Here is a 230,686-nt window from a genome sequence, read left to right on the forward strand (position 1 = left end):
TGTTGGTTGCGGGAGCAGGACTTGACCCTGCGACCTTCGGGTTATGAGCCCGACGAGCTACCAACTGCTCCATCCCGCGATATTTGGTGCTGAAGACCGGAATCGAACCGGTACGGTGTTTAACCACCGCAGGATTTTAAGTCCTGTGCGTCTGCCAGTTCCGCCACTCCAGCTTATTTGATTTTAGCATACTTATTATGCTCGCATAGTTATTATGAATTTTTACTTAACCGACATATTCAGTAATTTAAAATTCATTGGTTGCGGGGACAGGACTTGAACCTGTGACCTTCGGGTTATGAGCCCGACGAGCTACCAACTGCTCCACCCCGCGATATTTGGTGCTGAAGACCGGAATCGAACCGGTACGGTGTTTAACCACCGCAGGATTTTAAGTCCTGTGCGTCTGCCAGTTCCGCCACTCCAGCTTATTTGATTTTAGCATATTTGTTATGCTGGCATAGTTATTATGAAATTTTATTTAACTGATGTATTCAGTAATTTAAAATTCATTGGTTGCGGGGACAGGACTTGAACCTGTGACCTTCGGGTTATGAGCCCGACGAGCTACCAACTGCTCCACCCCGCGATATTAATGTTTAAGTATCAAAAGGAATTAACATGGTGTTTAAACATTTGAAATCTTTTATATTTCCAATTGACAACTTAATATGAATTTTTATTTAACTGACTTATTCAGTAGCTTAAAATTTATTGGTTGCGGGGACAGGACTTGAACCTGTGACCTTCGGGTTATGAGCCCGACGAGCTACCAACTGCTCCACCCCGCGATATTAGTATTAAATTTCTAAACCAAATCAATATTAAATTTAACTCTTTCAGGATAATAAGTCCTGTATTTTGTTAGTTTTAATTTTTTGTGTTAATATAAGTTATTGTAAGACAATTGTAACTATACACTTATTTGCTTAACATGTCAACTGTTTTTCATAAATCAAATTTAGATTTATAATGGTAATGGTAGCGGAAATAGGACTTGAACCTACGACCCTTCGGGTATGAACCGAATGCTCTAGCCAGCTGAGCTATTCCGCCATGTTTGGTTGCGGGAGCAGGACTTGAACCTGCGACCTTCGGGTTATGAGCCCGACGAGCTACCAACTGCTCCATCCCGCGATATTTGGTGCTGAAGACCGGAATCGAACCGGTACGGTGTTTAACCACCGCAGGATTTTAAGTCCTGTGCGTCTGCCAGTTCCGCCACTCCAGCTAACTTACTAACATACAAAGTGTTGCCTTGTAGCAACATTTTATATTATATATGATGTACAAACTATTGTCAATAACTTTTTGTTTTTTTTAAAATAGGAACTAAAAACTTAGTTCCTAAAATTTTATTAATAACTTGAAGTTTTTTTACTATAACCTCTGCCTTTACCCTCTTGGTGCTTTTTAACGTCTTGAAATCTTTCTTCACTGTCTTTTAAAAATTTAGTCATTATATCTTCAAACCCACTTACATTTGCTTTGCTTTTTTCCTTTTCCCAGTCTATCTCCATTGGTTTAATAGATTTTTTAGGTACTCCAGCTTGTTTTATGGATAAACTTATCTTGCCATTATCGTCTACAGAAATTACTTTAACTTTTACTATATCATTTTCTTTAAGATGATCATTAACATTTTTAACGAATGTATCTGAAACCTCAGATATATGCACTAATCCTGTTTTGCCCTCCACTTCTACGAATGCACCAAAATTGGTGATATTTACTACTTTACCTTCTACAATACTTCCAGCCATTAAGGTCATATTAAAAAGTTCCTCCTCAAAATAATGTTTTTTATTTTATATATTAATTTAATAATAAGCATAACAATAATTATAGCATTTAGTTTTTATTATCCATTACAGGAGTTTCACCTTCTTTAACAAGACCTAAAATTTCTCTTGCCAGTTTCTCTATATATTTGTCAGTTTTAGATAACTTTACTTCATCCTGCAAGGTTTCTTTTTCATCTTTTTTCTTTTGTAATTCAACATTGTACTTTTCCAGTTCTTTCTTTTGTCTTGCCATTGTTGCCTGTTGACTAATCATAACATAACATACATATACCACAGCAAAAACTAATACGACACTCTTAATACTAAATTTTTTTTTCATATCCCATACCCTTTTCCTTTCAATGGAATGAGTATTTTTTAAGTTTCATAAATCTATTTTAATTTGTATTTCACATTTCTTCAAGCTATTTCTTTATAATTTATTGTTTTTTTTTATTCTAAGCTTATAAAACAATAAATCTACCGGGTATAAAATCACATTCCACACAACTCTAACTGCTTTCCCATTGAATTTTAACAATTTATATTGTAGCTTTATAAAAACACCACTTAAGAGTTTTAAATATAAGTATGCTCCTATTATTAAGCAAACATACACATAAAAGTTTATGTAGCCCTCATTAGTATACATCAAAAATATAAAAACCACTATAGAAGTTAATGTCCAAAATAGTAAATCTTGTATTACTGTCAGAACCTTGTTAGGTTTTTCAAATCCTCTTATTAATCTATATATATCAAAAAGTACTCCAGTTACTATTCCAGACAGTAAACCGAAAATTATAAGTTTAATTTGAGTTATCATAGAAATTATCATAACTCTTTACCTAAACAATCTTGATATTATGCTATCTTTTTTAACTTTGCTCATGCCACTGGTATATATAAACGCATCCACTTTACCAGATATTACTACATCTCCATTTTGAACATCCAACTTATTCATTTTTAATTGTTGTCCTTTGACTATCATTGTTCCAACATCTGTATTTAGTAATATTTGATTCTCATTAAAATTAATAACCTCAATAACTCCGTTAATAGTTAGTTTTTTTCTGTTTTCAAGCAATAAATTGCTTCGCTTATCTTCTATTTTTACTTCTTTCTTTACTTCCATAATATCCTCCTTATTAATTTTAATAATAAAAATTGAGAATTAGTACTTTCAATCCACAATTAGCACATACCTTTATATTCCTATAAAATATATATGCTTATTAAGCTTAATTAAGAATTATATTTAGCAACATTTATTCTTTGTCTTCTGTTCCTGAAACTATTTCATACATTTCTTTTGCAGTGTCTTTTGTTACATGTTCTGCAATATTTATAATTTTAGCTTTTAAAATTTGATTTGCAAATTTAATCTCTATAGTGTCGCCTTCCGCTACCACAGTACCTGCTTTTGCAACTTTATTATTTATAGATACTCTGCCACTTTCGCAAGCTTCTTTTGCTATAGTCCTTCTCTTTATAATTCTAGAAACTTTTAAATATTTATCGAGTCTCATATGTCCTTCTCCTTTTCTAATATTATTTAATATTATAAACATTTGTAAAAGAAAATCATTAAAATAAAAAACCCAGATATACATCCAGGTTTTTTACGTCATAGTAAAATTATTTATTTACTATATCTTTAAACTCTTTACCAGCTTTAAATACTGGAACTGTTGATGCTGAAATTTGGATTTCTTCTTTTGTTCTTGGGTTTCTTCCCATTCTAGCCGCTCTTGCGCGTGTTTCGAAAGTTCCGAATCCAACCAATTGAACTTTTTCACCTTTTTCTAATGTTTCTTCAATACTTTCTATAATTCCTTTTAACGCTGCTTCTGCATCTTTTTTTGTTAACTTAGACTTTTCTGCAATACTTGTTATTAATTCTGATTTATTCACTTTTGTTACCTCCTTATTATTGAGTACACTATCTAGTAGTGAGTACACTATTAAATAGAGTATTCTTCACCATTAAATAGCATATTCTTCACCGATTTAGAAATTCCTTCTTTTTGTGCTAGATTTTATTTTTAAATAAATTTATTAGCTTTTAGATTCATTCCATAAAACATCCATTTCCGCAAGTGACATATTCTTTAAATCCAAATTTTTATGACTTGCATTTTCTTCTATGTACTCAAAGCGATTAATAAATTTATCTATAGTATAATTTACTGCAAATTCAGGGTCTATGTCAAGTAATCTCGCAACATTCACAGTCGTAAATACCAAATCTCCCACTTCTTCTAGTATTTTTGCCCTATTTTTGCCTTTATATACATCTTTTACTTCCTGTAATTCTTCTAGTACTTTTTCCATGGCAGGTTCAACCGAGTCAAAATCAAACCCTATTTTCGATGCTTTTTCTTGAACCTTATATGCTCTCATTAAACCTGGTAAATTTTTCGGAACATGCTTTAGTGTATCCGTATAATTATTAAAACCTTTTTCTTCAATTTTAATATTTTCCCAAGTTTCTAAAACTTGCTGAGAATTTTTATTTTGTATATTTTTAAAAATATGAGGATGCCTGTTTATCATTTTACTGGTAACACCTTTAATAATATCATTTATGTTAAAATACCCCTGCTCTTTTCCGATTTGCGCATGGAAAACTACCTGCAATAGTACATCTCCTAGTTCCTCAATAATTTTATCCTCATCCTTCTCATCGATGGCTTCCAAAACTTCATAACATTCTTCAATAAGAAATTTTTTCATAGATTCATGGGTTTGCTCTTTATCCCATGCACATCCATTTTCACCCCGTAATGTGTTCATAACATCGATTAGATCTTGGAAATCCAATGTAGCTTCTAGTTCTTTTGGGATATATATAGATGTTAAGTAGTCAATGTCTTCTTGCCTATCTAGCTCATATAATTTAATTTTCCTAGTACATTCTAGCCCCTTTATCCCTGCAGCCCTAACAAAACAAATTTCCATATCATCTTTGTAATACTCGAGTAAGGCAAGTTTAACCTCAGACGCTATAAACTTATTGTAAACTTGCGTTATTAAAAGTCCTACTCTTTTATCTAAAACTTGATTTTTTATATCAAAGGCATCTATAATTTTCAGTCCCTCGATAGGATCTAATTTTAAACTTTGAATAACTGCATCTATAAAGCTAACTGCAGCAAGAATTTCTATATCTATTTTGTTTTTTTCGCAAAGCTGTATTAAAAGTTTAACAGAAGTTTCTGCCACTAGAGGATGACCTGGAACCCCATAAATAATATCTCCATACATTTCATGTTTTTGGATAAGATCCTCTGCAATATCCCTATATACCTCATCAAAATTATTATGTTCTTCGTATCTATCATCATAGGTTTCAAATTGAATTGATAGGGATTTTAAATAATCTACGGTAGGATGTTTTTCTGTCCTTAAATAAATTTTTTTACCATTTTTAAGAATCTCCAATGTTTCTATAGTTAGTGATCCTATAGCACCGGGTCCGAGTCCCACTACTTTAATCATTAGCTTTCACTCCTTTAATTTCTTTTTAATTTATTTTTAATTTCCTCATATTCAAAAATTCTAAGGATAAAAATGAATAACAAATAAATAATAATGCCTATTAATATGGATATTACGCAAGATAATTCTTTACTCATTGTATAATTATAGACACTAGCGTTACTAAATACAACTGCAATTATCATTATACAAGAAGCAATAGCTGGTTTTACAAAAGCATCCACCCAGTTGATTTTTATATTTAAAGTACTCTTTAAATCCTTCATATTTAATAAGCAACTTGCACCATACCCTAAAATAGTTCCTATAACTGCACCATAGATATTTACAAACGAAAATGAAACTAATATATAGGTTATAATAACTTTTACAATGCACCCTAATGCTAAATTGTATACAGGCTTCATATAATTGCCTATACCTTGTAGTATTGCGGTACTGGTTTGAGTTAAGATTAAAAAAGGTATGGATATTGATATATATTGCAAAATTTCATATCCTGCTGCATCTTTCATAAAAATTAAATGCATTATAGGATAAGCCATAAAAAACATCCCAAGTGTGGATGGTAATGAAATAACATTAGACAATTTCACAGCCATATCTACTCTTTTAACCAGTTCTCCCCTTCTGCCTAGATAAAAGGCTTCGGCTATTATAGGCATCAGAGACGCGCATAGCGCCATAGAAAGAGCTAAAGGTACATTCATCAAGGTAAACACCTTCCCAGTCAATTGACCATACATTACAGCTGATTGCAACTGCGAGAATCCAGCTTTTAGAAGCTGCTGTGGTACTAAAATAGAATCTATTAATGACATAATAGTCCCTACTGCAGCACCTAAAGATATGGGAAGTGCGGCCTTTGCTAAATCCGCTAAAATATGCTTATGCTTTGATACTTTTCTTACTGGCAGCTCCTTTTTAACCTTAAAATAGGTTAAAATTAAATATATACTTCCCATAATAGCACCAACTAAGGTCCCAATAGCTGCTCCTCCAGCCGCATATTCAATCCCCCTTGGAAACAATAAATATGCAAATAAAACTCCAGCAACAACTCTTCCAACTTGTTCTACTATTTGGGAAATGGCAGTTGGTCTAACATTCTGCAGTCCTTGGAAAAAGCCCCTGAAGGTACACATAATAGAAACAAAAATTGGTGCTATGGCAATTACCGAAAAAGAGTAGTATGATTTAGGATCCCATTTTAATATAGATATAATAGGCCTTGCAAAGGTTAACATTAGCATACTAACTACTAACCCTACTGTAATCATAAAGAAAAGTGTTTGTCTTAATACCTGCCCTACCCCTTCCCTATCATTTTTAGCATTCATCTCTGCAATAAGTTTAGACATAGCTAGTGGTACACCTGAAGCTAATGCTACAAAAGTCATGTAAAGGGGATAGGACATCTGGTAGTATCCCATACCCTCATCTTTTATTAGTGCCTGTATTGGAATTCTAAAAAATAAACCTAAAAATCTCGCAAATATTCCTGCCAGTCCAAGTATAATAGTCCCTTTTATCAATGAATGTTTCTTCATAATATCCTCCTTGTATTCCTGTGGTGTATCAAACAATTACATTCTATGATTATAATTATTTAATTTAAGGGCTTATTATTACTTATATTTCAAAAAAATAAAAGTATATATTACTGCAAATATGTTTCACTTTGCTGAGTAATATATACTTTTTAATCTTTTCTTTTTATTGTTCCATTTGTTTTCCTAAAAAAGATGCTGCTGTTTCGGCTAGTTTTAACTCTAAATCCCCAAACTTAATTCCTGGCTCTGTAGAAATTATGAGCACTGCTCCAATTGCATCACCTTCTGTTATTATAGGAGCAATTACTTGGGCACTATATTTGTTTTCCATTTCATCATCATACAATGCAATAATTTTTTCCGAGCCTTCCCCAAGCACTATAGCTTTTCTATCTTCCATTGCTTTTTCTAATTCATTACTGACTTTTTTATCAACATACTCTTTTTTAGGTACACCGCTTACAGATATTATGTTATCTTTATCGCAAATAATTATTATATTACCTATGGTTTGTTGTAATGATTCAGCATATTCTCTAGAAAATTCACTTAATTCACCTATAGGTGAGTATTTCTTTAAAATAACTCCCCCTTCTCTATCAGTAAATATTTCTAGCGGATCTCCTTCTCGTATTCTCAGAGTTCTTCTTATTTCTTTTGGAATAACAACTCTTCCCAAATCATCTATACGCCTTACTATTCCCGTTGCTTTCATTTAAATAATTCCCTCCTCATATAAAATCTCATATAATATACTTGCACTATTATTATCTTTCTAAACTTGAAATTTTATGCACATTTGTATATGTTTAATTTTAATATAAGAAATAAAAATATAAAAATAAAAAATACCCCTATTAGAGGTATCCTTTATAATATTATAAATATGAAATTCTAAAGATTTTTTTCATATTTAGTTATTTTAGCTTCTTCAGTCCATTTTTTCATAGCTGCAGTCCATGCTGCTTGTTTTTCCTTTGTTATAAGAGTTTTTTCTACTTCTGCCTTAACAGCTTCAAATTTCTTTACAGGAAACTCTTCTTTTGCAATAGTTTTTATTACGTGCCATCCAAATTGAGTGTTAACAGGTGCTGAAATTTTACCTACTCCTAGTGCTGATGCTGCTGCCATAAAAGTTTTATCCATTTGAGGATCATTATATGCTACAAATCCTAAATCTCCACCATTTTGTTTAGCACTTTGGTCTGTACTTTTTTCTTTTGCTACCTTTGCAAAATCTTCGCCAGCATCTAAACGTTTCTTAACAGCTAATGCTTCTGCTTCTGTTTTAAGTAAAACATGAGCTGCATGAACTCTGTTTGGTTTTTCTGTATATGAAGTTAAATTACTATTGTAGTATGCTTTTTCTTTTGCCTCGTCAGTTTTAACGCCTTTTGTAACTTCAGCAGTTAATGCATCTTGAATAATACTTGGCTTTATCCTCGCCTTTAGTTGTTCTTCTGTAATATTAGCTTGTTTTAACGCTTCTTTATATTTAACATCTGTTTCTAAACTTTTCTTGATTTCTGTTAATTGCTTAGTAACTTCTTCATTTAATTTAGCTTCCGTAGGCATTACTTTTAACTCTTCGGCTTTATAATTTACTATTTTTTCATTAATTAGACCTTCTAACACCTGTTGCTTTTGTTCTGTTAATTTAGCCATTGCCTCAGCATTGTCTTTATAATTTGCTCCGTACTGCGTTTCAAATTGTTTAATAACTGCGGCTACTTGTTCATCCACCTGGCCTCTAGTTATTTTAACATTATAAACCTTTGCTACTGTACTTTTAGCAATACCTGCTGGTGTTTTTTCAATCATATTACAACCAACTAATGATGTAGCAAGTATAGTTATCAAAGCTGCACTAATTAACTTTTTTACGTTTTTCATTTTATTACCCCCACTTTTGTATGTAATATTTCCATTTAATTTTTTTGTTACATTACATTACATATCAATTTTAATACATACTAATCTTATCACAATTTCACTTTATTTCAACTTTATTTCTGCGATACTTTTTATATACTTCACAATCTCTATGAGATTTGAAAGTATTTCTTCCTTTTTTAAATCTTTGTATTTATATGCAAAGACTGGTTTAGTTCCTAGTTTAAAAATAATACTCCTATTATATTTACTAACTAATGCTTTCACTAATCCTGCATTTATTCTTTCACTACTATCAAATTGTAGTACTATCTCCTCCTTTACCTCTTTAATTTCTATTATTCCCACTTGTTTAGATATACTCCTAAGATAGGCGATGTCCATAAGGTTTGCAACTGATGATGGTATATCCGAAAACCTATCTTCTATTTCTTCTTGTATATCTAACATATCCTCATAGGAATCAATAGCTGCAATTTTTTTATAGATTTCAATTTTCTGCGACTCATCCTCAATGTACTTACTAGGAATAAATGCATCTATTTTGATTTCAACAGAAGTTTCAATAGGTTCCGCTTCCACATCACCTCTTATTTTTTTAACTGTCTCCTCTAACATCCTACAATATAAATCGTACCCTACCGCAGCCATATGACCATGTTGAGCCGCGCCCATCATATTTCCAGCACCCCTAATTTCAAGATCCCTCATAGCAATTTTAAAACCTGACCCCAGCTCTGTAAAATCCTTAATTGCTTTTAACCTTTTTTCAGCCACCTCAGTTAACACCTTATCTTTTTTATAAGTAAAATATGCATAGGCTATTCTATTTGAACGCCCAACTCTACCCCTCAATTGATAAAGCTGAGAAAGCCCCATCTTATCTGCTTCGTATATTATTATTGTATTTGTATTCTGGATGTCTATTCCTGTCTCTATAATTGTAGTACACATTAATATATCATACTTATTCTCCATAAAATCCAACATGACAGATTCTAATTCTCTTTCTGTCATTTGACCATGAGCAATGCCTAGTCTTGCTTCTGGAACAAGCTTACCTATGTATGCTGCCATATCCTTTATAGTTTCTACTCTATTGTACACAAAAAAAACTTGACCATTTCTATTTACTTCTCTGAGTATTGCATCCCTTATTAGTTGGTCATTAAACTCCACTACATAAGTTTGTATTGGATATCTTTCTTCTGGTGGGGTCTCAATTACACTTATGTCTCTCACACCAGTAAGAGACATATGCAACGTTCTTGGAATTGGAGTGGCTGTTAGAGTAATTACATCTATATTCTTTCTTATACTCTTTATTTTTTCCTTGTGAGTTACCCCAAACCGTTGTTCTTCATCTATAATTAATACCCCTAAGTCTTTAAACTTCACATCTTGCTGAATTATTCTGTGAGTTCCTATTAGTATATCTACATTTCCTTCTTTTGTAGCCTTAAGCACAACTTTCTGCTGGACTGGACTTCTAAATCTACTTACCATTTCAATCTTTACCGGAAAATCCGAGAATCTTTTGGTAAGATTTTTATAATGTTGCTCAGCTAGTATAGTAGTCGGTACTAAGAATGCTACTTGTTTGCCATCCATAACTGCTTTAAAAGCAGCTCTAACAGCTACTTCTGTTTTGCCATATCCAACGTCACCACATATCAATCTGTCCATAGGTTTATCGGATTCCATATCTTTCTTGATCTCTTCAATTGCAATTAACTGATCTGGTGTTTCTTCAAATGGGAATTCTTCTTCAAATTGTTTTTGCCATACAGTATCCTTGCTATATCTATAGCCCTTAAGTGTAGCCCTTGATGCATAAAGCTTTACCAAATCCTCTGCAATATCCGCAATAGAGTTCTTGACCTTATTTTTAGCCTTAATCCATTCTACTCCACCGAGTTTGCTAATCTTTGGTGCTTTGCCTTCACTTCCAATATATTTTTGTACTAAATCTAATTGCTCTACTGGAACATAGAGGGCATCGCCAGAATTATATCCAAGTTCTAAATAATCTCTTTTATGACCATGAACCTCTAATTGCTTAATTCCTTTGTATACGCCTATACCATGATTTACATGAACAACATAATCACCCAATTTAAGTTCTGTAAAACTTTTAATTTTACTTACTCCCTTTTTACTAGAACGACTAGTAGCTTTTCTTTTCGCTCCACCAAAAACCTCTTTATCTGAGATAACGCATAGTTTTAATTCTGGGTATTCAAATCCTTTTAGCTGGTTACCAAAGGTTATAACCACCTGACCAAACTGAATTTCTGAAATACTGTCTTTATAAACGCTTTCAATTCCCCTATCCCTTAGAATATCTATTAATCTTTCCCCTCTAGTTCTTGTACCAGAAAGAATTACAATTTTGTAGCCTTTAACCTTTTTATCTTTTATATCTTCAATAAGTATATCTAATTGTCCATGATAATCATTAATTGTAATTTGTGAAAAAGATACTATAGACTTAGGACTCAGGACTTTTGTGCTTTTAGCTATAGCGTTTATTGTCATAACTTCCCTAGTATCTAAATCCTCGTATATACGTTCCTTATCAATTAAAATCCCTGCTTGCCTTGGCAGTATATTTCCTCGTTTCAAAAAATTTTCATAATTTTCCTGGAATTCAAAATAAACGCTATCTAATTTTCCCATGCACCTTTGTGCATCATCAACTACTATAAATGAATCCTTCATATAATCTAAAAAAGTAGATGTGGTATCATAAAAATAAGGCATATAGCTGTCAATGGCTTCAAATTTCCAAGTTTCTTTAAGTGATTCTAAGTTAATATTAACTAGTGAAGTTATTCTTTCTATAGCTTCCTTGTCTTTTTTTTTATTAAAGCTACCTAGTACATTCCCTAAATCTTCCTTTATTCCATTGTATCCACTTTCCATGCTTTCCTGCGTCAATATTATTTCCTTGGCTGGAAATATATCTATTTGGGATACCTTATCAATACTCCTCTGAGTTTCACAATTGAAAGTCCTTATGGAATCTATTTCATCATCAAAGAGCTCTATTCTAAAAGGTAGCGCTGATATAGGAGGATATAAATCTATTATCCCCCCCCTTATAGAAAATTGACCTTTAGTATCAACTCTATCTACTCTCTCATATCCACACTGAATTAATTTTTCTGTGAAATCCTTCAAATTTAATGTGCTTCCTACAGACAATTCAAAAATATATTTTTGCAACAAATCTATAGGCATATATGTAGCTGCCAATGCTTCAATACAAGTAATTACTATTTTTTTACCCTTTTGTATAATCTTTTTCATTACTTTAAGTCTTTCCCACCGAAGATCCCCAGATACAGCATCTGCATTATAAAAGCCCACTTCTCTAGTTGGAAAATAATATACATCATTTACATAAAAAGACAAGTCATCGTAAATATTTTTAGCTTCTACATCACTATGTGTTAAAATTAATAGGGATTTATCTAATTGCTCATACACGCCATTCACTAAATAGTTCTTAGCTGATTCTGAAAGCCCATATAGTCCAATTGGGTAATTTTCATTTTCCATATTTGTTCGTATATTTTTAAATTGAACACTATCTTTCAAAGGCTTCATAAGCCCACTCAGTCTCATTTTAACACCTCTCACTTACTACATAAATATATAATAATAATAATTTCATTTAAGCATTAAACCCATTAAATTCATTCATAGCCTCTGTGACCCCTTTTGCTATTATAGTCTCCACAGCCTTTATACTAGCTTCAAAGGTCTTTTCTACGAGTATCCGATCTTCTTTTGAGAATCGTCCTAAAACATAAGATACCATGGACTTTTCTGGTTGTCCTACCCCTATTTTTATTCTTGGAAATACGTCTGACCCCATATTGGAAATAATGCTTTTTATGCCATTATGCCCTCCAGCACTCCCCTTACTCCTTATCCTTAATTTACCTACATCCAAACTAATATCATCATATATTATGATGATATTCTCACTTGGAATCTTATAAAAAGTAGCTGCTTGCCACACACTCTCTCCACTTAAATTCATATATGTACTAGGTTTTAAAAGTATAACTTTTTGGGATGATATGTTAATTTCTCCATATACACCTCTAAATTTTACCCTATTAACTGAAACATTATACTTACTTCCCATTAAATCAATTACGTCAAATCCTATATTATGTCTTGTATGTTTATATTCATCTCCTGGATTTCCTAGTCCAATTACCAAGTACATTATTGCCTCCAAATATTATTATGTTTAAGCCCTGTGTCTTGAACATAATTTTTTTATTTTATTTATAATATTATACTAAAAAAATGTTTAATCCACAAATTTTATTGTGCTTTTAATTCAGAGAGAATTATGCTAATCTCTTTAACTTTTCCACCTCTCCAAATCTTACAGGATAATTTTGCTCCAACTTTGTATTTTCCCAAAACGTTACTTAATTGCTCCATATTTTTAACATTCTTCCCGCCTATTTCAATTATAATGTCAGTAGGCATAATTCCAGCTACAGCGGCACCGCTTCCCCGAGCGACGTCTTGTACATACACTCCCTCTACACCATCCGCGCCCACGGAAATTGCAGTTCCTCCATAAATACCTATAGCTGTTCTAATAACTTTACCATAAGTGATCAAATCATTAATAATCTCTTTAGCTTCATTTGTACCAATAGCAAAACCCGTTCCTTCACTTCCAATGACCGAATTAATTTTAAAACTATTTATACCAATAACTTCTCCATAGCTGTTGCACAATGCTCCACCACTATTCCCCGGATTTATTGCTGCATCAGTTTGTATCACTTTATATATAGTTTGTTCCCCAGTTTTTTCATTAAGTATATTAATTTTCCTATCTAGCGCACTTATAATTCCTGCAGTGGTACTTCCTGAAAACTGGTCTCCTAGTGGATTCCCAATGGCAATAGCTAAATCACCCACTTTAAGCTTTGAGGAATCACCAAATTTTGCAACAGGCAGATTACTCGCTTCAACTTTTATAACCGCCAAATCCGATATAGCATCACTACCTACAACTTTTGCTTTCAAAACGTAATCATTACTCAGCTTTACTTTTATTTCTGTTGCGCCTTCAACCACATGGTAATTAGTAATAATAAACCCATCACTTTTATATATAATTCCCGAACCACTTTCTTCTGGAGTATCCCATATCCCTTTTTCTTTATTACTTATACCAACTATTGTTGGTGATACCTTTTGGGAAACTGCCAAAATAGGATTATCTGCTATTCCCCGGTTTTTAACTAGAGCGCTTGGACTTAACCCGCCACTAATATCTTTTGTTGATTTTTCTTTATTAATTGCATACTGGGCTGTAACTCCCCCAGAAATGGATGCTATTAGTATAAAACTAACTACTTTCAAAAATGATTTGAAATAATTTTTCTTATTATTTTTTCTAAAAATAATTTCTCCAAAGATATCATTACCAGACTCTGCATTCTTCCACATAGCATCTCTTATTTCTTCATGAGCCTTATAGTTATTCTTATTACCCATAGCATCACCCCCTAATTATTATAATTAAGTTTTGAAAAAACAATTTATTTTACTTTCATTAATGTAAACGTAAAATAAACACCGTTATCCTTATTTTCAACCCATATATCTTCCTGTAATTGAGTTATTATATTTCTCACTATAGATAATCCAAGTCCAGTACTATCTTTTGCTGTTCTTGCTTTATCTGCTTTATAAAACCTATCCCAAATGTGCAATAAATCTTCTTCTGCTATTTTAGGACCATCATTGAACACAGATATGAAGGCTTTCTTTCCTTTACTCTTTGAACTAATTTTAATTTTACCACCTTCATTTACATATTTTATTGAATTATCTAATAAATTTGTAATCACTTGAACTAACCTATCCCTGTCTCCCGCTACAAATAAACTATCCCCATCAAAGCATACGTCTACAGATGCCCTTTTTTCTTTAATTTTTCTTTCGTAATTTATAACTGTAAGTCTAATTATTTCGTTAATATCCACTTCCATGATTCTCAAACTAAACTCTCCCGCTTCAATTGCAGACATATCTAGTAAGTCATTTACAAGTCTAGTTAATCTTTGAATTTCTTCATGGGCAATAGACAAGTAGTATTTTTCCTTTTCCTGTGGAATTACACCATCTAGTATTCCACTAATAAACCCCTTAATTGAGGTTATAGGAGATCTAATCTCATGGGATACGTTGGATATAAATTCACGTCTGTTTTTTTCATTTTTCTCTATGGAATCAGCCATAAAATTAAAAGATTGAGCCAGTTCTCCGATTTCATCGTTGGATTTTAAATAAACTCTCTTATCTACATCCCCATTAGATATTCTTCTAGCTACAGAATTAATCTCTGCTAAGGGCTTTATAATTATTTTTTGCGAAAAATAATATATAACTATACAAGAAAATATTATTGCAAAAATTGAGGATATCCAAATTATTTCATAAACCCGTTTTAAGGATTGACCTAATTCTTCAATGGAATTATATAATATTATAGAACCCTTAAATGTACCCTCATTCATTATGGGTATACCGTAAACTCTTACAGTTTTATCAAGTACTCCAGCATAGGGTCCTGTAACTTCAAAAGTGTTACCAAGTCTAAGCTCTTCTAGTTCCTTAACAAAGACCTGTTTGTACATAAGTTCTTTATGCTCTTTATTGGATATAGCATAAACGCGTCCATAGCTATCTGTAAGCCAAATATCTGACTTTATATTTTCAGCAATCATTGTTATTATATCATTCAATTGCTGCCAAGTAGCATCCCCCGCCATATATTTCATAGTATATGTTTGTATCATATATGAGTTATTCAAAATTTGTTCTTTCCTCTGGTCTAAAAAATAGTTTTGAAACCAATAAGACAGAAAAGAAGCAATAATTATAAGGCTCATAGATATTATAATAGTATAAGTGGCTAGCATCTTAGAAAAGAGTCCTTTTTTAACCATCTATTTCACCTCGAATTTATATCCAACCCCCCAAACTGTCTCAATTTGCCAATTCGGGCCTCCTTGAAGCTTTTCTCTTACCCTTTTAACATGCACATCCACAGTTCTAGAGTCTCCAGGATAATCATATCCCCAAACCTCACATAGTAGCTGCTGCCTAGTAAAAACCCTATTCTTATTAAGAGCTAAATAATGCACTAATTCAAATTCTTTAGGCGGCATTTTTACTTCTTCACCTTTATAAGTAACATTATAAGAATTAATGTCAATTTCTAAATCCTCAAAATTTAAAACTTCTTTACCACCATTGTCTAAATTGTAACGCCTAAGCACAGCCTTGACTCTTGCAATTATTTCTTTTGGTTCAAAAGGTTTTACTACATAGTCATCTGCTCCTAGTTCTAGTCCTAGCACTTTATCAAAGGTTTCTCCCTTGGCAGTAAGCATAATAACCGGAGTTTCATGTTCTTTTCTTATCCACTTCAAAACATCTATACCATCAATATAAGGCAACATTATATCTAGTAGTACCAAATCTGGTTTATAGCTTAAAAAAGCCTCCTGTGCAGCCCTACCATCATGCACTACTTTTGTTGCATATCCTGAACTTTCAAGATACATTTTGATTACCTCAGCAATATTTTTATCATCATCAACTACTAGTATTTTACCTATAGTTCCTTCCATATGTATACCTCCAAATTATTTTATCTATTATTTTTTTGTTATTTTTTATTGTCATCTTGCAAAAACTGCTATCAATTTATTTTTATTTATTTTTTAAAAAAATCCCTTATAAAAAATTTATCATATCACTAATTTATCATACTTTAATGTCAACTGATTAGTTTTTTGAAAATGTTACAAATTATTCACTGTTAGGATTATTAATTTACAGGTTTTATAGATTTATTGCTTATATATAGTATAAGCATTATCTCAATACTATATATATTACACCATTATAAATTATAAAAAAAAAATAGTGATACTCAATTATAAAAATAATTCAGCATCACTATTTCAAGATATGTATTTATAAATTAGAGTCTTCCTCGAATAGTTTACTTACAGAAACGTCTTCGTATATTCTCTTTATAGCCTCAGCCAAAATTGGTGCTACAGATAATGTAACGAATTTATTACATTGTTTATCTTCCGGTACATCAATTGTATTTAATATTATTAATTCTTTTATTACTGAATCATTTATTCTTTGAATAGCAGGTCCTGATAGTACCCCATGGCTGCAACAAGCGTAAACATCTTTTGCTCCCAGTTTAACTAGTGCATTAGCTCCGTTAGTTATAGTTCCAGCAGTATCTATCATGTCATCCATCATTATACATGTTTTTCCCTTAATATCACCTATAACATTCATAATCTCTGCAACATTGGCCTTTGGTCTTCTCTTATCAATTATGGCTATTGAAGCATGTAATTTATCTGCAAATTTTCTTGATCTAGCAACACTTCCAAGATCTGGTGCAACTACAACTACATCATCTCTATCCTTAAATCCTTTTTGGATATAATATTTTGCAAGTATAGGTGTTCCCATTAAATTATCAACAGGAATATTAAAATATCCTTGTATTTGAGCTGCATGTAAATCCATAGTAAGTACTCTATCTGCTCCTGCTGTTGTTAAAATATCTGCTACGAGTTTTGCTGTAATTGGATCCCTAGCTTTTGCTTTTCTATCTTGTCTTGCATATCCATAGTATGGTATAACCGCAGTTATCCTTCCTGCTGAAGCCCTTTTAAATGCATCAATCATAATAAGTAATTGCATTAAATTGTCATTTACTGGAGCATTAGTTGATTGAACAACAAATACATCTGCGCCCCTAACAGTTTCGTGAATATTAACAGATATTTCTCCATCACTAAAAGTCCCTACTTCTGATTCTCCAACTTTTAGTCCTAGTATTTCAGCTATATCTGCTGCTAATTTAGGATTTGAATTACCTGTAAAAATCTTAATATTCTTGCCGTGGTTTATCATCTGTAATCCTGATTTCCAAAATCATATACATTATATTTAATATAATGTATATGAATTTTCATTCCATCCACTAAATAGAAGGGTAGTATCATAGGATTTATATACTAAATTTAATGCACCTTTAGTAGTTTTTATATATCCACTTTACTACAAAAATCAGTTTTCCACCTCCCTTTATTATTTACTTATTAAATCATCACCTGCGGTGCTGAAATATCGTTAACTATTATACCTTGCTACTTTATTTACTATGTCCTTTTCTCACTACCCAATTTTCAATATTTACTTGCCTTGCTCTAGCTATGGCCAAAGCATTTTTAGGCACCTCATTTGTAATTGTAGAACCCGCAGCGATATATGCATTATCATTAATTTTTACAGGAGATACTAGGTTAGCATTGCATCCTATAAAAGTATTATTGCCTATTATTGTTTTGAATTTTGATTTACCATCATAGTTTACAACCACAGTTCCGCAACCAAAATTACAGCCACTTCCAACCTCTGCGTCACCTATATAAGTAAGATGAGATACCTTTGTATTATCTCCAATAGTTGATTTTTTAATTTCAACAAAATCTCCTATTCTAGCATGTTTACCTATAATACTTTCCGGTCTAATGTACGCATATGGTCCCACAGTTGTTTCCTCACCTACCTGACTTTCAATTATCACAGAACTTTGAACTGAAACTCCATTTTGAATAATACTATCAACAATTCTATTATTCTGATAAAGAACACAGTTTTCTTTGATAATTGTAGTGCCTTGTAGTATATTCCCTGGATATATAATAGTATCCTTCCCTATTATAACTGACCAATCAATATAGGTATTATTCGGATCCATTATTGTAACTCCATTTTCCATATGTTTTCTATTTATTCTTGCTTTCATAATTAGCTCTGCATCTGCAAGCTCCACTTTAGAGTTAACAGCAGTAATTTCCTCAATGGGTACATCAAAAGCTCCAACTTTAAAGCCTTGATTTTTTAATATACCAATAACATCCGTTAAATAGTATTCCCTTTGAGCATTATTATTATTTAATTTATCTAAACTACTAAGTAATTCTTCTATATTAAAACAATACATTCCTGAATTTATTTCCTTAACTGCTAGTTCGTAAGGATTACAGTCTTTAAATTCAACTATTTTTTCAACCTCACCAATATGGCTTCTAATTATTCTACCATACTTTCCAGGATCATTCATAGTTGAAGTTAATATAGTAGCTTTAAATTTCCCCTTTTCATGATAATCTAAGAGTTCCCTAACAGTTGTTTCAGTAATTAGTGGACCATCTCCAACAAATATTGCCACTGTGCCTTTATGCCCAGCTAAGAATTCTTTAGCGCACATTACTGCGTGCCCTGTCCCTAACTGCTCTTCTTGCAGGGAGTAACTAATCTTTCTGTCTTCTGTTGCTTTTTTAACCTTTTCCGCACCTCTTCCAATTACCACATCAATGGTTTCTATATCTGCACTTCTAATAGTGTCAATAACGTGATTTATCATTTCTTTACCACAGACCTTATGTAGCATCTTAGGAGTATTAGAGTTCATTCTTTTTCCTTCACCTGCAGCTAATACTATAGCGCATTTATACAAATTAAACACCTCTTTATACAATAATTCGACACATTAAAACATCTTATATTACATTATAATCAATTAAAACACCTCTTATATTATATTATATTATATTTAATTGCAAGAAGCCTTAAGGTTTTTTAAATATTTTCTTTCAAAAAAATAAAAAGGGGTTTTCACCCTTTTTATACCTCTAAATTTTCTTCTACTTTTTCTTCTGAATTTTCTACTACTTTTATTACTTTTACAGGTTCTTCACTTTTTACTTTTTCATATTCTTCCAAAATAGCTGTTTGAATCTTTTCCCTTGTTCCAGTATTTATGGGATGCGCTATATCCTTGAATTCTCCATCTGGAGTTTTTCTACTTGGCATAGCGATAAAAAGTCCACTCTGTCCTTCTATAACCTTAATATCATGAACAACAAATTCATTATCAAAAGTTATTGATACAATGGCTTTCATTTTACCGTCTGTAGCTATTTTCCTAATTCTAACATCTGTAATTTCCATGTACTCCACCTCCAAGTTGCATTATGTTGCGTTATAATTATACTATTTCTCTATAACTTGGTTTATTCCTTCTTAAATTGTAAAAAAAATATTAAATATTTTGAATATTACGCTTTTTCGAAGATTTCTGATGGATTTAACTTGGATTTACCTTCAGGACTTATTCCTTTAAACTGGATAATTGATACATACTCTTCTACTAATTTATGCCCACTTTCAATATTCTCAATGAAAACTCCAATACCTAGAAGTTCACTTTCAAACTCTTTTAGCAAATTAATTATGCCTCTTGCAGTGCCTCCAGCTTTCATAAAGTCATCTATGAAAATACATTTGCTTCCCTTTTTTATAGAATTTCTTGTAAGAGACATAGTCTGAATTCTATTAGTGGAACCAGATGCATAATTGATACTAACAGTACTTCCCTCAGTAACCTTTGGATCCCGCCTTACTATAACTAATTGAACCCCTAGCATCTTCGCCACCTCAAAGGCCAGTGGTATTCCTTTAGTCTCTACAGTTACTACATAATCTATATGTAACTCATTAAAGGCAGATGCAAGAATAACTCCTGCTTTATGCACTATTTCTGGATTATACATAATATCAGTCATAGATATAAAATTACCTGGTATTAACCTATCCTTGTGACTTAAAATCTCACATACCTCTTCTGCAAATATTCTACTTTCCTCCTGTGATACTCCACAAATATATTTTACTCCTCCAGCTGCACCTGCAACTGTCTCCACTCTTCCCATAGCTAGCATGCTTAGCGTTTCGCGAACAATAACAATGTCTTCGCTAATTGTGGATTTAGCTGCATTAAATAATTCTGTAAATTTTTTTAAATTAATTGTCTTATTAGGATTTTCTGTTAATATTTTAGTAATTCCCGTAACTCTTTGGTTTCTACTATATTTATTCATTATTTATCACCCATATCTTTATTTTACGAATTTTACCGAGTAAAACTTTAACTATCATTCGTAATTTTATTGTAAATCTTTTTAATCACTATTACAATGCTTATCTAACGGACATTAAAATAAATAACAAGGAAGCTTTAGAATTATCAATTATAAAACTTCCTTGTTATTCATTTTTAACCCCCTAACTAACCACCTTCAAAAAATTTTATTCTATGCCTGTGTTGTTTTTTTGTAATTTTGTATATAATTAATAAGAAGCCTTGATCATATTAAAATAGACTAGTGTGATGATTTGTTGTTTATTTGAATGTGCCTTATGTTCATTAATTTGTTATAATCAATATTACTGGTATTTGAATATACTAAACAAGCTTAATAATTTTTAAGGAGTTGATATAATGTCTTTTGATTTTATAAAAGATAAAAACAAGAAAATTCATTTTATAGGAATTGGCGGTATAAGTATGAGTGGCCTTGCTGAAATACTTATAAAAAATAATTATAAGGTTTCTGGTTCTGACATGCAGTCATCCCATATAACAAATAAACTTAGTGAAAAAGGTGCTGAAATTTATATAGGTCATAATGGCGATAACATAGTAGATGCAGATTTAGTTGTTTACACTGCCGCTATTTCTCCTGAAAATCCTGAATACCTTAAAGCTATGGAGTTAAATATCCCTTTAATGGATAGAGCTGAATTTTTAGGTCAAATTATGAAAGGCCATAAGTATAATGTGGCTGTATCAGGTACCCATGGTAAAACTACTACAACGTCAATGATTGCCCACATAATTTTAAATGAAGATGTAGACCCTACTATATTGGTAGGCGGAGAACTGGATGCTATTTGTGGTAATGTTTTAGCTGGTAATAGTGATTATTTTATTACAGAAGCTTGCGAATATAAAGCATCATTTTTAAAGTTCTTTCCCTATATAGCCACAATAACAAATATAGATGCAGATCATCTAGATTACTATAGAGACATAAATCACATTAAAGATACCTTCAAAAAATTTATTGATCTTATACCTAAGGAAGGCTATTTAGTTGCAAATGCAGAGGATGAAAATATTAAAACTATTCTTGATAATAATAACTATAAATGTAATATACTTACTTATGGAATTAACGAAGGAATACTTAAGGCCCAAAATATTCGCTATAACGAGTCAGGTTGTGCCAGCTTTGATGTGTATAAAGAAGGTCACCTGCTATTTGAAATAAACCTTAATGTGCCAGGTCAGCATAATGTTCTAAATGCCCTTGCAAGTATAGGAACTTCGCTGTGTCTTAATTTCTCTAAAGACTCTATTACTAACGGACTCTCTAGTTTTAAGGGTACTCATAGAAGATTTGAACTAAAAGGAACTAAGGATGGGGTAACTGTTATTGATGAATACGCTCATCACCCTACAGAAATTAAAGCAACTTTAAGTGCTGCAAAAAATTACCCCCACAATAAAATTTATTGTGTTTTTCAACCTCATACTTATTCAAGAACCATAAGCTTATTTGAAGATTTTTCAAATTCTTTTTATAATATAGATAATTTAATCCTGGCAGATATTTATGCTGCTAGAGAAAAAGATACTGGAGTAATAAGTTCTACTATGCTAGGAGACAGAATTCGATCTAAAAATGTAAATTGCGTAAATCTTCATAGCTTTGATGAAATTGTACATTATCTTAGAATTAATTTAAAAGCTGGTGATATGCTTATTACAATGGGCGCAGGAGATGTATTTAAAATAGGAGAAATGTATTTAAAGTAATTAATTGAATATTTTTAAAATTAACTATTGACATCTATTAACAAATAAAGTATTCTTAAAAAGGAATCATTTGAAAGAAATGTTAATTATAATATATTTTGAAAAGGAGGTAGCAATCATGATCAATAAAGAAATATGTATTAATTCTAATATTGCATTTAATTTATCTATGTCCAGTAATATTTTTATGTCTAAAACTTTATATGATAGTCCTACCTTAATGGAAATTATCTTTTCATAATATTTTATCTTTATTAAAGTATTTTTATGAAATTATAAACATTGATCATGGGCTACTCGCCCATGATCTTTTTATATGAGTTAATTTCTTATGTATGCCTGTTGATTTAGCATAAGATTAATCATTTTTTAAGCCATGGATATTTCCATGGCTTTTTTCTGTTAACTACATTTCAGTTTCGAAGAAAATTATTAATAAATCACATAAGTGATTAATTATAAAAGTCAAAACAAATTACGGGAGGAATTACAATGTACAGTTCTGAAAATTTAACAAAACCAAAATCTAGCTTAGGAGGGGTATTTATGAAACACAGTTTTTTTAAACTTGGAAATTCTCGATATATTTATCGAAAAAAACCTTTATTCTTAAACACATTTAAAAGTATTAGTGACCTTGATTACTTTTTTATTACAAACAAATATAATCCATCCATTAATATCTAATAAAAATTTGAAAGCGAGGAAATTATAATGAATAAATCTACAATTTCAAAAAACTATAATACTAATTTAGGAGGAATCACTACAGGGTTTGCTTTCTTTGAAAATAAGAATCTACTCAGTCGTTATCGGCGAAAGCCACTATATTTATGCAATAATAGCCTGAGCAATGACTTATATTATTTCCTAATATTAAATAAACGCATCTAAGCTTGTATCTTTAAGATACTGATGGTTATAATTTAACATTATATGCACACATAAAAATATTTTAAGAAATAGATTAATCTCTATTTCTTAAAATATACTAACTGTTAAGGAGGTCAAATTTTAATGAAACGAATTTTAAAATATGTTACAAAATACAAACTCTTTATTATTATAGCTTCTATTGCAATGATAATAAGTATAATCCTAGACATGTTTAACCCCTATTTAGTAAAAGTTATGATTGATAAAGTACTTCGCAATAGTGAATATAACCTTCTAACTTTTGTATTAATGTCTCTTGCTGGAATTACTCTTACTCGGTCAATACTTGGCTATATTAGAGAATACAGCTTAGATTATTTATCTTCTAGAGTAAGCATAGATTTAAAAACAGATCTATTTGATCATATTCAAAGTTTACCATTTAAATATTTTGATAGTATGAACACTGGTGAACTTATGTCAAGGATGGGCTCTGACGTGGATAATGTATGGAGATCTATTTCTTTTGGTATAGGCCTTGCTATAGAACAATTAATTTATTTTCTAGTTGCCTCGGTACTAATCTTTCGTATGAATGGTCAGCTTGCACTTGTAACTCTTATAACTATGCCTCTTATTGGCTATATAGCAATGAAACTTGAACGTGAAGTTGGAGAGGCCTTTGGCGCCATAAGTGACCATAATGCAGTTTTAAACACTACGGCTCAAGAAAATATTGCTGGTGTACGTCTTGTAAAAGCTTTTGCTAGAGAAAAACATGAAACATTAAAGTTTTTAAACCATAACAGAACAAATTATGATCTTAATATGAAACAAACTAAGATATGGGGTAAACATTTCCCAATGATAGAATTCTTATGTAACATGTCTGTTTTAGCCGTAGTATGTGTTGGTGGAATGCTAGTAATTGGTAAAAGTTTATCTATTGGAGAACTGGTGGCCTTTAGCCAATATGTGTGGATGCTAATTTGGCCAATGAGAATGATAGGCTGGCTTACAAATATCATAACTCAGGCAAATACTTCTGCTAAAAAAATCTTTGATATAATGGATGTAGAACCTGAAATTAAAGATAAAGATGATGCCATAGCTATGCCTGTAATTAAAGGCTCCATAAAATTCAAAAATGTGTCTTTTAAATATAATGAAAATTACATTTTGGAAAATATAAATTTGGATATACCTGCTGGAAGCACTGTTGCAATAATGGGCACAACAGGTTCAGGTAAAAGCTCTCTTGTAAATCTTATAGGCAGATATTATGAAATCTCCAAAGGCTCAATTACTGTAGATGGTAATGATGTACGTGATATATGTATCCATGATTTACGATCTAAAATGGCTGTAGTTTCTCAAGATACTTTTTTATTTTCAGAGAGTATTTTTGAGAATATCCGTTTTGGAAATCTGGATGCCTCCTTTGACCAAATAAAAAAAGCTTGCACGGACGCCTGTGTAGACGAATTTCTGGATAGTCTAACCGAGGGCTATGAGACAATTATTGGCGAGCGAGGACTAGGGCTTTCTGGCGGTCAAAAACAAAGACTTTCTATTGCAAGAGCGCTGGTTAAAGATTCTAGTATTTTAATACTTGATGATGCCACTTCAGCCTTAGATATGGATACTGAATACAATCTTTTAAAAAATCTTCACCACAGAAATAACAAACAAACTACTTTTATAATTGCACATAGGATTTCTGCAGTTAAAAATGCGGATATGATACTATTCCTTGAGGATGGTCATGTGGTGGAAATGGGCAATCACAAAACTCTCCTTGAAAAGAGAGGGCAATACTATGATGTGTACAATCAACAATTTACAGACTTTATGGACCTTGAAGGGGTGGTGGTATAATGCCTAGAAATTCAACACAGCAAGACGAACAAATTAAGGAAGCTTCCAAGGGAAAATTGATAATAAGGATATTTAGTTATTTAAAGCCTTTTAAACTAAAAGTAGCTTTAGTTATTTTGCTTATGGTAGTCGTCATGGTATGTTCTCTAGTAAACCCATATATTTTAAAGCTAGCAATAGACAAATATATAGGAACCTCTAATATACGAGGCCTAGCACAAATTGCCGGTTTTATGGTAGTTTTTAATATAATATCACTTATTGCATCTAGAATAAGAATTAATATTATGGCTTCCGTTACTAACTCTGCACTATTAAATATAAGACAGGAATTATATACTCATATTCAGAAACTATCCTTTACTTTTTTTGATAATAGACCCGTTGGAAAAATACTTGCAAGGGTTATTGGAGATGTAAGTTCTCTGCAAGATCTCTTTGATAACAGCGTAACTAACTTTATCCCAGAAATCTTAACTCTAATATTTGTAACAATTATTATGTTTTCTATGAATGTTAAATTAGCTCTAATTTCGATTTCATTCTTACCAGTGCTAATTATAGCTCTTTCTTCTATAGAAATATTTTCTAGAAAGCGCTGGCAAATATATAGATCTAAACGTTCTAATCTTAATGCCTTTACCCATGAAGATTTTTCTGGCATAAGAGTAGTTCAATCTTTCGCCACCGAAGACAAAACCTCTAAAACCTTTGTAACCTATGTTGGCGACATGATGAATGCCTTTATGAAGGCTGTTAGATTAAATGATTTGTTTTGGCCCATGGTAGAATTATCTTGGGGCCTTGGCAGTTTACTCGTATACTGGTATAGCGTGCCTCTTATAAAAGCAAAAACCTTAACTATTGGTGAACTCGTTGCATTTACTGCTTATATTTCAATGTTTTGGAGACCAATTATGAACATCAGCAATTTTTACAATACATTAATAACAAATTTCTCTTCTGCAGAAAGGATTTTTGAAATACTAGATATAAAACCAGATATTATAACTATTGATAAGGCTATAAAAATGCCTAAAATAAAAGGTGATGTTGAATTCAAAAATGTAGTTTTTAGCTATGATAATGATGTTTCTGTATTAAATAATGTGAGCTTTAAAATAAAGGCTGGAGAAACTGTAGCTTTAGTAGGTCCTACCGGGGCTGGCAAAACTACTATAATAAACTTAATTAGTAGATTTTATGATGCAGGTAGCGGAGAAGTTTTAGTAGATGGTAAAAATGTATCTCATGTTGATATTGAATCTCTTCGAAGTCAAATGGGCATAATGCTTCAAGATACCTTTCTCTTCTCTACTACTATTATGGAAAATATTCGTTATGGAAAATTAGATGCCACGGACGAAGAAGTAATAGCTTCAGCTATTGCCGTTAACGCCGATTCTTTTATTATGAAGCTAGATAATGGTTATGCTACAGAGGTAAATGAAAGAGGATCTAGACTTTCCGTTGGTCAAAGGCAGCTTATATCCTTTGCTCGCGCCTTACTTGCTAATCCAAGAATATTAATATTAGATGAAGCTACTTCTAATATTGATACTACTACAGAAAAGCTTGTACAAAAGGGCATTAAAAAACTCCTATTTAACAGAACATCCTTTGTTATAGCACACAGACTATCAACTATAAGAGACTGCGACAAAATAATGGTTATAGATGATGGGAGAATTGTAGAGGGAGGCACCCACGAAGAGCTTATAGACCTAAAAGGATTATATTATGATCTTTATATGTCTCAATATAAATTCTTGAATGAAGGGGCTTAAGGCATCTTAGATTGGAGTAAGCAATCAAAATAAAGCTATTAACAATTTATGATATTAAGACTTAAACCTACAACTTTCAGATGTAGGTTTATTTTTTATTTACATACTCCCATATTGGAACTATATTAGATAATATAGTCTGAAAATAAAAATTTCGCATTAGAAAGGAATGAATTATTTATGAAAAAAGTTATTTATGGAGTAGACGCATTTTCAGCTACGCCCTTTGGAGGTAATCCAGCTGGTGTAGTGCCTAATGCAATTGGTTTAAATCATAGGGATATGTTGAAAATTGCAATGGAAATGAATTTATCGGAAACCGCCTTTATTTTCCCACTACAAGATGATGTGTCAGATTACGAAGTAAGATTTTTTACACCTACTCAAGAGGTAGATTTATGCGGCCATGCTACAATTGCTTCTTTTTTCGCCTTAGCTTCAAAAGGTATAATTACTGGAACTAACAATGTCAAAATTGTAAAACAAAAAACTAAGGCTGGTATTTTACCAGTTGAACTTTATTTTAAAGACAGTAAAATCTATAGTGTAATGATGACTCAAACTAAACCTAATTTTCTTTTTAAGGTTGAAGACCTGTGTGAACTTGCTGAAATCATGGGAATAAATGCACAGGATATAGGCATTGACGGATACCACCTTATTCCTCAAGCTGTATCTACCGGTCTTACAGATATTATGCTCCCAGTTAAAAGTCTATCTGCATTAAAGTCCATAAATCCAAACTATGATAGATTGGTACAGTATAGTAATAAGCTAAATATTATTGGAGTGCATGCCTTTACTCTTGAAACTGAAGAAGATTCCTCTACTCTAGCTTGTAGAAACTTTGGTCCTGCTGCTGGTATAAATGAAGAAGCTGCAACAGGGACTTCTAATGGAGCACTCGGTGCCTACCTAGTAAAAAATGATATGCTTAGATTTGAAGATAATATAACTATAATCTGTGAACAGGGCTACTATATGAATAGACCCAGCAAAATAGTTGTAAGGCTTGAAGGAACTAAGGATGACTTAACAGTAAAGGTTGGAGGTGAAGCAGTTATTGTTATGGAAGGGGAAATACGCTACAGCTAATATTCATTATCTATGCCACTAGAACAGTTCTTCTAGTGGCGTTTACTTATTCGTAATATCTACCTTGCTGCATTGCTTCAACTCTATCTATTATTTTGCCTTCCAATAATCCAAAGATTTTCTCTCCCTTTTCCACTGTTGCTAAGGTAGCATCTCCAGTAAGTGCATCTTGAAAAATAGTTTTTCCTCTATCCTCAAATCGTACAGGTATAAGTTGCTTATTAGGATTTTTCATTGCTTTGTCCATTTGTACAAGCTCTTCATCGTAATATAAAATAGCTGAAGTTTCATCCTCTCCAGCATGCCCTTGACCTTCAGTGATTGTAAGTATATCCGTAGAAAAATCTAACCACCAATTTATTGTCATTACAGTAGCCCCAATTGGCACCAACTTTTCAGCTGCTAAACTAAGCGCAGTTATATTTCCTCCATGCCCGTTTAAGAAAATAATATTTTTAAGTCCATTTTTATAAAAACTTTTTCCTACATAATACACATACTCTGCCATAACTTCTGAGGGCATAGTCACAGTCCCTGGATAAATGGACAAATCATAGCTCTGCCCATAAGGTATTTCTGGGGCAATCCATATTTTATTACCTATTTTTTCATTTACTTTATCACAAAATAATCTTGGTGAAAAAATATCTGTTCCTAAAGGTAAATGATGTCCATGTGCTTCCACTGATCCTATAGGAATAATTATTGTATGGATTTTTTCACTATATTTTTTAAAATCATCGGAGGTATATTCTATTATATACATAAATTGTATTTAGTGGAGTACTGCAAATCAAGTATTCAAACCCACTAAATATTCACTTCCTTTCTTAGTTAATTTTAAAACTATTTAGTATTATTGGCTTTATAAAATGATAATAAAAATAAAATAAACAATATAAAAGAAATACTATTACCGATTAAATTTTTAGGAGGATATATGACGGTAACCATATCTACAGTATTATATATAGCAACAATAACAAATGTTATTATAATATATGTATTGTTAATCTTTTTTCTAAATATATATACTAGCAAGAGTACAGCTAAATTTAATGATACCGATATAGATATTAGGAGTAATAAACTTATTATATTATTTAAATAAAATATTTTTAAGACAAAAATAATAGTAAACAAACATATTAAGTACACAGCATGCTTATTTTTAATGTTTTTTTTCATTTCTTATTCCCCCCCAAGCATTTTCATATCCACAAAATATTCACTGTTTCTTACTTCTATATATGTTTCACTATAATCCATCTCAAAGTTCGCCATAGTGGAATGAATTCCACTATCACTTAAAAAGTGCAGGGTACATGTATTATTATCTTCTATAGTGCAAAATCTAATAAGTATACTTTTAACGGATGGAAATTGCACTCTTGACTTCATATATTTAGGTGTATTGTGTAAATACAGATTTACACATCTATTGCCTATTGGAACTATTAAATCCACGTTATGTTCATCCTTTTGTATTTCCCTTACCTCAAAATCACTTTCTATTTTCAAATTACTTTTTTCATAAATCATAGTTGCCTCCAATAAAATACTTAATATAAACATTTTATCCACAATATTATTTCATAAGTTTCCTTAGCAATTTAATTTTATCATTATATGGAGCATATCTAACCTTAATATCTATAATATTACTCTTCTTTATTAGGCTCTTTTTATGAGAAAACAGATCAAAGCTTCCTTTACCATGGTAACTGCCCATACCACTAGCCCCTACTCCACCAAAAGGTGCATAGGTAGATGCTACATGTATAACTGTATCATTTATACATCCTCCACCGTAAGAAATCATTTTTATTATTCTTTCTTGATGTTTCTTGTTATTAGAAAAGAAATATAATGCTAGGGGCTTAGGTTTTGAATTAACTATTTTTATAACTTGCTCTAGGTCTTCAAATTCTATAATAGGAAATATGGGGCCAAATATTTCATTTAGCATAATTGGGTCTTCCCAAGTTATATTTTCAATAATAGTAGGTGCAATATATCGTTCTTGCTTATTGTATTCTCCTCCCGTCACAATATGACCTTTATCTAAAAGTCCTATAAGCCTGTCAAATTGCCTTTCATTTACTATTCTAGGGAAGTCATTGCTTTTTGATGGATCTTCTCCAAAAAACTCTTTTATACAATCCATTAGCTCATTTAAAAACTCTTTCTTAACGCTTTTATGAACTAGTAAATAATCTGGTGCAACGCAAGTTTGTCCTGCATTTAAAAATTTACCCCAAGCTATTCTTTTCGCGGCTAATTTTATGTCAGAATCTGAGTCCACTATACACGGACTTTTTCCACCTAATTCTAAAGTTACAGGAGTAAGGTGCTTTGAAGCTTTCTCCATTACTACTTTACCGACGTGTACACTACCTGTAAAGAATATATAGTCAAACTCTTCCTCTAAAAGTGCTTGAATGGATTCGCGACCACCATAGGGCTCCACCACAGAAACAAACTCCTCTGAAAAACATTCTGTAATAATTTTAATGATAATTTCAGTGGTTTTAGGAGAGTATTTTGATGGCTTTAACATAGCACAATTTCCAGCCGCTATGGACCCAATTAACGGTGCCATTGTTAATTGGAATGGATAATTCCATGGTGAAATAATTAAACTTACTCCATAAGGCTCTGAATAAATATAACTAGAAGATAAAAAATGTGTTATTGGAGTTCTTACTTTTTTAGTTTTTGACCAGGACCTTAAATGTTTCATAACAAAATTTATTTCTTCTAAGATTATTCCTATTTCAGTAGCATAAGCTTCAAATTCCGATTTATGCAAATCAGACCACAATGCCTCCAATATATACTTCTCATTTTTTTGTATATACTTTTTTAAGGTATTTAACTTCTCCATACGAAAGTCTAAATCTCTTGTAGCTCCTGTATGGAAATAAGTCCTTTGCTTTCCTAAAACCATCTGTATATCATTCATTACTTAACACTCTCCCTATAATGATATTTTTTTCTTAGTATATTCAGATAAATTTCACTAACTATTTAACGACATTTCAGAAGGAAGTCTCCCATTTCTATAAGTGGGAGTTACATACTAGAACAAAAATAAAACTTCTGTGGAAGTGGCGCTCAGTTCTCTTGTTTAACCTATTAAACATAGTCTAGTATCCTTTATTTAATTTGTCAATGCATGGTTATAATTTAAATTCCTTACAAATCATTTACAGTCTATATTACCTATGAATAAGCCTTTTTTTGTTTTTCATTATTTTTACATTTTAAAATCACATGATTTTACACTATAAAAGCAAGCTACTAATTCAAATACTTGTATTTATATAGTTTAGCTTCACTTTTTATAATAATATTGCGTAAAAGTATTAATCTTTGGTAACACTAACTAGGAAAAATTGTTTTGGAGGTATGTATAATGAAAAATTTTCTAGTTTCGGCTATAGTAGATATAATAATAATATTCTCTTCTTATTTTTTATTTAGAAGTGTTATAAGCGGACCAACTCGTCATAGATTATATGAAAAATTTATGAGTTCTTTCGCAAAATTTGTAATTATCATTTTTGTAGCTAGCGCATCAATCACTGCTCTTACTGCACTAGTTTTGTACAAAACAAGGTATATTGTATATATCAACGTAATTGCTCCTGCCTTAGTTTCTATACTGGTAGGTTTTGTTATGTCTACTGTACCCACAAGAGGTGTGGGTGATAAAGAAAAGGTTACTAAAAGATAATTATACTAAAGAGAGCAGTTTCTCATATGATGTTATTTTACTATCATATGAGAAACTGCTCTCTTATCTTACAAATCCTTTTAGATAATCAATTTAACAAAGGAATATGCTAATTTAAATCCATATACAATTATAACTACTCCACATATTAAATTTATTATCCTAATAACCTTAATATTAAACTTAGCTTTAAATAGTGAAACAACTGTAGCTAATAAAGTAAACCAAATTAATGAAGCTAAGCATACCCCTATAATAAAGTAGCTTCCCATATCTACTGGTAGCACCGCTCTACTTCCCCCCAGTAATAAGGAGCCGTCAATTATTGCTTGAGGGTTTAACCAAGTCACTGCAAAACATGTCCCTATTATTTTTATAATGGATTTATTCAGATCCACAGTCTCTTCAGATTTAACTTCTGGTACTTGCCTCAAAAGCCCTGCTCCAATATAAACTACAGCTATACTTCCTAATAAAAGAATGATCATTTTTAAAAGGTTAAACTTTTCCATAAGTGCTCCTACCCCAAAAAAGCATGATACTGCAAGCGATATATCAAAGAATATAGTAATAAATGCAACTTGATATGCCTTTAGTCTACTTTTACGTATAGCCGTATTTATTACAAATATGTTTTGTGTACCTATAGGTGCTACGTAAGCAAAGCCTACAAGCAATCCTTCTATTAGATGTTTATACATTCTTTCCCCCCTAACTATTACCTCTATAAAAAAACAATATTCACATCTAGAATATTGTTTTTTTATTTTAAATTATAACTTATACATATTATCTTGTAAATACTGTTGACATTTACACCTTCCTATTATATAATAAAGAAGTCATCGGGGTGTAGCGCAGCTGGGAGCGCGCGTGGTTTGGGACCATGAGGTCGCAGGTTCAATCCCTGTCACCCCGACCAAAAAGAGTTGTCTAACGACAACTCTTTTTTTATTATAAATTTTTCATGGCTTAAGTATAAAATCACTCCTTTTTCACAAGCTAAACAATACTTTACTATTTTATTGTTTTTTCTAAATATTATGCTAACATTATTACATAGCTAATAACAACTTAGGAGTGATTATTTTGAATAAAATGTATAATGAAATTTTCAAAACCCTAATTAAGTCCTATCATGAAGATAATTTTGAAAATAAGCTACAGGAATTACTATCAAAAGACAATATTAATAAAACCGAGTTAAGTTCTATAATTTCTTCACTTTGTGGAGTTGATGTAGTCTTTTCAAATAATTACATAAATGATTTAAAACAAGCTATCCAGCATTATGAATCAAATCACAAGATTGTAAATAAAGTTAAACATTGCGACATGGAGTGTGCAGATACGTCTGGAAAAACCCTTTGTCAAGCTTCTTGCCCATTTGATGCCATATTAATAGATAATAAATGTAATACTACCTATATTGATAATGATAAATGCATAGACTGTGGATTTTGCATAGATGTCTGTCCTACTGGTGCCTTAATGGATAAGGTAGAATTTATTCCCCTTTTAAATTTGTTAAAAGGGAATTCTACAGTAATAGCCGCTGTAGCCCCAGCCATTACTGGCCAATTTGGAGAAAGTGCTAATATAGATAAGCTTAGAACCGCCTTTAAAAAAATCAGATTCACAGATATGGTTGAAGTTGCTTTTTTCGCAGATATGCTTACATTAAAAGAAGCTATTGAATTTGATGAACATGTTAAAGTAAAAGAAGATCTAATGCTTACCTCTTGCTGTTGTCCTATGTGGGTAGGAATGGTAAAGAAGGTATACCACAATTTAGTGAGACATGTATCCCCCTCCATTTCTCCTATGATTGCTGCTGGTAGAGTTTTAAAACAACTAAACCCTAACTGCAAAGTAGTCTTTATTGGACCCTGTATTGCAAAAAAAGGTGAAGCTAAAGACCCCGACCTTTTAGGCGACATAGATTACGTGCTTACCTTCTCCGAACTTAAGGATATTTTTGATACATTAAATATTGAGCCTGAAAAACTTAAAGCAGATGTATCTAGTGAATATGCGTCTAGAGGCGGTAGACTTTATGCTAGGACTGGAGGAGTATCTATAGCTATTGGAGAAGTTATAGAAAGATTATTTCCTGAAAAATACGATTTATTTAATCCTATTCAAGGAAATGGTGTAAAAGAATGTAAAGAATTGCTTACTAAGGCTCAAAACGGGGAAATCAATGCAAATTTTGTAGAAGGAATGGGCTGTGTTGGAGGTTGCGTTGGAGGACCTAAATCATTAATCAATGCAAGTTTCGGAAAAATTAGAGTAGATAAATTTGCACAAAATTCAAAGATTAAAGTAGCCATTGATAGCGATTGTATGAACGAAATCCTAAATAGAATTGGAATTAATAGTGCTGGGGATTTCAAAGATAAAGATAAGACCAAAATATTTCACAGGGAGTTTTAATTAATATTTCACAATGTAAATCGGATCTAAAATATGATACAATATTAAGTAATCAAAAAAAATAATTCACTGTGCAGATTGGAGGTTTTTATGAAAGCATTATTTGAATATATAAGTCATAGAGATATTAACATACTTAGAATTATAAATAATTCTTGGAAGTGTAAGTTCTTAGATATTGTAATGCCAGCTATGACTTACTTAGGCTCTTTTACTTTTATGTTTATATTTTGCACTTTCGCCTTTTTGTTAAGTAACGCGCTGCTTCATGTCATGGCTATTCGTGCTATGGTTTCTATAACAATTAGTACTGGCATTGGCAAGCTTCTCAAAATAAGTGTTACTAGATTAAGACCATTTATAGATATTCCAAATTTAAATATAAAAAAAATAGGTATAGATAAATACTCTTTCCCCTCAGGTCATACTACCGGTGCATTTTCATTAGCTGTAATAGTAGCTTTATATTTCCCTATTTTTGGCTTTATATCTATACCCCTAGCTTGTTGTGTAGGAATTTCAAGAATGTATATAGGGGTTCATTATCCTACAGATGTAATTGTAGGTGCTTTTTTAGGAATTACCTGTTCTTTTCTTACTTACAGGTTCTTTTAAGCCCTATGAAAATAACTAAGAGTAGCTACCAACTTAATTGTCCTGGTAGCTGCTCTTAATTAATGCCCATAATTCCTTTTCAAATCTGAGTGTATTACTATATTTATTCATGTTATAATTTTATAAGAGGTGATTAAATGCTAACAAATATTAAAGCTGCAATTTTTGATTTAGATGGTACCCTTATCGACTCTATGTGGGTTTGGGGCAAAATAGATGAACATTATTTTAAAAAACTGAATATGGATTTACCTTCCAATCTTAAAAGCCAAATAGAACATCTTAGCTTTGATGACACTGCAGCATATTTTAAAAGTAATTTTGGTATATTAGATACTATAGAAGAAATTAAAAAGGAATGGACAGATTTAGCCTATGTGGAATATCTTAACAATGTAAAGCTAAAACCTGGAGTAGTTGAGTTTTTATCTTTGCTTAAAACTCTGAACATAAAAATTGGACTTGCCACAAGTAATAGTAAGGATCTGTTAGAAGCTGTTCTTAATGCTAATGGTATTTACCATTACTTTGACTGCATAACTCTTACGAGTGAAGTCTCTAGGGGGAAAAACTTTCCTGATGTATATTTACTTGCCGCTGAAAGATTAGGTGTAGAGCCATCAGAATGTATTGTATTTGAAGATATCCTACCTGCAGTTAAAGGTGCAAAAGCTGCTGGAATGAGGGTAGTAGGCGTATATGATGATTTTTCCAAAGAGCAAAGAGAAGATATTATTAATCATGCAGATATGTTTATATTTGAATATCATGAACTAACTACCGCTATTTAAAACTCATGTAATTACATGGGTTTTTTTTATGAATTTTTTTCATTTCTATAGAATAGTATATATTAAGCATATGCACAAATTTTTCAGTTAACCTCTATTATATTAGTACATAATTGTTGTGAATAAGTACTTTTGAAGGAGAGATACTATTGATTATTTTTCTATTCTCAGTTCTTTTGATATGTTTTGGCATATATTATTCCATCATGAATCAAAAATTATCGACACAAAAAACTCAACTAAAGATTATTTCTAGGCAAAATAGAGAATTCAAATCAAAAATTGAAAGTGCACGAAGTGCTGAGGGTCCTATTATAATAAAATACAAGGCCCCACTTTTTAAATCAGGAACCACAAAAGAAGTTTGCAGTCTATATTTAAGCCCCCTAGAAAATTCGCTAGTTCTATCTAACTTAGTTAAAATTACTCCTGTAGAAATTCAAGATTGTGCTGATATTTTTGATATTTCATGGTATGAGGTATCTATAAAATCTCAGACTAACATTAATAATAAAGGGTGGATAAAAAAAGATAGCATAATTACCCAAGATGACACTGTTAATAATCAAGAGGATACAGTTACTTAAAATTTTTAAGGGCATATATTTTTCACAATATATGCCTTTTAAAATTAATATTAATATCAATCTTTTTTATGTGTCTTTTTATTATGCTTAGCTCCTAAATTATTTACTTTTTTCTCCTTTTCTTGTTGGCTTGCGCAAGAAGGATCTTTTTTTTCACCCATAGCGTTTATGCCTCCTTTTATAAAAAATTAATCATAGTATCCTTACTATTTTGTTCAATATACAAAATATAATGCTATGAAATTAATAACAAAAATATAATAAGCCAGCATGCATGGCTTATTATATGGACTAATTGTATAATTTATTAATAAAAAAGCTTTTCATATATCTGTTTCAAAAATTCTTCTTCACTTAGATTAGTAAAATCTTTCCTAATCTCAACTACTTTATCTTGTGATACTACTACAAATGTTCTTTTCACACTATCTGAATAGACCACAATATTATTAGGTAGTTTAGTCCTCTCTTCCAATAAATTAGCACCAGAACGATTAAGTTTACTTAATAATCTATTTTCATAGAATTTAATTATTATAGAATAGTCACTCTGAAGCATTGTATAGCTTAAATAATTACTGTCGTTACCACCAGAATAGTCTACTCTTTGGGCTATTATACTTTTATCAAAATTAATATAAGGACTTTCATCATTATTTCCTACAAACCCAAAATCCTTAGTTGTTAAATTAAATTTATGGGTTGGCACATCATTTTGTAAAGTTTCACTACTAAAAAGAATTGAACCAATGCCAAGTATTAAAACTAAATATATTGAGACTACTACACTGCCTATAGTTATACCCATATTAATGTTTTTTGAATGCTTTTTTTTATCAATAAATTTTCGCACACAAATCATAATTATTATAGGAATGCATATTGTTATTATTATTAAGAAAGAAATATTAAATCCTGTAGTATCAAAAATTAACAGTTTTAAAAATATAAATAATATTATTAAGCCATAGCTATTTCTTAATATACTTTTTATCCTTACTTGCTTATAGTTACTATAATTCATGCCTTTATCCTTTTTTAACTTAGTCCTAACTTTTATGACCCAAATTAAAAAGCTAATAAATCCTCCACTATTTATAATTATAAGGGAAGACATTGTAACTATTGATAAGATGCCCATATTAGATGCTAGTACAAAACCTCCATCTCCCACAAATAATTGGATATATAGATTGAAACTCAATAGAAGAGTTAAAAAAAACTGAATTCCCATATTATATAATGAAGCTTTGAAAACTAATTTAAACTTTTCCTCTTCATCAGTATGAATAGAAATAGCTTCCTTATCCCCATGTGTATAAAATATTTGAGTTTTTACATGCTCACATACATATGTCCATCCTGCCACCTCACAATATTCCCTATATTCTAGAGCTACATCACTATCTTTATGATCAAAAACAGAAACCCTATTAAGTACGTCTACTGAATACTTTATTTTCTCTATTTCTGTTTTCTTAAACTTAAAAAAAACTCCTTTTATAGATTGTAATAACCATCCTTTTTCTGCCATTTCATCAAGATATTCTTCTACAGCAGAACATTCATAGGGTAAATACATAAATATTGTTGTCTTTGTATCCTTACTTCTCATAATCTTACACCTCCACTCTATATTTTAAAATTCTCTTTATATCTCTCCATATACAATACTCCATCATTGGCCATAGTAATTAATCTTCTATACTCCTCTAGTAGTATTTCTTTTCCCTTATCAGTAATTATATAACTTCTTTTTCTGCCTTTCACTTCTGTTTCTATTATCATATCTTCCTTTTCAAACTTAGAAAGAAGCGCATATAACGTCCCAGGGCCAACCTTTACACGGCCTTTTGAAATTTCAATTACAGCCTCCATAATATCTACCCCGCACATTTCTTTGAGTAAGGACATTAATATATAATACATTGGTTCTGTTAAATTTTGAAATTGCTCTCTTGCCATTTCTTATCACCTCTTCAATATCGAGTATCGATATATATAATCTCAGTATATTATCGACACTCGATATTGTCAATGTATTTTTCCATTTGTTTAAATTTTTATATCATTCACTAAAAAAAGAGATTTGCCACCTTTGGATTATTGGGTAATCAGCAAATTAAATTGGACTTCATAAAACCATTAGGTATTTTTGTTATGATAGATGGTATAATTATATTCAAGTTAAAGTTGGAAAATCAAGCAAAGTTATTAAAACTGCAAATATAAGTATTTTATATTTTGCTAAGAGGTTTGTTGATGCAAGTTAGAAGCAATTTCTTTCTTTATCTCTTTCCTAAACACAATTCAGCTCACCACCTAAGCGGTTGGAGTATTCTTGTGAAATTTGATAAATCAAACTAACAATCTTGTTAGAACTAAAGGAGTTTACTATGCGAATAATATCTGAAAACAACCTATGTACAAACAGACCATATATAAATTTGAAGAAATTACCAATAAAAAGTTCATTGAGAGTTGGTGAAATTACTGGAGCTGGTTTTAAAAGTACTTATATAATAAATCAAGATACACAAAACTTATCTACTAATGAGAATTACACTATAGAATTTAGTAACGGAATTGAGAAAATAACACTTGATACGGCACTATTGAATGAAAGATTATTAGTTGAAGTCAATTATTTATCTAAAACTAGTAATAAATCTACTAAATTCAAGATTTACCTTGTTTTAGATTGTATAAAATACGCCTTACCATTTAGTTCATTTGAAGATATTTATGATAATTGTATGAATATCTTAGCTAGAGAACTCCATGGAAAAGAAGAATTAACTTACATAAAAGAAAGTTTTAAAAGTTTAGAAAATGATGAAATCTCAGTAAATGTAGAGTTAAATTTAGAAAGATTAAAAGAATTTAAAGATAGGGTGAATTACAAAAGAAATATTGATTATTTTGTTGTAAATAACATTTCTTCAACTACTTCAAAGTATGATATAAACACTAAACCTAAAAAAATACTAGCAAGTAATATTTTAAAAGTTCTAAGATATGACTATGCTACAAGACTTTATAGAATAGTCGAGCCCATTGATAACATGACTAAAATAAAATTATACGAAACCGACATTATTTGTGACCTGGGTGAACTTAATTTCCCTACTGTTAGCATCTACACCGAGTATGGACTTGGAAAATTATTAGATGTTAAAAATAATGTTATCCCAAATACTAATTCATTACCATTATTTGCTAATATACTAGACCTTGGACTCGAAGTTTTAAACTAGAAATACTATAAAAAAAGAGCTAGAAATTATTCTAGCTCTTTTTTGGGGCAAATTATACTATTTTAGTTGTCCACTCTTCACAGTCCCATACATCTGTTACTATATCTTGATAAAAGTCTGGCTCATGGCAAACTATAAGTATACTTCCTGTATATTCTTTTAGGGCCCTCTTTAACTCATCTTTAGCATCTACATCTAAATGATTGGTAGGCTCATCTAGGATTAATATATTAGTTTCCCTGTTTAGGAGTTTCGCAAGTCTTACCTTTGCTTGTTCTCCACCACTAAGCACCGTAACTTTACTCTCAATATGTTTTGTAGTAAGTCCACATTTAGCAAGTGCAGATCTTACCTCACCTTGAGTAAGGCTAGGGAATTCTTGCCAAAATTCTTCAATACAATTATTGCGGTTGACGCCCTTTATTTCTTGCTCATAGTATCCTATATACTGATAATCTCCTAAGTTTGTATGACCCGAAAGAGCTTTTATATCACCCATAAGACTTTTTAGTAAAGTTGTTTTTCCAACACCATTAGCACCAGTTAAAGCAATCTTTTGTCCTCTTTCCATATATAAATCTAATGGCTTAGATAACGGGCTATCATATCCAGTAACTAAATCTACAGTTTTAAATATTATTTTCCCTGAAGCTCTTGCAGATTTAAAATTAAATTGTGGCTTTGGTTTATCTTTTGTAACTTCTATTCTATCAATTTTATCCAATTTCTTTTGCCTTGATTTTGCCATTCCACTAGTAGAAGCTCTTGCTTTATTTTTAGCAACAAAAACCTCTAGTCTAGTAATTTCCTTTTGCTGTCTTTCATAATCAGCTTCCATTTGTAGCCTTTTTGCCTCATGAATTCTCAAAAATTCTTCATAAGAACCTATATATCTAGTTAACTTTTTATTTTCCACATGATATATTATATTAATTGCACCTTTTAGGAATTCAATATCATGGGATATTAGGATAAATGCACTTTCATAATTTTGAAGATATCTCTTAAGCCACTCCACATGTTGCTCATCCAAAAAGTTAGTAGGCTCATCAAGAAGCAAAACATCTGGAGCTTCTAATAAAAGTTTTACAAGAAGAACTTTCGTCCTTTGTCCTCCACTTAAATCTGCAACATCATTTTCAAGACCAACATCTTTAAGTCCAATTCCTGCAGCTACCTCATCTATTTTAGAATCAATAGCATAGAATCCATTATTGTCCAATTGATCTTGAATTGTTCCCATTCTATCTAGTAATTTTTCTAGCTCCTCTGGAGATGCATCTCCCATCTTGTCTGTTACATCCATCATTTCCTCTTCTAAGTCAAAAAGATATTTAAAGGCCTCCCTTAAAACTTCTCGAATAGTTTTTCCTTTTTGCAAAACAGTATGCTGATCCATATATCCAACTCTTACGCTACTTGACCATTGAACTTCCCCTTCATCTGGCATAAGCTTACCCGTAATAATGTTCATAAAGGTTGATTTACCTTCTCCGTTAGCACCTATAAGCGCTATGTGTTCGCCTTTAAGTAATCTAAAAGATACATCTTCAAATATTGATCTGTCACCAAAGCCATGGCTCATATTTTTTACTACTAATCTACTCATTTGTTTTTCTCCTTAATATAGTGTAATTTTTTATATTTGTAATTTTTTATATTTTAAAAGTATTTCTACTCATACACTTATTTGTTTTTAATAACTGGACATTGTATACGGATTCCCACTCAAAGAAAATCCCTCCAATTTTTATCTAAATACCCTTAATCCAAGTGTGCATTTAAAAATGGCACATATATTAGTGTAATTTATAACTGCACTTTTGTCAAAAGAATTTTATGGATTTTATATTAGAAGTTAATTCAATGTGGTATACTACTATAGATAAATAACTTGATATTTTCAATTAAAAATTGTTTTATTACCCTAAACATATAGATAGTGTTAACGCTATCTAACAATACAGGAGGAATTTAAAATGAGTTGTAAATTTTACTTATATAGAGGTAAAGGCAGAAATGCAGAAAATGGTCACCTTTGGATATATGCCAACGAAATCGAAAATGTTGATGGTGAATATGAAAATGGAGATATAGTTGAAGCATATAATTTTAGAGGAGAGTTTATTGGAAAAGGATTCATAAACGACGTTTCTAAAATTGCCATAAGAATAATGACCAGAGATATTAACGAACAAATAAATGAAGAGTTTTTCAGAAAAAGACTTCGGGCTGCTTGGACATATAGAAAAACAGTTATAGATACTTCTAGTTGTAGATTCCTATTTGGAGAAGCAGATTTTGTGCCTGGAATGATTATAGATAAATATGAAGACTATTATGTTATTCAATCTTTAGCACTAGGTATAGATAAATATAAAGATATAATTGTTAAGCTACTAACAGATGAATACAATGCAAAAGGCGTATATGAAAGAAGTGACGCTAGAGTCCGCGAACTTGAAGGGATGGATCAAACAAAAGGCTTTTTAACAGAGCCCTTCGATACTAATTTAGAAATTATTGAAAACGGTGTTAAATATCACGTTGACATTGAAAATGGTCAAAAGACTGGATTTTTCCTAGACCAAAAAGAAAACAGAGCAGCTATCCAGAGATTATGCAAGGATGCTGATGTTTTAGATTGTTTTACTCACACAGGTTCTTTTGCGCTTAATGCAGGTATAGCTGGTGCTAAAAGTGTACTTGGAGTAGATATTTCTGACTATGCAGTAGAATGCTCTAGAAAAAATGCAGAGCTTAACGGACTTTCAGATATAGTTAAATTCGAATCTCATAATGCCTTTGACGTGCTACGCGAATGGTCAAGAGAAGGAAGACAATATGATGTAGTAATACTAGATCCACCTGCATTTACAAAGTCACGTTCTACTATAGACGGTGCTACAAGAGGATATAAAGAAATAAACCTACGTGGTATTAAATTGGTTAAAACCGGCGGCTATTTTGTAACTTGCTCTTGCTCTCATTTTATGTACCCTGATTTATTTAGAGATACCATAGCTGAAGCGGCTTTAGATGCTAATCGAACTCTTAGACAAGTAGAGTTTAGAACACAAGCAGCAGATCATCCAATACTATGGAATTCTGATGAATCTTACTACTTGAAATTTTATATATTCCAGGTGGTTTAAAACGGAAAAGGTATATATTACTACAATTGCCTTCACGTCGCTAAGTAATTCTAAAATTCATTTTACGTAATATATACCTTTTCATAATGTCACAACATGGAAAGCTATAATCTATTATTATAGTGTTTTATCAAAAATGAGCTATCTAAAAATAGTAATTACTTCTATTTTCAGATAGCCATTTTCTTAAACTATAATCCCATTCTTATATTCTGGAACCTTATCTATAATGTCTTTCCTACAGCAGTATTCCAAATCTGCCTCAAGTCCTAGCTCTGTAATTCTTTTGTAGTGACTTGCATATTTTATAAAGCTATGAATATCTTCATTGTTTTTATAAATATAGTGAGAAGTTACAGCAATGTCTGTTAGCTCTGCTTGTACCAAGCTTAATACGCAATCTATTATGTACCCACTACATAAAAAATCATCTATAGAAAATTCACCATCAGTTCCAGCATTGACTATTACTACATCTTTGTTTAATTCTACTATTCTTTTTGCAGTAGCCTTAGCGTTTAACATTGCACCTATTAGAATGTTGCTGGCACCCACGCAGCCCTTTATAGCTTTAGTGCCATTAGTTGTAGTCATAACAAGAGTCTTGCCTTCTATAGTCTTTCTGGTATATTCTAATGGAGAATTAGAATAGTGAAATCCCTCTATTTTCAATGCCTTTCTCTCTCCGCCAAGCATAAACTCCTCTTTGCTATTTCTCACAATGCCCGCGGCATCCTCCACTGTTAAAACAGGAACAACTCCTGTGCATCCATTATTCATTGCAGTAGTTATTACACTAGTAGCCCTAAGCATATCTATTACTACCACTGTTTTGTTTGCTATTTTTTCTTTTTTTATATCATCAGCAGAAACTATTATATCTATTCTCATATCCTTCGCTCCCCTTTAATAATTTTTTTTGTCTTATGTCACGCACATATAATTATAGTACATATTTCTATTTTATATAATAGTCTAGGATGAAGTAACCCTAGACAGTTTCATTTCAATATGTGCTATTGCGAATAAATGACCTTATCCCTTTTAAATTTAGGGATAAAGCCATTTAATCTTTTTTATTATTTTACTGTTTGTTTGATAGGAGTCAGTTCAAATTTTCAACTTCTTTTTGTGCAATCCTATTATTTCTAGCAGCGATAACACCTAATTCATTTTGGAAGTTATGTAAACTAGATTCTTTATATTTAGGCTCTATATTTTCACGGTTCTTTATTGCTGCTTTTACATAGCCCTTTACATAGGCTAGTACTTGCTTTTTTATTGATTCAAAATCACTATTTATAATTTTATTTTGTGACTCTGGTATCTTAGAATATTCAGGTATCTCCAAGTCTTTATAATCATTCACTATCAGTATGTACCTATAGTCTAACCCCGCTTTAGGCTTGTCCTTCGATGGCACAGAATATCCTATGATTCCAAATTTTCTTATTGGTTCAATGTGGCTTCTTAAAGGAACCAGTAAATTATTATTTTCATACTCTAATTTCAAAAAAAAGTAACTTCTTTTACTCTGTTTTTCTATACTTAATGGATCTAACATTTTGATAAAATGTTTGTTATCAATAAAGTATTGCTTTTTTATAAAAACACAACTAATATCCCCGTTAGCCATACAATATCAATATCCTTTCATATAACATAAAAGGAACATCACGAAGATGTTCCTTTTCAATTCAATTTCTTCGGTTTTTTGTAGACAGGCTCTTCCGATAAACGCCTCACAATTTCTTCGGTTTTTTGTTAGACAGGCTCTTCCGATAAACGCCTCACAATTTATTCTATATTACTAGTATACTCTGTTACTTTGAAAAAATCAACCTTATAAAAATATTTTTATAAAGTTAATAATAGATATTTTTTCTTAAAGGATGCTAGCAATATTCACTTGACCTTATAGCATACTCTAAGAAAAAAATATACCTATTCCTTATTTTCTTTCCATATCAAAAATCCTATAAGAAACACAGAGGCATCTTTAAAGTCTCTAATATCAAAATTTGTTTCTTTCTTAATCTTATCTAATCTATAAATAAGAGTATTCCTATGAACATATAGTTTTCTCGCAGCATCACTTATATTAAGACCACAATTTACAAATTGCTCAATAGTTATTATCATTTCACTATCCAAAGCATCAAATTTGTCTTTGAGCATTCCTAACAGTTCTTGCTTAATTTTAACATCTACATTATATACAATTTTCTCAAATAGCATCTTATTGTAACTAAATGTATGGTCTTTTATATCGAATTTTTTACCTAATTCCATACATTGAACAGCATCATTATAAGCTTTTTTAAGTCCTTTTATATCATAAGCTCTATCTGCATAACTTACATAACATTTGCAATACAAATCTGATGAGATAGATTCCTTTATACTTTCTGCGTGCTCCTCTACTTCATCAAAATCACCAATTACAATTATGCTATCATTATATATTAAACTTACAACTGGCTCATTATCATATATTTGTTTTATGACGCTCAGCGATTCATACTTACTTCCATCTACGCTTACTAATAGGGTATAACACCCATCTTCAAGAAAAGGTAAATTGTGATTAATATTATCAATAGAAATTTCTCTATTTTCTAAAATATCAATAACTGCTTGTTCTTTTGTTAAAAAATGCTCTGTATATTTGTTTTCAATAACATATTGGAGTAAAGATGTACAACTTCCATACTTCTTTTCTAAACTTATTATGCCTTTAACACGTCCAAGCATAATAGTATAGTTGGTTATATGTGAATTTTCAATATCTAAGTCACTAATATATAGCGCAATGCCATCTTCTGTAACTACATTAAATGGTATATTTGAAGAATGACTTAAATCCCTCAAGAATTCTGTAAAATTGTACATATTGAATTTCCCCCCTATATTATTGTGTTTTCAGTTTCTTTGTCAAAGACATGAATTTTATTTGTATCTAGTGCAATTTTAATTTTATCGCCAACTTTGGCTGACGACGATCCGTTAACTCTAGCTACAATACTTATATCTCCTTTTGACAGGTAAATATTAGTCTCTGCACCCATAAGCTCAGTAACTTCAACTTTCGCTTCTATAACTGAATTTTTATTTTTGGAAAGAAAGTCAATACCATCGTCAATGTCTTCTGGTCTAATACCCATTAAAACAGTTTTTCCTATAAATGATTTTTCTTTCAAAATTTGAGCTTTATCCTTTGGTAGTACTATAATTTCATTATCAAAAGATAGCACTACTTCACCCTTTTGATCTAAAACCACAGCTTCCATAAAGTTCATTTGAGGACTTCCTATAAATCCGGCAACAAACATATTAACTGGATGCTCATATATGTTATGAGGAGTATCTACTTGTTGAGCAAGTCCATCTTTCATTACAACTATTCTTGTTCCCATAGTCATAGCTTCTGTTTGATCATGAGTTACATATATAAAAGTTGTTTGAAGTTTATGATGAAGTTTTGCTATTTCTGTTCTCATTTGAACTCTAAGTTTAGCATCTAAATTTGATAGTGGCTCGTCCATTAAGAATACCTTTGGATTTCTTACTATAGCTCTTCCAAGTGCTACCCTTTGCCTTTGTCCACCTGATAATGCCTTTGGTTTTCTATCAAGTAAATGTTCTATATCAAGTGTTTTAGCTACATCAGTAACCTTTTGTTTTATTTCATCTTTTGGCATTTTTCTTAATTTTAGCCCAAATGCCATGTTATCATACACAGTCATATGAGGGTATAATGCATAGTTTTGGAAAACCATAGCGATATCTCTATCCTTAGGAGGCATATCATTTACAAGTTTATCACCAATATATATTTCGCCTTGTGATATTTCTTCAAGACCTGCTATCATTCTTAAAGTTGTTGATTTACCACAGCCTGATGGTCCTACAAAAACTATAAATTCTTTATCTTCTATTTCAAGATTAAAATCCTTAACCGCTGTTACGTTTCCAGTATAAACCTTGTATAAATGCCTTAATGATAAATTTGACATAGTATATTCCTCCTAGATTTACATTCTATATATTTTTCTATATATACACATTGTAAACCTTTAAACTGCAACTATCTAGTTGCAAAACACCCAAAAGTGGTAAAGCTAATTTGTAGAAAGACACAAATGTTCTTGTGTTAGATTTCAAAATTTTTCCCTTGATATAGATCTAATTCCTTTAATTTGTTATCTATAGAATTTAAAACTTCCCATTTTTTCAAACTCCACATAGGACCTATTAGCAGATCCCTTGGCGCATCCCCTGTTAATCTATGAATGACCATATTTGGTGGAAGCATAGCTATTGACCTTGCAATTATATCTATATACTCATCTTTTTCCAAAAACTTAAGCTTTCCAAGGTTGTATAAATCAACCATTGGTGTATTCTCTACAAGATAGAGCAAATGCATTTTTATACCCTTTATATCACTATGTGCCACATAGTCTATTGTTTTTAACATATCCTCTTGGTTTTCGCCAGGTAGGCCAAATATAGTATGAACCACCACATCAATATTTCTTTTATTAAGCCCTTTTAGCGCCTCTTCAAATTTTGATAATTTATATCCTCTATTAATAATTTTTGCACTTTCGTCCTTACTGGTTTGAAGCCCTAATTCTACCCAGGTATATACTCTATGCGAGTATTCTTCTATAAGGTCTAATACATCCTCATCTAAGCAATCAGGTCTAGTAGCTATAGCAAGTGCCACTACCCCATCTTGTGATATTGCTTCTTCATACTTTTCTCTTAATACTTCTATAGACCCATATGTATTGGTATAGGCCTGAAAATAAGCAATATACCTTCCTGTTTTCCACTTTTTACTCATCATATTAACTATATCTTCAAATTGACTTGTGATAGAAAATTTCCTATCCCCACCAAAGTCTCCTGAACCTCGCTCGCTACAAAATAAACATCCTCCACTGCTAATAGTTCCATCCCTATTAGGACAAGAAAATCCAGCGTCCAAAGCAACCTTAAAAACCTTATCACCAAACTTCTCTCTTAAAAAATAATTCAAACTGTGATATTTTTTGTCACCCCATGTTTTCTGCATTAATCTCATCCTTTCTCTGTTAAATCATCTCTTGGTCGCTATAAAATAACTAATCATTAGACTAGTTATTTTATAAGAGACTAGGCTAATTATACCTTATAGTCTATAGAGAATGTATTAATTATAATTTATCTACTGTAAAGTCCTTTAAATTTAATTTCCATTTACCAATAATGTCTGTTTCGGAACTATTAATATTTGATTTAGGAATTACTTCATATGTCATACTATCCTCACCAAAAGAAGAAAATACTATTTGCACTTTTTCTATAGGATAATCTTTTTCAAAATTAACAGGAATCATATCTCCATTTTCCACTGTATAAACTCTAATATATTTTCCCATGTTCTCCTTAGTATATTGGACAAGCAGAAACTTTTCATCTAAAGAGAAGGTCATAAACTCCACTTTGCAATTAAAAAGCAAATCTAAAGGGATTAGCTCTTTTCCAATTGGTTTCTCCTTAACTATTATATCAGACCCTCCACCTTGCGATGACTGCCCCCCTGATTTTCCAGCATCTCCTTGGACTGCTAGAGACTCATCAATACTCACAATTCCAATAAATGAATTTTTATTATAGGTACTAACTGCAAGTTTTTCTCCTTCATAACTAAAATTCATTGGGCTGAATTCCTTTAAGGGCACCATTATTTTATACAACTGTGCTGAATCATCTCTTGAATATACGTATTTAGGAAATCCTGCTACATCAATAATCAAATTAGTTTTTACATTTTTTTTGTCTCTATATCTAATACCTACTCCTTCAATAAAAGCTTCTTTTTGTGGCATATTATTAATTTCACTTATTTTGTATTCTGCACCATCTTTGACAACTTTAATAGAGTATTCATCCAAGCTACACAATGAACTAACTATGGAGGTTCTTGTAACTCTAACCTTAAAAACTCCACTCCTACCAACTTCATTACTTTCTGTAACTTTATAGCCCTTTATCTTTACATCATTAAGTTTCACCTGGTCATTTTTTTTCGATAATTCCTTAGTATATAATTTCTTACCATTTTCGTAATCTTCCTTCATTAGGAAGCTCATATAATTATCAACTACATTAGCTGCACTTTTAATTTCAAAAGCATTTACTTTTGCCTTTTCTTCACTCTCTTTTTTTGCACATCCTGTGAAAGATAAAATATAAAATATTATTAATAAACAACTTAAAATTTTTTTCAATATTTTCACTCCTTTTTAATTCAATTTTGATTAATGATATAGCTTATAATTACCTTTACACTTATGATTTAAAAGTTAAATCATCATCTGCGATGCTGAAATATCATTAAATTCATTATTATAATTATAGTTTCCCACTAAATAAAATTTTAATTTATAAAATCATTATTTATTATTAATCAATATACATATATTTATAAAGATAACATCTTATTTGTATGCATTTAACAATTTAATAATTTTATGGAGGAGATATTTTGAAAAAAAACATCAGTTCAATATTTCAAACTGCAGCTGTATTTATAGGTACTATAGTTGGTGCAGGACTTGCTTCTGGCCAAGAGATAACGCAATTTTTTAGCACTTATGGATATGTGAGCTTTTGGGGAATTCTCATATGCGGTTTGATCTACATTGTAGTTAGTTCTATTATAGTTTCTATTAGTCTAAAATATAAATTAAGTTCCTATACTGAACTTATAACTATTGTAAGCCCAGGTTTTTTTGGTGTAATTACAGATATTTTTACCAGTTTCTTCTTAATTACTGGTGCTGCCATCATTTTAGCTGGAAGTGGTGCACTTGTTCATCAATATTTTGGTATTTCAAAATGGATAGGAATTTTACTTATGTCTATAATTTCTTTGTATACGTTGCTTAAGGATACCAAGGGGCTAATAACTATAAATTCCTTCATAGTACCTATTCTTACCACGATTATTATAACTATATTCGTTTTATACTTAGTACTTTACAAAGATATGGTAAACGCTTCCTATATAAAACAAATACCTTCTTATAAAGTCAATACCATTCCTGCTCAATGGTTTTTTTCAACCTTACTATATGCTGGTTTTAATATGCTGTGCTGTAGTGGTGTGTTAGTTCCAATTAGTCAAGAAATAAAACATAAACGTATCCTTATTCCCGGAGTTATAATAGGAGCTTTAGGCTTAACCATATTATGCTATTTGATAAATATAATGCTTTTATTAAATATACCTCAAATTTTCAAATACGAGATTCCACTATTATACATAACAAACCGCTTTGGTATGTTAATGCAAATTCTTTTGCTTTGCGTAATTTGGTTTGAAATGTTTTCCACTGAAGTTTCTAATATTTATAGCGTAGGCAAAACTCTGGAGAAAAAGTTTAATATATCTTATAAAAAAGCTGTATTTTTAATACTTATTATAGCTTTGCCTATTTCGCAAATTGGATTTAAAAATTTAATTAAAGTTCTTTATCCTGGTTTTGGTGCAATAAGTCTTATTTTTATGATTCAGTGTATTATATTTTATAGGAAAACCACTAAAAAACATAATTGACATTATATATATCCAATTGTACAATTCTTATATATTCTAAGATGCATAAAAATAAATATCAATTAAAAGATGCTAATCATATTTATTTAAATGCAGCTGTAAATTAAACTTGTAGTACAAGGAGATTAAAATGATTAATAAAGATACAGACGAATTAAACAATTCCAGTTTTTTAAGTGTGCTAGAAAAATGCTCTTTATGTCCTAGGAGATGCTATGTTAATAGATTAGATGGAGAATTAGGCTTTTGCACTGCTTCTGTGGATGTTAAAATAGCTAAAGTCAGCTTACATCAATGGGAGGAACCATGTATTTCTGGTACATTTGGTTCTGGGACTGTATTTTTCTCAAATTGCAATCTAAACTGTGTATTTTGTCAAAATCATACCATAAGTCAGGAAGGTACTGGGAAAATAGTATCCATAGATGGCCTTAGTGAAATCTTTTTAGAGCAACAAATGCGAGGTGCCCACAATATAAATTTAGTTACGCCAACCCACTATGTACCACAAATAATAGAAGCACTAAAAATTGCTAAAAATAGGGGCCTTACCATTCCTATTCTCTATAATTCAAATGCATATGAAAGTATAGATACAATTAAAGCCTTAAGTGGTTTTATTGATGTTTATTTACCCGACTTAAAATATTATAAAAATAAATATGCTCTTAAATATTCAAAAGCTCCTAATTATTTTAACATAGCTAGCGAAGTTATTACTGAAATGATTTCCCAAGTAGGAGAAGTTAAATTTGATGATGCAGGTCTAATTCAAAAGGGAGTAATAATTAGACACCTGATGCTACCAGGTTTATTATTTGATTCTAAAAAAATAGTAGATTTTATATATTCTACCTTTCATGATTCGGTGTATATTAGCTTAATGAATCAATATACACCTATGCATAAGGCGACTAAATATCCTGAAATAAACAAGCCTTTAAACCCTAATCATTATGATACTCTAATTGACTACTGCATAAACCTAGGTATAACAAAATGCTTTATTCAAGAAAGTGGAACGGCCTCTATTGACTTTGTACCTGATTTTGATTTAAATGACGTATAAATTTTCTATAAGCAAAAGGTCTCCATGATTTTAATCATGGAGACCTTTTAAGATATAATCATCCTGTCTGCTTTCATTTTGGTCTCTCATAGTAACCCTTATAAAAACTATATCTTATATCTTTTTAATTCATCTTTAAATGAACTTGTTATCTTCTTAAATTCAAATATACTGTCGATAAGCTTCTTTATTTCATTTGTATAACTTCCAACATTTGCACTTACCTCTTCTGAAGATGCAGAATTTTCTTCTGCAATTGCAGCTAGAGACTCTATTGTTTCATATATACTTGCAATAGATTTAGCTTCTCTATCTAAATCATTTATAGTATTTATCATTGATGTTGAAACTGTTCTAACAGACATTGTAGCCTCATAGCTTATGTCTCTTACTTCTTCTAGCCCCTTAGTTTCATTTTGCAGAATATCATACTGGTCACCAATTTTATCAACAAGTGTATTTATATCCTTAACAAATTGTATTAAATTGCTATTAATTTCCTCTACAGCACTTTTAGACTGTTCTGCAAGTTTTCTAACCTCATCTGCAACTACAGCAAAACCCCTACCTTGTTCACCTGCACGAGCTGCTTCTATAGATGCATTTAGGGCAAGTAGATTTGTTTGCTCCGCTATTTGGGAAACAATTGATACTATATTTGTTATGTCACGAGCCTTTGTTTCTAAGCTAATGCCATTATCCTTAACCTCTTGAAATTTCTCTAGTGTTCCAAGTATATTTTTGCTAGTACTATCAACACTTTCATAGCTATTATTTATCTTTACAATAGCTTTTTCTAATTCATCCTTATTATCATTTTCATTTTTAACAATATCCTTCAGTGACCTAATATTGTCATTTAATATTAAAACAGCATTTTCAGTATTCTCTGCTTGACTTACAGCACAGCTAGCCATTTCATCAACCACTCCTGATATGTCTTCTGAGGTGTCGTTCATAGTATGTGAGATTTTATTTATATTTTCAGCGAAAGTATCCATCTCATCAGTTACACCCTTAAACTCAACAAAATCTGTTCTAAACCCTTTTTTATACTCTTTAAGTTTTTTATATAGCTCTTCATATTCATCCCCAGTGACTATATCTCCATCTTCAACGTAATTATTGCTATTGATTTGGTCTATAGTTTGTGAAATTATCTTTGCAGGTCTTCCCATTATAAAAGAGGCAAGGCTTGAAGTAACTCCAGAAATTACAGCAAGACCTAATACCTTTGCCATATTATCTAATCCCACTATTGGCATAGCTAAAAGTAAAGATATAATAAAAGTAAATGCCCCTACCTTTCCAGGTATATTCTTAATAAAGCCTAAAGATAACATTTTATTAATTTTATATGTTTTCTTATAATAAATATCCTTTTCAAAGGTAAGTTTTAAACTTAAACTATCTGATGTTTTTTCTAATTGTTCAATTTCAATTTTCTCATTAAAGTACTCACAAGTTCCATCTAAAAGCCCTAGAAAATAATCAAACATTCCTCTTTTAGAATTGTAAGTAAAGATAGCCTGGCGACTTGAAATAGGTGTTATACCTACTAGTGGTGGTTTAGCTCCAGCAAATTTTTTCGTCATTACTACATGTATATCAAATAGCGATTTTAAAAATGAATATACATTTTCTGTGTCAAAAAACGCTGGAAAGTCTCTATGAAAAGCCACTAAATTGTCTTTTCCTATGATTCCCCACAATTTATCAATGGGTATATTTTGTTTTTTTGATATATTATCAATTACACTTTTAACTTGTCCATCATCTACATTCTCTACTGGTGAAAATATCTTACTAGAATTCCATCCCACGGATTGCATAGCACTATCAACTACACTCTTACCGTAAAGTTTTCTACAAGTTTTCATCCAAGTAGCTACTACTGTTCCCTTCATAAAGCTAATCCCCCTATTTTATCTATTGTTTATCTTTCGTTATCTAAATTATTAAGTGACTCTTTTCTTTGACATGCCACTATTTTTTTCTCTAATATACATTATAACCTAATAGAGGTACTTTGTTAATAACATTTATCATTAATTTATATTTTTTTATTAATTGCTGTTAACTATACCTTAAACTCTACTCTATCCAGCCTTGCAATTACTTTAATGTCTGTATGTTTAACAGTGTCAGTTCTTATAGAGCTTCTATTGCTTAGAAGCAATATTTTATTGGCCTCTAGTTTTTTTATTTGTCTTAATACTCTTTCTCCATTATAATCAACTAGTGAAATAGAGTTATTTTCTATTTCATGTGTCAAATGAGCAAAAGCAATATCTCCTTTGCAAATTCTAAACCCACTCATATCATCATTCTCTATTTCTAAAAATAATACTTTATCTTGAGCATAGCCGTCTACTTTATTAGATATTATAGGCATTTGTTTTATACCTATAGCTTTTGCTAAATCATATTTATAAATAGCAACATCTTTTAAAACTGAGCTAAAGGCATCATTCCACACCTCTTGTACTTTTTCTGTACTAGGTCTTTCAAATTTAGGTTTTCTTTCCTCTACATACGCGTCTGCTTGAAAGGATACAGAAGTATCTTCAATTTCTTCTCCTAAAATTTTAGATATTTTTTCTAAAAATTTTTCATTTATAACTTTTTTACCCAGTTCTACTTCATTAATAAAACTTTCAGAAACTCCAATTTTCTTACCTAATTGTTTTTGAGTTATTGCTTTTGATTCTCTTACTTGTTTAATCCTATCTCCTACTCTGCTCATAATTCTCCGCCTTTCTAATTGAATAATTATTTTTAAAACATTTCTAAATATTTAGATTATGTGGAAGTATAAACCATTTTGAGTCCATATAAAAGCCTTTACTACATTTTAGCACAAAATATAAATCTTCTACATATAGCAGAAGATTTATATTCCCATGTGTCTTATTACCTTTCCCTATAAGCTTCTCTTTCTTCTATCAAATGCTGCAAAAGATACCTAAGGGTCCAGTTTATAGATGTCTTTGTTACAGTGGCTAGTATAGTCTGAGGATCCTTAACTTCTTTTATGCTATCAATTAGAGCATATAGCTGCTTATCTTGATAATTGTTAAATAAAAGTAATTTTTCATGGGGTAATTCAATATTACTTTCCTTAGCTTCTATGTTACACAATATTTCTTTAATTGTTAGTTCGCCCAGGTTTTTCTCCATTACTTTGCAAGGTAATATACCTTGTTTTGATAGTACACTATTAAGTTTTTCTTTTTCCATGTCATTTAGCCCATATGCAAGGATAAGTCTTTCATTAATAAGCTCCAAACTATCTTCCCCCCTGTATTCAATTTAATATTTTTTTAGGATTAGACACCTATAATTTTATTACATTTTTTCTGGTTGACTATACTCAATATCAAAAGTTTCTACGCTCATATTTTTTATTTTTTGCTCTTTAGCTGGCTTATCTCTAAAATCTCTATCCACCTTAGCTATTTCTAAAGCATGCTCCATACCCTCTGTTACTTTTCCAAAAGCTGCATAGCTTCCGTCTAAATGATGAGAATTAGCTACCATAATAAAAAATTGGCTTCCTGCTGAATTTAAATCATTAGATCTAGCCATTGATAAAACACCTGTTGAATGTTTTAAATCATTTTTAAATTTATTAGTAGAAAACTCGCCTTTTATTGAATATCCTGGTCCGCCAACTCCTGTTCCTTCAGGGCATCCACCTTGAATCATAAAGCCTGGAATTACTCTATGGAAAGTAATTCCATTGTAAAACCCCTTGTTTATAAGACTAATAAAATTGTTTACTGTGTTAGGTGCAACCTCTGGGTACAATTCTGCCTTTATGATATTACCATTTTCCATATTAATTGTTACTATTGGATTCATATATTTATCTCTCCTTTTATTATGTATTCATTATAAATTATATCACATTTTATAGTATTTACTATTTTTTATATATTAAGCACCTAAAAAAATAACTCGTATATAACCCTAGTCATTTTTTTTAGATGCTTTAACCAATAATGGCTTAAATAACTTGTTGACTCAGGCTTATTTTCAACATCATCTTTTCCTGAGGTTCCTCGAGTTTTATATGAATATTTCCTCCTGGAAGTATTATTAAAAAATGTTCCTCTAGCATATCTATCTCTCGATTTTTATCAATATTAACTATATCTATCTCTAAATTACCAGAAGCTTCTGCTCGATCATACTCGTAGCCAACATTTAAACTACCAAATCTAGTTATATCTTCTACCTGCTTATCCTCACTTGCAATGATTAGATGTGCAATATTTTTATTTTCTTCAGATTTACATACTAGATGATTTATAACACACAAACAATTACTTTGCACTGGATTATTGATTATTATACAATTGATTTTTTTTCTTTCTTCAATCTTCATGTTAAATATATCATGACCTATGTGATGTTCATTGTTTTTTTCTAATTTGAATACTTTCATTTCATCACCTTATTTCCGATGCTTTTTTATATAAGGCAAAAATAAACAAATAACAAGTCGGTATGCTAGTGTGGATTGGCTTGTTATTTATTTTTATGTGCCTAATTTAGTGTATTCACCTAGTGGTGATGTTGCTATACTTAATTTAGTTTTAAAATATTTTTACATGTATACATTATTAAAATCTATTTATGACTTTAATAAAGTATAACTTAAATCTATCATATTACTATTTATAGCAGAACTGGTACTTGTAGCAGAGCTGCTATAAGTAGCAGAATTATATATAGTTACAATTCCCTTTGTTTTCTTTTCATTTAACATATTATTAAGAGTAAGTTGCCTTTTTAGTTGATTTACAGTCCCTACACTTCCATCAATTATAATTGTTTCTTCTCCAACTATTTTGCTTAATTCCTTTTTTATAAATGGATAATGAGTACATCCAAGTACTATAGATGCAAGGTCTATTCCTATAAACTCTTTTAACTTATCTCTTAAATAACTTTGGATTTGATCTCCCTCTATAATTCCATTTTCTATTAATTCAACAAGGCCCGCACAAGGTAGAGATATCATATTTACTTCTTTATTGTACCTCTTCATTAAATTACTAAACTTCTTTTCAGAAAGTGTCATTGGAGTCGCCATAATAATTATACTTTTACCCCTACTTATTTCTACAGCAGGCTTTAGGGCTGGCTCTATACCAATTATAGGTATGTCCTTATATTTTCCTCGAAGGTCATCTATAGCTGCACTAGTGGCAGTATTGCAAGCAATTACTACTACTTTTGCCCCTTTTCCCAAAAGAAAATCTACTGCATTAAAAGTCAATTTTTTAACTTCATTTACATCTTTAGTTCCATAAGGCGCATTTAATGAATCTCCAAAATACACAAAATCTTCATTGGGCAGTATTTTTAGAGATTCCTTTAAAACACTTATTCCACCCACCCCTGAGTCAAAAAATCCTATTGGTTTTTCTTTATTATTCACATTATCACCACCATATTAAGATTATAAATTCTACATTTAATTTATACAAAACCTTTATATTACCATAATCACATTTTTTAGTAACATATATACGTTACATTAAATAATATATTATTAAGTCTATCCATTTAGTTAAATAATAACATAAAGGAGGAAATATTATGCCTTCATCGCATAATTTAAACAAAATAAAAAATTCTATAAGCAATGGGTTTGATGTTATCTCAAACAAATCTGAAAATCTTATTGAAATCTCTAAACTTAAATATAAAATTCATTCTGAGGAGAATAGTATGGATGATCTCTACAAAGATATGGGAAAGGAATTATACACAATTTTCAAAAATGATAAACACATTGACGATTCCCTAATAGATTATTGCAATACCTTAAAGAAAATAGAAACCCGTATTAAAACCCTTCAGAAGGAACTCTATAAAATTGATAATAAAAAATAGTACTTTTCTATAATAGAAAAAATAGTAACAATCATACATTACTATTTTTTCTATTTTTTTTAATGTGCCTTATATCGCTACTTCATTATCCTCACTATGTAATCTATTTAAATGCTTAATTTCCACAAATAAGAATATTGCTGTTAAAATTGATGCTAATGCATCGGATATAGGCCCTGACATCCATACACCATTTAATTCATAGAATCTTGGCAGTATAAATAGTAATGGTATAAGGATTATCACTTGCCTACTTAAGCCTAAGAATATAGATATTTTAGCTTTACCTATAGCTTGGAAATAATTAGAACTAACTATTTGAAAGCCTATTATAGGAAGCATAAATAGATATATTCTAATGCCATGAATTCCTATTCCTATTAGTTCTGGATCATTATTAAATATGCTTATAAGTTGTTTCGGAAATAACTGTATAATTATATATCCACTTGTAGTAATTATTGTAGCTGACAATATAGCCAACTTTAAAGCCTTCTTTACACGATTATACTTTTTAGCTCCATAGTTATATCCAATAATCGGTTGGGATCCTTGATTTATTCCAAAAATAGGCATTAATACCATCATTACTATACTCGTAATAATTCCCATGGCTCCTATTGCATAATTGCCACCATATTTAAATAAACTTTTATTAGAAATAATAGTTACTACACTTGCCGCTATTTGCATGAAAAACGGAGACATACCTATAGCAAAAATACTCTTTACAACCTTAAAATCTAATTTTAGATTTTTGTAACGTATTTTTAATACACTACTACCACCAAAGAAATAGTATAATACCCATATAGTATTTGCAGCTTGTGAAATAACAGTTGCTATAGCTGCTCCTCTAGTTCCCATATGAAAAACAAAAATAAAAATAGGATCTAAAATTGTATTTAATATTCCACCAATCAACATGGTAAACATAGCTATTCGTGGATTTCCTTCAGATCGTATAGTATTATTCAATCCAAAACCTACGTTTTGAAAGATTACACCGATAAGTATTATTGTTATGTACTCCTTGGCATAAGGTAAAGTCTCACTACTAGCTCCAAATTTTAGTAACATGGGTTCTAAAAATATAAGCCCTACAGCAGTTACTATAAGTGAGGTTATAATAATGAGGGTAAGGGCATTTCCTAAAATATGTTCTGCCTCTTCTTTTTTTTGTTGCCCAAGCTTTATAGATATAAGTGCAGCAGTTCCAATTCCCACTAGCATTCCGAAAGCCATAATTATAGTAGAAATGGGAAAAGTAACCGTAACTCCTGTTAGGGCAATTTTTCCTATGCCTCCCCCTATATGTCCTATAAACACTCTATCTACAACATTATATAGTGCATTAACTAGCATGCCTACAATTGCTGGGATAGAGAACTTCATAAGTAACTTACCTATACTTTCTTCTCCTAATTGTTTTGATTTATCCAACTAATCTCCTCCTAATGTATTTAACTTTATAAGTTTATCACAAAAACTATGATTAATACAAAAAAAGCCTATATTATTACAAATACATTAGTCATAATATAGGCTTTTAAACCTACTAAAGAATATAAATTATGAAACAAAAAATACCAACATTACATTAACTCCTATATTGATTATCATTTATTTATTAATTCCTTTAGTTTTTCTTCTATGTATTCATTAAGTTCAATCTCTCCAATATATGTTTTATCCCCTGCAAAATCAGGCCTTACTCTAAAGAAATTAACCACTAATTTATTTCCTGTAATTATATACTCATCTGAATGCAATGGTGAAAATATAACCTCTACTTCATCATATTTATTAGCACCTTCAAGCTGCGCCAGTTTTCCTACTAGATTATCTAAGTTAAGTTTCTTTACAGGAGACGCCATTGCATTTGTATATTCGAAATCCTCCATCATCCACATGTTATTGTTCCAAAACTTTAGCTCCTTCTTGTTTCCAGCAAAAGGCTCCCTATTCTTTATTGCACTTAAAGCTCTTCTTACTGATTCCCCATTAAATTCCTCATCATAGGCACAGGAGAGTCCTGGCATATCAGCTACGTCGTAGAAAAATTTTTCTGCTACATTTTCTTTTTCACTTGCAGCCATCCAAAAATACAGCATAGCCTCTACCGCTTCTAAATTCACTTTAATTCTTTGTAACATTTTATTTCTCCTTTCAATATCAAACGTATAGTAAATGAATTATTTATTTTGTTAAAACTACTCATATATAATATTTCTACACTTAAGTCTAAAACCCTTTGGATAAGATAAAATTTAATGTTTTGGATATCCTGTTATCTCTTTAATATCTTTATATAAATTCTTAAGACTAGGATAAATTTTTGTATATATCTTCTTATATAACTTTCTGTAGATCTCAGCATTAGAAACATTAGGAGTAAACTCCTTTGTCCTTTTAAACATGTGTTTTATAGCCTCTTCATAAGAGCTATATACTCCCAAGGCTACGTAACCTATAATTGATGCTCCAAGTCCTGATATTTCATAGGTTTGACCCTTATATATTTTTCTATTTAGCATGTCAGCGGTTATTTGGCAAATAGTATCGCTTTGTGACCCACCTCCACAAACTGCAATCTCCACTATTTTTTCACCTGATTTTTTTTCTATTTTTTCAATACCCTCAAGCAATGCATAATTAATACCTTCTATAATTGCCCTGTAAATATGTGCCCTAGTATGCACATCTCCAAAACCAATTATTGCACCTTTTGCATCTGGCATTTTCAGTCCCGGTCCCCAGTAAGGTTGAAGGATTAGGCCGTGAGCGCCTGGTGGTATTTCATCTAATCTCTCATTTAAAAGGGATTCTGGTGATATGCCCTTGCCCAAGGCTTCCTTCATCTCTCTCATAGAAAATTCACTCTTAAACCAACTTATCATCCAATATCCTCTAAATATTTCCACCTCAGGATTATAATGTCCTTGCACAGCAGAAGGGTAAGCGGGCATAAACTTTATAGGTTCAAAATATTTCTTTGATGTAGTTTGTACTGTGGCTGTAGTACCAAAGCTTATACTTGCAGACCCAGTGTCTAAACATCCATTTCCTAAAGTCTCACAACCCTTATCTGAAGCGCCAGCTATTAAAATAGTTCCTTGTCTTATACCTGTAAGTTCTGATGCTTCCTTTGTTATTTGCCCTATTATCTCCCCTGGATTTACAAGTAGTGGCAGTTTTTCTCTTTCTATTCCAAAAAGCGTCCATCTATAACTTGTATTACTTTTAGGCCAACACTTGTTTTTATAATCAAAGGGAATATGTGCTATTTGATTGGCTATTGAATCTACGATTTTCCCCGTAAGTTTAAAATGAAAATACGCTGAAATAAGGATATATTTATCTGTTTTTTCCCAAATTTCTGGTTGGTGCTGCTTTATCCAATAAGCCTTTCCTTTTTTTTGTGAGATATCAATAGCTTGCTTCATACCAATAGCCCTAAAGGCTAAATTTTCTATATTTGAAAACTCTGCAACATTATCTGCTATTCTTTGGTCAAGCCAGAGGATAGCAGGTCTTAGTACATTGTTCTCTTTATCAAGGTTAATGCATGTATCTCTCAGGGTTGTTACAACCACTCCTTCTACCTTTTGCCAAATTTCCTTACAGTCTTCCTTAAGTTCTTTGCATACTATACATAAATTATCCCAATATACCTCCGGATTCTGCTCCGCAAAGCCTGGGTAATTAGAAAAATAAGGTTCAAATTCTCTTTTCTTCTTGCATAGCAATGTGCCATTTTTATCAAAGATAAGTGCCCTTATACTTTGTGTTCCACAATCTATGGTAAGCACATACTTATCACTCATTTTCTTCCTCCTACAATCTGATTATAAATTTGCAACCTTTACCTTTATCCTGCACTAAACATATGTTTCCACCATGCTTTTCAATTATAGACTTTGATATTGCAAGCCCAAGGCCTGTACCACCATTTCTCGAATTTCTTGTAGTATCTACTCTAACAAAAGGATCGAAAATATTCCCCTCAAATTCTTTAGATATTCCTATTCCATCATCTTCAATAATAATTACAGGCTTTCCCGCATCCATTAAAAATTTGATGCTAATAGTAATCCCAGGGCTATTATATTTCATACTATTTAGTATAATATTACTTAAGGCTCTATCTAAGTTTTTTCTGTCAAATGAAAACTCTACCTCATCTTCTGAAATATCAAATTGATATTTCACACCCTTTTGCTCCATTACGGGCACATAGCCTGCAATAAGTTCTCTTAAAAATTCACCTATGTCATGACTGACTATATCTAATTTGTATTCCGTACTTTCAACACGTGAAAATTCAAAAAGTTCTTGAATTAAGTCATTTGCGCGTCTACTATTATTATTAATAACTTTTAACAACTTATTTTTGTCTTCTTCTAAAACATCATCATTTTCTAATAAAAACTCTGAATACCCCAATATACTTGTTAATGGATTCCTTAAATCATGAGATATGTTAAGAATCATTCTTTTCCTGTTATTCTCTGCTTTTTTCTTTAATAATTTCTCTTGTTGTATTTTTTCTGCCATTAGATTAAAAGCATCCTTTAATTGACCTATTTCATTTAAAGAATTAATTTCAACCCGCGCTGAATATTCACCATCTTTTAGTGTATTAACCCCTTCTAAAAGTTTTTTTAAGGGTTTAACAAAAATCCTTGATGTAAGTTTAGAATAAAGTACCATCGTAGATATTAAAAATATAAATATAATAAAAGGAAATATTCTTAAAAAAGTTAGCCCACTCTTTTTATGATTATTCGCACCTTCTAGTTGTTCTTTATGTTCAAGTCCCCAAGCATATGTGTCAAAAATACTGTTAGGCATAGCCGTAATTAAAATAAAATCTTCCTTCTCCCCATGTTTACTAGTATAAAAATAGCCATCCTTTAAATTATTAGTAATCATATCTTTATAATATTTCTGTGAGTATTTAAATCCGATTTTATGCTTACTTCCATTTTCCATAACAATAACTAGGTTTTTATCAAGCACTTCCACATAACCCTTATACTTTATAAAATTTGAAACATTAATATCCTTATAATTTTCCTTTATAATATATAAGGCTTTAGTATTATCTCTTGTGGCGCCCATATAATTAATAGAGAAATAAAACAATAAGGATCCCATAGTTAGAAGGAATATTGCAATTAAAATAATCAAAAACAGGATGTAATTTTTAAATAATTGAGTCTCCATTTTTTTGCTTTTAAAGTATGTAGCTATTTTTTTTACTTTTTTTCTGTTAATCATGATGCTGCTCCATTTTATACCCAATGCCTCTTATAGTTTTTAAATATTTAGGATTCTTAGGATCATCTTCAATCTTCTCTCTAATATGACTTATATGCACCATAATAGTATTGGAATCTCCATAATAGGGGTTTTCCCAAACTATTTCATATAGTTGCTTTTTAGTATATACCTTTCCGGGATTCTCTAAAATAAACCCAAGTAACCTATACTCCTTTGGATTTAAAGCTAGCTCTATATTGTTTTTATAAATGCTACAACTTTCCTTGTCCAGCATTAACTCCCCAACTATTGTTACAGTTTTATGAGCTTTATTAGAATATTTATAATACCGCCTCAGTTGAGCCTTAACCCGTGCAATTATTTCGATAGGACTAAAAGGTTTTATAACATAGTCATCTGCACCTAGTCCAAGACCCAAGATTTTATCCGACTCTTCTTCTCTTGCTGTTATAAAAATTACTGGTATTTCACTAGTTTCTCTAATCTTTTTTAAAACATTAAATCCGTCAATTTTCGGAATCATAACATCAAGTAGTGCAATATCTATATCTTTATTTTGAAATATATCCAAGGCTTGCATTCCATCTTCTGCTGTAAAAATTTTATATCCTTCTTTTGATAAATGAATCTCTAGCAATTCTCTTATATCCTGTTCATCTTCTACAATTAGAATATTCATCATCTACGCCCCCCCTTAAATCCTATACACATTGTAACTCGAAAGTACACTTTAACTCAATTAAAAAAGAGAAAAGTATATATTACTACAATTGTATCTCACTTCGCTGAGTAATTCTAAATTAATTTTAAAGAAAGATGCTAAAAAGTGCAAACTCGGTTGCGCTCAAACATGCACTTTTCTTAACGCATCTTTCTTTAAAATTAATTAAGAATTACTAACGCTTGTTCGAATACAATTTACGTAATATATACTTTTCTCAGCCCGCTAAAAAAAAAGAAAGTAAAAATAGAAGGTATATACCCTCTATTCTTACTTTCTAAAATATTTAATTAATATCTTGTTATACCATCTTTTGTAACAATACCTTTGATTAATGGTTTAGCTTTTATTTCTTCTTGTACTATTTCATACGCATCTAATACCATTTTTGTTGATATTTTTTGTTTTTGCGCATCATTTGCGTAAATAGTTGCAATAGCCTCGCCCTTCTTTACAAAATCACCGATTTTCTTATGAAGAACAATACCCACTGCTAAATCTATTATACTTTCTTTAGTTTCACGGCCAGCGCCTAACACTAATGCTGCTCTTCCTATGTCATCCGCTTTTATTGCTTTTACATAGCCTTTAACATTTGATATAACTTCCTCTACAATAGCCGGCACCGGGAATAATGATGCATCATCTACATAAGCTGGATTTCCACCTTGTGCTACTACAAGTTCTCTTAATTTTTGAAGACCTTTTCCTGATTTTATAATGTCTTTAAGTATTTTTCTTGCTTCCTGTGCATCCTTTGCCTTTTTTCCTAGTACAAGCATATGTGCTCCTAAGGTTAAACAAAGTTCTGTAAGATCTTCAGGACCTTCACCTTTTAATGTATCTATAGCTTCTTTTACTTCTAGTGCATTACCAACTGCAAATCCTAATGGTTGGTCCATATCAGTTATTACACCAATGGTGTTTCTACCAACGTTATTTCCTATATCAACCATTTCCCTTGCAAGTTCAAAGGCATCATCTTCATTTTTCATAAATGCGCCGCTACCTGTTTTTATATCAAGTACTATAGCATCTGCACCTGAAGCTATTTTTTTACTCATTATGCTTCCTGCAATTAAAGACATATTATCAACAGTTGCAGTAACATCACGAAGTGCATATAGCTTTTTGTCTGCTGGTGCTAAATCAGCAGTTTGACCGCCTATAGCAATTTTAACTCCATTTACATTTTGCATAAACTTCTCAATGGACATGGCTACTGAGAAGCCCTCAAAAGCTTCTAGCTTATCAATAGTTCCACCGGTATGTCCAAGTCCTCTTCCTGACATTTTAGCAACTGGTACTCCAGCTGCTGCAACAATAGGTCCAAGTATTAGTGTAGTTGTATCCCCTACACCACCAGTACTATGTTTATCAACTTTTACACCCTCAATAGCAGATAAATCAATAGTATCACCACTATTAACCATTGCCATTGTTAAATCTGCTGTTTCTCTCTTATTCATCTTTTGAAAATATATAGCCATAAGCAGCGCTGAAACTTGATAATCTGGGATACTTCCATCTGTATATCCACCTACAAAGAAATTAATTTCTTCTGTAGTAAGTTCGTCGCCATCTCTTTTTTTCATTATTAAATCGTACATTCTCATAATACTCAACTCCTAATTATTTATTTTTTTGCATGTGTTCCAATTTAATAATTAGAATTTGAATCCTTAGTTCCTTCAACTATTGCTATAGAACTACTAGCCCCTATTCTACTAGCACCAGCTTCAATAACAGCTTTTGCATCTTCAGTTGTTCTTACCGCCCCTGAAGCCTTAACTCCCATGTCAGGTCCAACAGTTTGTCTCATTAATTTTATATCATGAACTGTTGCTCCGCCTGTTGAGAATCCTGTTGAAGTTTTTACAAAGTTTGCGTTAACTTCTTTAGCTATTTCACACACCTTAACTTTTTCTGCATCAGTTAAAAGACAAGTTTCTATTATTACCTTTACTATTGCGCGTCCACTGGCAACTTGAACAACCGCTTTGATGTCTTCTTTTACTACCTCATATTTATTTGATTTTATAGCCCCAACATTAACTACCATATCTATTTCATTTGCACCATTTTCAATTGCTTGCTTAGCTTCAAATGCTTTTACTTCTTTAGTAGTAGCACCCAATGGGAATCCAACAACGACACAAGTTTTTACGTTACTTCCTTTTAACTCACTACTTACCAGTGCTGCGTAATATGCATTAACGCACACTGAAGCAAATCCGTATTTTTTAGCTTCAGCACAAACTTTTATAATCTCTTCCTCACTTGCTTGTGGTTTTAATAGTGTATGGTCTATATATTGTTCCATTTTCATATTAATCTTCTCCTTTATATTTTATAAATTTATTTTATTCTCATTTTTTTCTATATATTTTTCTGATCCTTTTAAAATAAGCTCTGGCAAAACGGTTTGTCTTTTTATTGACCTGGGCTCTTTGCTATTCAGATTTTCTAGTAACATTTTCATACCAATTCTGCCAAGTTCGGTGGACGGACCATTAACAAAACTAATATTCATACCTATTATATTTAAAACATCAACCTTATCAAAGCCTATAATAGCCATATCACGCGGTATATTTATCTTTTCTTCATATAAAGCTTTTATGCACCCTAAAATCATGGTATTGCTACTTACGAAAATAGCAGTAGGCCTATTGTCCATTTTCAATATTTTCTTTGTAATTTCATAAGCGGTCTGCTGTGTATAATCACCATAAAAGATATTTTCATTATCTATAGGGATATTATTAGCTTCTAAGGCTTTTTCATATCCTAGCAATCTTTCTTTTGCTGGTCTAGACTTCATGTCTCCTGTAATTATAGCCATTTTTCTATGACCCGCTTCTATTAAAGCAAGGGTTCCATCATAAGCGCCCTTTATGTGATCTATAAAAACCCCACTAAATTCCAGATATTCAACATGACCATCTATTAAAATTATTGGGATTCCTAGGTTCTTAAGCACATTTAAGTTTTCACTATTGTCTGAGTTCCTATAGAAAGTTGGCGTTATAATGAGACCTTGAATCCTTTGCTCTTTAAGAACATTAATAGCCTTTAATTCTTTATTTTTATTCTCATCAGTGTTGCAAAGAATTATATTTAAGTTATTATCATCAGCAATTTCAGTAATGCCTTTAATTATCTCACCAAAAAATAGATTGTTTATATCCGGAACTATAACTCCAATAGTATTAGTTTTACTTGTAGACAAGCTCCTAGCTATAGCACTAGGCGTATAATTTAGATCTTTTATTGCCTTTAGAACTTTTTCTCTTGTTTCATCCTTTACATAACCTGAACTATTTAAAACTCTTGATACTGTTGCATGGGATACTCCAACCCTTACCGCAATATCACTTATTGTCACTGTCATTTTAATCCTCCTCACATTAGAGAAAACGCTTACAGGACTCTGAATAAATATAAAGCTTAGTTTATAATCCAGTATACAAGTATTACAGCATAACCTAAGTATGCTATATTAAATACTTAATTTTCTGAAATATGTTACCGCTTTCATATTTAGTATACTGCAAGGTTATCTAAATTTCAATAGGATTTTTTATGAATTTTACAATTAGGTGGCTGAAAATAAATACCAAGTCAAATATGCTAATATATTTTTGATATACTTGAACTATTAAAATAATAATGATATAATGAACACAGTTCATAAAAGAGGTGACAATATGCCCAAAGTTATCGAAAATTTAAGAGAAACTATACTCTTAGAAGCTAAAAATATTCTATTAAATCAAAATTTTAAAGATTTAAGCATAAGAGAAATTGCTAAAAGTTGTAATATTGGCACAGGTACTTTTTATAATTATTTTTCCACTAAAGAAGAACTTGTAACCGAAATCTTTAGAGAAGATTGGAAAAAAGTATCTGATCTAGTAGAGGACTTAAAACTTACCAATGAGCCTTGTAAAGAAAAAATCAGAAAAATATATATATCCATTGGAATATTTGTAAATAGTTACATACCAATTTTTTATGAAATGGCTATGCTTAGTGGAAATGATTATAGATGTAGAGAAGCTAATAGGTATGATGTTCTATACACTAAAATAAGCGAACTGCTAGATATTGAAAAATCTAAGGGTAATATAATCTCCACTCTTTCTTCTTATAAACTGGCAGAACTTATTATTTCTAACTTGATGTATCTTAACAAACACAAGTTTATAAGTTTTGATGAGCTATATGACAATTTGAGAATTTAGTAGTTTTTTTATCTTATATTAGAAAGTAATATAAGATATTCTTTTAAAATTATATGAACATGGTTCATATAATTTAATGTTGTAAAAAATCTTATTTTTAAATTCTAAATATATAAAAAAATGGAGGATGTAAATATGTTAATTTATGCAATTGTTTTTATAACCTTAGCTCTTGTATTTTATACCATCGGTGTTTGGAGTGAGAAACTTCAAGGAACTCTTAAACCTTGGCATTTGGGCTTATTCCTACTTGGCCTCGTGTGTGATACAACTGGCACACTCCTTATGGAAAGTATAGCAAGCAGTTCATATGCAGTAGTCTCAGGCTTTAATTTACATGGAATTACTGGTGTTATAGCTATAGCCCTAATGCTTATTCACGCTATATGGGCCGCAGTGGTTCTTATTCGGAAAGATGAAAATATGATATTAAAATTCCATAAATTCAGTATAATAGTTTGGATTATTTGGCTTCTTCCTTTTATCTCTGGAGCTATGTCTCATATGAACTAATAAAAAATTTAGGCACACGAAAATAAATAAAATAGACAAAAGACAAGGTGTAAATCTCACCCTGTCTTTTGTCTTCTAAATCTTATTTATTTTTTTCTTTATCAAATTCAGAAAGATTGTGCTGCTTCCATTGAACACTTGCTTTACTATAATTTATTTTACTTATAGTAGTATTTTCCCATATGCTATTTACTTTAGCTTTGTTGTTTGATGTCATATTAGAAACGGGTAGAGTTATGCTTTCAGTATAAATATCTTTTCCTGTTTTTATGATATACTCGTATTGGTTTTTTAAGCTTTCTAAATCATATATCTTGGTTTCATCTTCTTTTACGAATTTCTTAATAGCATTCAAATCATATTCTTTTTCGATATAATATAGTTTCGCCCCCTTGTATTCACCTGATTGAATCTTGATATTTGCCAGTCCCATATGGATTTCGTCATCCTTTAAGTAGATCTCAAGCCTATTTTTAATAGTTTCACTCATTTCCTTTGTATCAAGTCCTGAATACATATCTACACGTATATTACTAGTGGGTTCAAGTGCACTAAGACACTCATTGTTACTGATATCCCCTCTATAGTTTGGATCAGCATATAAGTCAATACCAGAATAGCTATCATTAAAGTTATATCCATTTCTAGAAATATTAAAGCTTCTCGTTAATTTTGTTCCAAAATCATACTTTTTCATTTTTACTTCTTTTGAATCATTTAAATTTATTAAAGACTTAGCTGTAATAATTTCACCTAAATATTCACTTATACCCTCTTTGTCTAAGCTAAATGAATTTATCATACTCTCAAAAGCATTTTTCTTTTTTGCATCATTATACTGCTCTTCCTTCATTGTAGCAGTCACTAAGTATTTATATCCATTTCCCACAACATACAATTGATGTACAATATACTGATTTTTAGTAACTGTTTTATATCGAATTACTACATGATGAACATTAATATTTGCCTGTGTTTTTGTTTCATTTCTAAGTATTTCATAAACTTCACTATTATACTTATCTTTTAATACTTGTATTTCTTCTGCTGCCCATTTTGAAGCAGTTTCATCTTTTCCTGCTGAACTTATTAAGCTAACAGATACTCCTTCTGGTACTTTAAATTCTTTTTCATCATTTTTAACTTTCTTTTCTACCTGTTCTAGCTCCTCATCGCTATACACTGGGGTAAATTTTTGAGTACGTGCATTAGGTATTCCTTCCACTCTCCAGTAAGGACTCATAATCATTTTCCAACCATAGCTTGTATTTTTATATTCTCTAGTTGTACTAACTGAGTCTGATAATTCTTTAATAAATGCATTTTTCTCATCAAAAGAAAGTTTAAAAGAAGATGTTAATTTATCAAACATTTCTTTATGCTCTCTATAAAAATCACCTTTCATAGTTATTGTTAAATTGTATATATAATTATTTTTTATATAAATTCTATTTTCCACATATTCTCCTAACTGCTGTGCTGCCTCGTCCACTAAAAGATAATCTATAAATGGATTAGATTTAATTATACGAATATATTCTTCTCCTGAACTATCTTTAGCAATGTTTATAAGCAATTCTTTTTCCTGTTCAACCCTATATAAATCCCTTGATGTAGCATTTTGCATTTTATATAGTAACTCTTCCAATGATAGCTCATCCTTGTTTTTCTCCACTTGTAATTGAACCCCAGACTTATAACTAGCTGTTGCCATATTGAAAATATTTGCTCTATCTGACTTAAAAACAATCCCATCATCAGGCAGGTGCATAGACCACTTATATATGCGGCTTCCTACCCCAGTTTTCATTTGATCTGCTTTATTAGAAAACGTTTGGTATAAATCAATTTTCCCATCATCCACTTTAGCTTGGACTGATGGCGCAGTTAACCCAATTGATAAACAAAGAGTAAGTACAATTGCCGTAGCCTTATTCTTATTCATATTTATTACTCCTTTCCTTTTTTCTTTTCTTTACTTGTTTCTTCCTTTAAAACCACTGTTACATCAAATTTTTTACCTTCACGACTAAATGTTAATTTCACCTTATCACCAGGCAAATGTCCTTTTAAAATCTCGTTATAATGAGCTATGGAATTAGTAGGTTTATTATCTATAGCATCTAATATATCTCCTTCCTTTACCTGACCCACCGTTACCACTGCATCCTTTTGAAGTGTCACTACTTTTAACCCTTGATTAGTAGGAAGTCCAAGCATCGCTGCCCAGTTTTCTTCAAACTCAACGCCAGTAAAGCATCTTTTTATCCTGCCAAATTTATTATAATGGTCTAGGAAATAATTAATGTTTCCCACAGGAATTGAAAAGCTCATTCCTTGATAGAACATATATCCTAATGTGTTTATACCAACTAACTCACAGTTCATATTAATAAGGGGACCTCCACTATTACCTGGGTTTATAGCTGCATCCGTCTGTAAATATGTGTACATACTTTCTACAGGTCTATCTAGTCCACTTACAATTCCTTTAGAAGCACTATTTCTATATCCAAAAGACAAAGGTGTTCCTACCGCTACAACATCGTCCCCAACTTTTATTTCACTTTCAAGTGCTAATTTTATAGGCTTTAAATCCGTCTTATTAATCTTTAATAATGCTAAATCAATTTCCTTATCTGCATATAAAAGTTCTGCTTTATAAACATTACCATCATATGTAACCACATAAATGTCCGCCAGGCCATCTACTACGTGGTTATTGGTTAAAATTCTTCCTTCCTTTCCTATTACAACTCCAGAACCATGTTGTAAATTTTTAGGTAATTTTGAGAATATTTGCTCCTGTTCTCTATAGTTTGTATTTTTTCCTATGACAGCAACTACGGATTGATTTACTTGTTCAATAACGCTTGATACTTTTTTTGTTTCCTTTTGGGCTGATTTTTGTGGTTGCTCAATTGTCTTCTCTGCTGACTTAGGCACCAATTCATTTCCACCTGATGCAAAAACAGGTGTTGTGTTTAAAATTAATGTAGCCATGATCAAAATAGATGATAAAATTTTTTTCATGTTAATCCCCCTTTTAAATAAGTAATTGAGCCACCTATTACTAAGTTCAAGCTCCTTGAGTTTTCATAGTTTATTTATAATTACTTGTATATAATACCATATTTAAATATATTTTCCAACTTATTTTTCAAGAAAATAGTTTTTAAAAATTGTTAAATAATCATCTTAGATGTTGAAATATTAAGGACTAAAAAAAGCAGCTAGGAAAATTATTGATTTTCTCTACTGCTTTTTTTATGTTAGGTGCTAAATGAATTTTAACCTTACTTGATTTTATAATTTCTTATGTCTTTTCCATAATATTTAAGGTCGCCCTTTTGTCCATCAAATACAGCTGCATATACTGTATTATTTTGTTTTAAATGTACTTCGTATTCTGTTTTGCCTTCTGTATTTCTTATTGTGAGTACATCTATTGCTTCAGATCCCTTTTCTATTTTGTTTAATATCTCTTCTTTGCTTATTGTTGGTGCAATTATTTTTTTATCATAGGGATATACTATTTTAAATTTACTTATTAGTCCTTGACGTTCTAAACATATTTCTATTTTCTTCATTTCATCATATATACCACTCATTTCTTCAATATATGAATACTCAATACTTCTGATTTTAGTATTTTTTTCATAATTAATTTTTTTATCGTATCTAAATGCATTATTACTAAATTTTAATAGCATTTCCCTGGCTATCTTATCTAGTTGCTGCTCTGTGAGTCCATAATTTGGCACTGTGAATCTAGTAGCATCTATTGATACTTCTTTTGTTTTTTTATGGAAATTTATCTTATACTCTACCCCATCCTCCATTATAGAATCTATTGGCAAGGATTTAGTTTTAAATATATACGTGTCTGAATTTCCCTCCGTACTATTCTCTTCCTCTAAGGGTATGTTTTTAACTATTTTTAAAAAAGTTTCTTTACAGTACTTTTTTGCGTTCTCAAAATCCAATTTATTAAAATCTTTCCCACTAAAGTCACCCTTATACTCCTTGATAAAACTATATTTTTCTGTATTTAATAGTTCCTCTGATTTTTTTGAGTAATTATTATATATTTTAACTATATTTTTTTCTAGTTTCTTCTTATTATCAAAATCAATATCAATATTCTTATATGTATTTCCTAGTATACTTTTGCATTCCTTTATTAACTCATCATTGTAGGAATATAGACTTTCTAAGTATTTTTTCTCAGGTGGACTTATTAACCCATCTGACAATATATTTTTAATTGTTTCACTTACATTAAGATGCATTATCCAATAATCATCATAATACTTTCCATTACTAATATGTTGCGCACTTGAGTTTGATCTACTAAAATCAACTACAATTTCTCTATTTATAAGCTGCTTCTCTTTATTATAATTATTTATTTTCAATATTTGTGATATTTGTTCATTTGAATTTTCTAACTCTGTACCAAAATTTCGAAAATCATAAAACATTCTAGATTTTAATTCCACTGAATAATTGTGCCCAGGTTTAATGAAAATCATAGAAATAAAAAATGCTATAATACATAAAGCATTAATAATTTTCTTTTTACTTGGCTCTTTAATGTTTATATTAATCTCCCCCTGTTAGTACATTATCAGTCTAGTTATAAGAAACCAGACTAACTCTTTTAATATCCCCTGCATTAATATTCAAATTACCCCCATTATCAAACTATAGTATTAATCTTAATAACTATATTAACATATTTTAATTATTTTTCCAATAATTTCATCATATTATTCCCTGTAGCACTTCAAATAAACAAATAACACTTTCGACAGAATATTTTTGGAACAAAAAAAGAACTAACCTACTATTGATTCAGTTAGCTCTTTTCCAAAGGTAATTATTTTATTTAAAATTACCTTCATATTATAAATTCTGTCTTATAATATCTTTTCACCAATACCCTACTGAGTAAATTCAATGTTCCACTACTACATTTGCAAGATTGAGCTTAATTATGGAAGCTTATTACCTGCCGCCCTATAAATTTCATACCATTCCTGCCTTGTTAGTTCAACCTGTGAAGCTTTGCAAATATCCACTAACCGCTTTGCGTTTGTTGTACCAACTAATGGGTGGATTTTAGCAGGATGCCTTAGAATCCATGCAATTGCAATGGCTGAATTGGTTACACCTTTAGTAGCTGCAATTTCGTTTATTTTATTATTTAACTCAGGGAATTTATCATTATTTAAAAATACGCCTTCAAAAAAACCGTACTGGAAGGGAGACCATGCCTGTATAGTAATATCCTTCAAGCGACAGTACTCAAGAATACTTCCATCTCTATTAATAGAGGGATCAATTTGCATATTTACATTCATTCCAGAATCAATCATACCCGTATTCGTTATACTTAGCTGTAGCTGATTTATAATAATTTTGTTATTTAAGTATTTATTCAATAGTTCAATTTGCATAGGGTTCTGATTACATACTCCAAAATATTTGACTTTTCCGCTGCTATGGAGCTTTGAAAAAGCTTCTGCAACTTCTTCCGGCTCCATAAGAGTATCCGGACGGTGAAGTAACATAATATCTATATAATCCGTATTCAAACGCGTAAGGCTGCCCTCTATAGAATCTATTATATGTTGCTTAGAGAAATCAAAATATCCATCTCTTATGCCACACTTAGTCTGAATTATAATTTTTTCTCTAATGCTGGACTTCATATCAATAGCATCTGCAAAGATTTTTTCAGATTTACCACCACCATAAATGTCAGCATGATCAAAAAAATTGATTCCCTCTTCTATTGCAGTATTAATAAGCACTGATGCTTCGCTTGTTGAAAGACTATTTATTCTCATGCATCCTAAGGCAATCTCAGATGCACTGATGTTTCCATTTGCAATGTGTATTTTTTTCATAGTTTTCACCTTCCTTATTGTTATTATTTCTGTTTATATTGTAAAGTTAAGTATAGTTTTCGCCCCTATTTTTAAGAACCCACATTTTTTATACATTTCTTTGGCGGTATATTCGCTATCTGTTAATACATATACCGTCTCTGCACCAAAATCACTACAACGTTTTAGCAATTCTTTCAAGACCGAGGTACCAAACCCTTTTCTTTGATATTTCTCTAAAATATCAAAATCTTAATTTTAGCAGTTTTTTTGTTAAAAAAATTTGATTTCACTTTTATAGCATAACATAATATTCTCATGTTATTCTTTAACTTTTTCCCATGTATATCTGTTTCCAACTAACTTAAATCCAGTTGCTTCATATAACCTATTTAGTGCTGGGAATTTCTCTGGAGTAAGCGTAAGCAATGTTGATACCTCATGAATCTTAGAATCTCTTGGATGAAATTCTTGGCACTTCTCTATAATGCTAAAATTATATACAATCATCCAGTCACTATTAGGGTTCACTTCACATTCGCCATATAATCCATTAAATAAATCATTTGCCCTAGCTTTATTATTCCCCCAAATATACCCGTGATTACCATTTGACAATAACGGAAATTCTTCTATAGTTTCACTCTTCTCCTTTTGTGCCTGAAACAATCCACTCAATAAAGCTATATGAGTTGATAACCAATAAAGCCTATTTTTATTACAATCAGACCCTATAAAATTAATCTTTCTTATTTCATGCTCATTAGTCCTATGCCTAACCGTCATAAAGTCTGAAACGTCAGTTATTTTTCCACAGTAGCCTTTTGTCACCATAGAATTTATAAATAATATTAGATGATCAATTTGAGGCGCTGTAAGATAAAGAGTTATCTTTAATTCAATTAAAAATTTGTATATTGCCAATGATTTTGTTACAATAACCAAAATATGTGTTATAACATCTTTTCACCATTTTTTAGATTTCTAACTTGTGGAATAGTTAATCCTGTTTTTTCCGCAATGGTTTCCATATCTAAAACATCAATAAGTTTTTTTGCTATAGTTATTTTTTCTTCCATCCTTCCTTGTTTTTTAGCTTCATTTGTAATTTCTATTTGTTTCTGCAAGCCACCTTCTCTATTTTCCCAAAATTCCATTGCTTTTAAATCATTTCTAATGTATTCAAGTCCTTTTTGTGTTATTTTGATCTCCATTTCCCTCATAACCCCAAATATTCCTTTGAATTCTATCATTCCCAATTCCACAAGCTCTTTTATCCTCCAAAATATGTAGCCATCAGAAATTCGTATTTCACTAAATGCCATTACACTTCCCACAATTCTTGCTGATTTTCTAAATTCCTTTTCTGTATACTTTAATATATCTATATCAAAATAATCATCTTTTACACTTCTTATCTTACCATCTTTAAAAATACGAAGTATTAAATTATCATTTTTTAATGAATTCCACTCATTTAGTAAAGTATCATATTCCTTTAATTCAATTTTTCTTTTTAGTTTAATAAATGACTTTAACTTTTCAGGCATAATTTCTGACATAGAGATATATGTATATAAATCATTTGAAGACTCCTCAATCATATCTGATACATTTATAAGATACATATTGGTGGTTTTATATTTTAAAAGTTCCAAGGTATACAGCATCCCACAAATCTCATTACCGCAGTGTCCATACCATAGATAAATCACATCTGAATCCTTAATTTTCGAAATACTTTTATAGAATTCTCGATAACCTTCCTTCAGATAATTAGACTCTAAGGAAGTAACCTCATCTTTTCCACTAATTCTATTCCACCAATGCATTCTTTCATCTGTGTTTATCCCATCTCTTATCATGCCTTGTGAAATATCATCATCAAAACTAATAACTCCTTTACCTTCCAATAATTTTTTATTATTAATAGCGTATCTCAAACTTCCACCTGCACTTGGTGAAAAACATATATGAATTATATTTTGCATAAATTCCTCCAGTTTATATTGTAAAGTTAAGTATAGTTTTGGACCCAACTTTTAAGAACCCACATTTTTTATACATTTCTTTAGCAGTATCTTCGCTATCTGTTAATACATATACCGTCTCTGCACCAAAATCACTAGAACGTTTTAGCAATTCTTTCAAGACCGAGGTACCAAACCCTTTTCTTTGATATTTCTCTAAAATATCAAAATCTTCAATTTTAGCAGTTTTTTTGTTAAAAAATAACTCGCAGTTACCCATAGGGACTTCATTATGATAACACAGAAAAAAATCAAGATTATTTTCTGCTCTATAAGCCATTGCTTTTCTTTGGATTCTCTTAATTGCGAAATCTTCTCCCATAGCATGTGAATTTGCCTCAATATCAACTCTAATACCATCTTCCATAACATCTTCTGTTTTTGCGGATTTTATAGTGCATTCATTATTTCCACATAAAACATTAAATTTATCTGATGTAATATACATATAATCCTGTATTGTTACTTCAGGTTTAATTTCAAAGGAATTTAATAGCTCACTGCCTATATTAAAGTTATATTCAACTTGCAGGAAGCTTTTGCCTTCTTTCTTACTGCGCATAATCTCTTTTATTATTAGATCATATATTTCCTGTTCAGACATACAGCACTTTACTAAAGTATAGTTATGAGCAAACATATTACAAATATGCTCATCTCTAAACCTAATAATTTTCTCATCTTCAAAGTATTTAGAAAAGCATTTTGTATATTCTATTTCAGTATCTATTAAAAATTTTAACATAATTCAATTCCTTCCATATCTATTATAAAATTTATAATTTCTATACTCCCCAAATGAGAGTTCCTAAATGCCAAAAAAATATTGGCCAAAATAATAATATAAAATTAATTGCTATTAAGAATAAACCTAATTTTGTTTTGTGTTTAATTAATCCAATTGTTCAAAGTATTCCACCAATAATTGCAAACATAGATGGCCCAAAATACAATAATAATCCTTCTAAAGCTGTAGACTGAGTCGGTATTAGTTGAATAAACTCATTTACTAATACCAAAAATGATACTATTAAAATGCCTAATGAGCATTTTGTAAATATGTTTTCTTTTTTCATAGGCTACCTCCTTAAACTATAAATACTTTTCACTTTATTATGCAATTCCAACCTAACTTTATGGAAATTATAGCATATTATTCATATTTATACATTACTGTATTAGAACAAACTGATTTTAAATGCACAATTCTCCTCTTTATTTACTAAAGTGTATTTTTTCCAAAAAATAATTAATTTAGGTCTATTTCAAGTTATTAATTATATAATTAATACATATTTCAAAGTTAAGGAGATGAAACTATGTTTTCAAATGAAACAGGCTTATTTAAACAAACAAAAGCAGCTAAATTTTTACCCCATATAATTTTAGCTCCTATCTTAGCTATTATTTTCATGATTGTGGGTCAGCTTATTGGTGTTATTATGTTTTCATTATTGAGCCCTTTAGTTCATGATTCTATAGCAAAATCACTGTTTTATCTTTCATTTACTTTCCTATTTATATCTTTATTAGTATTTGCCTGGGTAAAATTTATTGAGAAACGTGATATTTCTAGCCTAGGTTTTTGCAAAGAAAATTTTATAAAAAAGTATTTACTTGGTTTTGTTTTTGGATTTATAATGTTTACTGCAGTAATTGTATTACTTTCTATAACTGGTCATGTTGTAGTCGATAAAAATCCAGTAATTCCTGTAGGAATATCTGCTTTAAGTAGCATATTTATTATTTTACCGGGATGGATCATACAAAGTGGAACGGAAGAAGTGGTAACAAGAGGATGGCTTATGAATGTAATAGGCGCAAGGTACAATGTGCCTATAGGTTTATTTGTTTCTTCATCATTATTTGGTTTGCTTCATATATTCAACCAGAATGTAAGTATTATCGCTATTATGAATATTATCCTTGTAGGAATATTCTTCGGGCTTTATGTAATTAGAACCCATAATTTGTGGGGAGCTTGTGGGTTACATTGTGCCTGGAATTGGGCTCAAGGTAATATTTTCGGATTAGAAGTAAGTGGATCAAGTCTAGGTACTGGTAGCTTACTAAAATTAAATTTAACAGGAGCCCAATGGTTTACAGGTGGTGCATTTGGTCCTGAAGCAGGTTTTGCAACAACTATTATTTTATTAATGGGTATAGTTATTGTGTTTGTTATGTTAAAAAAGAAAAGTAGCCTGTAAATTTGCTCAGGCTACTTACTATTTCTATTTCAGTACTGCATACATACCTAGTTTTTCTAAAGAATTAGGTACAACTAAATATCCCTTGGTACACATTTGTTCAGCAATATGTCCAACTGAATCCACTTTATATTTTAGCTGTGAAACTGCAGGACATATATCTAACAATTGCGATGGTGCATGATTTTGTACAACCTTCGTTGACTCAAAAGCCGTTAGTTTTATATTTTCTTTTATTATTTTAATAGCAGGCTCCATTAAATGGACAAAATCATGGTATTGACTTTCAGTAAGCACAGGGAAATTAACATTATATTCTCTATTATTATTTGTAATATAGCCTTCACTAATAAGTTCAGCAAGAACTTCGCTATTATCCTCTTTAATATTATGTCTTGCTGCTCTTATAAGCACATCAATCTTAGAATCTCTTGGATGAAATTCTTGACATTTCTCTATAATTTTAAAATTGCATACATTGATCCAGTCACTATCAGCTTTCACTTCACACTCGCCATATAATCCATTAAACAAATCGTTTGCCCTAGCTTTATTATTCCCCCAAATATACCCGTGAGTGCCATTTGACAATAACGGAAATTCTTCTGTAGTTTCACTTTCCTCCTCTTGTGCCTGAAACAATCCACTCAATAAAGCTATATGAGTTGCTAACCAATAAAGCCTATTTTTATTACAATCAGAGCCTATAAAATTAATCTTTCTTATTTCATCCTGATTTTTTTCAATAAATTGAAAAAGTTCTTCTGCTACTGAACGGTGAATATCCTTTGTTTTTGTATATATCTCTTCTTCACAGCTTTGAGTAAAAATAATTATATTTGTTTGATATCTGGCATTTTGAAGTTGTTTAATTAAATTGTGGTTCATAAGAATTTTAATCTCATCTTCCAAATAAGGAGCTGCAACCCCTAATTCAATACTCATTTCTACTATTGTCATTGGATTATAATATGCAGCTAATAAAATATTTCCTGGTAATTTTCTCTCAAATAGCTCATAATAAAGTTTATATTCCATTTCATTCATCCACACATCCACACTGAAAATTCCGGGATTATAACTTTTTTCTCCATATTCTCTTGTCATATTCATACCTTCTCTCAATATTTTTCTAGATTTGAAGAGCAAATATTTGACCATTTCCAAAGAAATTTGAAGTTCCTGTGAAATTTGGTTACAGCTTTTATTATCAATATAGTACATTATGGTGGCTTTTCTATGACGCTCTGATAACAAAGAAAGCTCTCTTTTTAAAATATTTAGTTCATCATTTTGAACCACTACTGTTTCGGGCATTTCACATAAGCTATCTACCAAGTTTTCATCAATACCATAATGCTCTGTTTTTTTACGCTTACGCAGGTACCCTTTGTACACGTTATTTGCAATAGCCCACATCCAACCATAAAAAGCCTGTTCATCACGAAGTGAATTCGCATTCTTTAAAACTTCCTTCACTATTTCCTGTGATAAATCTTCAGCATCTTCACTGCTAGAAGTCCGCGAAAGACAAAATGCAAATATTGTCTTCATACAATCTGTTATTTTTTCATAAACAACTTGTTGTTTGTCCATATCTCACCAATTCCCTCAATTAATTTTGCGGTCCCTTTATTGTCTTCATATATATAGTGGCGCCATTTATAAAATGGTTAATCAACAAATAAATAAATTTAAATATTCTTTACTCTACTTCAATAATCTTAGTTATAAATCCTTTATAAATCTTTTTTCATAAAAGAAATTAAATAACCTTTATTTTGTTGAATCTACTTTTTATCTTTAACCGGTTTTAGTCCATAATTTCCTTTCCTATTTTCTAATTCCAATATTAACAAATTAGGATAAGAAATTATATTTATAAATGTTATTATATAATTACCCTGCGGGAATTAATGATTTCAAATGAGGTGACTTGATGGAGTATATTAACTTGATTCAAAAAACTATAGATTATATTGATGAGCATATCCAGGATAATATATCTTTAGATACGCTAGCTTCAATTGCAGGTTTTTCAACCTATCATTTTTATAAAATATTCAGTAGTTTTGTCCATATGTCTGTAATGGATTATGTGACAAAAAGAAAACTGCAATTCGCTTTACATGATTTAAGCACTGGAGCAAAGATAATTGATATCGCAATGGATTATGGCTATGAAACTCATGGAGGTTTTAATAAGGCCTTTAAACTTGCTTTTGGTTATCCCCCAAGTCTATACAGACTTCATGCTCCAAAGGGATTACCCCCAAAAATTAATTTAGTATATTTAAGAGAAAATTTAACTGGAGGGATTATTATGGAACCTAAAATAATTGAAATGCCTAGCTTTAAGGTTGTTGGGTATGAATTTAAGAATAACCTTAAAAATATATTACGTTCAAGCGATATTCCAGCATTCTGGGCCCAACGTGGTTTTGATGATAATAATTGTGAAGAGAAATTGTATAAGCAGCTAAATCCGCCAAGGCATGGAGAGTATTGCATCTGTATTAATACCAATATGGCTACTGATGACTTTTCATATCTAATGGCCGTTGGTGTTGATAGCTTTGATAAAGCCACTGATGATATGTGCAAACTAGAGATTCCTGCTGCTACCTATGCGGTATTTACATCGCCACAGGTACATGAAGATGACTTTGTAGCTTCCATAAATGGAACCTGGACCTATATACTTGAGCAATGGTTCCCAAATTCACAATATGAAATTGATGAGGATAAATTTGACTTTGAGCACTATGATGAGCATTGTCATCCCTGGGAATATGATAAAGTTTCAATGAAAATTTATATTCCAATTAAAAGCATATAAAATCTATAAGGACTATCTCAAAAAAATATTTTGAGATAGTCCTTATAGATTAATATCAACAGTCTTTCTAAAAATATGCTTAAATCTTAATCATAAACATATTTATGCGATTTACTATCTAAAAATTCGCAATCACAATCTTGTATAGCTTCTTCGTAGGAAATTCTTCTATTACTGCTTAGGATTGCATTAAAATATGCAATTCTATTATCAATCTCCTTCTCTATTTTCCCCTTACCACTAATTTGTAATCCATGACTTGGTAACAAAGTATAAGCACTGTATTCTTTTAATCTATTTAAAGATTCCAAATGCCTTTTTATACAATTTGGATCTGTTGAGGGTAGTAGTGGCGTGCCATCATTCGAAAACATTAGTTCATCAGCAATATGTATATACTGCTCATTAATTTTTATAATAATAGTACATAATGAATGTCCTGGAAAAGGAATCAATGTAAGCTGATGTTTCCCGAATTTAATACGAAATTGCTCTTCAATTAAGGTTGTTGGAATAAAATACTTATGCTCTTCCCTTTCTGTCCACAGGTCTAGTGTAGTCTTATAATGCTTGCTACCATATAATGATTTTCTTGGCAATACTTTTAGCCCTTGCATATGATCATCATGAAAATGCGAGATGATTATTTTTTCAATATATAGTCCATTGCTTTTCATATCCTGAAGTACCAGTAAAGCTTGCTCCTCATATCCAGTATCTATCAGAAGAACTTTATTATCATTAATTAAAGCTGTTATACTATTTCCAAAGTGATTCCCAGGTAATGGCTGAAACATATATTGTATTATTCCTGGTATTAATTCTCTTTTTAACATTTCGATCAAAACTCCTTAAATCATCATCTGTGATGCTGCAATTAACGACTTCAGAAGGAGATTTAGACTCCCACTGAAGTTTTCTTTTTGTTGTAGCATATTACCCCCACTTATAGAAGTTGGAGGCTTCCTTCTCAAATGTCGTTAAATTCATATAATTTTATATCTAGATATAAATATTGTTCTTACATATGCAAAAGTGCACTTTTATTTTTTGTCTTGACTCTGTTTAAGAATAATGTTGAAATTGAAAGGCAACCTCTCAGGCTGCCTTTATTGCGTCATATTAGAATATTGTGCAAGAAACTTACTGTAGATTATGCTTATACTGTACGCGACCATGAACTTGTCTGTTGCAGAAGTTTTGCATAAAGAAATTAACTCAGTTAAGCCATATCCACTCACCACAACTAAAACGTCTCATCCAACTTCTGAATCTTTGAGTGGGAAATTAAATATACATTGCCTAAAATGTCGATTTTGTCTCCCTTTACACGTACAGCGCAATCTTTGTTCGACGCATAAACATTCATTTCTTCTAATAAGGGAGATAGATCGCCTTGAATATGCGCAATGTTATTTTCAAGATCATAATGAGACAGGACAGAAAAATCGTCAAGGCCGATACCGTCGTAAATAGAGCTTTTTTCACCTTCAGAGCATAACCATTTAGCGGACATATTTATCGCACCAGCACTTGTTCCCATCACAACGGCTCCGCTTTTTTTAATGAAATCCGACAATTCATATTTAATCAAAAGACCGTTCTGTTCAATGTCTTCTCCACCCAACAAGAAAATGACCGAAGCATTTTGAATTAATTTTTGGGCCTCTTCCTTCTGTACGCCATAATCAATTAAGTGATATTCATCAAACATAATGTTGGCCTGGTCAAGCCACGAGCGTTCAGTAGCACCAACTTCCTCATCTTCATGAAGAAATGGATTCCCGCTAATCATAACAAGCGATTTTCTATCAGTTATATCCTCATGCAACAACCTGACCAGCTTCTCAAAAAAACCATCGTTAAACCAACCGAAATAATAGTGTGTTTTCATAAGTACCTCCGTAGTAAAGTTTATATAATATAAATAATCTATAGCACCGCCTTAGAATATAAGTCCGAATTAACTCCATTATACAACAAAAGGATAATATTGGATATAATTGGTGTATATGATTTTCAACACTACTCTTTAACATAGCCTTTATCTTTAATATTTTTAAACCAGTTATAATCATCTTTAATTTCCTCATCATTTTTATAAATATTCATTACTTTGCCAAGTTCAATAGAGAATTCAATAAACGCTTGTCCAATTGAAGTTATACAATTCCCATCTCGAACCACATCCCTATCTACTATAATTATTTTTTCATATATATGCTTATTGCTTTCATCTACTCTAAATCCTTCACCATCACCGTTAGCCTCTTTATTATCAAGCAATCCGTAATATACCATAAGTTCAGTTCCACCACAAATACCTGCAATGAATTTATTTTTTTCATTTAATTTTAAGATAAACTCTTTTAGTTCTGTTTTCTCATAAAGTTGCACAGGGTTTCCACCAGGGATAATAAAAAGATCAATATCATCTGGATTTAATTGTTGTATTGTTTTATCTGGCAAGTATTTTTGGTTTTCTTCACTTATATACACACGATTTTCTAAAGCTACGGAAAAAATATTATTCCTAAACTTAGCAAAGGCAAAAACAACTTCAAATTCACAAAACCCATCATAATAAAGAACACATACATTCATCTCATAACCTTCTTTCTTTTATTTTATAGCTCCCTAAGTATTTTTTTAATTTCTTCAAAGTTCTATTCTTCCATTATAAAACACAATGACTGACACCTATATGTCAGTCATTGTATTTACTGTATATATTTTTTATGTATTCCACCATTTTTTTTCTTAATTTATCTGGCCCTATGACTTCACAGTCGTTACCAAATCCTAAAATAAATTTCTTCAGTCCTTCATCCTCAGGAAAGAAATCTTCAACTATATACGTTCCATTTTCCAAAAGTGTAATTTTTTCTTTTGAAAAATATTCACTTAATTGCCCACCTATTTCACTAGAAAACTTTAATGTAACTAAAATACTATTTTTTTCATAACTTTCACTAAATATTTTTTTTATTTCCTCTTTTGAAATTAGATTTTTTTTAAATACACCGCCTAGCTTCATATTTCTTACTCTAACAAGTTTAAACTTTCTATAGTCTTTTCTTATTGTGCAAAATGCAATAATATACCAATGCCCATCCGTGAATTCTATCTGAATTGGTTCCACTACTCTCTTTAAATATTCCATTTTTCTATTTATATATTCAAACTCCAATATTCTATTTTCTTCAATTGCTTTATTCATAAGGAATAAATATTCTCTAAGTTCTTTCTCCATACTAAAGTGAGACATATCTATACTAAGATTATCACATTCCTTTTTTTCAGTGTTACGTAAAGTTTCAAACTTAAGTACTATATCATTAAATTGTGGGTTGTTCCCGAATAAAAACTTTAGATTATCCATTACAGCAATCAAAGGCTCAATTTCTTTTTTATTAAGAAATAGATTATTTAAAGTATAGTTCTCCATAATATAATAACCTCCACCCTTACCACCGGTAGCTGCTATAGGAACCCCTGCTTCACTTATTTTTTCTATATCACGGTATATTGTTCTTAAAGATACCTCAAAATGTTCGGCAAGTGCTCTTCCTGTTACCAAACCTTTTTGAGAAATAATTATTAAAATTGATAAAAACCTTTCTGCTCTCATAATATAAACGTTCCCTACCTTCCCCTCAGTATTTACAATTTATTAGTTTTTTGTTATATACAAGTGAATATTTATTTCATCAATTGCCAATATATTTCACTGTTATATTTTTTATTATATACTTAATTCATAATAATTTAACCACATTTCAGAAGGAATTCTTTCTCTAATTATCTGATTTGATACAGTAATATTGTTATTTTTATCTTTTAGTAAGTATCCAAACATAAACAAATATCAATTCAAATTTTCAGTAAATTTTCCAATAAAAATCTTCTAGTAAATATTTTTATTTTTACCTAAATTTTCTTTTTATTTTAAAAAAAGTATTTACAACTGAGAAAATTTAGGTTAAAATAAATACATAAAATATATTAAAAACTTCTGAAAGGAGACTGTAAAATGTTAATTTATAAAGATAAGATTAAAGCACACTCAATAAATAAAATATACAGTCTGCTGTCAGTAAATTAGGTATGTTAAGATTTAATATACTATGTTATTTGATGTGTAAAAGTTTTGACCGCAGACTTCATATCTGCGGTTTTGTTATATCTTAAGGAGCCAAGTTAGAAATTGGTTCTATTAAATAGAAATTAAGCTGATTTTTTTTAGTTTTTTCATCTATTTAAATTTATATATAATTACCGCAGAGGAAATCTGCGGTTTTTAGATTTTTATCAATATTTTAGCCGCAAATCAATGCTAAACTTCTATAGTTTACATTGTTTTTGTGGCTTTTATATATTTATGCAACTTCAAAAATAGCTAACACAAATTTACTTTAGGGGGAGTTAGAAATGAGCCTAAAATAATAATATTAATCTGAGCAATAAAGTTAAATTTTTAAATAGGGGGCAAAAAAATGAGGTTAAAACTTTTATAGATAGAAACGAAATTAAGATAATTATATTATAAATATTTTTTGATGGGAGGAAATTATATGATAACAGGAAATATTAATGGAATTAAAAAAATAATACTTGAAAGACTAGAAAACTTATATGAATTAACAATAGATAATGACAGCGTTTTTTCTTATGAATTGGTAAAAGAAATGAATGAAATTAGTAGAATAATAAAAAAAGAACTATGTGTTGTTATTAATAGGCGAGGTAAACTCACTGCTATTTCAGTTGGTAACATCAATAGTGCTGAAATACCTTCTATGGATGCTCCGGGTAAAAAGTTAAGTGGATTTCGGGTAATTCATACCCATCCTACTGGTGATAGCACACTGTCTTCAATGGATACTTCAGCTTTAGTAGACCTAAAATTAGATGCTATTGCTGCAATTGGAGTTAAAGAAAACATGAAAGATGTTAAGATAAATATAGGTTTCTGTGATGTTTACAATAATATCCTAACCTTTAGAGAGCTTGAAACCTTAAACTTAGAAACCTCATTACAATTAAATTTTAGAGATAAAGTAGCTTATATTGATAAAATAACTAGTAACCTAATCAAATATGAAGATGATATAGAAAGAGCTATTTTAGTGGGAACCGATGGCGAAGAAAGTCTTGAGGAGCTTGCCAATCTTGCTGAAGCTTGCAATGTTGCTTCTGTATGCAAGGTGATTCAAAAGAAAAATAAAGTAGACTCTGCTTATTATGCAGGGCAAGGTAAAGTTCAGGAAATAGCACATTTAAAACAGCTAAAAAATGCGAATGTAGTAATATTTGATGATGAGCTATCAAGTTCTCAGGTTAGAAATTTAGAAGAAGTTATTAAATGCAAAGTAATAGATAGAACTACCTTGATCCTAGATATATTTGCAAGACGTGCTAAGAGCAAGGAAGGTATACTGCAAGTTGAGCTTGCTATTCTTAATCATAAACTTCCTAGATTAAGAGATGCAAATGCAAACCTTGCAAGAATTAAAGGCGGTGTCGGGGTAAAAGGTGGCGTTGGCTCAAGGGGCCCTGGAGAAAAAAAGCTTGAAACTGATAGAAGACACATAGAATACAGAATAGAAGAAATAAAAAATACGCTGTCTAAAGTGATAGAGCAAAGAATTGTCCAAAAAACAAAACGAACTAAAAATAATATCAGCAAGGTAGCTATTGTGGGCTACACTAATGCAGGTAAATCAACTTTAAGAAACAAGCTCTGTGAAATTTCTTCATCCAATAATATAAATAAACAAGACGTTCTAGAAGCTGACATGCTTTTTGCAACATTAGATACTACCGTTAGAGCTATAACTTTAAGCGACAACCGAAAAATTGCTTTATCGGATACCGTTGGTTTTATCAGTAAGCTTCCTCATGAGCTTGTTAACGCCTTTAAATCCACCTTAGAAGAAGTTACCTCCGCTGATTTACTTTTACATGTGGTGGATGCGGCCAATGAAGAGGCAATAAAACAAATACAATCAGTAAACATAGTTCTTAATGAACTTAATGCTAAAGATAAAAACACTATAGTTGTTTTAAACAAAGTTGATAAAGCCTCCCATAAAAATTTAAAGGGAATACGTGATTTCTTAAAAGGTAAAAAAATAATAGAAGTCAGCGCTCTAAAGGAACTAAATTTACATGAATTGCTGCATATTATAGGTAGAGAAATTCCGATTAAATTAATAGAAAAAGAATTTATTATCCCTTATGATGAGCAAAAATTAATTTCATTACTTCATGAAAATTCCAATGTTATTAGTGAGGATTATATTGAAGGAGGCACTCATATCAAAGCTTTGGTTCACGAAGAAATCTATAAAAAATGTATGAACTTTGAGCTGCCAGCTTTATCTTAACAAAAAGGACTCCTTAAAATTAAGGAGTCCTTCAATTATAATAACATCTATTCTATAGACGCTTTTCCCCTATGGACAATTCTAAGGTTTCGCGAAGTAGCTTTATATGTTCTCCCGCAGTATCATAATCAGTTAAATTTTTGTCGATAATGTTTAAAATAATTAATCTACTTTTTTCTAAATCGTCAATATCTTTATCTATTCTGGAAAGAGCCTGTCTCATAACTTCAGGAATACTTTTGTTACCAGAAGTCACAGTTTTGATTTGCGCAATGGAAATATCCACTGCTCTAAGTGCCCCTATCAAATTAAGCTTTATAACATCTTGACAAGTGTACTCTCTATAATTATTTTCAATATTTTTTAAAGGTGTAATTAAGCCTTCACTTTCGTAATACTTTATTGCCCTTTTAGTTAATCCAGTTTTTTCAGTAGCAGCTTTTATGTTCATACAGCAACCCTCCCTTGTAATTCAATTTTAAACCTGACAGTAAGGTACATGTCAATGCTTTTTATAGTATAGTTGTTTAGCTAGTACATTAATAATTGCCTAAGGGAGATAGTTTACTTGAACAATATATTAGCCACTTGTTTATGATAAAAATTAAAAATGATATACCTGCAAAAACAATTGCGCTTTTCCACCATAGCGCAGGATCTTGATTAATATTTGTATAAGATAAATTTGAAATATAAATATTAAATATGGAATATCTATTAGCAACTGCATTGGAAAGAAAAATTGCATTGATTAAAAAGCCTCCAACTATTCCTCCTATACCAGTACAGAAAAAATTGGAAATTGTCATGGAACACACCCCGAAAAAAAGCGAACATGACATGCAAGTAATAATTGTCTTAAAATAGCTCGTTAAAATAACCGTACCCATAATAATATTATTATCTGGTTTATTAACCAAAAATAAATCAATAAAAAATATAACATTAACCATTATGAATATAAAACATAAGTTGATAACTATTCTTCTAGCCATGATTCCCAATTTATTTCTATCCGTTAAATAAAAATTATCCATAGTTTTATGTGAATATTCTATGCTGTAAATATTTGCAAATATAATTACTGATGCCCATGCTACAGTTCCTAACATTGACATTCCTATCTCTGTTACCCCCTTGTTGGCAGTAAGCATTATACTTATAGTAGAAAGTAGTAATATAAATGCAATGGATAATTGAATTGGTGAGGCAGCTATTTTTGCATTATATTTTACAAACGCAAAAGCTCCAATGTTTTTGGGAGGATTTAAATACTTTATTGAACTAACATGAGAAAATTTGAACTTTCTACTTCGTTTTCTAGCCTCGCTGGTTCTAGCCCAAATATGACAAGATGCTAAAATGAAAATCACACCTAAAATACAAAGCCCAATACGATTGATAATATAGGCTTGCATTTGCCTCGGTGGAACTAACTGATAAAATTTATCGTATGATATAATTGGGGCAAGCCACATCCATTGTACTGAGGTACCATCCGGTAATTTTGTTGTCATCATAGAAGATAATATAGTTATAAAAAAAAGGGGTATTGCAGCAAATCCATTTCGGAATATAAGAGAAATTAAAACCATAAGACTTGCATAGAATAAAACAGTTGGAACGGTATAGAATAATATATTTGTCCATAATGCACCTAGATATAAGGGCATTCCCCCTTTACAGCAAAATATTATCTCCCATATGCTAAAAATCATAGTATTAAATGCTATTGCAAATAAGCACATTGAAAATGCACCTGTAAATCTTGCAGTAATATAGGTTATCTTTGATATTGGCTTTGAAAGTAACAGTTCATGCAAAGATGGTTGCAGTTCCTTTTGGAAAAGAAATGCAAAAAAGAGTATAAAGATCATTGATACATACATAGCAGTATCTTGGGCATATTGCCGTGCAAAAGAAGTAGCAAATGTTTGATTTGTTTTATGTAAATAACTCATAAATTCAGAATATGTTGCGTCCAGTTTATCCGCACTCATCGTATAAGTATTGTAAAGCCTATCTTGACTGTATTCCTTAACTGATGGGAATTTCTGATACATCTGCCTCTGAACCTCTCTAAGACTATCCCTTGTCCATGTTTCTCGAGAATAAATTTTTAGTGATAGCCATTCAATAATTTTATCTGAATCCTGCTTGTTACTAATTATAAATCCATTAGAAATCTGTTTTATAAAATAAGTATTTCGCTCTTTACCTGAAACAGGTATTGAAACGTCACCTGCTGTACTGGAGCTTAATATACTAATTAAATCTGCTGGTGTCTTAAGCTTATAATGATTAAAATATTTAATACTAGCACTAATAGATAACACTAGTAGCATACAAGTTAATATCCAAAAAAATTTACTCTTAGCTTGGATTTTTATTTCAAAACCAACAATTTCTAACCAGGCTCTCATTTACTCACCTTCTTATGTAGTGTATTTCTTACATAAATATAAGCATCTTCTATGTTAGGATTTTCAGCTACCGAATCTTCTACTTTAAAATCACTTATAAAACGAACACATATACCTTTGCTGGTGTAAACACTATTTGTAATAATATGTTGCTTGCTAAATTGAATTAGTTCAGCTTCATTCTGCACATTTTTTGTAAACACATGATTGTTTGCAATATTAATTAATTCAGGAACTGATCCAGTAAATATTATTTCACCTTTTTCCATGATAGCTAGCTTATTACAAATGCTTGCGACGTCTTCTACTACATGAGTCGATAGGATTATAGTACGCCCTTTAGAAATCTTGCTTATAAGCATTCGAATTCTAATCCGCTCTTCTGGATCAAGACCAGTAGTCGGTTCATCTACTACTATTAGATTAGGATTATTTAGCATTGCTTGAGCTAATCCTACCCTACGCTTCATTCCGCCTGATAGCTGCCTTATTTTCTTATTAGCATGTTCTTCTAGATTCGTTTCTTCTAGTAGTATGGCAATCTGTTTCTTCCTATCTGAAAGACTCATAAGCGATAATATTCCAAAGTAATCTAAGGTTTCACGAACTGTTAAGTTTGGATGAAGTCCAAGTTCTTGAGGTAAATACCCAATGTTACATCTTGTTTTTGAGGCGTTTTTTGAATTAATAATTGTACCATCTATATTAACTGTACCACTAGTTTGATTCATTAACGTTACAAGAATTCGCATTAAAGTGGTTTTTCCTGCACCATTTTCACCCAAAAGTCCAAAAACTCCTTCACCAATGGATAAAGATATATTATCAAGGGCTTTTGTGCCCTTGTGATACTGCATTTCTAAATTAGACACTTCAATAAACATGCTTTATACCTCTCCCTTTTTGTCTATTCATAATTCTATTGAGCTAAGTAATATCAGTCTTTAAATAATATGTAATACACATTACAATTCCAATTACAAAGGTTAAAACTGCAATCACTATGCATGCATTTGATAATGGAACCGAATTATTTATTATCATTATATCTTGCCTATAAATATTAGTTTTGAAAGAATTTGTCAGTATTTGTATTGGGTACGTAAATGGAATGTACTCTATAATCTCTAACTTAAGCATGGATACATACATATTAAATGCAGTTATAATCCCCCCATAAACCATTGGTATAATTATATTTCTGCTTACTTGCGCTATAAAAATAGCAATTGGCAAAATAGCATATTGGGCAAGTAAAATGTAAAGATTCATTTTTAAATGACCTAGGACTATTCCCCTAGTAAGTGACTCATGAGGAACTAGTAATCCTGCCAAAACACTAACTAAAAGCTGCAAGATTATAATACACCCTGTCATTATTAATATTGCTAAGAACTTTGATATAAATATTTTTGTCCTGCTAATAGAGTAGGAAAATAGTGTTTGAGCAGTATTATAAGAGAATTCTCTTGTGTAAATATATGAAGAAATAAATGCATACATAGGTAGATTAATCAATGCTGTTGTGCTTATTTCTTCTTGAAAAAGATACATATCCCAGATTATTAACTTATACTCAGCATGCCATTTTATATATAATAATATTGGTGGAAGTAAAATTATTATAGCTAAAGCTAAAAATAAATGTGATTTCTTTAACTTTAAAAATTCACAATAAATAAGATTAAACATTAACCTCTCCCCCTGTTAGCCTTACAAAATAATCTTCTAGGTTGTCTACACTAAGCTGCAGCTCATGCAATTCCAAATCATTGTTAATGAATAGTTTAGCTATTTGTGACCCCTTATCAAGATTTTCATATATTCTTAACACATTTTTTTCTACTACATCAAAATCCTTAATATTAAGTTTGTTTTCAAGTAAGAAACAAGCTTTCTTATCATCACTTACTTTTACTCTAAGATATTTTCTGCTTCTTCTCTGAAGCTCCCTATAGTCTATTTCTTCAAGTAATTTCCCCCTATGGATAACTCCTATTTTTGTTGCTAGATGTTCAATCTCACTTAAAATATGGCTTGATATAAGAATAGTTATGCCCTTTTTATTTCTTAGTTCTAACAGTATTTTCCTAATATCCTTTATACCAAGGGGATCTAATCCATTAGTTGGTTCATCTAAAATAAGTAGTTCTGGCTTATGTAGTATTGCTCTTGAGATACCAAGTCTTTGCTTCATACCTAGAGAGTAATTCTTAACCTTTTTATTCTTAATTTCATCAGAATTTAGTCCCACTATTTCCAAGGCTTCTTTTATATACTCTGTATTTTCTATACCCGCCATTCTTCTATGTATCTCTAAATTTTCCCCTCCAGTTAAATTTGGATAGAATCCAGGATACTCTATTAATGAACCTATCTTTTTATAAACTCCTTTAGAATAATTATTCTGTCCAAACAGTTCAACCTCTCCTGATGAAATTCTTATAAGTCCCATAAGCATTCTTAAAGTGGTAGTTTTTCCTGCACCATTCTGTCCTAAAAATCCATATATCTCCCCCTTTTCTATATTAATATTTAAACTATCTACTACGGGTACGCCCTTATATTTCTTAGTTAAATTATGCGTTCTTATTGCATATTCCACAAAATCACCTCATTACATATTAAAAGGACTATGCTTTAATAATAAACCATAATCCTTAACTCCTATTTACACACTTCTTACAGGTTTCTTAACTTTTTAATTAAGAATCTTACGGGATATCCCTAAGTGTTATCTTAAATGTTGTTTTTTCATAGGGCTTACTACTAACTTCAATTACACCACCATGCTTTTCTACTAATTTTTTTACTATAGTTAATCCCAGACCGCTACCCTTTTGTCTATTATTTCTTGATTTATCCACTGAATATAAGCGTTTAAAAATATAGGGTATTTCCTCCTGTGGTATTCCTATACCCCTATCCCATATTTCCAAAACTACACCATCCGTTTTTTTCTCTAAACCCACCCCAATTACTTTTCCCTCAGCTCCATACCTTAGAGCATTAGCTATTAGATTTCGCAACACTCTATAAATAGCCCCTTCATCACAATTTATAAATATATCCACACTTGGAATATCTATTGCTAATTCAATACCATTAATTTCGAAATCCTTTAAAAAAGATAATACACACTGTCTTATAATTTCAGTGATATTTACTCTTTTAAAAGTTAGCACAACATCACTAGCATCAAACTTTGATAAACTAAAAAATTCTTCAATTAACCCCCTTAAGATTTCGCCCTTTGTACTTATTACCTCTAAATATTCCCTGCGTTCTTCACCACTTAGGCTATTATCATCCCTCAACATTTCAATGTATCCTAGCATTGTTGTGAGTGGCGTCCTAAAATCATGGGATATATTCGATATCATCTTTTTTCTGTCCTCTTCATATTCTTTGTTCAATGAAACTATTTTTTGGAATTCATCTATAAGCCTATTCAAATTAATGATTAAATCTTTAACTGTAGTGTTATAGTCATAAATTCTAATTCTTTCATTAAAATTCCCCTTCGTAACCTCCTTTATATTTACGGAAATACTATGTATTTTTATATTTTGAAATACTATAACTAAAGCTAAAATAATAGTTATGGTCACAAATATATATATCATTTTAAACTCCCCAGCCTGTATCCTATTCCCCAGACAGTCTCTATATATTGTGGCTTGTCAGGGTTGTCTTCAATTTTGCTTCTTAGTCTCCTGATATGAACCATCACAGTATTATCATCCCCCATATATTCTTCTCCCCAAACAGAGCTAAATATTTGAGCCTTTGTAAACACTTTATTTGGATTCTTAAAAAATAACTTTAATAGCTCATATTCCTTCGCCCTAAGAGTAATCGTTTTGTCTTTTTTTATAGCTGTATAATTCTCTAAATCAAATTTTATTTCTCCATACTCTATGGTATTCCCCCTAATATCATTGCTTGAACTATAATACATATATCTTCTAAGCAGAGCCTTTACTCTTGCAATAAGCTCTGCTATTGCAAAAGGCTTTACTAAATAATCATCTGCACCAAGCCCGAGACCTATGATTTTATCATTCTCTTCAACTTTTGCAGATACCATAAGTATAGGTACCATACTTTTCATTCGTATTCTTCTCATTACCTCCATTCCATCAATTTCTGGGAGCATAATATCTAAAATAAATAATTTAAAATTTTCTCTTTCCCAAACATTAAGCGCCTCTTGTCCATCAAATGCACAGGAAACACCATAGCCTTCCTTAGTCAAAGCTCTTTTTATCATATTACTTATAGCCTCATCATCTTCAACTATTAAAATTTTAATATCTTCCATCGTAAGCCACCTCTTTAATTCTCTAACTGACTAGTTTGAGTTAATTACAAATATACCTAAATTTCACTGTTATATTTGTCATTATATACTTAATTCATAATAATTTAAATAATAGGGGTACAATTGTTGAAATTGAGAAAGGAATATTTAATCCTTCTTTAAAATCGGCTTTTAAAATTTCTAATTACTTTGGTAAGAGTGTTGATGAATATATCATCTTCTATAATACCAAGAGATTGCAAAAAAGATTAAACGGCCTTAGCCCCATGGATTATAGGACTTTAGCCGCTTAAGTCAATTTTTATTATCTCTACTGTCTAATTGACAGGGTGCATTTCAAATTTTATTTCAAACTATATATTACGATAATAAACTACGTATTACAAAAATATAATCTGCCTTCATAATCTTGGACTATATCAACTAATCCTAGCATTATGGCTAATGACAGCAAACATAAAATCAAAAATTATTATTTGCTATTAGATCATTTATGTCATATTTGTTTTATTATAGTTCTATCTTCAGCATTTATGTTGTATTTGTTTTATTATAGTTCCATCTTCAGCATTTATATAAAAGTGCCAATATCCTCGTTCTGGAAATACGAAACTTAATGAAACTACATAAATTGGAACATACTCATCATTTATATTTCGTAAGTAAAGTTTTGAATTTACAGCTGAACAATAATCATCAAATATAACTTTTGATCTTGCAATTTCAATAGCTATGTTTTCACCTATAAAACGCTCTTTATTGATTTTAGCATTTTTTGCGTTAGCATCATATTTACCATTCATACAATATACTTCTCCGTTTTGGTTAAAATGAATGATATATTCATTACCAAATACCGGAATATCTTTTACCATTTGTTGAGTTTTAATGTGTGTAAGCCCCAAGCTGTCCTCGCTTGATTTTAATTCTGCTAATTCGTTCATAGAATCTTCAATTCCATAGTTGTTTTCTCTAAAGAATTGATGTACACCTTCCATGTCCTTTGATAATTGTTTTGATAATTGTCCTGTTAAAAATACTGGTGGTTTAATTAGTGATTCATCACTCTTGGCTTGTACAGGAAGTGCAAAAGCTGAGAATAATAATGATGAAGCAATAACTAAAGAAACTATTTTTTTCGATGACAAAATAAAAACCCCCTTATAATCTTATAGTTTTATGATAAACTACATATTACCATTATAAACTACATATTACATTATAGACTACATATTACAAATATGTAACTTAAATATTTCGACACTTAGCTACATTTTTCTGTGTCAATGGTGGAGTGGGTTAACCATTACTTGATTAACCCACTCCGTACAGAATGGTTGCGAAATTCACAACCCAGACCCCTACAAAACCAGGCAAGAGATTCTATGCATGAAACATCCTCATATCAAAGCTTTGATATTTATATATATAGATTTATTGTATAAATAAATGTTACAATTATACTAAACAGGACAAGATTGGACTTAGTAATCTCAATTTTATATAACATAATATTAGGCGAAACTGCATATTAAAGTTTCACCTTATTTTAGGGGTGTAAAAAATGTATAAGATAATGATAGTTGAGGATGACAAAGCACTGTGCACCAATATGAATGAAATGTTGATAAAATGGGGTTTTGATGCGGTGGCTGTGGATAACTTTGAAAACATAACTGCAGAGTTTGCTGCCAAGGAGCCTCATTTGATTATTATGGATGTAAACCTACCTTATTTTGATGGGTTTTACTTTTGTAATAAAATTCGCGAAATATCAAAGGTGCCTATCGTATTTGTTTCTTCCAGGGATACAAATATGGATATTATTATGGCCATGAATACTGGGGGTGATGATTATATAACCAAGCCCTTTTCTATGGATATTTTAATTGCTAAAATAAATGCACTACTTAGAAGAGCATATTCTTATGGTGAGCAACCTTCTGATTTAATAGAATGTGATGGAGTAATCCTAAACTTAATGGAAAATACTCTTTTATATAAAGAAGATAAAATGGAACTTACAAAAAATGAGTTTAAAGTAATGCTACTGCTTATGAAAAACAGGGGAAAGACCATATCTAGGGAGAAGATAATGAGAGCACTTTGGGATGATGATAATTTTATTAATGATAATACTCTCACAGTAAATATTAACAGGCTTCGCACTAAACTTTGCGACATTGGCCTTAAGGATTATATCGTTACTAAAAAAGGATATGGGTACATGCTACTATGAATATGATGGTGGCATATATAAAAAATTCTACCTTAAAGATATTATATTTCATCTGCATTCTCTTTACTATAAATATAGTCCTATTGTGTAGCAAGCCTATTAATTCACAGTTTACTGATATAGCCTACATGGATTTTTTACTGCTTTTTATATCATTAATCTTTGCATTTATTGATTATAAAAGGTGGCATCATAGTTATAAGGAACTTTGCGAAGCTATAAATAAAGAAGATAATATAGATGCAAGCCTGCCTAGTAACAGTTACTATTTTGAAGTTCAGATTATGAAAGACATAATTAATCTTAAAAATGCTGAAATGGATGGGAAGGTTCAAGAAGTAAAGTCAGCTCTTGAGGAAATGGATGATTATATAACAAAGTGGGTTCATGAAATAAAAATACCTGTTTGTGTATGCGAGCTCCTTTCTGATAAAATAGAAGAAATAGATGTATCAGAAGATCTTATACTTGAATTTAACAGGATAAAATTTCTTATCAATCAGGTGCTATATACAAGTCGCGCCTCTAGCTATTCGGAAGATTTACAAATCAATGAAATTAATATTCAGCGGCTAGTTAAAGAAGTTGTAAAAAGAAATGCTACCCTTTTCATATCAAAAAATATAAGTTTAGAACTTGGAAATATAAACTATACTGTTATATCAGATGAAAAATGGCTTTCATATATTATTGATCAGCTTATTAATAATGGTTGCAAATATGTACCTAAGAATGGAAAAATAAATATTTATGCTAAAGAGGAAGATAAGGTTATTGTGCTTTATGTTAAAGATAGTGGTATGGGAATAAAAACGAAAGACATAAATAGAATATTTGACAGAGGTTTTACAGGCGAAAATGGAAGAAGCCTCGCAAAATCTACAGGCATGGGTTTATATTTATCTAAAAAGATGGCTCATAAACTAAGTCATGATATATATGTTCAATCTAAGGAAGGAAAGGGTACAGAATTTAGCATATGTTTTTATAAACTATCAGATTACTTTAAGGTTACATAAATGTAACCTTAAAGTACTAAATGTAACCTATATTCAATGGCAGGCTATGAGCCTAACAGGTAGAATAGTGGTAAGATTTTAGTTTATGAGGAGGATTTTTTATGAGTATTGTTATTGAAACTAAAGATTTAAGAAAAGTTTACGGCTTAAAAGGTATGATGTCCAACGCTTTAGATGGCCTTGATTTGCAAGTGGAAAAGGGTGAGTTTTTAGGCATAATGGGACCTTCTGGTTCTGGTAAAACCACTCTTTTAAATATTATTTCCACCATTGATGAACCTACTAGCGGAAGTTATTTCTTTGAGGGAAAAGATATGAAAAATATTAAGGGACGTGACCTTGCATCTTTTAGGAAAAACAAAATAGGTTTTATATTTCAGGATTTTAACCTACTGGATACAATGTCTGTTCAGGATAATATAGCCCTTCCGCTTGCCCTTAGTAAGGTAAATCATGTTGAAATACTAAAAAAGGTAAATGAACTTGCTGGCTTTTTAGGGTTAAAGGATCACCTGAGCAAATATCCGTATCAACTTTCAGGAGGTCAAAAGCAAAGAACCGCCGCAGCTAGGGCACTTATAACTTCACCTTCTGTTATATTTGCAGACGAGCCTACCGGAGCATTGGATTCGAAATCAGCAGCAGAACTTCTGCAATGTCTTACGCAGCTAAACGAGAAATTTAAAACTACTATAATAATGGTGACTCATGATGCCTTTGCTGCTAGCTACTGCAGAAGAATAATGTTTATAAAAGATGGTAAGATTCATGCAAAGCTCCATAAAAGCGGAGAAAGAAAAGAGTTTTTCCAAAGAATTATGGACATGGGAGCATCCATGAGTGGTGGTACAGATTATTACGGACAAAGTGAAGAAAACAGGAGGGATTTTTAATGAATTCCTTCAGCATAGCTTTCGATAATTTTAAGAGAAATATAAAAGTTTACAGCCTGTATATAATGTCTATGATTTTTTCTGTGCTTGTTTTCTACAACTTTGTAGCACTAAAATATAATCCAGATTTTCAAAAAGCCAATGAAACCAGTTATTATATTAACGGTGTATCAATTTCAGTTTCTTATTTGCTCCTTTTATTTATTATATTTTTTATCTGGTTTTCAAGTTCTTTCTTTTTAAATCAAAGAAAAAAGGAAATAGGCATTTATGCTTTTATGGGAGTATCCAATGCTCAAATAGCTCTTATTTATTCTATAGAGCTTATTTTTATGGGTATAGCAGCAACGGCTACAGGACTTTTACTTGGAGTTGTATTTTGCAAGCTATTTCTAATGATGCTGGCTAAAGTGGCTATATTAAATATGAAAATAGGTTTTTTCATATCTACTAAAGCAATAATTGAAACTTCCATCACATTTTTTATAATCTTCTTTATAAATGCAGTTTTAGGTTATATAAATATATCTAGAAGTAAGTTAATTGACTTGTTTAATGCGTCTAAACGAGAAGAAAGACTTCCAAATGTTAATTATGTAAAAGGTCTATTTTCTATAATATTCATACTGGTGGGATATTACTTTGCAAAAAATGCTATTGGTATGCATTTTATTAGGAACCTACCTCTTGCCATTATATTTGTAGTAATAGGCACCTATTGGTTTTTTGGCTCTGTGTATTCTATAATAATGAAATTTATAATAAACAGAAAGAAAATATTATATAATGGAATAAATATAGTGTGCATGTCTAATATTGCCTTTAGAATTAAAAATAACTATAGAACCTTAGCGGCAGTTGCCATATTAGCTACAATTACTTTAACTTCTTATGGAACAGTGGCCTCTCTTAAGTATTTTATTGGAATGAGAGATTATATACAGGCTCCTTATGAAATTTCCTATGTTTCTTCTGATAATACAGTTAAGCAGCAGGTAAGAGACAAGTTAAAAGAATATAAAAAAGCTATAATCCTTGAAGAAACCACTGAATTTCTTATTATAAAGCCTCATATTTATGTAGAAACTAAATTTAAGGATTCAGAAACAGTAGCCTTAAAGTATTCAGATTTTATAAAAATAAGTTCTGACCTAAAAGTAAATAATATGAATGATTTAAAAAAAGAGACCTTGTCCAAAGGTGAAATATTATATGTATCCCCACCTACTGTGGTAATGAGTCTTTATGCTTATAAAAACGAAAAAGCTTCTGTAAATAGTAAAGACTACACCATAAAGAATTCACTTAAAACTCCTATTTTTGGTATTGGTATACCTATGGCGTGTCTAATATTAAATGATGAAGACTATAATTTGCTTAGAGCTACTTCTCACATATATGAGTTTAATGGAATAAAAATAAATAAAACAAACACTATGAAATTGCTAAAACAGGAATTATACAAAATTGACTCCCCTAAAGAGCCTTTGCGTTCAAAGGTGAGTAAGAATATATCTTCTTTACATGAATTATTTACAACTAATTCAATTAAAGATTCTTTACGTGTAAATGTGAGTAGAGATACATCTTCTTACAGTATTTTCGGGATAATTTATTTTCTTGGAGCTTTCCTTGCACTGGTTTTCATAATTGCAACAGGGAGCATAATATATTTCAAACTTGTATCCGAAGCCTATTTAGATAAGGATAAATATGTTTTGCTAAAAAGGCTTGGAATGACAGAGAAGGAGATTTTCAAAGCTACTGCTAGGCAAATAGGAATGTCATATCTGCTACCTTTAATTGTGGGCATAATTCATAGTTGCGTCGCAATGTCCGTTTTAAGCGAACTTATGAATTACAACATAATAGTACCCGCTATCAGAAGCATACTTATTTTTATAGCAGTATATATTGTTTATTTTATTGCTACTACAAGGAAGTATATGAAGATAGTCATTTAACTGAAAATCAGGTTTATTTAATTTAGTTTTATCAATGATTTTTTCATTATCAGTACTTTTAATATTGTATTTTGCAAAAATAGTTGAAACCGGAAGGTAAGTTTTTGCTTCATCATTTTTATACTTATATCCCTTTGGAATTTGTAGATTCTTTAAAAAAATTATATAAGAGTTGCTTTTTTTCATAAGGTTATATCCACTAGCAGTATAATATGAATCATTTAGAAAAAACGGATAATGTAGCTTGACTATATAGACGTACTTCCATAAGAGAAAACAGCCATGTTGAATTTTTTTCAACAACTTGCCCAATCCAAGTTTAATAATAAATTTTTTTGTTTTTATATACACCAATGATTAAAAATAAAATTCCTACTATAAAAAACACAGAATATTTTGTAGTAATAGCTTGTAATGATATTTTTTCACCATTTTCGAATATACTTATATAATTAAAAAATTTAGAATTTATAAAAATAGATAACAGTTCATATATAAGTAAAAACATAAAACTTATAGTAGTTGACTTTAAAGTATACATTAACATGTATGCTACTGAAGTAAAAAAAAAGCATTGAATAACTGTCTTTATAAATTCTAAAAATACGTTATCCCAAAACAAACTGTATATTAAAAAAAGAACACTAACATGTATGATATACCAAGCAAATAATAAAGCTATATGATGAATTTTAACTTTTCCTGAATCCTCGATGCAATATAAAATCTCATTTCCGTCTTCTTCAATGTATTCTTTAAACACAAAGGTAATCCACCACAAAGATAGAATAGGTATGTACTTTTCCGCTTCTGAAAATACTAATACATAAGCATTTTCAATATTTCCTGATAGATTAACCATTCCAATATTTAAAATTGGAATAAAAATGTATAAAATAATTAAAGGAACAAAATAGTAAATTTTTAGATTTTTGAGAGAAAAATATGTAATTTTTATCATAGATTTATATTCCCTTTAATAGACACATGTATCCATCTTCTATAGTGGCTTCTACATTTGTATGTGCTACCTTTTCACTTGAAATTACTCTTAAAAAGTTTTTACCATCTCTCTCAAAAGTTTTTTCAACAAAGTGGTTACAATTAATTTTTGTTCCTTCATTAACTTCAAAAACCTTTCCATTTGCTATTGATTTAATGTCCCCACTATTTCCCTCAATAATTATTTTACCATCATTCATAATTATTATTTTATCACAACACGCTTCTACATCTTCTACAATGTGGGTAGAAACTATAATTATTTTATCTTTTTTTATATAAGATAATAAATTTTTAAATCGTATTCTCTCTTCTGGATCAAGACCGGCAGTTGGTTCATCAAAAACTATTATTTTAGGATTTCCTAATATTGCTTGAGCAATACCTAACCGCCTAATCATTCCACCAGACAATGTTGATGTCTTATCATGAATCTTATCTTCTAAATTAACTATTTTAATACTATCTTTGATATATGAGTCTATTAGTTCTTTAGGTAGTTTTTTTAGTATGGCAAAATACTCTAACATTTCATATACTGTTAATTCTTTAAATAATCCGAATTTTTGAGGTAAGTAACCAATATTTTTAGAAAATGTACTATTATTTACAATGTCTTTTTCCTGAAACTTTATCTTTCCTTTATTAATATTGTATAAATTAACTATACACCTCAACAATGTAGTTTTACCTGCTCCATTTGTACCTAAAAGTCCATAAACCCCCGTTTTTAAATTTATGGAAATTCCTTTCAATACTTCTTTTTTTCCAAAAGATTTATGCAACTCTAAAATTTCTAACATTTGAATCCCCCTAATTACTTAAATTTTTAATAAATGTTATTGAATCTCTTTCGTCATTATTATCTTTTAAAAATTTATAAGTACTTTTAATAACGTAAGCTTCTCCTAGTTCATTTATTTTTTTAAAAAACAAACTATGTATTTCGAAAAATGGATCGTTATTTTTACTCCATTCTTTAACGTTGTTTGTAAAACTATCTTTATCTTCAAGATAATAAAATAATACGTTATTAATTTTTCTTTTTTTTGTATCTTGTGGTAATGTCGACTTTATTAATCCAAGTGATAATTCTTTTTTATTTAAATCATTTACAAAAATGTGATCTCTAAACATTAATGTACCATTACCAATAACTTTAGAAGAAAGTGCTGCCGGTGATTGAAATATTTTTTTATTGCTAATATTAAACTCCTCGGGTTCTGAAAGTAGTTCCTTATATAATTTCAATGTCTTGTTTATATCTGAAAACCTATTTTTATCCATTTTGCTCAATATAAGTTCATAAAAAACATTGTTTTTAGTGGCTTTTTCTTTCATAAATCCACCGATTAAGGTTAATTCTTGTGCCTCACCTGAGAATCTATTATTACTTTTTTGTAGATTTGAGTAAATATTTAAATTTGATTTTACAGTTACCTCAAATTTAGTATTATAATCCCTTATTATTGGAATAAATCTAGATTCCTCTTTTATATATATTCTTTTATAGCCTTCTATTGGATAGTATGGAAAACATCCTGGTAGTAACACACCTTGAGCGTTACTGTAAAACACAGGACTATATCCACTATATAAAATTGTGATTTTCTCCAGTTTTTCATTAGTGGGGTTAGTTATCTCGAAATAATCTCCATCTCTTTTATATTCCAAAATTTCACTATTTTTACCGAGAATTTTCTCTATTTTATAATTTCTATAAAGTGTAAATTTGTAAGTGCTTAAAGGCTTTTTCTCATCTAAGTAAATACTTACATTACTCTGTAGTTGTCTATTTATAGTAAAATTCATGTTATAAGCTGAAATTTTAAATGATACCTTCTCTTCTTTTTGAATGTCATTTGCGTAATACAACTCATCGAAAGCTACATAGCTTTTGGGGTTATAATCTTTTTTTACAATACTACCTGATTTCGTATATCCATAGAAATTGAAGAGTGAGAGTATTATTAATCCTATAGCTATAAAATTTAAATATTTATGTTTTTTCTTATTTAATTTTAAAATTAAAAGGAAACTCATGAAGCTTATCAAAGATGATAATAGATTCCACCTATAAGGTTCTATAGATAATCCATATAATAAATCTCCATCCCAATTTAAATTAGGCGGTAAAATATTTAATATTTCTCTGAAGGGATATATATTAATGCCATAACCCATAAAAAGTATATAAGGTACATAATCAAAAATTGGGCTTATTAAAATTATTAAAAGTATCATTACAGCATATGCAAGAAACCTTTTTAAATATAAGGATATAACACTTCCAAGACACATAGCAAAAATTGAAACTAGGAATATATTCAAAACATTATTCAATACGATGTGAACTAAATAAGGTTCAAAGTATATATTCATTCCAATATATACACTAAAGTTATATACAATAATATTTAAGGTCATAATTAATATAATTATTATAAGAACTATAATTTTTGAAAAATATAACTTTAAGTTTCCTTTGTTTAAAACTAAAAGGCATTCTAAGAGATTTTCATTTTTACTTTTAATTAAATACTCATAAGTTATAAAAGTAAAAAAAACAAAATAAATCATGCTAATCCGTTGACTATACTGTAAAAAATAAAAGGCATCTTTGTGTATGTTTAGATTATAAATACTAAAAATCAAATATGCATTTACTAGAACGAAAAACAGTAAAAATGCTAAAGATAAATATATACTTTTAAAAAATATTTTAAAATTACTTTTTATTAAATTATTCATTTAAATACTCCCTTTAGTAAAATTGTCGTATAAAATTTGTAAAAACATGCAGTAAAATAATTATTATTAGTTAACTAGTATATCCGCATTTCTAAAAAATTAAAACCAAAGTTTTCCTGTAGCATTGCTCCACTTCCATAAGGATTTAATTCCATCTGCCAAGAAATAGCTACCGTCGTCGTTGAAGTAGCACTTACACTACTTGATAAACTAAGTAAAACTGCACAAGATAAAGCAAAACTAGTTAATAATTTCTTTTTTTCAATTTCATTACTCCCTGTATAATTAAATTTTATATTCTAATAAGTAATTACTTATCAATTGAATTCCCATCTATACCAATTTAACACAACATATAACGAAAATAAACATAATATACATATTTTATTTTTTTCCTTCTGTCATTTGTAATTCCCCCATGTTGTCTTTTTATTGTCGCTCTAATAATAACATTTTTACAAATGGGGGCATTTATTTTTATAGAGTTTTCTTACCTTGATGGCTATGTTGCCCTACCCCATACTGACTTGTTTTTTCTTTGAATACATTAACATGATTAAGATGCGCATCTAACAAAACAATATCATTTATATTAATATGTGTATACAATATTTAAGTGAACAGCATAATAATTGTATTATTATGTACTTTAATATGCTTATATGTCATTCGATACAACTTATATGTCGTTCAATGCAATTCTATTGACAACTAGTTATATACTTGGTAAATTTTTTATATATAAAAATCAATTTTATTAAGGAAGTACTTGCATGAGATTATCAGAAAAGTTTAGTATGAACCTATCTAATTACATAAAAAAAACATTACCGAATAAGACAGAAGAGGACTTAGAAATTATAAGGTATGGGATAGAAGTGTTTTTTATGAACATTACAAAACTCCCTATTATTTTAGCTGTAGGATATATACTAGGTTTATTCTGGTACACGCTATATACCTTAATAATTTTTGGGATTTTGCGCCGCTTTGTTGGAGGAATCCATGCTAGGAAAAGTATTACATGCTTAATATCTACAGGATTTATTATATTGGGTGCCGTATATATTTCTTTAGAATATCCACTTACCATTATTGCAAAATTGTTTATTTTTATAGTAGTTCTATATGTATTTTTCAAATATGCACCCGCAGATACAGAGGAAAAACCCTATTTAGATAAATCAGTTAGACAAAATCTTAAAATAAAAAGTATACTTACAGCTAGTGTTTATTTTTTTCTTTCTATATCTATAATGAACCCATTTTTTTCCAATATTTTTTCTACATATATTATGGATAGAAGCCATTCTTATATGCCCGATTACATACAAAATACTAAATAGGAGGTATAACAATTATGAATATTACAGAGAAAATATCTAAAGTTTTAGCAATAAAAATAAGTGCTATAGCTACAAATATAGCTCATACATCCACCCAAGCTTGTGCGGCTTATGCTTTAGAGGAACCTAAAATGCCAAAATCATTATTGAAAAAAGCTAAGTAGTCCTACCTACTTAGCTTCTATATATAAATCTTGAATAAAAACATCTTTTTCAACAGATGTTTTTAATAAAACATTAGGATATTTTTTATTTATAATTTCTTTTACATTATTTAAGCCTATTCCACGATTGGGCCCTTTTGTGGAATAGCTTTTTTTGTATATACTACTTATATTTATATGGCTGTTATAAGAATTAGCAATAGTTATATTTAAACATTCATCTTGAATAAAAGATATAGATACTAATTTCTCTTTGCTATCCTTTGCAGCTTCACAGGCATTATCTAGAAGTACTCCTACAATTCTACATAAATCTATTATATCTATATGAAAAGTGTCTATTGTGTCTAAAATTTCTATTGATAGTGTTATATTATCTAAGTAGAGTTTCATTATTTTAGAGGTCAGCAATCCTTTTAATCCAGCGTCTTTAATTTTTTTAAGCTTTAGTATTTCATTGTTTTCATAGTTACATTCATGAATCAACTCTTTATTAAAAATTCTTTTTAATTCTTCAACATTATTATCTTCTAAATATCCTCTGGTCATAAAAAGAATATTATTATAATCATGTTTAAACTTGGCTACATCGTCTACTAGATTTTCTATAATACTAGTATATGTTTTTAATTGTATAAATTCTTGTTGCTTTACTTTTAACATGTAATTTTTATGAAAGAATATTATAATCAACATTAAGCAAACGATGGAACTTAGAAGTATAATAACAACTGTGTCTTTATTGAAAGATTTATATGCTAAAAAATAAATAACAATAAATACAATCATTAAACTTGCCATAAATATGGTGTTTACCATAAAATCATTATCTTTAATTTTGAATTTAGAAATTAAAAATACAGTGACTACTTCTTTTAAGTTAATTATAAAAATAGCAGTGATAAACAAAATAATATTAAAAAATATAAATGCTATTTCGTTTGAACTTAAAACTTTTAAATTAATACTTAATATATTTATAAAAAATTGCGCTGTTATAGCTTCAGAAAATATCATTATTAAAGTTATAAAAAATGTAGTTTGAATCAAATATAGGATGCTCTGTTCAATCAATAATGCTAAAATTATCATAAGAAATATAGTGGTAATGATAACTTTGTAATCATTTAAGCAATTAAGCTTAAGTACATAATAATATAATATAGAGCTACTTAGTATTGTTATGAAATTATTTATATTGATATTAAATTTAATTTTTTTTAATTTACAACCAATATATAGCTGAACATAAAACATAATAAATAAAAGAACTATATTTATTATCCACACGCTTTGCTCACCTCTTTTAATCCTGTTCTAGAAATAGAGCATATGGCTCCTGTCGTCATTTCTACATGAGGATTATTAGAATTTTTACATACATTTTTTATATATTTCTTATTCACTATACTTGTTTTATGGATTTGGATAAAATTATCATCTAATGAATTCATTAATTCTTTTAACGTGCTGTAAAATTCAACCATGGTATTGGTACTATAAAGAATCACTTTACGGCTATTTTTTATAGTTTCAATGTAAATAATGTCTTGAGACAGTATCTTAAATGTTTCAGTACCTATTTTAATTATTAATTTCTTTTGCTTTTCATCCTTTTGCTTATTCAATATTTCGGTAGCAATTAAAAGACTTTCTTTTAACTGACTTTCAAGGTTTAGGCTTTTATTTATGAAGGTTACCACACGGAGTTTGTATTGAAATACTTTAAAACTTAATTCAATATGATTGGTAACAAAAATCATTTCACCTGAATACTGGTCTAATTTTCTAATTTCTCTTCCTAATTTTAAACCGTTTTTTTCTTCATTTAAATCAATATCCAATATGTATATGTTTTTTTCAACACTATTTTTAACATATGAAATAAGATCAGCGGAGTTATTAAAAGTTAATACATTAAAATCTTTGAAATTCATTTCTTCTTCATAAGTTTTTATAACTATATTTTTTATCAACTGTAATGTTTTTGAACAATCATCACATATAAGTATGTTAATCATTAGTTAATCTCCTTTATATATCTAGTATGTTGTAATTAAGTTATTAGAGCGTGAACATATGCTAAATTGGGGTATTTGATACGTTGAAATTGAGCCATGGTAATGATGAGTGAGACACTGTAGTATAAATCAATAGATTATTATCTAGCATTTTACTTGTAATCCTTCATAGAATATTAAAAATAACTAATTACATTAATTAGTTATTTATCAATTATACTTTGTTTTCTCTATTAAAGGGTTATTCTACAAATATATTTAAACACCTTCAAGATTTTACAATTGTATAAGTTGATTTATCTTGTTCACTTGTTCTTTTTTAGGACTGTTCCTTGAAAAATAACTTTGTAGATTGCATAATAACTATTTAAAAATCGTTAAAAAAGTAGCCTGTACTTTTACTCAGGCTACTTCAACTACAATATTGAACTCATCAATTTGAAATATATTCACTGTTTTACCATACTTTCCAAATTCATTTTGTAATAACTCAATGTTTGAATAATACTCATCTTCAATTTCATCAATTTGCTTCCTTGTGAGGTTTTTCATAATTTTATGTTTCTGTTTTTCATTTTCAAACATAAGATCTCCAATGATTATTTTTCCATCATTCTTTAAAATCCTTAACATTTCCTTAATAGCAACGGTTTTTTCCTCCTCATTCAAGTGATGGAATGCATAGGTGGATACAATAATATCAAAAGTATTATTTTCAAAGGGTAGCTTTAAAAATTCGCCTAGTCTCAGTTTTAACTTTGGAAATTTCTCTTTTGCCACATTCAGCATTTCCCTGGATTGATCTAGTCCCGTAATATGCAGTCCTATTGATAAAAATCTATTTGCAAGATTACCCGTACCCACACCTATTTCCAATATTTCTACTTCTTTATCTATATTGTAGGTTGCTTTTTTAAAAACCATATCTAAAATCACTTCATAGTTTTTATAAATTTTTAACCTACCGCTGTCCCCTTTTACGTCCTTATCATAGTTTTTTGCCCACCCATCAAAATCCCATTTATCCTTCCAGTTTTCTTTTATTTTATATATTTCATTCATCTTTTTAATTGATTCAATAATACTCCTATGATATTTTTCATCATTTGCTTCATAAATTGTGTCCATTATTTCTTCTAGCGAATTTTGAATAAGTTTTGCTCTATGAACTTCATTGTTTATGATTTCCCACTGCTTATAAAAGTGATTTAATACATTATTTTTATAATCATTCTTAATTATATCTTCAATATCTTCTATGGGTATATTTAATATTCTATACATAAGAATAGTCTGTAATTTTATTAGGTCCTTTTCTGTATAGTAGCGATAGTTATTTTCTTCATCCCGTGCAGGTGTTATTATCCCCTTCTTTTCATAAAATCGGATCTTATTTGTTGTTATGTTAAACAATTTTGCCACTTCTTTAATACTATACTTTATTTCCATTGCCCACCTCATATAGATTCATTTTTTTAGAGGGTAAGTTTTAATCTTACCCTCTAACTTGTTTATAGTATAAACCTTCACCTTAGGCGAAGGTCAAGTGGTGAAAAGAAAATTTTTATTATGGGTAGCCCATATTACTTATGGTAGGTTTTGCCTTGCTAATCATAAAGCCTCTAACAACTCACACTGCACTTTTTTGAAATTTCACATAATCCTCACACTGAAATACTTTTATGTATCCAAGTTTTTCAAACACTCTGCAAGAAGGTATATTACCTTCTCTAATATATGCAACTAACTTGCTATTAGCAATAAACAAATCTTTATTTTCATTTATAAAACTTTGGGCATCTCTAATTGTAGCAGTACCAAATCCATTACCCCTATGTTCTTTAGCAATGCTATAGTTAAATGTTATCTCTTGCTGTGAAATTTCAAGTTTTACTTGTCCAACATCTTTTTCATCAACTACTTCAATAAACATAAAAAGGTTTTTGTCCTTTAGTGCCTTAAAAAACCAGTCCTTATATTCTTCTAAATTTTTCTCCTCCGTATACCTTGAATTTTTTCTTACCTCTTCATCATTAACCCAAGTAAATAGCTTTTGAAAATCTTCCCTAGTAACTTTTCTTAACATAATTCATCTCCCAAAGAAAATATTTTTCCTTAATGCTAATCTTTATCATTTGCCCAAAAAAAATTATTATAAAAACTGATGACCAATATCGCTAGTATTTTATCTGACAAGTTGAAAAAACGTCATACCACCACTTAAAATTAAAGTTTTATTGTCTTTAATAAAGAAAGTACACCCATTACCTTTTGAATCAGTAGTCTGAATTTGGATAATAGAATTAGCTTTTATACCTAATTTATCAAAGGTAATAGCCGGACTCGCAGCTTCAAAGTCATCTTTTGAAACAACAGTTTTTTTATATACAGGGCTTATAACAACATTATCTAAATCCTTTATCGTCTCCCCAAAACAAGTTGCTTTTTCTTTTGAAAAACTTAATTTTCTACCAATCAATTGTGTAATATTATCGCTTCCATAAGTTCCAACTCGCCCATATGCTAATGGTTTTTCAATAACCCACTGACCATAAAATATTTCTTGTGATTGTTTTACTGTTCCTGTGGAATTAGTTGTAGTGTTACCCTTGGTAGTTGATTCTTTCGTTACTGTGCTTGTTTTGTTAACAGTAGAACTATTATTAGGCGTTGATTTTGCTGTTGCAGTACTTGTTGAATTACTAGTAGAAGTATTTGGTATAGTTGATTTTGCTGTATTATCTGTTTTAGTTTGCATACTGATAGTTGGCTGACTTTGTGATTCTGCAACCTTTTGTTTTGTACAACCTGCTGTAAAAACACTCATAGCAATTAGTGCAATTAATAATATTTTTTTATTCATAATTCCTCCATTTGTTTGTATATAACTTTTATTGCTTTATATATTATTCATATTTAATTTTGAAGTCCCTAGACTTGCCTGTAAATGTGGTTAAAGGATTATCCTTGGAAACATCAAGTTCTTTTTCACTTCATTATAACCAAAAGATTTATAAAGCTTTACTGCACGTTCATTGGATTCCCATACCTCAAGTTTTGTTTTATCCAAAGCTTTTGACAAGAAATAATCAAATATATAGTTAAGTATAGTTTTGGATATTCCCGATCCCCGTACTTCCGGTAAAACATATATCGTTTCAACATAACCAAACCCATCTTTTTCAAAGATTGTACATCCTCCCTGTACCTTCCCACCTATTAAAAAGGATAGGTTTTTAAAATACTTTGCTCTCCCTTGCTCTGCAAATATATCTATATCCAATGGTGTTACAAACATTTCGTCATGCATTGCCTTATATGCCATAACCTCTGTATCACAATTAATTTTAAGCTCTGTTACTTTTACATTTTCCGGTAAAATATATGTAAAGTTTTTCGGAATATTTGCTTCCATAACAATACTATAGTCTTCTTCAAATCCATTTTTAATATAAAAATCTAGTTTATCCTTATCATACTCAAAACCAGCATATATTCTAGATTTTAAATCAGGCCTTTGTATCCTAAGTTCTTTAGCCCTTAAAAACACCTTATCAAATAGCTTTTGTGTAACTTCCTCCCCGAACAGCTTGTCTATATTAGACTCTATATTAACACCTATAAAAATAATATAAGGTGTTTCATATGTCTGATGATAGTTTATTGAAGCATATGCATATGCGCTTCCTAAATAGTTTCCTTCCAAATCAAAGGCTAAAAAAATATTTTCCTTACTATTACCATACTGGTCTTCTTCTGAATTCCGTATTTTAATATTCATTTAAATACCCTCCATTTCTATTTATTGATATTTGATCTTTAATTTATAAATACACTTATCATTATAAAAATATTTTATATTTACAATATAACATATTTTTGTCATAATTAATAATTAAATACATATTGAGTTATTTTTTGTATTTCTGATGTAGCTATTAATACACTACAAACCTAATTTATTTTAAAATCCCGTATAATAATATTGTCATCACATCATTCATAGCATCTTTCATGGTCATATCATTTTTACTTAAGAATTTATAATCTAAAAATGTGTTACTAATACCTTCCAACATCAAAGTAATCATATGCGGTTGAATATCACTTCTTAAAAAACCTTCTTTCATCCCCTCTTTTATTGTAATTTCAATAAGATTTAATTTAAAATCCCTTAATTGCTGAATTTTCTTCCATTCATCATTATAAAATTTATATGCTTCATCTAATACATTAACCGGTAATTTGTATTTATGATAAGAATAAACTATAGAATTCAACTTCTCTACTAAAGGACAGTCTTTTTTTGCAGACTCAAGGGTGTCATTTTTATCAGTTTCTATTATTTCTTTAAAATATTCAACTATAATATCATCTTTATTTTTAAAATACTTATAGATAGTTTTTTTACTAATTTTAAGTTCTGAAGCAATTTCATCCATAGTAAATTTTCTTAAACCATATATCTGTATCTTTTCAGAAGCAACTTTCATTATTATATCTCTCATTTTATCATCCTCAATCTAATTTTTATTTAATTCATTGAACTGTTAATTTTAGTTTTTTTTACAGTAAATACACCCATTATAGATATTCCTATTATTAAAAGTAATACAACATTTTCATGGTTATTCCATAGAGCACCAGTAATCACTGCTCCAAAAAAAGAACCGATATATTGAAAACTATTTATTATTCCATTTGCAGTACCTCTATAACTATTTTCTGCAATATCATTTGCTACAGAAGGTATTATCGTAGATAAAGAAATATACCCTGTCATAAATAGTATAGTACCTACCAATATAAAATAAAATGATTTACTATTAAAATAAAAACATATACCTATAGCAGTTATCATAAATGATACAGCAATCAAGTTTGAACTATATCCTCTCTCAACAAATTTAATAGTTTTTCGCATACATATTATAGCAATAATTACTGCAGGCATAAAAATCTTCCACATGCCATTAATACCTGTAATTTTGTCAAGATATTGAGGTACTACATAAAATACTGCAACCATTATAAAATTATTAAAAAACCCTGCTAAGTTAAGTGCTAAAAATGTTTTATTTTTTAATAATACCCTAATGCTATCCCTTGTACTAATTTGTTTTTCTGGTATCTCATAAGAGTTTAAGTCATAAGTCTCCTTTAGAAAAAATAGTATAATAATCCATACTAAGAAAATCAAGATTGCGCATATTAAAAACATCTGTCTTACTGATAAATAGTTGTGAATTAAAGGTCCTAAAGCAAAAGAAGCCGCTGCTGAAAAGCCAATAAATATTCCTACAATACTTAAAGCCCTTGGTCGCTTTCTGCTATCTACACTACCAGTAACCCATGAATATCCAGTGGCAATTACAGCTCCACTTCCTTGCAAAGCCCTTGCAAAGATAAGCATATATATGCTTTTAGCAAAAAATGCAACTATTAACCCTATTATTACTTGCATAATCCCAATTAAAAGAACAGGTTTATTTCCTACTTTATCACTCCATATACCAAAAGGTATTTGAAAAATAGCTTGGGTCAGCCCAAATATACCCAATGCTAATCCAGATAAGGTTGCATTACTGTATCTTAAAGTCTTGCTGTAAGTTGAAATAAAAGGCATAACCATAGTCATTGCCATTTGCCTAATTCCTAAAGCTAAACTTATTGTAATTAAAAATAGTAACTCTTTTCGAGAAAATACGTTATCTTTCATATTTATATACTCACCTCTATAATGGAAACTTATTTAGTTTATATAGTTTCCATTATAGAGTATACATCCTTTACCTTATAATATCAATCATTTTATAAATTTTTCCATATTCAATTAAAAATTAATATCGATATTATATTATTTTTGTTTTATAATATAATAAAAACCGTCTGGTCGTTTTTATGGAGGGATGAATATGCCAAAAATAAGTTCAGAAAAATTTCAGCTTCGAAAACTAGAAATTATAGACAAGGCTTTTGAGGTCTTTAGTTCAAAAGGGTATTCCCAATCCTCTATGGAGGATATTGTTAAACATTCCGGTATCAGTAAAGGAGGTCTTTACACTTATTTTAAGAGCAAAGAAGAGATTTTCCTGGCAATTGCCCAGCAACGCTTTCAAATGAGAAGTAATGTACTTCATGAAATGACTGATATAGAGAGCGCGTCGCAGAAGGTAACTCTCTATCTACGCTGGTTTCTGGATAGTCTTGAAACCGAAAGCGTTTGTATGGGCATTAGATTTACCACGGAATTTTGGAGTATAATGTCAAGAAGCACCTGTAAAAACGAGATTGCCCAAGTACGCTACAAAAAATTTGAAGAGGATTTGCAACAACTCCTTTTGGAAGGCATTCAAAATGGCGAGTTCCGTCAGAATTTAAACACAAAAAGTGCTGTTTATCTCATTATTACATCGCTAGATGGTGTGGGATTCACTGATGCTGTAATGGGCATTAAGATTAATGAAGCTACAATCTCTGAATACATTAATATGATTCTCAATTATTTAAGGGGGTAAGCGATTATGATTACTTATAAAACTTGCACTGATGTAACTATAAACGAAATATTCCAAGCTTTTAGCCTTGGCTTCTCAGACTATATCCTCCCGCTAACAATGAGCCAGGATGCCTTCGAAGCTAGATTCTTTGGTCCTGAAGGCAACGCACTAAATCTATCCTTTATGGCATTTGATCAGAACCATCCCATCGGTTTGATTCTCAGTGGCATCCGAGTATTTGATGGCTTAGCTACCATGCGCTGTGGCACCCTTTGCCTCAGTCCAGACTATCGAGGTCAAGGCATTAGCCAGAAGTTATTTGATATGCATAAATCCACTGCGCTTACTTTCCAATGCAAGCAATTATTCCTTGAAGTAATAAAAGATAATCACAGGGCCGTGAAGTTCTATGAAAACTGTGGTTATAAACATGTTTACACACTAAAATACTACTCCAGCATGATACAAACAATAGCTTCACCTACCGATACACTGCCATACATTGTGAAGCAGGTCACCTTTGATAAACTGGAGTCCTTTAGAAAATCACTCTTAGACTGCCACATCAGCTGGCAAAGTGACACGCCCTACTATGCTTCCAGCACACATGAATCTCTCCTTGGTGCATACCATGCTGATAGACAAGTGGCCCTAATTGCCATGAGCTCACAAGGTAAAATCAACTTCCTCTGGGTCCACCCAACCTGCCGCCATCAGGGTCTTGGACGCAGTATGATCCAAAAAGCAGCCCAGGCTCAAAATGTAGAAAAAGTGACTATATGCCTGCCAAGCAACGCCTCATTAGAAGATTTCCTCCGAAAGCTAGGATTCCAAAAAGAACCAATTGAGCAATGCGAAATGTATTTACCATTATAGCAGTTGTTATTTACCAACCCTTATTTTTATATCGGAAAGAAGGTTGGTACAAAAAGTAAGGCCCCTATAATAATACATATTCCTGTAATACTAGTACCCCCAAGTATACATTTCATACATCTTTTATTGTATTTATCATTTTTAAAATACTTTATTCCCATAATAAAAAAAAGTAATGCTGTTATTATTACTAGAATATTCATTGCAAACATTATTTTGATCATTTTAGATATTCCCCCCCATATTTTAAAACTTATCAACTTCACTCTATAAATAATTATACAAGGTATTTTTTACAAAACACTTACCATAATTCTTACATATTTATTAAGAAAAATATTTCTCTATTTATATTTAATATTCCGATAATCTAATTGTAAAATATAATCCTAGATTTTCCCTAAACTAAGTATAAACAAAGTATAAACTTTTCTTAAAAACCCTCAACCAATTAATTAGTTAATAGTTTCAATGATGGAGGCAAAACATCCAAGCCTCCTATAAGTGTGCTTAACGTAAAAAAATCTTGTACAAAACTTAATTAGTCTTGTACAAGATTTTAATTATTATTTATTTTGATATTATCTCTATACCATCCTCAGTTACAAGAATCGTATGCTCCCACTGTGCTGAAAGAGCTCCATCAGCTGTAAAAGCTGTCCATCCATTATCTTCATCTATAAATATTTCATGACTTCCGCCATTTATCATTGGTTCAATGGTAAATACCATCCCTGGTGCTAAAATCATATCCGTTCCTCTAATTCCAAAATGAGAAACAAATGGTTCCTCATGAATATTTAATCCAACTCCATGCCCTCCAAAATCTCTAACTACTGAATATCCATTACTTTCTGCATATTCTTGAATAACTGCTCCTATGTCACCTAAAAAGCCCCAAGGTTTTACTGATTCTATTGCCTTATTTAAGCATTCCTTAGTTATTTCTACTATCTTCCTCGCTTTGTCAGTTACTTCTCCAATCATAAACATTCTTGATGCATCTGAATAATATCCATTAAGAATAGTAGTTGCATCAACATTTATAATATCACCATTTTTAAGTACTACATCTTTACTTGGTATTCCATGACACACTTCATCATTAATTGATGTACAAATACTTTTGGGAAATCCATCATAATTAAGAGTAGCTGGAATTCCACCCTGAGATATTGTATATTCATGAGCTAATTTATTAATTTCTTCTGTAGTCATTCCTTCTTTAATATTCTCACTAACCAAATCTAGAAGACCATTATTAATTTTAGCACTTTTTCTTATCCCTTCAATTTGCTCTTTGCTCTTAATAAGATTTCTTGTTGGTACTATGCATCCTTGATTCTTAAGGGCTTCTAGTTTTTTATCAAAGTCCAAATGGCAATTCTTATATTTTAGTCTACTTCCACACCAGCATTTATCATTTCTATTTAAAATCATTATACATTCTCCTTTACTAATAAAACGATCATATTTCTACCAATTAAACGTAACATTTTTGTCAACTACAAGTTGCTTTTAAATTTTGCTTATCCGTAAAAATGCCCAAGTTTATATTTAAATTTGCTGAAAATGTAGGATGGCTCTTAATAATAAATATTATTAAGAGCCATCCAATTATAATAATTGTTTACTCCATAGGGTTAATTCCCTTATTTAATATTTCTTTAATTTCTTTATTGTCCGAAATCATAAGTTCGAAAATATCAGTGTTCCTGTTTATAATAGAAGACACATTTTTATAAACCTGCTTTTCTATATATAATTCTTCTGAATTATTCCCGTCTATCAAGCTATATATATATTCCAGGGTTTTATCTAAAAATACAGATATATCTTTTAATAAATTAGTATCTTTGGTTTTATAACTTTCTAAGCAAAAGGAAACAGATTCTTTTATTAGTGAAACATTCCCACTACTTACAGTAGTTCCACCTTCCAAAATCAATAAATTTAATTCGATTTTTTTTAATTTCAACAATATATCATCATTAAAGCTCACCAATAAATTTAGCGATTTTTTATCAGGTTTTTCACTTTTAGGAATATCTTTAATTAAACTTTCAGGTAAATTATTTTTTAAATACACGTAAGTTAACACACCTGCAATTAAATATATCATATTAATTATTGAACTTAATAAAGCCTTACCAAATATTGAACAAACAACTGTTATAAAACATCCAATAATAAAAAACATTAAGATCTTATTAATTTTATTTGTAATTTTAGAGGTTTCATTAATGGAAGGGCTAGTAGTATTTTGTACTATATTTGGTCTTAAAACTTTTATAATCTTTTTAATTTTTTCTATTTCAAGATTATTCAAATCCTTTATATTTTGTAGCTTGTTTTGTTCATCTAAAGATTTTTGAATCTCATTTTTTTTAGCATTTTCAAATTCTAATTTTTCATCTAAGGCCTTTTGCTCCTCTTTTTTTCTCAAATCTTCAAATTCTAATACTTCTTCTGTTTTTGCTTTCTTAAAATCAGAAAGTTCCTCTTTAGTCATTTTAAGATATTCAGCTTCTGAAACAAACAAGGATGTAGGATATGTTTTTAGTTTATTTGAATTATCAAATATGCTATAAACAAGTTCCCCTTTTTCTTCATGCATTTTAAACACAGAATATATTTCACCCTCCACTAAACTATCTATATCTAGAATACCTAAGTATACTACGTCTTTTATGGATTGCAATAACCTATTGGTTGGATAGAAAATTTGGTCAGGCACAACTATTTCCACAGCGCCCCTTTCGTTTACAATCCTATAACAAGGCAATACTTCGCATTCATATTCATATGTCTGTTCACTTGTTGTACCAAGTACAACATATTCTCTTCCCCTTATAAATTCTGCTTTTTCAGTACGACATGTTTTCAATTCCAAATATTCTCTTTTCATAAATATCCCTCCTTTATAAAAAAATTAACTCACCAAATTGAAAGATAATACTTTTAGCACTCACCTTATTTTAACTTTGCCTCTCTTTATTGTACTACAACTTTTATCATTTTATCTTTATTTTACCTGTAATATTTCCTTGATGTTTTTTTTCTTATAGATAAACAATAATATATAAGCAAGAATACACATAATCACGCAAGTTATAAAAGCTGATGAAGTAGAAATATCCGCTGTCTTTCCAATAATCACGTTGACTCCTGCAGCCGTTAAATCGCCAAACATAGCAAATACTGATAAAAGCGTGGCCCTATCAATAGTACTTATGCTTTTATTTTCAATATCTAAAACTATAGGAGAAATTATAGCTGCACTGCCACATATGAAAATTATTGAAAGTATAGTTAATGTAGCATTAGAGGTAAACACAAGTATTATACAACATATAGTAATTATGCTATATAAAATTTGGATGCTTCTATCTTTACCTAGCTTAATGCTTAATTTATAAGCTTTAATCGAGCTTAATCGAACTATTTGCATAACAACTGCCAATATTCCAAAATATTTAATATTTATTCCAGAGCGTACATACTGTGATTGATTTAAAAACACACCTACCACTTGAACAACTTCATTTATTAAAGCAAAAGAAATCACCAATATTATGATTTTTTTATTTTTAAAAGCTGTTAGTAAACTTTGCTTAAACTTAGGCTTTTCAACCTGCTCTACATTAACCTCTTTTATAAACAAAGTTAATGCTGCTGCAACTGCATAAGATATAATAGTCCAAAACGCAGTACTATCCATGGATTTTTTAACCAGTATTGAGAACATAATTGAACCAATTAAATAGCCACCAGTTGAAAATGCATTGTATCTACCAAATACTTTTTCACTCTCATCTTGCTCCACCGATGAATATAGTAGAGCGATGTCACACCCTGAAATGCCAGCTAAAGACACTGATAATAACACCCGTTCTAAAAAGAACATCCCAAATGAATTTGCTTTATAAAAAATTATTTTTGATATGAAAAATATAAAATTTGAAATAACAAGGGTTTTTTTGTACCCAAATTTATCTGCAAACCATCCCCAGGGGACTTCAAAAATAATCATTAATATCCAAGATATAGACTCTATTAAAAACATATTAGACAAAGATAAATTTCTATTTTGCCTATACAATGTAGCAATAGGTCCATAAAAAACAAATCCCTGTAGGAATACAATAATGTACATTAAATAAATATTAGCTTTTTTATTCAATTTTAATACACCTCCAAAATTACATAGCAAAAAAACCTTGTTTGAAAGGTTAATTTTGAAATATCCTGTAATTTTATTGTGTATTAAATTGGTCTGTACATTTGCCTCTCTCCTTGAAAATCAAATTCATTTTAATCATTCTATCATATTTTCAATACAAATATACTTATTTTTGTAAATTTATTCTGTTTAATTAAATTGAAATAATTGTGTACCTACTTGTGATACGGTTCCCCACTTATTATTCTAAACCCCCTATAAACCTGTTCCAGTAGCATAACTCTAAATAATTGGTGTGGGAAGGTCATCTTCGAAAAGCATAATTTGTAATTTGACCTTTCTAAAACAGCCTTAGATAACCCTAAGGACCCTCCAATTATAAAAGCTATATTACTTTCACCCTTGACGCCCAAATCCATTATGAAATTAGATAGTTCCTCAGAGGATAGCATATTTCCCTTTAACTCTAGAGCAATTACAAACATATTATCCTTTATGCTCTTAAGTATTGCCTCACCTTCTTTTTCTTTTATTAAAACCTCTTGTTTTTCAGAGGCATTATCTGGAGTTTTCTCATCACCTAACTCAACTATGCTGAGCTTACAGTATCTAGATAGTCTTTTTGTATATTCATCTATAGCACTTTTTAAATATTTCTCTTTTATTTTTCCTACGCAAATTATAGTTATGTTCATAGTAAATCTCCTTAGTTTCAATTTTATTGTGATTATCATACATATAATATACTATTTATAGACTAAAAACAAATAACATGTAGCAAAGCCACATTAACTTTGTTTGAGTTAAAAATAGAATATACATACTAATTATAGTATAATAACAATTATGTATACAAAAATAAAATTCACTATATTATAAATTATTTTGGGGGTATTACCATGAAAATAGCTGTACTAGATGCACAAGGTGCAGGTCTTGGTCAAACAATTATAAAAAAAATTCGTAAAGAAATTAGCCTTGATGTTTATATTACTGCACTTGGTACAAATGCAATTGCTACTTCAAATATGGTAAGGGCGGGTGCAAATGTTGGTATAAGTGGTGAAAATGCAATCTGCTCATTTTGCATGACAAATAAGATTGATAGTGTAATCGGACCAATTGGAATGATATGTAGTGGTGGTATAAACGGAGAAATTACTCCCGTGATCGCCAAGTCAATATTTAATATGGATTGTACTAAATATATAATTCCACTACAAAAACATGGTATTTATATACCAGGCACAAGAAATCTGCAAATCAAAGATATAATTGAAGAGATCGTACTGGATATAAAAAGTAATATGTCCTAAAAAAATGTTTATAGCATGGATCAAGTCCCATGTTATAAACATTTTTTTAACATTGCTATATATTCAAATCCCTTTTTTTATAAAAAACATATGTAATGCATAACATTACCAAAATAATTATAATTGATAATATCACAAAACTCCATTGAAAGCCAACGCCATTCATCAAATTTTTAGCTTCAAAATACTTAAATGGAGTAAGATATTTGAGGTTTTGAAGTTTACTGTTTATGTCTATGGCTATAGATAGTATAAACGTTATTAACAGTATGGCTGTAGATATAGATGTAGCTGTCTTCGGGTTTCTGCTCACAGCAGCTATTGCTGTGCCAATAAGCATAAACATAAGCTGCAAAATAAGCATTCCCATCATTAATATTGCTATGTCTGCACTTACTGCTTCACCTTTACTGTATTTTCCTACTATAATAATTGAAGATACCAAGGTAATAACATTAAATATCAAAATATTCATTGTGGCAGCTAATAATTTTGATGTTACAATTTTATTTCTTGAAATAGGTTTTGCTAGTAGAAACTCTGCGGTTTTATCTCGCTCTTCCTTTGAAATTATATCAGCTCCAAGCATAGAGGCATGAATGGTTGCCATAAGCACTAAGTATAAAAACAGCACTCCATAATAACCACTAGCCTTTGACAAATCTAAAGTGCCAATACCCATAATTGCTAGCATCGATTTTGGCATTTGATTCAATAGCTCATTCATAGATTGACCTGAGGATGATAATGCAACAAATTTACCCATACCAGCTCCAACCATAAATAGTATACCTAAAGCCCATATAATAAGACCTTTTCTCTGAGCCTTCATCTCTACAATAAATATATTCATAACTAGCCTCCTTATATTACTAGATAATCATCACTATTAAACCGCGTGGACATCCTTCTTATCATAAACAAAATAGCTGGCAGCAATTGCTACAATAATAACCACTATTTCTATTATAATAAATGAAATCTCATAACTAGAATTTTTCATAATGTAACCCGTGTCAAAATACTTAAAAGGGGTAATATAACGTATAGCATCATCGCCTGTTGTAGATGAAAACATTCCAATAATAAAAAATGTAAATACCGTTCCAAGGGAAATAGGTAGCACAGATTTAATCTTAGGCCCCACCACAGAAATTATAATTCCCAGTGATAGAAACATAAGCTGGATAAAAAACAATGTAATAGAGATCATAAAGAATATTTTATAACTATAGTCTTCCGTCTTTACAAGGGATGCCATAGTGCTAGCGGCCACTAAATAAATTACATTAGTAATTATTAGACAGGTTAATGCAGCCATTAGCTTTGATGTCATAATACCCCTGCGAGTAACAGGTTTAGTTAAAAGGAAATCTGCTGTTTTTGCGCGAACTTCCTTTGATATAATGGAGGTGCCTAGATTCATAGCTTGAATTGCACCACAAAGTGTTAAATATAAAAATGTATAGGAATAAAACCCTAAAATAGAAGACATACTCTCTACAGAGAGGCCCAATGCTTTTCTTACTGGCTCTGGAAATCCTTCCATTAACTTTTTGAATGCTTCAACTTCCTTTGAAAAAGCTGGATACATTGACAAGAAAAGCGCGATAATTGCAATCAAAGAGCATGTCCATATTATAGTGGATTTTCTATAAGCCTTAAGTTCATGTAAAAACATATTCATAGCTTTTACTCCTCCTTCACATAATAATGCATAAATATCTCTTCAAGGTCTGGCTCTTCAATCCAAAGATTTGTTATATCTATTTCTGAAATCTTTTTCATAATAAAATTAATATTACCTCTAAATAAAAAGCTTATTATCTTACCTTTTATATCTAAAGCACTGACACCACTTATGTTAAAATAATTATCTTCTATTTTTGATGCCACTTGAATTTTGAATTTTTTATGGTTACTTTCTTGTAGTGTACTAATCTTTTCAACCTTTATAATTTTACCCTCTTTAATAATGGCAACACGATTACATAACCTCTGAACCTCACTTAAAATATGAGAAGAAAGCAAAATTGTTGCTCCCCGCTTATTCTCCTTCTCTAGAAGTTCAAAGAATTTTTGTTGCATAAGTGGGTCAAGTCCGCTAGTAGGCTCATCAAGTATGATAAGCTTAGGCGAGTGTAAAAGGCCTTGAACTATACCAACTTTCTTTTTATTACCATAAGATAAATCATCAATTTTCTTATTAAGATCAAGGTTCATTATCTCAGCTAGTTCAATAATTCTCTTGCTACAATCTTTCTTATAAAAACTTGCTGAATACTTTAGAAGGTCAATAACCTTCATATTGTCATAATAAAAAACCTCTGATGGTAGGTACCCTATTTCCTTCTTTATCTCCGGTCCAAATTTAATACAGTCCCTTCCAAAAATTGTAGCACTACCAGACGTCGGATAAATTAGAGATAATAGCGTTCTTATTGTTGTTGATTTCCCTGCACCATTGGGCCCAATAAAGCCAAAAATTTCTCCTTGCTGAACATTAAAACTTACATCAGTGATTCCTCTTGCTGCGCCGTAATTTTTAGTCAAATTTTTGATTTCAATAATATTCATTGCTAAATCCTCCTTATAATTTTCTGTATACTGGTCACTACAATTTATATTATATACATCATAACCTTTGTTTTCGTATCAGTCACATATATTTATAAAAATTTTCAAAAAAAACAAATAAAACCTATACATATATGCAAGGTTTTATTTATCATAATTATTTATAATTTCACATAATTATTTGTAGAATTATTTTCCACAACATTTTTTGTATTTTTTTCCACTACCACAAGGGCATACATCATTTCTTCCAACTTTATCAGTATTAACTACCATTTTGGAATCTCTATAAGCTCTTTGAATTTCTTTTCTCTTTTCTTTGGAGAAAATCCCTTCCCATTGTGGAAGCTCATATAAATAATCTGCTTTTGCGTCTAGCATATTAAAATAAAGCTTTTCATAGTCTACTTTAAAATCTACTTCAGTGTCCGCTTCAGTTTCTTCTAATACTACTGTTTCTAAAAGACTATCGTTTATTCCATCAGTAAATCCCATAAAATAAATGTTAGATACATCAAAGTGTTTTGCAAGTTCTCCTAATGTACCTTTAACTTCATCTTTATGGTTTGATAATAATTTAGTATAAATACGTTTTTCTACTTCTCCGTATTCTTGCCAAAACGCAGGTTCTCCTCTACGTTTAACATAATCAACCACCATATCTGTCCACTCTTTATATAAACTCATGTTTCATTCTCCTTCAAATCATAATGTATTTTGTTATATTCCATTATTATAATAAAGATTTCACTAATTTTCAACGTTTATGTTTAAATCTCTTAAATTAAATCATCTAACCTGTGATTAAATCATTCTTTAGCATTTTCCACAGCTAGATTCCTATTTTTTTATTGGTACTATTTCTGCTTTACTAAAGGGCTTGGATATATCAAAGTTCCCACCTATGGTATCAATATCTTCATTTTCCATAGTTAGCTTTACTTCTTCTACAGAAGGTAATTGGGCTAATGACGCAGCTATGCTTTGTAGGCAACTTTTTTCTTTTGCAACTGACATCTTTATTTTAGCTTCTTTGCTCAAATTAACATAAGCAATACTATCTTTAATAGAAAAACTTAATAATCTAGTTTCTTTAGGAAGTATTGGTTTTAACTCACTTTTTCCAGTTGGTCCTTTTATAAGTTCTTGCATAATAGTTTCCCCAATAAGCTCTTCTTTATTAATAATTCTCTCATCCTTAACTACTTGTACATTAGAATCATCTTTAGTACCATCAAAATAAATACCAAATTGGATAGAAGCATCTTTTTCTAGAGGAAGTTTTAGATTTTCGATTTTTTCCTTATTTGTTACACTTTTTTTATCTTTTTTTTCACACCCAAAAAATGCCACTGTTGAAATAACAAGTAATGAACATAATACTATTTTTATCACCTTTTTCATACTAGATCTCTCCTTTAAATCATCATCTTCGCTACTGCAATATTAACGACTTCAGAAGGATATCTACCCCTTTGTAAATCTATGGAGTAGATAACAATTCTCAATTGTTACCCTCCCACTGAAGTTTTTTCTTTGTTATAGTATGGGAAACCAACTTATAGAAGCAAGCGAATTTCCTTCTGAAATGTCGTTAAAAATCAATTACATCACTTGGCATGTCCCTTCTAGCTAGATCTAAAAAAATGTCCTTCCCTATTTCAATACTATTATCTTTAAGTATATTAACCACTGTTTGGTATGCTAAATCAGGAAAATTATTTGTTTTACTCAAATGTCCTAGAATAATACGTTTTTGTTTATCATTCATTATTTCTACTATAGCATTTCCACATGCATCATTGGATAAATGACCTACATCACTTAATATCCTTCTTTTCAATGGGTATGGATAAGGTCCAAACTTTACCATTTCCACATCATGATTACTCTCCAGTAGAATTACATCTGCATCTTTTATTATATTCTTTACTACCTCAGAAAAGTAGCCTAAATCCGTAGCTATGCACGCTTTCTTTTTTCCAGTATAAAAAGCATACCCTATGGGATCTACAGCATCATGTGATATTTTATAATTTACTATATGCATATCCTTTATGTCCACAGAATTGTTATTAATAATTCTTATATTATGTTCTTTTACATTGCCTATTTTGCTTTCCATAGCTTTCCAGGTATTCTCATTGGCATATATTGGTGTATCATATCTTCTAGAAATAATTCCAGCACCTTTTATATGGTCAGAATGCTCATGAGTAATAAAAATACCATCAATCTCGCTAGGGTTTTGATTAATATGTTTAAGAGCACTTTCAATGCTTTTTCCAGGCATACCAACATCCACTAAAATCTTTGTATTTTCTGACGCTACAAATACGCTATTTCCACTGCTTCCACTATATAATGGACAAAATATCATAATTGTCTCCTTTAATTTTAAATTGTAACTCTAGTTATATCTGCCCCTATACTCCTGAATTTTTCTTCAATATTTGGATATCCTCTATCAATATGCTCTATTCCTAAAATTTCTGTAGTACCTTCTGCTATAAGGCCTGCTATAACTAGTGCTGCTCCAGCTCTTAAATCCGATGCTGTTACAACTGTTCCTATAAGTTTATCTACACCATCTACTGTAGCTACACTTCCTTCAACTTTTATGGAAGCCCCCATCTTTTTTAATTCGTCCACATGTTTAAATCTAGCTTCCCAGATACTTTCATTTATTATGCTTCTGCCCTCTGAAATGCATAATAATGTATTCATTGGTTGTTGCACATCCGTTGGAAATCCTGGATATGGAAGCGTCTTAATATTTACAGCCTTGAGCCTTCCTTTTGCTTTAACTGTAACACTGTCTCCACCTTCATGTACCTCTGCTCCCATTTCCATGAGCTTTGCAGAAATTGATTCAAGATGCTTTGGGATAACATTATTTATAGTTACTTCACCACCACAAGCAGCGGCTGCTATCATAAAGGTTCCCGCTTCAATCTGATCTGGAATTACACTATATGTACATCCTGTTAATTCTTTTACACCTATAATTCTTATAACATCTGTACCTGCACCTTTAATACTCGCTCCCATAGAATTTAAAAAGTTAGCTACGTCAACCACATGCGGTTCTTTTGCAGAATTTTCTAAAATAGTTGTACCTTCTGCAAGAGTTGCTGCAGTCATTACATTTATTGTTGCACCTACACTAACAACGTCAAAATAAATGCTAGTTCCAATTAGTCTATCAGCCTCAACCTTTACCGCACCACTCTCAATAGTTACAGTTGCTCCAAGTGCCTCAAACCCTTTTATATGTTGATCTATAGGTCTTACTCCTATAGGGCAACCCCCTGGAAGGTCTACTTTAGCCTTTTTAAACCTAGCTAAAAGTGCACCAATCAAATAATAGGATGCTCTCATTTTTCTTACATCTTCTGTATTCGCATCCATGCTAATTATATTTGTACTATCTATAGAAACTGAATTATTTTCTCTTTTAATTTCACAACCTAAATCCTCTAATATTCTTTCAATACAATTTACATCTTCTATATCAGGAATATTTTCAATTATACATTTACCCTTACTTGCGATTATAGCTACTGGTAGAATCGCTACCGCTGCATTTTTCGCACCGCTTATTTCTACTTGACCAAGGATAGGTCGACCACCTTTAATTACCAATTTTTCCATATTCGTATCATCCTCACTATACTTTATATATTAATTTACTTTTTAATTTACTTTTATTTTTATATATACACGCCATTATAGCATATCTAAATTATATTCTAACATTTATTTTGAAAATGTAAAATGGTATTCTTTCGTTTAATTACATTTTACAAGAAAAGTCTCCTTTTTAAGTGGTTAATATTACAGTTTCGAAGAAGCTGAACCGCTATGCAAGTGATGATTTAATGCGCAATCTATTAAAATAGATATAGTTTCTTCATAATAATATAAAAATCACCCGCTAAAATGCGGGTGATTTTTATATTATTATGATGTTTTAAAACTTCCGCAGTCTGTACATTCTTGTGTTTTAGCAACACTTTCATGTTTTATAACTTCGATTTTGTTTAAAGTACAATAATCATCATGTTTACAATGAAATTTACACTCATCTACTGTACATCCTATGCTATTATTATGCTCCATATTAAAAGCACCTCCTTATAATTAATTACAAAACTATTATTAGCATAATTAAAATTAATTATGCTAATAAAATGTGTATACATAAATTTACATATAAAATACAAAACTAAAAAAATATGTTATAATTAGTTTGTAATTTAATCAAAATAACCTTAACCAATCTTGGTTATTAATTTAATTCGGAGGAAAAATATGAGATACTTTTTAGTTGCTTTATTTGATGATGGATCTAATGCTACAATTCAAAATATCCAAAGAGATATTTGTAGAAAATATAAACTATATAAAAGTTCACCTAATCTTTATATATCAATATGTACTATAACGAATCCTGATTTAGAAAAATTAGATGTAGTCGTTTCTAAAATTATGGTTCCTTATAAAAAATTCAAAGTTAACATAAATAATAGTATTAGTTTAACTGAAAATCTTACCCAAGTTAATCTTAAAGTTGAAGATAAAGGATATATTTATCGTTTAGCTAGAAGTATTACAGATACTTTAGATTTACATGGTTTTAACGTTAAGAGTGAGAATGATAATATCGATTTACGCATTCCGCTAGCTAATGCCAATCATATAATTAAAAAATCAAATAGCACAGGAACAATTACTATTGATACTAATTTAGATCAAGATGCTTTTTTTAAATTTGCAAAGGTTTGTCGACTTGAATTATGGAAACAGGTTAGTAATAAAAAAGAAATAGTAGTTAAAACTTATGATTTAAGAGAGTACTAAAAACATAAGTTATGTTTTAATTTTGAGGGTGATAAAAATGATTTACTACTTGGTTGCTTTATTTGACAGCGTTTCTTATAAATATGTAGAATTACTGCAAAAGACACTTTGTGAGAAGTATAACCTGTATAGATCTGAAACAGACCTGCCCATGCTTCATATAACTCTAGAAGTAATCACAAATCCCAACCTTTGTGATTTGGATATTTCTTTGAAAAATATTCTTACAAATTATACTAAGTTCCAAGTTGAATTAAATGGTGTAATATGTTTTGACTCTCCATTTAAATCTGTAAACTTAAATATTAATAATAAAGGCACTATATATGAATTATCTAAACACGTGAATTCTGTTTTAAATTCACAGGGATTTAATGTTCGCGAACAAATTGAAAATTGGAATTTACATATTTCACTAGCTAACACAACCTTTGCTGATAGAGAGTGGTCCAATAGTGAATACTTATCTGCTTGTAAATTAGCTAAGGATGAAGAATTCTTAAAAACTATTACGATCCACTCTGTAGAGCTTTGGAAGCCTATAAATGATAATAAAGAGATGGTGGTTAAAAAATACACTCTATAACATATATAATTTAGAAAAAAGGCGGTTTAAAACATGAACTTACAGAGATTATTTCAAATGCAAGATACTTTAGATAAAAGAATTGAGTCAGAACATAACCTGTGTGGAATACCCTTGCTTAGAAAAAAAATACTATCCCTTCAAGTAGAACTAGGGGAACTAGCAAATGAAACACGTTGTTTTAAATTTTGGAGTACAAAAGCTCCTTCAAGTAATGATGTAATTCTTGAGGAGTATGTTGACTGCTTACATTTTATTTTAAGCATTGGACTAGAAAATAAATTTCAAGGTATTACTTTAAACACTAACCATATTACATGTGAATTATCTGAGCAGTTTTTAAGCTTATATATAAATATTTCAGATTTTATAACTTGTTCTTCATTGCATAACTATTTAAATATTTTTCAGGATTTTTTAAGTTTAGGTGAAAATTTAGGTTTTTCTAAGGAAGATATCGAAAATGCATATTTACATAAAAACAACATCAATCATGAAAGACAGGATAACGGATATTAAATCCTGTCTTTTTAAACTCCTATAATTATATTCTTTTAATATTACAATACATTCTGGGCAAACTAACCTAGAGGAGTGTGATTGTAATTGGGATTAATTTTTTCTGTCATTGCTGGTGTTTGTATGAGTCTTCAAGGTGTTTTTAATACAAGGTTAAGTGAAAAAATTGGACTTTGGGAAACTAATGTTTTCGTTCAAGGCACTGCTTTAATTGTCACCTTAATAATACTCCTTGTAGCTGGTAATGGTAATTTAAAAGCCATAAAAGATGTAAATAAATTATATTTACTAGGCGGACTGCTAGGTGCTATAATTATTTTTTCTGTTATGCAAGGTATAACAAAGCTTGGCCCCACCTATTCCATTGCAACTATATTAGTTGCTCAACTTCTTGCAGCTGGTATAATTGATAGCTTTGGAATGTTTGGCGCAGAGCAAATAAAATTCACTCTATCCAAGTTTATAGGAATTGGCATAATGATTGTAGGTATAACAATATTTAAATGGAAAGGGTAAAAGCTCTTTCTATTTTTTATCTTACCTATTGAAATTAACTATAAATACCCTCATAATTATAAATGAATTGCAATAATATTAATTTTTAAATATAACTACTACATATTCAATATACAAGGAGGATACTTATGGATTTCAAACAGATTGAAGCCTTCATTAATGTAGCAAAGTTTAAAAGTTTCTCTAAAGCGGCTAGTACAATTTTTTTATCTCAACCTACAATAAGTTCTCATATAGCTAGCTTAGAAAGAGAATTAAATGTCCAACTTTTTGACAGAACCTCTAAAGAAGTATATTTAACACCTGCGGGCCATTCTTTTTTAGAATATGCAATAAATATAATAAATATTCGAAATAATGCGGTTTCTAATCTTTCTAATTTTAATACCACAATATCCGGGAGATTAAATTTATATGCTAGTACCACGCCCTGTAACTCATTGGTGCCAGGACTTATAAAAAAATTTAGTAAGTCCTACCCTGATGTTCGTTTTAATATTACAGAAGAAAGCTCTGGAAATATAATTAAGGATATTTTAGATCTTCAATGTGAAATTGCTATAATTGGAACTGCAGTTAAAAATGAAAAAATAAAAAGTTACAAGCTCATGGAAGATGACCTTGTTCTAATATCTAGTACTGAACTTAATGTACCTGATGAAATAACTTTAAAGGACTTGCTTAAATATAAATTTATAATTAGAGAGAAAAATTCAGCAACTAGGACTACTCTTGATACAGCTCTTGAATCAAAAGGTCTTAATCCTAATTTATTAAATGTATTTTGTGAAGTGAATACTTTGGACAACCTTCTTCAATTTGTAAAACTAGGAACGGGTGTATCAATCATTTCAGAAAAAATTTCTTTTGATTATATTGATAAGAGCAATATAAAGATAAGTAAAATTAAAGATTTACTCCTAAAAAGAAATCTATATTTAATTGTTAATTCAAAACGAACCTTAACTCCTATTGCTAATGCTTTCTTTAACATGTGTAGTGAGATGTTTTCGCTGATAGAATATGAAGGTTAAAAAGTATATATTACTAATTTTATTTAGTAATATATACTTTTTTTTATTAACATATTTTCATAATTTACATATACTATTATAATGTAACAATATCTTAGGAGGCATACATGTTTTCCCTTAAACATAAATTAGACCCTACCTTAAATCATGCTTTGCTTAGTAACCTATATGAAAACTATAGGGTAATAATATACTGCAAGTCCCTTGAAATTAAAACCATGGATAAAATTAAATCATTAAAATGCGATATTCTACGTCATATTCCCAGTGTAAACTGCATTTGCGCTATATTAACCCCCAGTGCTATAGACAGATTATTAGAATATCCACAAATAGTATATATAACTTTAGATTCCTATGCACATTTGTGTGGCAATAGCATACTCTCATCTAATGGTGTATCCTTTCAATCAAACTATGACTTAACTGGCAAGGGTATTGGCGTTGGAATAATTGATAGTGGTGTCTATCCACATGGTGATTTATTAAATCCTAGCAATAGTATTAAAAAATTTGTGGATTTTGTTAATAATTTAAATTATCCTTATGATGACAATGGTCACGGCACCTTTATGAGTGGATTAATTTGTGGTAGTGGTTCTGGGTCAAAGGGTATGTACAAAGGTGTGGCAAAAAATAGCCACATATATATGATTAAGGCCTTTGATAAACTAGGAAAGGGATTTATATCTGATATTTTATTTTCATTAGAAGCTCTAATTAATGAGAGCTGTGACTTCAATATTAAAATTATTTGCCTCCCCTTTGAAACCCTTGAGACTGATGAATTTGTACTTTCACTGTTTTCAAAACTTTTTGACCTTGCAATATCAAAGGGCCTTGTCGTAATTGTTCCTAGTGGAAGTAATAAAAGTATTAAAAGTTCAATACGAGGTATAGCAACCCTTAGTAATTGTATAACTGTAGGCGGGTATGATAGCACTTTCAGTCCAAAAATATATGAATACTCTTCCTGTGGACCTTTTAAAAAACAAGATAAACCAAATTTGATTTCTGCCTGTGTTGATATTTGTTCCTTAATTTCAGACACAAAATTCATCTCTGAAAAGAATGGTGTGAAGCTCTATCCTCCTCATATTACTAATTTATATACAACCTATACAGGAACTTCCTGCGGAGCTGCTTTTATAAGTGGTATATGCGCTCTCCTCTATGAAAACAATAAAAATTTACGCTTTAAAGATATATTGGCATTACTAAAAGCATCTTCAAACTTATTAAATTTTCCGAAATATATGCAAGGGTCAGGAATTATAAATTTAGAGAAACTATTACCTTAAAAGTAATATATTAATATATTTTAAACATTAGCTAATAATATATACAGTCTAATTTATTAGGTGTATAATTAAGATATTCTTTAACATTGATAATTAATTAAAAATTATTATCAATACTCAGACAATATTATATACTATTATGAATTTACGTTTTCAAGGGCATAATTATTGTTTTGTGCCCAAAGGAGCACGAGGAGGATTATTATGATAAGCGAGAAATTATTAAGTGAACTAAACAAACAAATTAACTTTGAATTTTATTCTGCACACATTTATTTAGCTATGGCAGCTTATTGTGCATCAGAGGATTTTAATGGTTTTTCTAATTGGTTTAAAGTTCAAGCCGAAGAAGAAAAATTTCACGCTATGAAATTTTATAATTATGTAAATGATATGAATGGAAGAATAGTTTTAGAAGGGATGCCTAACCCTCAAAATGATTTTAAATCACTTCTTGAAGCTTTCCAAATATCATATAATCATGAAAAAATTGTAACCAGTAAAATTTACAATCTTACTGACATTGCTACAGAAGAAAGAGAACATGCTACTATAAGCTTACTTAAGTGGTTTATTGATGAGCAAGTTGAGGAAGAATCTAACTTTAGTGGCCTAATAAAGAGACTTGAAAGAATTAATGATGACCCTACAAGTCTTTATCTACTAGATACAGAACTTGCAGCAAGAGTTTTTGTTCCACCTGTTACTACTAGATAAAATTTATGAATCTATGAAAGTAACATATATATTTTTTAAGACACATACCAATATTGGTATGTGTCTTTATACTTATAAGCTTTTTTCCATCTTAAAACTATCTTAACTCATAACCTGTGGTGTTACAATATGTTTAAATACTTACATTATTATAATGTTTTTATAAGCGTAAGCAAATCACTATATATACCATAAGCCGTTTGCTGAATTTCAGGATTCTTTTCTATTATTTGCACTTCTCCCATTAAATCTGTTGTTATAGCTAATATAGAGGAGGTAGCATCTATATTGCTAAAGGTATCCTTATAGTTTATATAAACTGGATGTACCCTCCCTTTTACTTTATTGTCTTCAATATATCCTTCACATATAAGCTTAATTTTACAATTTTCTACCTTAGCTTTTTCTATATCTTCTAAAGTAATATGTGATATCCCTTTTCTATCTATTTCCGTAGGATTTATATTCGTGTCCATTAACACATTAAGTAGGGCTGCAGTTTTTGCTGCCGCATCCCATCCATCAATGTCTAAGGTTGGGTCAGCTTCTGCAAACCCTCTTCTTTTAGCTTCTTTAATAGCATCTTCATAACTATTTCCACTTTCCATTTGTTCTAACACAAAATTGGTTGTAGAATTTAATATTCCTTTAAAAGATAACACCTTGCATCCTGGCAGTGCGTATTTAACAAAATTAAAAATGGGAGTGCCATCCATTACAGTTGTTTCATATAAGAATTGTAGACCTTTTTCTTTTGAATTATCACGAAGTTTTTGATACTTAAAGGCTATAGGACCTTTATTTCCTGTTATAACATGCATACCTCCATCAAAAGCAGTCTCTATATGAGTTATTGCTGGCTCTCCATCGTGAATAGATAAAGAACTTAGTTCAATGAGCAAGTTAGCATTACAATTCCTTATAATCTGTAATGTTTCCATAGTCACAGTATCTTCTGCAGTAGAATCAAACCTCCCACTGTTTTCTACATCCCTTAGGACCTTTGTAAGGTCTATTCCCCTGGCATTAATAATTCCGCCCTTAGACCTGCCTGCAATAGCTGTGACCTTAATATCATATCCTCTGCTCTCTTTAACTTCTAGTCTTTTAGTTATTAACATTCTACAAAATTCCTGCGCTGCATTTCCAAATCCCACTAAACATATATTTATCTCTTTATTATGCATTTATACCCCACCTTTTTCAGTTGAGAATTATAGTAGTTCTCGTCTAAGCCAGTCCAAAAGTTGCATAGTTGCTCTTTCCCTTATCTTCTGCCTATCTCCTGATAATTTAAGCATCTTAGTCTTAACCTGGCCATTTATAGATAACCCTACATATACAAGCCCCACTGGTTTTTCAATACTTCCACCATCTGGGCCTGCAATTCCTGTTGTGGAAATCCCAATATTAGTGCCTGCAGTCCTTGCTATACCTTGTGCCATCTCAGCTGCTACTTCACTGCTTACTGCACCATGCTTATCCAATGTTTCTATTGAAACTCCCAATCTATTAATTTTAGCCTCATTGCTATAAGTCACTACGCCATCCATAAATACTGAAGATATGCCTGGGTAATTTATAAGCTTTGCAGCTACCATTCCTCCTGTGCAGGACTCAGCTGTAGCTATAGTTAACTTTTTATTTATAAGCATTTGGCCAAGTACATTCTCTAGGGTTATGTCCCCTTCCCCATAAATGTTATTGCCTAGTCTGCTACGTATTGCAGCTTCCATAGGCTCTATAAGTTTTATGCCCTGCTCTTTGGTATTTGCCTTTGCTGTAATTCTAAAAAGCATTTCTCCATCTTTAGCATAAGGTGCCACAGTCGGATTTGTTTGATTATCTAATATATCTTCTATCATTTCCTCAGCTGAACTCTCTCCCACACCTATAACACGAAGCACCTTTGAAACTAATACACCCTGCTGAAACTTTTCAAGATAAGGAACTACAGCCTCCTCAAACATAGGTTTCATTTCTCTAGGTGGTCCAGGTAAGAGTGCAACTATCTTCCCATTTTCCTCAATTATGCATCCTGGTGCTGTGCCATTATTATTGGGAAGTATAACTGCATCTACTGGGAAATATGCCTGTTTCACATTGCTTTTCGCCATTGGTTTATTCATTTCCTTAAAATATCCCTCAATAATTTTCATAGAAGCTTCATGAACTACACTCTTCTTCCCAAAATACTCAAAAGCTACTTCCTTAGTTAAATCATCCTTTGTAGGTCCAAGTCCCCCAGTAGTTATAACTAAGTCAGCTCTACTAAAAGCTAGTCTATATGCTTCTAGTAGCCTCTCTGGGTTGTCTCCAACTACTGACTGATGGTAAACTGCTATGCCTAAATCTGCAAGCCTCTTGGCTATATATTGCGCATTTGTATTGACTATATCCCCTAGCAATATTTCCGTTCCTACTGCTAATATTTCTGCTTTCATAATTTCCTCCTTGTGTCACCTATATATTTGCATTTATTGCTAATACCCTTTTTTCAGATCTACTGAATTCACTAACTCTTTCCCCTGAGCATATTTTTCCATGTTTTTATATATAAAATCAAACCTTCGGGCGTTTCTCATCTCTGAAACCCATGAATTATGGGAGGTCAATATAACGTTACTTAAATCCCATAATGGATTATTTTCTTTTAAAGGCTCTTCTTCATACACATCTAAAGCTGCCCCTGCTAATTTTCCATTTTTTAAGTTTTTAATTAGGGAACCTTCATCTACAATACTACCCCTAGCTACATTTATGAAATAAGCTCCAGATTTCATTTCCATAAATTTCTCCTCATTAATTAAATGATGAGTAGCTTTTGTATAGGGCAACGTAACAACTACCACATCACAGATCTTAAGCATTTGATTTAGCTCACTCATAGGATAACAGCTATTAAAATATTGACTATCCCTACCATTTGTATTTACACCTACTATATTTACCCCAAAACCCTGAAATCTTTTAGCTGCCTCAGTAGCTATAGTGCCTGTTCCTATAAATCCTATAGTTTTTCCATATAACTCCATAATACTTGTATCCATCTTCCATTTCCTTTTGCTTTGGTTTTCATATAGCCCCTTACTATTCTTAAAAAGCTCTAGGGTTTTTAATACAATCCATTCCCCCATAGGTATACTGTAGCCACCTTTATTATTGGTAATTGTAATTGAAGTGTTTTTAACATACTCTATTGGTAGCTGGTCAATTCCTATACTAGATAATTGAATCCATTTTAGCTTTTTCATTTTTTCTATGTCTAGAGTTTTAAAAGGGTCATAACAAACTAAAACCTCTATCTCTTCCAAATCATCATTATAAATTAAACCTTCTTCTGGAATAACTTTTACATCATACCCAAAGGTTTTTATATCTTTGATTTTATCTCCGCCGTAGTTGTATGTGAAAAGTGTTTTAATAGCCATCAAAAACCCTCCCTTGTATTAAATCATAATCTTCCATGCTGAACCTGGCATTAAACCATTACTCTATAATATACTACAAATACCACCAGTTACCTTCTATATTTTATAAAGTTCATACAAATTTATCTAATTTTTTTAAAAAAAAAGATGCCACTTGCCACATGGGTGGCAGTAGCATCTTTTTATATTATTTAAATACATTTACTAGACTAGTAAATATATCTTTGTTATCTTTAAGCTTATTTTCATTTCCAAGTACACAAAAACAATTTTCTTTTATAACATCATCTAATAGTGATTTAAAAGACTTAATGTCCTCAGACTTTGTACTTAAAACTTCGTCTCTTTCCATTTGTCTTTGCTCCTCAGAAATACCTCTAATATAATATGCTGTAGCTCTTTCACCCTTCATAGAAGGTGTTAGTGGTGAATCAAGCTCACTGATTGTTCCTATAATATATTTGGTCATTTCTCTTTCAGAGGCCTCAAAACTTCCTATATAGTCACATATTCCATCATAAGCTTTTAATGTCTCCGAAACATTAGGGTCCCTATAAGAAACAAATACTATATTACCACTTCTAGCTAAGTTTGCAAAACCACCATAGGCACCGCCCTGAACGCGCACTCTATTCCATAAATAGTCCAGACTTGCTATAGTTTTAAGCACTAGCATCTTACCTGAATAAGCGTAACCTTGTTTAATAAAGTTGTAACCTTTAGCTACATACTGAACATCTGATGAAGATAATAAGCCTTCATTATTTTTATTAAGGGCAAAATCATATTTCGCATCTGGCAATTCTTCTTGTCCTAAGATGCTTATAATCTTAGGTAGCTCAGCCACAAAAGCAGTATAAATATCCTCTTCTCCTGTAATACTTACTATAAGATTATTCTTATTAAATATAAGTTTTGATACCTTATTTAAATTTTCAATAATTTCATCTGCCTTATTATCAAAATTTCTTTCGATATCATTTATAAATTCATAAAAAGATACTCCTGTAGTTTTTTCTATATAAGCTGAAGCTGGTGAAAAGTAGGAAGTAAGTCTTCCAGCTGCTGCCATATGTCCTCTATCAAGGATTTTCATTTCCTGCCTTGATTTTAATTGTTGAATTAGCTCCTTCAAACGCTTCTTTTCATCAAATTTAGTAGTATTAATTATCTCTGCCATAATATCAAATAGTTTAGGAAGCTTTGGAACTAGTGCTTTACTCTTTACCACAAGCTTAGGACTATATTTTTCAAAATTTTCATTATCCCCGTACACTTCAGTTGTAAAATGAATCCCGCCTGTATGGATATTAATTTCATTAGATAAATCAGGATAATTAGTACTCTCCGTACTTACCCTTCCTAAAAGAGTTGATAGTAAGGTTACATAAGGTAATAACTCCGTATCTACTTTTTTAGCATCAAATAATATATTTATATAGGCAATTTTATTAGTAAATATATTATGAGATAATACCTTTACTCCATTTTCATCCTTTTCCTTTAGTGGTAAATGCTCTACTGTAGTTTCAATGTCTGAACGCTCAAGTAGTGGAATAGTTTCAAGCACTTCTACAGCATCCGGTGTCATTTGTCTTTCTTTAAGAGCTTTTGTCTCTTGCACTATTTTCTCTATTTCACTATCTGAAATACTAGCCTTATACCTAGCTAATTTTTCTTCTACTGCCTTAGACTTTTGTTCTGCGAGGCCCTTTTTACCATTTAAAATAACCATAGAACTATGGGTATTATTTATTAAGTACTTCTCTATAAGGTTTTCAAAATAATTAGTAGTTAATGCAGCCTTTATTTTACTTAAATAACTTTCGTACTCTAAATGCATAGTTGGATCTTTATCATAAAGCCAACTATCCATACTAGTTATATAATAGAATAATCCTTTTGGGAAACCTCCTAAATCAGCTTCTCGCAATTTAAATTCTGTGATATTTATGCAAGCCTCTATTAATTTTTTATCTATTCCATCTTTAACTAAATTCTTTAATGTTGTATACACAATCTCCTTAAATTCTTCTTTTTTAGCTTCATTAGAATTCTTTACTACTATACTGAACACTGGCTGCAATATGCTATTATCAAAGCTTCCAAATACATCTTTGCCAAGGTCTGCTTCAACAAGGGCTCTCTTTAGTGGTGCTGCAGCACTTTCTAATAATAAATACTCTAAAATCTCAAATGCTAAATGAAGTTCAGGCTGGCTAATATTATCCCCTGAAACAAAGTTCATACTTAAGAAACTTTTGTCTTTTTCATCATCCTCTGAGGAAATAGGATAATCTATTTTTACTTCACTCATACTGCTAAATGGTTTTTGAAGTTGTATCGCTGAGTCCACAGAAATTCTATCAAAATCATTTAGATATTTTTCACTAATGAATTGTAGCTCTTTATCAATATTTCCATCCCCATATAGGAATATATAACTATTTGAAGGATGATAATATTTCTTATGAAACTCTATAAATTCCTCTTGAGTTAAGTCTGGTATAAATTCTGGGTCTCCTCCGGACTCTACGCCGTAAGAAGTGTCTGGGAATAAAGATTCTTGAATCTTACGCATAAGACAACCTTCAGGTGAGGAAAACGCGCCCTTCATCTCATTATAAACTACACCTTTATAAGATAATTTATCTTCCTTGTTTTCTAATTCATAATGCCAACCTTCTTGCATTAATATTTCTCGCTGAGAGTATAAATTAGGATAAAAAACTGCATCTAAATAAACATCCATAAGATTAAAAAAATCTTTTTCATTTTTACTAGCTAGAGGATATATTGTTTTATCTGAAAAAGTCATAGCATTTAAAAATGTATTTAAAGACCCCTTTATGAGTTCCACAAAAGGCTCCTTTGTAGGAAATTTTCTAGAGCCACAAAGCACTGAATGCTCTAATATATGTGGAAGTCCATTACTGCTTTTAGGTGGCGTTCTAAATCCTATAGAAAACACCTTGTTATCATCATCATTTTCTAAATGCAATAACCTAGCTCCACTTTTCTCATGTTCAAATAGTCTTGTAACTGAATTTAACTCTTCTATATTTTTCTCCTGGATCAACTTAAAACCATGATATGTGCTACCAATTGTAAATTTCATTCTTCTCCTCCTCATACTTTCTAAAAAAACTCGAAAACCTATTTTGTCTTTTAGCTCTTGCAAACTTGCCACCTAAGTGGAACCAGACTTTTAATATATTCATTATACACCACTTTATTCCACACTGCTAACAACATAAATGCTTTTATACATCTATGTTCCCTCATTTTTATTTTGTCTATACCATAGTTGAAAAACAAAATCATTTATTTTTTTGATTTAAAATTCTATAATTCCCCTTAAAGGCCTAAAACCCTCAGTAACTTGGTTACCCAGGGTTTACTTAAAAATAGTGCTATAGTATCGGAACTATTATCTTGCCCAGTGTATTTACAAAGTTAAAATCCTCAAAACCAAATTCTTTTGTCACCGTGGATTCTGTTAAGTACAATACTCCTTTTACTATATCACCTTGAATCAATGGAATTACCATAACAGATTGCCAGTTTGGAACACCTGTAACCGTGTCATACTCAGTTATTGTGTCCCAATCTATCTTACATACTCCCTGCTTACTCTTAATTACAGATTTTATTATATTCTCATTATAGGTATGGATATCCATCCATTCATTTTTGAAAATTTTTCTTGAATATTTATCTATAATATTGTCCTTATCCATAATAAACAATATTCCTTTTTGTGCTTCTGTAATTTCAATAATTCTACCTAATAAATTATATATTTTATCTTCTCTTGCAATATTTATGTTTGTAAGCTCAATTAATTCTATCATAGCAAGTACATTTCTATGGTCTTGAATTGTATTACCAGATATTATCCCAGTAAGTCTATCTGTTCTTTTTGCCTTTTTAGAGAATTCACTGTTCCAAATATCATACCTATTTCGCCCTTGCTGCTTTGCCACATATAGGGCTTGATCTACTCTTTCAACCAATTCATCCTGCCACTCACCATGAAGAGGATAGGATGCCACGCCCAAACTTACAGTAACCTCTCGTCTATTGTCCAGTATTTTCTGTCCTTCTATTTTAGTCCTAAGTTTTTCAGCTATAAGCTCAGCATCGCAAACACCAGTGCCTGGAAGAATAACAATAAATTCTTCACCACCATATCTACCTACAACATCTGTTTCTCTTAAATTGCTCATAACAACATCACAAACCCTTTTTAACACATAATCGCCTGTCCTATGTCCAAACTTATCATTTATTATTTTAAAATAATCTAAGTCATACATAATAAGTGAAAATTCACTGCCTGTCTGACTTGATATTTCAATTTGTTCATCTAATGCCTCTTCTAGATATTTTCTAGTAAGAGTTCCTGTCAATTTATCAATAGACGCAGTTAATCTAAATTTATATTTTTCAATTATTATACCTATAACTTTACTGAGCTCCATACATTTTTTCATGCTATCATTATTAAGATTGTTTAATACCCTTTGTGATTCTATATATACATATCCAATAACATCCTTACTGCCTTGTATATTTTTTCTTCTTTCACTTTTAATAAAACCTTTTTCATTAGCATTTTCCATAATAATAGGAATGCAAATAAAGGCTTTTAAAGTATTATTAATACTATTTGTATCTCCATTTATATTTTGTTCTAGAGATACATCCCCTACTAAAACTGGTCTCTCTCCAGTTAAAATCTTAGATAATGCCTCTTGATTTTGTGGCAATTCATATCTTCTATCACTAGATGCAATAACTTTATAGCCTTTGTCATTATCATTTATAATAATGGTTCCCCTTGTGGCTAGTGTTATATATGATAAATAATCTATTATAAGCTCTAAATTTTTTCCATTATCCTCTTGTAGATTTTCTAAAACATCACTTATGTCATGGATATCTTCATGAAGAGATGATGAATATATTTTTTTTATAGACTTTATAAAATTCTTATTTTTCAAAATATCTTTGTGGTTTACTTGCTCTAGTAAAGATAACAGTCCAACCTCATCCTTAACATTAACAGGCGCAACTTCTAACACTTTCACATCTTTATTTTCCTTATAATATCTATTAATGACTAAAAATTTATTGAAAGGCCTCAATGCATTATTTAACTTAATATAAGACAATCTGCACTTTACTGGTAATTTATTAATTATATCCTTTAATATACCACAAGCCTCAAAATAATAGATTACTGCATACAAATAATCCTTTTTATCAAAGTAATGATCTCCCATTGCAGTGTATACTCTCCAATATATATCTAGTTCATTATATTTATTTGAATATTCTAAGGCTTCTTTGAAAATTTTAATGCTTTTCTTCTTATCCCTTAACCCATCAACATATAATTTTTTAACATAGACTCTATGATCTTTTATATCAATATCAATCTTTTTAATTTCACTAAGAATATTAGGTATATATTGTTGTTTTCCATTTTCATTCAAAAAAATTATTGCATCGTAAAATATGTTAAGTCTACTGCTCAATGAGGATATTTTACTGGCTATAGTTATAATATTTTTAATGATTTCATTTGAATTTCCACCACTCTCTCTAAAATGAAACATTATATATTCATTTAAAATCTGAGACTGCCATTTAAAAATACATTCGTCCTCTTCATATATATCTAGTGATTGCTGTATATATAACTGAGCCTTTTTCAAATCGCCAAATTTGTAATTTATTTCAGCGGCTAAAAAATAAAATTCACCTATTTCTTTCCCTTGATTAGGATAATTTTCCAGTTCATTGTTACAAAGTTCATAATACTTATAAGCATTATCGTAATCACCCAATTTTAAATATGAACTAGCAATAGAATTATAACAATAAAAAATATGGAATTCATCTTCATATTTTTTACATATTTTTAATATCTCCATAAAATATTGTAAAGATACTTCGTACTGCTGCTTAGAAAAATATGTAGCGCCAATATTTATTAAAGCAAGTATCTCTTCTGAGCTCATATTGTTTTTTTCACATAGGTCCTTCATTTCCACAAAATATTTTATAGCTTTATTATCCTCTTGATAATAATCTCCATAAATAACACCTATTCTATTTAAGGATTTTATTAATCCCTTAATATTATTATACTTATTGCAAACTTCTATATTTTTTTCAAATATTACTAATGCTTCCTGAACTCTACCACTTCTTAAATAAGCTAATCCCTTATGGTTGTAAAATATAGTTTTAAGTTCTTCATATTCACCTATACACTTTTCTATGCAGCTGTTACATATAGTTTGTATACTTTCATAGTCTTGCTTTATGTCATATACCGATGCAAGAATACTTTGGCATTTAAGCGTTCCCGAAACATAATCTACTTTTGAAAGCATAGTCTGAATTTTTTCAATATAATAAACAGTACTATCTATATTGTTTTTGCTTAAGTACACCTGCGCCACTTTAATTAAGCTATCTATTATATATTTGTGAAACTCAGTATTCCCCTTATACTTCTGTATTGATAGATAGTATTTTAGAGCTAAATCAATATGCCCCTCTTCTTCATGCAAACCTGCAAGCTCCATAATAAGCTTTATGTTTTTAACTGGATCCCAGTCATAATTTATTATAGATATAGCTTTAGTTAAATTTTTTATTGCATCACTTCTATTTTTTAGAAGCTTCATTTTTTCAGCATTCTCAATGCAATAATCAATAATCTTTTCCTCTTGATTAGATTTTTCTAAGTGATAAATTAATTCCTCAATATATTCCTTGCCACCCTGCTTATATTGGTTTTCAAGCACTAGCGAAGCCAATTTATGCATGCTTTTTCTGTCTTTCGACCCGATTTTTTCATACATAAGACTTTTAAGAAATTTATTGTAAAAATCAAATACAAAACCTCTATCCTCAATTTTTTTGCACAGTATTCCCGAGGAAATAAGGCCTTCAATAGCTTTCTCTAAATCACTATTCTTCCTTTCAATAAAACTCACAATTATTTCTAAAGAAACAGCACTATTGAATATTGATATTATTTGTAAAATATTATAATTTAATTGTCCCATTTCTTTAACTTGATTTAATAGTACTCCATGCATATCTGTTGGTACTATAAACTCAGAATATTTATAATCTGTAGACCAATACCCCTTTTCACTATCTGCATAGATGTATTTTTTACTAAAAAAACTCTTTATAATTTCTTGCACAAATAATGGATTACCCTTTGTCTTTTCATATATACTAGCTACAAATTTATAGGGTATAGTAGGCATACTAAGAATACTTTGAATCATTCTACCTACTTCTTTTTCATCTAGCTCTTTTAAAAAAATATTAATTAAACCATTGCTCTTTGATATATTTTTATTGAATTCTGTAAATTTCTTATTTAGCACACATTCTCCGTCACAGTAGGACATTATGACCATAATATTTTTATTTGGTAGTTTTTTTCTCGTAAGATATTCCATTAACTCTATGGTAAAATCATCAGCTAAGTGAAAATTATCAATAATAATAACTATGGGTATGTTATTTATACATTCTTCAATAAATCCCGTTGCAGAATGTATAAGTCTAAACTTTTCCTTATGACCACTTAATGGCTCAGATGGTATTATATTCTTTTTGCCACTTAGTTCAGGGATAAATTTCACTAGCTCCGACTCATATTTTTCTAGCACTTCTGGTTCACATTCAGAAATGAATTGTTTTAATATATCTATAAAAGCCTTATTAGTATTTTTAGTAGAATCATCCAAAATAAAACTACTATAAACATTTACTTTATTCAATGAAAAAATATATTTTACGGAATTAAGAAACCTAGTTTTACCAATACCTGATTCTCCATGAATTAAGATAGTAGAATTATAGTTACTTTTATTTTTAATAGAATCATACATGTTAATAATTTTATTAACTTCCTCATCTCTGCCTATCATTTTCAATTTAAAATTTAATTTTTCTATTTCTTCTTTTCTATGTGGTACATATTTCTTGCTAAAAACAATATTTATATCCATAACTAGTTCTGAAATACTTTTGTATCTTTTTGTAGCATCACTATAAATCATTTTGTAGATTATTTTTTTAAATTTTGCATTAAAGTTTTCATTTTTACTAATTATCTCCTGAATTTTAATCCCACTTTGATCTATAATCTCTTCATTAACACTGAAATTATGATCTTTACTTTTCATATATATAATAAAAAGTAATACCCCTAGAGAATATATATCACTAGAAATACTGTCTTTTTCCCCTGCTAATATTTCTGGTGCCTTAAAATAATCAGCTTTATTTTCTTCCTTCCAGAAACCCTGTTTTTCAAGCTCCAAAGTGGCAAAATCTTTGAATTTAATGCAATGATTTTCACCATTTTCTATATTTGAAACTATGATATTAGATAAATTTATACCACTATAAATAAAGCCTTTTAAGTGAAGATAGTTTATACTTTGACAAATTTCTATAAACATATCTAATATCTCTTCGTTTGGCATTTCACCTGAAATATCTAAAATGCTAAAGTTATCCTGCACATATTCATTTGTGTAAAAATACACTTTATCATTTAATTTTTTATTATCTAACAGATTAACCAAGTCAAAATCATATACTGATGTTATATTTTTACAGTCAATGTTAGTTAAACTAATAAACTCTTTTGTATAGAATTCTATTAATTCTTTTTTAAGATATTCTGAATTAATAATATTTAATTGCACCGTATCATAATTTTTTATTATGTCATTAACTACATAACTGGAAACTACCCTGTTTTGCTTTATACATTTAACTATCCTATATCTATTGTTAATAATTTCCATCTTAATCACTTCCTTAAATATTAATTAATTCATAACCTGAAGTGATAGAATCCTAAAATCACCTTTGATTCTGTATCACAATACAAATATAACATATTTTTTGTATATCATCATCACTTTCCAGAAAAATATTTCTATAATTTCCTATTTTTTATAATCTCTTTAAAATTTGTACTTATCTATGATTATAACAAATTCTCATAGAGTTTAGCTTTTTTCTTAATAAAACGTCAAATATCAGTACTAAAACAACATTTGCAATACTGTTGTTGCATGCATAGGAATTGAATTACATCACTTTCAAGCTTTTTTTTGCTTCAGTGTTAATAATAATTATGCCTACTATAACTAAAATAACTGCCATTATAACCTTAGTTCCGACCACCCTTTCGCCTAGAAGCACATAAGATAAAAACACACCAAATAAAGGTATAGAAAATTTATATATAGTAACCTTTCCAACTGCATTATATTTAAGTAAAACTGTCCATATAGAAAAAGCGGCGGCGGATATAAACCCTAAGTATAAAAGCAATACTGACCCTTTAAAACTAAAATCTAATCCCCTGCCTCCTCCAGCAAATCCTGTCAATATCAAAAATATAGAACCGATAAATAGCTGGTATCCTGAAATTACGAAGGTTGGTATGTCTTTTGCAATCTTTTTGGTGTATATACCAGCTAAGGAACTTACCAAACTAGAAATTATTACAAATCCATCTCCTGTTAATGTAAACCCACCTTGAATTTTCGCACCATTCATATTTACAATAGCTACACCTGTAAATCCAATCACTACTCCTATTATTCTTCTAAAACTGAGTTTGTCTTCTTCATAAAAAAAATGAGCTATAATAACACTGAAAAATGTAGTTGTAGCTGCCAATATAGAACCCTTTGTACCACTAGTATTTGAAAGCCCTATGTAAAAAAATACATACTGTATGGAGGTTTGTACAAATCCTAAAAAGGCTACCTTACATATATCTTCCCTTCTTACCTTTAAAGATCTTCCTGTTATGATGCAAAATATAAATACCATAAGAGCCGATACTAAAAATCTAAAACCTGCAAAAAGTATCTTTTGATAAGTATCATTTCCTGCTATAGAAAATACCTGATAACCTACCTTTACTGACGGAAAAGCACTTCCCCATAAAAAACAACTTATAAGTGCTAGAATCATAATCATATATGGTTTATTAAATATTATATTTTCTTCATCTTTATTAATTTTCAATTATATCTCTCCTTTTGATTATGTTTATAGAACTAAGCTTTTACCCCTATTATCCATTTAACCTTAAAAACACCCCCAATAATTGGGGGTGTTAAAAATGTATAGTACAGTTCTATGTTAGTATCTCATATCCTGTTTCAGTAACACGTATGGTATGTTCCCACTGAGATGATAATGACCCGTCAATTGTAACAGCTGTCCAATCATCTTCAAGTACATCCGCTTCTGGGCTACCAATATTAATCATAGGCTCAATAGTAAAGGTCATATTAGGTAGTAATATTGTACCCTCTCCCTTTTTGCCTATATGAGGTACAAAGGGTTCTTCATGAAACTCAAGTCCAACGCCGTGTCCACCATAATCATATACTACAGAATATCCAAGACTTTCCGCATGCTGTTGAATCGCATTCCCTATATCTCCAAGGGTATTATAAGGTTTAACCTGCTGTATTCCAAGATCTAAACACTCTTTTGATACACGTACCAAGTCTATTGCTTCTTTTGATGCTTCACCCATTATAAACATTCTATTAGCATCGCCATAATAGCCATCTAATATACAAGTCACATCTACATTAACTATATCGCCATCTTTTAAAACTGTATCATCAGGTATGCCATGGCATATTACATCATTTATTGATGTACATACACTTTTAGGAAAACCACCATAGCCTAGTGGTGCTGGATATGCATTATGCTCAACAGTATATTCATGCACCCAAGTATTTATTTCATTTGTAGTTACTCCGACTTTTATCCGCTCTCCCACCATATCAAGTATCTCGTGAGTTAGCTTGCAACTCTTCCTTATACCATCTATTTGTTCCTCTGTTTTCATTATATCCCTAGGTATTTTATAACCCACTTTTTGTTCTATATTACTTATAAATATATCCTGCTCCATATGGCATTTTTTGTATTTCTTCCCACTGCCACACCAACAAATATCATTTCGTGATAATATGCTCATTATATTTCCTCCCAATTAGAATTATTCAAGCCATCAATTACAATTTAGTTTAACGACATATGCTTATTTCTAAGTGATCTTGAATCCTCAAGATTATATGCTATATTGATAGTTTCACTTTTAATTATAGTTTATAATTGTAAGTATTCAACCTTATTCCAAAATTTTTTTTATAAATTGTCCTAAGATACGGTTTTTTCAAGCTCTTTTTTTATATTATATGTATTATATTATATATATTATATTTTCAATATCATATATTTCTATTTTTAGTGTAAATAATATATATATTTACATTTAATATTACAAATTTTGTCGTAAAATATATTATTTGTGATATTAATAAGTAATACTGTGATTTTCGCTCTTAATAGTGTAAAATATATTATATCTTTATATTCCATGAATTTAAATTTTTGTTCATATGTGGTTTTTTTTCATTAAAAATAGCCTTTAATATTAATTTAAATATTAAAACTCATTTAAATTATATAAAATTACTTAATTGTTTATATTTAAGTTGGGATGTGATGTGATTATGCGACTTGTACCAATAGAATTTGTAAAACCAGGAGATTCCTTGGCTAAAACTATATTCGATAATGACGGAAGGGTTTTATTAAGGGAAGGTGTTACATTAACCGAAAATTTTTTATTAAGAATTAAGGGGTTACAAATTTATTCTGTTTATATTAATGATAAATATAGCGACATTATAATTGAAGATGTAATAAAACCCGAGTTACGCCAAACTGCTATAAAAGCTATAAAAGATACCTTCTACAGCTTAGAAAAATACAGTTTATATTCTAATGATGCAAATTTCAACAAAAAAAAATTTGCAAAAGAGAAGCAATCCTATTTTGAATCTATAGGGAATATTGCTAAAGATATAATTGACGAAATTATAAGCAAGAAAAACGTAATGATTAATCTGGTAGCCATTAAAAGTATGGATAATTACACCTACCAACATAGTGTAAATGTAGCTATAATTTCTCTAGTACTCGGTGTTCAATTGCAACTAAATCAAGCTGATCTTTATACTTTATGTATGGGTGCACTTATACATGACATAGGTAAAGTTCTTATTCCAAAAGAAATAATTCTAAAACCTGGTCCCTTAACTGAAGAAGAGTTTAAAATTATGAAAGAGCATACTACTAAAGGATATGATTATTTAAAGGATTCTTTGGATATATCTGCTCCATCTAGAATCGTAACCCTTCAACATCATGAAAAAGTTAATGGATGCGGATATCCAGATAATATAAAGGATAAATCTATAAATAGATTTGCTAGAATTGTTGCTATTGCCGATGTGTATGATGCCCTTACCTCAGACAGGCCTTATAAAAAAGCTATGTGCCCTAATAATGCTATAGAGTATATTTTCGCCCATAGTGATACTCAATTTGATTATAAAATGGTTAAAGCATTTTCCAAGGCTGTTGTCCCTTTCCCACCTGGAACCCTAGTTAAACTTAACACTGGTGATATCTGTGTGGTAACAAAGGTATTTCCTACCTATGCTTTAAGGCCGGAGGTTAAAATTATAAAAAGTGGCGGTTATTATAATTCCCAAGAGGTTGGGATAACTATTTCATTGGTAGAGAAGTTAGATTTAGTAATCGAAAATATTGAATTTACTATTTAATATGCATAGGTTATTATCCATTAGATTATAACCTATGTTTTTATATCCTTTTAATATATTCATGTTTATTAGAGCCTGCGTTAGCTACTAGATTATTGTTAGCTATTTCTGTAGCTTCTTCTATATTTTTTGCCTTAAACATTATAGTTCCACCATTTCTATTATACATTCCCCCACAAATTAGATACTTAGAGGAATGATTAGCCTTGCCCTTACTCGTAGCATAAGTTATCGCTAAACTTTCATTCCCATCTTGCGAATAATTAATTTTGACCCATAAATCCTTTGTTTCCATATGGTTTTACCTCCAGTTAAATCATCTACTAAAGTAGTCCATCAAAAATACAGTTCAGCTGTAAATTCAAGTTGCTATAAAACACAATAACTATATATTAAAAAATACTTCGCAGGTATTTTTAGTCTTAATACTATATTGATAGTATATCGAACGTTTGTTCGTAAGTCAATAGATTTTATAATTTTTTAATGCCTTTGCTAAATATATATGTTTGTCCTATAATAAATATTACTCCTAATAAGTACTATTAATAATACTTATTAGGAGTAATATTTTAAAAAATCTAAAGGACTAAAAAGGTACAAATTTAGAATATTTTTTACACCCTAAGCCTGTACCCAGTACCCCAAACCGTTTCAATATATTGAGGAGCAGACGTAGATACCTCAATTTTTTCTCTGACTCTTCCAATATGCACTGTAACAGTTGCAGTATCTCCTATAGCATCAAACCCCCAAATTTTTTCAAATAATTCATTTTTGCTAAATACTCTATTGGGGTTTTCAGCCAAATATAACAATAGTTCAAATTCTTTTTGAGCTAAATTTATTTCAGCCCCATTCATAAATACCTGCCTACAATCTTTTTTTATTTCTAGCCCTCTTATTATAAGAGTATCGCTTTTTACACTTTTGTTAAATTTATTCTTTATTCTTTCATAATTTCGAATATGTGACTTAACTCTAGCAACTAGTTCACTAGGATTGAAGGGCTTTGTAATATAGTCATCTGCACCAAGACTTAAACCTTTTATTTTATCAATATCTTCTTTTTTTGCAGAAACCATTAAAACTGGAATGTCCTTCTCTTCTTGCAAACTACGCAAAATAGTATACCCATCCATTTTAGGAAGCATAACATCAAGAATTAACAAGTCAAATTGATTTGTTTTTAATGCATTTAGTCCATCTACTCCATTATTACATACAATAACTTCAAAGCCTTCGAGCTCTAAATAGTCTTTTTCAAGTTCAGCAATGCATTCATCATCTTCAACTATTAAAATCCTTTTCATAATAATCCTCTACCCTTCTGATATTTTTCCAAATGATATCAAAATGCTTGTGCCATTATTTTCATGACTTACAGCCCATATTGTACCCTTGTGTCCCTCTACAATTTGTTTTGCAATTGCAAGTCCAAGTCCACTTCCATTAGCTTCGCTTCTTGCAGCATCTGCTCTGTAAAATCTATCAAAGATCTTATTTACATCATTCTCATCAATGCCACAACCGTTATCCCTTATCTCGATAATAATGCTAGAATTGGTTTCTCTAAGCATTATAGTAATTTCACCTTGCTCTTTATCCATATATTTACGAGCATTATCAATAATATTCAGTATAACTCTCATCAATCTTTCTCTATCGATTTTAACGTATTTTGACCCTTTTAAATCATTTTTCAAGCAGATTTTTATATTAGATTTTTCAAGTTCTATAGAACTTTCATTAATACAGTAATTAAAATAATCTATAATATCTGTTTTTTCAAAGTTAAAAGGAAGCTGACTTAAATCCAATTTGGAATATAAAAGTAAATCATCAATCATAACATCCATTTGTTCTGCCTTTGAATAAACAGTTTTTAAGTAGCGCTCTACCTTTTCAGGAGTATTTGCTACACCATCTAACACACCTTTAACATAACCTTTTATTGAAGTTATTGGGGTTTTAAGATCATGGGATATACTAGAAACTAGCATCGTCCTATTATCGTCGTACTTCTTTTTCAAACGAATAGAATCCTTAAGTTGTATTCTCATCTTTTCAAAATCAGCACATAACTCCACAATTTCTTTATCTCCAACTTCAATTATTTCTAGTTCTAAATCACCTTTACTAATTTCCCCCACTGCCGTTTTTAAAAGTGATAGGGGCTTTATTATTCTTTTTGAAAGTAGATAGGACATAAACATGTTAACCCCTATAAACGTCATAATAAATACCACAAGGGTAAATATAATAAATTTTTCAAAGGTATTTGAATAATCTAGAATTGGTGCCAATAAAATGGCATGGCCTAGAGCTTCATCTTTAAACCTAAGTGTTGCTACTTCCACCATATAAGCTTTAGTACCAATTATGACTTGTTTTTTTTGAGATTTACTTTCAGCTTCTAATAAACATTTTTCTATATCAATTTTATTTATATCCTTTGATGCAAAAACAACAATATTGTTTTTAAGGATTATAAGGTCTCCATCTATATTTGATAACTTCTGGTACAAATACTTTTGAAACTTAGAATCCTCTATATCCTCAGAATTTTGTTTCCATATAGCACTGCTAGTATGGGATAACTCCGTTTTTATAAGTATGAATTTTTTAAAATTATCATAACTTACGTCTTTGTTAAAAACTGTTGAGGCAGCAAAAATAAATAGAAACGCCGCTATAATTGTAAGGACAAAAGGAATTACTATAGTTATAGTATTGGAGACAATTAACCGTTTTTTTATATTCATTTTTTCACCTCAAAAATCCACTAAATTAACTTAACAGCTACTTTTAAAATTCTTTTTTATCAAATAAATAATATCCTGCTGTAAAAAATATTATACCATAACTAAGCATCATCATAAACTGAAGAAAAATTTTAATAGTGGGGATAGTATCCATGTTATATAGCGTATACCAGTTCGTCATAGACGTAATAAATATACCAGCATATCTGTAAAATATAACTCCTAGTCCTTTAAATGTAACAAAAGCAAAAATAGATAGGAAAAATACGCCTATTCCACTTCTAATTATATTGGTGAAAAACGCAATTATTATTGATAGAATCACCATAGGTATTAGTGTTACAGTATAAGAAATTATAATTTTAAAAACACTTCCTAAAGTAAAGGAATTTGAATTAAAAAGACAACCAGCCAGTATTGAAAAAATCATTACGAATAAAAGATTCGCAAGTATAAATAGCATAATTGCAGTTAGCTTGGCTACATAAAACTTTAATCTTGAAATAGGCCTTGTAAGTGCTATTTTCATAGTATTGTGTGAAAATTCTCCTGAAAAACTTTCTATGGTAACAAGAGCAGTAAATAGCGGCAGAATAGTGTTTACCACTACAGCAAGTACAAGTATAGGAAATTCCATGCTAGAAACCCCACGCACCCCGAAACCCGTTCTTAATGCAACCATAGATAGCTGCCCTATTATTATGAAAATAAGTGATATAATCACTGCAACTAAAACTTTTTTTCTTTTATATAATTTTTCAATTTCATTTGTTAAAGCAGCTTTAAATTCTACCATTTCTTTCTACCTCGCTAACAAAATAATTTTCAAGGGAAGCATAGTTGTTTAGTATATTTTTCATAGTATCTACATTAAGCATTCGTCCATTGTATAATACACCAATATGAGTACAAGTAAGTTCAACATCATGGATAAGGTGGCTTGAAATAAAAAATGTAGCATTTTCTTTTTCTACTAGGCTTTTTATTATATTTCTCATAGAAATCATCCCTTCAACATCAAGTCCATTTAAGGGTTCATCTAAAATAATCACTTCAGGTCTTGATAAAATTGCAGCTGCAATTCCTAGTCTTTGTTTCATTCCAAGAGAAAATTTTCTTGGTTTCTCGTTTTTGTATTTTAAAAGTCCTGTAAGCTCTAAAACTTCATTTATTCTCTCATCATCAACATTTTTATAATACCTGGAAATTTGTTTTAAATTTTCATATGCAGTTAAATATAGATAGGATTCTGCAGTTTCTATAATGCAACCTACTTTTCCCATAGCCTTCTGATATTCCTCCACAATGCTGTGCCCTAAAATTTTAACATCTCCACTGTCTGGTTTTATAAGACCAGTCATGACTTTCATAGCAGTAGTCTTACCTGCACCATTTGGTCCTAAAAACCCAAATATTTCGCCTTTATGTATATCTAGATTAATATCTGTTATACCTCTTCCGTTTTTATATACCTTGGAAAGGTTTTTAATTTCAATAATTTTTTCCATTGTGCACCCCCAATTTACTTTGATAAGTTTTGTTATTATAGATTTAAAATCACATTAATCACCATATAATAAAAATAAAATTATAAGCTGGGGACCCCTACCATATTTTGTTTTAGAGTCCCCTACCCATAATACCATTAAATCATCTTCTGCCAAGCTTCAATATTAGTTGAATACTTTACTATATTGATCATCGTTAATTATATTTCTGCTTATGTTATCAGCTATGTTAAAGTATATTTTTGCTGAACCTTGGATAATAGATATATTACCTTTTATGCTTTTATTTGAAGATCCTTCTGCAATAACTGCTCCATTAAACTGATCTTTTTCGAATTTTGCATCAAACTTAAAGTCCTTTTTATCCTTTGCGTATTCTTCATATCCCTTTGCATATTCTTCATAATGTCTTCCACTAATGCTCTTTTCGTTTACTGCGGTAACATCTATAAATCTTTCACCTATTTTTACGAATTTAGCATCCTTCTCCATTAGAATATCTGATTTGTATTTTCCTATATATTTTTCAGGATTAGATAACTTACTATGATCTTGCTGTATATTTTTTTCTACTTTCTTACCAGTAAGATCTGGACTGCTAACCTTAGTTGAGTTAATACCCGTCATCTTTACTAATAGTTCGAAGGTTAATTTATGATCTTTACCACTGTCATCTTTACCTGAAATCACTCCACTGCCAAGAACATTTTGAATTAATCCCTCTTTAGTTGTTACCATATTACCTTTAACTTCTTTTACAAATACATCCTTTGTTATTCTAGGAATATTTTGCTCATTATTAGAACCAAATTCGTTCTTAGATTGAAAAGATACCACTGCATTAATAAGTGCTGGTATTTGAGCTTCACTTAAAGAACCAGATAAAGTCTTAGTTCCATCTGAATTTTCGGCAACTACCACTGCATCTTTTAAATTACCTACAAGAGCATCTGCAATTTTCTCCATATCATCAGCTCTTTTTTCTTTAAAAGGGTTTTTAGAAGCTCCAATTTCCCGAGGACTTGTATATTCAGTTGCATAATAAATATTTTTTTCACTGTCTTTACTTATAAAACCTTTTTTATCATAATAATTATAATTTCCACTCTTTTTTGAACCCTCTACCATATTTGATACACTTTCCTTAGCTCCCTTTGATACATCAACTTTATCAAGAGAATTACCAGAATAAATAACTGTACCATTATCCTTTAAACTAAATGACATATCCGTGGTGTAGCTTGAAAGTTTAGTTGTACAACTTTCTGCTGTATATTTTACAGAATCTTTAAGCTGATCATACCCACTTTTAGATAATACTTGAGCAATAGCTGTAGTTGTAAACATTACCGTACCTAGAGCAAAACTTATGATTGTTGTTGTTGTTTTATTTAATTTCATTTTATAGAATCCCCTTTTTATTTAAATTTGCTTTATAACATGAAAGCCTTTCATAATTCTATTTTAAAGTACATGTCTCTACTTTCTATAAACAAATTATAAACAAAGTATAAACTTTGTTCCTCTTTATAGCAAACCCGCTATATTTTATTGCATTAGATTGAGTTATTCTATAGCTTTAGAGGCATTTTAGAATATAAAAAAACAGCCTGAGAAAGCGTAAACTTTTTATTAGGCTGTTTTACAATTAAGATTATTTTTTACCCATTTTAATTGCCTTTTCTGTGCAACTTTCCATAGCTGAAATTACTGAGCCCCTAAAATTATTTTTCTCTAAGGTATATACTGCTTCTATAGTAGTTCCTCCTGGTGAACATACATTGTCTTTAAGCTTTCCTGGGTGTTCTCCCGTTTCAAGAACCATTTTAGCTGCTCCTAGAACTGCTTGAGCTGCCATTCTATAAGCCTTATCTCTTGGCATTCCTTGAAGTACAGCACCATCTCCTAAGGCTTCAATAAACATATACACATAAGCAGGTGATGAACCACTTACCGCTGGAACTATCTCAATAAGATTTTCCTCTAATATTTCTACCTTACCAAAGCTTTCAAAAATACTTACTACATCTTGCAATTCTTCTTTAGTTATATTTTTATTAGCACACAGTGCACTCATTCCTTCGCCTACAAGTGCTGGAGTATTCGGCATAGTTCTTATAACTTTTGCGCAGTCTCCTAATGCGCCGCTCATACCCGCAAGCGTTATCCCCGCAGCTATAGTTACTATAACTACAGCCTTCTTTAAATATGGTTTTATTTCATGGATAACCTCAAAATATTTATAAGGCTTTACAGCTAATATTAATATATCAGAAAACTTCGCAACTTCCACATTATCCTTAGTTACTAAAATATTATATTCTTCTTTTACCTTATTTAAACTCCTATCTGATGGATTACTCCCTATTACTTTTTTACTAGAAACTAAATCAGATTTTACTATTCCACCTATCATAGCTTGTGCCATATTACCGCAACCTATAAATCCTATTGTTTTATCCATATTAACATTTCCTCCTAAGTAACTTTTTTAAATATTACTAATTATATCATTTTAAAATACATTTTTCTCGAATACATTTCATGATTTTGGTTATATTATTATTGAACAGATTTATTAGAAAGTGTAAATCAATTAACAATTGTTTTTTACGCTTAAACAATACAAGGAGGGTTATACAATGTCACATAAAGACAACAAAAATAGCAAAGATAATAAAAAGGCTAATCCAAAAACAAAACAAGAATTATCTAAAATGAGAATGGAAACTGCAAATGAAATAGGCGTTTCTAAAGAATCTAAGAAATTAGGAAAAGAAACAGAATAGTATTCCCAACAGCTTGCCTTTTGAGCTTCAATTTTAGTGAAATATAAATAAAAACAACATTAATATAAAAAAATATTAATGTTGTTTTTATGTTTTATAAATCAAAATGAAGCCGTCGTAATAAGACGTCTCCCTTTTACCTTATTTATATAAATTTCTTTTAATATATTAAATGAAATTATAATTGCAATTTTATTCCCCACAATATAGTTTAGCCCTATCTTTCATCGGCTATAAAATATAATCCTAATATTTCTGGTCCTGTATGAGACCCTATGGCTGTACCCACATAATTTAAAATAACATCTTTAACATTTCCATTCTCACGAACCAATGCCTCAAGAGTTAATGCATCAGAAAGACAATCCCCATGACTTATGGCAATAACTTGCAATACATTTGGGTCTGTTCTTTCTTTGAATTTTTCAGCTAGGGTATGTATTGCCTTTTTTCTTCCTCTACATTTAGAAAAAGGAGTAAGTAGTCCTTCGTTGTCAATAAACAAAACAGGTTTTATATTCAACAATGTACCAACGGTTGCAGCTGAACTTGATATTCTCCCACCTCTTTTTAAATGGTTTAAATCATTAACTGTAAACCAATGGTTAATCTTAAGTTTATTTGCCTCAAGCCAGGTAACTATTTCATCTTTCGAACTTCCTTTTTTTAACATCTCGTAGGCATAATGAACTAAAAGTCCTTGCCCAAGGCTTGCACATTTACTATCAACTATGCTTATATCTGCCTCTGGGAAGTCTTCAAGTATAGTTTCTCTTGCTAGATTTGCACTATTTATAGTTCCTGATATTCCAGAAGACATAACAATATATATGATAGATTTTTTTTTCTTAACATACTTTTTAAAAACCTCTACATACTTTTGGCTATTTATCTGTGAGGTCGTTGGCATTTCTCCTTGCCTTAAAGCATCATAAAAGTCCTTACGAATAAATTTTTTTCCAAAGTCATCCTCTATCGCCTCACCTTTAAAATTGCATACTAACCCTATGGGTACTATATTATCTTGTCCAATATAATCTAAAGGTAAATCGCATCCTGAATCTATTACTAAAATTGTCTCACTATGTTTTTTACTCATAACTCAATTCCCCTTTGCCCTTCTGCTAAATATTATTCTCATCTTCTATTATGTATGATTTATACATACACTTCAATACAAAAAAAAAGAAAAGTATATATACTTTTCTTAAACACAGCAAAATTAAACACATTAATGACCTTATGAGCCTATGGTTTATTCTACTACCTTGCCAATCTTTCTAAATTTATAATATCTTTTGGTAAGTAATGATTCTATAGGTTCCGCTGTTAATCTATTAATTGATTCCTCTAAATTACGCTTAATACTTAATGCCATCTCATCTACATTAGTATGCGCGCCCCCTAGTGGCTCTTTTATAATTCTATCTATTATTCCAAAATTAATTAAATCTTGAGCTGTTATTTTCATTGCATTAGCAGCTTCACGCGCAAGCCTTGCATCTTTAAATAATATAGAAGCAAAACCCTCTGGTGATAAAATAGAATAAATTGCATGCTCAAGCATCCAAACCTCATCCGCTACCGCCAAGGCTAAAGCTCCACCACTTCCACCTTCTCCTATAACTATGGAGATTACTGGTGTTTTTAAATTTGACATTTCCATAAGATTTCTAGCAATTGCTTCGCCTTGACCTCTTTCTTCTGCACCTAGTCCACAATATGCTCCTGGAGTATCTACAAGACAAATAACAGGTCTTTTAAACTTTTCTGCCTGTTTCATAAGCCTTAAAGCTTTTCTATATCCTTCTGGATTTGGCATTCCAAAGTTTCTCTTTATATTTTCCTTTGTGTTATTTCCCTTTTGCTGAGCAATAACAGTTACAGCAATACCATTAATATATGCAATGCCACCTACAATAGCCGCATCGTCTCCATAATATCTATCTCCATGTAGTTCCATAAAATTTTCAAAAATTCTATTTATATAATCAAGTGCAGTAGGACGTTCCACAAGCCTTGCAATACTTACTTTATCCCAGGCAGTTAAATTTTTATAGGCTTCCTTTTGCATATTATAGAGTTTAACTTCCATCTGTCTTATTTCTTTTTCTAAATCCATATTTTGCTCTGTTGCTAAATTTTTAAGTTCATCAATTTTACTTTTAAGTTCATACATGTGCTTTTCAAAAGGCAAAGTTCCCATAAAATCTCCTCCCCATGTGTTGCTTTTATCACTCTATATTAGCTATGAATTTTCAATATCTCAGTTAATGTATCCTTCATAGCTTTTCTATCCACCACCATATCTATAAAACCCTTTTGAAGCAAAAATTCAGCCCTCTGAAAGCCATCAGGCAATTTTTGCTTTATGGTTTGTTCAATAACTCGTTTGCCTGCAAAGCCTATTAGTGCATTGGGCTCAGCTATTATTATATCTCCAAGCATTGCAAAACTTGCAGTAACTCCTCCGGTAGTGGGATCAGTAAGCACTGTTACATAAAGGCATCCTTTTTCATTATGTCTTGCAATAGCAGCACTAGTTTTAGCCATTTGCATTAATGAATATATACCTTCCTGCATCCTAGCCCCACCAGAAGCTGTAAATATAATAATTGGCTTTTTAGATTCTGTTGCGCTTTCAATAGCCCTTGTGATTTTCTCTCCAACAACGCTACCCATGCTCCCCATCATAAAATTACTATCCATCACTGCAATTACAGTATCCTGACCATTTATCTTTCCTTCACCAGTTATCACAGCTTCATTTAATAATGTTTTGTCTCTTAAATCTTGAAGTTTATCTTCATATCCTTCAAATTCTATAGGATTGCCTGAGATCATATCTTTATCATATTCTATAAAAGTTTCACTATCTATAGTGTAATTTATTCTTTCTCTAGACCCAATTCTAAAATGTGTTCTACAATTTTCACAGGTCATTATACTACTTTCTAAATCCTTACTATAAAGGATCTTACCACAAGTCTCACATTTAACCCACATTCCGCTGGGTATATTAGGTTTTTTCTCGCCATCTTCATCTTCTAAATTTTTAACCTCGATATATCTACTCTTTTTAAATATACGTTTAAACTCAAACATATAACTGCCCCTTTCTAAAAATATACCATCACTCAGCTTAGAATTGAGAGTTGTAATCTAACTTCCCTATATCAATTCTCCTATATTCTATACTCATTCTTCTAGTATAAAACTTTCAGGCAATAAATTCCAGTATATATTTAGCTACTTTTAGATATTTTTGAATTCTTTACTAATAAAGCTAGTATCAAAATTCCCATTTATAAAGTTTTTATTGTTTACTATTTTAAATTGGAAGTCTATATTAGTATCCACACCTTCAATTATAAACTCTCCTAAGGCCCTTCTCATTTTACATAGCGCTTCCTGCCTATCTTTTCCGTGTACAATTAGTTTTCCTATCATGGAGTCATAGGTAGGCGGAATTTTGTACCCTTGATATGCCGCACTATCAATCCTTACTCCATTTCCCCCAGGAAGGTGAAGCGATTTTATTTCACCTGGGCAAGGCATGAAGTTTTTACTTGGATTTTCTGCATTTATTCTACATTCAATAGCATGCCCCTGAATCTTTATATCCTTCTGTTTATAAGGGAGCACTTGTCCCGAAGCAATCATTATCTGAGCTTTAACTAAATCTACTCCTGTGATCATTTCTGTTATTGGATGCTCTACCTGAATGCGCGTATTCATCTCCATAAAATAGTATTTCCCATACTTATCTAATAAAAATTCTATAGTTCCAGCATTTTTATATTTAATAGACTTAGCTGCAATAACTGCAACCTCACCCATCTGTTTTCTAAGTTCCTCTGTCATTGCAACTCCTGGTGCCTCTTCTATTACCTTTTGATTCCGCCTTTGTATAGAACAGTCTCTCTCTCCAAGATGAATAACATTTCCGTGCTCATCTGCAAGTATTTGAAACTCTATATGTCTTGGCTCTTCTATGAATTTCTCCATATACATTGTGTCATCACCAAAAGCTGTTTTTGACTCTGTTTTAGCAGTATTGAATGCGTTTATAAGATCTTCTTCTTTTGTAACAACTCTTATACCACGTCCCCCTCCACCCGCTGAAGCTTTTATCATTACAGGATATCCTATTTTCTGGGCTGAACTTATTGCATCTTCTTCAGAATCAATGGCTCCTTCTGATCCAGGTACCACTGGTACTCCCGCCTTTATCATGATTTCTCTTGCTTTTAGCTTATTACCCATATTATCTATATTTTGTGAATCTGGCCCTATAAATTTTATATTACATTCCTCACACATCTGTGCAAATTTACTGTTTTCAGATAAAAATCCAAATCCAGGATGAATTGCTTCTGCACCTGTAAGCACTGTGGCACTTAAAATATTTTGCATGTTTAAATAACTATCCTTAGATTTAGCTGGTCCTATACATATAGCCTCATCTGCCATCTGGGTATGAAGAGCTGTTTTATCTACCTCAGAATATACCGCTACCGTTTGGATGCCCATTTCATGACAAGCCCTAATTATTCTTACTGCTATTTCGCCTCTATTAGCAATTAATATCTTCTTAAACATATTATTTACCTTCCCTGCCCTTAAAATTATTATTAGATCCCTACTGCAAACGTAATTTCAGCTTCTGCAACCTTTTCTCCATTTACTGTAGCTAATGCCTTTCCAATTCCAACAGGTCCCTTCATTTTGATTATTTCTACCTCAAGTTTTAGTACATCTCCAGGAACAACTTTTTTTCTAAATCTAGCTTTATTAATACCACCAAAATAAGCAATTTTACCTTTGTAATTTTCCATACTTAAAAGTGCTACTGCTCCAACCTGTGCAAGAGCTTCGATTATTATTACTCCTGGAAGTATAGGTTCTGTTGGAAAATGACCCTGGAAGAAATACTCATTCATAGTAATATTCTTGTACCCTACAGCTCTTTTCCCTGGCTCTAATTCCTCTACTTTATCCACAAATAAAAATGGATATCTATGAGGAATAATTTCTTGAATTTGTTTTATATTCAAAGTAGTACCTTTTATATTTTCCATATTATTGCTTCCACCTTTCACTCATATAAGTAAGTTGAGAGATTACAATTCCCAACTACTACACCTCAACTATTTTTTACGTATTTTAAATAATGGCTGTCCGTACTCTACCATATCTTCATTTAAGGCTAATACTTCTACAATTTCTCCATCTACTTCACTTTCAATTTCATTCATAAGCTTCATAGCTTCTAAAATACAAAGGGTGTCTCCCTTTTTAACCACAGACCCAATTTTTACGAAATTCTGTGATTCATCACCAGGTGATGAGTACATAGTTCCAACAATAGGTGATTTGACTACAAATAGACTTTCATCAGGTACTGCCTTAGCTACATCTTCTATAGTGCTTACTATATTGCTTTGTATTTTCTCTTCAGAAATTTTATTTGTAGCTATACTCTCTCTATTTAATGAATCGTTAATAACTGATTGTACCGGCGGAGCATTCACAGTAACTCTCTCTACCTGCACCTGCTCTTCTTTTTTCTCCATCTTTATTTTAATGCCTTCTGTCTCAATTTCAAAGGATGTAAGCTGTGACTCACTAACAGTTTTTATTAGTTCTTGAATATTTTTATAATCCATAATTATTTACCATCCCATTTTTTAAGTAATATAGTAGCATTATGACCACCAAAGCCTAGTGAATTAGACATTGCATATTTAAGCCCCTGTTTGCGTCCAATATTTGGAACGTAATCTAAATCACACTCTTCATCTGGAACACTATATCCTATCGTTGCTGGCACAAAACTTTCTTCTAAGGCTTTTACACATACTATAGCTTCTATAGCTCCCGATGCTCCCAGAAGGTGTCCTGTCATAGACTTTGTTGAACTTATAGGTATTTTATATGCGTATTCTCCAAATGCAGATTTTATAGCTGCAGTTTCAAACTTGTCATTATAAGGAGTACTGGTTCCATGTGCATTGATGTAAGATACTTCTTCTGGCTTAACATCTCCATCCTCAAGAGCAATTACCATTGCTCTTGCAGCACCTTCTCCATTTGGCGCTGGTGAAGTTATATGATAGGCATCACAAGTTGATCCATAACCACTCATCTCTGCATATATTTTTGCATTTCTTTTTTTAGCATGCTCTAGAGATTCAAGTATAACTATTCCTGCACCCTCTCCCATAACAAAACCGCTTCGCTCTTTGTCAAAAGGAATAGATGCTCTTAGCGGATCTTCACTTTTAGTTAAAGCTGTTAAAGAAGTAAACCCTGCTAAAGCTAGTGGAGTTATCGATCCTTCTGCTCCTCCAGCTATTATTATGTCTGCTCTTCCATCTTGAATCATGTGGAAAGCATCTCCTATGGCATTAGTTCCTGTAGCACAAGCAGTAACTACACTAGTGCACTTACCTTTAGCGCCATACTTTATTGCAATGTTTCCTGCTGCCATATTGCCTATTATCATAGGTATTAAAAATGGTGACACTCTGCCCGGGCCCTTTTCCATAAGTTTTGCATACTCTTGCTCAATAGTACCAAGTCCACCTATTCCTGAACCAACTATAACTGCTAATCTTTCACTATCTACCGCATTTAAGTCAAGTCCTGAATTTTTAATAGCTTCGTCTGCTGCAACCATTGCATACTGACAGTATTTATCCATTTTTCTAGCTTCTCTTTTATCTAATGCTACTGTTACATCAAAATCTTTAACCTCTGCGCCCAACTTACATTTGAACTCTGAAATATCAAAAGATTTAATTACATCTATGCCACAAGTACCTTCTTTTACATTATTCCAAAAATTAACTACATCATTTCCTATAGGAGTAACTGCTCCCATGCCTGTAATAACAACTCTATTTTTCATAAATTGAACCTCCTTTAATTATCACTAAAAGTAACCTATTAATTTTTAACTACATTACCATTCCACCATCTACGTTTATAACTTGACCTGTTATGTATGAAGCTTCCTCCGAGGCTAAAAATGCTACTGCATTTGCCACATCACAAGCCATGCCAAGTCTTTTTAATGGAATACCGCTAAGTACAGCCTCTTTAACTTTTTGGGACAAACTATCCGTCATATCTGTTTGAATATATCCTGGCGCTACTGCATTACAAGTAACTCCACGACTTGCAAATTCTCTAGCAACAGCCTTTGTCATACCTATTATTCCCGCTTTAGCCGCGGAATAATTTACTTGACCTGCATTTCCTGTAAGTCCAGACACTGAGGATATATTTATTATTCTTCCACTTCGCTTCTTAAGCATTATTGCTGATACATGCCTTGTGCAATTAAAAGCACCCTTTAAGTTGATATCTATAACGCTATCAAAATCCTCTTCCTTCATTCTCATTAAAAGACCATCTTTTGTTATGCCAGCATTATTAACTAAAATATCTAAGCTTCCGAATTGTTCAACACATTTTTTCATCATATTCTCTACATCACTATAACTACTTATGTCACACTGAACTGCTAGTGCCTTAGCACCTAGTGCTTCTATTTCTTTGACTACTTCCTGAACTGCGTCTGCACTGCTTCTATAATTAACAACTATATTTGCTCCAAGTTTTGCTAGCTTTAATGCTATAGCTCTTCCAATACCACGGCTAGCTCCTGTAACTACTGCTGTTTTCCCTTTTAACATATCTTCTCTCCCTCACATCTTTTGTATTAACCTTGCTTCTTAAGAAATTCTACTTCTTAAGCACTTCTACTGCTTTGTCCAAAGATACCATATCTTCTACATTAAGTACTGTAAGTTTTCTATCTATATTCTTAATAAAGCCACGTAATACCTTACCTGGTCCTATCTCTACGAAGGTATCAACGCCATCTTTTATCATATTTCTTATAATTGTTTCCCATAAAACGCAGCTCATAACTTGAAGTTTTAAATTAGCTTTTATATCATCCTTATTCTTTACATAATCGCCGTTTACATTTGTCATTACTGGAACAATAATGTCTTTAAGGTTTATATTTTCAAGCTCAATTTCTAGCTTTTCTGCAGCTGGCTTTAACATAGAAGTATGGAAGGGTGCACTTACTGGTAAAATCACTGCTTTTTTTGCCCCTTTTTCCAATGCCACGGCACAAGCAAGTTCCACCGCCGCTATTTCCCCGGCAATTACTATTTGTCCCGGGCAATTTAAATTAGAGATTTCTACTATGCCAGAAGCTCTAGCTTCAATGCAAACTTCTTCAACACAATTTGTAGTAAGCCCTATTATTGCTGCCATAGTTCCTATTCCCACAGGCACCGCTTGTTGCATGAATCTTCCTCGCTTTTTAACAAGCTTTACAGCGTCTTTAAAATCCATAGCTCCACTACAAACAAGTGCTGAGTATTCTCCAAGACTAAGTCCTGCAGTTACATCACATTTTATGCCCTTCTGACTTAATGCCACAAGCGCTGCTATGCTAGTAGTTAAAATAGCGGGTTGTGTATTCTCTGTAATATTTAGCTCCTCCTGCGTCCCTTCAAAACAAAGTTTACTTAGTTCAAAACCAAGTTCACTATCTGCCATATTAAATATATTTCTGCATTCCTCTATATTCTCAAATAATTCCTTGCCCATTCCAATATATTGGGCTCCCTGTCCCGGAAAAATAAAAGCAATTTTACTCATAATTCCCCTCCTTAATCATAGCCTTTGGTTCTTTTTATAACTTCATCTATTTCAAATAATATCCTTTTTTATATGAACTTTTTAATAGCTTCTTCTGCCTCTGTAAACATCTCTTCTATAATTTCTTTGCAGCTTTGTTCTTTCTTCACAAGACCTGCAATTTGTCCTGCCATAATAGACCCCATCTCTATATCGCCTTCTTTTGCTGCTCTTGGTAAACATCCTCGGCCGAGTTCCTCTAAAGCCTCTACTGGAGCATTTTCCTTTTCAAGCTTTTGAAATTGTCTTGATAACTTGTTTTTTAAAACCCTAATAGGATGCCCTGTAGATCTTCCTGTAACAACTGAATCTATATCCTTTGCCGCTAATACTTTGTGTTTGTAATTTTCATGTATTGTACATTCATTTGCTACTAAAAACCTTGTTCCCACTTGAACTCCCTGTACTCCAAGCATAAAGGCTGCTGCCACGCCACGTCCGTCGCCTATGCCCCCCGCTGCAATTACAGGAATATTAACTGCATCAACAACTTGAGGAACCAGTGCCATAGTTGTAAGTTCACCAATATGCCCTCCAGATTCACATCCTTCTGCGATAACTGCATCTGCTCCTGCTCTCTCCATACGCTTAGCAAGGCCCACAGAAGGAACTACCGGTATTACTTTAATTCCATGTGCCTTCCAAAGTTCCATGTATTTTCCTGGGTTTCCTGCCCCTGTAGTAACTACTTTAACCCCTTCTTCGCATACAAGATGTGCAATTTCTTCTGCATTCTCACTTAAAAGCATTATATTTACACCAAAAGGTTTGTCTGTTAACTGTTTCGCTTTTCTAATTTCATCTCTTATATAATCAACAGGCGCATTGGCTGCTGCTATAATACCCAGACCCCCTGCATTTGATACCGCAGAAGCTAAGCTACTATCTGCAACCCAAGCCATTCCACCTTGTATTATTGGATATTTTACACCTAAGCTTTTAAAAAATACAGAATTTAACATTTTGTTCCTCCTTGATTGTTTAAAAGTATATAATTAGGGTTAGATAATTATATAAAAAAAAGTATATATTACTAAAACTACATTTCACGTAATATATACTTTTTTTTAATGTACTGAAGGAAACTAAATTTTAATACACTTAGTAGTTCAGCTCTCTAATTATCTAACCCAACAATTTTTATTATTTAAGTTTTGCTTCTATATATGCAACGATTCCCTTTACATCCTTAATGTTTTCGATATCTTCATTTGGTATTTCGATTTCAAAAGCTTCTTCTAATGACATTACAATCTCAAATATTTCAAGAGAATCTACTCCTAAATCATCCGCAAAATTTGCCTCCATTGTAACTTCTACCGCATCTATACCTAATTGTTCAACTATTACATTTTTAACTTTTTCAAATACCATTATTAATTCCTCCTAATATTTTATTTACTTTTTGTCCATTCTATTAATGAAGCTCCGTAGGTTAATCCACCGCCAAAGCCTACAAGTATAATTTTATCTCCAGCTGTAAGTAAATTCTTTTTGTTTATCTCATCTAAAGCTATGGGTATACTTGCTGCTGAAGTATTTCCATACATGTCTAAATTCACATAAAATTTATCTTTGTCAGCCTTCAATCTTTTAACAACAAAATCTATTATTCTAGAGTTTGCTTGATGGCAAACTACATACTTAATATCATCCAGTGTACAATTGTTTTCTTTTAAAATTTTATCTATGCTACTCTCAATAACTCTTACTGCAAATCTAAAAATCTCTTTACCATCCATACTTAGTGTTGCTTTAAAATCTTCATTCCCTTTTGTAAAAGTATTTTTTACATCTACAGTTGGGCAAGTTAAAAATTCACCCTTTTCACCTTCTGAAGTTGAATTTACAGAAATAACCCCCGGCGTATTACCTGCCTCAATTACTGCTGCTCCTGCACCATCACCAAAGAGCACACAAGTGTTTCTGTCTGTCCAATCAACAATCTTTGATAGTACCTCAGCACCTATTATTAAAGCCCTTTTGCGGTTACCAGTTTTTAAAAATTGCACTGCTATATTAAGGGCAAATATAAACCCTGTACATGCTGCTGATATATCAAAGGCCATAGCATTTACTGCTCCAATATTTCCTTGAACTATACATGCAGTAGCTGGAAGAAATTGATCTGGTGATGTACTTGCAAGAATTATAAGATCTATATCGCAAGCATTAACATTCGCATCCTTTAATGCCTCTAATGCAGCTTTTGTGGCAAGGTCTGAAGTGTTTTCACCTTGTGATATATGTCTCTGCTTGATGCCGGTTCTAGAAGTTATCCATTCATCAGAAGTATCTACAATTTCTGATATTTGATGATTAGTCATTATGTTTCTAGGTGCATAACTTCCTGTACCAATTATTTGTACCTCATTCATTGCTCAAGTACCCCTTTCGTTAACCTTCTAATTTATATTTTTCTTTGAAGAAATTGTTCAATTTTTCAAGAGATTTTATTAGTACCTCTTCTTCTTCTTCATTAAGAACATCTATAGTTGCGTGCACCATATGAGAATGAAATTTATCATGTATTCTATAGGCCAGCTTCCCTTTTCTAGTAAGGGCAATCATCACTGATCTTCTATCTTCTTCCCCTCTTTTTCTATCTACATACCCTTTTTTTAAAAGTTTACTTACAGCTGTAGTAAGAGTACCCAAAGTTATTTTAAGATCTTGAGATACTTCTGTCATAGTTCTATATTCATACATTCCTATTGCATCAATAGTATGAACTTCTGTTATTGATAGATCCTTAAGTATCCCTTCTTTAAGTGCCTTATGTTCTATTTGCAATATATCATTAAAGGTCTCTACTAGAAGTTCATTGACAACGCCAACACATTTACTCATGCTTATCACCATTTCCCATACTTTAATTTTCAAATGCTTTGATAATCAAAGTATATCTTTGGCAGTGCTATTTGTCAATATTTTTAAAGCGCAAGTTCTGCCCCTGTTACTAGTTCACTCATAAGTTCTTTAACTGAAATAATCTTATCTACTTTGCAGGCATTGCTTCCCACAAAAATAAGTCCCTTGTCTAAGTTTCCTTTTACTGCTTGTATTAGTGCTTCTGTAATACAGTAAGGGGTTTGTCTTGGATCACAATCCTTTATGCATAAATAGCATTTATCTACTTTACATCCTTTTTCCAAAACGCTTTTCATAAACTCATTGTTTATAGCTCTCCCTGGCATACCTACAGGGCTTTTTACTATCTTTATATCTTCTTGTTTTGAATTAACATAGGCCATTTTAAAAGCTAAAGAAGCGTCACATTCCTCAGTAGCTACAAATCTAGTAGCCATTTGTACCCCTGCCACACCAAGTTTTATAAACTCGGCAATATCTGCTCCAGTATAAATTCCACCAGCAGCTATTACGGGGATTTTTTTATTATACTTTTCTTCAAAAGGCTTAATCGCCTCAATAACTTCTTTAATTATGTCCTTTAAGTCTTGGGTTTTGTTTTCTATTAAGGATTCCATAGAAAAGCCAAGATGCCCGCCCGCTTCTGGTCCTTCAACAACAATTAAATCTGCAGCACAATTCTCTTTCCTATCCCACATCTTTGATATAACAGTAGCTGCTTTTGCTGATGATACTATAGGTGCAAGCTTTGTTTTGAATCCTTTAACTATTTTAGGTAAATTAAGTGGAAGACCTGCGCCAGATATTATTAAATCTATGCCTTCTTCTAGAGCAGTTACTACTAATTCCTCATAATTATTCATAGCTACCATTATATTTATTCCTATAATGCCCTTAGGACTTAATTCTCTAGCGCGCCTAATTTCACTTCTTAATGCTCTTTTATTTGCTTGCTTTGCATTGTTTGCAAAGTCTTTTTCATTATACCCAATTTGAGCAGTAGATATTATTCCAATTCCACCCTCATTTGCAACAGCTGATGCAAGACCGGAAAGGGATACTCCTACCCCCATACCGCCTTGAATTATAGGAACGCTTGCTATTAATTCTCCAATTTTTAAAGGAGGTAACTTCATAATTATCCATCTCCCTTTACTTTGATTTTCAAATAGTTTGATAGTCAAAGTATATATATTTTTATATTGTATGTCAAGACAAAAAGTATTTTGTAACTATTTTTTATAATATAGATTTATATTGCCATACTTCTTAGTATTTACTATATTTTAAAAAATATTAATATAATTGTGCTTTTATTTAATATTTTGGTTGTCATTAGGAATGATTGCATTATAATGGAATTATTATAGTTTGATACTTGTGAGTAAGCCTTCTTTTACTATTAAATAGTATAATTACATTTTTATTTAACAAACATGTCCAAAGAAAGGATGAGTTTATTTGATTCGTGTTATAGCCATTACAAAAGATCTAAAGCTAATTTATGATTTGCCTTTAGATGAGTTGTCAAAAGATAACATAATGTGGTACTGGATGGATTTTAATGATCCTAGCCAAGAAGAAATATACTTATTAGACACTTATTTTCATTTTCATCAATTGTCCATAGAGGATTGTGTGTTTTCATTAAATAGCCCTAAACTAGATTATTATGATGATTATAATTTTTTTGTGCTTAATGCTTTAGATAAAGATACTTTAGATCCAGTGGAAGTCTCTCTTTTTGTAAGCACTAAGTACATCGTGTCTTATCACAGTACTCAACTAAAGGAATTAGATGAAGCCTGGCAGCGGGCAAAAATAAATGAAAAAAATTGGGATAAAGGCCCCTCTTATATTGTCCATCAAGTGTTAGATAAAATAGTTGATTACTTCTTTCCAGCTATTAATAAAATTGAAGATAGGTTAAATGAAATTGAAATTAATAGTTTGAAAAAGCCCATTCACAGCTTAATGGATGAAGTCTTTGAAATAAGGAGTGATTTATTAAAGCTCCGAAGAGTTGTAAATTCTATGCGTGACTTGTTATATAGGATATTAAACTCTGAGAGGCTTTATGGATTTCATGAACATAAATTATACTTTTCTGATATTCACGATCATTTAGTTAAACTTTCAGATATGATAGCTTCTAATAGGGAAATGACTTCTGATATGCGTGATAATTATTTATCCATAAATTCAACTCGTATGAATAAAAATATGATGGTTTTAACTGTTATGACAAGCATATTTATACCACTAACCTTTATAGCAGGAGTTTATGGTATGAATTTTCAAAATATGCCTGAACTTACTTGGAAGTATGGTTATTTTGTAGTTATATTGATTATGGCTATTATTGCCATAGAGATGTTTTTATGGTTTAAACGTAAAGGATGGTTTGATATATAGCTTATTTTTAATAAACCATAGGGGGAATAAGCAATTGATACAAGGAAAAAATATAAATTTGCCTATATTTATATATCCAAGTTACATATTATAGTCTAAAATGTCGTTAAAAGTTTAATATATATTAGAAATGAAGCTCCCTAAATTTGTGGCAAAATTCTTAACAAGAAATACTCACAAACTAAAAAGGTGGAAAAAATAATATAAAAAAGAAAGTGAGATTAACTATGAATTGGATTAATTCTATAAAAAACTATACTCCTTATAATGAACAAGAAAAAAAAGATAAAGAGTTAATTGAGTATTGTATAAATAAATTTGATGATATTTTAACTCGGGATAATTGCATTGCTCACATAACAAGCTCTGGCTTTGTAGTAAATAAAACAAAAGATAAAGTGTTAATGGTACACCACAATATATATAATTCCTGGTCATGGACAGGTGGCCATGCAGATGGGGAAGATGATTTACTGGCTGTTGCAATTAAAGAAGCAAGTGAGGAAACTGGCGTGAAAAATATTTTCCCTGTGACCTCCCAGATATTATCATTAGACCTATTGCCCGTGCTTGGTCATGTAAAAAACGGCAACTACGTATCCGCACATTTACATTTGTCTCTTGCTTATTTAATCCAGGCTGATGAAGACGAACCACTTATTGTAAAAGCAGATGAAAATAGTGCTGTGAAATGGATTCCAATAGATGAGGTTAATTTATATAGCGATGAACCTCATATGCAAAAGGTGTATGAAAAATTAATATGTAAAATTAAAGCGTTGCTTTAATTTATATAAAAATATAATTTAAAGCAACACTTTTCATATGGATAGCTTTCGAAAGGTAAAAGAGTGTCACCACCCACCTAAAATTCTTATAGGTATAATATAACTTCAAAATAAATATATTATAAAATATATAGTTAAAATATTTTACTTTAACCACAGTTTTTATAATAAAAAAATAGAAAAGGAGATAAGCTATGTTTAGTATTTTTAAGGTAAAAGGCGAAAAAAACATTGTTGCTCTTATTATTAGCGTTCTACTAACAGAAGGTGTAGGTTTTTTAAGTGGTTTTTTGAGTATGACCGCCTCTAAGGATTATGAAAATTTCAATAAACCCTCCTTTTCACCACCTGGATGGGTTTTTCCTGTAGTATGGACTATTCTATTCTTTTTAATGGCTGTAGCTGCTTATAGAATTTGGATGAAAGGTAAATCCGGGGAGGATGTAACAAAAGCATTAGTTTTATATGTTGTCCAGTTATTTCTCAACTTTCTTTGGTCTATTATATTTTTCAGATTTAGGCTCTATGCAATAGCTTTTTTAGAATTGCTTCTATTATTAGTATTCATTCTTTTAACTACTTTTGAGTTTTATAGAATAGATAAACCTTCTGCCTATCTTATGATTCCCTATATAGTTTGGGTATCCTTTGCTGGGGTTTTAAATTATGCTATATGGATGCTGAATTAAATAATCACCTACACTTGTTCCATGTTAAGGGCTTGTGAAGGATATCTTTACTTATAATCTGACAGAGTTCCCCAAAGCTCCTGGCGATTAAACCTAGGATAAGCAGAATTAAATTTCACATAAATAGGTGCTTTGTATAAAAAAGTATTAGCTTTTAAAAGCTCCCTATCTCCATAAACAATAGCTTCCAATGCCAAAGGGAGCTCTTTCACAAATACATCATTACGGATAGCTGACATTGCTGCGTTCTTTTCTTTGTCTACCATAACATTAACCATCAGGGCATAGTCATCATTAGCCCTACTCCATTCCCCTAGCACTTCATCTCTCATATTAGTGATTTTATCATAATCATATTTTGCTGCAATTGTGAGAAATAGTTCTCCTGTAGTATCTGAATGGGTAAGAGTATATTTTCTGGGTATAATTGGCTGTGTTTCACTTGTCATAGCACCAAATTTAACTTGTAGTTTTTCAGGATTTAATTTTTTCAAGGCTTTCCCTCCATAATATAAATACATTATTTATATTATGAAGTTAAGTGTTTTTATGTTCTTTTTTATGCACTAAAAGTTAAAATTTTCTTCACTCTACCATATTATCATCCGCCATAAAATCTATATCAACATTCTTTTCCCTAAGCTTACCAATATAAACTACTGCACTCCTAAAAGTCTTCTTGTCCTTTGGATTTTCTAGTCTCACTGAAAAATTCACAGGCTTATTATAGAATTTACAATACTGCATATTACTCAATTGTTTTTTAAAACTGCTCAGAGGTAACACCTCGTGGGTCACATTATGCTCTCTACAGTACTTTACAAACCTATCATAAAATGATGTATAATTAAGGCGCAGCACAAAATCCCCCTCTAAATCTAGCACTGCATCATAGTCAATATTCCTTAAAAGTTCATTATTAGCTGCCATACGATTCATAGTTTCGAAATTTTGTTCTATAACTGTTTTATTACTTGAACCACCATCTAATAAATCCTCATAGGCTCCCTTTTCTATTGATGAAATAATATCCTTAATAGAATGGTCTGTACACTCCTCCATATTTAAAGCTAAGTCATGAAATACCTTTTTAAGTAAAACTATACCAAGAATACAATTGCTTATAGAATTTCTAACCCTATCATTTTTAATATTATCGCCAATCATTTTTTCAAAAGTTGCACTATGAATTTCCTTAACTTTTTTCTCTTCCATTTTTAAGCCCTCCTTCAAAAGACTCGCTCCAAGTTTATTTAGTAAAATTGAGTTTTCCTTTAATTTTTCTAGACTTTCCTTAGTTTCCTGGTCAAAATAAGAAGTTGCAAATATAACTCTAAGGCTCCTTCCCACATTAGCCGTTTCCTCTATTCCTACCTCCCCAGACAAAATCACTGAAGCCCTAGGAATAAAGCATCTATTTTTATCTAAGGTGGCTACCCCTTTTATCCCCTTATAATTATCATAAGAATTCCTCATGACCCCTGATATTAAATCAACCTTGTACTTACCTATTATGTGAGGCTTGTATTCCTCTAAAATAAGAGGTATAAAATTGCTACTGCTGGCAGTTTTGTTTAATGCAAAATCTGTGCACTGTGCCGCATTTAATATGCCATCCTCCATGCACAATATAGGAGTGATAATATACTTTACCGCACTACTTTTACCGCTACTGCTCTCGCCTTCTATTAAAAGATGATTATATTGAATTTTATTATTTTTAAGCTTTTCTTTCAAAAACAAACCACATACATAACCTAATATAGCTGCCGTATTTTTTAATATACTAAATTTAAATAGGTATGGTGCAATTAATAAAAGCTCTTCTCTAGTTATAGCCTCCTTATCTAAAATATTAGTATTAAGCTCTGCATATTGATTTTGCATAACTATATCCAGGGTAGACTTTCCCTCAGAATCTAAAGCTCCCCCCTCTGATACAAAGCACCACTTATTATTAAGCCTATGGAACCCACTGAAGGTAACTCCCTTCCTTATATCGCAGGTTTTATTTGAAATAATAAATCTTATATATTGAAGGTCCTCTATCCTTCCTATATAAAAAGTCTTAAAGCTGTTTATTGCTTTTCTAAAAGATATTACATCATCAAAATCAGAGCTCTTAAATATCCTCTCCCCTATAACCCCGTCTTCCGTAACAATGTCTCCTGTAATTTGAGTATCCCCTTCATTTTCAATATAATATTTAGGATTAATAATAAAATTAGAAATATTAACTTTCTGCTCCTTATGATATTTATAATAACAAAACTCGTCTTCAAAAATATTTCCTACAATTTTACTTCGAGGCCTGCATTCCTCTATAAATGTTTCTTCTGCACCCTTAACCAAAGTAATTAATTTCTCCACAGTGCCTCCATTTTCTATCCAATCTACAATATCTTCCTTAAGTTTCAAATCTGGAAGCTCTATTATTTTAATAGACTTAGCCTTATTCTTTACTGCATTTAAAACTTCCTTTGCATAAGCTCGTCCACTTTCATCATTGTCAGGCAAAATAACTATATTAGCTCCCACTAAAGAAGAAACATAATCCCCACTATACGCTGAAAATCCCCTAGCTCCAAAGGCAGTGGTAGTACCTACTAGGCCCAACTTTGAAATCTTATCCGCACACTTCTCTCCCTCTACAAAGAAAATATTCTCATCCTTTTCAATACCCTTTAAAACCTCTGGCAGCTTATAAATAACATGTCTTGCACTCTTTATTCCAAAGCTCCAGCTACTATTATCTTTAGTATAAGCCATGAAATCCTTCTTTCTTTTGCCGTTATCCATCCACTCCCTTCTACAAATCTTATATAATGTATTTCCCTGTTCATCCTCATAATAGTAATTAGCTACAATATCCTTATGACAATTTTTAAAATTATCATCTTCTACAAAAGTTCCTTGGTGCTCTGTTGCAATTTTAATATTATATTTTTCACTTAAAAATTTTACTCCATTATAAAAACCCTCTATACCCTCTTTATACTGAGCAGCTTTAAAAATATCACCTTTAGCTCCACAACTAAAACATATCCAAAACCTGCCACTGCTTCCCGGCACTATTGCTGCACTTGGATCTTCATCCTTATGACTATGGGCGCTTTTATTAAAACATGTGAATTTTCTATTTTCACTTTTACTGCTATGCTCTAATACGTAATCTCTTAAATGATCCTGTATTTCACTTATACAACTTTTTGTAATTTTATTCATCATCAACTTTGTTACCCCCTAATTACTTTTGTACGGCTTATTTCTAAGCATTATTTTACTTAACTCATCTTCAAAATTCCTTATACTTTATTACTTTTGTACGGCTTATCTAAGCATTATCTCTAGGATAAAAAACAACCAATTACTTGTTACAATTACACTTTCAGTGAATATATATGCCGCTCCGCTAAATTTTGAAGGAAAAATTAAAAATAATTACAAATTTATTTTTATTACAGTAAATATATGCTATGTAATCATATGAATCCATTGATATATAAGGTTTTTTCATGAATTCACTTATTACATTACAAATTTTTCATGGGGGTATACATCTTATTAAAGTTTCTTAAATTTCACTTATGTTTGCGCTTTTTATACTTATATTAATAATATATTTTTGTTTTTTTGTAATATATATTTATGACTATGTTCTACTGTAGATGTTTTAAGGGTTTATGTGGATTACAATACGAGGTAATAAATTGAAATAAACTGTTATGAGTTTTCTTAAACTGTTTTAACTCCGTTTACAATGTAATTTAATGGTAGTTACAGATGGGCTAAAAGTAATTTTCATTAAAAAAACCCACGTAAAAATCGTTGCTGCATAGCAGTCACCGAAATTCAAGAGGGTTATAATATGAGTCCATTAATAAACTTTTACTTTCTATTTATATAAATTACCTAACTCATACTTAATTGTATAATTTATACTTATTTATCCAAACTAACAATATAAGTATTTATTTGACTATTACCTGCACGATAATCTCCATAAGTAAAGGATAAAGCAGCGCTTGTACCATCCCAACAAATATTTGAAATTGCTAGAACTATAGGTATCTTCGTTTTTACAACCTTACCGTTTTTGTCTATATAATGGTATGATCGATATTCAATTTTTGCATCTTTATCTTTTAAACTAGAAGCCTTAACTATTTCTTTTATAACACCTGTCTTAGTATCTATAATTTTAATAGTTGTTTCATGGTTAGGGGGAGTATTGATAGCATTAGCATATTCTACATAAGCAACTTTACTTCCATCAGGTGATAGTACGTAGGTATTACTAAGTCTACCTTTAGGTAATTTTATATCTTGCAACTCTTTACCAGTTTCATCCATAATAATAGCTCCAAAAGTTCTATTTACAAATACTCCATCAGGTGATATTTCACCATTATTATCAAAATGCTCAATTATAATTGTTTTGCCTTTTTTATCGGCTCTGTCAGAGTATTGATTTGAAAAAATAGTTTTTATTTCTTTAGTTTTAACATCTGCAGTACATAATTTAACTCCTTCTTTTCCACTTCTGCGTTGAGTGTAATAGAATTTACCTTCTACAGTGGTCCCCAAATCTTTAATATCATCAACACCAGATATATTCACACTAACAAATTCATCAGCATTGTAGCTACCCTGGGTGTATACTTTTCCAGCTGTATCAATGATTTTCCATTTGTCAGAATAGTTTGCTAAAATTTTATTGTTACTTACCCATATAAACTTTGCATCACTATTAAGTTTTTCTGTATTTACATTCGTGATTTCGCCTGTAGACAAATTTAATAATTTTACGTTTTTATGAAGAAGCTCTCCTGAATCAAGAGCCTTTTGCCACTCACTTTCGACTTTAGGAATGATTCTTTCCTCTGCATAAAGAACATACTTTTTATCTGGAGACACACCCATAAATTTATCTATATTTACATTTTTAAAGTCTTTAGAACTTTTTGTGTTTAAATTATAGATACTGCAGTATTTTATAGCTTCAGTAGAATATGGGATTTTAAACTCTCCCTTTTTAGTTAATGTTAAAACCTCATTATCATTAATCCAAGCAACACTTTCAATTTTTTGATATTTGTGGATTTGATAGCCCTTTTCATTTGTTTGAGCAGATGGTTTGTATGCCATTACCTTTATGTTTTGTGTATCTGAAGTATTATAGTTTATTCCATATGTAATTATGCCACCTACAACTGCTACCGTTAAAATCAGGGATAAAATCTTTTTTCTAACCATTGAATTTTCCTCCTTTTTTCTTTCTAATCTCATAGTATCAAAAAATTTTCACAAAATTATAAACAAATGTCACAACTTTGCAAACTCTATATAGAAAATTCAATAGAAAAAATAGTACCTTCATTTAACTTAGAATCTACATTTATAGTGCCCTGTTGCTTTTCAACCAACTTTTTCACCAAGGCTAGTCCTAGCCCAGCTCCCCCTGTTTCACGACTTCTATGACTTTCAACTCTATAAAATGGTTCAAAAATTTTAGGCAAATCTTCTTTACAAATACCTATTCCTGTATCAGCAACTATTATAGTTATTTTATTACCATTTTTATGACATTCAATATCTATACTTCCACTAGGCCTATTGTATTTTATAGCATTATCAATCAAATTAATAATAACATGTCTCAAACTTTCTTCATCTATTGTAACAATAATATCTTCAATATTAGATTTGAAGGTTAAATCGTTTTTCTTTATTTTCCCCATGATTCGCGCACATATTTCATCAATTATTTCCTTTAAATTCACTTCTTTTTTCCGTATTTCAAAATCGTATTTTTCTAAAGCAGATAAATTTAAAACCTTATCTACCATAGTTGCCAAACGATCACATTCTTTTGATATATTTGTGGTTCCATCATTTATTAAACACAGGTCATTTTCATACATTCCAATTAATTCTGCATATGCTTTTATAATAGTAATGGGAGTCTTAAACTCATGAGTTACATTTCCTATAAACTCCTTTTGCTCCTTGTCCATTTTTTTTAATTTATCTATTGCGTTGTTCAAAGAATCTCTCTCAACTTTAAGCTCTTCAATATTTTTTTCTATAGTATTACTCATGAATACTATACCTTTGCTTAGCTCCCCTAATTCATCATTACGATTGGCTAGTTGTATTTTATGAAAATTACCTCTTTGAATATTCTCTACTGAATCTTTCATTATGTATATATCTCTTGTGAGGTTAAAAAAGTAAATAATTCCAAGAATTACACCAAATATCAATGCTGCAAAACCTGTTCCATAAAACATTTTTTTTATATTATCATAAAATAAAGCACTTTCTTTAACTGAATATTCAAGTTCTAAAATTGCTACTATGCCATTTTTATATTTAATTGGTGAATAAAAATATATTACGCCATCCTTCTTTGCAAATGATACTTTACCTTGCATAGCATACTCAATCATAGTATTTTTTTCTTTATTCTCATTTAACTTACCATCTACCTTAAATCCAGAAAGAAGCTCTCCTTTAGTATCATATACACTGGCAGGTATAGTTCTAAGCCAGGGCTTGTTAAATATGCTTCCACGAGCAAGCTCTGCCTTATCCCTAGTTCCATTATTACCTAAGCTTGAGCGCTCACTAAAATATTGCTCAAACATATCCTTTTGCTTAAACAGAATCGCTTCGTCTTCCTTATCTTGGTAACTTTTTATTCCATTAAGTACAAAAACACTTAAAAATAATATAACAACTAATAAGAGTGAGCCTGTAAACGCTATAAGTTTGAATTTAATTCCTATTTTCAAATAAGTCTTCAACCCCTTTATATCCTACACCATGAACAGTTTGTATTAAATTTTCATAATTTTCTCCTAACTTTTTCCTTATTCTTTGGACATGTGTATCAACTGTTCGTGTGCCACCAATATACTCCATATCCCATACTATATCCAAAAGCCGTCCCCTGGAATAGACTACATTTGGATTTAATAGTAGCAAATATAATAAATCAAATTCCATTTGTGTAAAATCTATTTTTACGTTTTTTATAGTTACGGTTCTTTGTTTTTTATTAATATTAAAATCTTTAATATTAATAAGATTATCATTGCTCTTCTCATCTGCAGTCTTTTTAAACCTTCTTGCTAGAGACTTTACCCTTGCAAGAACTTCTCTTAGATCAAAAGGTTTTGTTAAATAATCATCTGCTCCTAGTTCTAGTCCTACTATTTTATCTATAATATCATTTTTTGCTGTGAGCATAATAATACCAATATTTTCATTTTCTAGTTTTTTGCAAACATCATAACCATTTATTACAGGAAGCATTAAATCCAGAATTATTATATGTGGATTAAAGCTTTTTACTTTATCAAGGGCTTCTTGTCCATTATGAGCTTTTTCTATTGAATAACCCTCTCTTTTTAATGCACAAGTTAATACATCCAAAATACTTTCTTCATCATCTACTACTAGTATTTTCTCGTTCAAATGTTACACCCCCACATTTTACAGTAGATAGTTAATTACTAAACTACCTATTTTAAATTTACCGACGAATTGTATTATATTTTTCTCTTTGATAAAAACATTATATCAAACATTGTAACTTTTATACAAATACGAAAAAATCAAAATGTTGAAGTTTGCCTTTACTTGTGGCACTTTTTATATAGCGTTGTGTAAATTTATGGTTTATAATGTATATATAGGTTATTGTTTGATTGCCAATAAGACACATTCCTTTGCTAGGAGGAGGCATTTTATATGATTACAATAAGTAAATCAACAAATAATGATGAAAAACAAAACATTACAAATTCTATATTAAGAGAGTTACCAGAGTGGTTTGGTATAGAAGAATCTATAGTTGAATATGTAAATAAAGTAAAAGATACTGATTATTATGTTGCATATGATTCAAATATACCAATTGGATTTATAAGCATAAAATCAAATAATAGTTATACATCAGAAATATATGTTATAGGAGTAAAAAAAGAATATCATAATCGAGGTATTGGTAAAATGTTTTTACAAGCATCGCAGCAAGTGTTAATTAACCACAAAGTTAAGTACCTTATGGTAAAAACCTTAGGTGAATCTCATCCAGACAAACACTACAAAAGTACTAGAGCATTCTATAATAAAGCTGGATTTTATCCCTTGGAAGAGATAAATGAAATATGGGGCGAAAAGAATCCATGTTTAATTATGATTAAGAGTTTATAGGATAAGATTTATTATTTGAGTCGTTGCTTGAGTGCAAACCGTTATGTGAAATTAAATTACATGGAAGTATTAAATATGAATTTGGAACAATTAAACGCCAATAAAAGCCTTAAGCATAGCTAGGCTAAAGGAGTTAAACATTACTATTTTGGAGGTTTTGAAATGAGTAATAATTCAATATTAGATGGTAATATAAAAATTATTGTTCAAAGAGTAGTAGCAGAAGGTTGTGGTGCAATTTTACTTACCGGACCATCAAGTTGTGGTAAAGGTGAAATAGCTAAGGAACTAAGCAGTTTTTTATCAATACCAAAGGAAAGGCATCTCTCAATGGGTGATATTTTACGTAGGACTATAAAAAAAGCACGTGAAGATGAAATCTTTAGAAATAGACTCGCTACTGCATACAACATTAGTGATAGAATATCAGTATTTGATGAATCCGAAAATAGAGTAGAAAATATCTCCAAAGCTATAAACCATAAAAAAGAACTAATGTCCTTCTATGAGGGTAAAGAAACAATAAGTCAATTAGATTGGTTAGAATTTTGTGTCATAGGGGGCCTATTAGTTCCTGATGAATGGACGGTAAATATTATAAATGCTACATTTGAAAATTCAAAAGAGTTTCAGAAAGAAATATTTATTTTAGATGGATATCCACGGACAATTAAAGCATCAGAAGAGCTATTAAACACTTTCATTAAGTTTAATATCCCAATTATAAAAGTAATACATTTATCCATATCCAAGGATGAAATGATTAAAAGGGCCTTAGGTAGAAGAAGATATGATGATAAAAAGGATAGTTTAGATAGAAGATACCAGTTTTATGTAGACAATGTACAACCAAGCATTGATTATCTGAAAATACGTTTAGGTTCATCCAAAGTTACCTTGATTGATGCACATCAACCAGTTTATAACGAGCTAAATATCATAGATATAGGGAAATCTATAAACCAAGTTACTCTAAATGTTTTACAATCATTAGGATTACCTAGTTATCTATTAGATATGAAGAACTAAAAACAGCGCCTTGGCTGAAAAATATCATTAATTCAATATAAAAAAATAATCTCTGCAATGGTAAAATTAAGTATTAGCAATATTACATTAAACCTACTTAAGGTGATTTAGATACACTAAGTTTTGAAACTAAGGAGAGGAATGTAAGTGAAGAGGAAATCTGCTTTGATTGTAACATTTATAATTATAACATTTAGTTTTTCAGCCTATTTTTATTTAAGTAATAGTTATAAAAAAATTGATATATTTACTGCTAAAGCCTTTAATAAAGAAACAAATACACCAATTATATCTATTACCGATAAATGGGCTTTGATAGAAATCTCAACTATTTTTAAAACATCTTTTAAATTGAGCGGGAACCTTAATGTGGTTGAGCCTAAATACGTTCTAGAATTAAATAAGCTTAACAATCACACAGAAATCATGTATTTATGGATAGATAAATCCTTAACTGAAGGCATGTATATGTATAAAAGTAAAACTGAAACAGGCTATTCAATTTCAGAAAAGAATACTCTAAAGTTGAAGAAATTACTGGCAAAAGAGCAAAACAATATAACTGAAAAATAACAGTATATTGATGAATATATTATATATAATGATTATTTTGTAAGAACGAATCTAACAAATTAAAAGGAGAAATTATTATGTTAATGCATAAAGGAACCCAAATAATAAATACAGACAGACTTTTACTGCGAAAATATGAGTCTGATGACGCAGCTGATATGTTTGAAAATTGGGCAAATGATTGTGAGGTTACAAAGTTTTTATCTTGGAAGCCGCATAATAATGTACAAGATACTAAAGAAATTATAGATCAGGTGGTCGAAAGGTATGAGAATAATATCTATAATTGGGCTATTGAATTAAAAGAAATCGATGAAGTTATTGGCGGTATTTCTATAGTTAAATTAGATGAAGCATCATATTCTTGTGAAATAGGATATTGTATGTCACGAAAATATTGGGGCATGGGAATAATGAGTGAAGCTTTAAAAGCAGTAATTGACTATTTGTTTTCTGAAATTGGATTTAATCGAATAGCAGCAATGCATGACACAAATAATATTGCTTCTGGAAAGGTAATGATTAAAAGTGGAATGAAGCACGAAGGAATCTTAAGACAAGCTAGGCTGCGCGATAACAAATATTTTTATGATTTGGCTTTATATTCAATATTAAAAGATGAGTGGATAAGGCTGTTAGCTAAAAATCATGTTTTATAAAGAGCTTTGCCCGCTAAAAAATATTTGGGTATATGTGGAGCTTTTATTAATTAACAATGTTATTTATATTCTGTATCTACCCTACATATTTGTACCTAAAATGCAGGGTAGTTTAACATTACCTTTGTTACAATTGAATACGAAAGGAGGATGCAAAATGGAGTGGATTGAGAGAATGACAGCAACAGTGGATTATATTGAAAATCATTTAACTTATGACATGATGTATGATGAAGTAGCAAAAATTGCTTGCTGCTCAATGCATCAATTCGGACGTGTTTTTTCCTACGTTGTAGGCATATCTCTATCTGAGTATGTTCGTCGTAGGCGATTAACCCTTTCAGCATTAGATTTACAAAGTAGCACTGCAAAAGTAATTGATGTTGCTCTGAAGTATGGCTATAATTCACCTGATGCATTTACTCGTGCTTTTTTCGGAATGCATGGTGTAACGCCTAAGGTAGCGCGCACTTTGGGAGTAAAACTTAAAGCCTATCCACGCATCACTTTTCATATTTCAATTAAAGGAGATGTAGAGATGGAATATCGTATTGAAGAAAAACAAGACATAAATATAGTTGGAATGGTTAAGCATATCAAGAGGCAATCAGCAAACACTATGGAAAATGACTGGAAAGAGGCTTTGGGCGAGGTTTGGAGTACATGGAAAGAGTTTTTAGAGGGCGGCACAGATGAGAAAATTGGAGCTGTTCATAATCTTTATCGCGCACCTATGTGGCAAATGGGTTTCACAAAAACACTGGAGAATGGAGAAACTTTACTTGCAATAGGTGCAGAGGCGGATACAAATGTTTTAACCGATTTGCAGACCTATACTATTCCAGCGAATAAATGGGCAGTATTCACTGTAACAGGTAGCTTTAGCGGTAAGTCTCACCCAATTGATGCAATGTGGACAAGAATAACAACTGAGTGGTTTCCAATATGTGGCTATAAACGGGCAGCTGATTATGAAATTGAGGTTTACCCTCCAGGAGACACAAGTTCTGATGATTATACTTGTGAAATATGGATTCCTATTACTAAATAATAATATCCTTTAGCTTTTAAACTTAATTTTTTCTATAAAAAATAAATAACTCCTTAAAATACCGCATTATTCTAGAATGAATTTTGTGGTATTTCTTAATTTTTTATAAATGGTATGAAGTAAAATCATAACTAATTACGAAGAAACAATAGAATATTGGATCAACGTCTTTGGATTTACCCCCGGAAGAATGATATGTCTTTTCTAGTGAAAGAGTGAAATAAAAGAATCTATTGTGCTTAAAATAAATCTTTTTGATCTAAATTATTTTTGAATTTATTTATATCCAGTATAAACCTACCATATACTTCTCTATTTTCCCTATAAAAATCAATCAAAGTATCTGTTGTTGGTATGTCATAACCATATGCAATATCATTTCTTAACTTTACAGACATCTTAAATTTCTCTATAAATTCTTTTGATAGAAAATTATTATCTATGCATACTTCTAAGCATTGTCTAAAATATAACTTGCTAACATCTACGCTTAAGGTTCTTAATACAATCGTAACGTAGTCTTCAACTAATGATTGGAAACTATTAAATAAACTTCTAAATGATAATTCCATAGATCTTCTAATTATTTCATTATCATCATACTTATTAGAAATAATCTCTTTATAAAACAAATCTAATTCATAAACACACTTTTCAGCTTTACTAATTGTTGTGCTAAGCCTAGTTAAATTTATTTTTTTCATACTTATCTGCCCTTTCTAATTAGCTGTCATAAGCTTTTTCCAGAATGGAAGTTCTGTCTTTATCCAATGGTTTAATACATTTAGATATTTTTCTTCTAAGATATCATCTTTACTAAATAATTGTCTATTTTCCATAATTACTTGTACTTGTATATACTCTGGTAATGATCTTATATTATTTAAGTCAATTGGAATTCCAATTATATCTTCTAGTTCTGAATTAATTATAAGACACTCTGAATATGTGATATCCTTATTTGTAAGTATTGCAATATCAATATCACTTTTGTTTGTAAAATCTTCTGTACCAAAGGATCCAAAAATATATGTGCTTGCAATATTGTCCTTATTATACATATACTCTTTTATTTTGTGAATAACTTCTTCATTATCAAATTGCAATGAATATTCTTCCTTGAACATTTTATCACCTCATATATTAAGCAATATATTAATAATATAGCTCCTACCTCTTTATTTTTATTATACCCCCAATTAAGGCAACTAAACAATGTTATTTGTGAGTTTAAATTTACTTGCACCTTATACTCCCTAAAATGTATTTTAAAATTCTTTCTCTTTATATGTATTTACTGAATTTATCAATTATAGCTAACCTATTAAACGTCTCGCTAAGTTATAAGAGCTAAAAATAAATGATTAAATAAGGAGACTTTAAATATGGATATTTCATTTAAAACTGATGAGGGAAGATTTAATTATAGAGTAGCAGGTATTATAATTCACGATAATAAATTATTGATTATGGAAGATGAGCATTCACCCTACTATTATATTCCTGGTGGCCAAGTTGCCATGAATGAATTAAGTGAAGATGCAATTATTAAAGAAATAAGAGAAGAATTAAATGCTGCAATTAAAGTTAATCGCATGCTGTGGGAGTTTCAGCACAAGCAATAGAACATCTATTAGAAATGAAAAGTTAATTTGCAGTAAAGGGGTAGTATGAAGCATACTATCCAAATATTATGTAGTAAAATGTACTATTGTATAATCATTAACTTTACCTTTATTATCAAACATAATATAAAGCCCACTAACCTCTTCTGGCATTAGCCCTTTTTTAGTAAAGTAGAATATATTATTATGGTCAGATGGGTTAATTGGGTTTTTATTAAGGCTTTCTAGAATCATGCCGCCCTCAAACTTTTCCTCTGGTTTACCTAACAATTGTATTACTTTCTCTTTTGTCATTTTCTCCAAATCATATTTTTTCAACATATTCTCTACTATTAAATATCTTTTACCTGGCTCTCTAATCCACTTCTCCTGTGTAAATAAACTCTTATCTTTAAACTGTTTTAATTTAACAATACCAATAGCTCCTACAATTCCAATTAACAAAAATATTAGTATAAAAGTTAATCTTTTCTTCCACATTTTAATTCCTCCTTATATCATAATTTACAATTATATACTAAATTATAGTTTGTTTATATATTATATATAACATAATTTCAAGTACCAATATTTCACTTATATGCACCTTATAAATGTATATTTTTACTTATTATAACATGGTATGATAAATTTATGTACGCTATAACTGTTTATGTCTAATATATCCCTTAGAAAGTTATATATATGCCAAGGTATAAGTATACCCTTTTTAAAGAATAACTGTTAATATAAAGTTTGTTATGCTAAAATATAGTAAATAATTTTTATTTAAAGGGGATAAAGAATGATAATACGTGAATTGACACATGAAGAATTACTAATGGCTGTAGAACTGAACCATCAATGCTGGAATGATGACTTTGCTGGCATTATTCCTTATGATTCGATGGATGTAGCAGAGGAGATTTCCTTTGTCTCCAATTGGTTAAATGATAAGGAATGTGATGATATTAGACGCATTTATGGAGCCTTTGAAGGCGATTCCTTTTTAGGATATGTAGGCGGAAGTCTTGCCGAGAAAGAAGATGCCAAGCATGGCGTAGAACTAAATTATTTGTTTATAAAAAAAGAATATCGTAAAAAAGCACTTGGTTTAAAACTCATTTCAACCATCCTAGTTGAGTTTAAAGAGTACAATGTGGATCAGTTAATCATTTATAACTGGCATGACAGCGAGTCAAATAAATTCTACCGATATCTTGGAGGAGAAATACTTAAGCAAGTTATACAAACTCCAAAGGGTAAAGAGGTACTGGTTGATGTATTTATATGGGATATTGATATCCTTATGAAGTTGATAAATCATAAGTTATATACACGTAGTTTTGAGAAAGGTGGCTTTGCTTTTAATGAATCATTACCGGGCGGTATCTGCATGACCAGCAGCTATACTGAGGAAGATGCGAATATAGTTTGCAAAGGGCTTCTTCAACATAATGTTAGAAAAACATACGGTTTGCTAAAAAAGCCAGATGTTAATATAAATTTATTTTTGAAGGAAAACGGTAAACCTATTGGTGCTATCTTATGTGACACCTTTAATCTAAGCATGTATATTGATGTTATGTGGATAGACGAGGCATATAGGGGAAAGGGATTTGGCACAGCACTTATATTCCAAGCTGAAAAAATAGCAAAAGATAATGGGTGTATCTTTTCTCATACCTGTACATTTAGCTATCAGTCCCCTGAGTTTTATAAAGCATGTGATTATAAGGTTTTTGCAAAACTGGATGATTATCCAAATGGTATAGTACAGTATTTTTTAAAGAAAAAGCTATAAATCACATTCCTGCTAAATAATTATGAATAAAGAATAACTATAATTATTGTTTACCTTTATTTCCAATAGTATTATTTGTAAAATGGCAAAGTAAAACAATTATATATTAGTGAGGTAATAATAATGATTTATGAATGTAAAGTAAGTTTATATACTAATAATTTTTGGAGAAAGTATTTTAATCCTATGTTATTATCCATGCGAAGAAGTATTAATAAGAATATCAATGACAAATGATATGAAAGTGACAACTACTTTTATTTAGATATGATGGTAGAATGATGTGAAATATGTATATTGGATGCAATTGGTCAAAAGCTTTAAAATCTCTTATTGAAAAAGACGCTGTTAAAATAGATTATATTAAGTCCGGTGCCTGGGGAACTTTTAATGAAGACTTTTCAACCATGCGTTCAATGAGGCCACTTTTACTACATGGTCTAGGATATTTTGAACACACGGGAATGAAAAATATAGAAGTAATAGATTTTAATTTTGTAAATAGTCTCCTTAAAAATTGTAATTCTCCACATTATGGTCTACATCTTTCAATTAAAAATTCGGACATGCATCAAGGTATGACCGATGAAGATATATATGAACATATGAGCAAACAAATTCAGATTTTTAAAAAGAAGCTAGCGGTGCCATTGCTACTGGAAAATGTTCCCGATTCGCCGCAAGATCGTGTAATATTTGATCATTACCCCTATATTATGCCAGAGCAATATAATCGACTATTTGTAGATAATGATGTGTCATTTTTGCTTGATCTGACACACGCAAAAATTACTGCAAAATATCGTGGCTGGAATATTTATGATTACCTTCGTGAGTTACCACTTAATCGAGTTGTAGAAATCCATGTAAATGGTTCTGGTTATGATAAAGATGGTTTTCCAGCAGATACACATCAATCAATGGAAAATGAAGATTACAAATTATTAGAATGGGTACTTAATTACACAAATCCAGATATAGTTACATTGGAATATAACGGAATAGAGACTGAGAGCGATGATACAGTTATTGTTTCTTTAGAAAAACAACTAAATGAGATACAAAATATATGCAATCCAAGCAAATAAATAAGTTATTAGATATTATGCCCTAAGTTTTTAAGGAGGGTTATTAAAATTGAATGAAATTGATAAGCGCAATAAACTTGATGAAGAATTTTTCTCATATAAGGTATCAAAAGATAACAAAGTGTTTGTGTTTTGGTACGGCAAGCAAGTATTGATTTTAAAAGGTAAAGAAAGCGAAAAATTTCTAGCTAAAATACAGAATGCCAATTCAAAAGAGGCTCAATTAATTTTAGCCAAGGTTACAGGAAATTTTAAACGTGGAAATGAAAAAAGGAGTGGTACTAAATGACAAACAGTAATGTTACGCAGGAAATGAAAATCAACAAGTCTTGTTTTGATATATTCCCAGAATTGGAATCTGAAAGATTGATATATAGGGAGGTAACTTCAGAGGATGTAGATGATATATTTAAAATTTATAGCGATCCGCAGGTTGCTAAATATGACTGGTATAAACCAATTGCTACAAAGGATGATGCAATTACTATAATAAATCGTTATAAGCGGGAATTTAAAGATAAAGAAGAGATTACCTGGGGGGTAGCAAAGAAGAGTAATAATAAAATCATTGGATACTGCTGCTTAGGAACTTTTGATGATAATTCAATAAGAAGTGAGATTGGGTATGGCTTTAATCGTGATGAATGGAATAAGGGATATGCAACTGAAGCTATAAGGGTTTTAGTTAAATTTGGATTTGAAAATATGAGCTTTAATAGGATAGAAGCTACTGTAACCCTTGGTAATGATGCTTCTGTAAAAGCTTTAAAGAAAGCTAATTTTCTTCAAGAGGGCATTGTTAGAGAAAGAACCATTATGAAGGGCAAGTTTGAGGATGATGTTATATTGGCTATAATAAAAAGGGATTATTCGTTATGTAAAAATAAGCTTTAATTATCTCGTTGTTTATTGTACTTTTTAGTGGAATTTGTAATTATAATCTTATTTAGACAATACATCTATTAAAATCCATACCAGCTATCTTATACAAGGAGGCTACTATGAAAAGGTTTATGATTGGACAATTCGATAGATTTGATATCAATAGACAGAATAGAGATTTTAGAGATTACTTTTTTGGAATTGAAGTTAATCAAATGGAGTCACTCGATGAATTGCAAATATTGAAAGATAATATTAGAGATAGAAATTTAAAGATAGGAATTCATTTCCCACTGTTAAAAAATCAATGGAGAGCAAGAGACCCTCAATATCTTTCTAAAGATAATCGTACTTACGAAGAATCAATAAACTACATGGCTAGCGAATTTGAAAGATCAGAACAATTAAATCCAGATTATATTTTGCTTCATTATCCAAAGCCAGTTATTTTAGATGGTAATGTTGATTGGTCCTCTTGGAGATTTTGTGATAATACTGAATATTATTATGAATCAGATATATCTTACAATTACTTCGAAGAGAGAAGTAGAAATTTTTTTAAGATACTATCCCAGCAAGGCAAAAAATATAATTTCACCCCCGTTTTAGAATTGGATGGATTGAATAAATATATATATGAAACAAATTTACTTGAGGATTTATTAGATGAATACTCAAATATCAAATTATGTCTTGATTTTGGTAGAATACATTTGCAAGATTGCATTGATGATAATTTTATAGGACAAGATATAGTTAGAAAGTTTGGAAGGTATACTCATCTAGTACATTTATGGAATGCGAAAGTTGATATAAATATTACAAATTCTCATTATCCTGCACTTAAATCTCTGAATGTAGCCGATGGATGGGGAGATATGGAATCATACTTTAAAATTTTGAATGAGGTTAATGATAATTATAAGGTTTTATTTGAGCATAAGTCTCATTTAATAAGTGATGCAGAGCTGGAAGAATGTTATCAGTGGGTTGGGGAGCTTGTGAATAGGTAGTCTGTATGTTTTATGATAAAAAATTACAGGTGCCAATGTTATATGTAATTTCTATTTTTACATTTAAGAGGAGTGTTTTTAATGAATTATCTAAGAAAGCTAATTGGACATAAATGTTATTTATCGCCAGTAGATGCTAGTGAAACAGAAAAAGTTGCTAAGTGGAGTAATGATATTGAAGTAGCCATTAGAACAGGTGATATATCAGATATGATTACATATCAGTCACAAAGAGTCTATCTTGAAACCATGAATAATAATCACGGTTATGCCTTTTATATTATAAGGGAAGATGATGATGAAGTTATTGGAATCGCAAGACTAATGAGAGTAAATTTTATAAATAGGAATGCCGTTATGGGGATGTTTATTGGTGATGGAAATGACAGAAGCAAAGGTATAGGATCGGAAGCTACGAACTTATTACTAGACTTTGGCTTTAATGCTCTTAATCTAAAGAATATAATGATTGAAACTTATTCTTTCAATGAACCAGCAATAAAAGCATGTAAAAAGTGTGGTTTTAAGGAAATTGGTAGACGAAGGAAATCAATTATATACGGAAATAATGAGTATGATGAAGTTTTTATGGATATACTTAGCGACGAATTTCAAAACTCTATAATTAATAAAGTATTGAATAAATAATATAACTTCCATCAGCAAAAATATCATAGAAATGGTGTTTCAACAATGCTGTTTAATTAAATCTTTTCAGAATTGAAGGAAAAACAAGTTGAAAAAATAGCATTAAATGCTTCGCCCTATGCTGTACCTTTTTATCATGCGATAGGATTTAAAGATTTGGATGGGCAACAAGATTTTCATAGAATTTTATATACACCAATGAAATTCATGTTATAAAAAAAGAGATAGACTATGTAGTTGTATTAATTCACTTTCTTCCTAATTTGTGTCACAACCGTTAGATTTCACGAATTAATTTAAACTGAAAGGGGATGTTAGGTATTTTTATTCTTGTTATTTGGGGGCTTATTGTTGGTTCAATAATATTCATAATATCCTGGTATATAGGTTCAAAAATTGGCTTCGTGGATAAAACTACAAAATTAATCGAGTATCTCAAAGGATATAAGAAATAGTACGAAATATTCTAATATGTCGTCGCGAGCAAAACTCATACTACTAATATTGGGCCGCGCAAGAAGCATTTAAATTGAGAAAATCTCAAATGCTAAATAAGAATAAAGTTTATGTGGTAATATCTAGTATAGGTAATGGTGATGAAAGACGTTAGCCATAATTATTGATTGAGGTGTGAAACGATGAAAATAGGGTTAATAGCTGATATACACGGAAACTTACCAGCATTAAAAGTTATTTTGGATAAGTTTGAAAGAGAAGAGTGTGATTCTATTTACTGTTTAGGAGATACTATAGCAATTGGTCCATCTTCTAAAGAATGTATAGATTTATTATTAACTTTGCCTAATATAAATTTTATTATGGGCAATCATGAAGAATATTTTGTAAAAGGAGTTTCAAGTATAACATCTGAATCTATGAGCGAAGGTGAAAAGCAACATCAAATTTGGATTGCTAAGTCATTAAATAATGAAATAAGAGAAAGGCTCAGTAAGTTTCCATATTTAATAGAAGAAAATATAAAAGGTACTAATGTTGCATTTATGCATTATGCTTTAAATAATAGAGAAGATACTAAAACATTTAAGCCTATAGAAAAAAATGTAACAAAAGAGAGTATGAATACTTTATTTAAAGAGATAGCTTCCGACTTAATATTCTTTGGCCATGAACATAATGCAAGTAATATAATAGGTGAAAAACATTATATAAATATTGGTTCCAGTGGATGTACTAAGGATGATATTACTCATTGTACTATAGTAAAATTTAAAGATAAAAGTTATGATATTAAGGTACATAGTATGAAATATGATAAAGAAGACGTTCTTAGAGAATTATATAAAAGAGAAGTTCCTGAGAAAGAGTCTATATCAAAATATTTTTTTAATGTGTAAATCCACAAAATGTTAGTGAATACTTAGTATGATACGAAATAATAATAGTGATAGGGGATATTTATATGATATTGTCAGGTAAAGAAATTAAAAAAAAGTTAGGAAATGAGATTATTATTGAACCATTTGTAGATAAACAACTTAACCCTAATAGTTATAATTTGAGGCTACACAACGCGCTACTTGTTTATGAAGACACTGTTTTGGATATGAAGAAAGATAACAAAACAAAAAAATTGATTATACCACCAGAGGGATTGCTTCTTGAAACTGGAAAGTTGTACCTAGGTAGAACTGTTGAATACACAAAGACAGATAAGTATGTACCTATGTTAGAAGGTCGGTCCTCAATTGGAAGGCTTGGATTATTCATTCATATTACAGCTGGATTTGGAGATGTAGGATTTAGTGGCTATTGGACATTAGAAATATTTTGTGTTCAACCTATAAGAATATATCCGAATGTAGAGATATGCCAAATATATTACCATAATATCGAAGGAGAATATGATAAGTATTCAAGTGGAAAATATCAGAATAATACGGATATTCAGCCAAGCTTATTATTTAAGGATTTTCAAGAAAGGTAAAGTATAACTGGTAGGCCATTAAAGAAAATGAATGTTAATCCAGAAAAATGCATTTTTATTGGAGATGGTGGTTCTGATGAATTAAAAGGTGCAAAAGAATTAGGAATAAAGTGTGCCGTGATAACACATAATATTGAGCAAAAATCGGTAAAATATTGTGTAATCAAGAAATTGAAATATTGATGTAGAAGGTAGGCGTATATAATGGCTGAATTGTGTGACATTTATGATATTAATGGTATTAAAACTGGAGATATTTTTGAGAGAGGCAAACCTTTGAAAAACGGACAATACTATCTAGCCGCCAATATTTGGATTATTAATAATAATTTAGAGATATTGATTCAGAAAAGGTCTAAGCTAAAAAGTACTTCTCCAAATATTTGGGCAACCCATGGTGGATGTGTAAGTTCAGGTGAAACTAGTCTAAATGCTTGTATAAGAGAGGCCTATGAAGAGATTGGAATTATAATTCAAACTAAAAATATAAAGCCCTTAACCAGAGTTACATCTGAAAATTTAATCATGGATAACTACATAGTTGTACAGGAATTTAGTATATCATCAGCTGTATTGCAGCAAGAAGAAGTTAGCGACATAAAATGGGTGTCACTGATTGAATTAGAAGATATGGTTAAACATAAGGAGTTTTTTAAATATGAGAATTTATCTTGCGTAATTAATTTTATTAATAATCAAAAATCCATTAGGGGAGTATAAACCTTTTTTTGTTAATGCCCATTTGTTATGTTTTATAGGCTATATAATAAACTTAAGTATGAGGAAGAGAAAATTCAAAGGCTAGATGTAAAAAGAAGATTAATAGTGATGCTTGATATATTGAGGGGGGGGCGGAGCAGTGCCTTACACATTTGTTCCTATGAATAAAGAATATTCACATGAAATTTCATATAACTGGAAGTATAGTGGAATTTATTCATTCTATGATATGACAGCTGATGAAGATGATTTAAATGATTTTCTTAATGAAGAGAATTGGGACGGTCATTATTTTGCAGTATTAAATGAAGAAAATGAATTAATTGGATTTTATTCATTCTACTTTGAAAGTGAGATTATGTATCTGGGATTTGGCCTTAAGCCTGAGCTATCCGGAATAGGACTTGGATATGAATTTGTGATTTCAGGTATGAATTTTGCAGTTCAAAAAACAAATTATAGAAATAAATATATCATGCTGGCCGTGGCAGCCTTTAACAAAAGGGCAATAAAATTATATGAGAATATTGGATTTCAGCCTATAGAAAAATATATACAAAAAACAAATGGAGGAGAATTTGAATTTATTAAAATGAAATTCAATGTAATATATTGACATGATATACACGGGGATAACTGGTACCTACCCTAAAGTAGGAGGTTTAATTTAAATTTAGTGAATAAGGAGTAATATAATGAAAATTTTAGAAACAGAAAGATTAATACTTAGAAAGTTTTCTTGTGATGACTGGAAAGATTTATATGAATACCTTTCTCAAGAAACAGTGGTTAAATATGAACCCTATGAAGTTTATAGCAAAGATGCATGTAAAAAAGAGGCGATATATCGTTCACAGCAAGATGCTTTTTGGGCTGTTTGCTTAAAAGAGAATAATAAATTAATAGGCAATATATATTTTCAGGAGCAAGAGCCTGAAGAATTTCTTACATGGGAAATCGGTTATGTTTTTAACCCTATATATTATGGACAAGGTTATGCTACAGAAGCTTGTAGAGAAATTTTAGATTATGGATTTGAACAATTAAATGCACGCAGAATAGTTGCTATGTGTAATCCGGAAAACGTAGCATCATGGAAGTTGTTAGAACGGTTAAATATGCGAAGAGAAGGACACTTACGAAAAAATATATTTTTCAAGTGTGACGAAAAGAGAGAACCTATTTGGAATGACACATATGAGTATGCAGTATTAGCCCATGAATTAACTAAATCCATACATTAATTAAATGAAATGTATAGTTACTCTATTCGATAAATAATTTATGTTCAAGTAAACTATTAAACGCATATTTGAAAATACAGAATGATAATAGATAAAATGGTAAGGTACAATCACTAATTTTTTTTATTAAAAATTTCACAAATGAAAGGAATGACTTGATATGGAAAAATCATTATTAAATAGTACAATAATCATGAACTTAAAAGAAAAAATTGAGCAAGGTAACAATGAATCTTTACACGAGTTTTGGAATAACATGGAAATTAATGGAGCTCCTCTAATAGAAACAATAGATGGAGATTCTGAAAATGTTTTAGTTACTTTTATTTATAAACCCCATGAAGAAATTGAAAATGTAGTGTTAATACCTCCTATAGGAAGGGATAATTTACTAGAAAACAGGCTGGAAAAACTTTCACAAACAAATTTATGGTACATAACTTATAAAATAAAAAATGATGTGCGCTTTAAGTATAGTTTTTGTGTTAATGATTCCTTTGATGATGATTGGACAAAAAGATGGGACAACCTAATATACGATAAATTAAATAAAAACACATTAACTTTTAAAGGTGGAGATGGCAAAGAGGACGAAATAGAATCCTACGCAGTAATGCCCAATGCTAATGAGCAGTTTTGGGTTAAAGAAAGAAAAGCCACTGCTAAAGGAAGAATATATGAACATCAACTTCATAGTGAAAGTTTAGAAAAACATCGTAGAATTAGAGTTTACACACCTTATGGTTATAGCCAAGGTAATAAACCTTACAAATTTTTAGTTTTAACTGATGGTGATGAATACATTAATGTTCTTTCTGCAGTAACAGTACTAGATAACCTAATAGCCAATGAAAAAATGCCTCCTATAGTTACAATATTTATTGATTCACCTGATGAAACAAGGGAGGAAGAATTAAGTTGTAATGATATCTTTGAAGATATCATTATTAAAGATTTAATCCCCTGGGTTAGCGATAATTATAATATTTCAAATAAAGCAGATGAAGCTATAATTGGCGGACTTAGTATGGGTGGATTAACAGCATGTCATTTAGGGTTAAAGTATTCTGGAGTTTTTGGAAATGTACTTTCACAGTCTGGTTCTTATTGGTATAGACCAGAAATCTATGAAGGTTCTCCATTTGATTGTTGGCTAAGCACTAAATTTGAAGCAATAGATAAATTACCTCTTAAATTTTACTTAAATGTAGGTGTTCTTGAGCATGAACAAGGCATGATTGGAACAAATATTAAATTAAAAGATGTACTAATATCAAAGGGATATACTGTTGATTTTGAATATTTTAATAGTGGACATGATTATTTATGTTGGGGAGAAACTTTGGCTAATGGTTTGATTTCACTGATTGGAATAAATTAAGTATTATTTATATTTGACAAGGAGGGGCTTTATGGAAATTAAGACAATGGCAATAGATAATTACGAAAATGTATATCAATTATGGTCTAATACAACTGGAATGGGAATAAGAAGTTTAGATGACTCAAAAAAGGGAATATCTAAATTTTTATTAAGAAATCCAACATCAAATTTTGTTGCTATCATTAATGGTAAAATAGTTGGAGTAATACTTTGTGGTCACGATGGACGTAGAGGGTATATTTATCATGCCGCGGTTAAAATAAATTATCGATGTCAAGGTATAGGAAAAGCTTTGCTTAAAGCAGTATATTACGCCTTAGAACAAGAAGGAATTACAAAATCAGGATTAGTTGTTTTCAAGACAAATGAAATTGGAAATTCATTTTGGAAATCTCAAGGGTGGGAAGAACGAACAGACTTGAATTATTATAGTAATGCTATTAATAATAATATCTAATATGTCCAGGGTTTCTTTTAGATACGTCTTAAATAAACATGGCAATGCATTAAAATTACATTTGATGGAGGGGTAAATTATGTTAATAAAACTTGAAAAATTTAAAACCTGTGATGTGAAAATCTTAGCATCATGGATTCCCGATAAAGAATTTTTACTTCAATGGGCAGGGCCAGCTTACAGCTTTCCACTAAGCGAAGACCAACTACAAGAAGATATAAATATGATGTCAAGTGAGAATCCAAAAACTTTAATGTTTGCTGCTAAAATAGCTGATACAAATGAAATTATAGGCCATATCCAACTACTTGGTATAGATTTAGTAAATAGCTCTGCATGTATAGGAAGAGTTCTAGTAGGGAATCAAAAGCTTAGAAATAAAGGCATAGGTATTCAAATGATTAATGGCATCCTAGACATAGCATTTGAAACTTTAAAATTACATAGGGTGTATTTAGGTGTTTTTGATTTTAATAAATCAGCTATAGCTTGCTATGAAAAAGCTGGCTTCAAAATTGAAGGAACCTCAAGAGATTTCAGAAAAATAAATGATGAATATTGGTCCTTAATTAATATGAGCATTCTTGAGGAAGAATATAAAAAAGGTTTTAGGTTGGAAAATGCCACCCTAAAGGATGGCAAAAAATAGCCCTATTACAAAGGTATATTTTAATTTTAAAAACTACTGTATTGGTTGTTGAAAATTTTGAGCCTTTTGGTCTTTGATTTTCTGTTTACCTTCCTCCATAAATTGAGAGTCCTTTGCAGATAACATGTATAAAACTTCTTCCAGTTCTCCAACGTGCCTTCTTTCTTCATCTGCAATATGATTCAAAACCTTTTTAACATTTTCATCATCTGTAGACATTACATGAGCTTCATAACCTATTATAGCTTCAAGTTCACCGGCAATGTCCACGCGAATTGCTTGCGCTAGCTCTTCATTTGACATTTTCCTTGGTACATTTGCAACAAACGGATTTCCTAATATTGCCATAATTTCTTCCTCCATTTCAATGTTAAATCCTCATCTTCGTTAATGTGGTTAAATATATTTTAAGCTTTATACTAATTTATTATTCATTTATAAATTTAGATCCTTATTAATATAAAAGGGTATGTTAATTTTTTATAATACATCATGGTTTGATATTTTTATATGCTACAATATATGTAGATATTATTATCATTTATATACTTACCCTATTGGAGGAAAAAACAATGGAAGAAATAAAAAAGTTCAAAAAATTTTATATAGAAATTACAAATGTATGTAATCTTTGTTGCAGTTTTTGCCCACAAACACAACGGTCTCCTGAATTTATGACCCTAGAAACCTTTAGCAAAATATTAGATCAAATAAAACCTCATACTGATTATATTTATTTTCACGTTAAAGGCGAACCACTTTTACATCCAAAATTAGATGAATTTTTGGATTTAAGTTATAAAAAAGGTTTTAAAGTTAACATAACCACCAATGGAACTCTAATAAACAAAGTTGGAGACAATATAATCTTAAAGCCCTCACTAAGACAAATTAATTTTTCTTTGCATAGCTTTGACGGCAATGAAGGTGCAACCTGTAAGGATGAATATGTTAATAACATTATTTCCTATGTGAAACAATCTATAGCTACAACTGATACTTTATTTTCTCTAAGGTTATGGAACCTTGATGTGGATAATACCACTAATCTTGAGGCTAAGAAAAATCGTGACTTACTTGCTGTAATCGAAAATGCCTTCAATTTACCTTATAAAATCGAAGAAGAAATACATCCAGGTCGGGGTATTAAAATTTGTGATAAAGTGTATTTAAATCAAGATCATGAATTTAAGTGGCCAGATTTATTGGTAGAGGAAGATAATAGCCCCGGCTTTTGTTATGGCCTTCGCAATCAAGTAGCCATATTAGTAGATGGCACAGTAGTACCTTGCTGCCTTGATGGAGAAGGTGTAATTAACCTAGGTAATATTCATAAAACTCCTTTTTCTCAAATAGTTGAAAGTCAAAGGGCAAAAGATATTTTTAATGGTTTTTCTAGAAGAGAAGCGGTTGAAGAATTATGTAGAAAATGTGGATACAGAAAAAAATTTAACGACATTTCAGAAGAAAAATCACCTACTTCTATAAATGGGTGTCAAACACTGTAACAATAACTTCCCTCAACTTTAGTTATTCCCCTCTGAATTGTGATGAATTTTTATAATATTGTGGATTAATATAGTAATAATGGATATACTATGATTTATACATTATAAAAATTCACAAATAAAGGGTGATGAAGATGAGAATACCAGATCATATCGGAGTAATTCCCGATGGAAATAGAAGATGGTCTGTAGATAATGGGCTATCAAAAGATAAAGGATATACCTTTGGACTAGATCCTGGTTTATCGCTGTATAAACTTTGCAAAGATTTGGGTGTAAAAGAAATAACTTATTATGGGTTTACTACTGATAATACAAAGCGGCCACCATTGCAAAGAGAAGCTTTTGTTAAAGCTTGTGTGGATGCAGTTAAGCTTTTAAGTACACAAGATGCTGATTTATTAGTAGTAGGAAACAGTGACTCACCTATGTTTCCTAAAGAACTACTTCCTTATACTACGCGGAAAACTTTTGGAAAGGGCGGTATAAAGCTAAATTTTCTTGTAAACTACGGCTGGGAATGGGATTTAAGTAATCTTCATAAAAATAAAAGTAGCAAACGAAGTAATATATTTAATTGCATAAAAACTAATGATATTTCTAGAGTAGATTTAATTATTCGTTGGGGTGGAAGAAGGCGCCTTAGTGGATTTTTGCCGCTACAATCCATATACTCCGACTTTTATGTTATAGATGACTTTTGGCCTGATTTCAAACCCGAACATTTATCAACAGCTTTAAATTGGTACAATAAGCAAGATGTAACCCTTGGTGGTTAAATTATTTTATTGTTTTGTAATAGATATAAGTTTTAAAACAAACTATATCTATTTTTTTATATGCTAAAATATGCTATTATTAAATAGATTTTTATCGAAATCAATTTTATTAAAGGAGTTTTTTATGGTTAATGAAAAAATAAACTGTTATAAATGTAAATATTACTATGTAACTTGGGATGCTTCATTCCCTAAAGGTTGTAAATTTTATGGTTTCAAATCTATGAATTTACCTTCCATACTAGTAAAGCAATCATCTGGAATATCTTGTGTTAAATTTACACCGAAATAAAAATAAATTCATTTCTTATGAAAATTACTAATATATAATAGAGCATACAACTAAATAGTATAAATTCCACCTGAAGTTATATGCTCTATAATTTTTTGATGATTTAATCTGTAACACCTTTATTTCGCTCAACTATCTCATAGGCGTAGGGATCAATTTCTTCTTGATTTATACTTCCATCCTCATTAAGGCCTGTAACTATTGTAGGTATATTTACAAACTTGCTGTCTACACCTTGTATTTTAACAGAGCCATATAATCCATCTTTAAATTTTCCGTATTCACGCTTGCCTAAGTGTCTTCCCTTCAATTTTGTAACCTCCTTTTAAATATTATGCTATCCATATACAAATGCTAATATACTTAGCATTTTCAAGAATGGTTTTTGGGAATTATAATCATGCGTAAAAGATATTTTTTCAAAAAAAAATTAAAACGCATATCAGGCGTTTTAAATGTTAAAATCATTTTGTTTTATGTATAACTCTATAAATAACATTAGCTAGCTGTTCTATGCTATAAGGTTTTTTTATACAGTCTTTAAATCCATAATTTTTACAATTATCCATTACTGAATCACTACTATATCCACTTACTACTATTGCATTCACATTTGTATCAAGCTCTAAAAGTTTTACAATGGTTTCTTTTCCACCCATGCCTCCACGTATGGTTAAGTCTAGTATTACGGCATCAAATGTATTCTTTTGTATAATTGAATTTTTATAGGCTTTAAGAGCCTCTTCACCATTTTTTGCCACCTCTACACCATATCCTAGCTCCATAAGCATAAGTCTATTAATTTCTCTAATATTTTTATCATCATCCATTACTAGCACTTTACCTGTACCTTGTATTACTTTTTCATATCTAGCCTTTTCTATAGTCACTTCTTCTTCTGAAGCCATTAAATAAACGTAAAAGGTTGTCCCAACTAATTCCTCAGATTCTGCATATATATATCCATTGTGCTTAGTAATTATTGAATAACTAGCCGCAAGTCCAAGGCCTGTGCCATCATTTTTTGTGGTAAAGTAAGGTTCAAATATTTTTTCTATATTTTCTTTAGGAATTCCCTTTCCCTTATCCCTTATTTTTATCATTACATATTTACCTTGCTTTATATTGTTTTTATTCTTTTCTTCTACATGTACATTAGTAGCACATACTTCAATGTTGCCTCCATTTGGCATAGCTTGCTTAGCATTTATTAATAAATTATTAATAACTTGTCTAATTTGCCCTTCATCCACTTCCACAGGCCATAAATCATGTGCTATTGAAAAATTGCACATATTATTAGAGCCGCTGAATACCATGCTGGCAGTCTTCCTAATTAACCTTTTTATGTATATATTTTTTTTAACAGGAACCCCATCTTTTGAAAAATTCATTAATTGTTGATTAAGATCTTGCGCTTGTAATGTTAACTTTTCAATTTGTGAAAATTTATTATAAATTTTATTATATACCTTATTAGTACTTATGTTTAAATATCTTTTCATAATATAAATATTTCCTAAAACTATAGTTAATATATTATTAAAATCATGAGCAATTCCTGCTGCAAGAATGCTTAAAGAATTTGATTTTTCTAATTTTATTAATTGTTCTTCAAGTAAATTTCTCATTTCTTGTAATTTTTTCTCAAGTTCATCCTTTGATTCTAAATACTCGCTTATATCATTTATAATTAATTTTATTCCATTACAATTATTATCTTTATCAAGTATCTTTTTAAAAATTAATTGTAGGAAATAAAGTGTTTCTTGGGCTTTAATTTTTTTTATGTAATTTTGCTGCTCCTCATCACTTTTAATAAACTCTTGGGTTTTAATATTAAGCCATATTGGTATAGCAACTTCACTTTCATAATTACAGTTAGATATGTTTATCTTTTTTAGTATATCTTTTGCTTCACTATTTAAATAATTAACTTTAATATCTTTATTAAATGATATTATTGGAATAGGCAACTGCTCATACTCAATATCTATAGTTTCTTCTTTTAAACCCATGTTTCTTAGCCTCCTATGTATTAATAATTAAAAAGCACACAGTAATTTTCATAAATTTAATAATACTGTAAATAAAATTCATTTATTCATGTAAATACAAGAATATTATACCATTATCTGTATTTGTTTTCATCTTTTTGTTTTATAATCGAACATTTTTTTATAAATAACAAAATAAAATAGCGCTAAAAATGTTTAAACATTCTTAGCGCTATTTTACTCTTAAAGTTACCTTCAGTTTTTAAAGTATTTACTTAGCTATAATTTGGTTTACTGAGCTTGCATCATTATATTCTAAACCCTCGATAAAATTATAGGTGTATTTTCCATTAGAATTTTCAATAAATGCTTTAATCCATTTATGTCTAAGGTTATAAAATATATTTACATCTCCATTTACAATTTCCCAATATTTTTTATGAATGCAACTTGTAGTTTCCCACTCTAATACATTTTTTTCTGATTTTATAATCCTTGTAACTCTATCGCAAGGCATACCTTCTAACAAATAAATATTAAGAGCATTATACAATTCTTCTGCACCTTCTGGCATTTCTTTTGCTTTTAAAGTTTCTCCAACAGTTTTACCTTGCTTTTTAAAACTTAGCTCAGCAATGCCTTGTGCATCTTCTCCGCATTTTTTAATCATCTCTGTTATTACATAGGCTGTTCTAGTTTCAACACTGCTAATTTTATCTTGTAACCAACCATGTATATTTGATTTATCAATTATATCTTCTATATTTTTCGTGATATCTATGGGGCTACCGTAAACTAGGGATTTTTCAACCACCTCTTTTGCAACGTCTTTGTATTTATCTATATAAACTTCTTTTAAGCTTTTCTCTAATTCCTCTGCCAATAAAATTTTATTAAATAACCAGGTGTGAATAGGTGCTAAAAAAGCGCTCATTATTATTCCTCCAATATTTGTTTATTTATTCTATATATTAATAATAATATATTTAACCTAAAATCACAGTAACTTATGTTACCATATAAAATATTACTAGTAATTAGTTCTTCTTTAAAAATAAAAAGAGCATGATAGCTCTTTTTATTAAAAATATCTTAAATCCATTGCGTACTTTATTTATTCTTCAAATTTTATCGCTGACTTACGTTTTTTCTTCTGCATATCAGAATCCTCAATAGTCTCTGGCTTTTTAGGTTTATTATCTTTTTCTTTTGCTGGCGACTTCATTTCTTTATATGGCATAAAATCACTCCTTTATTATGTATTTTTTACTTTTAACATATTTTTATTCATATATTTATTTTTACTTTATATATTTTTGAGGATTTTTAGGTTCACCATTTTCTCTTACCTCAAAATGTAGATGAGGTCCAGTACTATTACCGATACTTCCTACTTCTCCTATTTTATCGCCCAGTTTTACAACTTCACCCTTTTTAACATTAATAGCACTACAGTGTGCATAGGTAGTCTCTATTCCTCCTCCATGATTAATTTTTATTACATTACCATAACCATCCTGCCAAGCTGCATAAGCAACGGTACCATCTAATACAGCACTTATTGCCGCACCAAAACTCGCTGCTATATCAACGCCCTTATGCATTCTTCCCCAGCGCATACCAAAGTTTGAACTTATGCTCCCTCTTGATGGACTATTCATATTGGTAAGTCCAACTATTACGGGTTTATAATTTCCAACGTATATCTCTTTGTTTTTTGCAGGTGTTATAATTTGCGACTTTAAAACCTTTTCAGACACAGTCTTATTATTAAGGGCTATTATCTCAGTAGTAACCTTTTTAATTCCCTCTTTACCTTCACACTTAATCTTGGTAACCCCATTGGTCAGTGTACTAGAGGCCGTTATAATTGTAGTTGGGTATATGGGTTGCTCTTTGCTTGTATTACCTACTACCTTGACAGTTATAAAGGGTATTTGTGCTGTAGTGTTATACTTTATTAATTCACTCACAATTTCAGAGCTTTCATATAAATTTCTTATTTTAACCACAACAGATTCATATTTAATTTTATTTACTATTTCTGTTTTTTTAATACTATTTAACTTTGCTTCTTTACAGTAATAATCTTTTACAGAATTCAAAATTTCTTTTCCTTGATTTTCGGATGCAACATATGCTATTTTTCTATTATCTGATTTCATTAGAAATCCGTCCGCTACTATGTCTAATTTTTTTAACATTACCTTCTTAAGGTTATCCCCGCTTATAAACATATCAACATCTTCTACCTTTGTCTTATCTAAAGTGAAATCTTTTTTTATAATCACATTTCTATGTTTAGACTCTATTTCACTTTGTAATTGTTTATATGTTTTATTAAATTCTTTTTTACTTTTCACATAGGTTATGGTACTTTTCCCTATAGAAACCTTATAACCTTTAAACCTATAAACATTAAAATACATAGTAGTAGCTGTAATCATAAGTGTTATTACTATAACACTTATATTCATTTTGTTTCGTCTTATAATATTCAATTTTATACCTCCTATGACACTTACTTAATATGCCCTATATGGCTAATTTTAAACATCATTGAAATATATTTTTTTAATTTCTATGTTTAACTATATGGTATACTATAAGTTGTATAATAAATTTTTTTATAGACTGTACTATTAAACATAATTTATAAGGTACATCATATAAATTAATTGTAGCTTTTTTATTTAAGATCATACTTCCATACTATAAAAGAAAGGTAGTGACTTTATGAGCACTTTCATGTTTAAAAATGAAAATTATAAATATACTCCTGTGAGTAATATTTTTATAGATAAGTTTATGCCTAGAGCTAGGGGAGAATTCGTTAAAGTTTACCTTCTTGGACTGAAATATTGTGCATCCGGAGAAATAGGTGCTACATCTTCAGTTATAGCAAATACCCTTGGGCTCCTAGAGACTGATGTTGTTAATGCTTGGAACTATTGGAATGACGAGAATACAATTAAAATGACTCCCATTGATAATATGGGTAATTTTAATATTGAATTCTTAGATTTACTAGATGTTCCTGATGAAAATATTCAAAATATAAATCTGCTCGAAGAATTGGCCAATTCTTCTATAAAAGGTATGCTTCAAGATATTGAAAAGTTACTAGCCAAACCTCTTTCACCAAAAGAAATGACTATGTACCTAAGTTGGCAAAAGGATTATAATTTCGCTCCTGAGCTAATACTTCTGTTAATTCAATATTGTGTATCAAAAGGTAAAGTTGACTATAGGTATATTGAAACCATTGCAATTGCATGGCATGATGCCAATATTAAAAATATTGAAGATGCCCAATCTTATATAAAGAAACATGAGGATAAATGGATAAATATTAGGAAAATATTAAATTACTTAGGAATAAAAGCCCCTGAAATAATGAAGCCTCAAGAACAAATATTAGATAAATGGGTAAATGTTTATAAATTTTCCCTAGAAGTAATATTTAAAGCTTGCGATATCTGTTTTGATAGACTAAGTAGAGCTGATTTTAAATATATTGATGGAATTCTAAATAGTTGGTTTAAAGATGGTATAAAATCACTAGAAGATATTGAGAAAAAAGATAAAAAAAGATTAGTGACTACTAAAAACGTTACTGCTGGCGGAAAACCTGCCAAAGGAAGTTTTAATGATTATGAACAAAGAGCCTATGACTTTGATGAACTAGAAAAAAAATTACTAGGATGGGATAAGAATGATTAAAGGGTATCAAACTAAAATATTAGCACTATATGATAGAGTAAGAGAAGAAGAAGAGAGTGACTTTAGAAAAAGAAAAACTCACATAGAGAAAACTCACCCTGAAATTATTGAATTAGACCGCAAAATAGGTAAGCTTTGTATAGAATTATCCATTAGTGCCTTGAAAAGCATCAATAATAGGGATGAGTATTTACATGATTTAAGAGAAAAAATAGTAGATTTAAGAGTGAAGAAATCTGAACTATTAGTTTCTAATGGTTTTGATATGGAATACTTGAATTTACATTATAGATGTAATAAATGTCGCGATACAGGTTTTATTGGAACTACTAAATGCTCCTGTTTTAAGCAAAAAGTTATAGATGTTTATTACACTGGTTCGGAACTCCGCGGCATGCTAAAAACTCATAATTTCGATAATTTTAAAATGGATTACTATCCTTCTAGAAAAAGTGAACATGCATCAGGATCTCCAAAAAAGAACATGGAAAAGATTTTATCTACGTCTATGAACTTTTTAAAAAATTTCAATGACTCTGATGAAAATTTATTATTCTACGGAGGTCCTGGCACAGGAAAAACTTTTCTGTCTCACTGCATTACAAAGGAATTAATGGACAAAGGCTTTTTTGTAGTATATAGGACTGCGGAAGAATTAATAAAAGGCTTAAAAGAAGTTCGATTTAATGGTGACAGTTCTTTAGAGGAATTACTAATAAATTGTGACTTACTTATTATAGATGATTTGGGTACTGAGCAAATTTCAGATTTTACTAAAATGGAAATGTTTAATTTACTTAACACGAAGTTATTAAAACAAAAGAAAATGCTAGTGTCCACTAATTTAACTCTTGAAAATTTATTAAATACCTATTCTGAAAGAATAACCTCTAGATTACTTGGCAATTTTACCGCTTGCAAATTCTTTTGTGATGATATAAGAATAAAGAAAAATTTGAGTAAATAAAAAGAACCACTAAATGGAGTTGGTGTCCATTTAGTGGTTCTTTATGGTGTAGCTTGCGACGTCATAAACGCATTATTTCCATATGCTGTTTTTCAAAAAACAACAATGCATGTTAAGATATATTACTTTTACAAAAATTATTTATATTATTAGTATACTCTGCTATTTTTTAAAATATCAGAGTATTTATAAGTAAAATTAAACCCTAATACTATAGATCCAAAATATAAAATTATAATTTTTCTTATATAAAACAAAAAAAAACGAATAAAATTATACAAAAAATTAGATACAATATTGAACTTATAATCTTAATCAATAGTGCATTTTTTTTTATAAATTTTACACCTCTACTTTAATATATGAATTTATAAAACTATACTTAATATTATAGTTAAAAATAAATAAGGGTAATAAAAAAATATTTGAATTCCATAAAATGTATGTCATAATAAAAAAAGTACTAAACAAATGTTTAGTACTTTTTTGGAGCTAGCAATAGGAATCGAACCTACAACCTGCTGATTACAAGTCAGCTGCTCTACCGTTGAGCCATGCTAGCAAGGATTGGCGACCCAGAACGGACTCGAACCGTCGACCTCCGCCGTGACAGGGCGGCACTCTAACCAACTGAGCCACTGGGCCATATATGGTGGGAACAACAGGGTTCGAACCTGTGACCCTCTGCTTGTAAGGCAGATGCTCTCCCAGCTGAGCTATGCTCCCATATATTGGTGACTCCTAGGGGAATTGAACCCCTGTTACTACCGTGAAAGGGTGGTGTCTTAACCTCTTGACCAAGGAGCCTTATTAATTTATTAAGTTTTTATTGGAGCTAGCAATAGGAATTGAACCTACAACCTGCTGATTACAAGTCAGCTGCTCTACCGTTGAGCCATGCTAGCTAACAAAAATGGCGACCCAGAACGGACTCGAACCGTCGACCTCCGCCGTGACAGGGCGGCACTCTAACCAACTGAGCCACTGGGCCATATATGGTGGGAACAACAGGGTTCGAACCTGTGACCCTCTGCTTGTAAGGCAGATGCTCTCCCAGCTGAGCTATGCTCCCATATATGTTTTATTGGTGACTCCTAGGGGAATTGAACCCCTGTTACCACCGTGAAAGGGTGGTGTCTTAACCGCTTGACCAAGGAGCCATACTAAACTGTTACTTTATTTATCATGTGCTTCCGTCTCGCAACCCAACATAAACTATAATAAAGCATTTTTCCCGAAGTGTCAACATGTTTTCTTATTTTTATTTATTTATTTATTAATATAATACACAAACCCAGTAAATTCAACAGTTTGTTATACAAAAAAATATAGTCCATAATTACAAATACCTATTCCACTTCTAAGTAATTCTAAAAATTGTTATAACATAAAATAAAAATTAATATTAAAGGTCGCTGTTTTAGGGTAAAATCATAGATATCATACTTTATACTACAAATATATTTTTTTCTCGAAGGGAGAGATTTTCTTGAAACATTCTCTTATAATAGTTGGCGGAGGTGCCGCTGGTTTAACCTCTGCAATAATAGCAAAAGATTCTGGACTAGATGTAGCAATAATTGAAGGAACCGATCGAATAGGCAAAAAAATATTAACCACCGGTAATGGAAGATGCAATATCAGTAATGCGAACATAAATGGAACTTGCTATCACAGCGAAAATCCAGATTTTGCAAGTCATACACTAGATTCTTTTAACGTAGTGGATACTATAGATTTTTTTGCCTCTTTAGGTATACCTTTAGTAACTTTAGAGGGTGGTAAAATGTTTCCTATGTCAATGCAATCATCATCAGTCATTGATATACTACGCTTTGCAATAGAAGAAAAGCATATTCCTATATATACAAACACAAAAGCTAAAGAGATTATTAAAAATAATAATGGCTTTAAAATTTTCACTGCAGACAACGCTACCTATGAATGTGAAAAGCTAATTATCGCCACTGGCGGTAAATCTGCCCCTAAGACAGGTTCTGACGGTTCTGGATACATACTAGCTAAACAATTAGGACACAGTATAATATCGCCAATGCCAGCCCTTGTACAGCTTAAATTAAACTACAATAGATTAAAGGCTTTATCTGGAGTTAAATTCGACGGTTATGCAGAAATATTTATAAATGGTGAATGTGTCCAAAAGGAATTTGGAGAGATACTTTTCACTGACTATGGTATTTCAGGACCTCCAATCCTTCAGCTTAGCAGGACTGTGTCTTATAGTTTATCTAAAAATAACAAAGTTTCTTTGAAAATTGATATGTTACCAACTATTTCTTCTGAAAATTTAAAGGAATTTTTAGAAAATCATTGGTCAGTATTTGAAAGTCGAGGCGTACACGATTCTTTTATTGGAGTAATTAACAAGAAAGTCATCCCGATAATTTTAAAAGAGGCAAAAATAGAAGATATTCATAAGCCTTGTTGCGATCTTGATTTCAAAGAAAAAAGTGCTATTTATAAACTTTTAAAACAATGGGAATTTGAAGTTTCAGGCACTAATTCTTTCTCCAATGCTCAGGTAACTGCTGGAGGAATTAACACAAAAGAAGTTAACTCCCAAACTCTAGAATCGAATATTGCTACCAATCTATTCTTTGCGGGTGAAGTATTAGATGTAGATGGTAACTGTGGCGGTTTCAATCTTCAATGGGCATGGAGTTCTGGTGCCATTGCTGGAAGAAGTGCCTCTAAGTAGTGAATTATTCCAGCAATATATACTTTTCGTTATAGCATACTATAAGAAAAAATACTTCAAATATGTATTGACATTAAAATACAATAGGTATATAATTGCAACAAAGTAAAGACTATGAAGAGGAAAAGTAAATAATTTACTGTTCTAACAGAGATAGAAATCCATCGGCTGAAAGGTTTCTAAGGCAAGTATTATTGAAAACCACCTCTGAGTTGAGTACTGAATTTTAGTAAGTATCTCCGCAAACCAGCGTTAAAGGTATCGAGTGATAGTGTTACACATTTTTTGTGCATTACTGTAATTTGGGTGGAATCGCGAGTATACTCGTCCCTTTTTTAGGGACGAGTTTTTTTGTTTTTATTAATTTTATATCATAAAGCATTGAAGAGGACGAGTAAATAATCTACTGTTCTAACAGAGATAGAAATCCATCGGCTGAAAGGTTTCTAAGGCAAGTATTATTGAAAACCACCTCTGAGTTGAATACTGAATTTTAGTAAGTATCTCCGCAAACCAGCGTTAAAGGTATCGAGTGATAGTGTTACACATTTTTTGTGCATTACTGTAATTTGGGTGGAATCGCGAGTATACTCGTCCCTTTTTTAGGGACGAGTTTTTTTTGTTTTTATTAATTCATTTATATAGGAGGAGGAAATATTTATGTTAAATATTATATTAAAGGATGGAAATGTTATTCAAATTGAACAAGGTACAAATGTTTATGATGTTGCTATGAAAATTAGTCCAGCACTAGCTAAAAAGGCTTTGCTTGCAAGAATCAATGGTAAAGCTGCAGAACTTATGACTGAAATAAATTGTGATTGCCACCTAGAAATCTTAACATTTGAGGATATCGAAGGAAGATTAGCATTAAGACATACTGCAGCTCATGTGCTTTCTCAAGCAGTAAAAAGGTTATATCCAAATGTTAAGCTTGCTATTGGTCCCGCAATTGACAATGGGTTTTACTATGATTTTGACTTAGAAGAAACACTTACTCCAGAAATTCTAGAAAAAATAGAGAAGGAAATGGAGAAGATAGTTAAAGAAAGATTGAATCTTGAAAGATTTGTGCTTTCAAGGGAAGAAGCTATAAAGCTTATGCTAGAAAAAGAAGAACCCTATAAAGCTGAATTAATTGAAAATCTACCAGAGGGAGAGATTATATCGTTCTATAGACAAGGGGAATTTGTTGATCTTTGTGCAGGTCCACATGTTCCAGCCACTTCATATATTAAAGCATTTAAGCTTTTATCTGTTGCAGGCGCTTACTTTCGAGGTGATGATAATAATAAGATGCTCCAAAGAATATATGGAACAGTATTTACTAAAAAAAGTGAATTAGAAGCTTATATTAATATGCTTGAAGAAGCAAAAAAAAGAGATCATAAAAAGCTAGGAAGGGAACTTAAATTATTTACATTTATGGAGGAAGGACCAGGATTTCCATTTTTCCTACCAAATGGTGTTGTTTTAAAGAATAATTTAATTGATTATTGGAGAGGTCTTCATAAAAAATTTGGATACGTCGAAATTGAAACTCCAATAATCTTAAACAGAAAACTTTGGGAAACTTCGGGACATTGGCAACACTATAAAGAAAATATGTACACAGTTAATATTGATGAAGAAGAGTTTGCAATTAAGCCAATGAACTGCCCGGGAGGCATGCTTGTTTATAAGTCAGAACCTCATTCATATAGGGATTTACCTATAAGGGTAGGAGAGCTTGGCAAAGTGCACAGGCATGAGTTGTCTGGGGCTATACAGGGACTCATGAGAGCAAGAGCCTTCACTCAGGATGATGCTCATATATTTATGCTTCCACAACAAATAAAAGAAGAAATAAAAGGTGTTATCAGACTTATAGATGAGGTTTACTCAAGGTTTGGATTTAAATACAATGTTGAACTTTCAACAAGACCAGAAAATTCTATGGGAAGCGATGAGGAGTGGCAAATAGCAGAAAGCTCACTTGCTACAGCATTAGATGAGATGAATCTACAATATAAGATAAATGAGGGTGATGGAGCGTTTTATGGTCCAAAAATTGATTTTCACTTAGAAGATAGTATAGGTAGAAGTTGGCAGTGTGGAACTATACAATTAGATTTCCAACTTCCTCAAAGATTCGATTTGAATTATATTGGCAGTGATGGTGAAAAGCATAGACCAATAGTAATCCACAGAGTAATCTTTGGAAGTTTAGAGAGATTTATCGGAGTATTAATAGAGCATTTTGCAGGTAAGTTCCCAACTTGGATTGCACCTATACAGGTAAAAGTGTTACCTATTTCAGAAAAATTCGCTGATTATGCAAAAGATGTGGCAACCCTCCTTAATGAAAATAATATCAGAGTAGAATTTGATGGTAGGGTAGAAAAGATTGGTTATAAAATTCGCGAAGCAAGAAATGAGAGAGTTCCCTATATTTTAGTTATAGGAGAGAAAGAGCAGAAAGAAGGCAATATATCTATAAGAAGTAGAAAAGACGGCGATGAGGGAACAGCTTCTTTAAGTGAATTTATTTCAAGGCTTAAACATGAAATAGACAATAAAATTCTAGAAGTTTAATAATAACTAACAAAATATAAAATTCGGGGAGGTTATTTTATACATTATTTCCCAGGACATTAGAAAGATAGTATTAAAATAGATTTATTCACTTAGGAAACAATAATGGCTTATAATTTTTTCTTAGATTATGCTAACAAAAGTATATGTTGCGCAGAATGCTTCTGCGCAACATATACTTTTCGTTATAGCATAATCTAAGAAAAAACCCTTTAAATCATCATCTGAAATGTCGTTAAATCCAAGTACTTTCTAATAGTGTGAGCTGAGTACCCTCTTCATTTATAATTTTATGTCTACATATTGTTTTATTTTCTTCTCTTATAACCTCTGTGCTTACCTTTATGGTTTCTCCGTAGATTGTTTCTTTTTCGTAGGTTACCTTAATATTCTTTAATTCACAATTTAGTATCACATCCCCAGGCACCGTTTCTAACGCCCAAGCAACATAATTAACATTATTCACATGCATATTTGTATCAATATCACTATATCTCACTTGGAAATTTTTCTCACTATCCACTGTATTTATTGGTTTTATATCCTCAATTTCTATAGAGGTATTATTGCTATCATCTATACCATAGGCCCCATACATCTCTTCTGTAATTCTTATTGGACGTCTTCTATCTGTATTTATTAAAATCCACACAGAAGTCGCATACCCTATTGTATTTCCTTCTATATCAATAATTTCATGCTTTCTATAGGCATAAAATTTTCTAAACGAATATGCAAAAGTTTTTACTTTTATAGTTTCGTTTAAAAGTGGATATGACTCCATTGTTATGTCCCATTTATATAAAACCCACGCCATGTGATTCTCTTTAAGATGCTCTATCCCCACACCTAAAATTTCACTTTGGTACATTGCCATATCACCAAGATAATCTATAATACTTGTAATTAAAGCTCTTTTATGAATATCTACTTCATAATAATGAATGTTATAATTTCTATCTGAAACCATTGGAATCCTGCTCATACTATGCCCCCTGTATTTTATATTTGGCACAATAACTATTAATTTTTATGCCTCTTAATTTTGTTCATACTTAAAATCATATCAAACTAAACTAATACGGTAAACATTAACACTCTAATGTTTACACAAAGTTTTATATTTTTAATAATTTGTTGATTTTAAGGACAAAATTTACATCATATTCACCGCAACTAATGTAAATTAATAATAACGCTTTAGAATTTATTTTTTCTTATATTTTGCTAATAAAATCATATATTGCGCATAATGCATTGAAACAAGCCTTAGCAAGGCTTGTTTTTAGAATATTCAGAGTTTTATGAAATTGTTTTCATCTATGTAATTTTTATGAAAAAAGTGATAAAATAATATTGTCAGTATTCATTGTGAAACTGAACTATATATAAGGATTATCAATATAATCGACTTATATCCTTATGGAATAAGAGCGGAGGTAAAATATGATTAATAATTCTATTCAAAAGAGAAGAATAAAAACAAATCAACTTACAACTATCGGTATGCTGTCAGCTATTTGCGTCGTACTTGGATTAACTGGGTATGGTTTTATTCCACTGCCTGGTGCAAAAGCTACTATCATGCATATTCCTGTTATTATTGGATCTATAATAGGTGGACCTATGGTTGGAATGACTATCGGATTAATATTTGGAATTTTTAGCATTATGCAAAATATTATGGCTCCAAATATACTATCTTTTGCTTTTATAAATCCGCTAGTATCCGTGTTGCCAAGAGTTCTTATTGGCTTTACTTCTTACTATGTTTATAACCTAAGCTTTATTAAAAAAGATAGCCTAAAAATTGGCCTAGCTACTGTTATTGGTTCTTTAACTAACACCTTTGGTGTTCTTACTATGATATACATTTTATATGCAGCTAAATTTGCCGTTTCTAAGGGCATAGATCCTTCTATTGCTGCCAAGACCATTTATGGTATAGCTGTAATAAACGGCGTTCCAGAGGCTATAATAGCTACTATAATTACTATACCTGTAATCCTATCGATTAAAAAGATAAAAAAATAAAAAAAGGCACTTAGCGTTTGCTAAGTGTCTTTGTTTTTTTATGCGTTTAATTTAGCCATTAATGCTTCTAAATCAAGACCATGAACCATTGCTGCTTCTTCTATTGTTTCAGCTTGTGCTGAAGGACATCCTACACAACCCATTCCAAATCCCATTAGTACTTCAACTGATTCTGGTTTTTGTCTTACAACTTCACCTATTGTCATATCCTTAGTTATTATCATAGTATCTACCTCGCTTTTTTTTAATTTTAAATAATTATATCAGAATTTAACTAGCAAATAAATAAAAATATTTATTTAACTTTAATTATCATTCTCATTCTATTGCATATGCTTCTATTTTACAAGTACGCACTTTTTTAATCTTTAGTATATACTTGTATACCTTAAATCATCTCCACAATATTATAATTCCCTATAATATATAAGACATACCTATTGCAAAAATTATCTTTACAATAGGTATGTCTATTTTCTATATTTCAGTTAATACCATTGTTTGATCTCTTTTTGGTCCTACTGATACTATTGAAACTTTAACTCCTGTAAATTCTTCAATTCTCTTTATGTATATTTTAGCATTTGCTGGAAGCTCATCATAACTTCTTGCCTCTGCTATACCTTCGTCCCAACCTTCAAACTCTTCATATACTGGAACGCATTTAGCTAAATCCTCAAGACTTGCTGGGAAGTAATCTATAACGCTTCCTTCGAATTCATAACCTACACAAATTTTAATTTTTTCAAGTCCTGCTAACGTATCTATTTTAGTTACAGCAAAGCTAGTAAGTCCTGAAATTCTTGCTGCAGTTTTTAGTATAACAAGGTCAAGCCATCCACATCTTCTTGCTCTGCCTGTTGTTACACCAAATTCAAATCCTTTTTCGCGAATCCATTCTCCAACTTCATTATCAAGTTCTGTTGGAAATGGTCCTTTTCCTACTCTTGTAGTATAAGCTTTCGCTATTCCTACAGCATTTGTTATCATAGTAGGTCCTATTCCAGCTCCAGTGCAAACTCCTCCTGCAATAGTGTTAGAAGAAGTTACAAAAGGATATGAACCATAATCTATATCAAGTAGAGTTCCTTGTGCTCCTTCAAATAAAACATTTTTTCCTGATTTTATTGCGTCAAAAACTTTTACTGATATATCTTTTACAAAAGGTCTCATTCTTTCTGCATACTCTAAGTATTGTGTATATATTGTATCAAAATCTAGTGCTTTTCCACCCAAAACTTTTGTTATTATATCATTCTTCATTGATAAACTAGTTTTAAGTTTTTCCTTGAAAACATCTTTTTTCATTAAATCACAAACTCGAATTCCACTTCTTTCAAACTTGTCAGTGTAACAAGGGCCTATACCTTTTTTTGTAGTTCCTATATCATTTTTACCTCTAGCTATTTCATATAGATTATCTAACTCTTTATGGTATGGCATTATAACCTGTGATCTATCACTAATCATTAATCTTTCTGGAGTTATGTTCTCACCTAGCGCTTCTAAGTAGTCAATTTCTGTAAATAGTGCTTGTGGGTCTACAACCACTCCATTACCTATTACATTCAATTTATCTTTATATAATATTCCTGATGGTATTAAGTGAAGCTTATATTCTTTTTCTCCTACGACTACAGTATGACCTGCATTATTTCCACCTTGGAATCTGACAACCACATCAGCTCCCTCAGCTAGATAATCCGTCATCTTACCTTTACCTTCGTCTCCCCATTGGGCCCCTAAAATAATAAATGCTGACATATAAATTCCTCGCTTTCTTTCATTTCGCAATAAAATTTCACAATTAATGTATTTAAGAAATTCTATTGTCTCATATGTTTACATACCTTTTAAATTATACACTTTTAATATTGATATAACCAATTATTTAGTTTAAATACTATTAGTCTTCCTTTTTAGCTATGTCTCTAGCTACAACTACGCCAGTTGTTGATGCTTGCATTAGTCCTCTAGTTATTCCTGCTCCATCACCTATGGTGTACAAATTGCTAATAGATGTTTCAAATTTATCATTTGTACTAATCTTACTAGAATAGAACTTTACTTCCACTCCATAGAGTAGTGTATTTTTACTATATAAACCTGGTGCTATCTTATCAAAAGCCTTTAATGCTTCTACTATAGAAGTTAAATGCCTTTGTGGCAATACAAAGCTTAAATCTCCTGGTACTGCTGATTTTAAAGTAGGCACAGTAGTTGATTTAGCTAATCTGTCATAATCTGTTCTTCTTCCTTTTAATAAATCTCCCAGTCTTTGAACCATTATGCCTCCGCCAGTTAACATATTACCTAGCTGAGCTATATATTTCCCATAAGAAATAGGTTGATCAAAAGGCTCCGTAAACGTAGTAGATACAAGCATTGCAAAATTTGTATTAGTTGTTCTTAGCTTTTGATCTGAATAGCTATGACCATTTACAACTGCTATTTTATTATCATCATAATATTCTGCCGACACTACTCCACCTGGGTTCATACAAAAGGTTCTAACCTTACTGTCAAATGTATCAGAATAATATACTAATTTTGCTTCATATAAATCCTTAGTTAAATGATCCATAACAGAATTAGGTACCTCTACGCGAAGTCCAATATCTACTGCATTATTAGTAACCACAATATTATGTTTTTTGGCTTCATTTGAAATCCATTCCGCCCCACCTCTACCTGGTGCTGCTACAACATATTTTGCATCAACGCGAACCACACCGTCTTTATTTTTTAACAATATCCCAGTGGCCTTATTATCTTCTATTAATATTTCTTCTACTTCACTAAGTTCTATAAATTCTGTATTTGTATTATCCATTAAATGATGGTACATAGATTTTAAAACTTCATAGGCAAGTTCTGTTCCTAAATGCCTTACTGGACATTCAACCAGACGAATATTATGTTTACTTGCTTCGTATTTAACCTCGTCAACCTTATCACTATTGAGTCCATATATTTTTTCATTTGCTCCAAATTTTATATAAATGTCATCACAATACTTTATTAATTTTTTTGATTCATCTTCAGAATAATATTCAAGAAGTCTTCCACCCACCTCTGGGCTTAAAGAAAGTTTACCATCTGAAAAAGCTCCAGCACCTGACCATCCAAATGTTATCCCACAAGGATTACATTTAACACATTTTCCATTAGCTCTCGCCGGACATTTTCTTTTCTCTATACTTCTTCCCTTATCAACTATAAGTACACTAAGTTCAGGGTTTTTATTTGTAATTTCTAGTGCCGTAAATATTCCCGCAGGTCCGGCTCCTACAATAACTACATCGTAAAAATCTTTCATTTCACATATCCTCCTGTATTACTCTGTGGTAGATAACAATTATAAATCGTTATCTCTACTGTATTAATTTCAGGCAAATAACAATTATAAGTGTTTCTTTACCCACTTAATAGTATCAGAGCTAGGTGTCTCAGTCAACATAAAATGCGAATATTTATAATTTATTTTTAATAATAGTTCGTGTATTTTTATTGCAAATCTATATTACTCATCCCATAAACCCTCTGTTAATTTTTCTATTTCTTTTTTTCTTTTCAAAGTTTCTTCATTATCAATAGTTATACTTTTTGATATCTCTATAACCGTACCTTCCTGGGCCTCCATTGGCAATTTTCTTTTATCTATATTAATTGTTTTTCCGCCCTGAAGCTCTACTACTGCATAGTTTCCTTCAAATCTATCTATTATTCCCTTCATTCCTATCACCTTTACCTAAACATTTCTTATTTATTTATAAAACTCTTATAAATACTTATATTATCTAGGGACCATATTCTTTCTGAAAATTTACCTTGCTCTGTATCAGTTAATGCCTTATTCATATCATACATTCTTGCATCCATTATATCTAAATGATGTAGCATCTCAGCTTCCGGTATCATAGGTTTTTTAGGACTTCCATATTCCGCTTCATAATGATGAGCTAGCACCATATGTTGTAATAACATGGATACCTCTTTGTCTGCTTTAACCTGGATACTTGCTGTTTCTATCATTTTAATTCCTTGAACTATATGTCCTATAAGTTGGCCTTCTATTGTATATTCAGATACAATCCCAAGTTCACTAGCATTCATTTCATATATTTTACCAATATCATGAAGTATTATACCTGCATATAGTAAATCCGTATTTAGAAAAGTATAAATTTCACTTAATTTTTCCCCTGCCTTAAGCATAGTGGTTGTATGATATAAAAGTCCTGCCCTTACAGCATGATGATTAGACTTAGCTGCAGGATAATGCATTAGCTTTTCTTCATTATCACTTAAAATATTTGTAACTATATTTTGAATATCTGTATTTTTAATTTTAGATAGATAATTTAAAATATCATCATACATTTTTTCTGGTGGATATGGTGCCACTGCAACATAATCACCTATTTTAACTTCATCTTTTTCCTCTGCCAGCCTTATCATTTCTATTTTTAATTGAAGTTTTCCTCTCCACTCATTTACAGTACCTTTTACTTTCACTAAAATATTTTGTTTGAATGTATTTTCTAATTCTTCATTACATTCCCAAAGTTTTGCATTTATATCGCCTGTAGCATCTCCTAAGTTAAAATCAAAATATTTATTTGTATTACTATTATTGGAAACCTTAATATCTACAGATTTTATAACGAAAAAACCTTCAACTCTATCACCTTTTTTTATTTCACTTATCTTTTTAATTTCCATATTTATCTCCTTATATTGTATTGAACTTATTATATATAATACATTATGCTGATATAAGTGCTTAATATTTCTATATCTGTTAAATAAATTACACAACTTAAATATACTCTCTAATTATACATCATTATTGTTTTTCCTCCAATATTATTATAATTGCCTATAAATTAAGAAATCCTTCACTTAAGAAGGATTTTTTAATTTTCTTTTTATGATCCAAATTGAAGATAGTCTACTTTTCATTGTAGCAATATACTCTCTTTTAGCATTATTTGTAAATCTAAATATTACTTCACTTAATAGTATAGCAAATACCAAATCTAGTATCACATGTTGCTTAACAAATTGGGTAGATATAATTATAAGTATCCCTATTATATTAAAAATTAAGCTTACAATTGTACTATTTTTAGTATGATTAATGCCTTTCATTAGAATATAAGTTGTTGTAACATGCATACTTGGAAAGCAGTTAAATGGATTATCATATTTATATATTATAGTTACTAATTTAGATAATATATCTAAATTAGTAACTATTGGCCTAGGTACTGTGGTTTGAAAAACAGCATAGATAATATAACATATGGCTATTCCAATATTTAAACTAATTAAAGAAATATAATAATTTTTACGATTTTTCATACATAAATATATTAAACCTATAGCAATATAAGCATACCAAGTTATATATGGCAGTATAAATATTTTAAGAAATGGTATTGTTCCATCTAAATTTGTTACTAAACTATTTATATTTCCATCTCCATTATTTAAAAGTTTATAAAAAATAATAGAAATTGCAATAGATATCATAAAACTCAATGCAATTAAGTCTTTCTTAAGCTTTTTCATAAAGTCTCCTTTCTACCTTACTCTTGCAATCATCACAAAATATTCTTAACCTTTAAATTTAAATTTCAGTATATATACATTTTCTGCAGTACAAGGATTAATATTCATGTTTTTTAAATTTTACATAAAAAAAACTATTTATATATGAAATACTCATATATAAATAGTTTTTTTCTATTGTATAAATTTGGAGCTGAAAAAGGGGATCGAACCCTCGACCTACGCGTTACGAGTGCGTTACTCTACCAACTGAGCTATTTCAGCATATCTAAAGAGGGTTTAAACCTCTTTAATAATTATACATATTTTTATTTAAATGTAACCCATTTATATCAGTAAATGAATTAGTAGCAATTAAAATCAAATCAATTAACGCCCATATTCCAAAACCACCAAAGGTTAAGATCATTAAAATTCCTGTACCTGTTTTCCCTACATAAAATCTATGAATACCAAGCGGTCCAATAAAAATGCAAAGGAGTAATGCAACTAACCAGTTTTTTTCACTAATAGTCCTTACTTCGTTCTTACTGTGTTGAATTAATAAATTAATACCACAGGTTTTGCAAAAATTAGATCCATCATCATTTTGGGCACTACAATTATGACAGAACATTAAATCACCCTTTTCACATTATTTTAATATCATATTTACATTTTATCATATGTGTCAACATTTTACTATATGTATAACATTTATCTATTTACCAATAATTTTGAATTACCTACCGCCACAAACTCATTTCTATCAATATATATCTTTTTCTATATCATAAAAAAATAATATTATTTTCTTAGAGGATGTGATCAAAAGTATATATTGCGTAAAATGCGTATGAGCAAGCCTTAGTAATTCTTAATTTATTTTATTTACGGCTGCGTAAAGAAAAATGCATGTTTGAGCGAAGCGAGTTTGCATTTTTTAGCAGCTGTAAATAAAATAAATTTTAGAATTACCTGGCGACGCGAACGCATTTGTAGCAATATATACTTTTAGTTAAAAGATCCTCTAAGAAAAATTTTTTCAATTTACATAAGATTATTGCTTAATCTCTATGAATTACATCAAGCCTCGCAAATTTACTGAATTGACCTATCCATGCCAGTCTTACTGTACCTACAGGACCATTCCTTTGTTTTGCTATAATACACTCTGCTACATTCTTATCTTCTGTTTCCTTATCATAATACTCATCTCTATATAAGAACATAACAATGTCAGCATCCTGCTCAATGGATCCTGACTCTCTAAGGTCAGAAAGCATTGGCCTATGATCGGCTCTTTGCTCTGGCGCACGTGACAGCTGTGATAATGCTATAACAGGGCACTGCATCTCTTTTGCAAGGGCTTTAATAGATCTTGATATTTCTGATACTTCTTGTTGTCTACTTTCTGGATTACTACCAGACATAAGTTGAAGATAATCTATAACTATCATGTCTATACCATGCTCCATTTTTAGTTTTCTACATTTTGAACGCATATCCATAACAGAAGTTCCTGCTGTATCATCAATAAATATTTTAGCAGCGGCTAAAGGCCCAGATGCTTTCGCTATGTTTTCCCAATCCTTATCTTCTAAATTACCATGTCTAAGCTTTGACATATCAACATTTGCTTCTGAACAAAGTAATTTATAGGCAAGTTGTTCCTTAGACATTTCCAGTGAAAATATAGCTACGTTTTTCCCTTCTCGAAGGGCTGCATACTCAGCTAAATTTAGTGCAAAAGTAGTTTTACCCATAGAAGGTCTCGCAGCAATAAGAATCATATCCCCCTTTTGAAATCCAGCGGTCTTATCATCTAGTTCTGGGAAACCACTAGGTATTCCAGTTGTTTCTCCTTTATTATTAAAGATTCTTTCTATTTCTAAAAAGCCTCTCTCAAGCACCGTATTCATTGGTTCAAAATCACTTGAATTTTTTCTTTCTGCTATATTAAAGACCTTTTGCTCTGCGAGGTCCATTACTGCTTCCACATCATCTTGCTTATTATAACAATTTTCCATAATTTCCGTAGAAGCTCTAATAAGTTTCCTTAAAGTAGACTTATCATCTACAATTTTTATGTAAGAACTTAAATTAGCAGTAGAGGGTATCGAGTTACTTATTTCTGTAATATAAGTAATTCCCCCTGAAGCTTCTAACTTTTCAGAAGAACGTAAATGCTCCAGTAGTGTAATCATATCAATAGGTGTGTCCTTTTGATATAAATCAAAAATAGCGTTGAATATAACCTTATGAGAATCTCTGTAAAAATCATCACCATTTAAAATCTCCACGACCCTTGATATGGCAGTTTTATCTATAAGCATTGATCCAATTACCGATTGTTCTGCTTCTAAGTTATAAGGCAAACTTCTAAGGGGTGTATCCATTTTTCATCTCTCCTAAGGTAATGTTTATGCCCTGCTAAAATTTCAGCCTGGAAGATGTAATCATCTTCCAGGGTGATTATTTAACAGGGCCATTAATTATAGTTAATTGTATTTTATGCGAAGACTAATTTCATTAGTTCCTCAATGGTTGATATAGCTTTTGTTTCAATATCCACAAGATCAATAGGTACTTCTTTTTCATTTTCCTTGGGAACAATGACTAGCTTAATTCCTTTTCTTCTTGCACCATAAATTTTCTCAAATATGCCGCCTACTGGTTTTATAATACCACGAAGTGATATCTCTCCAGTTACTGCGATATCCTGTCTTAAAGGTTTATCTAAAAGTGAACTAATTATGCATACAGTTATAGCTGCTCCGGCGGATGGTCCATCTATTTTACCCCCACCTACTATATTTACATGTATGTCATAATCCTTAATATCCTTATTTGTGGTCTTTCTTATTACTGACGCAGCATTAAATACCGAGTCCTTAGCCATACTTCCAGCCGTATCATTAAATCTTACTTGGCCTTTACCTTTTTCCTTGGCTTCAAATACTGATGTTTCTATTTCTATAGTTGAACCTATGTACCCTGACACTCCAAGTCCATATATATGTCCTACTTCAAACTTAACTTCCGTATCTAATTCCTCATAAGGAGTAAGTCTACTTATAGATATAACATCTAAAAGATCTTTAAGCTCAATTTTAATTTTAGAAGTCTTTACTAATTCTCTATTATGCAATACATATCCATAAGCATCCGCTAAAATATTTACGGCTTTTCTTCCTTCAATAGTATATCTACTGATGGTTTCCGCCACTCCATCTGCAACTTCAACTTTCAATTTATGAGCAGCATTAACTACTATAGTTTCAATATCTTTCGCAGTTAATGGTTCAAAATAAACTTCAGTACATCTTGATCTTAACGCCGGGTTTATTTCTGATGGTTCCCGAGTTGTAGCTCCTATTAAAACAAAATCTGCTGGAGCACCTTTGTCAAATAAATATTTTATATATTTAGGTGTGTTTTCATCTTCAGGATCATAATAAGATGATGAAAACTCAACTCTTTTATCTTCTAATACTTTAAGAAGTTTGTTTTGAAGTATATTATCCAGTTCTCCTATTTCATCGATAAATAATATTCCTCCATGAGCCTCAGTAACAAGCCCTGTTTTAGGTTCAGGAATTCCAACTTCAGCTAGATCTCTTTTACTTCCCTGATATATTGGGTCATGAACAGATCCCAGCAGAGGATTTGTTATTTCTCTTGGATCCCATCTGAGTGTTGTGCCATCTACTTCTATAAATTTAGCATCTTTGTCATAAATAGTGTAACTCAGCTTTTTAGCTTCCTCAAGAGCAAGTCTAGCTGCAGTGGTCTTACCCACTCCAGGAGGTCCATAAAGGATAATATGTTGAGGATATGGTGACGCCATTTTAGATATCAGTGATTTTATAGCTCTTTCTTGCCCAACTATTTCACTAAAACTCTCCGGCCTTAAAATAGCTTGTATATTTTTCGTTAGTTTTCTACTATCAAGTAATTCTAAATCATCATATTTTTTGAGGGTTTTAGCATTTTCAGGACCCTTTTGTTTTTTAATTATGCTAAGTCTTACCTCATCAATATACTTATCTTGCTTTTCCATTAGATTTTTTTCTACTTCAGCTTCGATCTTATTTTGCACATATCTTTTAGCTATTTCTTCAGTAAGAAAGTCATTAGTGTTGTCTAACACCTCATGAATATTTTTGGGACTCGGTACTACATCTATGCCCTTACCGTTGCTTACAATTTTATTTAGTGCATATAATCTTTTATATATATCTTCGCTTTTTATATACTTTTGCAGTTTGAATTTTATGGTTTTAGCCTTTATACTGCTCTCGTCTATTACGTTTCTCATTATTTCATATAAAACGTCAATTTGTGTATCCAGTGGTAAAGTATCTTTTGCAATGGGTTCTCCCATCTTATTAACAAGTAATGTCTTCAAGCTCAATCCGCTTTAATAGATAACATTATCATTTATTTACTAAAGCGTTTCCTCCCTTCTTTTTATATGATTATTCCTCACAAACAAGAACTTTTATTTTAGTAGATATTTCTGGGTATACTTTAACTTCTACTTCATAAGTTCCTAATAATTTTATTGTATCTGTTACTATTTTCTTTTTATCAACATCTAAATTATATTGTTTATTTAATGCCATTGCTATATCTTTATTTGTAATTGCACCAAAAAGTTTTCCATTTTCTCCAGCCTTGCCGATTATTTTTACAACCTTATCTTTAAGTTCGTTAGCTGTTTTTTGTGCCTGCTCAATTTCAGCAGTTTTCTTTTTTCTTTCAGTTTCATTCTTTTTATTTAATATGTGCATATTTGGGTCTGTAGCTTCTTCTGCCAATTTCCTAGGAAATAAAAAATTCCTTGCATACCCATCTGCGGCGTTTACCACATCTCCCTTTTTACCTACACTTTTAATATCTTTTAATAAAATAACTTTCATTATTTTTCACCTTCCTTTAAATATTCAGCTATAGCTTCATTTAATTTCGCCACTACTTCTTGAGTTGTAAGTGAAGTAAATTTTGTACCAGCCATAGTCATATGTCCACCTCCGCCTAATGTCTCTAATATTAATTGTACATTGATTTTTCCAAGAGACCTTCCGCTAACAAATACTTCATCTCCTATTTTAACAATAACAAATGACGCCTCAATACCAGTAATATTTAAAAGCTCATCAGCTGCTTGAGCCGCAAGTACGGTATCTTCTATTGCCTGGGGACAAACTGCTATAGCAATTTCATTTTTAACTTCTGCTGATCTTATTATATCAGCTCTTTTTAAATAAATGTCTAAATCATCAGAAAACATTTTTTTAACATCCATAGTATCCGCACCATGACGCCTTAAAAAAGCAGCGGCTTCAAAAGTTCTAACTCCTGTTTTAAAATAGAAATTTTTTGTATCTATACATATTCCTGCTAGAAGACACACTGCTTCTATATGTTTAAGCTTTGGCTTATCTACCATATATTGAATCATTTCAGTAACTAGTTCAGCAGTAGATGATGCGTAAGTTTCCATATAGCTAAGCACTACTCCTTGTATAAAATCTTGCGATTTTCTATGATGATCAATTATAACTACTTTTTCTACTTCTTTAACTATTTCTAAATTCAGCACATGACCTTCATTATGAACATCTACTATTATAAGCAAATTATTAGATTTTTTCACACTTTTAAATTTTTCAATTGATATAAATGTGTTTTTATATTCCTCATCAACCAATAATATATCCATCATGCTTTTTATGCCATTACTTATTCCTTCGAGAATAATATAACATTCTTTATTCGTACTTTTAATAATACTATGTAGACCAATTGCCGAACCTAGACAATCAGCATCAGGGTTTTTATGTCCCATAATGAAAATTACATCACTCTCATTTACTAAATCCATTAATGCATGAGCAATAACTCTTGCGCGAACTTTAGTTCTTTTCTCAACTTCTTTTGTTTTTCCTCCAAAGAAAGATAATTTATCACCTTTTTTTACTACTACCTGATCACCACCACGACCTAAGGCAAGCTCCTTGGCTGAAGCCGCAAATTCATAGTTTTTTGAAGGCGTATCTTCTCCTCTTCCTATTCCTACACTTAAAGTAACTGCTAGCTTGTTACCATTGCTTATTTCACGAACACTATCTAGTATATCAAATTTCTTTTCTATTTCTTTTTCAATGTACTTATCTTGGACTATAATAACATATTTATTAGATGTATACTTTTTTACTACAGCATTTACGCTCTGTCCATAGCTATTTATTGTTCGCTCAATATCAGCTGCAAGTAGTGGTGCCTTATCTTCTTCTGTAGTTTTAATAACATCATCAAGATTATCGACCTCTACTAGCATAACACTTTCTCTATTACCGTTAATACCTTTTATTAAATTGTTTTTTTCAGTTATATCATAAAAATATAAAAGCATAATTTTATCTTTAACATTTTTATTTTCGTCTGTATCCACAATATTGGTATAAATCTCATAAAAACTATTTTTTATTTTAATATTTGGAAAAAGATTTTTTTTCCCATCTAAAACTTGCTTTAAAGGCAGTTCCTTAATTATATCTCTAATATTTTTATTAAAAAGATCTTCTCCTTCAAGCATTGTGGTTACACTTTGATTGTACCATAAAATGTTTCCCATATATCCTATAATTATTAATGGAAATGGAAGCTTTACTAAAGTACTTGTAGTTGCTATATCAAGTTTAGAGGAAAAATTTTCAATAAATTTTTTCCACTCACTTTTTTTTATCTTCGTGTTGTAAATATTGTACACTACTAGTATGGCGTATAATCCTAGTGTAAGTATACCCACTTCAAAATGTCCATAATAAAATATTATACATATAAATAGAGCCATGGTCACCATATATATTTTATTATTAACATCGAAGTAATTATATTTGTTATCCATAATTCGCCCCCAATTATTTTCTTTTAATTCTATATGGGTCAAGCCTTCTAAAATCAAAAGCCATTTCCATGAGTCCTATTGAAAAGTAAATATTACCTAGAGACGAAAGTGTTGTTAACCCTATAATTATTGCTACTACTGGCTTTGATAGATTTCTTTTAACCCTTAAAAAATATACACTTGCTGCCAGACCATTTATCATGAATACATACCGCGTAACAATCTGAGAGGCATTTAGTATATAGTCCCCACCAGTTATTTTTTTTGATGAAAGTATTATTCCTATACATACTATGCCTATGAGTACAGCTCCTACTATGTTAGAAACATAAACTCTGCTAAAAGGTAATACCTCCTGCATTTTATAATTCAGCTTGTTTAATATCACTCTAGACACCATATAATTAAAATAAGCTGATATAAATGAGAAAATAAAAATAAATCCAGGTATTGCTACCAAAACCATCATAACATCCATTTTCTTTATCAGTTCAAAATTTTCATCTAAAAGCTTTAACTGCTTTGGAGTTACTCCTGATTGCACATAACTTGCTTTTAATTGATTTAAGGAAATCCTCATTGATTCTTTAATAAACTCTAATTTATTGGCAATAAAATTCATAAAACTTATTTTTTCTATAAACAACATAAAAAAAGCTACGGTCAATACAAAGGATATTGCAGAAGCAATAGCTAAAAATAATAATGTTACAGAGGGTTTTTTATTTTTCTTAATACAATAGCCAAGTACAATACCAACAATACTACAAGTTATAGCTGAATATATTGCCATTATTGGATTATAGACTAAGGATGTTATAATTATACTGAGTAATATCGCAGTGAATGTTATCTTGATGTTATGCCTTGTATAGAGTATTGCCACAGGAATTGGTAATAACAATGTTCCTACAACCGATACAAATGGCAAATATCCTGTTATAACCATTATTATTGAAATTATAACAGCCATAAGTGAAGCTTCCACCATTGCCTTTGTACTATAATCCTTATTCTTCATTTTTTCCTCCATCATTTATCTTCCTTTTATGTGTATATACAGTCTACTTAGATCTTTTCCATCTTTTTCTATGTTATCTCCTTCAACTATACCTACCTTTAGTTTCTTTTTCATACTTTCGTCCACAGCTACATTAGAGTACCCCAGCCTTTCAGCTAATATATATAAAAGTATTATTGCCCCTGAAATACAATCTAGTATAGCGTCCTGAGCAACATTACTCCCTTTACTTAGTAATTTGAAGAAATCACCTATTATACATAGTAGCTCAGCCTTCAAACTTTCAATTAGCTTAACATTAGACATTATATTAAAATCATCTCTTTTCATAGTATATCATCTCCCCCTGTAGGCTTATGCGTATAACTCTATTTTAGTTATTTTTGTAGGATTATGCAACTAAAGTTTATTTTTATATATGGATATATAATCTTAAATAGGTAATCTAATATTTAATAATTTTAAATGTTTACATTTTATGGGTTGTAATTACAAGTATACTACAAATTACAGCCAAGCATATATATTTTAAAATTTATATTTCTATTATTCACTGATTTTTTTATTTTTATTTTAAAAAAATAAAAGCAGCTACCGTAAGGCGCTGCTTTCAGTCATTTACTACTCAGTAGTAAATGGTAGTAATGCTATATTTCTTGCTCTTTTTATAGATACAGTAAGCATTCTTTGATGTTTTGCACAGTTTCCAGAAATTCTTCTAGGAAGAATCTTTCCTCTTTCTGTAACATACTTTCTCAATTTGTTTATATCTTTATAATCAATTGCAGTTGCTTTATCCATACAGAAAGCACAAACTTTTCTTTTCATTCTCTTTCTGTTTCCACCAGCAGCACTTCCGCCACTGCTTCTTTTACGCTCGTTCATAGCCATTAATTTTTTCCTCCTTACCTAATATTAGAATGGGATGTCTCCATCATCAATTGGTGTTATATCGCTAGCACCGCCAAAATCTTTAGATCCAGCATTTGATTCGCCATTATAGCCACCTTGATTAGTATTCGTTTCTGATGCTTTATTGCCTCCCCATTCGAGGAAACCAACTTCATCAGCAATCACTTCAGTAACATATCTTTTATTACCGTCTTTAGCTTCATAATTTCTAGTTTGAATGTTTCCAGAAACGCTTATCAGTTTACCTTTACTCATATAATTAGCAGTAGCTTCCGCTTGCTTGCCAAATACAACTACAGGTATAAAATCAGCTTCTGGTTGACCTTCTCGCTTAAATCTTCTATTAACGGCTACAGTAAAAGTGGCTACAGCTGTTCCTGTTCCTTGAGCAAATTTAAGCTCAGGATCTTTTGTTAATCTACCAACTAAAACAACTTTATTCATAAAAGCACCACCTATTTTTCTGGATTTATTATGATATGTCTTATAACACTGTCAGTAATTCTGAATACTCTATCTAATTCTTTCGGTAATTCAGGATTTGAATTGAAATTGATTAATGTATAGTGGCCTTCGCCAACTTTTTGTATTTCGTAAGCTAACTTTCTCTTACCCCACGCATCAATATTTTCAATTACTCCACCATTATTTTCTATTACACCTTTAAACTTTTCAACGTTAGCTTTAACAGCTTCTTCGTCTAATGAAGGATGTAATATGAATATAGTTTCATACTTTCTCATTAATTTCACCTCCTCCCCTCGGACTAACGGCTGCGCATTGCACAGCAGGGATTACCCAATAGATTATATCACTTAATTATACAAAAATCAAGTTATAATTTTGTAGTAATTACATTTTCTTTTATAATTTTCTTTACTCCAGAATCAAATTTAATCCTTGGAAGCATAACTAGCCTTCCACAACCTAAACATTTTATTTTTATATCTGCACCCAACCTTACAATCTCCCAGTTCTTGCTACCACAAGGGTGTGTCTTTTTCATTTCAACAATATCACCTAAATTAAATACCTTCATTATGCATCCCACCTTCTACATCGTCATAACTTTTACACTTTCTCCATCGCAAGCGAAAATTTCTTTTACTTTTATATTTTCTGAATTTATAAGTTTAATTATACTTTGAATGTTTTCTTCGTCTATTTTTAAACTAATCCCACAACTTTTAGTTATATAGGTAGGCGTAGGAATAACTACTACCTTTATCTTTTCATTTATAGTTTCTCTTTCTGCTTTCATAGCTTCATGTGTATTTTGAAATGTTACTATATAATGTTTACTCATGTTTTCACCCTACCCCCTACTTAAAGTTTGATAGTTTTATCTGCACTATTCATTAACTGTACAATAGTGTACATGTTAGATATTTCTCCAACTGAAAGCTTATCCTTTATATTATAAAAATCAAGACAAACTCCACAAACTAACATATTTGCTCCTCTACTAACTAATTTCTCTAAGCTATCCAGTACTGGCGAGCCCTCTGCGGTAAGTTTTACCCCTCCATTAATAAAAAGTATATCATTAGGTATTACATCCGCTTCTGATAATGCAAATATGTAGCTTTTCATAAGTATAGCTCCCAGTTCATCATCTCCTAGTCCTAACTTATCAGTAGATACTACCAATGTAAATTTTTTATTTTCATTTGCTTTTTCACTTGCTACTTCAGATTTTTCTTTAGTTATTTTTATAAAATACAATTCCTCTTTTTCTTCTACAATACTCTTATATCCACTACTGCCTGCTAATTTTACTATATTGTTTTTAGCAACTAAATTATCCACAATGACTGTACCTTCTCCACTTTGGATTGAATCAAAATATTTTTTTGTTTTAACCACTGGAATTGGACATAGTAACCCCTTACAATCTATTATATTATTCATATTATTTCCGTTCTAAGTTGTTTTTTAGAAAACTAACCTAAAACTGTCACACCCCTTTCTTGTTAAATCATTATTTTCCTTATGAAATGTCTTTAAAACTATTGATCTCATATACATTTAAAGAACTTTAGCTTATAATATTGTATTATATGTTAATATTGAAATAAGTAATTATAATGTACAAATCACTAGTTTTTTATCTTATAAATAGTTTATATTTTGTTCTTAAGCTAATGCTATTATAAACTATTTACGGTTTTAATTATATCAAAACAAAATTTAACTTGTTATTGATAATATTAATAGATGTTGCATCTTCTATAGAATTTGACAATGCTATTATTTTATTTTATAAAATTGGAGGAAACCATGAAAATATATTTAGATAACGCAGCCACTACATTTCCTAAACCACCGGAAGTTTATACTTCCATGATGAATTATATGACAAACATAGGAACAAACCCAGGAAGAGGTGCATCCACCGCTTCTCTTGCAGGAAATAAAGTTATTTTAAATTGTAGATATGCATTAATGGATTTTTTTCACTTTGATAAAGTTGAAAATGTAATTTTTACACCAAATATTACAACTTCCCTGAACACTCTTATAAAATCCGTTGTAAAGCAGGGATGGCATGTAATAACCTCCTCAATGGACCATAATGCTACCTTGAGACCCTTAAACTCACTTTGTCAAAAGGGTATTATAGAACTTGCCATTGTTCCTTGTTCAAAAGAAGGATTAATAAATATAGATGATTTTATAAATGCAATTAAACCTAATACAAAACTAGTAGTTCTGTCTCATGCCTCTAATATTATTGGCACAATTCAACCACTAGAAGCTATAGGTAAAATATGCAAGGAAAAGGGTATTTATTTTGTTATAGATGCTGCTCAAACTGCCGGGGTGTTACCCTTAGATTTCTATAAACTAAATTGTAATGCACTAGCTTTTACAGGCCATAAAAGTTTATTGGGGCCTCAAGGTATAGGTGGCTTCTTAATTGACGATAATTTAAATAAACAGTGTAGTACATTTATAGAAGGTGGCACTGGTAGTCTTTCATCTAGTATTATTCAACCAGACTTTTTACCTGATAAATTTGAAAGCGGGACTTTAAATGGACCAGGAGTAGCAGGACTTTTAGAAGGAATTAATTTTATTAATTCCCAAGGCCTTGACACTATTCGTGAGCATGAAGAATATCTATGTGAAAATTTTATAAGTGGCTTATTAAATATAAACTCTATTGAAGTTTATGGTTTAAGAGACATTACTAAGCGAGTGGCCGCAATCTCTGTTAATTCTACAAAAATCGACAATTCTGAGTTAGGATTTATCCTTGATACGCAGTATGGAATTACAACAAGAACTGGCCTTCATTGTGCACCACTAGCTCATGAAACCGTTGGCACATATCCAACTGGATCCCTAAGATTTGGCATTGGACCTTTTAACGATATT

General features: G+C 30.7%; 226 protein-coding genes, 19 tRNA genes, 1 pseudogene and 2 other annotated features (1 of these 248 only partly in view). Of the genes and pseudogenes, 74 read left to right on the forward strand and 172 right to left on the reverse strand.

Going from position 1 to position 230,686, the window contains the following annotated elements:
* Positions 1-3: 3 nt before the first annotated feature.
* The 28 genes from Ctaglu_RS04190 to purR form a co-directional block, all read right to left on the reverse strand.
* A tRNA-Met gene (locus tag Ctaglu_RS04190) sits at positions 4-79 on the reverse strand.
* A gap of 5 nt (positions 80-84) precedes the next feature.
* Positions 85-173, reverse strand: a tRNA-Leu gene (locus tag Ctaglu_RS04195).
* An 85-nt stretch (positions 174-258) separates the two neighbouring features.
* Positions 259-334: transfer RNA gene (locus Ctaglu_RS04200), tRNA-Met, on the reverse strand.
* Positions 335-339: 5 nt separating this feature from the next.
* Positions 340-428, reverse strand: a tRNA-Leu gene (locus Ctaglu_RS04205).
* An 85-nt stretch (positions 429-513) separates the two neighbouring features.
* Positions 514-589, reverse strand: a tRNA-Met gene (locus Ctaglu_RS04210).
* A 126-nt stretch (positions 590-715) separates the two neighbouring features.
* A tRNA-Met gene (locus Ctaglu_RS04215) sits at positions 716-791 on the reverse strand.
* Positions 792-979: 188 nt separating this feature from the next.
* Positions 980-1,056: transfer RNA gene (locus Ctaglu_RS04220), tRNA-Met, on the reverse strand.
* A gap of 5 nt (positions 1,057-1,061) precedes the next feature.
* Positions 1,062-1,137 (reverse strand) — tRNA-Met (locus tag Ctaglu_RS04225).
* Between the two features lie 5 nt (positions 1,138-1,142).
* Positions 1,143-1,231: transfer RNA gene (locus Ctaglu_RS04230), tRNA-Leu, on the reverse strand.
* A gap of 127 nt (positions 1,232-1,358) precedes the next feature.
* Entirely contained in the window at positions 1,359-1,772 is a 414-nt protein-coding gene (locus tag Ctaglu_RS04235) for a S1 domain-containing RNA-binding protein (RefSeq protein WP_124998391.1), read from the reverse strand.
* Between the two features lie 79 nt (positions 1,773-1,851).
* On the reverse strand, positions 1,852-2,124 hold the full coding sequence (locus Ctaglu_RS04240) for an FtsB family cell division protein (RefSeq protein WP_124998393.1): 273 nt from the start codon (positions 2,122-2,124) through the stop codon (positions 1,852-1,854).
* Positions 2,125-2,217: 93 nt separating this feature from the next.
* On the reverse strand, positions 2,218-2,622 hold the full coding sequence (gene yabQ / locus Ctaglu_RS04245; RefSeq protein WP_124998395.1) for a spore cortex biosynthesis protein YabQ: 405 nt from the start codon (positions 2,620-2,622) through the stop codon (positions 2,218-2,220).
* A 6-nt stretch (positions 2,623-2,628) separates the two neighbouring features.
* A complete protein-coding gene (gene yabP / locus Ctaglu_RS04250) occupies positions 2,629-2,922 on the reverse strand; it encodes a sporulation protein YabP (RefSeq protein WP_124998397.1) in 294 nt (97 codons plus the stop codon).
* A gap of 133 nt (positions 2,923-3,055) precedes the next feature.
* Positions 3,056-3,316, reverse strand: a complete 261-nt coding sequence (locus Ctaglu_RS04255; RefSeq protein ID WP_124998399.1) for an RNA-binding S4 domain-containing protein — start codon at positions 3,314-3,316, stop codon at positions 3,056-3,058.
* Positions 3,317-3,425: 109 nt separating this feature from the next.
* A complete protein-coding gene (gene hbs, locus Ctaglu_RS04260; protein ID WP_124998401.1) occupies positions 3,426-3,701 on the reverse strand; it encodes a non-specific DNA-binding protein Hbs in 276 nt (91 codons plus the stop codon).
* Positions 3,702-3,845: 144 nt separating this feature from the next.
* Positions 3,846-5,288, reverse strand: a complete 1,443-nt coding sequence (gene yabN, locus Ctaglu_RS04265) for a bifunctional methyltransferase/pyrophosphohydrolase YabN (protein WP_124998403.1) — start codon at positions 5,286-5,288, stop codon at positions 3,846-3,848.
* Between the two features lie 14 nt (positions 5,289-5,302).
* Positions 5,303-6,838 (reverse strand): putative polysaccharide biosynthesis protein, encoded by a 1,536-nt coding sequence (locus Ctaglu_RS04270; protein ID WP_124998405.1) that lies wholly within the window; start codon positions 6,836-6,838, stop codon positions 5,303-5,305.
* A 166-nt stretch (positions 6,839-7,004) separates the two neighbouring features.
* The gene (spoVT, locus tag Ctaglu_RS04275) at positions 7,005-7,556 is read right to left on the reverse strand and encodes a stage V sporulation protein T (protein WP_124998407.1); all 552 of its coding nucleotides are present in this window, start codon (positions 7,554-7,556) and stop codon (positions 7,005-7,007) included.
* A 179-nt stretch (positions 7,557-7,735) separates the two neighbouring features.
* Entirely contained in the window at positions 7,736-8,734 is a 999-nt protein-coding gene (locus Ctaglu_RS04280) for a peptidylprolyl isomerase (protein ID WP_124998409.1), read from the reverse strand.
* A gap of 102 nt (positions 8,735-8,836) precedes the next feature.
* Positions 8,837-12,364 carry a transcription-repair coupling factor gene (gene mfd, locus Ctaglu_RS04285; RefSeq protein ID WP_124998411.1) on the reverse strand — a complete coding sequence of 1,176 codons (3,528 nt, stop codon included), beginning with the start codon at positions 12,362-12,364 and terminating at the stop codon, positions 8,837-8,839.
* A 49-nt stretch (positions 12,365-12,413) separates the two neighbouring features.
* Positions 12,414-12,977 (reverse strand): aminoacyl-tRNA hydrolase, encoded by a 564-nt coding sequence (gene pth / locus Ctaglu_RS04290; RefSeq protein WP_124998413.1) that lies wholly within the window; start codon positions 12,975-12,977, stop codon positions 12,414-12,416.
* A gap of 101 nt (positions 12,978-13,078) precedes the next feature.
* Complete coding sequence (locus Ctaglu_RS04295) at positions 13,079-14,227, reverse strand: S1C family serine protease (protein WP_233439696.1); 1,149 nt, start codon at positions 14,225-14,227, stop codon at positions 13,079-13,081.
* 92 nt (positions 14,228-14,319) lie between these two features.
* Complete coding sequence (locus tag Ctaglu_RS04300; RefSeq protein ID WP_124998417.1) at positions 14,320-15,732, reverse strand: sensor histidine kinase; 1,413 nt, start codon at positions 15,730-15,732, stop codon at positions 14,320-14,322.
* On the reverse strand, positions 15,733-16,419 hold the full coding sequence (locus Ctaglu_RS04305) for a response regulator (RefSeq protein WP_124998419.1): 687 nt from the start codon (positions 16,417-16,419) through the stop codon (positions 15,733-15,735).
* Positions 16,420-16,768: 349 nt separating this feature from the next.
* Positions 16,769-17,740, reverse strand: a complete 972-nt coding sequence (locus Ctaglu_RS04310) for a ribose-phosphate diphosphokinase (protein WP_124998421.1) — start codon at positions 17,738-17,740, stop codon at positions 16,769-16,771.
* A gap of 241 nt (positions 17,741-17,981) precedes the next feature.
* Positions 17,982-19,352 (reverse strand): bifunctional UDP-N-acetylglucosamine diphosphorylase/glucosamine-1-phosphate N-acetyltransferase GlmU, encoded by a 1,371-nt coding sequence (gene glmU / locus Ctaglu_RS04315; RefSeq protein WP_124998423.1) that lies wholly within the window; start codon positions 19,350-19,352, stop codon positions 17,982-17,984.
* 167 nt (positions 19,353-19,519) lie between these two features.
* Positions 19,520-19,846, reverse strand: coding sequence for a septation regulator SpoVG (spoVG, locus tag Ctaglu_RS04320; RefSeq protein WP_233439687.1), 327 nt, complete (start codon positions 19,844-19,846; stop codon positions 19,520-19,522).
* 107 nt (positions 19,847-19,953) lie between these two features.
* Positions 19,954-20,775 carry a pur operon repressor gene (purR, locus tag Ctaglu_RS04325; RefSeq protein WP_124998425.1) on the reverse strand — a complete coding sequence of 274 codons (822 nt, stop codon included), beginning with the start codon at positions 20,773-20,775 and terminating at the stop codon, positions 19,954-19,956.
* 401 nt (positions 20,776-21,176) lie between these two features.
* On the opposite strand from purR, the gene murC reads away from it, so the two are divergent.
* From murC to Ctaglu_RS04345, 5 genes are all read left to right on the forward strand, one after another.
* Positions 21,177-22,556 (forward strand): UDP-N-acetylmuramate--L-alanine ligase, encoded by a 1,380-nt coding sequence (gene murC, locus Ctaglu_RS04330; protein WP_124998427.1) that lies wholly within the window; start codon positions 21,177-21,179, stop codon positions 22,554-22,556.
* A 118-nt stretch (positions 22,557-22,674) separates the two neighbouring features.
* Positions 22,675-22,797, forward strand: coding sequence for a hypothetical protein (locus Ctaglu_RS26140; RefSeq protein ID WP_267901259.1), 123 nt, complete (start codon positions 22,675-22,677; stop codon positions 22,795-22,797).
* Between the two features lie 776 nt (positions 22,798-23,573).
* Positions 23,574-25,310 (forward strand): ABC transporter ATP-binding protein, encoded by a 1,737-nt coding sequence (locus Ctaglu_RS04335; protein WP_124998428.1) that lies wholly within the window; start codon positions 23,574-23,576, stop codon positions 25,308-25,310.
* A complete protein-coding gene (locus Ctaglu_RS04340) occupies positions 25,310-27,097 on the forward strand; it encodes an ABC transporter ATP-binding protein (protein ID WP_124998430.1) in 1,788 nt (595 codons plus the stop codon). Before Ctaglu_RS04335 ends, Ctaglu_RS04340 begins: the two co-directional genes overlap by 1 nt.
* 180 nt (positions 27,098-27,277) lie before the next feature.
* Complete coding sequence (locus tag Ctaglu_RS04345) at positions 27,278-28,192, forward strand: PhzF family phenazine biosynthesis protein (RefSeq protein WP_124998432.1); 915 nt, start codon at positions 27,278-27,280, stop codon at positions 28,190-28,192.
* 46 nt (positions 28,193-28,238) lie between these two features.
* Here the strand turns inward: Ctaglu_RS04345 and Ctaglu_RS04350 are convergent, their stop codons facing one another.
* The 3 genes from Ctaglu_RS04350 to Ctaglu_RS04360 all read right to left on the reverse strand — a co-directional run bounded on the left by Ctaglu_RS04350 (position 28,239) and on the right by Ctaglu_RS04360 (position 31,157).
* On the reverse strand, positions 28,239-28,958 hold the full coding sequence (locus tag Ctaglu_RS04350) for a creatininase family protein (RefSeq protein ID WP_124998434.1): 720 nt from the start codon (positions 28,956-28,958) through the stop codon (positions 28,239-28,241).
* Positions 28,959-29,383: 425 nt separating this feature from the next.
* Positions 29,384-29,734, reverse strand: coding sequence for a hypothetical protein (locus Ctaglu_RS04355; RefSeq protein WP_124998436.1), 351 nt, complete (start codon positions 29,732-29,734; stop codon positions 29,384-29,386).
* A gap of 46 nt (positions 29,735-29,780) precedes the next feature.
* On the reverse strand, positions 29,781-31,157 hold the full coding sequence (locus Ctaglu_RS04360) for an aldehyde dehydrogenase (RefSeq protein ID WP_124998438.1): 1,377 nt from the start codon (positions 31,155-31,157) through the stop codon (positions 29,781-29,783).
* A gap of 453 nt (positions 31,158-31,610) precedes the next feature.
* Between Ctaglu_RS04360 and Ctaglu_RS04365 the strand changes: the two genes are divergently transcribed.
* The gene (locus Ctaglu_RS04365) at positions 31,611-31,931 is read left to right on the forward strand and encodes a hypothetical protein (protein WP_124998440.1); all 321 of its coding nucleotides are present in this window, start codon (positions 31,611-31,613) and stop codon (positions 31,929-31,931) included.
* Positions 31,932-32,011: 80 nt separating this feature from the next.
* Here Ctaglu_RS04365 and Ctaglu_RS04370 read toward each other — a convergent pair whose 3' ends face one another.
* Complete coding sequence (locus Ctaglu_RS04370; protein WP_124998442.1) at positions 32,012-32,632, reverse strand: LysE/ArgO family amino acid transporter; 621 nt, start codon at positions 32,630-32,632, stop codon at positions 32,012-32,014.
* A gap of 145 nt (positions 32,633-32,777) precedes the next feature.
* Between Ctaglu_RS04370 and Ctaglu_RS04375 the strand changes: the two genes are divergently transcribed.
* From Ctaglu_RS04375 to Ctaglu_RS04395, 5 genes are all read left to right on the forward strand, one after another.
* Positions 32,778-32,853, forward strand: a tRNA-Pro gene (locus Ctaglu_RS04375).
* 167 nt (positions 32,854-33,020) lie between these two features.
* Positions 33,021-34,367: a [Fe-Fe] hydrogenase large subunit C-terminal domain-containing protein gene (locus tag Ctaglu_RS04380; protein ID WP_124998444.1), complete on the forward strand. Its 1,347-nt coding sequence runs from the start codon at positions 33,021-33,023 to the stop codon at positions 34,365-34,367.
* A 90-nt stretch (positions 34,368-34,457) separates the two neighbouring features.
* Positions 34,458-34,982, forward strand: coding sequence for a phosphatase PAP2 family protein (locus Ctaglu_RS04385; RefSeq protein WP_124998446.1), 525 nt, complete (start codon positions 34,458-34,460; stop codon positions 34,980-34,982).
* 137 nt (positions 34,983-35,119) lie between these two features.
* Positions 35,120-35,773, forward strand: a complete 654-nt coding sequence (locus tag Ctaglu_RS04390) for an HAD family hydrolase (RefSeq protein WP_124998448.1) — start codon at positions 35,120-35,122, stop codon at positions 35,771-35,773.
* Positions 35,774-35,922: 149 nt separating this feature from the next.
* On the forward strand, positions 35,923-36,360 hold the full coding sequence (locus Ctaglu_RS04395; RefSeq protein WP_124998450.1) for a hypothetical protein: 438 nt from the start codon (positions 35,923-35,925) through the stop codon (positions 36,358-36,360).
* Positions 36,361-36,667: 307 nt separating this feature from the next.
* Here Ctaglu_RS04395 and Ctaglu_RS04400 read toward each other — a convergent pair whose 3' ends face one another.
* A complete protein-coding gene (locus Ctaglu_RS04400; protein ID WP_124998452.1) occupies positions 36,668-37,975 on the reverse strand; it encodes a DUF2812 domain-containing protein in 1,308 nt (435 codons plus the stop codon).
* 17 nt (positions 37,976-37,992) lie between these two features.
* Positions 37,993-38,325: a PadR family transcriptional regulator gene (locus Ctaglu_RS04405; protein ID WP_124998454.1), complete on the reverse strand. Its 333-nt coding sequence runs from the start codon at positions 38,323-38,325 to the stop codon at positions 37,993-37,995.
* Between the two features lie 431 nt (positions 38,326-38,756).
* On the opposite strand from Ctaglu_RS04405, the gene Ctaglu_RS04410 reads away from it, so the two are divergent.
* The gene (locus Ctaglu_RS04410; RefSeq protein WP_124998456.1) at positions 38,757-39,617 is read left to right on the forward strand and encodes a hypothetical protein; all 861 of its coding nucleotides are present in this window, start codon (positions 38,757-38,759) and stop codon (positions 39,615-39,617) included.
* A gap of 52 nt (positions 39,618-39,669) precedes the next feature.
* Here Ctaglu_RS04410 and abc-f read toward each other — a convergent pair whose 3' ends face one another.
* Entirely contained in the window at positions 39,670-41,226 is a 1,557-nt protein-coding gene (gene abc-f, locus Ctaglu_RS04415) for a ribosomal protection-like ABC-F family protein (protein WP_124998458.1), read from the reverse strand.
* A 370-nt stretch (positions 41,227-41,596) separates the two neighbouring features.
* On the opposite strand from abc-f, the gene Ctaglu_RS04420 reads away from it, so the two are divergent.
* Positions 41,597-42,772 carry a class I SAM-dependent rRNA methyltransferase gene (locus tag Ctaglu_RS04420; RefSeq protein WP_124998460.1) on the forward strand — a complete coding sequence of 392 codons (1,176 nt, stop codon included), beginning with the start codon at positions 41,597-41,599 and terminating at the stop codon, positions 42,770-42,772.
* Positions 42,773-42,958: 186 nt separating this feature from the next.
* Here the strand turns inward: Ctaglu_RS04420 and Ctaglu_RS04425 are convergent, their stop codons facing one another.
* The 6 genes from Ctaglu_RS04425 to Ctaglu_RS04450 form a co-directional block, all read right to left on the reverse strand.
* A complete protein-coding gene (locus Ctaglu_RS04425; RefSeq protein ID WP_124998462.1) occupies positions 42,959-43,663 on the reverse strand; it encodes a 2-phosphosulfolactate phosphatase family protein in 705 nt (234 codons plus the stop codon).
* 214 nt (positions 43,664-43,877) lie between these two features.
* Positions 43,878-44,408 (reverse strand): hypothetical protein, encoded by a 531-nt coding sequence (locus Ctaglu_RS04430; RefSeq protein ID WP_124998464.1) that lies wholly within the window; start codon positions 44,406-44,408, stop codon positions 43,878-43,880.
* Between the two features lie 308 nt (positions 44,409-44,716).
* Complete coding sequence (locus Ctaglu_RS04435; protein WP_124998466.1) at positions 44,717-45,664, reverse strand: PucR family transcriptional regulator; 948 nt, start codon at positions 45,662-45,664, stop codon at positions 44,717-44,719.
* A 14-nt stretch (positions 45,665-45,678) separates the two neighbouring features.
* Positions 45,679-46,788 (reverse strand): ABC transporter ATP-binding protein, encoded by a 1,110-nt coding sequence (locus Ctaglu_RS04440; RefSeq protein WP_124998468.1) that lies wholly within the window; start codon positions 46,786-46,788, stop codon positions 45,679-45,681.
* A gap of 137 nt (positions 46,789-46,925) precedes the next feature.
* Complete coding sequence (mnmL, locus tag Ctaglu_RS04445; protein WP_124998470.1) at positions 46,926-47,855, reverse strand: tRNA modification radical SAM protein MnmL/YtqA; 930 nt, start codon at positions 47,853-47,855, stop codon at positions 46,926-46,928.
* 121 nt (positions 47,856-47,976) lie between these two features.
* On the reverse strand, positions 47,977-49,053 hold the full coding sequence (locus Ctaglu_RS04450; RefSeq protein WP_124998472.1) for a hypothetical protein: 1,077 nt from the start codon (positions 49,051-49,053) through the stop codon (positions 47,977-47,979).
* Positions 49,054-49,307: 254 nt separating this feature from the next.
* Here Ctaglu_RS04450 and Ctaglu_RS04455 point away from each other — a divergent pair, with 254 nt between their 5' ends.
* The gene (locus Ctaglu_RS04455) at positions 49,308-50,384 is read left to right on the forward strand and encodes a YkvI family membrane protein (protein ID WP_373861659.1); all 1,077 of its coding nucleotides are present in this window, start codon (positions 49,308-49,310) and stop codon (positions 50,382-50,384) included.
* A 130-nt stretch (positions 50,385-50,514) separates the two neighbouring features.
* Positions 50,515-51,453: a radical SAM protein gene (locus tag Ctaglu_RS04460; RefSeq protein ID WP_124998476.1), complete on the forward strand. Its 939-nt coding sequence runs from the start codon at positions 50,515-50,517 to the stop codon at positions 51,451-51,453.
* Between the two features lie 107 nt (positions 51,454-51,560).
* Here the strand turns inward: Ctaglu_RS04460 and Ctaglu_RS04465 are convergent, their stop codons facing one another.
* The 6 genes from Ctaglu_RS04465 to murI form a co-directional block, all read right to left on the reverse strand.
* Positions 51,561-53,360 carry a heme NO-binding domain-containing protein gene (locus tag Ctaglu_RS04465; RefSeq protein ID WP_124998478.1) on the reverse strand — a complete coding sequence of 600 codons (1,800 nt, stop codon included), beginning with the start codon at positions 53,358-53,360 and terminating at the stop codon, positions 51,561-51,563.
* A gap of 173 nt (positions 53,361-53,533) precedes the next feature.
* Positions 53,534-54,199, reverse strand: a complete 666-nt coding sequence (locus Ctaglu_RS04470) for a S24 family peptidase (RefSeq protein WP_124998480.1) — start codon at positions 54,197-54,199, stop codon at positions 53,534-53,536.
* A gap of 167 nt (positions 54,200-54,366) precedes the next feature.
* Complete coding sequence (locus Ctaglu_RS04475; protein ID WP_124998482.1) at positions 54,367-54,741, reverse strand: DUF3783 domain-containing protein; 375 nt, start codon at positions 54,739-54,741, stop codon at positions 54,367-54,369.
* Between the two features lie 60 nt (positions 54,742-54,801).
* Positions 54,802-55,317 (reverse strand): peptidylprolyl isomerase, encoded by a 516-nt coding sequence (locus Ctaglu_RS04480; protein ID WP_124998484.1) that lies wholly within the window; start codon positions 55,315-55,317, stop codon positions 54,802-54,804.
* A 145-nt stretch (positions 55,318-55,462) separates the two neighbouring features.
* Positions 55,463-55,903, reverse strand: coding sequence for a hypothetical protein (locus Ctaglu_RS04485; protein WP_124998486.1), 441 nt, complete (start codon positions 55,901-55,903; stop codon positions 55,463-55,465).
* 189 nt (positions 55,904-56,092) lie between these two features.
* The gene (gene murI, locus Ctaglu_RS04490) at positions 56,093-56,902 is read right to left on the reverse strand and encodes a glutamate racemase (RefSeq protein WP_124998488.1); all 810 of its coding nucleotides are present in this window, start codon (positions 56,900-56,902) and stop codon (positions 56,093-56,095) included.
* 161 nt (positions 56,903-57,063) lie between these two features.
* Between murI and Ctaglu_RS04495 the strand changes: the two genes are divergently transcribed.
* Entirely contained in the window at positions 57,064-57,360 is a 297-nt protein-coding gene (locus Ctaglu_RS04495; protein WP_124998490.1) for a hypothetical protein, read from the forward strand.
* A 69-nt stretch (positions 57,361-57,429) separates the two neighbouring features.
* Here Ctaglu_RS04495 and Ctaglu_RS04500 read toward each other — a convergent pair whose 3' ends face one another.
* The 8 genes from Ctaglu_RS04500 to Ctaglu_RS04535 form a co-directional block, all read right to left on the reverse strand.
* Positions 57,430-58,803, reverse strand: coding sequence for an MATE family efflux transporter (locus Ctaglu_RS04500; RefSeq protein WP_124998492.1), 1,374 nt, complete (start codon positions 58,801-58,803; stop codon positions 57,430-57,432).
* 176 nt (positions 58,804-58,979) lie between these two features.
* A complete protein-coding gene (locus Ctaglu_RS04505) occupies positions 58,980-59,516 on the reverse strand; it encodes a TDE2712 family protein (protein WP_124998494.1) in 537 nt (178 codons plus the stop codon).
* Positions 59,517-59,630: 114 nt separating this feature from the next.
* Positions 59,631-61,187 (reverse strand): FGGY-family carbohydrate kinase, encoded by a 1,557-nt coding sequence (locus tag Ctaglu_RS04510; RefSeq protein WP_124998496.1) that lies wholly within the window; start codon positions 61,185-61,187, stop codon positions 59,631-59,633.
* Between the two features lie 10 nt (positions 61,188-61,197).
* A complete protein-coding gene (locus Ctaglu_RS04515; RefSeq protein ID WP_124998498.1) occupies positions 61,198-62,643 on the reverse strand; it encodes a HAMP domain-containing sensor histidine kinase in 1,446 nt (481 codons plus the stop codon).
* Positions 62,636-63,325, reverse strand: a complete 690-nt coding sequence (locus Ctaglu_RS04520) for a response regulator transcription factor (protein ID WP_124998860.1) — start codon at positions 63,323-63,325, stop codon at positions 62,636-62,638. Before Ctaglu_RS04520 ends, Ctaglu_RS04515 begins: the two co-directional genes overlap by 8 nt.
* Positions 63,326-63,657: 332 nt before the next feature.
* A complete protein-coding gene (locus Ctaglu_RS04525) occupies positions 63,658-64,983 on the reverse strand; it encodes a pyrimidine-nucleoside phosphorylase (RefSeq protein WP_124998500.1) in 1,326 nt (441 codons plus the stop codon).
* Positions 64,984-65,027: 44 nt separating this feature from the next.
* Positions 65,028-65,696 carry a deoxyribose-phosphate aldolase gene (gene deoC, locus Ctaglu_RS04530; protein ID WP_124998502.1) on the reverse strand — a complete coding sequence of 223 codons (669 nt, stop codon included), beginning with the start codon at positions 65,694-65,696 and terminating at the stop codon, positions 65,028-65,030.
* Positions 65,697-65,717: 21 nt separating this feature from the next.
* Entirely contained in the window at positions 65,718-66,761 is a 1,044-nt protein-coding gene (locus tag Ctaglu_RS04535) for a LacI family DNA-binding transcriptional regulator (protein WP_124998504.1), read from the reverse strand.
* A 316-nt stretch (positions 66,762-67,077) separates the two neighbouring features.
* Here Ctaglu_RS04535 and Ctaglu_RS04540 point away from each other — a divergent pair, with 316 nt between their 5' ends.
* Positions 67,078-67,614: a TetR/AcrR family transcriptional regulator gene (locus Ctaglu_RS04540; RefSeq protein ID WP_185732589.1), complete on the forward strand. Its 537-nt coding sequence runs from the start codon at positions 67,078-67,080 to the stop codon at positions 67,612-67,614.
* A gap of 135 nt (positions 67,615-67,749) precedes the next feature.
* Positions 67,750-68,127 carry an HsmA family protein gene (locus Ctaglu_RS04545; protein ID WP_124998508.1) on the forward strand — a complete coding sequence of 126 codons (378 nt, stop codon included), beginning with the start codon at positions 67,750-67,752 and terminating at the stop codon, positions 68,125-68,127.
* An 82-nt stretch (positions 68,128-68,209) separates the two neighbouring features.
* Here Ctaglu_RS04545 and Ctaglu_RS04550 read toward each other — a convergent pair whose 3' ends face one another.
* From Ctaglu_RS04550 to Ctaglu_RS26590, 9 genes and pseudogenes are all read right to left on the reverse strand, one after another.
* Complete coding sequence (locus Ctaglu_RS04550; protein WP_124998510.1) at positions 68,210-70,072, reverse strand: hypothetical protein; 1,863 nt, start codon at positions 70,070-70,072, stop codon at positions 68,210-68,212.
* A 5-nt stretch (positions 70,073-70,077) separates the two neighbouring features.
* Positions 70,078-71,160, reverse strand: a complete 1,083-nt coding sequence (locus Ctaglu_RS04555) for a S1C family serine protease (protein WP_124998512.1) — start codon at positions 71,158-71,160, stop codon at positions 70,078-70,080.
* 263 nt (positions 71,161-71,423) lie between these two features.
* Positions 71,424-72,629 carry a hypothetical protein gene (locus tag Ctaglu_RS04560; RefSeq protein ID WP_207669448.1) on the reverse strand — a complete coding sequence of 402 codons (1,206 nt, stop codon included), beginning with the start codon at positions 72,627-72,629 and terminating at the stop codon, positions 71,424-71,426.
* Positions 72,630-73,124: 495 nt separating this feature from the next.
* A complete protein-coding gene (locus Ctaglu_RS04565) occupies positions 73,125-74,042 on the reverse strand; it encodes an aldo/keto reductase (protein WP_124998516.1) in 918 nt (305 codons plus the stop codon).
* A 33-nt stretch (positions 74,043-74,075) separates the two neighbouring features.
* Complete coding sequence (locus Ctaglu_RS26455; RefSeq protein ID WP_124998518.1) at positions 74,076-74,264, reverse strand: GNAT family N-acetyltransferase; 189 nt, start codon at positions 74,262-74,264, stop codon at positions 74,076-74,078.
* A gap of 78 nt (positions 74,265-74,342) precedes the next feature.
* A complete protein-coding gene (locus tag Ctaglu_RS04575) occupies positions 74,343-74,945 on the reverse strand; it encodes a hypothetical protein (RefSeq protein WP_207669449.1) in 603 nt (200 codons plus the stop codon).
* A 29-nt stretch (positions 74,946-74,974) separates the two neighbouring features.
* Positions 74,975-76,012: a DUF1835 domain-containing protein gene (locus Ctaglu_RS04580; RefSeq protein WP_124998522.1), complete on the reverse strand. Its 1,038-nt coding sequence runs from the start codon at positions 76,010-76,012 to the stop codon at positions 74,975-74,977.
* A gap of 13 nt (positions 76,013-76,025) precedes the next feature.
* Positions 76,026-76,796 carry a GNAT family N-acetyltransferase gene (locus tag Ctaglu_RS04585; protein ID WP_124998524.1) on the reverse strand — a complete coding sequence of 257 codons (771 nt, stop codon included), beginning with the start codon at positions 76,794-76,796 and terminating at the stop codon, positions 76,026-76,028.
* Between the two features lie 40 nt (positions 76,797-76,836).
* Positions 76,837-77,127: pseudogene (locus Ctaglu_RS26590) on the reverse strand (YnaG family membrane protein).
* Between the two features lie 243 nt (positions 77,128-77,370).
* Here Ctaglu_RS26590 and Ctaglu_RS04590 point away from each other — a divergent pair.
* The gene (locus tag Ctaglu_RS04590) at positions 77,371-78,258 is read left to right on the forward strand and encodes a CPBP family intramembrane glutamic endopeptidase (protein WP_124998526.1); all 888 of its coding nucleotides are present in this window, start codon (positions 77,371-77,373) and stop codon (positions 78,256-78,258) included.
* A gap of 24 nt (positions 78,259-78,282) precedes the next feature.
* On the opposite strand, the gene Ctaglu_RS04595 is transcribed toward Ctaglu_RS04590, so the two are convergent.
* Complete coding sequence (locus Ctaglu_RS04595) at positions 78,283-79,854, reverse strand: RNA polymerase sigma factor (RefSeq protein ID WP_124998528.1); 1,572 nt, start codon at positions 79,852-79,854, stop codon at positions 78,283-78,285.
* A 358-nt stretch (positions 79,855-80,212) separates the two neighbouring features.
* Here Ctaglu_RS04595 and Ctaglu_RS04600 point away from each other — a divergent pair, with 358 nt between their 5' ends.
* Entirely contained in the window at positions 80,213-81,097 is an 885-nt protein-coding gene (locus tag Ctaglu_RS04600) for an AraC family transcriptional regulator (protein ID WP_233439689.1), read from the forward strand.
* An 86-nt stretch (positions 81,098-81,183) separates the two neighbouring features.
* Here Ctaglu_RS04600 and Ctaglu_RS04605 read toward each other — a convergent pair whose 3' ends face one another.
* The 4 genes from Ctaglu_RS04605 to Ctaglu_RS04620 form a co-directional block, all read right to left on the reverse strand.
* Positions 81,184-81,933, reverse strand: coding sequence for an MBL fold metallo-hydrolase (locus tag Ctaglu_RS04605; protein WP_124998532.1), 750 nt, complete (start codon positions 81,931-81,933; stop codon positions 81,184-81,186).
* Between the two features lie 410 nt (positions 81,934-82,343).
* A complete protein-coding gene (locus Ctaglu_RS04610) occupies positions 82,344-82,991 on the reverse strand; it encodes a Type 1 glutamine amidotransferase-like domain-containing protein (RefSeq protein WP_124998534.1) in 648 nt (215 codons plus the stop codon).
* Between the two features lie 131 nt (positions 82,992-83,122).
* The gene (locus Ctaglu_RS04615; RefSeq protein ID WP_124998536.1) at positions 83,123-83,701 is read right to left on the reverse strand and encodes a DJ-1/PfpI family protein; all 579 of its coding nucleotides are present in this window, start codon (positions 83,699-83,701) and stop codon (positions 83,123-83,125) included.
* 103 nt (positions 83,702-83,804) lie between these two features.
* Positions 83,805-84,728, reverse strand: coding sequence for a helix-turn-helix transcriptional regulator (locus tag Ctaglu_RS04620; RefSeq protein ID WP_124998538.1), 924 nt, complete (start codon positions 84,726-84,728; stop codon positions 83,805-83,807).
* Between the two features lie 943 nt (positions 84,729-85,671).
* Between Ctaglu_RS04620 and hflX the strand changes: the two genes are divergently transcribed.
* Entirely contained in the window at positions 85,672-87,486 is a 1,815-nt protein-coding gene (hflX, locus tag Ctaglu_RS04625) for a GTPase HflX (protein WP_124998540.1), read from the forward strand.
* A 52-nt stretch (positions 87,487-87,538) separates the two neighbouring features.
* Here the strand turns inward: hflX and Ctaglu_RS04630 are convergent, their stop codons facing one another.
* The 7 genes from Ctaglu_RS04630 to Ctaglu_RS04660 form a co-directional block, all read right to left on the reverse strand.
* Positions 87,539-87,937: a MerR family transcriptional regulator gene (locus tag Ctaglu_RS04630; RefSeq protein ID WP_124998542.1), complete on the reverse strand. Its 399-nt coding sequence runs from the start codon at positions 87,935-87,937 to the stop codon at positions 87,539-87,541.
* Between the two features lie 88 nt (positions 87,938-88,025).
* Positions 88,026-89,909: an ABC transporter permease gene (locus Ctaglu_RS04635; RefSeq protein ID WP_124998544.1), complete on the reverse strand. Its 1,884-nt coding sequence runs from the start codon at positions 89,907-89,909 to the stop codon at positions 88,026-88,028.
* Positions 89,906-90,793, reverse strand: a complete 888-nt coding sequence (locus Ctaglu_RS04640) for an ABC transporter ATP-binding protein (RefSeq protein WP_124998546.1) — start codon at positions 90,791-90,793, stop codon at positions 89,906-89,908. Before Ctaglu_RS04640 ends, Ctaglu_RS04635 begins: the two co-directional genes overlap by 4 nt.
* A gap of 43 nt (positions 90,794-90,836) precedes the next feature.
* Entirely contained in the window at positions 90,837-91,601 is a 765-nt protein-coding gene (locus tag Ctaglu_RS04645; RefSeq protein WP_124998548.1) for an ABC transporter permease, read from the reverse strand.
* Positions 91,594-92,514 carry an ABC transporter ATP-binding protein gene (locus tag Ctaglu_RS04650; RefSeq protein WP_124998550.1) on the reverse strand — a complete coding sequence of 307 codons (921 nt, stop codon included), beginning with the start codon at positions 92,512-92,514 and terminating at the stop codon, positions 91,594-91,596. The genes Ctaglu_RS04645 and Ctaglu_RS04650 overlap by 8 nt, the downstream gene beginning before the upstream one ends.
* 109 nt (positions 92,515-92,623) lie before the next feature.
* A complete protein-coding gene (locus tag Ctaglu_RS04655) occupies positions 92,624-93,535 on the reverse strand; it encodes a sensor histidine kinase (protein ID WP_124998552.1) in 912 nt (303 codons plus the stop codon).
* Positions 93,532-94,233, reverse strand: a complete 702-nt coding sequence (locus Ctaglu_RS04660) for a response regulator transcription factor (RefSeq protein ID WP_124998554.1) — start codon at positions 94,231-94,233, stop codon at positions 93,532-93,534. The genes Ctaglu_RS04655 and Ctaglu_RS04660 overlap by 4 nt, the downstream gene beginning before the upstream one ends.
* A 122-nt stretch (positions 94,234-94,355) precedes the next feature.
* Between Ctaglu_RS04660 and Ctaglu_RS26145 the strand changes: the two genes are divergently transcribed.
* On the forward strand, positions 94,356-94,526 hold the full coding sequence (locus Ctaglu_RS26145) for an IS3 family transposase (RefSeq protein WP_267901260.1): 171 nt from the start codon (positions 94,356-94,358) through the stop codon (positions 94,524-94,526).
* 231 nt (positions 94,527-94,757) lie between these two features.
* On the opposite strand, the gene Ctaglu_RS04670 is transcribed toward Ctaglu_RS26145, so the two are convergent.
* Positions 94,758-95,381: a PepSY domain-containing protein gene (locus Ctaglu_RS04670; protein WP_124998556.1), complete on the reverse strand. Its 624-nt coding sequence runs from the start codon at positions 95,379-95,381 to the stop codon at positions 94,758-94,760.
* A 416-nt stretch (positions 95,382-95,797) separates the two neighbouring features.
* On the opposite strand from Ctaglu_RS04670, the gene Ctaglu_RS04675 reads away from it, so the two are divergent.
* The 4 genes from Ctaglu_RS04675 (at position 95,798) to Ctaglu_RS04690 (ending at position 100,348) form a co-directional block, all read left to right on the forward strand.
* Complete coding sequence (locus tag Ctaglu_RS04675; RefSeq protein ID WP_124998558.1) at positions 95,798-96,472, forward strand: response regulator transcription factor; 675 nt, start codon at positions 95,798-95,800, stop codon at positions 96,470-96,472.
* Positions 96,469-97,491, forward strand: coding sequence for a sensor histidine kinase (locus Ctaglu_RS04680; protein WP_124998560.1), 1,023 nt, complete (start codon positions 96,469-96,471; stop codon positions 97,489-97,491). The genes Ctaglu_RS04675 and Ctaglu_RS04680 overlap by 4 nt, the downstream gene beginning before the upstream one ends.
* A gap of 101 nt (positions 97,492-97,592) precedes the next feature.
* A complete protein-coding gene (locus Ctaglu_RS04685; protein ID WP_124998562.1) occupies positions 97,593-98,384 on the forward strand; it encodes an ABC transporter ATP-binding protein in 792 nt (263 codons plus the stop codon).
* Entirely contained in the window at positions 98,384-100,348 is a 1,965-nt protein-coding gene (locus Ctaglu_RS04690) for an FtsX-like permease family protein (protein ID WP_124998564.1), read from the forward strand. Before Ctaglu_RS04685 ends, Ctaglu_RS04690 begins: the two co-directional genes overlap by 1 nt.
* A gap of 319 nt (positions 100,349-100,667) precedes the next feature.
* Here the strand turns inward: Ctaglu_RS04690 and Ctaglu_RS04695 are convergent, their stop codons facing one another.
* The 3 genes from Ctaglu_RS04695 to Ctaglu_RS04705 are packed head-to-tail and all read right to left on the reverse strand — an operon-like array spanning position 100,668 to position 104,101.
* Positions 100,668-101,309, reverse strand: a complete 642-nt coding sequence (locus tag Ctaglu_RS04695) for an ABC transporter permease (RefSeq protein WP_124998566.1) — start codon at positions 101,307-101,309, stop codon at positions 100,668-100,670.
* Positions 101,310-101,313: 4 nt separating this feature from the next.
* Entirely contained in the window at positions 101,314-102,153 is an 840-nt protein-coding gene (locus tag Ctaglu_RS04700) for an ATP-binding cassette domain-containing protein (RefSeq protein WP_124998569.1), read from the reverse strand.
* A 10-nt stretch (positions 102,154-102,163) separates the two neighbouring features.
* Positions 102,164-104,101, reverse strand: a complete 1,938-nt coding sequence (locus Ctaglu_RS04705; RefSeq protein ID WP_124998571.1) for an ABC transporter permease — start codon at positions 104,099-104,101, stop codon at positions 102,164-102,166.
* 773 nt (positions 104,102-104,874) lie between these two features.
* Here Ctaglu_RS04705 and Ctaglu_RS04710 point away from each other — a divergent pair.
* Both Ctaglu_RS04710 and Ctaglu_RS04715 read left to right on the forward strand, forming a co-directional pair.
* Positions 104,875-105,447: an accessory gene regulator ArgB-like protein gene (locus tag Ctaglu_RS04710; protein WP_233439692.1), complete on the forward strand. Its 573-nt coding sequence runs from the start codon at positions 104,875-104,877 to the stop codon at positions 105,445-105,447.
* 14 nt (positions 105,448-105,461) lie between these two features.
* Complete coding sequence (locus tag Ctaglu_RS04715) at positions 105,462-105,611, forward strand: AgrD family cyclic lactone autoinducer peptide (protein WP_124998573.1); 150 nt, start codon at positions 105,462-105,464, stop codon at positions 105,609-105,611.
* A 6-nt stretch (positions 105,612-105,617) separates the two neighbouring features.
* On the opposite strand, the gene Ctaglu_RS04720 is transcribed toward Ctaglu_RS04715, so the two are convergent.
* The 8 genes from Ctaglu_RS04720 to Ctaglu_RS04755 form a co-directional block, all read right to left on the reverse strand.
* Entirely contained in the window at positions 105,618-106,901 is a 1,284-nt protein-coding gene (locus tag Ctaglu_RS04720) for a sensor histidine kinase (protein WP_124998575.1), read from the reverse strand.
* Positions 106,892-107,632 (reverse strand): LytR/AlgR family response regulator transcription factor, encoded by a 741-nt coding sequence (locus tag Ctaglu_RS04725; RefSeq protein WP_124998577.1) that lies wholly within the window; start codon positions 107,630-107,632, stop codon positions 106,892-106,894. Before Ctaglu_RS04725 ends, Ctaglu_RS04720 begins: the two co-directional genes overlap by 10 nt.
* Positions 107,633-108,034: 402 nt before the next feature.
* Positions 108,035-109,081, reverse strand: a complete 1,047-nt coding sequence (locus Ctaglu_RS04730; protein ID WP_124998579.1) for a MerR family transcriptional regulator — start codon at positions 109,079-109,081, stop codon at positions 108,035-108,037.
* A 181-nt stretch (positions 109,082-109,262) separates the two neighbouring features.
* The gene (locus Ctaglu_RS04735; RefSeq protein WP_124998581.1) at positions 109,263-109,718 is read right to left on the reverse strand and encodes a GNAT family N-acetyltransferase; all 456 of its coding nucleotides are present in this window, start codon (positions 109,716-109,718) and stop codon (positions 109,263-109,265) included.
* A 99-nt stretch (positions 109,719-109,817) separates the two neighbouring features.
* Positions 109,818-110,495 (reverse strand): hypothetical protein, encoded by a 678-nt coding sequence (locus Ctaglu_RS04740; protein ID WP_124998583.1) that lies wholly within the window; start codon positions 110,493-110,495, stop codon positions 109,818-109,820.
* Between the two features lie 90 nt (positions 110,496-110,585).
* Positions 110,586-111,413: a GNAT family N-acetyltransferase gene (locus Ctaglu_RS04745; RefSeq protein WP_124998585.1), complete on the reverse strand. Its 828-nt coding sequence runs from the start codon at positions 111,411-111,413 to the stop codon at positions 110,586-110,588.
* Between the two features lie 178 nt (positions 111,414-111,591).
* The gene (locus tag Ctaglu_RS04750; RefSeq protein ID WP_124998587.1) at positions 111,592-112,140 is read right to left on the reverse strand and encodes a TetR/AcrR family transcriptional regulator; all 549 of its coding nucleotides are present in this window, start codon (positions 112,138-112,140) and stop codon (positions 111,592-111,594) included.
* A 26-nt stretch (positions 112,141-112,166) separates the two neighbouring features.
* Positions 112,167-113,351, reverse strand: a complete 1,185-nt coding sequence (locus Ctaglu_RS04755) for an MFS transporter (RefSeq protein ID WP_124998589.1) — start codon at positions 113,349-113,351, stop codon at positions 112,167-112,169.
* 196 nt (positions 113,352-113,547) lie between these two features.
* On the opposite strand from Ctaglu_RS04755, the gene Ctaglu_RS04760 reads away from it, so the two are divergent.
* Positions 113,548-114,150: a TetR/AcrR family transcriptional regulator gene (locus Ctaglu_RS04760; RefSeq protein WP_185732591.1), complete on the forward strand. Its 603-nt coding sequence runs from the start codon at positions 113,548-113,550 to the stop codon at positions 114,148-114,150.
* A 6-nt stretch (positions 114,151-114,156) separates the two neighbouring features.
* Complete coding sequence (locus Ctaglu_RS04765) at positions 114,157-115,008, forward strand: GNAT family N-acetyltransferase (RefSeq protein ID WP_124998593.1); 852 nt, start codon at positions 114,157-114,159, stop codon at positions 115,006-115,008.
* A gap of 26 nt (positions 115,009-115,034) precedes the next feature.
* Here the strand turns inward: Ctaglu_RS04765 and Ctaglu_RS04770 are convergent, their stop codons facing one another.
* The 5 genes from Ctaglu_RS04770 to rlmH all read right to left on the reverse strand — a co-directional run bounded on the left by Ctaglu_RS04770 (position 115,035) and on the right by rlmH (position 119,886).
* Entirely contained in the window at positions 115,035-115,232 is a 198-nt protein-coding gene (locus tag Ctaglu_RS04770; protein WP_124998595.1) for a hypothetical protein, read from the reverse strand.
* A gap of 346 nt (positions 115,233-115,578) precedes the next feature.
* Positions 115,579-116,448 carry a methionyl aminopeptidase gene (locus tag Ctaglu_RS04775; RefSeq protein ID WP_124998597.1) on the reverse strand — a complete coding sequence of 290 codons (870 nt, stop codon included), beginning with the start codon at positions 116,446-116,448 and terminating at the stop codon, positions 115,579-115,581.
* 190 nt (positions 116,449-116,638) lie between these two features.
* Complete coding sequence (locus Ctaglu_RS04780) at positions 116,639-117,916, reverse strand: hypothetical protein (protein WP_124998599.1); 1,278 nt, start codon at positions 117,914-117,916, stop codon at positions 116,639-116,641.
* 117 nt (positions 117,917-118,033) lie between these two features.
* Positions 118,034-119,191, reverse strand: a complete 1,158-nt coding sequence (locus Ctaglu_RS04785; protein ID WP_124998601.1) for an MFS transporter — start codon at positions 119,189-119,191, stop codon at positions 118,034-118,036.
* Between the two features lie 215 nt (positions 119,192-119,406).
* On the reverse strand, positions 119,407-119,886 hold the full coding sequence (gene rlmH, locus Ctaglu_RS04790) for a 23S rRNA (pseudouridine(1915)-N(3))-methyltransferase RlmH (protein WP_124998603.1): 480 nt from the start codon (positions 119,884-119,886) through the stop codon (positions 119,407-119,409).
* A 204-nt stretch (positions 119,887-120,090) separates the two neighbouring features.
* On the opposite strand from rlmH, the gene Ctaglu_RS04795 reads away from it, so the two are divergent.
* Positions 120,091-120,507 (forward strand): DUF3842 family protein, encoded by a 417-nt coding sequence (locus Ctaglu_RS04795; RefSeq protein WP_124998605.1) that lies wholly within the window; start codon positions 120,091-120,093, stop codon positions 120,505-120,507.
* Positions 120,508-120,562: 55 nt separating this feature from the next.
* On the opposite strand, the gene Ctaglu_RS04800 is transcribed toward Ctaglu_RS04795, so the two are convergent.
* From Ctaglu_RS04800 to Ctaglu_RS04835, 8 genes are all read right to left on the reverse strand, one after another.
* Positions 120,563-121,360, reverse strand: a complete 798-nt coding sequence (locus Ctaglu_RS04800; protein ID WP_124998607.1) for a DUF2705 family protein — start codon at positions 121,358-121,360, stop codon at positions 120,563-120,565.
* 36 nt (positions 121,361-121,396) lie between these two features.
* Positions 121,397-122,194 (reverse strand): ABC transporter permease subunit, encoded by a 798-nt coding sequence (locus Ctaglu_RS04805; RefSeq protein ID WP_124998609.1) that lies wholly within the window; start codon positions 122,192-122,194, stop codon positions 121,397-121,399.
* A 5-nt stretch (positions 122,195-122,199) separates the two neighbouring features.
* Positions 122,200-123,084, reverse strand: a complete 885-nt coding sequence (locus Ctaglu_RS04810; RefSeq protein ID WP_124998611.1) for an ABC transporter ATP-binding protein — start codon at positions 123,082-123,084, stop codon at positions 122,200-122,202.
* 189 nt (positions 123,085-123,273) lie between these two features.
* Positions 123,274-123,771, reverse strand: a complete 498-nt coding sequence (locus Ctaglu_RS04815; RefSeq protein WP_124998612.1) for an SEC-C metal-binding domain-containing protein — start codon at positions 123,769-123,771, stop codon at positions 123,274-123,276.
* A gap of 153 nt (positions 123,772-123,924) precedes the next feature.
* Positions 123,925-124,488, reverse strand: coding sequence for a GerMN domain-containing protein (locus Ctaglu_RS04820; protein ID WP_124998614.1), 564 nt, complete (start codon positions 124,486-124,488; stop codon positions 123,925-123,927).
* Between the two features lie 190 nt (positions 124,489-124,678).
* Positions 124,679-125,464 (reverse strand): MBL fold metallo-hydrolase, encoded by a 786-nt coding sequence (locus Ctaglu_RS04825; protein WP_124998616.1) that lies wholly within the window; start codon positions 125,462-125,464, stop codon positions 124,679-124,681.
* Between the two features lie 17 nt (positions 125,465-125,481).
* Positions 125,482-126,738, reverse strand: coding sequence for a UDP-N-acetylglucosamine 1-carboxyvinyltransferase (gene murA / locus Ctaglu_RS04830; RefSeq protein ID WP_124998618.1), 1,257 nt, complete (start codon positions 126,736-126,738; stop codon positions 125,482-125,484).
* A gap of 309 nt (positions 126,739-127,047) precedes the next feature.
* The gene (locus Ctaglu_RS04835; RefSeq protein ID WP_124998620.1) at positions 127,048-127,206 is read right to left on the reverse strand and encodes a DUF1540 domain-containing protein; all 159 of its coding nucleotides are present in this window, start codon (positions 127,204-127,206) and stop codon (positions 127,048-127,050) included.
* A 192-nt stretch (positions 127,207-127,398) separates the two neighbouring features.
* On the opposite strand from Ctaglu_RS04835, the gene Ctaglu_RS04840 reads away from it, so the two are divergent.
* The 7 genes from Ctaglu_RS04840 (at position 127,399) to Ctaglu_RS04870 (ending at position 132,620) form a co-directional block, all read left to right on the forward strand.
* Positions 127,399-127,947, forward strand: coding sequence for a hypothetical protein (locus Ctaglu_RS04840; protein WP_124998622.1), 549 nt, complete (start codon positions 127,399-127,401; stop codon positions 127,945-127,947).
* Between the two features lie 37 nt (positions 127,948-127,984).
* Positions 127,985-128,533, forward strand: a complete 549-nt coding sequence (locus Ctaglu_RS04845) for a 2'-5' RNA ligase family protein (RefSeq protein ID WP_124998624.1) — start codon at positions 127,985-127,987, stop codon at positions 128,531-128,533.
* Positions 128,534-128,566: 33 nt separating this feature from the next.
* On the forward strand, positions 128,567-129,052 hold the full coding sequence (locus Ctaglu_RS04850) for a dUTP diphosphatase (RefSeq protein ID WP_124998626.1): 486 nt from the start codon (positions 128,567-128,569) through the stop codon (positions 129,050-129,052).
* A 123-nt stretch (positions 129,053-129,175) separates the two neighbouring features.
* Positions 129,176-129,568 carry a DMT family transporter gene (locus Ctaglu_RS04855; protein WP_124998862.1) on the forward strand — a complete coding sequence of 131 codons (393 nt, stop codon included), beginning with the start codon at positions 129,176-129,178 and terminating at the stop codon, positions 129,566-129,568.
* A 128-nt stretch (positions 129,569-129,696) separates the two neighbouring features.
* Entirely contained in the window at positions 129,697-130,602 is a 906-nt protein-coding gene (locus Ctaglu_RS04860; protein ID WP_124998628.1) for a selenium metabolism-associated LysR family transcriptional regulator, read from the forward strand.
* Between the two features lie 107 nt (positions 130,603-130,709).
* A complete protein-coding gene (locus Ctaglu_RS04865; protein WP_124998630.1) occupies positions 130,710-131,903 on the forward strand; it encodes a S8 family serine peptidase in 1,194 nt (397 codons plus the stop codon).
* Positions 131,904-132,107: 204 nt separating this feature from the next.
* Complete coding sequence (locus Ctaglu_RS04870; protein WP_124998632.1) at positions 132,108-132,620, forward strand: ferritin; 513 nt, start codon at positions 132,108-132,110, stop codon at positions 132,618-132,620.
* 149 nt (positions 132,621-132,769) lie between these two features.
* On the opposite strand, the gene Ctaglu_RS04875 is transcribed toward Ctaglu_RS04870, so the two are convergent.
* The 7 genes from Ctaglu_RS04875 to Ctaglu_RS04905 all read right to left on the reverse strand — a co-directional run bounded on the left by Ctaglu_RS04875 (position 132,770) and on the right by Ctaglu_RS04905 (position 147,125).
* Positions 132,770-133,807 carry a hypothetical protein gene (locus Ctaglu_RS04875; RefSeq protein ID WP_124998634.1) on the reverse strand — a complete coding sequence of 346 codons (1,038 nt, stop codon included), beginning with the start codon at positions 133,805-133,807 and terminating at the stop codon, positions 132,770-132,772.
* 27 nt (positions 133,808-133,834) lie between these two features.
* Complete coding sequence (locus tag Ctaglu_RS04880; protein WP_124998636.1) at positions 133,835-135,064, reverse strand: competence/damage-inducible protein A; 1,230 nt, start codon at positions 135,062-135,064, stop codon at positions 133,835-133,837.
* 39 nt (positions 135,065-135,103) lie between these two features.
* A complete protein-coding gene (locus tag Ctaglu_RS04885) occupies positions 135,104-136,051 on the reverse strand; it encodes a phosphoglycerate dehydrogenase (RefSeq protein ID WP_124998638.1) in 948 nt (315 codons plus the stop codon).
* 187 nt (positions 136,052-136,238) lie between these two features.
* Positions 136,239-139,169 (reverse strand): insulinase family protein, encoded by a 2,931-nt coding sequence (locus tag Ctaglu_RS04890; protein WP_124998640.1) that lies wholly within the window; start codon positions 139,167-139,169, stop codon positions 136,239-136,241.
* Positions 139,170-139,464: 295 nt separating this feature from the next.
* Positions 139,465-144,909, reverse strand: a complete 5,445-nt coding sequence (locus Ctaglu_RS04895) for a diguanylate cyclase (RefSeq protein ID WP_124998642.1) — start codon at positions 144,907-144,909, stop codon at positions 139,465-139,467.
* Between the two features lie 289 nt (positions 144,910-145,198).
* On the reverse strand, positions 145,199-146,149 hold the full coding sequence (locus Ctaglu_RS04900; protein ID WP_124998644.1) for a DMT family transporter: 951 nt from the start codon (positions 146,147-146,149) through the stop codon (positions 145,199-145,201).
* 112 nt (positions 146,150-146,261) lie between these two features.
* The gene (locus tag Ctaglu_RS04905) at positions 146,262-147,125 is read right to left on the reverse strand and encodes a methionyl aminopeptidase (protein ID WP_124998646.1); all 864 of its coding nucleotides are present in this window, start codon (positions 147,123-147,125) and stop codon (positions 146,262-146,264) included.
* Between the two features lie 538 nt (positions 147,126-147,663).
* Between Ctaglu_RS04905 and Ctaglu_RS04910 the strand changes: the two genes are divergently transcribed.
* On the forward strand, positions 147,664-148,782 hold the full coding sequence (locus Ctaglu_RS04910; RefSeq protein WP_124998648.1) for an HD-GYP domain-containing protein: 1,119 nt from the start codon (positions 147,664-147,666) through the stop codon (positions 148,780-148,782).
* Positions 148,783-148,822: 40 nt separating this feature from the next.
* Here Ctaglu_RS04910 and Ctaglu_RS04915 read toward each other — a convergent pair whose 3' ends face one another.
* From Ctaglu_RS04915 to proC, 7 genes are all read right to left on the reverse strand, one after another.
* The gene (locus Ctaglu_RS04915; protein WP_124998650.1) at positions 148,823-149,077 is read right to left on the reverse strand and encodes a hypothetical protein; all 255 of its coding nucleotides are present in this window, start codon (positions 149,075-149,077) and stop codon (positions 148,823-148,825) included.
* 322 nt (positions 149,078-149,399) lie between these two features.
* Positions 149,400-150,095 carry a response regulator transcription factor gene (locus Ctaglu_RS04920; RefSeq protein ID WP_124998652.1) on the reverse strand — a complete coding sequence of 232 codons (696 nt, stop codon included), beginning with the start codon at positions 150,093-150,095 and terminating at the stop codon, positions 149,400-149,402.
* 9 nt (positions 150,096-150,104) lie between these two features.
* On the reverse strand, positions 150,105-151,547 hold the full coding sequence (locus tag Ctaglu_RS04925) for a sensor histidine kinase (RefSeq protein WP_124998654.1): 1,443 nt from the start codon (positions 151,545-151,547) through the stop codon (positions 150,105-150,107).
* Between the two features lie 43 nt (positions 151,548-151,590).
* Complete coding sequence (locus tag Ctaglu_RS04930; protein ID WP_124998657.1) at positions 151,591-152,343, reverse strand: DUF2705 family protein; 753 nt, start codon at positions 152,341-152,343, stop codon at positions 151,591-151,593.
* Positions 152,330-153,055, reverse strand: coding sequence for an ABC transporter ATP-binding protein (locus Ctaglu_RS04935; protein ID WP_124998659.1), 726 nt, complete (start codon positions 153,053-153,055; stop codon positions 152,330-152,332). The genes Ctaglu_RS04930 and Ctaglu_RS04935 overlap by 14 nt, the downstream gene beginning before the upstream one ends.
* Positions 153,056-153,220: 165 nt before the next feature.
* A complete protein-coding gene (locus tag Ctaglu_RS04940) occupies positions 153,221-154,456 on the reverse strand; it encodes a hypothetical protein (RefSeq protein ID WP_233439694.1) in 1,236 nt (411 codons plus the stop codon).
* 253 nt (positions 154,457-154,709) lie between these two features.
* Complete coding sequence (gene proC / locus Ctaglu_RS04945) at positions 154,710-155,519, reverse strand: pyrroline-5-carboxylate reductase (protein ID WP_124998661.1); 810 nt, start codon at positions 155,517-155,519, stop codon at positions 154,710-154,712.
* 178 nt (positions 155,520-155,697) lie between these two features.
* On the opposite strand from proC, the gene Ctaglu_RS04950 reads away from it, so the two are divergent.
* A complete protein-coding gene (locus tag Ctaglu_RS04950; protein WP_124998663.1) occupies positions 155,698-155,844 on the forward strand; it encodes a small, acid-soluble spore protein, alpha/beta type in 147 nt (48 codons plus the stop codon).
* 217 nt (positions 155,845-156,061) lie between these two features.
* Here Ctaglu_RS04950 and Ctaglu_RS04955 read toward each other — a convergent pair whose 3' ends face one another.
* From Ctaglu_RS04955 to Ctaglu_RS05020, 14 genes are all read right to left on the reverse strand, one after another.
* Positions 156,062-156,943, reverse strand: a complete 882-nt coding sequence (locus Ctaglu_RS04955) for a DegV family protein (protein WP_124998665.1) — start codon at positions 156,941-156,943, stop codon at positions 156,062-156,064.
* 156 nt (positions 156,944-157,099) lie between these two features.
* The gene (locus Ctaglu_RS04960; RefSeq protein ID WP_124998667.1) at positions 157,100-158,050 is read right to left on the reverse strand and encodes an acetyl-CoA carboxylase carboxyltransferase subunit alpha; all 951 of its coding nucleotides are present in this window, start codon (positions 158,048-158,050) and stop codon (positions 157,100-157,102) included.
* 38 nt (positions 158,051-158,088) lie between these two features.
* A complete protein-coding gene (gene accD / locus Ctaglu_RS04965) occupies positions 158,089-158,949 on the reverse strand; it encodes an acetyl-CoA carboxylase, carboxyltransferase subunit beta (RefSeq protein ID WP_124998669.1) in 861 nt (286 codons plus the stop codon).
* A 150-nt stretch (positions 158,950-159,099) separates the two neighbouring features.
* Positions 159,100-160,446, reverse strand: coding sequence for an acetyl-CoA carboxylase biotin carboxylase subunit (locus Ctaglu_RS04970; protein ID WP_124998671.1), 1,347 nt, complete (start codon positions 160,444-160,446; stop codon positions 159,100-159,102).
* A gap of 32 nt (positions 160,447-160,478) precedes the next feature.
* Positions 160,479-160,925, reverse strand: coding sequence for a 3-hydroxyacyl-ACP dehydratase FabZ (gene fabZ, locus Ctaglu_RS04975; protein WP_124998673.1), 447 nt, complete (start codon positions 160,923-160,925; stop codon positions 160,479-160,481).
* A gap of 69 nt (positions 160,926-160,994) precedes the next feature.
* Positions 160,995-161,513: an acetyl-CoA carboxylase biotin carboxyl carrier protein gene (accB, locus tag Ctaglu_RS04980; protein WP_124998675.1), complete on the reverse strand. Its 519-nt coding sequence runs from the start codon at positions 161,511-161,513 to the stop codon at positions 160,995-160,997.
* A 2-nt stretch (positions 161,514-161,515) separates the two neighbouring features.
* Positions 161,516-162,757: a beta-ketoacyl-ACP synthase II gene (gene fabF, locus Ctaglu_RS04985; protein WP_124998677.1), complete on the reverse strand. Its 1,242-nt coding sequence runs from the start codon at positions 162,755-162,757 to the stop codon at positions 161,516-161,518.
* Between the two features lie 49 nt (positions 162,758-162,806).
* Positions 162,807-163,547 (reverse strand): 3-oxoacyl-[acyl-carrier-protein] reductase, encoded by a 741-nt coding sequence (fabG, locus tag Ctaglu_RS04990; RefSeq protein ID WP_124998679.1) that lies wholly within the window; start codon positions 163,545-163,547, stop codon positions 162,807-162,809.
* Between the two features lie 49 nt (positions 163,548-163,596).
* Complete coding sequence (gene fabD, locus Ctaglu_RS04995) at positions 163,597-164,532, reverse strand: ACP S-malonyltransferase (protein WP_124998681.1); 936 nt, start codon at positions 164,530-164,532, stop codon at positions 163,597-163,599.
* A gap of 68 nt (positions 164,533-164,600) precedes the next feature.
* Positions 164,601-165,533 carry an enoyl-[acyl-carrier-protein] reductase FabK gene (fabK, locus tag Ctaglu_RS05000; RefSeq protein WP_124998683.1) on the reverse strand — a complete coding sequence of 311 codons (933 nt, stop codon included), beginning with the start codon at positions 165,531-165,533 and terminating at the stop codon, positions 164,601-164,603.
* Positions 165,534-165,714: 181 nt separating this feature from the next.
* The gene (gene acpP, locus Ctaglu_RS05005; RefSeq protein WP_124998685.1) at positions 165,715-165,945 is read right to left on the reverse strand and encodes an acyl carrier protein; all 231 of its coding nucleotides are present in this window, start codon (positions 165,943-165,945) and stop codon (positions 165,715-165,717) included.
* A 20-nt stretch (positions 165,946-165,965) separates the two neighbouring features.
* Positions 165,966-166,949, reverse strand: coding sequence for a beta-ketoacyl-ACP synthase III (locus Ctaglu_RS05010; RefSeq protein ID WP_124998687.1), 984 nt, complete (start codon positions 166,947-166,949; stop codon positions 165,966-165,968).
* Positions 166,950-166,968: 19 nt separating this feature from the next.
* A complete protein-coding gene (locus tag Ctaglu_RS05015) occupies positions 166,969-167,421 on the reverse strand; it encodes a MarR family winged helix-turn-helix transcriptional regulator (protein WP_124998864.1) in 453 nt (150 codons plus the stop codon).
* An 83-nt stretch (positions 167,422-167,504) separates the two neighbouring features.
* Positions 167,505-168,578: an NAD(P)H-dependent flavin oxidoreductase gene (locus Ctaglu_RS05020; protein WP_124998688.1), complete on the reverse strand. Its 1,074-nt coding sequence runs from the start codon at positions 168,576-168,578 to the stop codon at positions 167,505-167,507.
* A gap of 325 nt (positions 168,579-168,903) precedes the next feature.
* On the opposite strand from Ctaglu_RS05020, the gene corA reads away from it, so the two are divergent.
* The 3 genes from corA to Ctaglu_RS05035 all read left to right on the forward strand — a co-directional run bounded on the left by corA (position 168,904) and on the right by Ctaglu_RS05035 (position 171,334).
* Positions 168,904-169,857: a magnesium/cobalt transporter CorA gene (gene corA, locus Ctaglu_RS05025; protein WP_124998690.1), complete on the forward strand. Its 954-nt coding sequence runs from the start codon at positions 168,904-168,906 to the stop codon at positions 169,855-169,857.
* Positions 169,858-170,084: 227 nt separating this feature from the next.
* On the forward strand, positions 170,085-170,645 hold the full coding sequence (locus Ctaglu_RS05030) for an NUDIX hydrolase (RefSeq protein WP_124998692.1): 561 nt from the start codon (positions 170,085-170,087) through the stop codon (positions 170,643-170,645).
* Between the two features lie 194 nt (positions 170,646-170,839).
* Positions 170,840-171,334 (forward strand): TspO/MBR family protein, encoded by a 495-nt coding sequence (locus tag Ctaglu_RS05035; RefSeq protein WP_124998694.1) that lies wholly within the window; start codon positions 170,840-170,842, stop codon positions 171,332-171,334.
* A 47-nt stretch (positions 171,335-171,381) separates the two neighbouring features.
* On the opposite strand, the gene Ctaglu_RS05040 is transcribed toward Ctaglu_RS05035, so the two are convergent.
* From Ctaglu_RS05040 to Ctaglu_RS05060, 5 genes are all read right to left on the reverse strand, one after another.
* Positions 171,382-171,828: a staygreen family protein gene (locus Ctaglu_RS05040; protein ID WP_124998695.1), complete on the reverse strand. Its 447-nt coding sequence runs from the start codon at positions 171,826-171,828 to the stop codon at positions 171,382-171,384.
* A gap of 91 nt (positions 171,829-171,919) precedes the next feature.
* The gene (locus tag Ctaglu_RS05045; RefSeq protein WP_148097581.1) at positions 171,920-174,565 is read right to left on the reverse strand and encodes a hypothetical protein; all 2,646 of its coding nucleotides are present in this window, start codon (positions 174,563-174,565) and stop codon (positions 171,920-171,922) included.
* Between the two features lie 711 nt (positions 174,566-175,276).
* On the reverse strand, positions 175,277-176,590 hold the full coding sequence (locus Ctaglu_RS05050) for a hypothetical protein (protein ID WP_124998699.1): 1,314 nt from the start codon (positions 176,588-176,590) through the stop codon (positions 175,277-175,279).
* 86 nt (positions 176,591-176,676) lie between these two features.
* Positions 176,677-178,131, reverse strand: a complete 1,455-nt coding sequence (locus tag Ctaglu_RS05055) for a sensor histidine kinase (protein ID WP_124998701.1) — start codon at positions 178,129-178,131, stop codon at positions 176,677-176,679.
* The gene (locus tag Ctaglu_RS05060; protein WP_124998703.1) at positions 178,115-178,816 is read right to left on the reverse strand and encodes a response regulator transcription factor; all 702 of its coding nucleotides are present in this window, start codon (positions 178,814-178,816) and stop codon (positions 178,115-178,117) included. Before Ctaglu_RS05060 ends, Ctaglu_RS05055 begins: the two co-directional genes overlap by 17 nt.
* A 276-nt stretch (positions 178,817-179,092) precedes the next feature.
* Here Ctaglu_RS05060 and Ctaglu_RS05065 point away from each other — a divergent pair, with 276 nt between their 5' ends.
* The 5 genes from Ctaglu_RS05065 to Ctaglu_RS05085 all read left to right on the forward strand — a co-directional run bounded on the left by Ctaglu_RS05065 (position 179,093) and on the right by Ctaglu_RS05085 (position 182,869).
* On the forward strand, positions 179,093-179,557 hold the full coding sequence (locus Ctaglu_RS05065) for a GNAT family N-acetyltransferase (RefSeq protein ID WP_124998705.1): 465 nt from the start codon (positions 179,093-179,095) through the stop codon (positions 179,555-179,557).
* Positions 179,558-179,719: 162 nt separating this feature from the next.
* Positions 179,720-180,586, forward strand: a complete 867-nt coding sequence (locus Ctaglu_RS05070) for a nucleoside monophosphate kinase (RefSeq protein WP_124998707.1) — start codon at positions 179,720-179,722, stop codon at positions 180,584-180,586.
* Positions 180,587-180,733: 147 nt separating this feature from the next.
* A complete protein-coding gene (locus Ctaglu_RS05075; protein WP_124998709.1) occupies positions 180,734-181,159 on the forward strand; it encodes a YhfM domain-containing protein in 426 nt (141 codons plus the stop codon).
* Positions 181,160-181,236: 77 nt separating this feature from the next.
* The gene (locus Ctaglu_RS05080; RefSeq protein WP_124998711.1) at positions 181,237-181,818 is read left to right on the forward strand and encodes a GNAT family N-acetyltransferase; all 582 of its coding nucleotides are present in this window, start codon (positions 181,237-181,239) and stop codon (positions 181,816-181,818) included.
* A 157-nt stretch (positions 181,819-181,975) separates the two neighbouring features.
* Positions 181,976-182,869, forward strand: coding sequence for an AraC family transcriptional regulator (locus Ctaglu_RS05085; RefSeq protein ID WP_185732592.1), 894 nt, complete (start codon positions 181,976-181,978; stop codon positions 182,867-182,869).
* Between the two features lie 239 nt (positions 182,870-183,108).
* Here Ctaglu_RS05085 and Ctaglu_RS05090 read toward each other — a convergent pair whose 3' ends face one another.
* Both Ctaglu_RS05090 and mntA read right to left on the reverse strand, forming a co-directional pair.
* On the reverse strand, positions 183,109-183,573 hold the full coding sequence (locus tag Ctaglu_RS05090) for a hypothetical protein (RefSeq protein WP_124998715.1): 465 nt from the start codon (positions 183,571-183,573) through the stop codon (positions 183,109-183,111).
* A gap of 15 nt (positions 183,574-183,588) precedes the next feature.
* Positions 183,589-183,996 carry a type VII toxin-antitoxin system MntA family adenylyltransferase antitoxin gene (gene mntA / locus Ctaglu_RS05095; RefSeq protein WP_124998717.1) on the reverse strand — a complete coding sequence of 136 codons (408 nt, stop codon included), beginning with the start codon at positions 183,994-183,996 and terminating at the stop codon, positions 183,589-183,591.
* 258 nt (positions 183,997-184,254) lie between these two features.
* On the opposite strand from mntA, the gene Ctaglu_RS05100 reads away from it, so the two are divergent.
* Positions 184,255-184,494, forward strand: coding sequence for an NUDIX domain-containing protein (locus Ctaglu_RS05100; protein ID WP_124998719.1), 240 nt, complete (start codon positions 184,255-184,257; stop codon positions 184,492-184,494).
* A 66-nt stretch (positions 184,495-184,560) separates the two neighbouring features.
* On the opposite strand, the gene Ctaglu_RS05105 is transcribed toward Ctaglu_RS05100, so the two are convergent.
* Positions 184,561-184,974 (reverse strand): hypothetical protein, encoded by a 414-nt coding sequence (locus Ctaglu_RS05105; RefSeq protein ID WP_124998721.1) that lies wholly within the window; start codon positions 184,972-184,974, stop codon positions 184,561-184,563.
* A 304-nt stretch (positions 184,975-185,278) separates the two neighbouring features.
* Here Ctaglu_RS05105 and Ctaglu_RS05110 point away from each other — a divergent pair, with 304 nt between their 5' ends.
* The 16 genes from Ctaglu_RS05110 (at position 185,279) to Ctaglu_RS05185 (ending at position 196,307) form a co-directional block, all read left to right on the forward strand.
* Positions 185,279-186,277 (forward strand): GNAT family N-acetyltransferase, encoded by a 999-nt coding sequence (locus Ctaglu_RS05110; RefSeq protein WP_124998723.1) that lies wholly within the window; start codon positions 185,279-185,281, stop codon positions 186,275-186,277.
* Between the two features lie 290 nt (positions 186,278-186,567).
* On the forward strand, positions 186,568-187,365 hold the full coding sequence (locus tag Ctaglu_RS05115; protein WP_124998725.1) for a multinuclear nonheme iron-dependent oxidase: 798 nt from the start codon (positions 186,568-186,570) through the stop codon (positions 187,363-187,365).
* A 49-nt stretch (positions 187,366-187,414) separates the two neighbouring features.
* Positions 187,415-187,654 carry a hypothetical protein gene (locus Ctaglu_RS05120; RefSeq protein ID WP_124998727.1) on the forward strand — a complete coding sequence of 80 codons (240 nt, stop codon included), beginning with the start codon at positions 187,415-187,417 and terminating at the stop codon, positions 187,652-187,654.
* Positions 187,651-188,259 carry a GNAT family N-acetyltransferase gene (locus Ctaglu_RS05125; protein WP_124998729.1) on the forward strand — a complete coding sequence of 203 codons (609 nt, stop codon included), beginning with the start codon at positions 187,651-187,653 and terminating at the stop codon, positions 188,257-188,259. Before Ctaglu_RS05120 ends, Ctaglu_RS05125 begins: the two co-directional genes overlap by 4 nt.
* A gap of 107 nt (positions 188,260-188,366) precedes the next feature.
* The gene (locus tag Ctaglu_RS05130; RefSeq protein ID WP_124998731.1) at positions 188,367-189,260 is read left to right on the forward strand and encodes a TIM barrel protein; all 894 of its coding nucleotides are present in this window, start codon (positions 188,367-188,369) and stop codon (positions 189,258-189,260) included.
* A gap of 81 nt (positions 189,261-189,341) precedes the next feature.
* A complete protein-coding gene (locus Ctaglu_RS05135) occupies positions 189,342-189,908 on the forward strand; it encodes a GNAT family N-acetyltransferase (RefSeq protein WP_124998733.1) in 567 nt (188 codons plus the stop codon).
* A 72-nt stretch (positions 189,909-189,980) separates the two neighbouring features.
* Complete coding sequence (locus Ctaglu_RS26460) at positions 189,981-190,124, forward strand: GNAT family N-acetyltransferase (protein ID WP_185732593.1); 144 nt, start codon at positions 189,981-189,983, stop codon at positions 190,122-190,124.
* A gap of 422 nt (positions 190,125-190,546) precedes the next feature.
* Complete coding sequence (locus Ctaglu_RS05145) at positions 190,547-191,263, forward strand: metallophosphoesterase family protein (protein WP_124998737.1); 717 nt, start codon at positions 190,547-190,549, stop codon at positions 191,261-191,263.
* Between the two features lie 65 nt (positions 191,264-191,328).
* Positions 191,329-191,853, forward strand: a complete 525-nt coding sequence (gene dcd / locus Ctaglu_RS05150; protein WP_124998739.1) for a dCTP deaminase — start codon at positions 191,329-191,331, stop codon at positions 191,851-191,853.
* Between the two features lie 27 nt (positions 191,854-191,880).
* Positions 191,881-192,036: a hypothetical protein gene (locus Ctaglu_RS25860; protein WP_233439695.1), complete on the forward strand. Its 156-nt coding sequence runs from the start codon at positions 191,881-191,883 to the stop codon at positions 192,034-192,036.
* Between the two features lie 21 nt (positions 192,037-192,057).
* Complete coding sequence (locus Ctaglu_RS05160) at positions 192,058-192,573, forward strand: NUDIX hydrolase (RefSeq protein ID WP_124998741.1); 516 nt, start codon at positions 192,058-192,060, stop codon at positions 192,571-192,573.
* Between the two features lie 139 nt (positions 192,574-192,712).
* Entirely contained in the window at positions 192,713-193,189 is a 477-nt protein-coding gene (locus Ctaglu_RS05165) for a GNAT family N-acetyltransferase (protein WP_124998743.1), read from the forward strand.
* A gap of 79 nt (positions 193,190-193,268) precedes the next feature.
* Positions 193,269-193,817, forward strand: a complete 549-nt coding sequence (locus Ctaglu_RS05170; RefSeq protein ID WP_124998745.1) for a GNAT family N-acetyltransferase — start codon at positions 193,269-193,271, stop codon at positions 193,815-193,817.
* Positions 193,818-193,977: 160 nt separating this feature from the next.
* Positions 193,978-195,198, forward strand: coding sequence for an alpha/beta hydrolase-fold protein (locus tag Ctaglu_RS05175; RefSeq protein WP_124998747.1), 1,221 nt, complete (start codon positions 193,978-193,980; stop codon positions 195,196-195,198).
* A gap of 31 nt (positions 195,199-195,229) precedes the next feature.
* A complete protein-coding gene (locus Ctaglu_RS05180) occupies positions 195,230-195,658 on the forward strand; it encodes a GNAT family N-acetyltransferase (protein WP_124998749.1) in 429 nt (142 codons plus the stop codon).
* Positions 195,659-195,737: 79 nt separating this feature from the next.
* The gene (locus Ctaglu_RS05185; RefSeq protein WP_124998751.1) at positions 195,738-196,307 is read left to right on the forward strand and encodes a GNAT family N-acetyltransferase; all 570 of its coding nucleotides are present in this window, start codon (positions 195,738-195,740) and stop codon (positions 196,305-196,307) included.
* Positions 196,308-196,340: 33 nt separating this feature from the next.
* Here Ctaglu_RS05185 and Ctaglu_RS05190 read toward each other — a convergent pair whose 3' ends face one another.
* On the reverse strand, positions 196,341-196,655 hold the full coding sequence (locus Ctaglu_RS05190) for a demethoxyubiquinone hydroxylase family protein (protein WP_124998753.1): 315 nt from the start codon (positions 196,653-196,655) through the stop codon (positions 196,341-196,343).
* 224 nt (positions 196,656-196,879) lie between these two features.
* Between Ctaglu_RS05190 and Ctaglu_RS05195 the strand changes: the two genes are divergently transcribed.
* The 3 genes from Ctaglu_RS05195 to Ctaglu_RS05205 all read left to right on the forward strand — a co-directional run bounded on the left by Ctaglu_RS05195 (position 196,880) and on the right by Ctaglu_RS05205 (position 198,886).
* Complete coding sequence (locus Ctaglu_RS05195; RefSeq protein WP_124998755.1) at positions 196,880-197,815, forward strand: radical SAM/SPASM domain-containing protein; 936 nt, start codon at positions 196,880-196,882, stop codon at positions 197,813-197,815.
* A 134-nt stretch (positions 197,816-197,949) separates the two neighbouring features.
* Positions 197,950-198,594: an undecaprenyl diphosphate synthase family protein gene (locus Ctaglu_RS05200; RefSeq protein ID WP_124998757.1), complete on the forward strand. Its 645-nt coding sequence runs from the start codon at positions 197,950-197,952 to the stop codon at positions 198,592-198,594.
* 124 nt (positions 198,595-198,718) lie between these two features.
* Positions 198,719-198,886: a uracil-DNA glycosylase gene (locus Ctaglu_RS05205; RefSeq protein ID WP_124998759.1), complete on the forward strand. Its 168-nt coding sequence runs from the start codon at positions 198,719-198,721 to the stop codon at positions 198,884-198,886.
* 103 nt (positions 198,887-198,989) lie between these two features.
* Here Ctaglu_RS05205 and Ctaglu_RS05210 read toward each other — a convergent pair whose 3' ends face one another.
* The 5 genes from Ctaglu_RS05210 to Ctaglu_RS05225 form a co-directional block, all read right to left on the reverse strand.
* Positions 198,990-199,196, reverse strand: coding sequence for a hypothetical protein (locus Ctaglu_RS05210; protein WP_124998761.1), 207 nt, complete (start codon positions 199,194-199,196; stop codon positions 198,990-198,992).
* A 154-nt stretch (positions 199,197-199,350) separates the two neighbouring features.
* Complete coding sequence (locus Ctaglu_RS05215) at positions 199,351-200,904, reverse strand: hybrid sensor histidine kinase/response regulator (protein WP_124998764.1); 1,554 nt, start codon at positions 200,902-200,904, stop codon at positions 199,351-199,353.
* A gap of 250 nt (positions 200,905-201,154) precedes the next feature.
* Positions 201,155-201,817, reverse strand: a complete 663-nt coding sequence (locus Ctaglu_RS05220) for a hypothetical protein (RefSeq protein WP_124998766.1) — start codon at positions 201,815-201,817, stop codon at positions 201,155-201,157.
* Positions 201,818-201,997: 180 nt separating this feature from the next.
* On the reverse strand, positions 201,998-202,123 hold the full coding sequence (locus Ctaglu_RS26150; protein ID WP_258880989.1) for a hypothetical protein: 126 nt from the start codon (positions 202,121-202,123) through the stop codon (positions 201,998-202,000).
* A 61-nt stretch (positions 202,124-202,184) separates the two neighbouring features.
* Positions 202,185-203,384, reverse strand: a complete 1,200-nt coding sequence (locus Ctaglu_RS05225; RefSeq protein ID WP_124998768.1) for a M23 family metallopeptidase — start codon at positions 203,382-203,384, stop codon at positions 202,185-202,187.
* A 235-nt stretch (positions 203,385-203,619) separates the two neighbouring features.
* Here Ctaglu_RS05225 and Ctaglu_RS05230 point away from each other — a divergent pair, with 235 nt between their 5' ends.
* On the forward strand, positions 203,620-204,606 hold the full coding sequence (locus Ctaglu_RS05230; RefSeq protein ID WP_124998770.1) for a DnaD domain protein: 987 nt from the start codon (positions 203,620-203,622) through the stop codon (positions 204,604-204,606).
* Positions 204,599-205,573, forward strand: coding sequence for an ATP-binding protein (locus Ctaglu_RS05235; RefSeq protein ID WP_124998772.1), 975 nt, complete (start codon positions 204,599-204,601; stop codon positions 205,571-205,573). The genes Ctaglu_RS05230 and Ctaglu_RS05235 overlap by 8 nt, the downstream gene beginning before the upstream one ends.
* Positions 205,574-206,060: 487 nt before the next feature.
* On the opposite strand, the gene Ctaglu_RS05240 is transcribed toward Ctaglu_RS05235, so the two are convergent.
* The 8 genes from Ctaglu_RS05240 to Ctaglu_RS05275 all read right to left on the reverse strand — a co-directional run bounded on the left by Ctaglu_RS05240 (position 206,061) and on the right by Ctaglu_RS05275 (position 206,733).
* Positions 206,061-206,135: transfer RNA gene (locus Ctaglu_RS05240), tRNA-Thr, on the reverse strand.
* Positions 206,136-206,141: 6 nt separating this feature from the next.
* Positions 206,142-206,218: transfer RNA gene (locus Ctaglu_RS05245), tRNA-Asp, on the reverse strand.
* Between the two features lie 5 nt (positions 206,219-206,223).
* A tRNA-Val gene (locus Ctaglu_RS05250) sits at positions 206,224-206,299 on the reverse strand.
* Positions 206,300-206,305: 6 nt separating this feature from the next.
* Positions 206,306-206,380: transfer RNA gene (locus Ctaglu_RS05255), tRNA-Glu, on the reverse strand.
* Positions 206,381-206,403: 23 nt separating this feature from the next.
* A tRNA-Thr gene (locus tag Ctaglu_RS05260) sits at positions 206,404-206,478 on the reverse strand.
* A gap of 9 nt (positions 206,479-206,487) precedes the next feature.
* Positions 206,488-206,564, reverse strand: a tRNA-Asp gene (locus Ctaglu_RS05265).
* Positions 206,565-206,569: 5 nt separating this feature from the next.
* Positions 206,570-206,645, reverse strand: a tRNA-Val gene (locus Ctaglu_RS05270).
* Positions 206,646-206,658: 13 nt separating this feature from the next.
* Positions 206,659-206,733 (reverse strand) — tRNA-Glu (locus tag Ctaglu_RS05275).
* Positions 206,734-207,062: 329 nt separating this feature from the next.
* Here Ctaglu_RS05275 and Ctaglu_RS05280 point away from each other — a divergent pair.
* Complete coding sequence (locus Ctaglu_RS05280; RefSeq protein WP_124998774.1) at positions 207,063-208,292, forward strand: BaiN/RdsA family NAD(P)/FAD-dependent oxidoreductase; 1,230 nt, start codon at positions 207,063-207,065, stop codon at positions 208,290-208,292.
* Positions 208,293-208,397: 105 nt separating this feature from the next.
* Positions 208,398-208,627: a binding site (T-box leader), on the forward strand.
* Positions 208,628-208,664: 37 nt separating this feature from the next.
* Positions 208,665-208,894, forward strand: a binding site (T-box leader).
* A gap of 58 nt (positions 208,895-208,952) precedes the next feature.
* Positions 208,953-210,866 (forward strand): threonine--tRNA ligase, encoded by a 1,914-nt coding sequence (gene thrS, locus Ctaglu_RS05285; protein WP_124998776.1) that lies wholly within the window; start codon positions 208,953-208,955, stop codon positions 210,864-210,866.
* A gap of 235 nt (positions 210,867-211,101) precedes the next feature.
* Here the strand turns inward: thrS and Ctaglu_RS05290 are convergent, their stop codons facing one another.
* Complete coding sequence (locus Ctaglu_RS05290; protein WP_124998778.1) at positions 211,102-211,851, reverse strand: acyl-[acyl-carrier-protein] thioesterase; 750 nt, start codon at positions 211,849-211,851, stop codon at positions 211,102-211,104.
* 461 nt (positions 211,852-212,312) lie between these two features.
* Between Ctaglu_RS05290 and Ctaglu_RS05295 the strand changes: the two genes are divergently transcribed.
* Positions 212,313-212,900 carry an ECF transporter S component gene (locus Ctaglu_RS05295; RefSeq protein ID WP_124998780.1) on the forward strand — a complete coding sequence of 196 codons (588 nt, stop codon included), beginning with the start codon at positions 212,313-212,315 and terminating at the stop codon, positions 212,898-212,900.
* Between the two features lie 38 nt (positions 212,901-212,938).
* Here Ctaglu_RS05295 and Ctaglu_RS05300 read toward each other — a convergent pair whose 3' ends face one another.
* The 20 genes from Ctaglu_RS05300 to yedF form a co-directional block, all read right to left on the reverse strand.
* Positions 212,939-213,121, reverse strand: coding sequence for a DUF1858 domain-containing protein (locus tag Ctaglu_RS05300; RefSeq protein ID WP_124998866.1), 183 nt, complete (start codon positions 213,119-213,121; stop codon positions 212,939-212,941).
* A 256-nt stretch (positions 213,122-213,377) separates the two neighbouring features.
* On the reverse strand, positions 213,378-214,664 hold the full coding sequence (locus tag Ctaglu_RS05305) for an adenylosuccinate synthase (RefSeq protein ID WP_124998782.1): 1,287 nt from the start codon (positions 214,662-214,664) through the stop codon (positions 213,378-213,380).
* Positions 214,665-214,806: 142 nt separating this feature from the next.
* Positions 214,807-216,219: an NAD(P)/FAD-dependent oxidoreductase gene (locus Ctaglu_RS05310; RefSeq protein WP_124998785.1), complete on the reverse strand. Its 1,413-nt coding sequence runs from the start codon at positions 216,217-216,219 to the stop codon at positions 214,807-214,809.
* A gap of 204 nt (positions 216,220-216,423) precedes the next feature.
* Positions 216,424-216,636, reverse strand: coding sequence for a DUF3006 domain-containing protein (locus tag Ctaglu_RS05315; protein ID WP_124998787.1), 213 nt, complete (start codon positions 216,634-216,636; stop codon positions 216,424-216,426).
* Between the two features lie 26 nt (positions 216,637-216,662).
* Complete coding sequence (locus tag Ctaglu_RS05320) at positions 216,663-217,625, reverse strand: 3'-5' exoribonuclease YhaM family protein (RefSeq protein WP_124998789.1); 963 nt, start codon at positions 217,623-217,625, stop codon at positions 216,663-216,665.
* 180 nt (positions 217,626-217,805) lie between these two features.
* Entirely contained in the window at positions 217,806-218,477 is a 672-nt protein-coding gene (locus tag Ctaglu_RS05325) for a phosphatase PAP2 family protein (protein WP_124998791.1), read from the reverse strand.
* A 188-nt stretch (positions 218,478-218,665) separates the two neighbouring features.
* Positions 218,666-218,741: transfer RNA gene (locus Ctaglu_RS05330), tRNA-Thr, on the reverse strand.
* Between the two features lie 25 nt (positions 218,742-218,766).
* Positions 218,767-219,093: a zinc-ribbon domain and TM2 domain-containing protein gene (locus tag Ctaglu_RS05335; RefSeq protein WP_124998793.1), complete on the reverse strand. Its 327-nt coding sequence runs from the start codon at positions 219,091-219,093 to the stop codon at positions 218,767-218,769.
* A gap of 430 nt (positions 219,094-219,523) precedes the next feature.
* Positions 219,524-220,855: a replicative DNA helicase gene (locus Ctaglu_RS05340; protein WP_124998795.1), complete on the reverse strand. Its 1,332-nt coding sequence runs from the start codon at positions 220,853-220,855 to the stop codon at positions 219,524-219,526.
* Positions 220,856-220,968: 113 nt separating this feature from the next.
* The gene (gene lonC, locus Ctaglu_RS05345) at positions 220,969-222,843 is read right to left on the reverse strand and encodes a Lon family ATP-dependent protease (RefSeq protein ID WP_124998868.1); all 1,875 of its coding nucleotides are present in this window, start codon (positions 222,841-222,843) and stop codon (positions 220,969-220,971) included.
* Between the two features lie 94 nt (positions 222,844-222,937).
* Complete coding sequence (gene rplI, locus Ctaglu_RS05350) at positions 222,938-223,381, reverse strand: 50S ribosomal protein L9 (RefSeq protein ID WP_124998797.1); 444 nt, start codon at positions 223,379-223,381, stop codon at positions 222,938-222,940.
* Positions 223,381-225,372, reverse strand: coding sequence for a DHH family phosphoesterase (locus Ctaglu_RS05355; protein WP_124998799.1), 1,992 nt, complete (start codon positions 225,370-225,372; stop codon positions 223,381-223,383). The genes rplI and Ctaglu_RS05355 overlap by 1 nt, the downstream gene beginning before the upstream one ends.
* Positions 225,373-225,385: 13 nt before the next feature.
* On the reverse strand, positions 225,386-226,393 hold the full coding sequence (locus tag Ctaglu_RS05360; RefSeq protein ID WP_185732594.1) for a YybS family protein: 1,008 nt from the start codon (positions 226,391-226,393) through the stop codon (positions 225,386-225,388).
* Positions 226,394-226,408: 15 nt separating this feature from the next.
* Complete coding sequence (locus Ctaglu_RS05365; protein ID WP_124998803.1) at positions 226,409-226,723, reverse strand: MazG-like family protein; 315 nt, start codon at positions 226,721-226,723, stop codon at positions 226,409-226,411.
* Between the two features lie 291 nt (positions 226,724-227,014).
* Positions 227,015-227,278, reverse strand: coding sequence for a 30S ribosomal protein S18 (gene rpsR / locus Ctaglu_RS05370; RefSeq protein WP_372481131.1), 264 nt, complete (start codon positions 227,276-227,278; stop codon positions 227,015-227,017).
* 30 nt (positions 227,279-227,308) lie between these two features.
* Positions 227,309-227,749 carry a single-stranded DNA-binding protein gene (locus tag Ctaglu_RS05375; protein WP_124998807.1) on the reverse strand — a complete coding sequence of 147 codons (441 nt, stop codon included), beginning with the start codon at positions 227,747-227,749 and terminating at the stop codon, positions 227,309-227,311.
* A gap of 11 nt (positions 227,750-227,760) precedes the next feature.
* Positions 227,761-228,048: a 30S ribosomal protein S6 gene (gene rpsF / locus Ctaglu_RS05380; protein WP_124998809.1), complete on the reverse strand. Its 288-nt coding sequence runs from the start codon at positions 228,046-228,048 to the stop codon at positions 227,761-227,763.
* Positions 228,049-228,140: 92 nt separating this feature from the next.
* Positions 228,141-228,344, reverse strand: coding sequence for a DUF951 domain-containing protein (locus Ctaglu_RS05385; RefSeq protein WP_263484359.1), 204 nt, complete (start codon positions 228,342-228,344; stop codon positions 228,141-228,143).
* Positions 228,345-228,359: 15 nt separating this feature from the next.
* Entirely contained in the window at positions 228,360-228,611 is a 252-nt protein-coding gene (locus Ctaglu_RS05390) for a putative Se/S carrier protein (protein ID WP_124998811.1), read from the reverse strand.
* 20 nt (positions 228,612-228,631) lie between these two features.
* A complete protein-coding gene (yedF, locus tag Ctaglu_RS05395; protein ID WP_124998813.1) occupies positions 228,632-229,216 on the reverse strand; it encodes a sulfurtransferase-like selenium metabolism protein YedF in 585 nt (194 codons plus the stop codon).
* Between the two features lie 369 nt (positions 229,217-229,585).
* Here yedF and Ctaglu_RS05400 point away from each other — a divergent pair, with 369 nt between their 5' ends.
* Positions 229,586-230,686: the 5' portion of an aminotransferase class V-fold PLP-dependent enzyme gene (locus Ctaglu_RS05400; RefSeq protein ID WP_124998815.1), read on the forward strand. 54 nt of this gene lie beyond the right edge of the window; only the first 1,101 of its 1,155 coding nucleotides appear in the window; the start codon lies at positions 229,586-229,588; its stop codon lies beyond the right edge, outside the window.

It is taken from the genome of Clostridium tagluense (assembly GCF_003865095.1).
In the GTDB taxonomy this organism is placed as follows: Bacteria; Bacillota; Clostridia; order Clostridiales; family Clostridiaceae; genus Clostridium_AD; species Clostridium_AD tagluense.

Coding starts and splice junctions, on each gene's coding strand:
- Ctaglu_RS04235 (WP_124998391.1), bottom strand. CDS start 1,772: ATGACCTTAATGGCTGGAAGTATTGTAGAAGGTAAAGTAGTAAATATC.
- Ctaglu_RS04240 (WP_124998393.1), bottom strand. CDS start 2,124: ATGAAAAAAAAATTTAGTATTAAGAGTGTCGTATTAGTTTTTGCTGTG.
- yabQ (WP_124998395.1), bottom strand. CDS start 2,622: ATGATAATTTCTATGATAACTCAAATTAAACTTATAATTTTCGGTTTA.
- yabP (WP_124998397.1), bottom strand. CDS start 2,922: ATGGAAGTAAAGAAAGAAGTAAAAATAGAAGATAAGCGAAGCAATTTA.
- Ctaglu_RS04255 (WP_124998399.1), bottom strand. CDS start 3,316: ATGAGACTCGATAAATATTTAAAAGTTTCTAGAATTATAAAGAGAAGG.
- yabN (WP_124998403.1), bottom strand. CDS start 5,288: ATGATTAAAGTAGTGGGACTCGGACCCGGTGCTATAGGATCACTAACT.
- Ctaglu_RS04270 (WP_124998405.1), bottom strand. CDS start 6,838: ATGAAGAAACATTCATTGATAAAAGGGACTATTATACTTGGACTGGCA.
- spoVT (WP_124998407.1), bottom strand. CDS start 7,556: ATGAAAGCAACGGGAATAGTAAGGCGTATAGATGATTTGGGAAGAGTT.
- Ctaglu_RS04280 (WP_124998409.1), bottom strand. CDS start 8,734: ATGAAAAACGTAAAAAAGTTAATTAGTGCAGCTTTGATAACTATACTT.
- mfd (WP_124998411.1), bottom strand. CDS start 12,364: ATGAGACTGAGTGGGCTTATGAAGCCTTTGAAAGATAGTGTTCAATTT.
- pth (WP_124998413.1), bottom strand. CDS start 12,977: ATGTACTTGGTAATTGGACTAGGAAATCCAGGAGATGAATATAAACAT.
- Ctaglu_RS04295 (WP_233439696.1), bottom strand. CDS start 14,227: ATGTGGAAGAATGCAGAGTCTGGTAATGATATCTTTGGAGAAATTATT.
- Ctaglu_RS04300 (WP_124998417.1), bottom strand. CDS start 15,732: ATGGTTAAAAAAGGACTCTTTTCTAAGATGCTAGCCACTTATACTATT.
- Ctaglu_RS04305 (WP_124998419.1), bottom strand. CDS start 16,419: ATGGAAGGAACTATAGGTAAAATACTAGTAGTTGATGATGATAAAAAT.
- Ctaglu_RS04310 (WP_124998421.1), bottom strand. CDS start 17,740: ATGATAAACCACGGCAAGAATATTAAGATTTTTACAGGTAATTCAAAT.
- spoVG (WP_233439687.1), bottom strand. CDS start 19,846: ATGGAAATTACAGATGTTAGAATTAGGAAAATAGCTACAGACGGTAAA.
- purR (WP_124998425.1), bottom strand. CDS start 20,775: ATGAATAAATATAGTAGAAACCAAAGAGTTACGGGAATTACTAAAATA.
- murC (WP_124998427.1), top strand. CDS start 21,177: ATGTCTTTTGATTTTATAAAAGATAAAAACAAGAAAATTCATTTTATA.
- Ctaglu_RS26140 (WP_267901259.1), top strand. CDS start 22,675: ATGATCAATAAAGAAATATGTATTAATTCTAATATTGCATTTAATTTA.
- Ctaglu_RS04335 (WP_124998428.1), top strand. CDS start 23,574: ATGAAACGAATTTTAAAATATGTTACAAAATACAAACTCTTTATTATT.
- Ctaglu_RS04340 (WP_124998430.1), top strand. CDS start 25,310: ATGCCTAGAAATTCAACACAGCAAGACGAACAAATTAAGGAAGCTTCC.
- Ctaglu_RS04345 (WP_124998432.1), top strand. CDS start 27,278: ATGAAAAAAGTTATTTATGGAGTAGACGCATTTTCAGCTACGCCCTTT.
- Ctaglu_RS04350 (WP_124998434.1), bottom strand. CDS start 28,958: ATGTATATAATAGAATATACCTCCGATGATTTTAAAAAATATAGTGAA.
- Ctaglu_RS04355 (WP_124998436.1), bottom strand. CDS start 29,734: ATGATTTATGAAAAAAGTAATTTGAAAATAGAAAGTGATTTTGAGGTA.
- Ctaglu_RS04360 (WP_124998438.1), bottom strand. CDS start 31,157: ATGAATGATATACAGATGGTTTTAGGAAAGCAAAGGACTTATTTCCAT.
- Ctaglu_RS04365 (WP_124998440.1), top strand. CDS start 31,611: ATGAAAAATTTTCTAGTTTCGGCTATAGTAGATATAATAATAATATTC.
- Ctaglu_RS04370 (WP_124998442.1), bottom strand. CDS start 32,632: ATGTATAAACATCTAATAGAAGGATTGCTTGTAGGCTTTGCTTACGTA.
- Ctaglu_RS04385 (WP_124998446.1), top strand. CDS start 34,458: ATGAAAGCATTATTTGAATATATAAGTCATAGAGATATTAACATACTT.
- Ctaglu_RS04390 (WP_124998448.1), top strand. CDS start 35,120: ATGCTAACAAATATTAAAGCTGCAATTTTTGATTTAGATGGTACCCTT.
- Ctaglu_RS04400 (WP_124998452.1), bottom strand. CDS start 37,975: ATGAGAAGTAAGGATACAAAGACAACAATATTTATGTATTTACCCTAT.
- Ctaglu_RS04405 (WP_124998454.1), bottom strand. CDS start 38,325: ATGGCAAGAGAGCAATTTCAAAATTTAACAGAACCAATGTATTATATA.
- Ctaglu_RS04410 (WP_124998456.1), top strand. CDS start 38,757: ATGCGAATAATATCTGAAAACAACCTATGTACAAACAGACCATATATA.
- abc-f (WP_124998458.1), bottom strand. CDS start 41,226: ATGAGTAGATTAGTAGTAAAAAATATGAGCCATGGCTTTGGTGACAGA.
- Ctaglu_RS04420 (WP_124998460.1), top strand. CDS start 41,597: ATGAGTTGTAAATTTTACTTATATAGAGGTAAAGGCAGAAATGCAGAA.
- Ctaglu_RS04425 (WP_124998462.1), bottom strand. CDS start 43,663: ATGAGAATAGATATAATAGTTTCTGCTGATGATATAAAAAAAGAAAAA.
- Ctaglu_RS04430 (WP_124998464.1), bottom strand. CDS start 44,408: ATGGCTAACGGGGATATTAGTTGTGTTTTTATAAAAAAGCAATACTTT.
- Ctaglu_RS04435 (WP_124998466.1), bottom strand. CDS start 45,664: ATGTACAATTTTACAGAATTCTTGAGGGATTTAAGTCATTCTTCAAAT.
- Ctaglu_RS04440 (WP_124998468.1), bottom strand. CDS start 46,788: ATGTCAAATTTATCATTAAGGCATTTATACAAGGTTTATACTGGAAAC.
- mnmL (WP_124998470.1), bottom strand. CDS start 47,855: ATGCAGAAAACATGGGGTGACAAAAAATATCACAGTTTGAATTATTTT.
- Ctaglu_RS04460 (WP_124998476.1), top strand. CDS start 50,515: ATGATTAATAAAGATACAGACGAATTAAACAATTCCAGTTTTTTAAGT.
- Ctaglu_RS04465 (WP_124998478.1), bottom strand. CDS start 53,360: ATGAAGGGAACAGTAGTAGCTACTTGGATGAAAACTTGTAGAAAACTT.
- Ctaglu_RS04470 (WP_124998480.1), bottom strand. CDS start 54,199: ATGAGCAGAGTAGGAGATAGGATTAAACAAGTAAGAGAATCAAAAGCA.
- Ctaglu_RS04480 (WP_124998484.1), bottom strand. CDS start 55,317: ATGAATCCAATAGTAACAATTAATATGGAAAATGGTAATATCATAAAG.
- Ctaglu_RS04485 (WP_124998486.1), bottom strand. CDS start 55,903: ATGAAAGTATTCAAATTAGAAAAAAACAATGAACATCACATAGGTCAT.
- Ctaglu_RS04495 (WP_124998490.1), top strand. CDS start 57,064: ATGCCTTCATCGCATAATTTAAACAAAATAAAAAATTCTATAAGCAAT.
- Ctaglu_RS04505 (WP_124998494.1), bottom strand. CDS start 59,516: ATGTTACAAAGAATTAAAGTGAATTTAGAAGCGGTAGAGGCTATGCTG.
- Ctaglu_RS04510 (WP_124998496.1), bottom strand. CDS start 61,187: ATGAGTGATAAGTATGTGCTTACCATAGATTGTGGAACACAAAGTATA.
- Ctaglu_RS04515 (WP_124998498.1), bottom strand. CDS start 62,643: ATGATTAACAGAAAAAAAGTAAAAAAAATAGCTACATACTTTAAAAGC.
- Ctaglu_RS04520 (WP_124998860.1), bottom strand. CDS start 63,325: ATGAATATTCTAATTGTAGAAGATGAACAGGATATAAGAGAATTGCTA.
- Ctaglu_RS04525 (WP_124998500.1), bottom strand. CDS start 64,983: ATGAGAATGTACGATTTAATAATGAAAAAAAGAGATGGCGACGAACTT.
- deoC (WP_124998502.1), bottom strand. CDS start 65,696: ATGAAAATGGAACAATATATAGACCATACACTATTAAAACCACAAGCA.
- Ctaglu_RS04535 (WP_124998504.1), bottom strand. CDS start 66,761: ATGACAGTGACAATAAGTGATATTGCGGTAAGGGTTGGAGTATCCCAT.
- Ctaglu_RS04540 (WP_185732589.1), top strand. CDS start 67,078: ATGCCCAAAGTTATCGAAAATTTAAGAGAAACTATACTCTTAGAAGCT.
- Ctaglu_RS04545 (WP_124998508.1), top strand. CDS start 67,750: ATGTTAATTTATGCAATTGTTTTTATAACCTTAGCTCTTGTATTTTAT.
- Ctaglu_RS04550 (WP_124998510.1), bottom strand. CDS start 70,072: ATGAATAAGAATAAGGCTACGGCAATTGTACTTACTCTTTGTTTATCA.
- Ctaglu_RS04555 (WP_124998512.1), bottom strand. CDS start 71,160: ATGAAAAAAATTTTATCATCTATTTTGATCATGGCTACATTAATTTTA.
- Ctaglu_RS04565 (WP_124998516.1), bottom strand. CDS start 74,042: ATGAAAAAAATACACATTGCAAATGGAAACATCAGTGCATCTGAGATT.
- Ctaglu_RS04580 (WP_124998522.1), bottom strand. CDS start 76,012: ATGCAAAATATAATTCATATATGTTTTTCACCAAGTGCAGGTGGAAGT.
- Ctaglu_RS04585 (WP_124998524.1), bottom strand. CDS start 76,796: ATGTTAAAATTTTTAATAGATACTGAAATAGAATATACAAAATGCTTT.
- Ctaglu_RS04590 (WP_124998526.1), top strand. CDS start 77,371: ATGTTTTCAAATGAAACAGGCTTATTTAAACAAACAAAAGCAGCTAAA.
- Ctaglu_RS04595 (WP_124998528.1), bottom strand. CDS start 79,854: ATGGACAAACAACAAGTTGTTTATGAAAAAATAACAGATTGTATGAAG.
- Ctaglu_RS04605 (WP_124998532.1), bottom strand. CDS start 81,933: ATGTTAAAAAGAGAATTAATACCAGGAATAATACAATATATGTTTCAG.
- Ctaglu_RS04610 (WP_124998534.1), bottom strand. CDS start 82,991: ATGAAAACACACTATTATTTCGGTTGGTTTAACGATGGTTTTTTTGAG.
- Ctaglu_RS04615 (WP_124998536.1), bottom strand. CDS start 83,701: ATGAATGTATGTGTTCTTTATTATGATGGGTTTTGTGAATTTGAAGTT.
- Ctaglu_RS04620 (WP_124998538.1), bottom strand. CDS start 84,728: ATGAGAGCAGAAAGGTTTTTATCAATTTTAATAATTATTTCTCAAAAA.
- hflX (WP_124998540.1), top strand. CDS start 85,672: ATGATAACAGGAAATATTAATGGAATTAAAAAAATAATACTTGAAAGA.
- Ctaglu_RS04630 (WP_124998542.1), bottom strand. CDS start 87,937: ATGAACATAAAAGCTGCTACTGAAAAAACTGGATTAACTAAAAGGGCA.
- Ctaglu_RS04635 (WP_124998544.1), bottom strand. CDS start 89,909: ATGAGAGCCTGGTTAGAAATTGTTGGTTTTGAAATAAAAATCCAAGCT.
- Ctaglu_RS04640 (WP_124998546.1), bottom strand. CDS start 90,793: ATGTTTATTGAAGTGTCTAATTTAGAAATGCAGTATCACAAGGGCACA.
- Ctaglu_RS04645 (WP_124998548.1), bottom strand. CDS start 91,601: ATGTTTAATCTTATTTATTGTGAATTTTTAAAGTTAAAGAAATCACAT.
- Ctaglu_RS04655 (WP_124998552.1), bottom strand. CDS start 93,535: ATGATATATATATTTGTGACCATAACTATTATTTTAGCTTTAGTTATA.
- Ctaglu_RS04660 (WP_124998554.1), bottom strand. CDS start 94,233: ATGGAAGATATTAAAATTTTAATAGTTGAAGATGATGAGGCTATAAGT.
- Ctaglu_RS04675 (WP_124998558.1), top strand. CDS start 95,798: ATGTATAAGATAATGATAGTTGAGGATGACAAAGCACTGTGCACCAAT.
- Ctaglu_RS04680 (WP_124998560.1), top strand. CDS start 96,469: ATGAATATGATGGTGGCATATATAAAAAATTCTACCTTAAAGATATTA.
- Ctaglu_RS04685 (WP_124998562.1), top strand. CDS start 97,593: ATGAGTATTGTTATTGAAACTAAAGATTTAAGAAAAGTTTACGGCTTA.
- Ctaglu_RS04690 (WP_124998564.1), top strand. CDS start 98,384: ATGAATTCCTTCAGCATAGCTTTCGATAATTTTAAGAGAAATATAAAA.
- Ctaglu_RS04695 (WP_124998566.1), bottom strand. CDS start 101,309: ATGATAAAAATTACATATTTTTCTCTCAAAAATCTAAAAATTTACTAT.
- Ctaglu_RS04700 (WP_124998569.1), bottom strand. CDS start 102,153: ATGTTAGAAATTTTAGAGTTGCATAAATCTTTTGGAAAAAAAGAAGTA.
- Ctaglu_RS04705 (WP_124998571.1), bottom strand. CDS start 104,101: ATGAATAATTTAATAAAAAGTAATTTTAAAATATTTTTTAAAAGTATA.
- Ctaglu_RS04710 (WP_233439692.1), top strand. CDS start 104,875: ATGAGATTATCAGAAAAGTTTAGTATGAACCTATCTAATTACATAAAA.
- Ctaglu_RS04715 (WP_124998573.1), top strand. CDS start 105,462: ATGAATATTACAGAGAAAATATCTAAAGTTTTAGCAATAAAAATAAGT.
- Ctaglu_RS04725 (WP_124998577.1), bottom strand. CDS start 107,632: ATGATTAACATACTTATATGTGATGATTGTTCAAAAACATTACAGTTG.
- Ctaglu_RS04730 (WP_124998579.1), bottom strand. CDS start 109,081: ATGGAAATAAAGTATAGTATTAAAGAAGTGGCAAAATTGTTTAACATA.
- Ctaglu_RS04735 (WP_124998581.1), bottom strand. CDS start 109,718: ATGTTAAGAAAAGTTACTAGGGAAGATTTTCAAAAGCTATTTACTTGG.
- Ctaglu_RS04740 (WP_124998583.1), bottom strand. CDS start 110,495: ATGAATAAAAAAATATTATTAATTGCACTAATTGCTATGAGTGTTTTT.
- Ctaglu_RS04745 (WP_124998585.1), bottom strand. CDS start 111,413: ATGAATATTAAAATACGGAATTCAGAAGAAGACCAGTATGGTAATAGT.
- Ctaglu_RS04750 (WP_124998587.1), bottom strand. CDS start 112,140: ATGAGAGATATAATAATGAAAGTTGCTTCTGAAAAGATACAGATATAT.
- Ctaglu_RS04755 (WP_124998589.1), bottom strand. CDS start 113,351: ATGAAAGATAACGTATTTTCTCGAAAAGAGTTACTATTTTTAATTACA.
- Ctaglu_RS04760 (WP_185732591.1), top strand. CDS start 113,548: ATGCCAAAAATAAGTTCAGAAAAATTTCAGCTTCGAAAACTAGAAATT.
- Ctaglu_RS04765 (WP_124998593.1), top strand. CDS start 114,157: ATGATTACTTATAAAACTTGCACTGATGTAACTATAAACGAAATATTC.
- Ctaglu_RS04770 (WP_124998595.1), bottom strand. CDS start 115,232: ATGATCAAAATAATGTTTGCAATGAATATTCTAGTAATAATAACAGCA.
- Ctaglu_RS04775 (WP_124998597.1), bottom strand. CDS start 116,448: ATGATTTTAAATAGAAATGATAAATGCTGGTGTGGAAGTAGACTAAAA.
- Ctaglu_RS04780 (WP_124998599.1), bottom strand. CDS start 117,916: ATGAAAAGAGAATATTTGGAATTGAAAACATGTCGTACTGAAAAAGCA.
- rlmH (WP_124998603.1), bottom strand. CDS start 119,886: ATGAACATAACTATAATTTGCGTAGGAAAAATAAAAGAGAAATATTTA.
- Ctaglu_RS04795 (WP_124998605.1), top strand. CDS start 120,091: ATGAAAATAGCTGTACTAGATGCACAAGGTGCAGGTCTTGGTCAAACA.
- Ctaglu_RS04800 (WP_124998607.1), bottom strand. CDS start 121,360: ATGAATATATTTATTGTAGAGATGAAGGCTCAGAGAAAAGGTCTTATT.
- Ctaglu_RS04805 (WP_124998609.1), bottom strand. CDS start 122,194: ATGAATATGTTTTTACATGAACTTAAGGCTTATAGAAAATCCACTATA.
- Ctaglu_RS04810 (WP_124998611.1), bottom strand. CDS start 123,084: ATGAATATTATTGAAATCAAAAATTTGACTAAAAATTACGGCGCAGCA.
- Ctaglu_RS04815 (WP_124998612.1), bottom strand. CDS start 123,771: ATGAGTTTATATAAAGAGTGGACAGATATGGTGGTTGATTATGTTAAA.
- Ctaglu_RS04820 (WP_124998614.1), bottom strand. CDS start 124,488: ATGAAAAAGGTGATAAAAATAGTATTATGTTCATTACTTGTTATTTCA.
- Ctaglu_RS04825 (WP_124998616.1), bottom strand. CDS start 125,464: ATGATATTTTGTCCATTATATAGTGGAAGCAGTGGAAATAGCGTATTT.
- murA (WP_124998618.1), bottom strand. CDS start 126,738: ATGGAAAAATTGGTAATTAAAGGTGGTCGACCTATCCTTGGTCAAGTA.
- Ctaglu_RS04835 (WP_124998620.1), bottom strand. CDS start 127,206: ATGGAGCATAATAATAGCATAGGATGTACAGTAGATGAGTGTAAATTT.
- Ctaglu_RS04840 (WP_124998622.1), top strand. CDS start 127,399: ATGAGATACTTTTTAGTTGCTTTATTTGATGATGGATCTAATGCTACA.
- Ctaglu_RS04845 (WP_124998624.1), top strand. CDS start 127,985: ATGATTTACTACTTGGTTGCTTTATTTGACAGCGTTTCTTATAAATAT.
- Ctaglu_RS04850 (WP_124998626.1), top strand. CDS start 128,567: ATGAACTTACAGAGATTATTTCAAATGCAAGATACTTTAGATAAAAGA.
- Ctaglu_RS04855 (WP_124998862.1), top strand. CDS start 129,176: ATGAGTCTTCAAGGTGTTTTTAATACAAGGTTAAGTGAAAAAATTGGA.
- Ctaglu_RS04860 (WP_124998628.1), top strand. CDS start 129,697: ATGGATTTCAAACAGATTGAAGCCTTCATTAATGTAGCAAAGTTTAAA.
- Ctaglu_RS04865 (WP_124998630.1), top strand. CDS start 130,710: ATGTTTTCCCTTAAACATAAATTAGACCCTACCTTAAATCATGCTTTG.
- Ctaglu_RS04870 (WP_124998632.1), top strand. CDS start 132,108: ATGATAAGCGAGAAATTATTAAGTGAACTAAACAAACAAATTAACTTT.
- Ctaglu_RS04875 (WP_124998634.1), bottom strand. CDS start 133,807: ATGCATAATAAAGAGATAAATATATGTTTAGTGGGATTTGGAAATGCA.
- Ctaglu_RS04880 (WP_124998636.1), bottom strand. CDS start 135,064: ATGAAAGCAGAAATATTAGCAGTAGGAACGGAAATATTGCTAGGGGAT.
- Ctaglu_RS04885 (WP_124998638.1), bottom strand. CDS start 136,051: ATGGCTATTAAAACACTTTTCACATACAACTACGGCGGAGATAAAATC.
- Ctaglu_RS04890 (WP_124998640.1), bottom strand. CDS start 139,169: ATGAAATTTACAATTGGTAGCACATATCATGGTTTTAAGTTGATCCAG.
- Ctaglu_RS04895 (WP_124998642.1), bottom strand. CDS start 144,909: ATGGAAATTATTAACAATAGATATAGGATAGTTAAATGTATAAAGCAA.
- Ctaglu_RS04905 (WP_124998646.1), bottom strand. CDS start 147,125: ATGAGCATATTATCACGAAATGATATTTGTTGGTGTGGCAGTGGGAAG.
- Ctaglu_RS04910 (WP_124998648.1), top strand. CDS start 147,664: ATGCGACTTGTACCAATAGAATTTGTAAAACCAGGAGATTCCTTGGCT.
- Ctaglu_RS04915 (WP_124998650.1), bottom strand. CDS start 149,077: ATGGAAACAAAGGATTTATGGGTCAAAATTAATTATTCGCAAGATGGG.
- Ctaglu_RS04920 (WP_124998652.1), bottom strand. CDS start 150,095: ATGAAAAGGATTTTAATAGTTGAAGATGATGAATGCATTGCTGAACTT.
- Ctaglu_RS04925 (WP_124998654.1), bottom strand. CDS start 151,547: ATGAATATAAAAAAACGGTTAATTGTCTCCAATACTATAACTATAGTA.
- Ctaglu_RS04930 (WP_124998657.1), bottom strand. CDS start 152,343: ATGGTAGAATTTAAAGCTGCTTTAACAAATGAAATTGAAAAATTATAT.
- Ctaglu_RS04935 (WP_124998659.1), bottom strand. CDS start 153,055: ATGGAAAAAATTATTGAAATTAAAAACCTTTCCAAGGTATATAAAAAC.
- Ctaglu_RS04940 (WP_233439694.1), bottom strand. CDS start 154,456: ATGAAATTAAATAAAACAACAACAACAATCATAAGTTTTGCTCTAGGT.
- proC (WP_124998661.1), bottom strand. CDS start 155,519: ATGGATAAAACAATAGGATTTATAGGTTGCGGTAATATGGCACAAGCT.
- Ctaglu_RS04950 (WP_124998663.1), top strand. CDS start 155,698: ATGTCACATAAAGACAACAAAAATAGCAAAGATAATAAAAAGGCTAAT.
- Ctaglu_RS04955 (WP_124998665.1), bottom strand. CDS start 156,943: ATGAGTAAAAAACATAGTGAGACAATTTTAGTAATAGATTCAGGATGC.
- Ctaglu_RS04960 (WP_124998667.1), bottom strand. CDS start 158,050: ATGGGAACTTTGCCTTTTGAAAAGCACATGTATGAACTTAAAAGTAAA.
- accD (WP_124998669.1), bottom strand. CDS start 158,949: ATGTTTGAGTTTAAACGTATATTTAAAAAGAGTAGATATATCGAGGTT.
- Ctaglu_RS04970 (WP_124998671.1), bottom strand. CDS start 160,446: ATGTTTAAGAAGATATTAATTGCTAATAGAGGCGAAATAGCAGTAAGA.
- fabZ (WP_124998673.1), bottom strand. CDS start 160,925: ATGGAAAATATAAAAGGTACTACTTTGAATATAAAACAAATTCAAGAA.
- accB (WP_124998675.1), bottom strand. CDS start 161,513: ATGGATTATAAAAATATTCAAGAACTAATAAAAACTGTTAGTGAGTCA.
- fabF (WP_124998677.1), bottom strand. CDS start 162,757: ATGAAAAATAGAGTTGTTATTACAGGCATGGGAGCAGTTACTCCTATA.
- fabG (WP_124998679.1), bottom strand. CDS start 163,547: ATGTTAAAAGGGAAAACAGCAGTAGTTACAGGAGCTAGCCGTGGTATT.
- fabD (WP_124998681.1), bottom strand. CDS start 164,532: ATGAGTAAAATTGCTTTTATTTTTCCGGGACAGGGAGCCCAATATATT.
- fabK (WP_124998683.1), bottom strand. CDS start 165,533: ATGTTAAATTCTGTATTTTTTAAAAGCTTAGGTGTAAAATATCCAATA.
- acpP (WP_124998685.1), bottom strand. CDS start 165,945: ATGGTATTTGAAAAAGTTAAAAATGTAATAGTTGAACAATTAGGTATA.
- Ctaglu_RS05010 (WP_124998687.1), bottom strand. CDS start 166,949: ATGAATGAGGTACAAATAATTGGTACAGGAAGTTATGCACCTAGAAAC.
- Ctaglu_RS05015 (WP_124998864.1), bottom strand. CDS start 167,421: ATGAGTAAATGTGTTGGCGTTGTCAATGAACTTCTAGTAGAGACCTTT.
- Ctaglu_RS05020 (WP_124998688.1), bottom strand. CDS start 168,578: ATGAAGTTACCTCCTTTAAAAATTGGAGAATTAATAGCAAGCGTTCCT.
- Ctaglu_RS05030 (WP_124998692.1), top strand. CDS start 170,085: ATGAATTGGATTAATTCTATAAAAAACTATACTCCTTATAATGAACAA.
- Ctaglu_RS05035 (WP_124998694.1), top strand. CDS start 170,840: ATGTTTAGTATTTTTAAGGTAAAAGGCGAAAAAAACATTGTTGCTCTT.
- Ctaglu_RS05050 (WP_124998699.1), bottom strand. CDS start 176,590: ATGGTTAGAAAAAAGATTTTATCCCTGATTTTAACGGTAGCAGTTGTA.
- Ctaglu_RS05065 (WP_124998705.1), top strand. CDS start 179,093: ATGATTACAATAAGTAAATCAACAAATAATGATGAAAAACAAAACATT.
- Ctaglu_RS05070 (WP_124998707.1), top strand. CDS start 179,720: ATGAGTAATAATTCAATATTAGATGGTAATATAAAAATTATTGTTCAA.
- Ctaglu_RS05080 (WP_124998711.1), top strand. CDS start 181,237: ATGTTAATGCATAAAGGAACCCAAATAATAAATACAGACAGACTTTTA.
- Ctaglu_RS05085 (WP_185732592.1), top strand. CDS start 181,976: ATGGAGTGGATTGAGAGAATGACAGCAACAGTGGATTATATTGAAAAT.
- Ctaglu_RS05090 (WP_124998715.1), bottom strand. CDS start 183,573: ATGAAAAAAATAAATTTAACTAGGCTTAGCACAACAATTAGTAAAGCT.
- mntA (WP_124998717.1), bottom strand. CDS start 183,996: ATGTTCAAGGAAGAATATTCATTGCAATTTGATAATGAAGAAGTTATT.
- Ctaglu_RS05100 (WP_124998719.1), top strand. CDS start 184,255: ATGGATATTTCATTTAAAACTGATGAGGGAAGATTTAATTATAGAGTA.
- Ctaglu_RS05105 (WP_124998721.1), bottom strand. CDS start 184,974: ATGTGGAAGAAAAGATTAACTTTTATACTAATATTTTTGTTAATTGGA.
- Ctaglu_RS05110 (WP_124998723.1), top strand. CDS start 185,279: ATGATAATACGTGAATTGACACATGAAGAATTACTAATGGCTGTAGAA.
- Ctaglu_RS05115 (WP_124998725.1), top strand. CDS start 186,568: ATGTATATTGGATGCAATTGGTCAAAAGCTTTAAAATCTCTTATTGAA.
- Ctaglu_RS05125 (WP_124998729.1), top strand. CDS start 187,651: ATGACAAACAGTAATGTTACGCAGGAAATGAAAATCAACAAGTCTTGT.
- Ctaglu_RS05130 (WP_124998731.1), top strand. CDS start 188,367: ATGAAAAGGTTTATGATTGGACAATTCGATAGATTTGATATCAATAGA.
- Ctaglu_RS05135 (WP_124998733.1), top strand. CDS start 189,342: ATGAATTATCTAAGAAAGCTAATTGGACATAAATGTTATTTATCGCCA.
- Ctaglu_RS05145 (WP_124998737.1), top strand. CDS start 190,547: ATGAAAATAGGGTTAATAGCTGATATACACGGAAACTTACCAGCATTA.
- dcd (WP_124998739.1), top strand. CDS start 191,329: ATGATATTGTCAGGTAAAGAAATTAAAAAAAAGTTAGGAAATGAGATT.
- Ctaglu_RS25860 (WP_233439695.1), top strand. CDS start 191,881: ATGAATGTTAATCCAGAAAAATGCATTTTTATTGGAGATGGTGGTTCT.
- Ctaglu_RS05160 (WP_124998741.1), top strand. CDS start 192,058: ATGGCTGAATTGTGTGACATTTATGATATTAATGGTATTAAAACTGGA.
- Ctaglu_RS05170 (WP_124998745.1), top strand. CDS start 193,269: ATGAAAATTTTAGAAACAGAAAGATTAATACTTAGAAAGTTTTCTTGT.
- Ctaglu_RS05175 (WP_124998747.1), top strand. CDS start 193,978: ATGGAAAAATCATTATTAAATAGTACAATAATCATGAACTTAAAAGAA.
- Ctaglu_RS05180 (WP_124998749.1), top strand. CDS start 195,230: ATGGAAATTAAGACAATGGCAATAGATAATTACGAAAATGTATATCAA.
- Ctaglu_RS05185 (WP_124998751.1), top strand. CDS start 195,738: ATGTTAATAAAACTTGAAAAATTTAAAACCTGTGATGTGAAAATCTTA.
- Ctaglu_RS05190 (WP_124998753.1), bottom strand. CDS start 196,655: ATGGCAATATTAGGAAATCCGTTTGTTGCAAATGTACCAAGGAAAATG.
- Ctaglu_RS05195 (WP_124998755.1), top strand. CDS start 196,880: ATGGAAGAAATAAAAAAGTTCAAAAAATTTTATATAGAAATTACAAAT.
- Ctaglu_RS05200 (WP_124998757.1), top strand. CDS start 197,950: ATGAGAATACCAGATCATATCGGAGTAATTCCCGATGGAAATAGAAGA.
- Ctaglu_RS05205 (WP_124998759.1), top strand. CDS start 198,719: ATGGTTAATGAAAAAATAAACTGTTATAAATGTAAATATTACTATGTA.
- Ctaglu_RS05215 (WP_124998764.1), bottom strand. CDS start 200,904: ATGGGTTTAAAAGAAGAAACTATAGATATTGAGTATGAGCAGTTGCCT.
- Ctaglu_RS05220 (WP_124998766.1), bottom strand. CDS start 201,817: ATGAGCGCTTTTTTAGCACCTATTCACACCTGGTTATTTAATAAAATT.
- Ctaglu_RS26150 (WP_258880989.1), bottom strand. CDS start 202,123: ATGCCATATAAAGAAATGAAGTCGCCAGCAAAAGAAAAAGATAATAAA.
- Ctaglu_RS05230 (WP_124998770.1), top strand. CDS start 203,620: ATGAGCACTTTCATGTTTAAAAATGAAAATTATAAATATACTCCTGTG.
- Ctaglu_RS05235 (WP_124998772.1), top strand. CDS start 204,599: ATGATTAAAGGGTATCAAACTAAAATATTAGCACTATATGATAGAGTA.
- thrS (WP_124998776.1), top strand. CDS start 208,953: ATGTTAAATATTATATTAAAGGATGGAAATGTTATTCAAATTGAACAA.
- Ctaglu_RS05290 (WP_124998778.1), bottom strand. CDS start 211,851: ATGAGCAGGATTCCAATGGTTTCAGATAGAAATTATAACATTCATTAT.
- Ctaglu_RS05295 (WP_124998780.1), top strand. CDS start 212,313: ATGATTAATAATTCTATTCAAAAGAGAAGAATAAAAACAAATCAACTT.
- Ctaglu_RS05305 (WP_124998782.1), bottom strand. CDS start 214,664: ATGTCAGCATTTATTATTTTAGGGGCCCAATGGGGAGACGAAGGTAAA.
- Ctaglu_RS05310 (WP_124998785.1), bottom strand. CDS start 216,219: ATGAAAGATTTTTACGATGTAGTTATTGTAGGAGCCGGACCTGCGGGA.
- Ctaglu_RS05315 (WP_124998787.1), bottom strand. CDS start 216,636: ATGAAGGGAATAATAGATAGATTTGAAGGAAACTATGCAGTAGTAGAG.
- Ctaglu_RS05320 (WP_124998789.1), bottom strand. CDS start 217,625: ATGGAAATTAAAAAGATAAGTGAAATAAAAAAAGGTGATAGAGTTGAA.
- Ctaglu_RS05325 (WP_124998791.1), bottom strand. CDS start 218,477: ATGAAAAAGCTTAAGAAAGACTTAATTGCATTGAGTTTTATGATATCT.
- Ctaglu_RS05335 (WP_124998793.1), bottom strand. CDS start 219,093: ATGTTCTGTCATAATTGTAGTGCCCAAAATGATGATGGATCTAATTTT.
- Ctaglu_RS05340 (WP_124998795.1), bottom strand. CDS start 220,855: ATGGATACACCCCTTAGAAGTTTGCCTTATAACTTAGAAGCAGAACAA.
- lonC (WP_124998868.1), bottom strand. CDS start 222,843: ATGGGAGAACCCATTGCAAAAGATACTTTACCACTGGATACACAAATT.
- rplI (WP_124998797.1), bottom strand. CDS start 223,381: ATGAAAGTTATTTTATTAAAAGATATTAAAAGTGTAGGTAAAAAGGGA.
- Ctaglu_RS05355 (WP_124998799.1), bottom strand. CDS start 225,372: ATGGATAACAAATATAATTACTTCGATGTTAATAATAAAATATATATG.
- Ctaglu_RS05360 (WP_185732594.1), bottom strand. CDS start 226,393: ATGAAGAATAAGGATTATAGTACAAAGGCAATGGTGGAAGCTTCACTT.
- Ctaglu_RS05365 (WP_124998803.1), bottom strand. CDS start 226,723: ATGAAAAGAGATGATTTTAATATAATGTCTAATGTTAAGCTAATTGAA.
- rpsR (WP_372481131.1), bottom strand. CDS start 227,278: ATGAACGAGCGTAAAAGAAGCAGTGGCGGAAGTGCTGCTGGTGGAAAC.
- Ctaglu_RS05375 (WP_124998807.1), bottom strand. CDS start 227,749: ATGAATAAAGTTGTTTTAGTTGGTAGATTAACAAAAGATCCTGAGCTT.
- rpsF (WP_124998809.1), bottom strand. CDS start 228,048: ATGAGAAAGTATGAAACTATATTCATATTACATCCTTCATTAGACGAA.
- Ctaglu_RS05385 (WP_263484359.1), bottom strand. CDS start 228,344: ATGAAGGTATTTAATTTAGGTGATATTGTTGAAATGAAAAAGACACAC.
- Ctaglu_RS05390 (WP_124998811.1), bottom strand. CDS start 228,611: ATGAGTAAACATTATATAGTAACATTTCAAAATACACATGAAGCTATG.
- yedF (WP_124998813.1), bottom strand. CDS start 229,216: ATGAATAATATAATAGATTGTAAGGGGTTACTATGTCCAATTCCAGTG.